This is a genomic window from Streptomyces albus subsp. albus (assembly GCF_000719865.1).
GTDB classification, from domain to species: Bacteria; Actinomycetota; Actinomycetes; order Streptomycetales; family Streptomycetaceae; genus Streptomyces; species Streptomyces albus_E.
Genome location: NZ_JOID01000009.1, coordinates 1 through 180,028, shown reverse-complemented (window position 1 = coordinate 180,028; position 180,028 = coordinate 1). Strand labels below are relative to the sequence as shown.

138 protein-coding genes, 2 tRNA genes, 2 pseudogenes and 1 riboswitch are annotated in these 180,028 nt (G+C 73.1%); of the genes and pseudogenes, 85 read left to right on the top strand and 57 right to left on the bottom strand.

Annotated features, from left to right (window positions below; all coding sequences use genetic code 11):
* The coding region (locus IF83_RS32010) for a transposase (protein WP_208605869.1) at positions 1-179 on the bottom strand (179 nt) is incomplete at its 3' end.
* A gap of 23 nt (positions 180-202) precedes the next feature.
* Here IF83_RS32010 and IF83_RS0112020 point away from each other — a divergent pair.
* Positions 203-1,363, top strand: a complete 1,161-nt coding sequence (locus IF83_RS0112020; RefSeq protein WP_244177012.1) for an RNA-guided endonuclease InsQ/TnpB family protein — start codon at positions 203-205, stop codon at positions 1,361-1,363.
* 399 nt (positions 1,364-1,762) lie between these two features.
* Here the strand turns inward: IF83_RS0112020 and IF83_RS0112015 are convergent, their stop codons facing one another.
* The 3 genes from IF83_RS0112015 to IF83_RS0112005 form a co-directional block, all read right to left on the bottom strand.
* Complete coding sequence (locus tag IF83_RS0112015; protein WP_030544108.1) at positions 1,763-2,614, bottom strand: EamA family transporter; 852 nt, start codon at positions 2,612-2,614, stop codon at positions 1,763-1,765.
* A 37-nt stretch (positions 2,615-2,651) separates the two neighbouring features.
* Positions 2,652-4,286, bottom strand: a complete 1,635-nt coding sequence (locus IF83_RS0112010; protein ID WP_030544107.1) for a penicillin-binding transpeptidase domain-containing protein — start codon at positions 4,284-4,286, stop codon at positions 2,652-2,654.
* A 103-nt stretch (positions 4,287-4,389) separates the two neighbouring features.
* The gene (locus IF83_RS0112005; RefSeq protein ID WP_030544106.1) at positions 4,390-6,261 is read right to left on the bottom strand and encodes a dolichyl-phosphate-mannose--protein mannosyltransferase; all 1,872 of its coding nucleotides are present in this window, start codon (positions 6,259-6,261) and stop codon (positions 4,390-4,392) included.
* Between the two features lie 138 nt (positions 6,262-6,399).
* Here IF83_RS0112005 and rsmI point away from each other — a divergent pair, with 138 nt between their 5' ends.
* From rsmI to IF83_RS0111945, 12 genes and pseudogenes are all read left to right on the top strand, one after another.
* Complete coding sequence (rsmI, locus tag IF83_RS0112000) at positions 6,400-7,302, top strand: 16S rRNA (cytidine(1402)-2'-O)-methyltransferase (protein ID WP_030544105.1); 903 nt, start codon at positions 6,400-6,402, stop codon at positions 7,300-7,302.
* Positions 7,303-7,364: 62 nt separating this feature from the next.
* Positions 7,365-8,360 (top strand): TatD family hydrolase, encoded by a 996-nt coding sequence (locus tag IF83_RS0111995; RefSeq protein WP_078843396.1) that lies wholly within the window; start codon positions 7,365-7,367, stop codon positions 8,358-8,360.
* A gap of 297 nt (positions 8,361-8,657) precedes the next feature.
* The gene (locus IF83_RS35440; RefSeq protein ID WP_078843395.1) at positions 8,658-9,677 is read left to right on the top strand and encodes a ubiquitin-like domain-containing protein; all 1,020 of its coding nucleotides are present in this window, start codon (positions 8,658-8,660) and stop codon (positions 9,675-9,677) included.
* A gap of 9 nt (positions 9,678-9,686) precedes the next feature.
* Positions 9,687-10,679, top strand: a complete 993-nt coding sequence (rsmA, locus tag IF83_RS0111985) for a 16S rRNA (adenine(1518)-N(6)/adenine(1519)-N(6))-dimethyltransferase RsmA (protein ID WP_244177011.1) — start codon at positions 9,687-9,689, stop codon at positions 10,677-10,679.
* Between the two features lie 278 nt (positions 10,680-10,957).
* A pseudogene (locus IF83_RS0111980) lies at positions 10,958-11,956 on the top strand (4-(cytidine 5'-diphospho)-2-C-methyl-D-erythritol kinase); the annotation flags it as partial.
* Positions 11,957-12,193: 237 nt separating this feature from the next.
* A complete protein-coding gene (locus IF83_RS0111975; protein ID WP_030544100.1) occupies positions 12,194-14,017 on the top strand; it encodes an ABC-F family ATP-binding cassette domain-containing protein in 1,824 nt (607 codons plus the stop codon).
* A gap of 325 nt (positions 14,018-14,342) precedes the next feature.
* Positions 14,343-16,400: an outer membrane protein assembly factor BamB family protein gene (locus IF83_RS0111970; RefSeq protein ID WP_030544099.1), complete on the top strand. Its 2,058-nt coding sequence runs from the start codon at positions 14,343-14,345 to the stop codon at positions 16,398-16,400.
* Positions 16,401-16,742: 342 nt separating this feature from the next.
* Entirely contained in the window at positions 16,743-17,423 is a 681-nt protein-coding gene (locus IF83_RS0111965; protein WP_030544098.1) for a response regulator transcription factor, read from the top strand.
* A 224-nt stretch (positions 17,424-17,647) separates the two neighbouring features.
* On the top strand, positions 17,648-18,796 hold the full coding sequence (gene galT / locus IF83_RS0111960) for a galactose-1-phosphate uridylyltransferase (protein ID WP_030544097.1): 1,149 nt from the start codon (positions 17,648-17,650) through the stop codon (positions 18,794-18,796).
* A 119-nt stretch (positions 18,797-18,915) separates the two neighbouring features.
* Positions 18,916-19,989, top strand: a complete 1,074-nt coding sequence (gene galE, locus IF83_RS0111955) for a UDP-glucose 4-epimerase GalE (protein WP_244177020.1) — start codon at positions 18,916-18,918, stop codon at positions 19,987-19,989.
* A 113-nt stretch (positions 19,990-20,102) separates the two neighbouring features.
* The gene (galK, locus tag IF83_RS0111950) at positions 20,103-21,257 is read left to right on the top strand and encodes a galactokinase (protein WP_030544095.1); all 1,155 of its coding nucleotides are present in this window, start codon (positions 20,103-20,105) and stop codon (positions 21,255-21,257) included.
* A gap of 664 nt (positions 21,258-21,921) precedes the next feature.
* The gene (locus tag IF83_RS0111945) at positions 21,922-22,698 is read left to right on the top strand and encodes a response regulator transcription factor (protein ID WP_037679694.1); all 777 of its coding nucleotides are present in this window, start codon (positions 21,922-21,924) and stop codon (positions 22,696-22,698) included.
* 33 nt (positions 22,699-22,731) lie between these two features.
* Here the strand turns inward: IF83_RS0111945 and IF83_RS0111940 are convergent, their stop codons facing one another.
* Positions 22,732-23,229 carry a MarR family winged helix-turn-helix transcriptional regulator gene (locus IF83_RS0111940; protein WP_030544093.1) on the bottom strand — a complete coding sequence of 166 codons (498 nt, stop codon included), beginning with the start codon at positions 23,227-23,229 and terminating at the stop codon, positions 22,732-22,734.
* 161 nt (positions 23,230-23,390) lie between these two features.
* Between IF83_RS0111940 and IF83_RS0111935 the strand changes: the two genes are divergently transcribed.
* A complete protein-coding gene (locus IF83_RS0111935) occupies positions 23,391-24,218 on the top strand; it encodes a trans-aconitate 2-methyltransferase (RefSeq protein ID WP_030544092.1) in 828 nt (275 codons plus the stop codon).
* A gap of 163 nt (positions 24,219-24,381) precedes the next feature.
* Here IF83_RS0111935 and IF83_RS0111930 read toward each other — a convergent pair whose 3' ends face one another.
* Together IF83_RS0111930 and IF83_RS0111925 are read right to left on the bottom strand one after the other, a co-directional pair.
* Complete coding sequence (locus IF83_RS0111930; protein WP_030544091.1) at positions 24,382-25,071, bottom strand: TetR/AcrR family transcriptional regulator; 690 nt, start codon at positions 25,069-25,071, stop codon at positions 24,382-24,384.
* Positions 25,068-26,072 (bottom strand): acyl-CoA desaturase, encoded by a 1,005-nt coding sequence (locus IF83_RS0111925; protein WP_030544090.1) that lies wholly within the window; start codon positions 26,070-26,072, stop codon positions 25,068-25,070. Before IF83_RS0111925 ends, IF83_RS0111930 begins: the two co-directional genes overlap by 4 nt.
* Positions 26,073-26,265: 193 nt before the next feature.
* On the opposite strand from IF83_RS0111925, the gene ppc reads away from it, so the two are divergent.
* Positions 26,266-29,007 (top strand): phosphoenolpyruvate carboxylase, encoded by a 2,742-nt coding sequence (gene ppc / locus IF83_RS0111920; protein WP_030544089.1) that lies wholly within the window; start codon positions 26,266-26,268, stop codon positions 29,005-29,007.
* A gap of 155 nt (positions 29,008-29,162) precedes the next feature.
* Here ppc and IF83_RS0111915 read toward each other — a convergent pair whose 3' ends face one another.
* The 7 genes and pseudogenes from IF83_RS0111915 to IF83_RS30165 all read right to left on the bottom strand — a co-directional run bounded on the left by IF83_RS0111915 (position 29,163) and on the right by IF83_RS30165 (position 35,157).
* The gene (locus IF83_RS0111915; protein ID WP_030544088.1) at positions 29,163-29,696 is read right to left on the bottom strand and encodes a hypothetical protein; all 534 of its coding nucleotides are present in this window, start codon (positions 29,694-29,696) and stop codon (positions 29,163-29,165) included.
* A 185-nt stretch (positions 29,697-29,881) separates the two neighbouring features.
* On the bottom strand, positions 29,882-30,472 hold the full coding sequence (gene pth, locus IF83_RS0111910; protein WP_030544087.1) for an aminoacyl-tRNA hydrolase: 591 nt from the start codon (positions 30,470-30,472) through the stop codon (positions 29,882-29,884).
* A 173-nt stretch (positions 30,473-30,645) separates the two neighbouring features.
* Positions 30,646-31,233 carry a 50S ribosomal protein L25/general stress protein Ctc gene (locus IF83_RS0111905; protein ID WP_030544086.1) on the bottom strand — a complete coding sequence of 196 codons (588 nt, stop codon included), beginning with the start codon at positions 31,231-31,233 and terminating at the stop codon, positions 30,646-30,648.
* Positions 31,234-31,510: 277 nt separating this feature from the next.
* A complete protein-coding gene (locus tag IF83_RS0111900; RefSeq protein WP_030544085.1) occupies positions 31,511-32,488 on the bottom strand; it encodes a ribose-phosphate diphosphokinase in 978 nt (325 codons plus the stop codon).
* Positions 32,489-32,592: 104 nt separating this feature from the next.
* Positions 32,593-34,047 (bottom strand): bifunctional UDP-N-acetylglucosamine diphosphorylase/glucosamine-1-phosphate N-acetyltransferase GlmU, encoded by a 1,455-nt coding sequence (glmU, locus tag IF83_RS0111895; protein WP_030544084.1) that lies wholly within the window; start codon positions 34,045-34,047, stop codon positions 32,593-32,595.
* A gap of 115 nt (positions 34,048-34,162) precedes the next feature.
* Positions 34,163-34,234: transfer RNA gene (locus IF83_RS0111890), tRNA-Gln, on the bottom strand.
* Positions 34,235-34,263: 29 nt separating this feature from the next.
* Positions 34,264-35,157: pseudogene (locus IF83_RS30165) on the bottom strand (hypothetical protein).
* 154 nt (positions 35,158-35,311) lie between these two features.
* Between IF83_RS30165 and IF83_RS0111880 the strand changes: the two are divergent.
* Positions 35,312-36,823, top strand: coding sequence for a sensor histidine kinase (locus IF83_RS0111880; RefSeq protein ID WP_030544083.1), 1,512 nt, complete (start codon positions 35,312-35,314; stop codon positions 36,821-36,823).
* Positions 36,824-36,889: 66 nt separating this feature from the next.
* Here the strand turns inward: IF83_RS0111880 and IF83_RS0111875 are convergent, their stop codons facing one another.
* The 3 genes from IF83_RS0111875 to IF83_RS0111865 form a co-directional block, all read right to left on the bottom strand.
* Positions 36,890-38,086, bottom strand: a complete 1,197-nt coding sequence (locus tag IF83_RS0111875; protein ID WP_051722684.1) for a coiled-coil domain-containing protein — start codon at positions 38,084-38,086, stop codon at positions 36,890-36,892.
* Positions 38,087-38,342: 256 nt separating this feature from the next.
* Positions 38,343-40,778: an SUKH-4 family immunity protein gene (locus IF83_RS0111870; protein ID WP_030544081.1), complete on the bottom strand. Its 2,436-nt coding sequence runs from the start codon at positions 40,776-40,778 to the stop codon at positions 38,343-38,345.
* Positions 40,779-40,783: 5 nt separating this feature from the next.
* Entirely contained in the window at positions 40,784-41,791 is a 1,008-nt protein-coding gene (locus IF83_RS0111865) for an SMI1/KNR4 family protein (protein WP_030544080.1), read from the bottom strand.
* A gap of 417 nt (positions 41,792-42,208) precedes the next feature.
* On the opposite strand from IF83_RS0111865, the gene IF83_RS0111860 reads away from it, so the two are divergent.
* The 4 genes from IF83_RS0111860 to IF83_RS0111845 all read left to right on the top strand — a co-directional run bounded on the left by IF83_RS0111860 (position 42,209) and on the right by IF83_RS0111845 (position 47,510).
* Positions 42,209-42,733 (top strand): YwqJ-related putative deaminase, encoded by a 525-nt coding sequence (locus tag IF83_RS0111860; RefSeq protein WP_030544079.1) that lies wholly within the window; start codon positions 42,209-42,211, stop codon positions 42,731-42,733.
* A gap of 1 nt (position 42,734) precedes the next feature.
* The gene (locus tag IF83_RS0111855; RefSeq protein ID WP_030544078.1) at positions 42,735-43,256 is read left to right on the top strand and encodes an SUKH-3 domain-containing protein; all 522 of its coding nucleotides are present in this window, start codon (positions 42,735-42,737) and stop codon (positions 43,254-43,256) included.
* 790 nt (positions 43,257-44,046) lie between these two features.
* Positions 44,047-44,946 (top strand): ABC transporter ATP-binding protein, encoded by a 900-nt coding sequence (locus IF83_RS0111850; RefSeq protein WP_078843392.1) that lies wholly within the window; start codon positions 44,047-44,049, stop codon positions 44,944-44,946.
* Entirely contained in the window at positions 44,946-47,510 is a 2,565-nt protein-coding gene (locus IF83_RS0111845) for an ABC transporter permease (protein ID WP_030544076.1), read from the top strand. The genes IF83_RS0111850 and IF83_RS0111845 overlap by 1 nt, the downstream gene beginning before the upstream one ends.
* Before the next feature lie 85 nt (positions 47,511-47,595).
* On the opposite strand, the gene IF83_RS33705 is transcribed toward IF83_RS0111845, so the two are convergent.
* Positions 47,596-47,997, bottom strand: coding sequence for a type II toxin-antitoxin system VapC family toxin (locus IF83_RS33705; protein WP_030544075.1), 402 nt, complete (start codon positions 47,995-47,997; stop codon positions 47,596-47,598).
* A complete protein-coding gene (locus IF83_RS33700) occupies positions 47,994-48,224 on the bottom strand; it encodes a hypothetical protein (protein WP_030544074.1) in 231 nt (76 codons plus the stop codon). Before IF83_RS33700 ends, IF83_RS33705 begins: the two co-directional genes overlap by 4 nt.
* A gap of 190 nt (positions 48,225-48,414) precedes the next feature.
* Between IF83_RS33700 and mfd the strand changes: the two genes are divergently transcribed.
* A complete protein-coding gene (gene mfd / locus IF83_RS0111830; protein ID WP_030544073.1) occupies positions 48,415-51,960 on the top strand; it encodes a transcription-repair coupling factor in 3,546 nt (1,181 codons plus the stop codon).
* Between the two features lie 28 nt (positions 51,961-51,988).
* Entirely contained in the window at positions 51,989-52,657 is a 669-nt protein-coding gene (locus IF83_RS0111825) for a class I SAM-dependent DNA methyltransferase (protein WP_030544072.1), read from the top strand.
* Between the two features lie 178 nt (positions 52,658-52,835).
* Here IF83_RS0111825 and IF83_RS0111820 read toward each other — a convergent pair whose 3' ends face one another.
* Positions 52,836-54,914, bottom strand: a complete 2,079-nt coding sequence (locus tag IF83_RS0111820; protein WP_051722683.1) for a neutral/alkaline ceramidase — start codon at positions 54,912-54,914, stop codon at positions 52,836-52,838.
* Between the two features lie 469 nt (positions 54,915-55,383).
* Here IF83_RS0111820 and IF83_RS0111815 point away from each other — a divergent pair, with 469 nt between their 5' ends.
* The gene (locus tag IF83_RS0111815; RefSeq protein WP_051722682.1) at positions 55,384-56,160 is read left to right on the top strand and encodes an HNH endonuclease family protein; all 777 of its coding nucleotides are present in this window, start codon (positions 55,384-55,386) and stop codon (positions 56,158-56,160) included.
* A gap of 130 nt (positions 56,161-56,290) precedes the next feature.
* Here IF83_RS0111815 and IF83_RS0111810 read toward each other — a convergent pair whose 3' ends face one another.
* The gene (locus IF83_RS0111810) at positions 56,291-57,121 is read right to left on the bottom strand and encodes a DUF4190 domain-containing protein (RefSeq protein ID WP_030544069.1); all 831 of its coding nucleotides are present in this window, start codon (positions 57,119-57,121) and stop codon (positions 56,291-56,293) included.
* A gap of 364 nt (positions 57,122-57,485) precedes the next feature.
* Between IF83_RS0111810 and IF83_RS0111805 the strand changes: the two genes are divergently transcribed.
* Positions 57,486-58,238 (top strand): hypothetical protein, encoded by a 753-nt coding sequence (locus IF83_RS0111805; RefSeq protein WP_037679681.1) that lies wholly within the window; start codon positions 57,486-57,488, stop codon positions 58,236-58,238.
* The gene (locus tag IF83_RS0111800; RefSeq protein ID WP_030544067.1) at positions 58,235-59,827 is read left to right on the top strand and encodes a serine/threonine-protein kinase; all 1,593 of its coding nucleotides are present in this window, start codon (positions 58,235-58,237) and stop codon (positions 59,825-59,827) included. The genes IF83_RS0111805 and IF83_RS0111800 overlap by 4 nt, the downstream gene beginning before the upstream one ends.
* 439 nt (positions 59,828-60,266) lie before the next feature.
* Here the strand turns inward: IF83_RS0111800 and IF83_RS0111795 are convergent, their stop codons facing one another.
* The 3 genes from IF83_RS0111795 to IF83_RS0111785 form a co-directional block, all read right to left on the bottom strand.
* The gene (locus IF83_RS0111795) at positions 60,267-61,748 is read right to left on the bottom strand and encodes a polysialyltransferase family glycosyltransferase (protein ID WP_107046749.1); all 1,482 of its coding nucleotides are present in this window, start codon (positions 61,746-61,748) and stop codon (positions 60,267-60,269) included.
* A 109-nt stretch (positions 61,749-61,857) separates the two neighbouring features.
* The gene (locus IF83_RS0111790) at positions 61,858-62,823 is read right to left on the bottom strand and encodes a glycosyltransferase family 2 protein (RefSeq protein ID WP_030544065.1); all 966 of its coding nucleotides are present in this window, start codon (positions 62,821-62,823) and stop codon (positions 61,858-61,860) included.
* Positions 62,824-63,021: 198 nt separating this feature from the next.
* A complete protein-coding gene (locus IF83_RS0111785) occupies positions 63,022-64,113 on the bottom strand; it encodes an acyltransferase (RefSeq protein WP_030544064.1) in 1,092 nt (363 codons plus the stop codon).
* An 854-nt stretch (positions 64,114-64,967) separates the two neighbouring features.
* On the opposite strand from IF83_RS0111785, the gene IF83_RS0111780 reads away from it, so the two are divergent.
* The 11 genes from IF83_RS0111780 to IF83_RS0111725 all read left to right on the top strand — a co-directional run bounded on the left by IF83_RS0111780 (position 64,968) and on the right by IF83_RS0111725 (position 75,912).
* On the top strand, positions 64,968-65,609 hold the full coding sequence (locus tag IF83_RS0111780; RefSeq protein ID WP_030544063.1) for a SurA N-terminal domain-containing protein: 642 nt from the start codon (positions 64,968-64,970) through the stop codon (positions 65,607-65,609).
* Positions 65,610-65,714: 105 nt separating this feature from the next.
* Positions 65,715-66,806 carry a nucleoside triphosphate pyrophosphohydrolase gene (locus IF83_RS0111775; protein WP_030544062.1) on the top strand — a complete coding sequence of 364 codons (1,092 nt, stop codon included), beginning with the start codon at positions 65,715-65,717 and terminating at the stop codon, positions 66,804-66,806.
* A 28-nt stretch (positions 66,807-66,834) separates the two neighbouring features.
* A complete protein-coding gene (locus IF83_RS31165; RefSeq protein ID WP_051722680.1) occupies positions 66,835-67,269 on the top strand; it encodes a DUF6479 family protein in 435 nt (144 codons plus the stop codon).
* Positions 67,270-67,360: 91 nt separating this feature from the next.
* Positions 67,361-68,179, top strand: coding sequence for a lysoplasmalogenase (locus tag IF83_RS0111760; RefSeq protein WP_244177009.1), 819 nt, complete (start codon positions 67,361-67,363; stop codon positions 68,177-68,179).
* A 199-nt stretch (positions 68,180-68,378) separates the two neighbouring features.
* Positions 68,379-69,692 carry a cytochrome P450 family protein gene (locus tag IF83_RS0111755; RefSeq protein ID WP_030544059.1) on the top strand — a complete coding sequence of 438 codons (1,314 nt, stop codon included), beginning with the start codon at positions 68,379-68,381 and terminating at the stop codon, positions 69,690-69,692.
* A gap of 116 nt (positions 69,693-69,808) precedes the next feature.
* Complete coding sequence (locus IF83_RS35290) at positions 69,809-70,672, top strand: transglycosylase family protein (RefSeq protein ID WP_078843390.1); 864 nt, start codon at positions 69,809-69,811, stop codon at positions 70,670-70,672.
* Positions 70,673-71,065: 393 nt separating this feature from the next.
* A riboswitch (cyclic di-AMP (ydaO/yuaA leader) is annotated at positions 71,066-71,199 on the top strand.
* 4 nt (positions 71,200-71,203) lie between these two features.
* Positions 71,204-71,941: a LysM peptidoglycan-binding domain-containing protein gene (locus IF83_RS0111745; protein ID WP_030544057.1), complete on the top strand. Its 738-nt coding sequence runs from the start codon at positions 71,204-71,206 to the stop codon at positions 71,939-71,941.
* Positions 71,942-72,227: 286 nt separating this feature from the next.
* The gene (gene eno / locus IF83_RS0111740) at positions 72,228-73,514 is read left to right on the top strand and encodes a phosphopyruvate hydratase (protein WP_030544056.1); all 1,287 of its coding nucleotides are present in this window, start codon (positions 72,228-72,230) and stop codon (positions 73,512-73,514) included.
* A gap of 97 nt (positions 73,515-73,611) precedes the next feature.
* Positions 73,612-74,163, top strand: a complete 552-nt coding sequence (locus IF83_RS0111735) for an FtsB family cell division protein (RefSeq protein ID WP_244177007.1) — start codon at positions 73,612-73,614, stop codon at positions 74,161-74,163.
* 169 nt (positions 74,164-74,332) lie between these two features.
* Positions 74,333-74,944 carry a DUF501 domain-containing protein gene (locus tag IF83_RS0111730; protein WP_051722678.1) on the top strand — a complete coding sequence of 204 codons (612 nt, stop codon included), beginning with the start codon at positions 74,333-74,335 and terminating at the stop codon, positions 74,942-74,944.
* Positions 74,941-75,912: a Ppx/GppA phosphatase family protein gene (locus tag IF83_RS0111725; RefSeq protein ID WP_030544053.1), complete on the top strand. Its 972-nt coding sequence runs from the start codon at positions 74,941-74,943 to the stop codon at positions 75,910-75,912. The genes IF83_RS0111730 and IF83_RS0111725 overlap by 4 nt, the downstream gene beginning before the upstream one ends.
* An 89-nt stretch (positions 75,913-76,001) precedes the next feature.
* Here the strand turns inward: IF83_RS0111725 and IF83_RS0111720 are convergent, their stop codons facing one another.
* Positions 76,002-76,382 carry an ATP-binding protein gene (locus IF83_RS0111720; protein WP_244177005.1) on the bottom strand — a complete coding sequence of 127 codons (381 nt, stop codon included), beginning with the start codon at positions 76,380-76,382 and terminating at the stop codon, positions 76,002-76,004.
* 284 nt (positions 76,383-76,666) lie between these two features.
* Here IF83_RS0111720 and IF83_RS0111710 point away from each other — a divergent pair, with 284 nt between their 5' ends.
* Both IF83_RS0111710 and IF83_RS0111705 read left to right on the top strand, forming a co-directional pair.
* Complete coding sequence (locus IF83_RS0111710; protein ID WP_030544051.1) at positions 76,667-78,016, top strand: hypothetical protein; 1,350 nt, start codon at positions 76,667-76,669, stop codon at positions 78,014-78,016.
* A 52-nt stretch (positions 78,017-78,068) separates the two neighbouring features.
* A complete protein-coding gene (locus IF83_RS0111705) occupies positions 78,069-80,693 on the top strand; it encodes an NACHT domain-containing protein (RefSeq protein ID WP_037679720.1) in 2,625 nt (874 codons plus the stop codon).
* 121 nt (positions 80,694-80,814) lie between these two features.
* On the opposite strand, the gene IF83_RS0111700 is transcribed toward IF83_RS0111705, so the two are convergent.
* Together IF83_RS0111700 and IF83_RS0111695 are read right to left on the bottom strand one after the other, a co-directional pair.
* Positions 80,815-81,084 (bottom strand): type II toxin-antitoxin system RelE family toxin, encoded by a 270-nt coding sequence (locus IF83_RS0111700; RefSeq protein ID WP_030544049.1) that lies wholly within the window; start codon positions 81,082-81,084, stop codon positions 80,815-80,817.
* Positions 81,081-81,353 (bottom strand): type II toxin-antitoxin system Phd/YefM family antitoxin, encoded by a 273-nt coding sequence (locus IF83_RS0111695; protein ID WP_030544048.1) that lies wholly within the window; start codon positions 81,351-81,353, stop codon positions 81,081-81,083. The genes IF83_RS0111700 and IF83_RS0111695 overlap by 4 nt, the downstream gene beginning before the upstream one ends.
* A gap of 594 nt (positions 81,354-81,947) precedes the next feature.
* Here IF83_RS0111695 and IF83_RS0111690 point away from each other — a divergent pair.
* Both IF83_RS0111690 and IF83_RS0111685 read left to right on the top strand, forming a co-directional pair.
* On the top strand, positions 81,948-83,348 hold the full coding sequence (locus IF83_RS0111690; protein ID WP_030544047.1) for an NAD(P)/FAD-dependent oxidoreductase: 1,401 nt from the start codon (positions 81,948-81,950) through the stop codon (positions 83,346-83,348).
* A 303-nt stretch (positions 83,349-83,651) separates the two neighbouring features.
* Positions 83,652-84,974, top strand: coding sequence for a class I SAM-dependent methyltransferase (locus IF83_RS0111685; RefSeq protein WP_030544046.1), 1,323 nt, complete (start codon positions 83,652-83,654; stop codon positions 84,972-84,974).
* A 114-nt stretch (positions 84,975-85,088) separates the two neighbouring features.
* Here the strand turns inward: IF83_RS0111685 and IF83_RS0111680 are convergent, their stop codons facing one another.
* Together IF83_RS0111680 and IF83_RS0111675 are read right to left on the bottom strand one after the other, a co-directional pair.
* Positions 85,089-87,605, bottom strand: a complete 2,517-nt coding sequence (locus IF83_RS0111680; protein ID WP_030544045.1) for an ABC transporter permease — start codon at positions 87,603-87,605, stop codon at positions 85,089-85,091.
* A 244-nt stretch (positions 87,606-87,849) separates the two neighbouring features.
* Complete coding sequence (locus tag IF83_RS0111675) at positions 87,850-88,644, bottom strand: ABC transporter ATP-binding protein (protein WP_037679676.1); 795 nt, start codon at positions 88,642-88,644, stop codon at positions 87,850-87,852.
* Positions 88,645-89,109: 465 nt separating this feature from the next.
* Between IF83_RS0111675 and IF83_RS0111670 the strand changes: the two genes are divergently transcribed.
* A tRNA-Leu gene (locus IF83_RS0111670) sits at positions 89,110-89,192 on the top strand.
* A 190-nt stretch (positions 89,193-89,382) separates the two neighbouring features.
* Here the strand turns inward: IF83_RS0111670 and IF83_RS0111665 are convergent.
* Positions 89,383-90,612, bottom strand: coding sequence for a cation:proton antiporter domain-containing protein (locus IF83_RS0111665; RefSeq protein WP_030544043.1), 1,230 nt, complete (start codon positions 90,610-90,612; stop codon positions 89,383-89,385).
* A 563-nt stretch (positions 90,613-91,175) separates the two neighbouring features.
* Between IF83_RS0111665 and IF83_RS0111660 the strand changes: the two genes are divergently transcribed.
* Positions 91,176-92,015 carry a Bax inhibitor-1/YccA family protein gene (locus IF83_RS0111660; protein ID WP_030544042.1) on the top strand — a complete coding sequence of 280 codons (840 nt, stop codon included), beginning with the start codon at positions 91,176-91,178 and terminating at the stop codon, positions 92,013-92,015.
* A gap of 199 nt (positions 92,016-92,214) precedes the next feature.
* On the opposite strand, the gene IF83_RS0111655 is transcribed toward IF83_RS0111660, so the two are convergent.
* Positions 92,215-92,445, bottom strand: a complete 231-nt coding sequence (locus tag IF83_RS0111655; protein WP_030544041.1) for a DUF4287 domain-containing protein — start codon at positions 92,443-92,445, stop codon at positions 92,215-92,217.
* A gap of 102 nt (positions 92,446-92,547) precedes the next feature.
* Here IF83_RS0111655 and IF83_RS0111650 point away from each other — a divergent pair, with 102 nt between their 5' ends.
* Positions 92,548-92,964, top strand: coding sequence for a hypothetical protein (locus tag IF83_RS0111650; RefSeq protein ID WP_030544040.1), 417 nt, complete (start codon positions 92,548-92,550; stop codon positions 92,962-92,964).
* Between the two features lie 30 nt (positions 92,965-92,994).
* Here the strand turns inward: IF83_RS0111650 and IF83_RS0111645 are convergent, their stop codons facing one another.
* The 3 genes from IF83_RS0111645 to IF83_RS0111635 all read right to left on the bottom strand — a co-directional run bounded on the left by IF83_RS0111645 (position 92,995) and on the right by IF83_RS0111635 (position 97,379).
* Positions 92,995-93,807: a hypothetical protein gene (locus IF83_RS0111645; RefSeq protein WP_030544039.1), complete on the bottom strand. Its 813-nt coding sequence runs from the start codon at positions 93,805-93,807 to the stop codon at positions 92,995-92,997.
* Positions 93,808-94,608: 801 nt separating this feature from the next.
* Positions 94,609-95,829: an acetyl-CoA C-acetyltransferase gene (locus IF83_RS0111640; protein WP_030544038.1), complete on the bottom strand. Its 1,221-nt coding sequence runs from the start codon at positions 95,827-95,829 to the stop codon at positions 94,609-94,611.
* 401 nt (positions 95,830-96,230) lie between these two features.
* On the bottom strand, positions 96,231-97,379 hold the full coding sequence (locus IF83_RS0111635; RefSeq protein ID WP_078843386.1) for an SGNH/GDSL hydrolase family protein: 1,149 nt from the start codon (positions 97,377-97,379) through the stop codon (positions 96,231-96,233).
* 182 nt (positions 97,380-97,561) lie between these two features.
* Between IF83_RS0111635 and IF83_RS0111630 the strand changes: the two genes are divergently transcribed.
* Positions 97,562-98,947 (top strand): cystathionine beta-synthase, encoded by a 1,386-nt coding sequence (locus IF83_RS0111630; protein WP_030544036.1) that lies wholly within the window; start codon positions 97,562-97,564, stop codon positions 98,945-98,947.
* Between the two features lie 722 nt (positions 98,948-99,669).
* On the opposite strand, the gene IF83_RS0111625 is transcribed toward IF83_RS0111630, so the two are convergent.
* The gene (locus IF83_RS0111625) at positions 99,670-100,098 is read right to left on the bottom strand and encodes a hypothetical protein (protein ID WP_030544035.1); all 429 of its coding nucleotides are present in this window, start codon (positions 100,096-100,098) and stop codon (positions 99,670-99,672) included.
* Positions 100,099-100,431: 333 nt separating this feature from the next.
* Here IF83_RS0111625 and IF83_RS0111620 point away from each other — a divergent pair, with 333 nt between their 5' ends.
* The 6 genes from IF83_RS0111620 (at position 100,432) to IF83_RS0111595 (ending at position 109,830) form a co-directional block, all read left to right on the top strand.
* Positions 100,432-101,916, top strand: a complete 1,485-nt coding sequence (locus IF83_RS0111620) for an acyl-CoA synthetase (RefSeq protein WP_030544034.1) — start codon at positions 100,432-100,434, stop codon at positions 101,914-101,916.
* A 228-nt stretch (positions 101,917-102,144) separates the two neighbouring features.
* Positions 102,145-102,660 carry a hypothetical protein gene (locus IF83_RS0111615; protein ID WP_158711032.1) on the top strand — a complete coding sequence of 172 codons (516 nt, stop codon included), beginning with the start codon at positions 102,145-102,147 and terminating at the stop codon, positions 102,658-102,660.
* A 48-nt stretch (positions 102,661-102,708) separates the two neighbouring features.
* On the top strand, positions 102,709-103,689 hold the full coding sequence (locus tag IF83_RS0111610) for a hypothetical protein (protein ID WP_244177002.1): 981 nt from the start codon (positions 102,709-102,711) through the stop codon (positions 103,687-103,689).
* 254 nt (positions 103,690-103,943) lie between these two features.
* Positions 103,944-104,180, top strand: coding sequence for a hypothetical protein (locus IF83_RS0111605; protein ID WP_030544031.1), 237 nt, complete (start codon positions 103,944-103,946; stop codon positions 104,178-104,180).
* 336 nt (positions 104,181-104,516) lie between these two features.
* Complete coding sequence (locus tag IF83_RS0111600; protein ID WP_244177000.1) at positions 104,517-105,332, top strand: hypothetical protein; 816 nt, start codon at positions 104,517-104,519, stop codon at positions 105,330-105,332.
* A 31-nt stretch (positions 105,333-105,363) separates the two neighbouring features.
* Positions 105,364-109,830 carry a hypothetical protein gene (locus IF83_RS0111595; RefSeq protein ID WP_030544029.1) on the top strand — a complete coding sequence of 1,489 codons (4,467 nt, stop codon included), beginning with the start codon at positions 105,364-105,366 and terminating at the stop codon, positions 109,828-109,830.
* Positions 109,831-109,883: 53 nt separating this feature from the next.
* Here the strand turns inward: IF83_RS0111595 and IF83_RS0111590 are convergent, their stop codons facing one another.
* On the bottom strand, positions 109,884-110,453 hold the full coding sequence (locus tag IF83_RS0111590) for an SMI1/KNR4 family protein (RefSeq protein WP_030544028.1): 570 nt from the start codon (positions 110,451-110,453) through the stop codon (positions 109,884-109,886).
* A gap of 186 nt (positions 110,454-110,639) precedes the next feature.
* On the opposite strand from IF83_RS0111590, the gene IF83_RS0111585 reads away from it, so the two are divergent.
* Entirely contained in the window at positions 110,640-111,533 is an 894-nt protein-coding gene (locus IF83_RS0111585; RefSeq protein ID WP_078843385.1) for a MurR/RpiR family transcriptional regulator, read from the top strand.
* Positions 111,534-111,757: 224 nt separating this feature from the next.
* Entirely contained in the window at positions 111,758-112,348 is a 591-nt protein-coding gene (locus tag IF83_RS0111580; protein WP_051722689.1) for a hypothetical protein, read from the top strand.
* 102 nt (positions 112,349-112,450) lie between these two features.
* On the opposite strand, the gene IF83_RS0111575 is transcribed toward IF83_RS0111580, so the two are convergent.
* A complete protein-coding gene (locus tag IF83_RS0111575; protein ID WP_078843384.1) occupies positions 112,451-113,989 on the bottom strand; it encodes a type III PLP-dependent enzyme domain-containing protein in 1,539 nt (512 codons plus the stop codon).
* A 257-nt stretch (positions 113,990-114,246) separates the two neighbouring features.
* Here IF83_RS0111575 and hutU point away from each other — a divergent pair, with 257 nt between their 5' ends.
* The 4 genes from hutU to hutI all read left to right on the top strand — a co-directional run bounded on the left by hutU (position 114,247) and on the right by hutI (position 120,392).
* Positions 114,247-115,929, top strand: a complete 1,683-nt coding sequence (hutU, locus tag IF83_RS0111570; RefSeq protein WP_030544024.1) for a urocanate hydratase — start codon at positions 114,247-114,249, stop codon at positions 115,927-115,929.
* 50 nt (positions 115,930-115,979) lie between these two features.
* Positions 115,980-117,182, top strand: coding sequence for an allantoate amidohydrolase (locus tag IF83_RS0111565; protein WP_030544023.1), 1,203 nt, complete (start codon positions 115,980-115,982; stop codon positions 117,180-117,182).
* Positions 117,173-118,729: a formimidoylglutamate deiminase gene (locus IF83_RS0111560; protein ID WP_037679667.1), complete on the top strand. Its 1,557-nt coding sequence runs from the start codon at positions 117,173-117,175 to the stop codon at positions 118,727-118,729. The genes IF83_RS0111565 and IF83_RS0111560 overlap by 10 nt, the downstream gene beginning before the upstream one ends.
* A 517-nt stretch (positions 118,730-119,246) precedes the next feature.
* Complete coding sequence (hutI, locus tag IF83_RS0111555; protein ID WP_030544021.1) at positions 119,247-120,392, top strand: imidazolonepropionase; 1,146 nt, start codon at positions 119,247-119,249, stop codon at positions 120,390-120,392.
* Between the two features lie 180 nt (positions 120,393-120,572).
* Here hutI and IF83_RS0111550 read toward each other — a convergent pair whose 3' ends face one another.
* Positions 120,573-121,565, bottom strand: coding sequence for an RNA polymerase sigma factor SigF (locus IF83_RS0111550; protein ID WP_030544020.1), 993 nt, complete (start codon positions 121,563-121,565; stop codon positions 120,573-120,575).
* A gap of 236 nt (positions 121,566-121,801) precedes the next feature.
* Here IF83_RS0111550 and IF83_RS0111545 point away from each other — a divergent pair, with 236 nt between their 5' ends.
* Together IF83_RS0111545 and IF83_RS0111540 are read left to right on the top strand one after the other, a co-directional pair.
* The gene (locus IF83_RS0111545) at positions 121,802-122,182 is read left to right on the top strand and encodes an STAS domain-containing protein (RefSeq protein WP_030544019.1); all 381 of its coding nucleotides are present in this window, start codon (positions 121,802-121,804) and stop codon (positions 122,180-122,182) included.
* Between the two features lie 178 nt (positions 122,183-122,360).
* A complete protein-coding gene (locus IF83_RS0111540; protein ID WP_030544018.1) occupies positions 122,361-122,849 on the top strand; it encodes an ATP-binding protein in 489 nt (162 codons plus the stop codon).
* 119 nt (positions 122,850-122,968) lie between these two features.
* Here the strand turns inward: IF83_RS0111540 and IF83_RS0111535 are convergent, their stop codons facing one another.
* Together IF83_RS0111535 and IF83_RS0111530 are read right to left on the bottom strand one after the other, a co-directional pair.
* Positions 122,969-124,546 carry a DEAD/DEAH box helicase gene (locus IF83_RS0111535; RefSeq protein ID WP_051722677.1) on the bottom strand — a complete coding sequence of 526 codons (1,578 nt, stop codon included), beginning with the start codon at positions 124,544-124,546 and terminating at the stop codon, positions 122,969-122,971.
* Positions 124,547-124,705: 159 nt separating this feature from the next.
* On the bottom strand, positions 124,706-124,909 hold the full coding sequence (locus IF83_RS0111530) for a cold-shock protein (protein WP_019711691.1): 204 nt from the start codon (positions 124,907-124,909) through the stop codon (positions 124,706-124,708).
* A 318-nt stretch (positions 124,910-125,227) separates the two neighbouring features.
* Between IF83_RS0111530 and IF83_RS0111525 the strand changes: the two genes are divergently transcribed.
* Positions 125,228-125,908: a response regulator transcription factor gene (locus IF83_RS0111525; protein ID WP_030544016.1), complete on the top strand. Its 681-nt coding sequence runs from the start codon at positions 125,228-125,230 to the stop codon at positions 125,906-125,908.
* A gap of 80 nt (positions 125,909-125,988) precedes the next feature.
* Positions 125,989-127,230, top strand: coding sequence for an ATP-binding protein (locus IF83_RS0111520; protein WP_030544015.1), 1,242 nt, complete (start codon positions 125,989-125,991; stop codon positions 127,228-127,230).
* A gap of 77 nt (positions 127,231-127,307) precedes the next feature.
* On the opposite strand, the gene IF83_RS0111515 is transcribed toward IF83_RS0111520, so the two are convergent.
* A complete protein-coding gene (locus IF83_RS0111515) occupies positions 127,308-127,790 on the bottom strand; it encodes a GtrA family protein (protein ID WP_244176998.1) in 483 nt (160 codons plus the stop codon).
* 288 nt (positions 127,791-128,078) lie between these two features.
* Here IF83_RS0111515 and IF83_RS0111510 point away from each other — a divergent pair, with 288 nt between their 5' ends.
* From IF83_RS0111510 to IF83_RS0111500, 3 genes are read left to right on the top strand one after another with little or no spacing between them, the layout of a single operon-like run.
* Positions 128,079-129,218, top strand: a complete 1,140-nt coding sequence (locus tag IF83_RS0111510; RefSeq protein ID WP_037679663.1) for a 5-(carboxyamino)imidazole ribonucleotide synthase — start codon at positions 128,079-128,081, stop codon at positions 129,216-129,218.
* On the top strand, positions 129,215-129,745 hold the full coding sequence (purE, locus tag IF83_RS0111505) for a 5-(carboxyamino)imidazole ribonucleotide mutase (RefSeq protein WP_030544012.1): 531 nt from the start codon (positions 129,215-129,217) through the stop codon (positions 129,743-129,745). Before IF83_RS0111510 ends, purE begins: the two co-directional genes overlap by 4 nt.
* Positions 129,746-129,780: 35 nt before the next feature.
* Positions 129,781-131,043: a dipeptidase gene (locus IF83_RS0111500; protein ID WP_051722676.1), complete on the top strand. Its 1,263-nt coding sequence runs from the start codon at positions 129,781-129,783 to the stop codon at positions 131,041-131,043.
* A gap of 54 nt (positions 131,044-131,097) precedes the next feature.
* On the opposite strand, the gene IF83_RS0111495 is transcribed toward IF83_RS0111500, so the two are convergent.
* The 4 genes from IF83_RS0111495 to IF83_RS0111480 all read right to left on the bottom strand — a co-directional run bounded on the left by IF83_RS0111495 (position 131,098) and on the right by IF83_RS0111480 (position 135,359).
* The gene (locus IF83_RS0111495; protein WP_030544010.1) at positions 131,098-131,484 is read right to left on the bottom strand and encodes a VOC family protein; all 387 of its coding nucleotides are present in this window, start codon (positions 131,482-131,484) and stop codon (positions 131,098-131,100) included.
* Between the two features lie 303 nt (positions 131,485-131,787).
* A complete protein-coding gene (locus tag IF83_RS0111490) occupies positions 131,788-132,465 on the bottom strand; it encodes a hypothetical protein (protein ID WP_030544009.1) in 678 nt (225 codons plus the stop codon).
* A gap of 6 nt (positions 132,466-132,471) precedes the next feature.
* Entirely contained in the window at positions 132,472-133,980 is a 1,509-nt protein-coding gene (locus tag IF83_RS0111485; protein ID WP_208605868.1) for a (Fe-S)-binding protein, read from the bottom strand.
* Positions 133,977-135,359: an FAD-binding oxidoreductase gene (locus IF83_RS0111480; RefSeq protein WP_030544007.1), complete on the bottom strand. Its 1,383-nt coding sequence runs from the start codon at positions 135,357-135,359 to the stop codon at positions 133,977-133,979. Before IF83_RS0111480 ends, IF83_RS0111485 begins: the two co-directional genes overlap by 4 nt.
* Before the next feature lie 389 nt (positions 135,360-135,748).
* On the opposite strand from IF83_RS0111480, the gene IF83_RS0111470 reads away from it, so the two are divergent.
* A complete protein-coding gene (locus tag IF83_RS0111470) occupies positions 135,749-136,417 on the top strand; it encodes a GntR family transcriptional regulator (protein WP_030544005.1) in 669 nt (222 codons plus the stop codon).
* Positions 136,418-136,582: 165 nt separating this feature from the next.
* Here the strand turns inward: IF83_RS0111470 and IF83_RS0111465 are convergent, their stop codons facing one another.
* Entirely contained in the window at positions 136,583-137,923 is a 1,341-nt protein-coding gene (locus IF83_RS0111465; protein WP_030544004.1) for a UDP-glucose dehydrogenase family protein, read from the bottom strand.
* 207 nt (positions 137,924-138,130) lie between these two features.
* On the opposite strand from IF83_RS0111465, the gene IF83_RS0111460 reads away from it, so the two are divergent.
* The 4 genes from IF83_RS0111460 (at position 138,131) to IF83_RS0111445 (ending at position 142,833) form a co-directional block, all read left to right on the top strand.
* The gene (locus IF83_RS0111460; protein ID WP_030544003.1) at positions 138,131-139,288 is read left to right on the top strand and encodes an acyl-CoA dehydrogenase; all 1,158 of its coding nucleotides are present in this window, start codon (positions 138,131-138,133) and stop codon (positions 139,286-139,288) included.
* 237 nt (positions 139,289-139,525) lie between these two features.
* Complete coding sequence (locus IF83_RS0111455; protein ID WP_030544002.1) at positions 139,526-139,996, top strand: hypothetical protein; 471 nt, start codon at positions 139,526-139,528, stop codon at positions 139,994-139,996.
* 9 nt (positions 139,997-140,005) lie between these two features.
* Positions 140,006-142,312, top strand: coding sequence for a DUF6571 family protein (locus IF83_RS0111450; protein WP_030544001.1), 2,307 nt, complete (start codon positions 140,006-140,008; stop codon positions 142,310-142,312).
* Positions 142,288-142,833, top strand: a complete 546-nt coding sequence (locus IF83_RS0111445; protein WP_158711031.1) for a hypothetical protein — start codon at positions 142,288-142,290, stop codon at positions 142,831-142,833. Before IF83_RS0111450 ends, IF83_RS0111445 begins: the two co-directional genes overlap by 25 nt.
* A gap of 96 nt (positions 142,834-142,929) precedes the next feature.
* On the opposite strand, the gene IF83_RS0111440 is transcribed toward IF83_RS0111445, so the two are convergent.
* Positions 142,930-144,183 (bottom strand): LCP family protein, encoded by a 1,254-nt coding sequence (locus IF83_RS0111440; RefSeq protein WP_030543999.1) that lies wholly within the window; start codon positions 144,181-144,183, stop codon positions 142,930-142,932.
* Between the two features lie 130 nt (positions 144,184-144,313).
* Between IF83_RS0111440 and IF83_RS0111435 the strand changes: the two genes are divergently transcribed.
* Positions 144,314-144,862, top strand: a complete 549-nt coding sequence (locus IF83_RS0111435) for an acyl-CoA thioesterase (protein WP_030543998.1) — start codon at positions 144,314-144,316, stop codon at positions 144,860-144,862.
* 129 nt (positions 144,863-144,991) lie between these two features.
* On the opposite strand, the gene IF83_RS0111430 is transcribed toward IF83_RS0111435, so the two are convergent.
* Positions 144,992-146,428, bottom strand: coding sequence for an LCP family protein (locus tag IF83_RS0111430; RefSeq protein WP_051722675.1), 1,437 nt, complete (start codon positions 146,426-146,428; stop codon positions 144,992-144,994).
* 196 nt (positions 146,429-146,624) lie between these two features.
* Between IF83_RS0111430 and IF83_RS0111425 the strand changes: the two genes are divergently transcribed.
* Positions 146,625-147,713 (top strand): glycosyltransferase family 2 protein, encoded by a 1,089-nt coding sequence (locus tag IF83_RS0111425; protein WP_051722674.1) that lies wholly within the window; start codon positions 146,625-146,627, stop codon positions 147,711-147,713.
* 135 nt (positions 147,714-147,848) lie between these two features.
* Here the strand turns inward: IF83_RS0111425 and IF83_RS0111420 are convergent, their stop codons facing one another.
* The 4 genes from IF83_RS0111420 to IF83_RS0111405 form a co-directional block, all read right to left on the bottom strand.
* Positions 147,849-149,531: an LCP family protein gene (locus tag IF83_RS0111420; RefSeq protein WP_030543995.1), complete on the bottom strand. Its 1,683-nt coding sequence runs from the start codon at positions 149,529-149,531 to the stop codon at positions 147,849-147,851.
* A gap of 49 nt (positions 149,532-149,580) precedes the next feature.
* Positions 149,581-151,359 (bottom strand): LCP family protein, encoded by a 1,779-nt coding sequence (locus IF83_RS0111415; RefSeq protein ID WP_030543994.1) that lies wholly within the window; start codon positions 151,357-151,359, stop codon positions 149,581-149,583.
* Positions 151,360-151,577: 218 nt separating this feature from the next.
* Positions 151,578-152,897, bottom strand: coding sequence for an LCP family protein (locus IF83_RS0111410; protein ID WP_078843382.1), 1,320 nt, complete (start codon positions 152,895-152,897; stop codon positions 151,578-151,580).
* A gap of 160 nt (positions 152,898-153,057) precedes the next feature.
* Entirely contained in the window at positions 153,058-153,813 is a 756-nt protein-coding gene (locus tag IF83_RS0111405; protein ID WP_030543992.1) for a TIGR03089 family protein, read from the bottom strand.
* A 129-nt stretch (positions 153,814-153,942) separates the two neighbouring features.
* Here IF83_RS0111405 and IF83_RS0111400 point away from each other — a divergent pair, with 129 nt between their 5' ends.
* The 3 genes from IF83_RS0111400 to IF83_RS0111390 all read left to right on the top strand — a co-directional run bounded on the left by IF83_RS0111400 (position 153,943) and on the right by IF83_RS0111390 (position 157,592).
* Positions 153,943-155,253, top strand: coding sequence for a peptidoglycan recognition protein family protein (locus IF83_RS0111400; RefSeq protein ID WP_030543991.1), 1,311 nt, complete (start codon positions 153,943-153,945; stop codon positions 155,251-155,253).
* Between the two features lie 82 nt (positions 155,254-155,335).
* Positions 155,336-156,418 (top strand): mannose-1-phosphate guanylyltransferase, encoded by a 1,083-nt coding sequence (gene manB, locus IF83_RS0111395; RefSeq protein ID WP_030543990.1) that lies wholly within the window; start codon positions 155,336-155,338, stop codon positions 156,416-156,418.
* Positions 156,419-156,746: 328 nt separating this feature from the next.
* Positions 156,747-157,592: a DNA-3-methyladenine glycosylase family protein gene (locus IF83_RS0111390; RefSeq protein ID WP_051722686.1), complete on the top strand. Its 846-nt coding sequence runs from the start codon at positions 156,747-156,749 to the stop codon at positions 157,590-157,592.
* Positions 157,593-157,805: 213 nt separating this feature from the next.
* Here the strand turns inward: IF83_RS0111390 and IF83_RS0111385 are convergent, their stop codons facing one another.
* The 3 genes from IF83_RS0111385 to IF83_RS0111375 all read right to left on the bottom strand — a co-directional run bounded on the left by IF83_RS0111385 (position 157,806) and on the right by IF83_RS0111375 (position 160,768).
* Complete coding sequence (locus IF83_RS0111385; RefSeq protein WP_030543988.1) at positions 157,806-159,161, bottom strand: coenzyme F420-0:L-glutamate ligase; 1,356 nt, start codon at positions 159,159-159,161, stop codon at positions 157,806-157,808.
* On the bottom strand, positions 159,158-160,171 hold the full coding sequence (locus tag IF83_RS0111380) for a 2-phospho-L-lactate transferase (protein ID WP_030543987.1): 1,014 nt from the start codon (positions 160,169-160,171) through the stop codon (positions 159,158-159,160). Before IF83_RS0111380 ends, IF83_RS0111385 begins: the two co-directional genes overlap by 4 nt.
* An 87-nt stretch (positions 160,172-160,258) precedes the next feature.
* Positions 160,259-160,768: a cysteine dioxygenase gene (locus IF83_RS0111375; protein WP_051722673.1), complete on the bottom strand. Its 510-nt coding sequence runs from the start codon at positions 160,766-160,768 to the stop codon at positions 160,259-160,261.
* 786 nt (positions 160,769-161,554) lie between these two features.
* Here IF83_RS0111375 and IF83_RS0111370 point away from each other — a divergent pair.
* The 3 genes from IF83_RS0111370 to IF83_RS0111360 all read left to right on the top strand — a co-directional run bounded on the left by IF83_RS0111370 (position 161,555) and on the right by IF83_RS0111360 (position 167,683).
* Positions 161,555-161,818, top strand: a complete 264-nt coding sequence (locus IF83_RS0111370; protein WP_004952403.1) for a WhiB family transcriptional regulator — start codon at positions 161,555-161,557, stop codon at positions 161,816-161,818.
* 301 nt (positions 161,819-162,119) lie between these two features.
* Complete coding sequence (locus tag IF83_RS0111365; RefSeq protein WP_030543985.1) at positions 162,120-166,106, top strand: glycosyltransferase family 2 protein; 3,987 nt, start codon at positions 162,120-162,122, stop codon at positions 166,104-166,106.
* Positions 166,103-167,683: a DUF5719 family protein gene (locus tag IF83_RS0111360; RefSeq protein WP_030543984.1), complete on the top strand. Its 1,581-nt coding sequence runs from the start codon at positions 166,103-166,105 to the stop codon at positions 167,681-167,683. The genes IF83_RS0111365 and IF83_RS0111360 overlap by 4 nt, the downstream gene beginning before the upstream one ends.
* Before the next feature lie 46 nt (positions 167,684-167,729).
* On the opposite strand, the gene IF83_RS0111355 is transcribed toward IF83_RS0111360, so the two are convergent.
* Positions 167,730-168,194, bottom strand: a complete 465-nt coding sequence (locus IF83_RS0111355; protein ID WP_078843381.1) for a metallopeptidase family protein — start codon at positions 168,192-168,194, stop codon at positions 167,730-167,732.
* A gap of 235 nt (positions 168,195-168,429) precedes the next feature.
* On the opposite strand from IF83_RS0111355, the gene IF83_RS0111350 reads away from it, so the two are divergent.
* The 8 genes from IF83_RS0111350 to IF83_RS0111315 all read left to right on the top strand — a co-directional run bounded on the left by IF83_RS0111350 (position 168,430) and on the right by IF83_RS0111315 (position 177,157).
* Positions 168,430-168,900, top strand: coding sequence for a DUF3499 domain-containing protein (locus tag IF83_RS0111350; RefSeq protein WP_078843380.1), 471 nt, complete (start codon positions 168,430-168,432; stop codon positions 168,898-168,900).
* Between the two features lie 142 nt (positions 168,901-169,042).
* Complete coding sequence (locus IF83_RS0111345; RefSeq protein WP_030543981.1) at positions 169,043-170,401, top strand: phosphomannomutase/phosphoglucomutase; 1,359 nt, start codon at positions 169,043-169,045, stop codon at positions 170,399-170,401.
* 171 nt (positions 170,402-170,572) lie between these two features.
* Positions 170,573-170,803, top strand: coding sequence for a Trm112 family protein (locus IF83_RS0111340; RefSeq protein WP_030543980.1), 231 nt, complete (start codon positions 170,573-170,575; stop codon positions 170,801-170,803).
* A 99-nt stretch (positions 170,804-170,902) separates the two neighbouring features.
* A complete protein-coding gene (locus IF83_RS0111335; RefSeq protein ID WP_030543979.1) occupies positions 170,903-172,090 on the top strand; it encodes an SIS domain-containing protein in 1,188 nt (395 codons plus the stop codon).
* A gap of 316 nt (positions 172,091-172,406) precedes the next feature.
* Positions 172,407-173,603, top strand: a complete 1,197-nt coding sequence (gene manA, locus IF83_RS0111330) for a mannose-6-phosphate isomerase, class I (protein WP_030543978.1) — start codon at positions 172,407-172,409, stop codon at positions 173,601-173,603.
* 87 nt (positions 173,604-173,690) lie between these two features.
* Positions 173,691-174,614 carry a cation diffusion facilitator family transporter gene (locus tag IF83_RS0111325; RefSeq protein WP_051722672.1) on the top strand — a complete coding sequence of 308 codons (924 nt, stop codon included), beginning with the start codon at positions 173,691-173,693 and terminating at the stop codon, positions 174,612-174,614.
* Positions 174,615-175,012: 398 nt separating this feature from the next.
* Positions 175,013-176,470 carry an adenosylhomocysteinase gene (ahcY, locus tag IF83_RS0111320; protein ID WP_030543976.1) on the top strand — a complete coding sequence of 486 codons (1,458 nt, stop codon included), beginning with the start codon at positions 175,013-175,015 and terminating at the stop codon, positions 176,468-176,470.
* Between the two features lie 72 nt (positions 176,471-176,542).
* Complete coding sequence (locus IF83_RS0111315) at positions 176,543-177,157, top strand: hypothetical protein (RefSeq protein WP_030543975.1); 615 nt, start codon at positions 176,543-176,545, stop codon at positions 177,155-177,157.
* 311 nt (positions 177,158-177,468) lie between these two features.
* Here IF83_RS0111315 and IF83_RS0111310 read toward each other — a convergent pair whose 3' ends face one another.
* On the bottom strand, positions 177,469-178,509 hold the full coding sequence (locus IF83_RS0111310) for an RDD family protein (protein ID WP_051722671.1): 1,041 nt from the start codon (positions 178,507-178,509) through the stop codon (positions 177,469-177,471).
* A 130-nt stretch (positions 178,510-178,639) separates the two neighbouring features.
* On the opposite strand from IF83_RS0111310, the gene IF83_RS0111305 reads away from it, so the two are divergent.
* Positions 178,640-179,647 carry a stage II sporulation protein M gene (locus tag IF83_RS0111305; protein ID WP_030543973.1) on the top strand — a complete coding sequence of 336 codons (1,008 nt, stop codon included), beginning with the start codon at positions 178,640-178,642 and terminating at the stop codon, positions 179,645-179,647.
* Positions 179,648-180,028 lie beyond the last annotated feature (381 nt).

The window sequence follows — 180,028 nt, the reverse complement described above, 5'->3', positions numbered from 1 at the left end:
TTGAGTTCCGCGCCGAAGTCCTCGCAGACCTTGCGCATGACCTCTTCGCAGCGGGTGAGGACCGCGTCGGTGAAGACATTCCGCCGGTACTTCGGCGTAAAGACCAAGTGCGCGTGCAGAGTGTGGACGACGCTTCTTCCCTTGCGTACATCAGGATTTGATACCCATCGAGGTGACATAGGCCAATGCTACGATCGGCGGTGTGAAACTCGTCGTGCAGGTGAAACTCACCCCCGATGCCGTGCAGGCAGCGGCGGTCGAGCGCACGGTGCACGCGGCGAACGAGGCGGCCACCTGGGTATCCGCCATCTCCTTCGAGCACTTCCGCCTCCGGGGAACGGTCCGGGAACTGCGCACCCTGTGTTACGGCGAGCTGAAGGCCCGCGGGTTCGGGGCCCAGGCCGCGCAGCACATCATCAAGCGGGTCGCCGACGCCTACGCGACGCTGCGGGCCACCATCAAGGCCGGGAACCTCGGCCCCGAGGGATCCAAACGCCGCCGCAAGGCGGAGTCCAAGCCGATCACCTTCCGGCCCGACGCGGCCCACACCTACGACGACCGCTGCCTGTCGTGGAACTACGACGCGCAGACCGTGAGCATCTGGACCCTCGCGGGCCGGATCAAGAACGTCCGCTTCGCCTGCTCGCCCGCCGCGCTCAAGCAGCTCACCACCCACCGCAAAGGCGAGTCCGACCTGATCCAGCGCGACGGCAGACTGTTCCTGATCGCCACTCTCGACGTCCCCGCTCCCGAGGTGTTCGCCCCGAAGGGCTTCATCGGCCTGGACCGGGGCATCACCAACCTCGCCACCACATCCGACGGGGACAACCACACCGGCCGCCGCCTCGGACGGTACCGCCGGTGGCAGGCCCGCAAGAAGGCCGAACTCCAGGCCAAACAGACCCGCAGCGCCAAGCAACTTCTGAAGAAGCGCGCCCGCCGCGAGGCCCGGCACGCCACCCACATCAACCACACGATCTCCAAGACCGTCGTTGCTGTCGCCCAACGCACCGAACGCGGCATCGCCCTGGAAGAACTACGGGGCATCCGTGAACGGGTCACGGTTCCCCGCGACCAGCGAGCACGACTGTCCTCCTGGCCGTTCCACCAGCTCGGCGCGTTCATCGCCTACAAGGCGAAGCGCGCCGGCGTCCCGTTCATCGAGGTGGACCCGGCCCACACCTCGCAGCGCTGCCCGCGCTGCGGCCACACCGAGCGCGCCAACCGCCCGACTCGGGACCACTTCCACTGTCGTCGGTGCGGCCTCGCTGGGCCCGCCGACCACGTCGCCGGGGTCAACATCGCCAAGCGAGGGGCCACGGCGTGGGTATTCGTCAACATGCCCGACCCGGCCCCCGCATAGCGCGGAGACCGGTAGATGTGACCCGTGACCGTCCTGTCGTAGGGGGCAGTCGGGAGCATAAACGGAGCCTTTCCGGACTGAGCCAACAAGCTCGGTCCTTCAGGGCCGAGTAGTTGACTGCGCCGTTCTCACAACCGCTCCCGAACCACTCCGACCGCCCTACACCGGTCCCGTCCGTCGGGTCTCTGCGCCTCAGCCCGCACTCCGCACCGTCGGCCCGCGCCCCGCGCCCCGACCCGCATTCCGCACCCGAGCCCCGAACCCTCGGCCCGCGACAGAGGCTCCCGGCCCGCGCCCTCCGACCCTCATCCGCCTCCTCCCCTCATCCCCCTCCTCTCCTCACGCGCCTCCTCCTCACGTGCCTCCTCCGCACTACCCCCCTCCTCACTACCCCCCTCCTCACCCGCCTCGGAGCATGAGGCCGATGCCGAGAGCCATCAGTGCGGCTGCCGCGATTCTCGGCCCGCCGAACCGTTCCTTGAACAGCAGCGCCCCGATTGCCGCCCCCGCTATGACGGACGACTCGCGCAGGGCCGCCACCGGTGCGAGCGGCGCACGGGTCTGGGCCCACAGCACCAAGGCGTACGCCACCGTGGACATCGCCCCGCCCAGCAGCCCGCGGGCCAGCACCGGCCGCACCTGGCGAAGGAGCCGGCCGCGACGGGTGGCCAGCGCGTAGAGCGGGATCGGCAGGCTCTGGAAGGCGAGAAGCCAGGCGGTGTAGCCCAACGTGCTGCCCGCGGCGCGGACCCCTATGCCGTCGACGACTGTGTACGCGGCAATGGCCAACCCCGTGGCGCCGGCCGCACCGATCGCGGGCCAGTGCGGGCGGGTGCCCGTGCTCCGCACGCCCCACAGGGCGACACCCAGCAGGCCGGCCGAGGCCACGGCCACCCCCGCTGTCTGCCACGCGTTCGGCCGTTCATCGACCAGGGCCATGGCGAGCACGGTGACGACGAGCGGCGCGGTGCCCCGGGCGATCGGGTACATCTGCCCGAAGTCGCCGAGCCGGAAGGACTGCATCAGCAGCACCATGTACAGCACGTGGAGGACCACTGATGCCATCAGCCAGGGCCAGGCCGCCGCGGCCGGCACGGGAACGAAGCAGGCCACCACCACCACGACCAGAAGATCCCCGACGCCCACCAGCGTGAAGGCCAGCAGTTGGTCCCTGATGCCGTGCGCGATGGCGTTCCAGCCGGCGTGGGTCACCGCAGCGGCGAGCACGGCCGCGGCGATCAGCGGTGTCACTCTCCAACCCCCGCCGCGGGCCGCGCCTGCGCCGGGGTCAGCCGCCGGCGCGGAGGATCTCGGCGACGATCGGCCCCGCCGTCTTGCCGCCGTGGCCCGCCGCCGGGACGACCGCCGCCGCCGCGACGTCGTTTCGGTACGCCGTGAACCAGCCGTTGGGCTTCTTCTGACCGTCGACCTCCGCCGAACCGGTCTTCCCGCCGATGTCACCACCGAGCCCGGCCATCGCCTCCGCCGCCGTCCCGGAGGTCGCGGTGAGCCGCATCAGCCCCCGCAGCGCGTCCGCCGTGCCGGCCGACATGGTGCGCGGCGCCTTGGCGAGCGTGCGGTTGTCCACCGACACCGGGACGAGCACGGGCTGCCGGAAGACGCCCGACTTCACCGTCGCCGAAACGGACGCCATGGTCAGCGGGTTCATCCGGACGCCGCCCTGGCCGATGAGGGATGCGGCCATCGGCGCGTCCTTCTGGGTGGGTACGGCGCCGTCGAAGGTCACCACACCGGTCTGCCAGTCGAGGCCGATGCCGAAGAGGTCCCGGGCGGTCTTGCCGAGGTCGCTGTCGGACAGCTCCTCGGCCTGCGAGATGAAGGCCGTGTTGCAGGAGGCGGCGAAACTCTGCGCGAAAGTACCGCCCTTGATCTCGAACTTGTCGAGATTCTGGAACTTCCAGCCGCCGTACGAGTGGTACTTGGGGCACGGGTGTGCCTTCGACGGGGACGCCAGGCCCTTCTCCAGCAGCATCGCGGAGGTCACGACCTTCATCGTCGAACCGGGCGCCAGCGAACCGCGCAGCGCGACGTTGAAGCCGTCCGCCGGGGCGTTGGCGATCGCCAGGATCTCGCCGGTGCTGGGCTTGATCGCCACGGCCGCGGCCTTGGAGCGGTTGGCCACCGCCTTCTCGGCGGCGCTCTGGAGGCCGGCGTCGATGGTCGTCCGCAGTTCGCCCGGTTCGCCCTCGGCCAGGACCTTCAGCGTCTTGTCGGGCTGCTCGTCGCCCTTCTCGCGCTCCACGGCCAGCTCCACGGCGGGCTTGCCGCCGGCCTTGTCGCCGTACCGTTCGCGCAGGCTGGCCAGTACCTCGGCGAGCTGAGGGTGGTCTTCCTTGGTCAGCTCCTCGCCGTCGCGGTCCAGAGCCTTGATCGGCGGGGCGTCGGACTCGCCGGTGACGAGGGTGTCGCCCTCGCCGAGCTCCGGGTGGACGACGGACGGTTCCCACCGGACCAGCGCCTTGCCGGTGGTCTCGTCCCGTACGACGGTCAGCGAGGAGTCGTAGGACACGGTCGCCCGGTCCTTCTTGTACACGACCTCCGCGGTGACCCCGAAGGGGACCTTCGCGCCGGTGGCCGCACCGGGCTGCAGGGTGACCTTCTCGACGGCCGCGTCCTCGCGATAGCCGGTCAGGGCCTTGGTGGCGGCGGTGCTGTCGTCCGTGAACTCCGCGGCCTTCGCCGGCTCGCCGGCGGCCCAGGCGGTGAGGAACCCCTCGGAGGCCTCGCGTATCTCCTCCGCGCTGGGCGGGCCGGTCTTCACCTCCGGCTGGGCGGCCGTGGTGGTCGTGGTGCCGTCCCCGCTGCCGTCGCCGGACGTCAGACCGTAGACGCCGTAACCCGCGGCCCCCACCATCGCCGTGAACACACCGCCGATGACGGCGGCCTTCGCGCCACTGCGCATTGGAGAAACCCCCACAGACACTTCGGACTTCGTACATCGGGCAAGGCTGGACAACACCCCGTGCGGGACGCGACGCGGCGCACTCTACGGCATCCCTCCGACCTCACACCCAGGTGTCCAGCCACATCCGGTCCTGCCAGTCGGAGAGCGGAATCGGCTGTCCTGTATGGAGCGGGTAGAAGTAGACGAAGTTCCAGACGATCAACAGGACGAGCACTCCGGCGCCCACGGTTCCCAGGATCCGCCGCTGTTCCGAGGAGCCCGGCCGGCCCAGGAGCGCGCCGGTCATCATCGCCACCGCGAGGCACAGGAACGGGACGAAGACCACCGCGTAGAAGAAGAAGATGGTCCGCTCCTGGTAGAGGAACCAGGGCAGCCAGCCGCCCGCTAGGCCGCAGAGGATCGCGCCCGCGCGCCAGTCGCGCCGCAGGCCCCAGCGGTAGACGAGGTACAGCACCGCGAAGCACGCGGCCCACCACAGCACCGGCGTGCCCAGGGCCAGGACCTCCCGGGCGCACTTGTCGGCCGTGCCGGCGGGACAGCCGTCCTGGCCGGGCTGCGGCGACTCGTAGAAGAACGAGACGGGACGGCCGAGGACGAGCCAGGACCAGGGGTTCGACTCGTAGGTGTGCGGAGTGGTCAGCCCGACGTGGAAGTTGTAGACCTCGGACTGGTAGTGCCACAGGCTGCGCAGCGGCGCCGGCACCCAGGTCATGTCGACCTGCGGCAGCGGGACCCGCAGACCCGCCAGGGAGACGGAGTCCGGTGAGAGACCCCGGCGGCCCTCGGCCCAGTCGCGGAAGTAGCCGCCGCGGGTGAGGAACCAGCCCGCCCAGGAGGCGATGTACGTCACCACGGCGACCGGCACGATCGAGAGGAACGCCGGTCCCGCGTCGCGGCGCAGCATCGACCGGTACGGACGGTGGGCGCCGGCCGTGCGGCGCGCGGCGGCGTCCCAGAGGACGGTCAGCAGGCCGAAGACCGCCAGGATGTAGAGGCCGTTCCACTTCGTGGCGCAGGCCAGGCCGAGGAAGAGCCCGGCGGCGAGCCGCCACGGCCGCAGCCCGAGCCCCAGGCGGTCACCGACGAGAGGGTCGGGCCGGACGGGGTCCGTCTCCTCCGCGGCGTCTTCCGCGGTGCCGCCCCTGGTGTCCGTGCCGCCCTTTCTGTCCGTGCCGCCCTTCCTGTCCGTGAGGGCGTCCGCCAGCTTGGCGCGGGCCTTGTCCCGGTCAATGAGCAGTGCGCCGAAGGCGGCCAGCACCCAGAACATCACCACCAGGTCGAGCAGCGCCGTCCGGCTCATGACGAAGTGCAGCCCGTCCACGGCCAGCAGCGCGCCCGCGAGGCAGCCGAGGGCGGTGGAGCGGAACAGCCGCCGTCCGATGCGGCACACCATGAGCACGGACAGCGTGCCGAGCACGGCCGGCATGAACCGCCAGCCCAGCGGGTGGAGCCCGAACAGGGCCTCACCGAGGGCGATCGTCCACTTCCCGACGGGCGGGTGCACGACGTAGCTGTGCTCGGGGTTGAGGGGGATGCTCTGCGGATCGCCCAGGATCTTCTTGTCGGCCTTCTCCCCCCAACTGCCCTCGTAGCCGAGCTGGAGCAGTGACCAGGCGTCCTTGGCGTAGTACGTCTCGTCGAATATCACCCCGTGCGGGCTGCCGAGGTGCCAGAAGCGCAGGAGTCCCGCGATCAGGGCGACCAGCAGCGGACCGGCCCAGGCCGCCCACCGCACCAGCTTCTCGGCGGTGTACGGGTCGAGGCCGAGGGCGGTCCACATCCGGCTGCCCGCGGTGCGGTACGGGGGGACCAGCCGGTCGCGCAGCGGGACCCGGGGCCGCTGTTCGACGTATCCGTAGCGGCGCAGCCGCAGCTGCCAGGAGGTCGGGCCGGCACCCGGAACCGACGCCCCGGAGGGCTGCTCGCCGAGCTCGTGCTCGTACCGGGAGCCGGTGGCGGTGTCACTGGTCACCGCGCCATCGTAGGGAACGCCGCCGCCGGCCGGGTGACGGCCGCTGTCGGTGACGGCACGGTGACGGATCCGGGTGCGGCTCCGGGCGTCGCGGCCGCGGACGGCGGCCGGGCGTTGCGGAGCTGCGAGGATGGCCGGGTGACTGGAACGCTCGTACTGGCAGGGACGCCCATCGGCGCCGTAGCGGACGCGCCGCCGCGGCTGGCGGAGGAACTGGCCGCGGCCGACGTGGTGGCCGCGGAGGACACCCGGCGGCTGCGGCGGCTCACCCAGGCGCTGGGCGTGCAGACCCGCGGGCGGGTCGTGTCGTACTTCGAGGGCAACGAGGCGGCCCGGACGCCCGAGTTGGTGGAGGCGCTGGCCGGGGGTGCGCGGGTGCTGCTCGTCACCGATGCCGGGATGCCGTCGGTGTCGGATCCCGGCTACCGGCTCGTCGCGGCCGCGGTGGAACGGGACATCAGGGTGACGGCGGTACCGGGGCCGTCCGCCGTGCTCACGGCGCTGGCGCTGTCGGGGCTGCCGGTCGACCGCTTCTGCTTCGAGGGCTTCCTGCCGCGCAAGGCGGGGGAGCGGCTGGGCAGGCTGCGGGAGGTGGCGGACGAGCGGCGCACCCTCGTCTACTTCGAGGCACCGCACCGGCTGGACGACACCCTGGCCGCGATGGCCGAGGTGTTCGGCGCGGAGCGGCGCGCCGCCGTCTGCCGGGAGCTGACCAAGACCTACGAGGAGGTGCGGCGCGGGCCGCTGGCCGAACTGGCCGCGTGGGCGGCCGAGGGCGTACGGGGCGAGATCACCGTGGTCGTCGAGGGCGCGCCGGAGAGGGGCCCGGCCGAGCTGGACCCGGCGGAGCTGGTGCGCCGGGTGGGGGTGCGCGAGGAGGCCGGTGAGCGGCGCAAGGAGGCGATCGCGGCGGTCGCGGCCGAGGCGGGTCTGCCGAAGCGCGAGGTGTTCGACGCGGTGGTGGCGGCGAAGAACGCCGCGAAGGACGCCGGGAAGGGCGCCGCCGGGAACGCCGCGAAGGGCGCGGTGCGGGGCGGCTGAGCGGGGAGTCGGCCCCGGCCGGGCGCCGCGGCCCCGCCGGCGCGGCCCGTAAACTCGCCGGTATGGCGGCAGCGACATCACCTGGCGGAACGGCGGACGGCGGAAGCCGGAAGGGCGGCGGCGACGGCGGGGTCCGAAGCGCCGGGGGCGGCGGCGGGAAGGCCGGCAGCGCGGGCGGTGGCGGCGGGAAGGCCGACAAGAACGCGCCGCCGCCGCTGCCGGAGCCGCTGCGTGTGCCGGTCGCCGACTCGCACACCCATCTGGACATGCAGTCCGGCACGGTCGGGGAGGCGCTGGACAAGGCGGCGGCGGTGGGTGTCACCACCGTGGTGCAGGTCGGCTGCGACATCGCCGGCTCCCGCTGGGCGGCGGAAACGGCGGCCGCGCACGAGAACGTCTGGGCGACCGTGGCCCTGCACCCCAACGAGGCGCCGCGCATCGTCCTGGGCGACCCCGACGGCTGGTCCCGGCAGGGTGCCCGCGAACCCGGCGGTGAGGCGGCGCTCGACGCCGCCCTCGCGGAGATCGATGCGCTCGCGGGGCTGCCGCAGGTGCGGGGCGTCGGCGAGACCGGCCTGGACTACTTCCGTACGGGGCCGGAGGGGATGGCGGCGCAGGAGCGGTCGTTCCGCCGGCACATCGAGATCGCCAAGCGGCACGGCAAGGCGCTCGTCATCCACGACCGGGAGGCGCACGCGGACGTGCTGCGGGTGCTCGAAGAGGAGGGCGCCCCCGGCACGGTCGTCTTCCACTGCTTCTCCGGGGACGCGGAGATGGCCGAGGTCTGTGCCGGCAAGGGCTACCTGATGTCGTTCGCGGGCAACGTCACGTTCAAGAACGCGCAGCCGCTGCGCGACGCCCTCGCCGTCGCGCCCCTCGAATTGCTGCTCGTCGAGACCGACGCGCCCTTCCTGACCCCGGCGCCCTATCGCGGACGGCCCAACGCCCCGTACCTCATTCCGCTGACGTTGCGGGCCATGGCCGAGGTCAAGGGCGTCACGGAGGACGAACTGGCGGAGGCGGTCGCGGCCAATACGGCGCGCGCCTTCGGCTACTGAGCCGGACGCGCGGCCGGAGCCGAGGGGAGCGGGGCTGAGCCGGGCTGGGCTGGATCCCGGGCTGGGCCGAGCCGGGCTGGGCCGAGCCGGGCTGAGGACCGGCTGGAGGCGCGGGTGCCCGGCCGGAGGCAGGAGGGTCCGGCCGGAGGCAGGAGGGTCCGGCCGGAGGGCACGCCGACCGGCCGGAGACCGGGGTGACGCGCGGGCATACGATCCGCACGTTAAGTAGTCGTACCACTTTGGAGAGTGACCGCCGCTCCGCTACAGTCCGCCTCCGACCGCCGGACATGGAGCGTTGTGAGCACACATCAGGGGAGCCCCCGGGGCGATCACCCCTCCGGCCGCGGACCGGTCGACGGCAGCGGGGAATCCGCGCCCGGGGCCGGGGCCGGGGCGGGGGCGGGCGACGGGGCGGGGGCCCGGCCTTCCCCGCCGCCCCCGCCCCGTACCGACCCAGGCGCGGTCACCGTTCCCGGTCTCCCCCGTGAGGGCTCCGCCCCGGGCGGGAGGCGGCGGGCGGCGCGGCGCGGGCACCGGCCGGCGCGCCTGGAGCGGCTGCGCAGGCTGGTCCCGCAGGCGCTGGTCGTGGTCGCGCCGGCCGGCGGCACCTGGGCGTTCCTCGCCCACGACAAGGCGGTCCGGCTGAGCGTCGACGGCCGGCAGCGCACACTGCACACCTTCGCCGCCGACATCGGCGAGCTCCTCGACGAGGAGGGTGTGCGCCTCGGCCCGCACGACGCCGTCGACCCGGTGCCCGGGCGCGTCCTCGCGGACGGCGACCGGATCGCCGTCCGCCGCGGCAAGCCGCTGGACCTCACCGTGGACACCGAGCGCCGCCCGCGCTGGACCACCGCCGACACGGTCCTGGGCGCGCTGCGCGAGCTCCGGGTGCCCGCGGAGGGCGCCCATCTCTCGGTGCCGCACTGGGCCGGCATCCCGCGCTCCGGGCTCGTCCTCGAAGTGCGGACCGCGCGGACCGTCAGGGTGACCGCCGACGGCCACGAACGCACCCTGCGCACCAACGCGGGCACGGTCCGGGACGCCGTGGAGGAGGCCGGGGCCGTGCTGCGCGGCCGGGACACCACTGTGCCGCCGCCGGACAGCTTTCCCCGCGACCGCGCGGTCCTCAGGGTCCTGCGGGCCCGCGGGGAGCAACGGAACCCCGGGGGACCGGCCCCGTATCCCGCGAGCCGGCGGACCTCCCCGGACATCCTCGGCCGGTTCCCGCGGGGGACCGCGGGGCCGGTGCCCGCCGGGGCCGCCGGGTTCCGGGCGCCCGAACGGGTGGGCGGCGGGCCGTCCCCGCCGCGGCCGTAAGCTTCACGGGTGAGCACGAGCACCGACACCGACGGGCCCGGCCCTCTCCTGGGCCCCGCCGACGTCCGCGAACTGGCCGCGGCCCTGGGCGTGCGCCCCACCAAGCAGCGCGGCCAGAACTTCGTCATCGACGCCAACACGGTGCGCCGTATCGTCCGGACCGCCGAAGTGCGGCCCGACGACACGGTCGTGGAGATCGGCCCGGGGCTGGGGTCGCTGACCCTGGCGCTGCTGGAGGCCGCCGACCGCGTGGTGGCGGTCGAGATCGACGATGTGCTGGCGGCCGCGCTCCCGGCCACCGTCGGCGCGCGCCTGCCGGAGCGCGCCGGCCGTTTCGCGCTGGTGCACTCGGACGCGATGCGCGTCACCGAGCTTCCCGGCCCGCCGCCGACGGCCCTGGTGGCCAACCTTCCGTACAACGTCGCGGTGCCCGTCCTGCTGCACATGCTGGAGCGCTTCCCCAGCATCGAACGCACGCTCGTCATGGTGCAGGCGGAGGTCGCCGACCGGCTCGCCGCGGCGCCGGGCTCCAAGGTCTACGGCGTGCCGTCGGTGAAGGCGGCCTGGTACGCGACGGTGAAGCGCGCCGGATCCATCGGGCGCAACGTCTTCTGGCCGGCGCCGAACGTCGACTCCGGGCTGGTCTCGCTGGTCCGCCGTGCTGAGCCGCTGCGGACGGCGGCCGCCCGGGAGGACGTGTTCGCGGTCGTGGACGCCGCCTTCGCCCAGCGGCGCAAGACGCTCCGCGCGGCGCTCGCGGGCTGGGCCGGGTCCGCCGCCGCGGCGGAGGAAGCGCTGGTGGCGGCAGGGGTGTCGCCGCAGGCGCGCGGGGAGTCCCTGACGGTGGAGGAGTTCGCGGCGATCGCGGAGCACAAGCCCGGCCACCCGCCCGGCCACGTTCCCGGGGACGGCGGCGGCGCGGGTGCCGGTGCCGGCACCGCGGCCCGTACGGCCGGCGGGCGGGCCGGCAGGCACGAGACCAGGCGCCGTCAGCAGCGGTGAGCGGCGGCGGCAGCGGACCGGAAGAACGACACGGAGCACACCCAGTGACCGGAATCAGCGCGCAAGGGCCGCACGGCCCGAGCGGCCCGTACAGCCCCAGCAGCCCCAGCAGCGCGAGCAGCCCCAGCAGCGCGAGCGTCGCGGACGGCGGCTCGAACAGCGACCGGGCCGGTGGCCGGGCCGGCGCCCCCGAGAGCGCACCGGGCGCCCGCCCGGGCAGCGCTGCGGGGCGGGGGGTCCGTCCCCGTGCGGTCGTCGCGGAGCCGGCGGCGGGCGCGTCCGTCACCGTCCGCGTACCGGCGAAGGTCAACGTGCAGCTGGCCGTCGGCGGGCTCCGCCCGGACGGCTTCCACGACCTCGCCAACGTCTTCCTGGCCGTCGGCCTCCACGACGAGATCACGGCCGCCCCGGCCGATGCGCCGGCCATCACCGTCACCGGCCCGGACGCCGGCCAGGTGCCGCTGGACCGCACCAACCTCGCGGCCCGCGCGGCGGAACTCCTCGCCGCCCACCACGGGATTGAGCCGCGGGTGCGGCTCCACATCGCCAAGGACATCCCCGTCGCGGGCGGCATGGCGGGCGGCAGCGCCGACGCCGCCGGGGCCCTGCTCGCCTGCGACGCGCTGTGGGGCACCCGGGCGAGCCGCGAGGAACTGCTCGACATCTGCGCCGAGTTGGGCAGCGACGTGCCGTTCAGCCTGGTCGGCGGCGCGGCGCTGGGCCGGGGCCGGGGGGAACTGCTGACCCCGCTCGGTGTGGGCGGCGCCTTCCACTGGGTCTTCGCCGTCGCGGACGGCGGGCTCTCCACCCCCGCGGTGTACCGCGAGTGCGACCGGTTGCGCGAGGTCTCCGGTACCGGCGCGTCCGTGACGGACGTCCCCGACCCGGAACCGTCCCGCCCGCTCCTCGACGCCCTGGCCGCCGGAGACGCCGCGGCGCTGGCGGACGCCCTCATGGCCGGCGGGACCAGTAACGATCTCCAGGCCGCGGCGCTCTCGCTGCGGCCCTCCCTCGCGGACACGCTCGCGGCGGGGGCCCGGGCGGGGGCGCTGGCCGGCATCGTCTCCGGCTCCGGACCGACCACCGCGTTCCTCGCCGGGTCGGCGGGCGAGGCGGAGGCCCTGGCGGCGGCCCTGCGCGACTCGGGCACCTGCCGCACCGCCCGGGTCGCCGCGTCCCCGGCCGCGGGGGCGACCCTTCTCACACCCGCGCCCGCGTCCGGTGCCGCACCCACCCCCGCGGCACCGGGTACGGCAGCGGTGCCCCCGGCCGTGTGACCCGCGGCCGTGCCCCGGCCGGGCAGCCCGTGGGAACCCGCGGGAGAGGGCCCGCCCGCGCACAGGGGACCGCCCGCGTGAGGGAGCCCTCCCGGTGCGCGGGCCCCGCCCGCACGAGACCCGCCGCCGCTCCGCGTCCGCGGTTGTCCACAGCCCGTCCGGCCGGTGTGCCCGCGGCGACTACCCTGGGAGGCACCACACGGACGCCGCCCCGCGCGGCGTGGAAACAGGAGCGGAATGGCCACGAACCTCGTCAATCTGGAAGCCGTCGGAAAGGTGTACGGCACCCGTGCGCTCCTCGACGGCGTCTCCCTCGGCGTCAGCGAGGGCGACCGGATCGGCGTCGTCGGCCGCAACGGTGACGGCAAGACCACCCTCATCCGGATCCTCGCCAGGCTGGAGACCCCCGACGACGGCCGGGTCACCCACGCGGGCGGTCTCCGCCTCGGCGTGCTGACGCAGCACGACTCGCTCGACCCGGCGGCCACCGTCCGCCAGGAGGTCATCGGCGATCTCGCCGACCACGAATGGGCGGGCAACGCGCGGATCCGCGACATCATCACCGGCCTCTTCGGCGGTCTGGACATGCCGGGCTTCCCGCAGGGCCCGGACACGGTCATCGGCCCGCTCTCCGGTGGTGAGCGCCGCCGGATCGCCCTCGCCAAGCTCCTCATCGCCGAGCAGGACCTGATCGTTCTCGACGAGCCGACGAACCACCTCGACGTCGAGGGGATCTCCTGGCTCGCCGGTCATCTCCGGGCCCGCCGCTCCGCCCTGGTCGTCGTCACCCACGACCGCTGGTTCCTCGACCAGGTCGCCACCCGCATGTGGGACGTCCAGCGCGGCGCCGTCCACGAATACGAGGGCGGCTACTCCGACTACGTCTTCGCCCGGGCCGAGCGGGAGCGGATCGCCGCCACCGAGGAGACCAAGCGGCAGAACCTGATGCGCAAGGAGCTGGCGTGGCTGCGCCGCGGCGCCCCGGCCCGCACCAGCAAGCCGCGGTTCCGGATCGAGGCGGCCAACGCGCTGATCGCGGACGTACCGCCGCCGCGGGACAGCGCTGAGCTGATGAAGTTCGCCAACTCCCGCCTCGGCAAGACGGTGTTCGAGCTGGAGGACGTGACGGTACGGGCCGGGGAGAAGGAGCTGCTGAAGCACCTCACCTGGCAACTGGGCCCTGGCGACCGGATCGGCCTGGTCGGGGTGAACGGCGCCGGCAAGACCTCGCTGCTGCGTGCGCTGGCGGAGGCCGCGTACAGCGGCGGTGAGCGGCAGCCCGCGGCCGGGAAGATCAAGGCCGGCCGGACGGTGAAACTCGCCCATCTCTCCCAGGAGGTCGCCGAACTCGACCGCGACTGGCGGGTGCTGGAGGCCGTCGAGCGGGTCCGGCAGCGGGTGGACCTCGGCAAGGGGCGCGAGATGACCGCCTCGCAGCTCTGCGAGAAGTTCGGCTTCACCAAGGAGAAGCAGTGGACGCCCGTGGGCGACCTCTCCGGCGGTGAGCGCCGCCGGCTGCAGATCCTGCGGCTGCTCATGGACGAGCCCAACGTCCTCTTCCTCGACGAGCCGACCAACGACCTCGACATCGAGACGCTGACCCAACTGGAGGACCTGCTCGACGGCTGGCCCGGTTCCCTGGTGGTCATCAGCCACGACCGGTACTTCCTGGAGCGCACCACGGACCGCGTCATGGCCCTGCTCGGCGACGCCAGGCTGCGGATGCTGCCGCGCGGCATCGACGAATACCTGGAACGCCGGCAGCGGGTCCTCGAACAGGACCGGGCGCCCGGCCCGGCCGCCGCGGCTCCCGCGGCCGCCCGGCAGAAGGCGCCGGGCGGGTCCGGGGCCAAGGACGCCCGCGCCGCGAAGAAGGACCTCCAGCGCATCGAACGGCGGCTGGACCGCATCGGCGAGCAGGAGTCCGGGCTGCACGCCCAGATCGCGGAGAACGCCACGGATTTCGAGAAAGTCGCGAAGCTCGACGCGGAACTCCGCGAACTCATCGCGGAACGCGAGGAGTTGGAGACCCGCTGGCTGGAACTCGCCGACGAGGTCTGAGCGGACCCCGCCGGGGCGGCGCCGCGGAGGCGGTCCGGCGGGCAACCGGAGGCGGTTCCGAAGCCGGCCGGAAGGCGCGGCGGCGGCGGCCCGGCGTGCGATGGCGGCCCGGCAACGAGCGCGTCACGGGCCGGTCTCAGCTGTTCGATAGCTCATCGAGCGGCGGCTGCGCCGTTCGAGCCGGGTGATACAAAGAGCCTTGCTCGTCCTGCCCTTGGCAGGCGGGCCTCGTGTCCGATTCGCTCCGTTCCGGAGAGCTTCACGCCCACCGGTGACGCGGGGGAGACCGATATCGGGCCATGTGCCCGCGTGAAGAGGAAAACTGATGTCGCAGCCGCCTCAACCGCCCAATCAGCCCCCCTCCGGTTCGCCAGGGGGCGACTCCCACTCCGGTTCCGACGGGCAGGCCCAGGGCCAGGGCGGCGGCTTCGGCCCGCCCCCGGCGCCTCCGGCACCGCAGTCCGCTCCGTCGGCTCCGGACGCCTCCCAGCCGGAAGCACCCAAGCCGGATCTCTCCAAGCGGGACGCGCCCGAGGCGGCGCCGTCCCAGCCCGGCCCGCCCGAGCCCGACGCGTCCCGGCCCGAGCCCTCCGACACCGGCGCGCCGCAGCCGGGCGGGCCCGCCGGGCAGCCCCCGCAGGCGCCCGCGGCCCCGGCCGGCCCGCCGCCCGCCGGAGGCTTCGGCGCGCCGGCCCCGCCGCCCCCCGGGCAGCAGCCCGGTTACGGTTACCCGCAGCAGCCCCCGGGAGCGCAGCCCGGTTACGGCTACCCGCAGCAGCCCCCGGGTCAGCCCGGCTACGGCTACCCGGGTCAGCAGCCGCCGACCCAGCCCGGCTACGGCTACCCGGGCCAGCAGCCCTACGGCCAGCCGTACGGCCAGCCCGGCCAGCAGCCGTACGGCCAGCAGCAGTACGCGATGTACCCGCCCACCGGCCCGATGCCCGCCCAGGGCATGCCGCCCGGCGGCGGCCAGGGCGGCAAGCAGCGCATGATCATCATCATCGCCGCGGCGGTCGCCGTGCTGCTGATCATCGGGGCCGGGATCTTCGTCGCGGCCGGCGGTGACGACGGTGACGGCAAGAAGGACGAGGCCGGGAACTCCTCGGGTGGCACCGGCGGAGACGACGGCAGCGGCAGTGGCGGCAGCGACGGTGGCGGGAAGCCCGCGAAGACCGACGCCGAACTGCTCTACACCGTCGACAAGCCCAAGCTCACCGACGTCACGAAGGTCGACGGCCTCTGGGTGACCGACAAGGTCTTCGCCAAGGGCTCGCTCAACTCCGTGGTCGGCTACAACAAGTCCGACGGCAAGGAGAAGTGGACTCTGGAGCTGGCCGGCCAGATCTGCTGGGGCTCCAAGCACGCGAGCGAGGACGGCAAGGCGGCGGTTCTCTTCCAGGACGGCAAGGTCGGCAGCGACGGCCGCGTCCAGCCGTGCAGCCGGGTTGCCGCGTTCGACATCAACACCGGCAAGAAGCTGTGGGAGAAGCAGGTTTCCCTCGGCGACGAGAACGTCCGCTTCTCCGAGGTGACGGTCGGCCCGGACGTGGTCGCGGCCGGCGGTCTCTACGGCGGCGCCGCATGGAAGCTCGGCACGGGCAAGGAGCTGTGGCGGCCCGACCAGACCTCGGACTGCAAGGACGTCGGCTACGGCGGCGGCACCGGGCTGGTCGCCGTGCGCAAGTGCGGCAGCTACGACGCCCCGAAGATCGAGGTGCAGAAGCTCGACCCGTCCTCCGGCAAGCCGAAGTTCTCGTACGAGGTGCCCGAAGGCATCGACTATGTGCACGTCGTCTCCACCGACCCCCTGGTGATCGGTGTCGACGCGGGCGGCGCCGTCGGCACGTCCGACATCATCGCGATCGACGACAAGGGCAAGATGCGCAGCCGCATCTCCACGGAGAACGGCAAGTACACGGCCCGCTGCAGCGCCGTCGAGGTCGAGGACTGCAAGATGATCGCCGTTGACGAGGACTCCCTCTACATGGGCACGGAGGAGCACGAGAGCGCGGAGGAGGAGTACGGGCGGACCAACGAGATCGTCGCGTTCGACCTGGACACCGGCAAGGCGCGGGGCAAGGCGGAGGCCGGCGGACGCCGCGTCATGACGCCGCTCCAGATGGAGAACGGCACGCTCCTCGCCTACATGGAGCCGACCTACGACCAGGGCGGCCAGGTCATGGCCATCGACCCGAAGACGCTCAAGAGCACGGTCTACCTGAAGAACCCGAAGGACTCCATCGACACCGAGTCCAGCTACCGGCCGTCGCTGAACGTCCGCCTCCTCTACGAGGGCGGCCGGCTCTACATGGGCCAGACGCTCATGTCGGAGCGGAGCTACGACCGCAAGGAATATCTGCTGGTGGTCTTCGGCGGCGAGTGATCCCGCCTCCGCCCCGCGAGGAAGGGCCCGGCCGGCACGCGGCAGCGCGTGTTCGGCCGGGCCCTTTCGCATGCCGCGCACGCCGCCGCCCGCCGCCATGTGCCGCGCGGGCGGCGGCGGTCGGGGTGGGGGCGCCGCCGGAACCGTCCGCGGCGCCGGTGCCGGCCGATCTTCGCCTGGCGATCTTCGTCTGACCGAGCCTGACGCAATCCAGTCCCGAATTGACTGGTATTCCGGCGTTCCATGGCGCTTTTCCCAGGTAGGGGGCGCGCGATGGCGCATGAGCGTGTAGCTTCCCCGTCCAAGGGAGCCCGGGGGCTTCGGGGGATGGGGGAGGAGCTCATGGGCGTGCGGCTCATCGTGGTCGACGACCACCGTCTGCTCGCCGAGGCGTTGGCCTCGGCTCTCAAGCTGCGCGGGCACCGCGTGCTGGCCGCCGCGGCACCGGGCGCCGGGGCCGCGGACCTGGTGGTGAGCAGGGCGCCGGACGTGTGCCTGCTGGGCACCGCGACTCCCGAGGAGCCCGGCGCGTTCGACCCGGTGGTGCGGATCAGGCGGGAGCGGCCGCAGGTCGCGGTGATCGTGCTGGGGCCGGTGCCGAACCCGCGCGGGATAGCGGCGGCGTTCGCGGCCGGCGCCTCGGGCTATGTACGGCAGGACGAGCGCATCGAGGGCGTGGAACGGGCCATGGTGAAGGCCCGCGCGGGCGAGGCGGCGGTGGCGCCGCAGTTGCTCCAGGGGGCGTTCGCGGAACTCCTCAACCCGGCCGCCCAGCCGGACGACGAGGCGACGCGGCTGCTGCGCATCCTGACGCCCCGCGAGGTCGAGGTGCTGATGCGGGTGGCGGACGGCGAGGACACCCGGGTGATCGCGGCGGGCATGGGGATAGCGCCCAGCACGGCCCGCACCCATGTGCAGCGGGTCCTGATGAAGCTGGGTGTCGGCTCCCGGCTGGAGGCGGCGGCCCTGGCGGCCCGGACGGGGCTGCTGGACCGGGCGGCGGCCCGCCCGGAGCGGGACTGAGCCCGTCGGCGGGAGCGGCCGACGCCCGGAGTCGGTGCTGGGACGGCGCCCGCACGCAGTGCGCGGAGGACCCGGATGCCTCGGAGGCGGGCGCTCGGGGGCGGTGCCGAGCCCGTGTCGTGCGGCAGGACAGGACTTCCCGGAGTGCCCCCGTGTTCTTCTGCGCTGTTGTGTTGGATTATGTTTGTTATCGTTCCGCTGGGAGAACGTCGCTAGGAGCCTCGGTGAAGAAGACGGTGACCAAGCTCGCGGACGGCCGTGAGCTCATCTACTACGACGGAGGCGACGGAGGCGGCAGCGGCCACGGAGGCGAACCGGGCGGTACCGAAGGGGCCCCCACCGGTGACGGCACGGCCGCCCGCGCCCGCGCCCGCGCCCGCGCCCCGCGCGACGCCGCCGACCGGCGGCCGCTCGGCCCCGTCGCCACCGCCTCGGAGATCCGCCGTGATCCCCTCCTCGGCGACTCCGTCGTCATCGCCTCGCACCGCCAGGGCCGCACCTACCACCCGCCGGCCGACGCCTGCCCGCTCTGCCCCTCCCGCGAGGACCGGCTCACCGAGATACCCGCCGCCGGCTACGACGTCGCCGTGTTCGAAAACCGCTTCCCCTCCCTCACCGGCGACGCAGGCCGCTGCGAGGTGGTCTGCTTCACCGCCGACCACGACGCCTCCTTCGCCGACCTCGGCGAGGACCGCGCCCGGCTCGTCCTGGACGCCTGGACGGACCGCACCGCCGCACTGTCCCGGCACCCCGGCGTCGAGCAGGTCTACTGCTTCGAGAACCGGGGCCGGGAGATCGGCGTCACCCTGGGCCACCCGCACGGCCAGATCTACGGCTACCCCTTCACCACCCCCCACACCGAACGCGTCCTCCGCTCAGCGGCCGCCCACCGCGAACGCACCGGCGGCAACCTGTTCGACGCCGTCGTCGCGGACGAGCGCAAGGACGGCAGCCGCGTCGTCGTGGAGGGTGAGCACTGGACGGCCTTCGTGCCGTACGCCGCCCACTGGCCGTACGAGGTGCACCTCTACCCCCACGAGCGGGTGCCCGACCTGCCCGCGCTCGGCGAGCAGGCCCGCGCCGAGTTCCCCCGGATCTATCTGGACCTGCTGCGCCGCTTCGACCGCGTGTTCGGCCCCGGTGAACCCCCGACCCCGTACATCTCCGGCTGGCACCAGGCGCCGCTGCGCGGCTGGGCGGAACGTGCCCTGGAACGGGAGGACTTCGCGCTCCACCTTGAGCTCTTCACCATCCGCCGCACTTCCGGCAAGCTGAAGTTTCTCGCGGGTTCCGAGTCCGGCATGAGGGTGTTCATCAACGATGTGCCGCCGGAGACGGCGGCGGCGCGGCTGCGTGAGGCGGCGGACGAGTGAACGGGAGCGGCAGCGTGAACGGAACCGGGAGCGGCATCCGGAGCGGAAGCGGGGACGGAGGCGGAGGCGCGAAGAGGGACGGCAGCGCGGCCGGGGAGTCCGGCAGCCGGCGGAAGTACCTGGTCACCGGCGGAGCGGGCTACGTCGGGAGCGTCGTCGCGGCGCGGCTGCTCGACGCCGGGCACCGGGTGACCGTGCTGGACGACCTGTCCACCGGCCACCGCGAAGCGGTCCCGGCGGGGGCGGAGTTCATCGAGGGCCGCGTCCAGGACCTGACCTCGCCGGCCGGCCCGGCCCGGCTCGACGGCTCGTACGACGCGGTGCTGCACTTCGCCGCCTTCTCGCAGGTCGGGGAGTCCGTGGCCGACCCGGAGAAGTACTGGCGCAACAACGTCGGCGGCACCATGGAGCTGCTCACCGCGATGCGCGCCGCCGGGGTCCGCCGGCTCGTCTTCTCCTCCACCGCCGCCACCTACGGGGACCCGGAGTCCGTGCCGGTCGCCGAAACCGACCCCACCGCGCCCACCAGCCCCTACGGCGCCTCGAAGCTCGCCGTCGACCACATGATCGGCGGGGAGTGCGCCGCCCACGGCCTCGCCGCCGTCTCGCTGCGCTACTTCAACGTCGCGGGCGCCCACCGGGCCGCGGACGGCACCCTCCACGGCGAGCTGCACGACCCCGAGTCCCACCTGATCCCGCTGGTGCTGCGGGTCGCGCTGGGCCTGCGGGACGGCATCTCCGTCTACGGCGACGACTACCCGACGCCGGACGGCACCTGCGTCCGCGACTACATCCACGTCTCCGACCTCGCCGAGGCGCACCTCCTCGCCCTGGACGGCGCCGCCCCGGGCGAACACCTGATCTGCAACCTCGGCAACGGCAACGGCTTCTCCGTCCGGGAGGTGATCGAGACGGTCCGCGAGGTCACCGGGCATCCGGTTCCCGAGACCACCGCACCGCGGCGCCCGGGGGACCCGTCCGTCCTCGTCGCCTCGGCGGAGCGGGCCCGGAGCCGCCTGGGCTGGAAGCCGGCCCGCCCCGGGCTCGCCGATATCGTCCGGGACGCCTGGGATTTCGCCCAGCGGCGGAACGGCGGGACGCACAGCGGACGAGTGCCCAGCGGTGCCACGGACAGCGGCGCGGCGGAGAACGGGCCGGCGGAGGACACCAGCGGGAGAACGGCACAGGCGTGACGGACCAGCGGACGAACGGCGGGACTCACGGAGCCCCGGGGCCCGGGTCCGGGACCGGTACGGCGCCAAGCGGCCGCACCGGGACGGAACAGCGGCAGGGGGACGACCGGCCCGTGCCGGACGAACGGCTCACCGAGACCTTCGCCGCCCTGTACGGCTCCGCGCCGGAAGGGCTGTGGGCCGCCCCCGGCCGCGTCAACCTCATCGGCGAGCACACCGACTACAACGACGGATACGTGCTCCCGCTGGCCCTCCCGCACACCGCCCGCGCCGCCGTGTCCCGCCGCGACGACGGCGTGCTGCGCCTGCACTCCGGCGACGTGCCCGGTGGCGTGGTGGAACTGCGGGCCGACGCCCTGGAGCCGGGAACGGGCGGGCTCGGCTGGGCCGCGTACCCCGCCGGAGTGGTGTGGGCCCTGCGGGACGCGGGCCACCCGGTCAACGGCATGGACCTGCACCTGAGGTCGACCGTCCCGGTCGGCGCCGGGCTGTCCTCCTCGGCCGCCCTGGAGACCGTCACCGCGCTCGCCCTCAACGACCTCCACGGACTGGGGCTGCGGCCCTGGCAGTTGGCGCGTCTGGCGCAGCGCGCGGAGAACGTGTTCGTCGGCATGCCCTGCGGAGTCATGGACCAGACGGCCTCCGCCTGCTGCACGGAGGGCCACGCGCTGCACCTCGACACCCGCGATCTGTCCCAGCGGCAGGTGCCGTTCGACCTCGTGGCCGACGGACTGCGGCTGCTGGTCGTGGACACCCGCGTCCAGCACGCGCTGGGGGACAGCGCCTACGCCGAGCGGCGCGCGAGCTGCGAGGAGGGCGCCGCCCTGCTGGACGTCCCCGCCCTGCGGGACATCGCGTTCGAGCACCTGGACGACGTGCTCGCCCGGCTCCGTGACGAGACGCTGCGCCGCCGGGTGCGCCATGTCGTCACCGAGAACCGCCGCGTCGAGGAGGTCACCGCCCGCCTCGGCGCCGGGGACGCCCGCGGCATCGGTCCGCTGCTCACCGCCGGGCACGCCTCGCTCCGCGACGACTTCGAGGTGTCCTGCCCGGAACTGGACCTGGCGGTGGAGTCCGCGTGCGCGGCGGGCGCGCTGGGCGCGCGGATGACCGGCGGCGGCTTCGGCGGCTCGGCGATCGCGCTGGTCGAGGAGGCGGCGGCGGAGCCGGTGGCGAAGGCGGTCACCGCGGCCTTCGCGGCGGCCGGGCACCGCGAGCCCCGGGTCTTCCCGGCCGTACCGTCGGCGGGCGCGCGCCGGCTGGCCTGAGCCGGCTGGCCTGAGCCGTACGGCCCCGCGGCCGCGCTGCCCCGAGCCCCGCTGCCCGGCGGCTCCGCTGCCCCGACTCCGCGGTCCTCGGCTCCGGGGTTCTCGGCTCGGGGGTTCTCGACTCCGCTGCCCCGCGCGGCCGGGACTGCCCGACCGCCAAGCCGCCAGGCCGGACGGTTTGACGGCCGGACGGCCGTCCGGCCGGACGGGACGGTGGCCTGAACCGGACGCCCGGGGCGGAGGGCCGCCCTCCGCGTCCGGGCCGGGCTCGCGCGGCGCGCTTCACCAGCGGGTCTGCCGCGCCGGCGGCGCGTATGGGGCCCGGCCGCAGCCCCGCGCGCGGTGGCGGTGACGGGCGCGCTGGGCGCACATCCGGCATTCCCAGTCGATTTCTTGCACAAGAAGTACCAGCGAACACAGGTCGAACGTCCCGGGCGAACACTTTCGCCAATCCACTTCACTTGTCGGAGCGCATCCGTACGCTGATGCTCAGCACCGGTGGGGGCCGGTGCCGATACAGGGGGCCGAGCGGCCGGGTACGGCGCCCGGGGCGGCGGAGCCGGCACGGCGCGGCCGGCCGGGATCATCTCCGGCCACGGACCGGGGCGGACGAGCATCCGGGCGCCGTGCCCGCTGTGCTGTTCCGATACAGGGGGGTTCCTCAGTGACAGTCATCAGGGTGCTGGTGGTGGACGACCACCGCATCTTCGCCGAATCGCTCGCCGCCGCTCTCGCCGCCGAACAGGACGTCGAGGTGGCGGCGGCCGGCAGCGGTCCGGCGGCGCTGCGCTGTCTGGACCGGGCCGCGGCCGACGGCCGCCGGATCGACGTCATGCTGGTCGACGCCGACCTGGGCTGTGCACCGCCGGCGCCCGGAGCGGCGAGGAGCGGCCCCACGGTCATCGGCGCCCCCCGGGCCGGCGGGGCGGAGCGGGCCGCGGACGGCATATCCCTGGTCTCCGGAGTCCGCGAACGGCGGCCCGCCGTCCGTACGGTGGTGCTCGCGGAGCGGGACGACCCGGCCCGTGCGGCCGCCGCCCTGCAGGCCGGGGCCTCGGGCTGGGTCGCCAAGGACTGCTCGCTCTCCCGGCTGCTCGCCGTCATCCGCGGCGTGCTCCGCGGGGAGACCCACCTGCCGCCCGCCCTGCTCACCGGCGTACTGCGGGAGCTGACGGCGGCGCGCAAGCACCGCACGGAGAGCGAGCGGCTGGTGCAGTCGCTGACGCCGCGTGAGCGGGAGGTGCTGCGGTGCATGGTGGCGGGCCTGGGCCGCAAGGCCGTCGCCGAACGGCTGTTCCTCTCTCCGCACACGGTCCGCACCCATATGCAGAACGTCCTGGGCAAGCTCGGTGTGCACTCCACCCTCGCCGCGGTCGCTCTCGCCCGCCGCGCCGGGGTGGGCCCGGCGGAGGACCTGCCCGCGGTCGGCAGCGCGGGCTGACGCCACCGGCCGGGCCCGCCCGGCCCCGCCCGCTCAGCCCGGAACGTTGTCGAACGGCGCCGTCAAGCGCCTGAGCAGTCCGGCGAGTTCGCGGCGCTGTTCGCGGGACAGCTCGGCGAGGATGGCCCGCTCCTGGCTGAGCAGCCCGGCGAGAGCGCGGTCGGCGCGGTCGCGGCCCTCGGGCGTGAGCCGGACGAGCACTCCGCGCCGGTCGCTGGGGTCGGGCAGCCGCTCGACGAGGCCCTTCTTGGCGAGCCGGTCGATGCGGTTCGTCATGGTGCCGGAGGTCACCAGGGTCTGGGTGAGGAGCTGCCCGGGGGAGAGCTGATACGGCGCCCCGGCCCGGCGCAGCGCGGTGAGGACGTCGAACTCCCAGGACTCCAGGCCGTGCTCGGTGAAGGCCAGCCGCCGGGCGCGGTCGAGATGGCGCGCGAGCCGGCTGATCCGGCTCAGCACTTCCAGTGGCTCCACATCGAGGTCCGGGCGCTCTCGGCGCCATGCCCCGACCAGCCGATCGACCTCGTCCTCCATACCGATCAGTGTAGTAGGTCTGTCGATGTGAAGTCTCTTGACGTCAAATATCTCGATATCGAGAATGACGGGCAGGCGTGGCGGGCACGTGACACGGGCATCGATCGGCCCGACAGCAGTTCCCCTTTCACCCACCGCACCGGCACCGAGAGGTTCCCACGATGCAGAAACCCCAGAACCCGACCTGGGACCCACAGCAGTACCTCCGCCACTCCAGCCACCGCACCAGGCCCTTCCACGACCTCCTCGCCCGCATCCCCGAACTCCCGGCCCGCGGGCGCCCGGCGCGCATCGCCGACCTCGGCTGCGGACCGGGCAACGTCACGGCGCTCCTCGCCGGCCGCTGGCCCGACGCCCGCATCACCGGCTATGACAACTCCCCGGCCATGCTCGCCGAGGCCGCCCGCCACGCCGGCCCCACCCCCGGCGGCGGCAGCCTCGCCTTCCGGCACGCCGACGCCGCCGACTGGATGCCCGAGGAGCCGTACGACCTGATCGTCAGCAGCGCCGCCCTCCAGTGGGTCCCGGGCCACGCCAAATCCTTCCCGGCCTGGATCGAGGCCCTCACCCCCGGCGGCACCCTCGCCTTACAGGTCCCCGGCAACTTCACCTCGCCCAGCCACGCCATCCTCGGCGACCTCTGCGACGCCCCGGAGTGGCGCGAGCGGATCGGCCGCCACGGCCGCCGCTACGTCCACGTGTACGAACCGTGGGAGTACCTCACCCAGCTCACCGGCCTCGGCTGCGAAACCGACGCCTGGGAGACCACCTACATACAACTGCTCCAGGGCGAGGACCCAGTGCTCGAGTGGGTCAAGGGCACCGCGCTCCGCCCCGTCCTCACCGCACTCGCCGACGACGAGGAGGCCCGCACCGCGTTCCTCGGCCAGTACCGCGACCTGCTCCGCAAGGCCTATCCGCCCGGCCCGCACGGCACCGTCTTCCCCTTCCGCCGGATCTTCGCCGTCGCCCGGAAGAAGGACGGATGATCACCGCGCCGGACCCGCACCCCCCGCGGCCGCGGGACTGAGCGGTACGACGACGCGGCCCCGGCCCACCCGCACTCTCCAGCGGTGGGCCGGGGCCGCGCCCGGTCCTACGGAGCCCCCTCCCGACCGCCCCGGGGCCGGGGCGGGACCGGCGGGGAACCGGTCAGCTCTTGCGGTGACCTATCAGCCGGGGCTTCTGCTCCATGCCGTCCAGGCCATGCCAGGCGAGATTCACCAGATGGGCGGCGACCTCCGCCTTCTTCGGCTTCCGCGCGTCCAGCCACCACTGACCCGTCAGGGCGACCATCCCCACCAGCGCCTGCGCGTACAGCGGGGCCAGCTTCGGATCGAAGCCGCGGGCCTTGAACTCCAGCCCGAGGATGTCCTCCACCTGCGTCGCGATATCGCTGATCAGCGAGGCGAACGTGCCCGTCGACTGAGCCACCGGCGAATCCCGCACCAGAATCCGGAAACCGTCCGTGTACGACTCGATGTAGTCCAGCAGCGCGAACGCCGCCTGCTCCAGCAGCTCCCGCGGGTGCCCGGCCGTCAGGCCGTTGGTGACCATCTCCAGGAGCTTGCGCATCTCCCGGTCCACCACCACCGCGTAGAGCCCCTCCTTGCCGCCGAAGTGCTCGTAGACCACCGGCTTGGAGACCCCGGCCTTCGCCGCGATCTCCTCCACCGACGTGCCCTCGAAACCCTTCTCGGCGAACAGCGTGCGGCCGATGTCCAGCAGCTGCTCGCGGCGCTCCTTGCCCGTCATCCGTACGCGTCGGCCGCGCCGGCCACCCGGACTCGGGGCCTTGCTCTTCTCGCCACTGCTCGCATCGCTCGCCACGTGCTCAATCATGCCGCCTTCGCGGCCTCGTCTTCACGGGAGTTACCGGTCTTCCGCCGGGACTCCACCCGCTCCTTGCTCGGCCACCGCACATCATGGGCCCAGCCGAGCAGCTCGAACCAGCGGATCAGCCGGGCGCTGGAATCCACCTGCCCGCGCATCACGCCGTGCCGGGCGGACGTCGGGTCCGCGTGGTGCAGGTTGTGCCAGGACTCGCCGCAGGACAGCACCGCGAGCCACCAGACGTTGCCCGAGCGGTCCCGCGACTTGAACGGCCGCTTGCCGACCGCGTGGCAGATGGAGTTGATCGACCAGGTGACGTGGTGCAGCAGCGCCACCCGCACCAGGGAACCCCAGAAGAAGGCCGTCGCGGCGCCCTGCCAGGACCAGGTGACCAGACCGCCGACCAGCGGCGGGATCGCCAGCGACACCGCCGTCCACAGCAGGAACTGGCGCGAGATCCGCCGGATCGCCGGGTCCTTGATCAGATCCGGGGCGTACTTCTGCTGCGGCGTCTGCTCCTCGTCGAACATCCAGCCGATGTGCGCCCACCACAGCCCCTTCATCAGGGCCGGGATGGTCTCGCCGAACCGCCACGGCGAGTGGGGGTCGCCCTCGGCGTCGGAGTACTTGTGGTGCTTGCGGTGGTCCGCCACCCAGCGCACCACCGGGCCCTCCACGGCCATCGACCCGGCGACGGCCAGGGCGATCCGCAGCGGCCGCTTGGCCTTGAAGGAACCGTGGGTGAAGTAGCGGTGGAAGCCGATGGTGATGCCGTGGCAACCGAGGAAGTACATGAAGACCATCAGGCCCAGGTCCAGCCAGCTCACCCCCCAGCCCCACGCCAGCGGCACCGCCGCGACCAGCGCCAGGAACGGCACCGTGATGAACAGGAGCAGCGCGATCTGCTCGATGGACCTCTTGTTGTCGCCGCCGAGCGTGGCGGACGGGGCGGAAGAACTGGTGGCGGCGGCCTGCGGGGCTTCGTCGATCACATCGGAACGTGGGGTCATGCGGGGGAGTCCCTCACCGAACTGGGGGCATGGCTACGGATGCGTAACCTACGGCATCGTAAGTATGGCAGTGCTCCCCCCGGGGTCAATGGGCTGTGGATAACGTGGTGCGCCGGGCACCTATCCTGGTGGGCGCCGGACAGCGCGGTCCGCACCCCGCCCATCGTGCTCATCCATGCAAGGAGCCGCACCTGTGAGCAGTGCCGACCTCACCCCCGACACCGACGACCACGCACCGCTGCGCGCTGACATCCGGCGACTCGGCGACCTCCTCGGCGAGACCCTCGTCCGCCAGGAGGGACCCGAGCTCCTGGAGCTCGTCGAGCGCGTCCGCGCCCTCACCCGTACGGACGGCGAAGCCGCCGCCAAGCTCCTCGGCGAGACCGACCTGCCCACCGCCGGCAAGCTCGTACGGGCCTTCTCCACCTACTTCCACCTGGCGAACATCACCGAACAGGTGCACCGCGGCCGCGAGCTGCGCGCCCGCCGCGCCGCCGAGGGCGGCCTGCTCGCCCGCACCGCCGACCGGCTGAAGGACGCCGACCCCGAGCATCTGCGCCAGACCGTCCGGAACCTCAACGTGCGCCCCGTCTTCACCGCGCACCCCACCGAGGCCGCCCGGCGCAGCGTCCTCAACAAGCTCCGCCGCATCGCCGCCCTCCTGGAGGAGTCCGTCGGCGGCGGCAGCGGCGACCGGCGCCGCCACGACCTGCGGCTCGCCGAGAACATCGACCTCGTCTGGCAGACCGACGAGCTCCGCGTCGTCCGCCCCGAACCCGCCGACGAGGCCCGCAACGCCATCTACTACCTCGACGAACTGCACGCCGAAGCCGTCGGCGACGTCCTGGAGGACCTCTCCGCCGAACTGGAGCGCGTCGGCGTCGAACTGCCCGCCGGCACCCGCCCCCTCACCTTCGGCACCTGGATCGGCGGCGACCGCGACGGCAACCCCAACGTCACCCCCGACGTCACCCGCGACGTGCTGATCCTCCAGCACGAGCACGGCATCACCGACGCCCTCCGGCTCATCGACGAACTCCGCGGCCTGCTCTCCAACTCCATCCGCTACACCGGCGCCACCCAGGAACTCCTCGACTCCCTCTCCCTCGACCTGGAGCGGCTCCCCGGCATCAGCCCCCGCTACAAGCGCCTCAACGCCGAGGAGCCCTACCGCCTCAAGGCCACCGCCATCCGGCAGAAGCTCCTCAACACCCGGCAGCGGCTCGCCACCGGCACCCCCCACCAGGAGGGCCGCGACTACCTCGGCACCTCCGAACTCCTGGCCGACCTCGTGCTCATCCAGGAATCCCTGCGCGCCCACCGCGGCGGCCTCTTCGCCGACGGGCACCTCGACCGCACCATCCGCACCCTCGCCGCCTTCGGCCTCCAGCTCGCCACCATGGACGTCCGCGAGCACGCCGACGCCCACCACCACGCCCTCGGCCAGATGTTCGACCGGCTCGGCGAGGAATCCTGGCGCTACGCCGACATGCCGCGCGACTACCGCACCAAGCTGCTGGCCAAGGAGCTCCGCTCCCGCCGCCCGCTCGCCCCCAGCCCCGCCCCCCTCGACGCCGCCGGCGCCAAGACCCTCGGCGTCTTCGAAACCATCCGCGACGCCAAGGAACGCTTCGGACCCGAGGTCATCGAGTCGTACATCATCTCGATGTGCCAGGGCGCCGACGACGTCTTCGCCGCCGCCGTCCTCGCCCGCGAGGCCGGCCTCCTCGACCTCCACGCCGGCTGGGCCGAGATCGGCATCGTCCCGCTCCTGGAAACCACCGACGAGCTCCGCGCCGCCGACGTCATCCTCGACGCCATGCTGGCCGACCCCTCCTACCGGCGGCTCGTCGCCCTCCGCGGCGACGTCCAGGAGGTCATGCTCGGCTACTCCGACTCCTCGAAGTTCGGCGGCATCACCACCAGCCAGTGGGAGATCCACCGCGCCCAGCGCCGCCTCCGCGACGTAGCCCACCGCCACGGCGTACGGCTCCGCCTCTTCCACGGCCGCGGCGGCACCGTCGGCCGCGGCGGCGGCCCCTCCCACGACGCCATCCTCTCCCAGCCCTGGGGCACCCTGGAGGGCGAGATCAAGGTGACCGAGCAGGGCGAGGTCATCTCCGACAAGTACCTCGTCCCCTCCCTTGCCCGGGAGAACCTGGAACTCACCGTCGCCGCCACCCTCCAGGCCTCCGCCCTGCACACCGCGCCCCGCCAGTCCGACGACGCCCTCGCCCGCTGGGACGCGGCCATGGACACCGTCTCCGACGCCGCCCACGGCGCCTACCGACGTCTCGTCGACGACCCCGACCTGCCCGCCTACTTCTTCGCCTCCACCCCCGTCGACCAGCTCGCCGAACTCCACCTCGGCTCCCGGCCCTCCCGCCGCCCCGACAGTGGCGCCGGCCTCGACGGACTCCGCGCCATCCCGTGGGTCTTCGGCTGGACCCAGTCCCGGCAGATCGTCCCCGGCTGGTTCGGCGTCGGCTCCGGCCTCAAGGCCGCCCGCGAAGCCGGACTCGACGACGTCCTCGACGAGATGTTCCAGCGCTGGCACTTCTTCCGGAACTTCCTCTCCAACGTGGAGATGACCCTCGCCAAGACCGACCTGCGCATCGCCCGGCACTACGTCGACACCCTCGTCCCCGGCGAGCTCAAGCACGTCTTCGACACCATCGAGGCGGAACACGACCTGACCGTCCGCGAAGTCCTCCGCGTCACCGGCGGCGACCACCTGCTCGACTCCAACCCGGTGCTCCAGCAGACCTTCCGCATCCGCGACGCCTACCTCGACCCGATCTCCTACCTCCAGGTCGCCCTGCTCGACCGGCAGCGCAAGGCCGCCGCCGCGGGCGAACAGCCCGACCCGCTGCTCTCCCGCGCCCTGCTGCTCACCGTCAACGGCGTCGCCGCCGGCCTCCGCAACACCGGCTGACCCCACCCCCGTACGCCCTGACCGCATACGCCGACGGGCCCGCACCACACCGGTGCGGGCCCGTCGGCCGTTCACGATCTCCCCGCGGCACGGCCCCGGCTCACAGGAGCGGAGCAGCGCAGCCGCAGGCGCTCACAGAGGCGGGAGCCGCCCGCTCACAACGTCAGAAACGCCCCGCCCAGCAGAGCCGCACCCGCCAGCCCCAGCCCCCACGCCGTCCGGCGCATCCGCAGCCCGCCCGCCACCACCAGCGCCGCCAGCAGCAACGACCCGGCGAACGGGATCCACGCGTGCAGCACACCGCCCGGACCCGTCCGCACCGCCTCGTCCGTACCCGGCTTCACCGCCACCGGCAGCCGCTCACCGCGCTCCCGGCCCGTGGCCTCCACCACCGTCACCGTCCGCTCCGCGTCCCCCTTCGCCGGAGCGCCGGCCCCCGAGGCGTCCACCGGCTCGAAGCGGCCCCCGCACACATCCCCGTCACAGCGCTCTATCGTCACCGTGCCGCGCTCGCGCCCCTTGGTCAGCATCGCGTGCTGCGCCGCGTCCCACGAGGTGTACACCCCCGCGGTCAGGACCAGCAGCGCCACCGCCGCCATCAACGCCTGCTTGACGGCCAGCAGCAGCCCGTAGGCGCTCTCTCCCGCCCGGCGGACAGCGGGGCGGCGCTTGGACTTCGTCGGTGCCATGCGGGCGATCCTTGGCCATCACAAACCACCCGGTCAACCGCCGCTCCCCGGTTGCGGGACACTGTCCCGATAGGCGGTGAAAGGTGCCACCGTCGGCTGTTGTACCTGCTCTGCGCCGCCCCGGGGCCGCCCCGGCGGGACGCCGTTCCGGCGGACGGCGGACGGCGAACGGCGCGGTGCCGCCGTCAGCTGTTGTACCGGCCCTGCGCCCGCTCCAGACCCTCCTCGATCAGACACTCCACGGCATCCGCCGCACGGTCCACGAAGTAGTCCAGCTCCTTGCGCTCCGCCGCCGAGAAATCCTTCAGCACGAACGCAGCCACGTCCATCCGCCCCGGCGGCCGCCCGATACCGAACCGCACCCGGTGGTACCCCGGCCCCATCGCCTTCGTCATCGACTTCAGCCCGTTGTGGCCGTTGTCGCCCCCGCCCAGCTTCAGCCGCAACACCCCGTAATCGATGTCCAGTTCGTCGTGCACGGCCACCACACGCTCCACCGGCACCTTGTAGAAATCGCGCAGCGCCGACACCGGGCCGCCCGACAGGTTCATGTACGACATCGGCTTGGCGATCACCACCCGGCGGCTGCCCGGCCCCGGCGCCCCCAGCCGGCCCTCCACCACCTGCGCCCGCGCCTTGTGCGCCTTGAACCGCCCGCCCAGCCGCCCGGCGAGCAGATCCGCCACCAGGAAACCGACGTTGTGCCGGTTGCCCGCGTACTCCGGCCCGGGGTTGCCCAGGCCCACGATCAGCCAGGGGCCGTCCGCATCGCTCATCTACGTCTCTCCTGCCGGGGTCTGCCGGCTCCCGCCCGTCCACGGGCTCTTGCCGGTTGCTCGGGTCCCGGGTCTCCGGTCCCGGGTCCCAGGGATACACGACCGCCGCCCCGCTCCAGCGGAGCGGGGCGGCGGTCACAGCGCGGCGCCGCGCGCGGCGGGGCGGCGGAGGCTCAGGCCTCCTCGCCCTCGCCTTCCTCGCCCTCGGCCGGCGCCTCGGCCTGCGCGGAGACGACCTGCAGGACCACGGTCTCGCCGTCCACCGCGAGCGCCGTGCCCTTCGGCAGCTTCACGTCCTTCGCCTGGATCGAGGCACCGGCCCCCAGACCCTCCACGGAGACGGTGAACGCCTCCGGGATGTGCGTCGCCTCGGTCTCCACCGGCAGCGCGTCCAGCATGTGCTCCAGGAGGTTGCCGCCCGGGGCCAGCTCGCCCTCGGTGTGGACCGGAACGTCGACCGTGACCGTCTCGCCCTTCTTCACGACCAGCAGGTCGATGTGGACGAGGAAGCCGCGGATGGCCTCACGCTGCACGGCCTTGGGGATGACCAGCTCGCTCTTGCCGCCGTCCAGGGCCAGACGAATCAGGACGTTCGGCGTCTTCAGCGCCATCATCAGGTCGTGGCCCGGAAGCGCCACGTGCACCGGCTCGCCGCCGTGGCCGTAGACGACACCCGGCACCTTCTGCTCGCGGCGGAGACGGCGCGCGGCGCCCTTGCCGAACTCCGAGCGGGTCTCGGCGGGAATCTTCACTTCAGCCATGGCTGCACTCCTCGTACTGCGTACCGGACGGCACCGGAAACCGGCCCCACCACCCGTACGGATCTGATCTGACGGCCGTCACCCGGCCCACGACAGACCTGCTACGAAGAGCGCGTCGATAACGGACACCGCACACGAGTGCGGCCTCCCTCGCCGAGCAACTCCACGAGTCTACCCGGCGGGAAGGCCGCCCCCAAGTCGATCACCATCCGGACGGCGACACCGCCCGCCGCCGGTCACCGCCACGGAACACCGCGACGACGACCGGCACCCGACGTCAGGCCTGCTCCTCGAAAAGGCTCGTCACCGAACCGTCCTCGAACACCTCACGCACCGCACGGGCGATCGTCGGCGCCATCGACAGCACCGTGATCTTCTCCAGCTCCAGCTCGTTCGGCGTCGGCAGCGTGTTCGTGAACACGAACTCGCTCACCTTCGAATTCTTCAGCCGGTCCGCCGCCGGACCCGACAGCACACCGTGCGTCGCCGTCACGATGACGTCCTCCGCGCCATTCGCGAACAGCGCGTCCGCGGCCGCCGTGATCGTGCCACCCGTGTCGATCATGTCGTCGACCAGCACACAGATCCGGCCCTTCACATCACCGACCACCTCGTGCACCGTGACCTGGTTCGCCACGTCCTTGTCCCGCCGCTTGTGCACGATCGCCAGCGGCGCGCCCAGCCGGTCGCACCAGCGGTCGGCGACCCGCACCCGGCCCGCGTCCGGCGACACCACCGTCAGCTTCGAACGGTCCACCTTCGCGCCCACGTAGTCCGCGAGGACCGGCAGGGCGAACAGGTGATCCACCGGACCGTCGAAGAAGCCCTGGATCTGGTCCGTGTGCAGATCCACCGTGAGAATCCGGTCCGCGCCCGCGCACTTCAGCAGATCCGCGATCAGCCGCGCCGAGATCGGCTCCCGGCCCCGGTGCTTCTTGTCCTGCCGGGCATAACCGAAGAACGGCAGGATCACGGTGATGCTCCGGGCCGAAGCCCGCTTCAGCGCATCGACCATGATCAACTGCTCCATGATCCACTTATTGATCGGAGCCGTGTGGCTCTGCATCAGGAAGCAGTCCGCGCCACGCGCCGACTCCTGATAGCGGACGTAGATCTCACCGTTGGCGAAGTCGAACACCTTCGTCGGGACCAGGCCGACACCGAGCTGGTGCGCGACCTCCTCGGCGAGCTCGGGGTGGGCGCGGCCGGAGAAGAACATCAACTTCTTCTCGCCGGTCGTCTTGATCCCGGTCACAGCACAGTCTCCTTGGCAGCGACATAAAACTCTGGGGGAACGGGGGGCGCACTTTGGGTGCAGTTCTCACGGTACGCCCAGCACGGCGCACCCAGACACGAGGGCTAGGCCCCGTCACCCTCCTCCTGAGCTGCGGACGCCGCCTGCGCGGCGGCGCTCCCGGGACGCTTCCGGGCCACCCAGCCCTCGATATTCCGCTGCTGGCCCCGCGCCACGGCCAGCGAACCCGGCGGCACATCACGGGTGATGACCGACCCCGCGGCGGTGTAGGCCCCGTCCCCGATGGTGACAGGAGCCACAAACATGTTGTCCGAACCCGTCTTGCAGTGTGAGCCGACCGTCGTGCGGTGCTTGCTCTCACCGTCGTAGTTCACAAACACACTCGCCGCACCGATGTTCGTGAACTCACCGATCGTGGCGTCACCCACATACGACAGATGCGGCACCTTCGTGCCCTCACCGATCTCCGAGTTCTTCATCTCGACGAACGTGCCGGCCTTCGACTTCCGCGCCAGCCGCGTCCCCGGCCGCAGATACGCGTACGGGCCCACCGACACCTCCGGGCCGATCTCCGCCCCGTCGGCCACCGTCCGCACCACCCGGGCGCCCTCGCCCACCGAGGTGTCCGTCAGCGTGCAGTCCGGACCCACCTCCGCACCCGCCGCCAGCCGCGTCGAACCGTGCAGCTGCGTCCCCGGGTGAACCACCGCGTCCGGCTCGAACACCACCGTCGCGTCCAGCCACGTCGTCGCCGGGTCCACCACCGTCACCCCGGCGAGCATCGCCGCCTCCAGCAGCCGGTCGTTCAGCAGCCGCCGCGCCTGCGCCAGCTGCACCCGGTTGTTGATCCCCAGGATCTCCCGGTGATCGGCCGCCACGGCCGCGCCCACCCGGTGCCCGGCCTCGCGGAGAATCCCCAGGACATCGGTGAGGTACTCCTCACCCTGGCTGTTGTCCGTGCGGAGCTTGCCCAGCGCGTCCGCCAGCAGCCGGCCGTCGAACGCGAAGACCCCCGAGTTGATCTCGGTGATCGCGCGCTGCTCCTCCGTGGCGTCCTTGTGCTCGACGATCGCGGTGACCGCGCCGTCCGCCGGGTCGCGCACGATACGGCCGTAGCCGGTGGAGTCCGGGACCTCGGCGGTCAGCACGGTCACGGCGTTGCCGTCGGCCGCGTGGGTGCCGGCGAGGCTCCGCAGCGTGGCCCCGGTCAGCAGCGGGGTGTCGCCGCAGACGACCACCACGGTGCCGTCGGCGGCGCGGCCGGCCGCGGCCAGGGACTCCAGCCCCATCCGCACGGCGTGCCCGGTGCCGTTCTGCTCGTGCTGCACGGCTGTCGTCGCGGCGGGATCGATCTCCGCGAGATGCGCGGTGACCTGCTCACGGGCATGGCCGACGACCACGACGAGCTGCTCGGGGTCGAGTTCGCGGGAGGCGGCGACGACATGTCCGACGAGGGAGCGGCCGCAGATGCTGTGCAGGACCTTGGGAGTGGCCGACTTCATACGGGTGCCCTCACCCGCGGCGAGGACGACGACGGCTGCCGGGCGATTGGCGCTCACGGGTGTGCCCTTCGGCTTCGGATGGTGGACACCCGCAGGATACCGGGGCGTTTTCCGCCCGGAACGCGCACGGGCCCCGACCTTGCGGCCGGGGCCCGTGAGGGCTTGCGCTCAGCTCCGCTGCCAGGACTCGAACCCGGACTTAGGCCACCAAAAGACCCAGTGCTGCCGATTACACCACAGCGGATGGCAAATGTGGCCAACTCGGACATTTGGCTAGGCTGTCCTTTCGGCCGCTACCACTATGCCGTACCACCAGCCTTCGACGCGACGGTATAGGTCCGCGCTGTCGTTCACGCGGATGGCGAGGCAGCCGTAGTAATCGGCGCCGGTGTTCCTCCGGGTGGTCTTCGGGCTGTGCCTCTTCAGGGCCGTCTTGCCGAACTGGGCCGGGGTGGCGCCCGTTCGCTCCAGCCAGAAGCGCTCGGCGCGGCCGACGTCAGCCGACTCGTGGATGTTGACGGTGTAGCGCCGTCGCCCGGGTGCTACGCCGAGGAGATCCAGCCAGGCCAGGAACGTGGCAACCATGTCCGGATCGCTGTTGACGAAGACGATCTTCTCGCGTCGGTCGTACGGCTTGTCCTTCGCGCCCTCGGCCCAGTAGAGGCCGACGCCGACCAGGAAGAGCTCTCGTCGGGACAGGTTTCCGATCTCGTTCGCGGCCGAGAGCTTCGTCTGCCAACGCTCGAAGTTCCGCTGGTGCAGTGCGGCCTCTCGGCTCTTCTTCGCGGCTGCGGATGCCTCGACCGGGGTCCTGGGAGGCCGTTCCGGCTTCGGCAGGTCGCGTACCCAGGGCGAGATCGAGCTCTTCGAGCAGCCCAGTTCGAGCTAAATCTCGTCGTAGGTCATTCCGCGCGTGCGCATCTCGCGGGCAGCTGCCCGCAAGTCGTCCTTGGCGTTGGGGCGTTTCGTCCACTCCGGTGGGGGCTCGCCGTCGAGCAGGCGGTTGAGCAGGTTGTTGTTGTGCACCTTCAGCCGGTCGCGGATCTGCCTGCGGCTCAGTCCTTCTCTGCGCAGTGCGACGGCCTGTTCCCGCAGTTCCTCGAAGGTGGCGGAGCCGTCCCGGAGTCCGCCGGTGCCATCGCCGTCGCGGCGTCGTACGTCGGTCATGGGGCCAGGGTCGGCCGTCCGTATGTGCGGTTGGGCGGAAATCCGGGCGATTCAACAGTTCGGGTGGAAGTCGGGGAAATCGACCGTGTTCGAGTCCGGTTTGTGTGGATGCCCCGCCCCGGCACCCGGGGAGTACGGCCTTAGGGTGGACGTTATGACCACATCGGGGGCAGGGACCGCGGAACCGGGCGTGCGGGGCGCGCCCGCGGGGCCGTGGTGGTGGGAGCGGCGGCGCGGTATGGCGCTGGATGTCGCGTTGACGGTGGCGTCGGTCGCGGAGTGCGCGGTGGAGGGGTACGCGTTCGCCGGGGAGGCGCGGATTCCGGTGGTGCTGGGGGTGCTGCTGGGGGTGGTGGCGGGGTCGGTGCTGCTGGTGCGGCGGCGCTGGCCGATCGCGGTGGTGCTGGTGTCGGTGGCGGTGTCGCCGGCCGAGATCGGGCTGCTGCTGGGGCTGGTGGGCCTGTACACGCTGGCGGCGTCGGAGGTGCCGCGGCGGATCACGGCCGTGCTGGCGGGCATGTCGATGACCGGGACGCTGCTGGTCACCTTCATCCAGTTCCAGCGGGATCTGAGCCGTGAGGACTATGTGGCTCCGGACTGGCTGGTCGTGCTGGCGCCGGTGCTGATGTCGCTGGGGCTGACGGCGCCGCCGGTGTTCCTGGGCTTGTACGTGGGGGCGCGGCGTCGGCTGGTGGAGAGTCTGCGGGAGCGGGCGGACGGTCTGGAGCGGGAGTTGTCGCTGCTGGCCGAGCGGGCGGAGGAGCGTGCGGAGTGGGCGCGGGGTGAGGAGCGCCGGCGGATCGCGCGGGAGATGCACGATGTGGTGGCGCACCGGGTGAGCTTGATGGTGGTGCACGCGGCGGCTTTGCAGGCGGTCGTGGTGAAGGATCCGGAGCGGGCGGTGAAGAACGCGGGGCTGGTGGGGGATCTGGGGCGGCAGGCGCTGACGGAGCTGCGGGAGATGCTGGGGGTGTTGCGCTCGGCTCCGGCGGCGAAGCCGGGGGCGGGTGCCGGTGGTGGTGTCGACTCGGGCGCGGGTTCGGGTAAGGGGTCCGGGCCGGGTGCGGATGTGCGTGCGGATGCGGGTACGGGGCGGGTGGCTGCGGCTTCCGCTGGTGACGGGGGAGCCGGACGGGCCGGTGCCCGGGGGCGGGTGTCCGTGCCGGCCGGGGCGGTGGCGGTTCCGGAGGCGCGGGGGGCCGGGCCGGGGGCCGCTGTGGCGGTGGAGTCGGTGCCGCGGCCGTCGGTGGCGGGGGAGCCGGCCGAGGGGCCGGGGCTGGGTGATCTGGAGGTTCTGGTGGGAGAGTCCCGGGCGGCCGGGATGGCGGTGGAGTTCTCGGTGGAGGGGGAGGCCGCCCGGGAGCGTGATCCGCGGGTGGAGCGGACGGCGTACCGGGTGGTGCAGGAGGCGCTGACCAATGTGCACAAGCACGCCGCGGGGGCGGAGATCCGGGTGCGGTTGGCGCACCGTGAGTCCGAGGTGGCGGTGCTGGTGGAGAACGGTCCGGCGGCGGAGGGTGGTTCGGATGCGCGGTTGCCCAGTGGGGGCAATGGGCTGGTGGGGATGCGGGAGCGGGTGACGGCGCTGGGGGGCGGCTTCGTGTTCGGTCCGACGGAGGCGGGGGGTTTCCGGGTGTCGGCGGTGCTGCCGGACCGGAACGGCTGACGTTCGGCGGGGCCGGCCGGAGTGAGTGGCGGAGTCCGGGGGCCGCGGAGAAGGTGCCGCGGTTGCTCAGGTGGACTTCTCGGTGCCGGTGCCGGTGCCGGTGCCGGTGCCGGGGGCGGGGGCCGGGGCGGGTACGGATCCGTTGTCGGCGCGGGTCGTGGGGCCGGTTCCGCGGTCCGGGGCGTGGTTCCTGTCGCGGGACGGGGTGCTGTTCCGGTCCTGTTCGGTGGTGCTGTGCGGGGCCTGTCGCGCGGTGCTTTCCGGGGAGCGTTCCCGGGCGGGGGTCCCGGTGCGGGCCTGAGGGTGCTCGGTGGCCGGGGTGTCGGGCCGGTTCCGGGGGTGTTCCGGGGTGGGGTCCTGGGGGCGGTCGCTGTCGGTGCGGGTGCCGGTGCGGGTGCCGCGGCCGGTGATGGTGGCCAGGCTGGTGCGGATGTGTTCCATCTGGGCGCGCAGGGCGTCGCGGCGGGTGGCGTGGTCGCGCAGGGCGCGTTCGGTTTCGCGTTCGACGCGTTCGCGGCGGGCGTGGGCCTGGGCGATGATCTCGGCGGCGCGGGCTTCGGCGTCGTCGCGTTCGCGGCGGGCGGTGTCCTCGGCGTCGGCGTGGGTGTCGCGGGCCCGGGCGAGGACGGTTTCGGCTTGTTCGGTCAGTTCGGTGACGTGTTTTTCGGTGGCGGTCCTGGCGGTGGAGAGCTGCCGGTCGGCGTCGGCCTGCCGGTCGGCGAGTTCGCGTTCCTGTTCGGCGCGGAGGCGGGCGGCCCGTTCTTGGGTGTCCTTGAGTGCGGCGGCTGCCTGGGAGCGCTGTTCGTGGGCGGCCCGGCGGGCGGTGGCGAGGGTCTTGCCGGCGATCTCGCGGGCGGCGGCGAGGGCCTGTTCGGCCCAGTGGTCGGCTTCTTTGCGCAGTGCGGTGGCGTCGACGCGGGCGGCGTCGCGGAGGGTGCGGGCGGTTTCCTCCGCCTCCTCGCGGATGGTCTGGGCGGTGGTCTCGGCGCGGGCGCGGAGTTCGGCGGCCTCGGCTTTGACGGTGAGGAGGAGTTCGCGGGCGCGGGCGCCGAGGGTTTCGTAGGTCTGCGGGGGGAGGTGTGCGGCGTGTTCGCGCAGCCGGGTGAGCTCGGTCTCCATCTCCTCGGCGCGGGTGGCGAGCCGGGCGGCCCGGTCGAGGGCTTCGTCGCGCGTTCCGGTGAGTTCGGCGATGGCGCGGTTGACCTGCTCGGGCCGGTAGCCGCGCCGGTGGCCGCGTACGGTGGCGATCCCGTGGGGTGACACAGACGCACTCATTTTGAGCCCTTTCGTCCCGGTGTGAGATCCGCTCCGGCGCTATCTTTCCGATGCGGGTCAGGCGCTCATAACGCGACACTCCGCCCTTCCGCCCCTGTTCAAGGATGCGTCATCCGCCGCGCAGCCGGAATGGGGTCCCGGGGGTGCGGGCGGGGGTGGAGGGCCGAACGCCGCGGGGGCGCCCGGGGGTGTCTGGGTGCCCCCGCGGCGTTCCGGGGGCGGGGAGGGCGGTGGGCCGCCGGGGTCAGAGCAGCCCGTCCCACATCTGTTCGAGGATGACCGACCACCAGGTTTCGGGGGACGACAGGCTGGCGGGGTCGAGGGCGATCAGCTGGGCCTGGAAGTCGACGGTCCAGCGGCCGGCCTGTTCGGCGGTGAGTCCGTAGCGCAGCCGCCACATGCGGCCGAGCATGGCCATGCAGCGGACGAACTCGGGGAGCCCGGTGTTGACGAACTGCGGGGGCACCGGCTGTCCGCCCGGTCCGGCCTCCACGGGGACGGCGACGATGTTGGCCGTGCCGTACTGGACGCACAGCTGGCGGCCGAAGTCGCTGCCCATGACGAGGTACGAGCCGGCGTCCGGGGCGGGCTGCACACCGCGTTCGGCCGCCAGTTCGGCAAGGGTCGGCACGGGGCGGCCGGGCTGGGCCTGGGCCCAGAAGAACGGGCCGAAGTCCACCGGCAGTCCGGCCCAGACCAGGGTCTGCGCGACGACGTCGGGGACGCCCTGCCGGGAGACCGCGTGCTGGTCGAACCGGAACAGCCCCTGCGGGCCGAAGGACTGTGCCAGTTCGTGGGCGAGGCCCTCGACGGGCACCGGCGGGATCGGCGGCACCTGGCCGGGGTGCGGCAGCGGCACCCGGTTGGGCGCCGGGCGCGCCGGGCCGTCGGCCACCTGGTGCAACTCGCCCTGGTGCTCGATCAGATGGCGTACGCCCTGCTGCCGTGTGGCGTGGTCGCGGCCGTAGGGGGCGGTGTGGCTGATCCGCACCTGCGGGAAGGTCTCGCGGACCATCCGGGCGCAGTAGCCGCCGGGCAGATCGCAGGACTCCAGTTCGGTGTGGAGTTCCAGCACCTGCTGCGGCGGGACGTTCTGTGCGCGCAGTTCGTGCAGGATCTGCCACTCCGGGTGCGGGGTGCCGTAGGCGGAGCGGCGGATGATCTGCTGCTCCGAGCCGTCCTGTGCGCGGTAGCGGAGGACGGCCATGTAGCCGGGGCCGACCATCGGCGGGCCGGCCGGGGCCTGCGGGTAGCCGTAGGCGCCCGGGGCGGGCGGCGGTGGGGGCGGCTGGGCGCCGGGCGGCATGCCGCCGGGGGTGCCGGGCGGGCCGGGGGGCTGGGGTGCTCCGGGGCCGGCCGGGGTTCCGGGGTTGGGTCCGGCCAGCATGGTGGCGGCGTGGTGCGCTCCGCCACCCGGGGTGCCGGGTGCCGGGGGCGGCGGGGGAGTGCCGGGGATGCCGGACGTCCCCGGGGCGCCGGGCGGCGGGGGTGTGCCCGCGCCCGGGGTCTGCGGGGCATGGGGTGCGCCGCCCGGGGCGGCGGCCGTGCCGCCCGTGCCGCCCGTACTGCCCGTGCCGCCCTGGAGGCCCCGGCTGCCCGGGACCGGCGGGTCACCGATGGCCGGGGCGACCGTGGTGCGCGGCAACTGGCTGCCCCCGGACATGAGTTCCGTCCGGTCGTCCGCCCGGGAGCCCGGCTTCGGGGTGGCGGCCCGGTCGCCGTCCGTGCCCGCCAGGGGCGGTGCGAAGACGGTGTCGGGCAGGTCGACGGAGGCGTCGTCGGGGCCGGCGGTGATGTCGGTGCCGGCCCACGGCGTGCCGCCGGGGGGCGCGGCGGGGCCGGGTACGGCGCCCGGGGTGGCCGAGGGAGTGTCGTCCCGCCCCGAAGGGCCGTGGACGTTCCCGGACGCGGCGGAGCCCGGTCCGCCAGGGGCGCCGGACGTGCCCGGGGCGCCGGACGTGCCGGCCGCGGGCCATGCGGTGCCGGGGACGGGCGCGCCGCCGGCCGGGGCCGGTGTCGCGCCGCCGGCCGGGGTACCGGAGCCGGGGGTAGTACCCGCGCCCGGGGCCGCTGTGCCCGGGACCGCACCGGTGCCGGTGCCGGTGCCCGGAGTGGCACCCGCGTCGGTACGTACGCCGGCGCCGGAGCCCGTGCCGGCATGTGAGCCCGCGCCGAGATGCGAGCCCGGGCCCGTGCCCGGGTCCGGAGCGGCACCGGCACCAGCACTCGTGTCCGCGCCCGTACCCGCGCCCGCGCCCGTGTCCGCGCCCGAAGCCCCGGCGGAGTCCCGCCTGCGGTCCGGGATGCCGATCTGGTCGGCGGCGTCCTGCAGCCACTGAGGGGGTGTCAGCAGGAAGGAAGTGGCCTCCAAGTCGACCCGCTGCGGCCGTTCGGCCGGGGCGGCGCCGGTGTCCCCGGGGGCCGCCCCGTACCGCTCCTCGTAATGGCGGATGATCTCGCCGACCGGGAGCGCGGGCCACAGGGTGGCCTCGCCGCTGTCCCGGGCGATGACGAGCCGGGAGCGGCCGCCGTCGGAGGTGGGCCCGTCCTCGCGGTCCTCGGCCCAGACCACGAAGCCCAGGTCGAACTCGCGTACCTTCACCTCGCGGTGCTGGTATGCGGGGACGTCGCCGTTGATCCATTCCTCGGCGCGCTCCTGCGCCTGCGCGAAGGTCACCATCGCGCTCACCCCTCCACCGGGACGGCGTACGCGAAGCCGCCGTCCACCATCAGGTTGGCCACGGTCTCCAGTTCGGGCGGGCTGCCCGCGAGGCGCCGCAGGAAGTCGTCGAAGTCGTCGCCGCAGGGCAGCAGGAGCTGGTCGACCCGCTCCTGGACGGTGAGTCCGTCGCGGTCGCGGGCGTCGTCGTAGGCGCAGAACCACACCGAGCCGAGCGCCGAGCCCTTCACCTTGACCGCGAGGATGCCGCCCTGGACGAAGGCGACGCCCAGGTAGTCCTTGGTGAGGTGGTCGCGCAGGCACTTGTTGACGTACACGAGGTCGTTGACGGCGGCCTCGTCGCGCACCGTGAAGAACGGCTGGTCGACGAGGAGGCCCAGCCCGGCGTCCAGCGCGGCGCCGACCGGCGCGCAGCCGCCGGCCGCCTTGAGGAAGGAGCGGTAGGCGCCGGGCAGCCGGTAGCCGAGGTCCTCCTCGGCGCCGAGGATCTCCGCCTCGGTGACGGACAGGGCGCCCTTGGGCAGCCGGAGGTGGGCGGGACGGGTCTCCTGCAGGGGGCGGGTGCCGCGCTTGCCGTGGTCGACGGAGGCGGTGGCCAGCCCGCCGTGGTGCCGCAGCAGCGCCTTGACCTCGGCGGGTACGAGCTCCATCCGGCGGCTGTCCGGTACGTGGTGCCAGGTCCAGCCGTGCGGGGTGGCCACCGGCGGGAGGCTGCCCCAGAGTTCGTGGCCGGCGGCGTGCAGGGCGGCGTTGGCCGACACGTAGTCGGTGAGCCGGAGTTCGTCGACGCCGAAGCCCTCGGGGGGGTCGGCGATCTCGGCGGCCGCGCGCGCGTAGGGGGAGAAGTCCGGGCGGCCGTGCTCGTCGATCCGCACGCCTCCGGGATGGCGGGCGGCGCGGACCGGGTCCGGGAAGTGCACGGTCTGCCCGGCGTAGGCGGTGTTGGGTGGCGCGGGGTGTCCCCCCGCCCGGGGGCTGGGAGGCGCCCCCAGCCCGGGCCGGCCTGTCGTCATGGCGGTTGCCCCCTGCTGCGTCCGATGTTGGCGCACAGCCTATGCGGTGCCGGGGGCGCGGGTCCCGCCCCGGTGGCGGGGGAGGGGTGTAGGCCATTCGGGGGTATTCGGCGCGGGGCCGCCGGGGTGCGGAGGCGCCCGCGGCGGGGCTCGTACGGGCTCGAAGGGCGCGGTGCCGGGCGCGCGGTGGCCCCCGGGGGTGCACCAGTGTTCGCAGGGCGGCCGTGCTTCCGTCCGGGGGCGGGCCGGGATAACCCTTTCGGGGGGTCTGTCGTCTTTCCTGTGACGAGCTGTCACGCACCGGTGACCTGCGGTTGTGCGACGCGCGGAGGGTACCGGCCGGACTTCCCGATCTCCCCGCCGGTTTGGCAGGCTGTCCCCGCAACCAGGGGGATTGCACAGGAGGGGAAGCACCGAATGAGCGCCACCCAGGACCTCCCGGCAACCCCGCCGGGTGACCCGCGGCTGACATGGAGCAGTGACCACGGCCCCGGGCGGCCGCCGGTTCTCCGGCACCGCCGGGACGGCATCCTGCCCGCCGTCGCCGCGGCGCTGTCCGTGCGCGGGAAGACCCTGACCGCGACGGCGGGCCGGGGTGACCGGCCGCCGGTGCTCCATCCGCTGGTCCAGGACTTCCTCGACCGGCTCGGCACCGCTCAGCGTGAACGATTCACCGGCCGCTGCCCCGAGGCGCTGCTGCTGTCCCGGCAGCTGGCCGAGGTGGAGGGGGCGCGGAGCAAGCGGGCCTCCCGCCGGCCGCTGACCCACGGCGAGGCCCGGAAGGCGCTGAAACAGGCCAAGTTGACGGCACGTCATATCCGGGAGGACGGTGACCCCCGGCACGGCCGGTACGCGCCGCCCTGCCGGTCCTGCACGGCGCTGCTGGCGCATTTCGGCGTACGCGCCGTCGACCCGGCGGAGTCCGCCCCGGACAGGAGCTGATGTGCGCGCCTTCGACCGTACGGCCACCGACCGGTTCCCGGTCGCGGTGGACGCCGCGCTGCGGAAGGCGGGCTGGCGGCCGGGCCGCTGGGACATCCGGCAGGCCGAGACGTGGGCCGACGGGCTGCGCGCCCATGTGTCGCCGGCGGGCCACCGGCACGCCGTGTTCCCGGCGGCCGTCGAGGTGTGGGCCGAGTTCGGCGGGCTGCGGATCGCGGGTGCCGCGGCGGGGCGGCAGGTGGCGCCCACGACCTGTCTGATCGACCCGATGTGCGGGCTGCATCTGGCGCGGACGCTCTCCGACCTGGGGCGGGCGCTGGGCACGGAGATGTGCCCGCTGGGCGAGGAGGCCCCGGGCCCGGAGCCCGGCAGCGGCCGGGCGGTCCTGGCCGTCGACAGCGAGGGGCGGGTCTACAGCCTCGACCACACCGGGGACTGGTACCTGGGGCACAGCATGGAGGCGGCTCTCACCACGCTCGTCACCGGCGGCCGCCCGGAGCGCCTGACGGTGGACGGCGGCTGACCGGAAGAGCGGCCGGGGGCGCCGGCGGAGAGGGCCGGCCGGCGGCGCTCCGCCCGGGCGCTCGCGCTCGCCGTCCGTCCGGACGGGAAAGCGGCGAGGGGGCGGCGAGCGGGAGCGGCGAGCAGGGCCGGGGCCGCCGAGGCGGACGTGCTCCACGGCGGCGTCCACCGCCGGGCCGCCGGGGCTTTGGGGACGGTGCCGAGTGCGCCGGGCATCCATTTCCCGCGGGTGCCGCCCCCGGCGCGGCCGGTGCGGGAGCGGCGGTGCCGCTCGCTGTGCTCCTCCCCGGGCGGCTCCCCCGCGAAGTCCGTGTACGACGCACACATCCGCGTCCGCCGGGTCCCGCCGAACCGGTATCGCGGCTGGTGGCGAGGGTGCCGGGGTCCGGGGCGGCGGCCGCGGGGGCGGCCGGTGCGTGCGGGTGGCTCCTCCGCCCGGCGGAGGCCCCTAGGGGGAGATCCGTACTCACGGGAGGAGTGGTTTCGTACCGCCGGAGGACGAGTGAGGGGCCGGCCGCTCCCTAGTCTGGGACGCGGTGCGGGGGGCGGGCCCGATCTCGGGGGGTGGGGCCGGCCCCACCGTGGGAACGGCGCCTCGCCCCCATCGTGCCGGACGGCCCGGGGCGGCAGGCTGGTGGCAGCCGGCCGGCCGGGCACCGCCCGCGCCGGCGGCCGGGGCCGCCGGACCACCGGATCCGCGCCACCGGAACCGCACCGCCGGACCGTCAGACCACCGATGCCCAGGGCCGCAACGGCCCCGGCGTCATCCGTAGCGACATAGGAGACATACCGTGACAACGGCTGTATCGAATCCCAGGACCGGGGGCAGCGGAGGACATACGGCCGTCGCCGCGCGCGCCCGTAAGGTCGTGAAGGCGTACGGCTCCGGGGAGACCCGGGTGCTGGCGCTGGACGGGGTGGACGTGGACATCGACCGGGGCCGCCTCACGGCGATCATGGGCCCCTCCGGTTCCGGCAAGTCGACTCTGATGCACTGCCTGGCCGGGCTGGACACCGTCACCGCCGGGGAGATCCACCTCGGCGGCACGCAGATCACGGGCCTCAAGGACAAGAAACTCACCCAGCTGCGCCGGGACCGGGTCGGCTTCATCTTCCAGGCGTTCAACCTGCTGCCCACCCTCAACGCCCTGGAGAACATCACCCTCCCCATGGACATCGCGGGCCGCAAGCCCGAGCAGGCGTGGCTGGACCGGGTCGTGGACACCGTCGGCCTGCGGGACCGGCTGAAGCACCGGCCGACCGAGCTGTCCGGCGGCCAGCAGCAGCGCGTCGCGGTGGCGCGGGCCCTGGCCGCCCGGCCGGAGATCATCTTCGGTGACGAGCCGACCGGCAACCTCGACTCCCGGGCCGGCGCCGAGGTGCTGGGCTTCCTGCGCCGCTCCGTGGACGAGCTGGGCCAGACGATCGTGATGGTCACCCACGACCCGGTGGCCGCCGCCTACGCCGACCGCGTCCTCTACCTCGCCGACGGCCGCATCGTCGACGACATGCCGGACCCGACCGCCGAGCGGGTCCTGGAGCGGATGCTCAGCCTCTCGGCGGACGACGCCCCCGGCCACGCCGCCGCCGGCCACGCCGCCGCCGGCCACGCCGCCCCCGGCCACGCCGCCCCCGCCCACGCGGCCTCCGGCCCGTCCGCCCACGCCCCGTCCGTCCGCGGGAGCGCGTGATGACCGTCCTCAAGACCTCGCTGCGCAACTTCGTCGCGCACAAGGGCCGGATGGTGCTCTCCGCCATCGCGGTGCTGCTGTCGGTGGCGTTCGTGTGCGGCACGCTCGTCTTCACCGACACCATGAACACCACGTTCGACAAGCTGTTCTCCTCGGCCATCTCGGACGTCACCGTCTCGGCGAAGGCGGACGAGAACGCGCAGGAGACCGGCAAGGGACGCACCATCCCGGAGGCCACCGCGGCCCGGCTGAAGAAGCTGGACGGCGTCGAGACGGCCCTGGTGGACGTGTATGACGAGCGCATCACCCTCGTCAACGACCAGGGCGAGAGCATCTCGCCGAGCAGCGGTGCCCCCACCGTCGCCACCGACTGGGGGCCCGAGGAGAAGAAGTCGATGGAGCTCGTCTCCGGCCACGCCCCGCGCGGCCCGACCGAGATCCTCATCGACGCCGACACCGCTGACCAGAAGAAGCTGGAGATCGGCGACACCGTCAAGGTCATCTCCTTCCGGGGCACCACCGAGACGGAGATCAGCGGAATCGCGAAGTTCACCGCCACCAACCCCGGTGCCGCGCTGGTCTTCTTCGAGCACACCGCCGCCCAGGAGAAGCTGCTCGGCTCCACGGACCAGGTCAGCCAGGTGATGCTCACCGCGGCCGAGGGCGTCACCGACGAGCAGCTCAAGAAGGACGTCGTCGCCGAGTTGGGCGGCGGCTTCGAGGTGCAGACGAAGGACGAGGCGTCCGACTCGGCCGCGGAGGAGGTCGGCGGCTTCCTCGACTTCATGAAGTACGCGCTGCTCGGCTTCGCCGGGATCTCCGTCCTGGTCGGCATCTTCCTGATCGTCAACACCTTCTCCATGCTGGTCGCCCAGCGGACCCGCGAGATCGGCCTGATGCGGGCCATCGGGGCCAGCCGCAAGCAGGTCAACCGGTCCGTGCTCACCGAGGCGCTGCTGCTGGGCCTGGTCGGCTCGCTGCTGGGCATCGGCGCGGGCATCGGGATCGCCATCGGCCTGATGGAACTCATGGGCCTGGTCGGGATGAACCTCGACACCTCCGACCTGACCGTCAAGGCGACCACGCCCCTGGTCGGCCTGGCCCTCGGTGTCGTCGTCACCGTCGCCGCCGCCTACCTTCCCGGCCGCCGGGCCGGGAAGGTCTCGCCGATGGCCGCCCTGCGGGACGCGGGCACCCCGGCCGACGGCCGCACGGGCTGGGTGCGGGCCGTGGTGGGGCTGGTCCTGACGGGCCTCGGCGCGGCCGGGCTCGTGCTCGCCGCGCGGGCCGACGAGGCCGGCGAGGGGGCGCAGTTCCTGTCCCTCGGCATCGTGTTCAGCCTCATCGGCTTCGTGGTGATCGGCCCGGTGCTGGCCGGTGGCGTGGTCCGGGCGCTCGGCGCGGTCGTGCTGCGGGTCTTCGGGCCGGTGGGCCGGATGGCCGAGCGGAACGCGCTGCGCAACCCGCGCCGTACGGGCGCCACGGCCGCCGCGCTGATGATCGGCCTGGCACTGGTCGCGGGCCTGTCGGTGGTCGGCTCCTCCATGGTGGCCTCCGCCGAGGAACAGCTCGACAAGTCGGTCGGGGCGGACTTCATCATCAGCTCCGACACCGGTCAGCTGATCACGCCGGAGGCGGAGAAGGCCGTCAAGGCCACCCCCGGCCTGGTGCACGTCACCGACTACAAGTACGTCAGCGTCGAACTGTCCACGCCCGACGGGAAGAAGACCGAGACCGGTCTGGCCGCCGCCGACCCGACCTATGCCGAGGACCTGCGGGTGGAGACCGTGGAGGGCGAGCTGTCCGCCGCGTACGGGGAGGACGCCCTGTCCGTCCCGGAGGACTTCGCCAAGGACCACGGCATCGAGCTCGGCGACACGGTCACCGCGGCCTTCGTCGGCGGGAAGAGCGCGGAGCTGGAGGTGGCGGCGATCACCACCCAGGACACCTCGGTCGACCAGGGCGCGATGTACGTCAACATCACCACCGTCGAGCGGTACCTCCCCGAGGGGGAGATGCCGGCGAACATGCTGATGTTCGGCAAGGCTGAGGAGGGCAAGGCCGACCAGGCGTACACCGCCCTCAAGGGCAGCCTGAAGGAGTACCCGCAGTACAAGGTGCGGGACCAGGCCGACTACAAGGAGACCTTGCGCGACCAGATCGGCCAGCTGCTCAACATGGTCTACGGGCTCCTCGCCCTGGCGATCATCGTGGCCGTCCTCGGCGTGGTGAACACCCTCGCCCTGTCGGTCGTCGAACGCACCCGGGAGATCGGCCTGCTGCGGGCCATCGGCCTCTCCCGGCGCCAACTGCGCCGCATGATCCGCCTGGAGTCGGTGGTCATCGCCCTCTTCGGCGCGGGCCTCGGTCTCGGCCTGGGCATGGCCTGGGGCGCGGCGACCCAGCAGCTGCTGGCCCTGGAGGGCCTGGGCGTGCTGGAGATCCCCTGGCCGACGATCATCACCGTCTTCCTCGGTTCGGCGCTGGTGGGGCTGATCGCGGCTCTCGTCCCGGCGTTCCGGGCCGGGCGGATGAACGTGCTGAACGCCATCGCCACGGAGTAGCGCGCGGTTGCCATGAGCGGAGCGGGCTCCGGACCACTGGGCGGTCCGGGGCCCGCTCCGTCCTGTTGATCCGGCCTCCGGGGGATCAGACGATCACGTCGAAAACGCAGTGGGTCCCGCCCGCGCCGGCGAGCTTCGCGTCGCAGGTGATCAACGGGCCGCCCAGTTGCTCCGCCAGGGCAACGTAGGCGGCGTCGTAGGCGGTGACGTTCCCGCGGAGTTCCCAGATTCTCTCGAAGAGGCGCGACACGGGGACGCGGCGGATCGGGAACGCGGCGAGGTGTCGCAGTGCCGCGGGCACGGCGGTCTCCAGCTCCCTGTCCTTCCGGGCCATGCCGCGGAGTGCCGACACCACCTCCGCGTCGATGTGCGCGGGTGCGTACAGGGCGTCTCCGGCCGCGAGCCGGGACCTGATCTTTCCGTGCCGGTGGTCGTCGGCGGCGTAGAAGGAGGTGAGGACGGAGGCGTCCACGATGGCGAGGCTCACTCCTCCTCCCGCGCGGCGCGCACGGCGTCCACGGCGTCCTCGATGCTGATGCCGGTGCCCGCGGGGGGCTCGTAGAGGTCCAGATAGGTGGTCAGGTTCGCGGTCTTGGCGAGGTCCTCCAGCTGGTCGACGACGAAAGCGTTGAGGGACTGGCGGTTGGCCTCGGCGCATCGGACGAGCGTCTTGTACGTCTCGTCGGGAACATCCCGGAGATTGATCCGCTTCATGGCGCCATTGTGGCGCCATGTGGCCCGGTGTGTCCACCCCGCCCCGCCGCCGCGCGGCCACGGCTGTCCGTGCGGCGACGTAGGCTGAGAGCCTCACCCGGACCGTCCGCCCGCCCGCACCCCATGCGCAAGCGGCGGCGTGCCGGGCCGTTCGCGTTGCCCCTCTCCTCCCGGGACGGATGAAGCCCCCATGAGCCTGCACGGTCTGCTCGACGCCGTCGTCCGCGACCCCGCGCTCGCCGAAGCGGTGCGGGCCGCCTCCGACGGCCGCCGGCCGCACGTCGATCTCGTCGGCCCGCCGGCCGCCCGCCCCTTCGCCGTGGCGGCCCTCGCCCGCGAGGCCGGGCGCACCGTGCTGGCCGTCACCGCCACCGGCCGCGAGGCGGAGGACCTCGCCGCCGCCCTGCGCTGCCTGCTGCCCCCGGACGAGGTCGTGGAGTACCCGTCCTGGGAGACGCTGCCGCACGAGCGGCTCTCGCCCCGCTCCGACACCGTCGGCCGCCGCCTCGCCGTGCTGCGCCGTCTCACCCACCCCTCGGCGGACGACCCGTCCGCCGGCCCCGTGCGGGTCGTCGTCGCCCCCGTGCGCTCCGTGCTCCAGCCGCAGGTCAAGGGGCTGGGGGAGCTGGAGCCGGTCAGCCTGCGGCAGGGGGAGAGCGCCGATCTGGCCGCGATCACCGAGGCGCTGGCCGCCGCCGCGTACGCCCGGGTCGAACTCGTCGAGAAGCGCGGCGACTTCGCCGTCCGCGGCGGCATCCTCGACGTCTTCCCGCCCACCGAGGAGCACCCCCTGCGGGTGGAGTTCTGGGGCGACGAGGCCGAGGAGATCCGCTACTTCAAGGTCGCCGACCAGCGCTCCCTGGAGGTCGCCGAGCACGGTCTGTGGGCGCCCCCCTGCCGGGAGCTGCTGCTCACCGAGGACGTGCGGCGGCGGGCCGCGGAGCTCGCCGAAGCCCGCCCGGAGCTGGGCGAGCTGCTCGGCAAGATCGCCGAGGGGATCGCGGTGGAGGGCATGGAGTCCCTGGCGCCGGTCCTGGTCGACGAGATGGAACTGCTGGTCGACGTCCTTCCCGAGGGCAGCATGGCGGTGGTCTGCGACCCGGAGCGGGTCCGCACCCGTGCGGCCGATCTCGTCGCCACCAGCCAGGAGTTCCTCCAGGCGTCCTGGGCGGCCACCGCCATGGCGGACACCGGCGAGGCGCCCATCGACGTCGGCGCGGCCTCCCTGCGGAGCATCGCCGAGGTCCGGGAGCGGGCCCGGGAACTCGACATGCCCTGGTGGTCGGTCAGCCCCTTCGCGGCCGACGAGGAGGCCGGCGGGGACACCGTCAAGCTGGGCATGCGCGCCGCCGAGAGCTACCGCGGCGACACCGCCCGCGCACTGGCCGACACCAAGGGCTGGCTGGCCGACGGCTGGCGCGCCGTCTATCTCACCGAGGGCCACGGCACGGCGGCCCGGATGGCCGAGGTGCTCGGCGGCGAGGGCATCCCCGCACGGCTGGAGGACGGGCTCGGGGCCGGACCGGAGGCCATCGCCCCGTCCGTCGTGCACGTCGCCTGCGGCACCCTCGACCAGGGCTTCACCGACCCCGGCCTCAAGCTGGCCGTGCTCACCGAGACGGACCTCACCGGCCAGAAGACCGCCGGCAAGGACGGCGCCCGGATGCCGGCCCGCCGCCGCAAGACCATCGACCCGCTGACCCTGGAGGCGGGCGACTACATCGTCCACGAGCAGCACGGCGTCGGCCGCTACCTGGAGATGGTGCAGCGCACCGTCCAGGGCGCCACCCGCGAGTACCTGCTGGTGGAGTACGCCCCCGCGAAGCGCGGCCAGCCCGGCGACCGCCTGTACATCCCGACCGACCAGCTGGAGCAGGTCACCAAGTACGTCGGCGGCGAGGCCCCGACGCTGCACCGGCTCGGCGGCGCCGACTGGACGAAGACGAAGGCCCGCGCCAAGAAGGCCGTCAAGGAGATCGCCGCCGACCTCATCCGGCTCTACTCGGCCCGGATGGCCGCCCCCGGCCACACCTTCGGCCCCGACACCCCCTGGCAGCGGGAGCTGGAGGACGCCTTCCCGTACGCGGAGACGCCCGACCAGCTCACCACCATTTCCGAGGTCAAGGAGGACATGGAGAAGTCGGTCCCGATGGACCGGCTGATCTGCGGCGACGTCGGCTACGGCAAGACGGAGATCGCGGTCCGGGCCGCCTTCAAGGCCGTCCAGGACGGCAAGCAGGTCGCGGTGCTCGTGCCCACCACCCTGCTGGTGCAGCAGCACATGGGCACGTTCACCGAGCGCTACGCCGCCTTCCCCGTCACCGTGAAGGCGCTGTCCCGCTTCCAGACCGACGCCGAGGCCAAGGCCGTGCTGGAGGGGATGCGGGAGGGGTCCGTCGACATCGTCATCGGCACCCACCGGCTGTTCTCCTCCGAGACGAAGTTCAAGGACCTCGGGCTCGTCATCGTCGACGAGGAGCAGCGCTTCGGCGTCGAGCACAAGGAGCAGCTGAAGAAGCTCCGCGCCAACGTCGACGTGCTGACCATGTCCGCGACGCCCATCCCGCGCACCCTGGAGATGGCCGTCACCGGCATCCGCGAGATGTCCACGATCACCACCCCGCCGGAGGAGCGGCACCCCGTCCTCACCTTCGTCGGCCCGTACGACACCCGGCAGATCGGCGCCGCCATCCGCCGCGAACTGCTGCGCGAGGGCCAGGTGTTCTACATCCACAACCGGGTGGAGTCCATCGACCGGGCGGCCGCCCGGCTGCGCGAGGCCGTGCCCGAGGCGCGGATCGCGACCGCGCACGGCCAGATGTCGGAAGGCGCGCTGGAGCAGGTCGTGGTCGACTTCTGGGAGAAGAAGTTCGACGTGCTGGTCTCCACGACGATCGTCGAGTCCGGCATCGACATCGCCAACGCCAACACCCTCATCGTGGAGCGCGCCGACAACTTCGGCCTCTCCCAGCTCCACCAGCTCCGGGGCCGCGTCGGCCGCAGCCGCGAGCGCGGCTACGCCTACTTCCTCTACCCGCCGGAGAAGCCGCTCACCGAGACCGCCCACGAGCGGCTGGCGACCATCGCACAGCACACCGAGATGGGCGCGGGCATGTACGTCGCCATGAAGGACCTGGAGATCCGCGGGGCGGGCAACCTCCTCGGCGGCGAGCAGTCCGGGCACATCGCCGGCGTCGGCTTCGACCTGTACGTGCGGATGGTGGGCGAGGCGGTGGCCGACTACCGCGCCTCCCTGGAGGGCGGCGTGGAGGAGGAGCCGCCGCTGGAGGTCAAGATCGAGCTGCCGGTGGACGCGCACGTCCCGCACGACTACGCGCCCGGCGAGCGGCTGCGCCTCCAGGCGTACCGGGCGATCGCCTCCGCCACCTCCGAGGAGGACATCGCCGCCGTCCGCGAGGAGCTGACGGACCGTTACGGAAAGCTCCCGGAGCCGGTGGAGAACCTGCTGCTGGTGGCCGGCCTGCGGATGCTGGCCCGGTCCTGCGGGGTCACGGACATCACGCTGCAGGGCTCCAGCATCCGCTTCGGCCCGGTGGAGCTGCGGGAGTCGCAGGAGCTGCGGCTGAAGCGGCTCCACCCGCGGGCGGTGATCAAGCCGGCCACGAAGCAGCTCCTGGTGCCGCGCCCGGCGACGGCCCGGATCGGCGGCAAGCCGCTGGTCGGCCGTGAACTGCTCGCGTGGACGGGGGAGTTCCTCACGACGGTGGTGTCCTGAGGGCGGGCCGGCGGCCTATCGTGGGCCGATGCGCGCACACTCCATCGACCGCCCGGCGGATCTCGACGTGGTCCGCGAGTCCTATGACCGGGCGGCCGACAACTACGCCGACATGGTGCTGACGACGGGGATCGGTGACATCCGTACCCATCCGTGGCTCAAGGCGTCCATCGACGCCTTCGCCGACACGGTGAGCGGACTCGGGCCCGTCCTCGACGTCGGCTGCGGGCCCGGCACGGTCACCGCCTACCTCGCCGAACGCGGACTCGATGTGTCCGGGGTCGATCTCTCACCCCGGATGATCGAGAACGCGCGCCGTCTGCACCCGGGATGCCGCTTCGGCGTCGCCTCCGCCACCGAGCTCGATCTCGCGGAGGCCTCGCTCGGCGGCGTGCTCGGGTGGTGGTCGCTGTTCAACCTGCCCCGCACCGTGCTGCCCCAGGTCCTCGCCCTGTTCGCGCGCGCCCTGAAGCCGGGCGGCCACTTCATCACCGCGACGCACGTCGGCGACGAGGACCTGGTGCGCACCGAGGCCTACGGAGGGGTGCCCGTGCGCTGGACCACGTACAAATGGCGGCCGGAGCAGCTCGTGGACCTGATCGAACGGGCCGGACTGCGTCCGGTCGCCGAACTCCGGCTCCCCGCGGACGAGAACGTCGGGCCGGGCGTGGTCGTCATGGCCGAGCGCCCCGCCTGAGGGATGTACGGACCGGGCGGGTCCCGTACCCCGGCGTACGAGCGTGCGCGAGGGCCCGCGCGCACGCCACGGCGCCCGCACCCCCGTCCACCGGGAGTACGGGCGCCGTGCCCCTGGGAGGGGGCTGGGGGCCGGGTCGGCGGCCGTGGCCCGTCCGCCGAGGCCGGCCGGCCCCCGGTCAGTTCACCGTGAAGGTGCGGGAGACGCCGGTGAAGCCGTCGATCTCCCCGAGCAGGTTGCGGGTGTCGCCCCGGTGGACGAACCGGTACGTGCCCGGCTCCGCGTCCGCCGGGATCTCCCAGCTCGTGGTGGCCGTGGAGACGGCCGCGTAGGAGCGCTTCCAGCGGTAGGCGGTGGACCAGTCGTTGTCGGTGGCCACCGTCCGCCAGCCGCCGTCGGTCCGCCGCTGCACCTCCAGGAACGTGCCCTCGGTGCGGAGGTTGTTGCGCGGGTGGCCGGTGTAGAAGACGGCCTCGGCGCGCTCACCGGGCGCGTAGCCCGCGGCCGGCTGTTCGGCGAGGTCGCCGAACTCCTTGCCGAGCGGCGGGGAGTCCAGGACGACGCCGGGCTTCACGTCGAGCTGCGTCTTGCCCAGCCACGGCGGCCGCACGGCGCTCGGGGTGGGCTCGCCCGCGCGCAGGGCGCCGGCGAGCTTCGCGAACTCCTGCTCGTAGGCGGGGAGCGTGTAGCGGCCGAAGTGGGTGGAGGCGCCCTCGTAGTGCTGGGCGTCGTACTCCTCGGGTGTGGTGACGTAGCCGGAGTAGGCGTTGGAGTAGCCGGCGAAGACGGTGTGCTTCGCGGAGGGGCCGAGCTTCTCCGCGACGGTGTCCATCACGCGGTGCCCGGCGACGACGGTGAACTCCGCCGGGGCGGCGGTCAGCGTCAACTGGCCGATGCGGACGAGCTGGAGGGGCAGGACCTGCGGAGTCCAGGACGGCTTCTGCACACCGGTGGTGATGAAGACCGGCTTGGGCTTCTGGCACTCGCGCACCGCGGCCGGGGTCGGGGCGACGACCGTTCCGGCGGCGGTGAGCAGGAGGTTCGGCTTGAGCTCGCCCTCCTCGGCGATGTCGGGGCCGGGTCCGTCCTCGGCGCCCGCGGTGAAGCCCTGGCCGAGCGCGGCGGGGCAGGTGCTGTGCGTCCGCCCGTCGCCGGTGTACGCGGGACCGACCTCGACGCCGGAGAAGTCGATGTAGCGCTGACGGTGGGCGATGGGGCCGGTCAGCTCCTCCTTCGCCGCGTCGAAGAGCTCGACGGCCTTGTCGGCCTGGAGCTTCCCGATGATCTCGGTGTTCTCGAACTCGTCGTCCGTGGGGCCCTTCGCGCCGCCCTCGCGCAGATTGGGCGACATGTCGCCGGCGTTGGACTGCGGGAAGGCCGCGACGAACTTGCCGCGCTCGCCCCACTCGACACCGTTCACGTCGTGCTCGACGTGGTACTGGGCGTAGCCCTTGTTGTCCGGGCTGATGAGGGTGTTCTCCGGGGTCATGGAGGTGGCGTGGGTGGCGAACCAGCTCACCATGCCGACCGGCTGTCCCTGCTGTTCGAAGCGCAGCACGGTCATCGAGCGGTCCACGCCGTCCGGGAAGCGCTCCCGGTCCTCGGCCGGGTTGCGCCGGAACGCCTCCTGAGAGCGGTTGACGTTGGCGCCGTCCAGCTCCCCGGTGGCGATCTTCACCTTGCCGGGGGCGAGGTCGGCGTCCGCCGCGGCGACGGCCCGGACGATGCCCGAGACGATCGCCTCGTAGGTCTTCTTCTTGTGGCCCAGGATCGTCAGGTTGTAGAGCAGGTGGTGGGAGTGGCCGCCGGGGCCCGCGTGGGTGTGGGTCGCGGAGAGGACGACGTTGGAGTCCGTGTAGCGGGAGCCGTAGCGCTCACCGAGCCGGCGGATGACCTCCTGCTGCACCCCCTGCATGATCATGCCGAGGTCGGTGGAGACGAAGACCGTGCGGCCGCCGCTGCCGTCGGCGACCGCGAAGGCGCGCGCCCACTGGCGGGAGTGGATGCCGGAGGTCTCCTGGTCGAGCCGGGCGTAGCCCATCATGCCGACCTCGGCGGCCTCACCGGTGATGTCGGCGATGCCGACGCCGACTTGGTAGCCGTCGGCCGCGGCGGTCGCGGGGGCGGCGCCGGCCGAGCCGAGGAGGAGTGAGCCGAGGCCGGCCGCGGTGGCGGTGAGGGCGACCGCGCGGGCGCGGAGCGGGCGGCGCGCGGGGCGCGGATGGCGGTCTTCGGAGCGGGTTGTCCGTATCGGCATGCGTCAAGCCCCGGGGGAGTGAGGGGAGGAGGTGGTCCGGCGGCCGGGGACGTTCCGGCACCCCGTCGCACCAGGGGTCGGGGCTCAGGATGGGGCTGTGGTTACTGGCGGGTCAATAGGGAGGACCGAGTTGGCTTACGCGCGGTAACACCTTGGGGCTGCGGGGCTGTTCCCGAGAGCGGCCGCCGGCCCGGGATCCGGCCCGGATCCCGCCGATCCGCGGGCCCCGGCATCGTCGGCCGCCGCCCGGCCGCCGCCCGGCCGCCGCCCGGCCGCGGTCCGGACGCGGTCCGGCCGGTGTGCGGGGCTGCCGTCCGGTGGCCGGTCTGGCGGCCGCCGGACCGGGGCATACGATTCCCGGGCCGGGGCCGCAGCCGCGCCGCGGCTCGCCTTTCCGCCCCGCCTCCGCCGCACCGCCGCCCCGCTCCGCCGTGGACGCTCCACCGCACCCCGATGGGACTGACGCCTTGTGATACCCCGCCGCCGCCCCGCCCTGGCCGCCCTCTCCGCCGCCGCGTCCGCCGTGCTCGTGCTCACCGGATGCGAACCCGGCACCCTGGACGATCTCGCGGAGGACGGCGGCGGTGCCTCCGGTTCCGCCGCCGGGAACGGACGGTGGGTCAGCCCGCTCGACAACCCCGAGGGCACGGAGCCGGGCCTCGCGCCCCTCACCGAGTCCGCGGAACGGGCCGAGGCGCGGAAGCTGATCGAGGAGGTGCGGACCAAGGGCCGCGGCCCCCGGACCGGTTACGACCGGGACGAGTTCGGCTACGCCTGGATGGACACGGCCGACGGGGTGCCGCTGGCCCGCAACGGCTGCGACACCCGCAACGACCTCATGCGGCGCGACGGCCAGAAGCTGGAGTTCCGCTCCGGCTCCGACTGTGTGGTGGTCTCCATGACCCTGGCCGACCCGTACACCGGCAAGGACATCGCCTGGAAGAAGCAGGACGCCATGGAGGTGCAGATCGACCACGTGGTGCCGCTGTCGTACGCCTGGCAGATGGGCGCCTCCCGCTGGCCGGAGGACAAGCGGCGGCAGCTGGCCAACGACCCCCTGAACCTGCTGCCGGTCGAGGGCCGCGCCAACTCCGCCAAGGGCGATTCCGGTCCGGCCGCCTGGCTGCCGCCCCACAAGGCGGTCCGCTGCGCGTACGCGGTCCGGTTCGCGCAGGTGGCGGTCGAGTACGAGATGCCGGTGACCGCCCCGGACAAGGCCATCATGCTGGAGCAGTGCGGGAGTTGATCCCGCGGTGGGGCCGGGGCCGGCCCCGGCCCCGGCTGCCCCGCTCGGGCCTCCGGGTCGTCCCGGTCGTCCCGGTCGTCCCGGTCGTCCCGGTCGTCCCGGTCGTCCCGAGGGCGTGGTGGACGGGGAATCAGAGCTTCAGGTTCCAGTGGCTGCTGTTGTACGACCAGCCCGGGCTGACCTCGACCTCCAGGGTCTTCGCGTCGGCCGGGGCGTCGAAGGCGAACTCCGCCGAGGCCGTCTTGCCGGGCACGACCGTGCCGTTGAAGCCCTCGCCGACCTTGTCGTCGAAGATGCTCTCGGCGGTCTTGCCGTCCTTGCCGGCCCGCGCGTCGACGGTGAGGAGAGCGGTGTCGAACTTCTCCTTGCCCTTGTTCACGACGGTCACCGTGACCTTGTAGGCCTTGTTGCCCTTCTTGTGGCCGACGGAGTACTCGCCGGGCGAGTAGGCGGTGTGCTGTGAGACGGTCACCTGGACGCCGTCGTCGTAGATCACCGTGTCACCGGCCTTGTAGGTCTCCGCGTCCGCGGCGTCCGAACCGGCCGCGTCGTCCCCGGCCTTGTCCTTGCCGCCGCTTCCGCCGTCCTTGGCGGTGGCGCCCTTGCCCCTGGTGTCCGAGACCGACTTGTTGATCTCGTCCACCGCGTCGTCGACCGCCATGACGGTGACCACGCCCATGACGACCGACAGCACCACGGCGACCGGGCCGAGGACCGCGCCCGCGGTGGCCATGCCCTTGTTGGTCGCCTCACCGCGCTTGGCCTTGCCGCGCCCGGTCAGTCCCAGGGCCAGGGCGATGATGCCGAGGATCGCGCCGAGCCAGAACATGAACGGGATGACGCCCATGACGAGGCCGACGAGGCCGAGGACCAGGGCCGCGGTGCCGAGCCCGTTGCGGGGCGGCAGCGGCGGCACGGGGGCGCCCATCTGCGGTGGCGGTCCGTACATCTGCTGGGACATGGGGACACCTTTCAACACGACGAGACGCTGATCGCTCGTCAAGCGGTGGTGTCATCAGAACAGGTGACTGTGAACGCAGTCAATCTCTGTAACTGTTCCGTTGCTTCTCCGTCGTGTGGCCGGCGTCGACCGCGCTTCTTCCGAAGGCCGAGTGCCGGAGGAGGGGCGGAGGGCAGGGGCGGAGGGCCCCGCGTGCGCGCCGGTCTGCCCGTCCGTCCGGCGCGCGCGGTGCCCCTTCGTCCCGGGAACGTCACAGCCGTGACCGGATCGTGAGCCGGATCTGTACAACCGGTGCCGCGCTGTCGGAGTCCACGTATACGCTCAATTTGAGCCGCTTCCCGGCACCCGTTCCCCAGGAGCATTCATGTACGGCCCCGTTCCCGTGCCGCCGCAGCCACGCCCCCCGGACGGGGGGAACGTGATCGCGCTGCGGGTCCTCTTCGTGGCGGTGACGCTGCTGCTGTTCGGGATGCTGGCGTGGGTGGCCATGCTGCGGATCGCCATCCTCCGCCGCAAGGCGCTGGACTGGGCGCTGTTCTGGGTGGTGCTGCTGCTGACGATCGCGTGGTTCGTGATCATCGACGTCTACCCGGAGACGGACTGGCGGACGGATGTCGCGACCGTCGGTCTGCTGGCCATGGCCGTCGGCGTCGTCACCCACTTCCTCATCGCCGACATCCAGTACCACCGGCGGCCCGTCGCGGTGGCCGGGACCGGCGGACTCGCCGGTCCCGGCCCCTACGGCCCGGCCGGGCCGGGGGCACAGACGTATCCGGCCGCCGGGATGCCCACCCGTCCGGGCGCCATCCCGGCGCAGCAGCAGCTTCCGCGGCAACAGCAGCAGTCCCCGCCCGGTATGCCCGCGTACGGCTTCCCGCAGCCGCAGCCGCAGCCGCACGCTACCTCCGGCCCCGCGGCCCCCGGCTCCGCCGCGCCCCCGCAGGGCCCGCCGCCGGCGACCGCGCCCGGGGCGGGCGAGCCGTATCCGCAGGGGTCCCCGGCCGGCCGCCCGCAGCCCCAGCGCATCCACCGCGTCCGTGCCGAGCTGGACGAACTCAGCGACCTGCTCCGCAGGGAAGAGGGCGGCGCCGGCGGCGAAGGGGGCGGCCCGCGGTGAACGGCCGTGTGATCGCGGAGCGTTACGAACTCTCCACGCTGCTCGGCCAGGGCGGCATGGGCCAGGTGTGGATGGGCTACGACCGGCGCCTGGACCGCCGGATCGCGGTGAAGCTGCTCCGCCCCGACCGCATGGCGGGGGCCCCGGAGGCCGAGGAGATGCGCCGCCGCTTCCTCCGCGAGTGCCGGGTCACGGCCCGGGTGGACCACCCCGGGCTGGTCACGGTCCACGACGCGGGCAGCGACGGCGAGGACCTCTACCTCGTCATGCAGCACATCGACGGCGCCGACCTCGGCGACCACCTCGCCGAGCACGAGCCGTACCCCTGGCAGTGGGCCGCCTCCGTGGCCGCCCAGCTCTGCGCCGTGCTCTCCGCCGTGCACGCGGCGCCCATCGTGCACCGCGACCTCAAACCACGAAACGTGATGCTCCGTCAGGACGGCACGGTCTGCGTCCTCGACCTCGGCATCGCCGCCGCCGTCGACACCGACACCACCCGCCTCACCCACACCGGCTCCCCCATCGGCAGCCCGGCGTACATGGCGCCGGAGCAGGCCATGGGCGGCGCCGTCGGCCCGTACACCGACCTCTACGCCCTCGGGGTGCTGCTGCACGAACTGCTCAGCGGCCAGGTCCCCTTCCAGGCGTCCACCTCGCTCGGGGTGCTCCACCGCCACCTCTACGACGCTCCCGTGCCGGTGCGCCAGCTGCGCGCCGAGGTCCCGGAGCCGCTGGAGGCGCTGGTGCTGCGGCTGCTGGCCAAGGACCCGCGGCACCGGCCGTCCGAGGCCCAGGAGGTCTACCAGGCCCTGGTGCCGCTGCTGCCGTCCCCCGGCTCCCCGGCGCCGGCGGGTCCGCCCGGACCGCTCGACCCCACCCGCCCCTTCCTCCGCCCGCACGCCCCGTGGCCCGACCGGGCCGGCGCGCTCCCCGCCCCGCCGGCCGTGATGCCCGCGCCCGCCGCCGCGATTCCCGACCCGCGCAGCGCGCCCGGCGGCGCACCGGCCCCGCAGCGCACCGGCCGCACCGCCATCGCCGACGCCGTCGAGGAGGTGAAGCGGCTGCTGGACGCGGGCCGTCTCACCCAGGCCGTGGACGTCCTCGGCTCCGTCCTCCCGCTCGCCGTCGCGCACCACGGCGAGCACTCGCCCGTCGTCCGCAGCCTGCGCAAGCAGTACGCCGCCACGCTCCTCGACGACGGCCAGTACCGCCGCGCCCTGCCCGAACTGCGCCGGCTCGCCGCCGAGACCTCGGGCGGGTCGGGTCCGGCCGCCCACCGCGAGGCGCTGCAGTTCCGCTACGAGGCCGCGCAGTGCCTGGAGCAGCTCGGCGAGGCGTCCGCCGCCATCGCCGAATACCGCGCCGTCCTGCCGTACTTCGAGCAGGACGCCACCGCCGGACCCGCCCTCCCGCTGGAGATCCGCTCCCGCATCGGCGCCCTGCTGCACGCGGTGGGTGCCCACCGCGAGGCGCACGAGACGCAGTCGCGGCTGCTGGGTGACGTGGAGCGGATGTACGGGCCGTACCACCCGATGGCCGGCGAACTGCGCCGCGTGCTCGACCGCCAGCGGCAGGTGCGGCTCGGCTGAGCGCGTCGGGGCGGCGGGGCGGTGCGTGGGGCCGTGCCCTGCCCGCCCGGTTCGTGCCGGACGGCGTCGCACCCGGCCATCCGGCCGCGTCGCACCCGGCCGCACCCCACCCGTATCCCACCCCCCCCGCGCCCGGGCCGGGACCGGACACGGGAGCCGGTGGCCTCTGCCCGCCCGGTGCGGGCGGCAGGCAGCACCGGGCGGAGGTATGCGTCCTGTGCGTCCGCGGTGTACTGAGGGGCCCGTCGGCCCCCGTCCTGGCCGTGAGGGAAGTGCCGTGCGGAGCCGATCCGTTCGCGTTCCCGGTTCCGGTTCGGATTCCGGCTGTGCTTCCGCGGCTGTCAACGCCCGGCTGCGGTACCGGTAGGGCGGAGTCCGGCGGGGCGGGGCCCGGCGCGGCGCGCGCCCGGGTGCTGCCTCGCCCGCCGGTGCGGCGCCGCTACGGCCGGGGCCGGCGCCCCCGTGCCGAGCGGGCCGCCCGGGCCAGTCGCTTCACCCCGGGCGCCTTGGCGGCGCGGCGCAGTTGCCGGCCCGGCCAGGAGTGCTCCGCCTTCCCGGGCAGACCGAGGGCGGTCAGCCGGCGGCGCTTGAAGTACCGCCGGACGTCCTCTCCGAGCCGGCCGTCCTCCCCGAGCCGGGCCTCCAGCCAGGCCGCGCTCTCCGCGCGCAGCCACGGGTACGCCTCCGGGCGCATGCAGAACCCGACGGTGCGGATGAGGGGTGTCAGCGCGGCCACGTCCCGGCCTTCCGGGCGCGCGCCCGGTGGTCCGGCCGCCGGCCCCGCCGCCGCGGCCACCGCTGTCTCCGCGAACGCGCCGATCTCCGGGACCAGTTGATCGGTGATCGTCAGCGGGACGCGGTTGCTGTTCTCGTACGGGGTGATCCGTTCCAGCAGCAGCTCCGTGCCGACCCGGGCGACCGGGATGCCGTAGCAGACGGCGGCGGTGAACATCGCCGTGGAGAAACAGCCCACCACCAGCCGGAGTTCACCGCCCCGGAACAACTCCTCGGCGAGCATCGGGGTGTCGGTGACGGCCAGCCGCACCCCGGCCTCGGCGGCGGCCTTCTCCAGGGCCCGGGAGTAGCGGGCCGGTGCCGTGGGGTGGGGCTTGAACAGCACGGAGCGGTGCCCGGCCGCGGCGGCCCCGCGCAGCATCCGCTCGTGCAGCGCCTCCTCCTCGGCGGGGGTGAGGATGTCCAGGGCGGCGAGGTACTGGCCCAGGAGGACGGCCGTGGGGGCGCCCGGGGCCGGCTCCCCGGCCGGACCGCCGTCCGACGGGGCGGGATCCTCCGGGGCGTTGAGGGTTTCCCGACCGGTGGCTTCCGGGGCCGCCGCCTCCGGCCGCTCCGTACCGCGGAGTTCCTCGATCACCTTCTTCAGCGCCTCGGTGGGCACCAGTTCGGCCGGCACCCCGTACTCGGAGAGCAGCAGCGGCCGCAGCCCCGGCACCAGGTCCGGGTGGAGCAGCCGCCGGATGCGGCGGGCGAGGGGGCCGGGCAGCGGGTTGCGGGTGGGGCCGTAGCTCATCAGGCCGTCGGCGTAGACGTCGACGGTGCTCTCGGCGAAGATCGTGGCGAGCGCGCGGGCCGGGCTGACCTGCACCGACTCCACGGCCAGCTCCACCGGTCCGTCCCCCAGGCCCCAGGAGTGGCGGAAGAGGCGCTGCCAGATCTCGGCGTCGTTCGCCGCGGGCGACCATGTGCTGGGGTGGTGCGGGCGGATGGCGGCGTTCCAGTCGACGATGTCGTCGAAGCGCGCGGCCAGCCGGTCCCAGCCGCGCATCTCCGTGAGCCGCACGGCCGTCTCCGGCACCGCCGCGTTGTGGGAGAGGAGCAGCACCCGGCGGGCGTCCTCCCGGGGGCCGAACTGCCCGCCCTCCAGGGCCGCGACGAGCGTGGCCGCCCCGTAGAGGGTGGAGATCTGGAAGAGCTGCGTGGTCTTCGGTCCGGCGCTCTCCGGTCCGGTGTTCTTGGGCCCGGTGCTCTCCGGCCCGGTCGGCCCGCCCGGCCCGGTCGTCCCCGCGCGCACGTCAGGCGGCCTTGCCGGCCGGGCGCAGGGCGCCGAGCAGCCTGCCGCGTTCGGGGCCCATGTCCACGAGGGTCCGCTCCAGGACGTCCGCCGGCATCCGGCCCAGCGCGGCGGCGGCCTCGCGCTTCAGCCGCCGCGCCACCCGGGGCTCGTAGCGGTGCGCCTTGGACAGGTGGAAGGCGATCAGCGCGCAGTAGGTGCGCACCACCTTGGGGAGGAAGCGGTCGCGCTCGCGGTCGGCCAGCACGAGGTCGAGCATCGCGTCGTGGGCGGGGAGGAAGTCGAGCTGGCGTTCGTCGAGGATCTGGGTGAGCGAGGTGGTCAGGCCGCGCCGGTAGAAGACACCGAGCAGGCCGACGGTCGCGCAGGTCTCGGCGGTGAGGTAGAGCCGCCAGGTCCACAGGCGGTCCTCGGCGGTGCGCAGACCGGTGTCGAAGCGGAGGGCTCCGTGTTCGAACAGCCGGCGGTGGTAGATCCCGGCCCAGACGAAGGGGTAGTCGACCATCGTCTCCATATGGGGCGGGTTGACGGCGTCCCGGGGGCTGCCGGCCGCGTTCCGCAGGGAGGCGGGGGCGCGGCGCACCACCCGGTCCTTCCCCGTGGACTGGACGTGGTCGGTGCGGACGAAGTCGCAGCCGAGCGACTCGGCGGCGGCCAGCAGGTCGTCGAGATAGCCGCGGCCATACCAGTCGTCGCCGTCGAGGAAGGTGATCCAGCGTCCGCTCGCCGCCTCCAGCCCGGCGTTGCGGGCCCGGGAGATGCCGCCGTTCTCCGGCTGCCGGATGACCGTGGCGCGGGGCAGTTCGCGCCGCGCGCGGTCGAGGATCTCCGGGGTGGCGTCGGTGGAGTGGTCGTCGACGAGGATGAACTCGATGTGCTCCCCGGCGTTGTTGGCCAGGCTGCGCAGCGTGTCCGGCAGGTACTGCTGGACGTTGTAGCAGGGAACTATGACGGAGAGCTTGGTCACCTGTCTGCCTTGTCGCGATCGGGTGTCGTCAGCGGGACGGTAGGGGAAACGGCGGCCCTCCCGGATGGCCTCCGGGGGAGCGCGGGGTGAACGCCGGGTGTCGGCTCGGTGCGGGGGTGCGGGGGTGCGGTGACCGGGGGCGGGGCGTACGGAGGCGTACGGGAACGTACGGTGCGGCTCGTACGCCGGGCGGCGGGCTCAGCCGAGCCACCGCCGCAGCCCGAGCCGCCCCCAGAGCAGGCTCGTCCCGAACGACAGCACGATGGTGGCCGCGGTCAGCGCGACCGTGAGCGCGCCGGCGCGGAGCGGGCCCAGCCCGGCGGAGACGAACGGGTGCGCCAGCGCGTCGATCACCAGGACGTGCACCAGATACGCGCCGTACGCCGCCGCCGCGAGCCGCCCCAGCGCCGGCCGCAGCCGCTCCGGGACGCGGATCCGGTGCAGGGCCAGCAGCACCCCGCCCATGAACAGGGCGACGAGCAGATGGGCGTTGGGGATGACGTAGTGCACCGCGTGCTGGTACCAGAGGATGCCGAGCAGCGCGAGAACGGCCAGCACCACCCAGGGCGTCCGCCGCTTCCCCAGCGCGCCGGCGGGCAGGGCGAACAGCAGGGCGCCCAGGACGGCGTACACGATCTGGTAGACGACGAACCCCCAGCCGAACCGGGGCATCTCCCAGCCGGTGAACTCCCCGATGTCGCCCATCAGTTGCGGGGCCGCGGCCAGCACCAGCAGCCCCGCCCCTAGGCCCCACGGGCGCCGGCCCGAGCGCACCAGGGCGGCGCAGGCCAGCAGCGTGATCACCGGCAGATAGGTGTAGAGGTACCAGAGGTGGTACGCGGGCCGGACGGAGGCGAAGACGGACTCCAGCGCCAGCTCGCCGATGGGATCCTCGTTGGTGCCGCGCCACCGCCCCCAGGCGAGGTAGACCGCGGTCCAGACGGCCAGCGGCACACCGATCTTGACGATCCGCTGCCAGACGCGGCGGCCGTCCCGGGGCGGCGCGCCGACCAGCACGGCCCAGCCTGCGATGGCGAAGTACATGGGCACCGCGAACCGGCTGACGGCGTCGGCGCTCATGCCCGCCCAGTACGCGGCGGGGCCGCCGGCCTCCTGGCGGCCCACGGCGGCGATGAAGGCGGAGCCGACATGGCCGAGGATCACGCCGCAGGAGCAGAGCAGCCGGATCAGATCGATGTCGTACCGGTGCTCTCGGGGCGCGCGGGGCGCGCGGGGCGTGGCGGCGGGCACGGGTGCGGATGCAGGTGCGCCGGAAGCCGTGCCGGGCACGGCGGACGCCGTGACCTCGGCCGGCGCGGCGGTCGTCCCGTCCGGGCCGGGGTCGCGGTCGCCGGGCTGCTCCGCCGGCCCGGCGGGCTCCGCCACCGCGGCGGCGACTGCGGCTGCCGCGGGGCGCGGTGCGGGGGCGCGGCCGGACGTCACATCGTTGGAGGGCACGGATCACCTGGAGTCGAGCGGAGGCGGAGAGGGAGGCCGGCGGCTCACGGTCGCCCGCCGGGGCCCGTGGAATCACGCCGAAGGGCGAGACTCCCACCCCCGGGCGACGGCCGGCGGACGCGAAGGGGAACGCCGGGCGAACTCCCGGCAACCCGGCCCGGCCTCCGGCTCCTGTCCCCGGCTCCCGTCCCCCGACCCCGTCCCCCGGCCTCCGGCTCCGGGTGCCCCGTCCTCCGGCCTCCGTCCTCCGGCCTCCGTCCTCCGGCTCCGTCCTCCGGCTCCGTCCTCCGGCTCCGTCCTCCGGGTCCCGGCCCCGGACCTCGGTCCCAGTCCCCGCCCGGCCCCCGGTCCCGCCCCTTCCCCGGCCCCGCGTGGGCCCGCCGCCGCTCCCCGGTCATGCCGGAAGACGGCTCCGGGGAAGCCGTACCGCCCCGCACGCGGGACGACCTCGGTGTGATCGCCCTCCGGCGGGCCCGCCGGAGGTGGTGGCGCCGGGATGGTCCGCAGCCGCCGGAGCAGTCCGGAAGAAGTGCTGGTTCCCGCCGCCCGGACTGCCTAATATCGATCACCGCACCGACCGTGCACCGCCCACGCACCACAGCCCACGCCCACCGCCCACGCACCGCCGCATGGCCCACGCTCCCCGCCCCGACGGGCGCCGGGAGCCCCCAACGCCGGGAGGCACAATGCACCGCCGCAGGTCCGCGCTCTCCGTCACCGCCGTCGCGCTGCTCGCCGCGACGCCGCTGCTCACCGGGTGCGGCAGTGACGCTCATCCGGGGGCCGCGGCCGTGGTGGACGGGGACAAGATCACGGTGTCCCAGGTCCAGGCGCAGGCGCGGGACGTCCGGGCGGCGCAGGGCGAGTCCAAGGACGCGGACCAGCTCATCAAGGGCACGGGCCGGCTCAGCCGTTCCACCCTCAACAGCATGATCTTCGACAAGGTGCTGGCGCGGGCCGCGAAGGACGCCGGGGTGAGCGCGAGCCGCGCCGACGTCCAGCGGATCAAGGAGCAGGCCGAGAAGGCCGCGGGCGGCGAGGAGCGGCTGCGCGAGATGTGGCTCCAGCAGTACTCCATCGGCCCGGGCCAGCTGGAGGACACGCTCCGCAACCAGGTCCTCATGGACAAGCTCGCGGAGAGCCTGGGCGCGGACCGGACCACCCCCGAGGGCCAGGAAAAGGTCGTCGGGGCCCTGCGGAACGCGTCGCAGAGCATGGGCATCGACGTCAACCCGCGCTTCGGCAAGTGGAACGACCAGCAGGTGCTGCTCGACACCGTCCAGGAGCCCTGGCTGCGGCCGGAGCAGCAGGCCGCGCGCCAGTCCTGAGCGCGGGCCCCGCGCCGCTCCCGGGCAGCCCGCCCGCGGGGGCCGGCGCCCGGCGGTGCGGGGGAGCCCGGCGGGCGGTGCGGGCGGTGGGTTACGTTCGGTTCCGTGAACGACGCGACCACGGCGGCCGGGGCCGGCACCCCGGCCCCCTCCGAGAGCGCGGCCTCCGGCCGTATCGTCCTGCTGACCACCAGCCACCGGGTGGCGCCCGGACTGCTGTCCTGGCCCGCCTGGAGCGCCCTGCGCGGCGCCGACCGCGTGCTCTGCCCCGACCCGGACCATCCGCAGCTGCCGTATCTGCGGGAGGCGGGCATCGCGGTGGAGGCGGGCGCGGAGCTGCCGGCCGCCGAGGACTTGGTCGCCTACTGCACGGGGGACGGGGAAACGGGCACCGGCGCGAGTGGTGCCGGGACCGAAGCCGGAGCCGGAGCCGGGGCGGGCGGCCGCACGGTCGTCGTCGTCCCGTCCGGCGAGGGCGAACCGCGGCTGACCGACGGGCTGGCCCGGCTGGCCGGCTCAGGCCGCTTCCGGATGCCCGAGCTGGAGCTGCTGCCGGCCTCGTACGACCTGCCGGGCGCCCGGCTGCTGGACCTGGTGCAGGTCATGGACACCATCCGCGCCGAGTGCCCGTGGAGCAGCCGGCAGACGAGCGAGGGCCTGGTCAAGTACGGCATCGAAGAGGCGTACGAGCTGGTCGAGGCCATCGAGGAGGGCGACCGGGAGGCGCTCCGCGAGGAACTGGGCGATGTTCTGCTCCAGGTCGTCTTCCATGCCCGGATCGCCGAGGAGGACGAGGAGGAGCCGTTCTCCATCGACGACGTGGCGGGCACGATCGTGGAGAAGCTCATCCACCGCCATCCGCACATCTTCGGCGACGAGGCCGCCGAGACCCCCGAGGACGTCAAGGCGCACTGGCTGCGGACCAAGGCGGCCGAGAAGCGGCGCGAGTCCGTGACCGAGGGCATCCCGCTGGGCCAGCCCGCGCTGGCGCTGGCAGCCAAACTCGCCTCCCGGGTCCGTACCGCCGGGCTGGAGGTGCCCCTCCCGCCCGCCGCCGGTGACGGGGAAGGGTTCGGCGAGGCGCTGCTGGCCCTGGCGCTGCGGGCCGAGGCGGCCGGCACCGACCCGGAGTCCGCGCTCCGCGCCGCGGCCCGGGCCTACCGGGACGCGATCCGGGCGGCCGAGCGGTCCGATTGATCCCCATCCGCAGGGGTACCCGGCAGCCATGGAACTGCTGAGCTTGGAATTCGCGGTGGAGGACGACCTCCTGGTGGGCCTCGGTCCGCTGTTCATCGGGCTGGCAATCGTGGCGGCCCTGATCGCGGCCGTGTGGTTCGGCCGCAGGATGAAGGCACGGGAACCGGGCGTCCCCAAGGGCCCGCAGGAGCGGTCCGGCGCCTGGCAGACCCGCCAGGAGTACGGCCACACCACGCCACCGGACCACGGGCCGGGGCACCAGGACGCCTTCGGCGACGGCGAGGCGGTCGAGGGGCACCGTGACCACTCGCCGGAAATGCCCCGGGACGGTCATCGGTACCTGCCGCACGAGCTGGGCCCGTACGGCGTCGAGGAGGAGGCTCCCGGCACCGGCGAGGTCGGCGGCCCCGCCCCGCAGCGCCCGACCTGGGACCGCGGCGGCAGCGGCCACGGCACGGGCTGACGGCCCGCGGGCGCCGGCGCTGAGGACCCCTGTTCCTACTCGTCGGTAGACACCGTTGACGCCCCGCCCACCGGCGGCGAGACTGCCCGGCATGACGATCACCGGGTGGAGCGATGTACGAGGTGGGCGCCCCGGCCGCGGCGCGGCAGTCCCGGCCGGCGCGGAGCGCGGCCGAGCGGCCGGCCGGCGGGGCGGACTGCTGCGGCGCACCGTGGCGGCCGCCGCCCGGATGACGCGGCCCGACGGCCACGGACGCGGCGCGCTCGTCGCCTTCGGCGCGCTGGCCGCCGCCGACCTGATAGCCGTGGCGCGCGGCCCCCGCGGCTGGGAGCGCGCCGCCAAGCCCCTGCTGATGCCCGCCCTAGCGGCCCACGCGCTGCGCCGCAGGCCCGACGGGAAAACGCCCGCACCGGCACCGCTGGTCGCGGGCCTCGCCTGTGCCACCGCCGGTGACACCGCCCTGCTCTTCGACGAGCACGAGCCCGCCTTCCTGCTCGGCATGGCGGCCTTCCTCGGCACCCAGGTCAGCTACACCGCCGGCTACGCCGAGCTCGGCGCGTTCCGCGCGATCCGGGAAAGGCCCCTGCCGGCCCTCGGCTGCCTGGCGGCCTGGGCGGCCGCCAACGCGGTCATCTCCCCGGGGCTGGAGAAGAAGCTGCGCCTGCCGGTCGCCGGCTACAGCCTGGCGCTGATGACGATGGGCGCGGCCGGGCTCGGGGTCGGCGGCAAGGTCGGCGCGGGGGCGGTGGCCTTCGTCGGCTCGGACCTGCTGATCGGCCTCCAGGCAGCGGGCCGGAAGGTGCCGGGCCAGGAACTCATGATCATGGCGGGCTACCTCGCCGGCCAGTACCTGATCACCACCGGCTGGCTGGAACACCGCGAGGAGCGGGAGGGGTCCCTGCCGGGCTGACGGACGCGGCCCGGTACGGCCGTACCCGGTACGGCCGGTGGCGGCGCGTCGGTTCGCCGGCCCCGCTTGTCCTGGAGGCCCTTGCCCACCGGCCCGGCGTCCCGACTGGAGCGGGCCGGCAGGGCACCGTCCGCGGCCCCGGTTCCCCCCGGGCGGGGGCCCGGCCGCCCCCGCCCGGCGGCCGGGTACGGTCGACGGCGTGCCCGAGAAGACCGCCGCCCCGTCCCCGCCCGAGCTGTTCACCAAGGAGTTCGCCGACGATCCGTACCCGGCGTACGCCTGGCTGCGCGAGCACAGCCCCGTGCACCGCACCACGCTGCCCAGCGGGGTGGAGGCCTGGCTCGTGACCCGGTACGCCGACGCCCGGCAGGCCCTCGCCGACGCCCGGCTCTCGAAGAACCCGGCGCACCACGCCGGTCCGGCGCACGCCAAGGGCAAGACGGGCATCCCCGGTGAGCGCGGCGCGGATCTGATGACCCATCTGCTGAATATCGACCCGCCCGACCACACCCGGCTGCGCCGTCTCGTCTCCAAGGCGTTCACACCGCGCCGGGTGGCCGCCTTCGAGCCGCGCGTCCAGGAGCTGACCGACCGGCTCATCGACGGCTTCGCCGCCCGCGGGGAGGCCGATCTCATCCACGAGTTCGCGTTCCCGCTGCCCATCTACGCGATCTGCGATCTGCTGGGCGTCCCGCGCGAGGACCAGGACGACTTCCGCGACTGGGCGGGCATGATGATGCGCCACTCCGGGCCCGGCGGCGACCGGGCGCCGCGCGGCGGGGTGGGCCGGTCGGTGCGGAAGATGCGCGACTACCTGGCCGAGCTGATCCACCGCAAGCGCGCCGCGCTCGGCCCGGTGGCCAGCCCCGGCGAGGACCTGATCTCCGGTCTGATCCGGGCGAGCGACCACGGCGAGCACCTCACCGAGGGCGAGGCCGCAGCCATGGCCTTCATCCTGCTCTTCGCCGGCTTCGAGACCACCGTCAACCTCATCGGCAACGGCATGTACGCGCTGCTGCGCGAGGAGGGCCCGCGGGTCCGGCTCCAGCGCTCGCTGGCCGCCGGCGAGACGGAGCTGCTGGCCACCGGGGTGGAGGAACTGCTGCGCTACGACGGCCCGGTGGAGCTGGCGACCTGGCGCTACGCCAGTGAGCCGGCCGTCATCGGCGGGCAGCGCATCGCCGCCGGGGACCCGGTGCTGGTGGTGCTCGCCGCCGCCGACCGCGACCCGGCGCGGTTCACGGCCCCGGACACCCTCGACCTCTCCCGCAGCGACAACCCGCATCTCGGTTACGGCCACGGCATCCACTACTGCCTGGGGGCGCCGCTCGCCCGGTTGGAGGCGCGCACCGCGCTGGCCACCCTGCTGCGCAGGCTCCCCGACCTCCGACTCGCCGCCGATCCGGCCGAGTTGCGATGGCGTGGCGGACTGATCATGCGCGGTCTGCGCACCCTGCCGGTGGAGTTTGCCCCCGTGCCCCTATCGGACCCCGGGGAAACGCACCACACCTGACGCGGCATCATTCGTGATCTTCGCGTGATCTCCACTACATCGACTTGTGACGCCCCTCCGCCGCCCGCTATTTTTCGGCGGGACTCGACCTTAAGGCCCTCGACGAAAGGCCCTTCATGCTTTCCGGCAACGGCAGACACCGCAAACCCCGTCAGGCTCCTGCCCTCTTCGTCACGGCGGGTGTGGCCGGCGCGGGGATCGCGATGCCGCTGCTCGGCGCGACGGGCGCGCAGGCGGCCGACGCCGGCACCTGGGACAAGGTCGCCGAGTGCGAGAGCGGCGGCCTGTGGAGCGCCGACACGGGCAACGGCTACTACGGCGGGCTGCAGTTCACCCAGCAGACGTGGGAGCAGTACGGCGGCCTGGACTACGCGCCCAGCGCCGACCAGGCCAGTCGCAACGCGCAGATCGCCGTCGCGGAGAAGGTGCTCGAGGCCGTCGGCCCGAGCGCCTGGCCGAAGTGCGGGGTGGAGGCGGGCCTCACCGGGAAGACCAAGGCGGCGGACGCGGCCTCGGAGAAGGAGCAGGAGCAGTCGGACGGTCTGCTCGGCGGCCTGCTGGAGACCGGCGGCTCCGGTGACGGCGCCAACGGCGCCGGGGAGTCCGCGAGCGAGGAGCCCTCCTCCGCCACGCCGTCGGACGAGGAGGCGGCCGACGAGGACGGCCTCCTCGATCTGGACCTGTCCGGGACGGGCGGCGAGAAGGCCCCGGCCAAGAGCGGCAAGCACCGCGGCGAGCCCGCGCCGGAGGAGACCGCGGCGGAGGCCGGGGGCGCGGACGAGGACCGGACGTCCGGGCGCCACGCCACACGTGACGACGCGTCGGCCGACCGCGGGGCGGAGCGCGCGGCGCCGGAGCCCGGCCCCTACGCCGTGCTGCCGGAGGCCGTCTACGGCGGGGCGGCCGACGACCGCTCGGTGTCCGGCGATTGGACGTACTCCGCCAACGCCGCGACCTGGTCGGCCCGGCCCTCGATCTGATCCGTTCCCGGCGGCCGGCCCGGCGTACGAGCCGCGGCCGCGGGCCGTGCCGTCAGGGCCGTACTGTCCGGACCGTGCTGTCCGGGCCGTCCCGGCCGCGCTCCGGCAGCCGGGTCCGGAGACACGGCCGGTGCGGCACGCGGTGCCTGCGTCCCATCGGATGAACCGTTCCCCGGCTCGCCCCGCGCGCCGCCACGGCCGCCACCTGCGAGAACGGCGGCACGGGCACACGCCGGGGCAAAAAGTGACGGTGTGTCGGGTTACGTCCCGTCAGTGACGATGTGCTTAACGTCTTATCGCTCGCCGTCAGCGGGCACCCCCGACCACCACGCCGAGTCCTGCCGGTGGCCGGAGGGCAGTCGCCGCGCAAGCGCCGCAGGCAGGAGCGGGGGACCCAGGTAAGCGCCGCAAGGCCCGCCCCGGCGGGGCCGGCCGGCTAGGGGTGAAGCCCAGTGCGGGAGCACTCGGCAGGGCCGCTCACAGCCCCAACCCGACAGCTCACCTCGCAGGCGTCGGTGAGAGAGACGTTTCATGCTGCGTACCGGTTACAAGGGCAGGCATCGCCGTCCCGCCCCGCCCAAGTCACGTCGTATCGTCACGTTCGCCGGCGCCGCCGGCACCGCCGCGGCCATCCCGCTCGTGGGCACCGCCGACTCCGCGTCCGCCGCCTCCGTCGACACCTGGGAGGCCGTCGCCCAGTGCGAGTCCAGCGGCAAATGGGACATCAACACCGGCAACGGCCACTACGGCGGGCTGCAGTTCAAGCAGTCCAGCTGGAAGGCCGCGGGCGGGCTGCGCTACGCCCCGCGCGCCGACCTGGCCACCAAGGAGGAGCAGATCGCGACGGCCGAACGGCTGCTCGCCATGCAGGGACCGGGCGCCTGGGCCTGCGCCGGGGCCGGCGGGCTGAAGGCCGGTGGCCCCGCCCCCGGCGTCGCCCCGCTCACCGGACTCGGCCGGGACGCGGGCGAGCAGCGGCAGGCCGCGCCGGAACAGCCGCGGCAGGAACGGCCCGCCGCCGCGCCCGCCCCGGCGGAGCAGCGGGACGCGGACGGAGCACCGGAGGCGGCGGAGGCCGCCGCCGCGAAGGAGCGGCAGGCGCCCAAGCTGGTGGACGGCAAGTACGAGGTCGTCGAGGGCGACACCCTCTCCGAGATCGCCGAGGCCCTGGAGGTCGAGGGCGGCTGGCAGAAGCTCTACGCCCTGAACCGGGACAAGATCGACGCCCCGGACGTCATCTACCCCGGCCAGCTCCTCAGGCTGAGCTGACCACCCCCGAGCCGCCCCGCTCCCGGGCGGCACGGCACCGGCCCGGCGCGCCCCCGGCGGCGCCGGGCCGGTGCCTTTCCGTCCCCGCCCGCCACGGCTCTCCCGGGTACCTCTTCGGGCCACCTCTTCCGAGGTGATTGCCCCCGCAATGCCGGATTTCGGATGTCTTTTCGTCTCGCCGGACGGGCGGTCGGCCGGCCCCGGCCGCCCGGCCCGTTAGGCTCGTGCCGCAGAGCCGTTCGCGGCGAGAAGACACTGCGATCCAGCGTCACATTCCCAGAAGGAGATGCTCGTGCCGTCCATCGACGTCGTCGTAGCCCGGGAGATCCTCGACTCGCGAGGCAACCCAACGGTCGAGGTCGAGGTCGGCCTCGACGACGGCAGCACCGGCCGTGCTGCCGTCCCCTCCGGTGCCTCCACCGGTGCGTTCGAGGCCCTCGAGCTCCGTGACGGCGACAAGAACCGCTACGGCGGCAAGGGTGTGGAGAAGGCCGTCCTCGCGGTCATCGAGCAGATCGGCCCGGAGCTCGTCGGCTACGACGCCACCGAGCAGCGGCTGATCGACCAGGCGATGTTCGACCTGGACGCCACCCCCGACAAGTCCTCGCTCGGCGCCAACGCCATCCTCGGCGTCTCGCTCGCCGTGGCGCACGCCGCCTCGGAGGCGTCCGACCTGCCGCTCTTCCGCTACCTCGGCGGCCCGAACGCCCACCTGCTGCCCGTCCCGATGATGAACATCCTGAACGGCGGCTCGCACGCCGACTCCAACGTGGACATCCAGGAGTTCATGATCGCCCCGATCGGCGCGGAGTCCTTCTCCGAGGCGGTGCGCTGGGGTGCCGAGGTCTACCACACCCTCAAGACCGTCCTGAAGGAGCGCGGCCTGGGCACCGGCCTGGGCGACGAGGGCGGCTTCGCGCCGAACCTCGGCTCCAACCGCGAGGCCCTGGACCTCATCATGGAGGCCATCCGCAAGGCCGGTTACGAGCCGGGCCAGGACATCGCGCTGGCGCTCGACGTGGCCGCCACCGAGTTCCACAAGGACGGCGCCTACACCTTCGAGGGCAAGTCCCTCTCGGCCGCCGAGATGACCGACTACTACGCCGAGCTCGTCGCCGCGTACCCGCTGGTCTCCATCGAGGACCCGCTGAACGAGGAGGACTGGGAGGGCTGGAAGACCCTCACCGACAAGCTCGGCGACAAGGTGCAGATCGTCGGTGACGACCTGTTCGTCACCAACCCCGAGCGCCTCGCCCGCGGTATCGAGAGCGACACCGCCAACGCGCTGCTGGTGAAGGTGAACCAGATCGGCTCGCTGACCGAGACCCTGGACGCCGTCGAGCTGGCCCAGCGCAACGGCTACAAGTGCATGATGTCCCACCGCTCCGGCGAGACCGAGGACGTCACCATCGCCGACCTGGCCGTCGCCACCAACTGCGGCCAGATCAAGACCGGTGCCCCGGCCCGCTCCGAGCGCGTCGCCAAGTACAACCAGCTGCTGCGCATCGAGGAGATCCTCGACGACGCCGCGGTGTACGCCGGCCGCTCCGCGTTCCCGCGCTTCGGCCGCTAGGCCCGGCTCCGGCTCCGGCGGAGGGCGGCGCCGCCCTCCGCCCGCCGTACGTCAGTACGCCACGTCCCCGGCCCGGTCCCGTACCGTGGCCGGGGACGTGACGCATCGGACGACAGGGGAGGCGAGCGTGGCCGCGGACCGCGACAGGGGTGGCCCCGCCGGCGGCGGGGCGAGGTCCACCACCTTTTCCAGGTTTCCTCAGGGCTCGACCGCGACCAGGCTCCGGGCCCTCGGCGGTCAGGCCGCCGCCCGGGTCTACCGGGCCCGGCCCCAGCGCCGCAACCGGCTGACGGGGCGGGCGGCGCTGCTGGCCCTGGTCGTGTGCTCGCTGGTCGTCGCCCTCGCCTACCCGATGCGGCAGTGGGTCTCGCAGCAGTCGGAGATCGCCGAACAGCAGCGCCGCGCCGAGGAGGCGCGCGCGGCCGTCGAGGAACTCCGCGACCTCAAGGCCCGCTGGCAGGACGACGCCTACGCCGAGCGGCAGTTGCGCGAGCGGCTGCACTACGTACGGCCGGGCGAGACCGGCTACATCGTGCCGCGGAGCGGGGCCGGCGCCGGTGGCGGGGCCGGGCGGGACGACGGCGGCGGCGACCTCCCCTGGTACGAGAAGCTGTGGAGCGACGTCGACCGGGCGGACTCCGGCCGCTGACGCACCAAACGCTCGCCCCGGGCCGCTCCTCCGCACCGGACGCCGGCCCGGACCCCCGGCCCGGACCCCCGCCGCGGGCCGCGCCACCCCGGCCGTCCCCGCCCGCGTTCCGCCCCGCCCCACCGGCGAACCTTCCCCACCCGAACCGACCGAAGAGATCCGCACAGGCATGGACACGCCCCCTCCCCAGACCGAGCCCACCGCGCCCACCGAGGCCGACATCGCGGCGTTCCGCGACCAGCTCGGCCGCCCGCCGCGCGGCCTGCGCGCCATCGCGCACCGCTGTCCCTGCGGGCAGCCCGACGTGGTCGAGACGGCGCCGCGGCTGGAGGACGGCACCCCGTTCCCGACGCTGTACTACCTGACCTGTCCGCGCGCCGCCTCCGCGATCGGCACCCTGGAGGCGGAGGGCGTGATGAAGGAGATGACCGCCCGGCTCGCCGAGGACGAGGAGCTGGCCGCCGCCTACCGCGCCGCGCACGAGGACTACATCGCCCGCCGTGACGCCATCGAGATCCTCCAGGGCTTCCCCAGCGCGGGCGGCATGCCGGACCGGGTGAAGTGCCTGCACGTCCTGGTCGCCCACTCGCTGGCCGCCGGCCCGGGCGTCAACCCGCTGGGTGACGAGGCCATCGCCCTGCTCCCGGAGTGGTGGCGCAAGGGCCCGTGCGTGACCCCTGGCGGACCGGCCGCCGCCGGCCCGGAGCAGCAGGGGCCGGGCCGGCCGGAGCCGGAGACCGCCGCCGGAGGAGCCGAAGGAGCCGAAGGAGAGAGCGCATGACCGGCACGACCCGCGTGGCCGCGATCGACTGCGGTACGAACTCCATCCGCCTGCTGGTCGCCGACCTCGACCCGGCCACGGGTGAGCTCACGGACCTGGACCGGCGGATGACCATCGTCCGGCTCGGCCAGGGCGTCGACCGCACCGGCCGGCTGGCGCCGGAGGCCCTGGAGCGCACCTTCGCGGCCTGCCGCGAGTACGCCGAGGTCATCCGCTCCCTGGGGGCCGGGCCGCTCCGCTTCGTCGCCACCTCCGCCTCCCGCGACGCCGAGAACCGGGACGACTTCGTGCGCGGGGTCCGCGACATCCTCGGCGTCGAGCCGGAGGTCGTCACCGGCGGCCAGGAGGCCGCGTTCTCCTTCACCGGCGCCACCCGCGAACTGGCCGGGCGGCGGGACCTGGACACCCCGTACCTGGTGGTGGACATCGGCGGCGGCTCGACCGAGTTCGTCGTCGGTGCCGAGCGGGTCCGTGCCGCGCGCTCGGTCGACATCGGCTGCGTCCGGATGACCGAGCGCCATCTGGTGCGGGACGGCGCGGTCGCCGACCCGCCCTCGCGGGAGCGGATCGCGGCCATACGGGCCGACATCGACGCCGCGCTCGACCTGGCCGGCGAGACGGTCCCGCTGCGCGAGGCCCGCACGCTGGTGGGGCTGGCCGGCTCCGTCACCACCGTGGCCGCGATCGCCCTGGGCCTGCCGGAGTACGACCCGGCCGCCATCCACCACTCCCGCATCCCTGTGGAGCGCGTGCGGGAGGTCACGGAGCGGCTGCTGGCCTCGACGCACGCCGAGCGCGCCGCGATCCCGGTGATGCACCCGGGCCGGGTGGACGTCATCGGCGCGGGCGCCCTGGTACTGCTCGCGATCATGGAACGGACCGGCGCCGCGGAGGTCGTCGTCAGCGAACACGACATCCTGGACGGCATCGCCTGGTCCCTGGTGGAGGAGAACCGGCGGAGCGGCTGATCAATGTTGGTGCGCGACAGCGTCCGTCCGCTGCACCGCAGTGCGGCGCATATCCGGCGGTGGGCGTACGGGGCCCGGCCCCGGCGAGGTCACGTCGCCTTCACCTCCGCCCACACGGCTTTCCCCATGGGGCTGTCAGTAACTCCCCACCGGCCGGCGCACAGAGTGTCGAGAATGAGCAAGCCGCGTCCGCGACCGCGCGGCGCGGACTCGGGGCGCCTGCGCGGTCGGCGGCGGACCGGGTCGTGTACCTCGACACGCGTGCGGGCGTCGTCGGCATCGAGGACCAGGCGTACGTGATCGCCGGGTTCGGTGCCGTAGCGGATCGAGTAGGTCACCAGCTCGGATGTGACCAGAAGACAGGTGTCGACGTGGTCGGCGCTCGCGGCCGGGACGTGCTTCTCCAGATGCTCGCGGAGGAACTCGCGTGCCGCTCTGACGGATTGCGGCTCGCTCGCCAGAAGCAGCACACGGGGAGTCGCGGATGGTGACGCGACCGGTGTCGGAAGGGCCCGCGGACTTCGTTCGAGGCTCACCGCGTCTCCTCGGGCTGCGCGTCGGTGTGGCCCCGCCGTTCATCGACGGGGGACAGGAACAGGGGGACGCGGATTCCGCGCTGGTCGGTCAGGGCCACCACCAGGCCACCTTTCGGGCTGAGAATGTTCGGGGTTCGCTGAAGAGGTAACCGCGTGGTCACCCTCCGCAGGTACCGTGGGAAGCCGGTGGAACCGTGAACGCCGTCGGGAGATGAGGCGTGACCACGAAGAAGCGCAAACCCAATCCCGCCCTCGCGGACCTGCTCGACCAGGCGGGACTGACGCGGACGCAGCTCGCACAGCGCGTGAACCGGCTCGGGGTGCAGGCGGGACTGGATCTCCACTACAGCCAGTCCAGCGTTTCGCACTGGATCGCCGGCACGCGTCCGAAACCGCCGGTCAGATCCTTGATCATCGAGGTGCTCTCGGACCGGCTAGGCCGCCCCGTGACACACGCGGAAGCCGGACTCACCCCTGCCCCGTCCGTGCTGAGGCCCGATCCGGCCGACGCTGTCGAGGAGTTGGTGGATCTCGGAAGGGCGGACATGGACCCGTCACGGCGCGGCGTGCTCGCCGCGGGCGTGTTCTCGGCAGCGCTCGCCCTTCCCGGATTCTCCGGCCCCGCGCATGCCGGAGAACGGCCGGTGAGCCCCGGCAAAAGGACCATCCGGATCGGAGCCTCGCAGGTCCAGGCGGTGCGCACCATGACCGACCGGATCGCCGGGATCCTCGACGAATTGGGCGCGGGACACGCACGTCCCATGGCGGCCGCGTTTCTCGTCAACACCGTGGGGCCCTGGTTGCGCGCACAGGCGAGCGAAGCGGTACGCCTGGACATGCTGGCCGCCGCATCCGATCTCACGTATCTGACGGGGTGGATGGCCATGTACGAGAAGGCTCACGGTCTCGGCCAGACCTATTACGTCAAGGCGTTGAAGCTGGCGAACGAGGCGCAGGACCACGTGACCTACTGCCGGACGCTGCGCGGCATGAGTCTCCAGGCGTCCAACCTGCGATACGGCCGGAAGTCATTGGAGCTCGCCGACTCGGCGGCGGAGGCGGCGCCGGCGTCCGGGCCGAGGCTGGTCGCCTTTCTCCGGGGACAGCAGGCGCACGCGGCGAGCATGGTCGGTGACCGGCGCTTGGCGCACAACCGTCTGCGCGAGGCGGAGGCGGCGCTGTCCAGAGCGGACAGCCGGCGCGACGCGATCGGCGGGTACGACCGGACGGCGTGGCTGTTCCACGTTTCCCATGTGCTGTACGAGGAACGCGATCTCCCCGGCAGCATCAAGGCTCTGGGGCAGTCCATCAAGGTGCAGCCGGAGGTCGAACGGCAGGGGCGCGTGCACGCGTACGCACTGCTGGCGCAGCGGCAGTACGAGTACGGGCATCTCGACGCGTCCTGTGCGTCGTGGGGACGGTTCCTCGACGACTGCGAGCACGTCTCATCGGCCCGGGGCGACGACCATTTCGGGACGATGCTCAGGCAGCTACGGAGGCACGCGAGCACCCGGCCGGCGCGAGACCTCGCGGGACGGGCGCGAGAGGTGGCGGCGCTGAAGAACTGAGTGGTGGATTCAACGGCCGCAGTTGGCTTCGGAGTTCTATGCTGACGTTGTCATGGAACCTGTGAGTATTGGGGCCCGGCTCGCTTCGAGCATCGTGGCACCTCTGGTGAAGAAGCTGTTTGTGACCGACGGTCCGGGCGCAGGTCTGGTCGACAGGCCCGTACGCGTTTCGGATCTGGTGTCGTTCCGGGGCGAGAAGCGGACTCTCGGAAATGCGGAACTCCGCAAGATCGCGGAAGAGTTGGTGGAACGCGCGGCGCAGTCCACCGGCACGTCGGAGCGCCTTCCTGGTTTCGAGCAACATGCGGTGGTGAATGCGGTCGCGCACTCGCTGGGTTCCCTGGGGCACCTGGACATGGACGACGTCCAAGCCGTCCAACTCGGCTATCTGGGGCTGTCTCGACACCTTCGGGCGGGTAATCAGGCAGCCACGCTGGGGCTTTCGAGCGATGCTGTGCTGCTGCATGCGAATGTCATGGACACGGCCTGCCTGCATATTCTGCATTTCTTCACCACGAGATCCACGTTCGTGCCCCGTACGCTCGTCGAGCAGAGTCGCCGGATCGAGGAACTGTCCTCCAAGATCGACCTGCTGATCCTGCGGACACCTTCCCCGGCGGACGGCGGTTTCGAGGAGCGCTATGCGCGTTACATCTCGCGCAAGTACGGCAAGCTGACCATCTTCGGTCTTGATCTGCCCGAAGCCTCGGGGGTATGGCCTCTCGACGCCGCATATCTGAGCCTGGAGGCCACGGGCACCACGGCCGGGGACATGCCGGTGGTGCTTCCAGCCGAACAAGTTCTGTCCGGGCGTGACCGGGTTCTGTTACGAGGCGTGGCCGGTTCTGGCAAGACCACACTGGTGCAGTGGCTGGCCGTGAGCGCCGCTCGTAATGGTCTTGATGAACGATCGCTCTACCTTCACGGTCTGGTGCCGTTCGTGCTCCCCATGCGGTCGCTGACCCGTGCCGGGGCGAGATTGCCCACCCCGGACGAATTCCTTGCGGCAGTCGGATGTCCGATCGCCCAAGCCCAGCCGACAGGCTGGTACGACCGGGTGCTGACCGCAGGGCGTGGATTGATGTTGATCGACGGGATCGATGAGATGCCCGAGGCGGAGCGCGAAGATGCCCGCAGTTGGCTGAGGGATCTTATCGATGCATACCCGAAGAACCGCTGGCTCGTCACTTCACGGCCCTCGGCCGTGCGGGAACACTGGCTGGCGTGCGAGGAATTCTCGGAACTGGACCTGGCTCCCATGAGCCGTGACGACGTTGCTGCGTTCATCAAACGCTGGCATCACGCGGCCGGCAGCGCAGACGTGTACGGCAAGGAACTGCTCTATGCCGTACGGGCCAAGCAGGAACTCGCCCGACTTGCCACCAATCCGCTCATGTGCGCATTGATTTGTGCGCTGCACCGCGACCGGAGGGGCTACCTTCCCGACGGACGTAAAGAGCTGTACGACGCCGCCCTGTCCATGCTGCTGTCCCGGAGAGACCGGGAGCGTGGCATTTACCGGACGGGTGACATGCGTATCGGTGAAACGCACCAGGTGCAGCTGATCCAGAAACTCGCGTACTGGCTGATCCGCAATGGCCGTTCGGAAATGGATTCGACGGATGTCCTGGACCTGCTGTCCCGAGCGCTGACGGCCATGCCACGTGTTGCCGAACAAGGCACGGTGGAGCAGATCTACCGGTATCTCCTGGTCCGCAGCGGACTGCTCCTCGAGCCTGTTGAAGGCACCATGCAGTTCATTCACCGGACCTTTCAGGATTACCTCGGAGCCAGGGCTGCCGTGGAGAGTCTCGATTTCGACTTCCTCGGCGGGAACGCTCACCTTGACCAGTGGGAGGACGTTATCCGGATGGCCGTGGCCCATGCCCGCCCCGCGGAACGGACACGGCTGCTCACCGGACTGCTCACACACGGCGACGCTTCGAAAGACGCCCGCCACCGCCTCCATCTGCTGGCTGCAGCCTGCTTGGATGACGCAACCGAGCTCGACCCCGCCGTGCGAACCGAAGTCCAGCATCGTGCCGAGAAGCTCATTCCGCCCCGCTCGGTAGCCCAGGCCCGTGCCCTGGCAGACGTCGGCCCCGTGGTGCTGGAGCTGCTGCAAGGTCCGGAGAACCTCACTCCCGATGAGGCATACTTCACGGTCCTCACCGCTGTCCGGGTCGGAACCGATGCCGCGATCCCGGTGCTCACTCGATTCCGGACCGTGAACGATCTACGGGTGCGCACAGAGCTGGCTCTGGCCTGGAGCCGGTTCGACACCGACCGCTATGGCGAGGAGGTCATCGCGTATCTGCACGAGGAAGACCTCTATTTCGTCATTTCAAGCAGTCAAGAACTCTGTACTCTGCACCGATTCGGTGGCAGGTCCTTCCTGAGGATCACATCCCCTCTCAGCCCGGAGGAGATTCAGCGCTTCTGCGTGCAGGACCGCCTCACGGGACTGTGCATCGCGGCAGATCTGCGTTGCTCCTGGGAATGGCTTGCCTGGTTTTCCCGTCTCACCGAACTGACCCTGGAGGCCCCGTCTCCCGAGGTCGATGTGAGTTCACTTCGGCGTGTGCTCTCCCTCCGCACACTTCGGCTGCCCGCAGCAGCGAGGGTCGTCGGAGCGGAGCAGTTGCCTCCGACGCTGAAAATCGTCCGCACAAGCTGACTGCGGCTGTTTCCACCCCGGCGATGAACCACTCCGGGGCTGATGGAGACTTCGACCAGCCCTGTGCTGCACAGGCTTCGGCATCTCCGGGGCCGAGTCTCCGCGCTGATCTCGAAACCGTTCAGAGGTTGCGGTAGACGTCCCGTCGGTCGCCCACCTTGACGACGAGGATGAGAAGTTCCCCGTCGTTCACCTGGTAGGCGACCCGGTAGTTCCCGACACGGAGCCGGTAGAGGCCCGACGGGCCGGTGAGCTTCTTGACGTCGGCGCCCTCGCGGTACGGGTCGTCACCGAGCGCGGTCAGCGCGGTCAGGATGCGCATGGCGTCGGGTCGGCTGAGGGACCGGAGTTGCCGCTGTGCCGCCGAGGTGAACCGGAACGCGTACTTCACGCCGCGCCTTCACCGTGCTCGGCGAACAGATCCGCCAGCAGTTCGGCCATCGTCACGGTCGGACCGCCCTCGGCCAGGACGGCCTCGGCCTCCCGGGCCAGCATGACGTCGGCCGCCTCCTCCAGGGCTTCGAAGTCTGCGATCGGCACCACGGCTGCCACCGGAGCACCGTTGCGAGTGATCACCGTCGGGGTGCCCTGCTCGGCCCGGTTGATGTGATCCGCAAGATGCGCGCGGGCTTCCCGTACGGTCACGGTGTTCTCCGTCATGGCCTCAGTGTACGCATCTTTGTGTACACGGGGAGGGGTGTGGAGGGTGGCTTGGGAGCCTGCGGCATTGCCCGCTCTCTCTCCGGGCGCCACTGTCCGCCGGCGCCCGGCACCCGCCGCGGTCACGGCCGATCCGGCGAGAGCGCTCCCCGGGCCGGGCGCGGCGGCCCTTTCGGGAGAGCGTTCGGGGCACTCCTGAGCCGGCCGCCGATCGGGTGAGCGGCCCCGGCGGGGCGCCGCGGGGAGCGCGCGAGACCTGGCGAAAAAGAGTTCGTGAAACTCTTCACATGAAAAAGTGGCAGTGGATGCGTCCGGGAGGCTGATAAACGCCGGATAAGGGCCCGCGGAGCCTCCGAGACGAAGGCGGGCGAGCTCGTGGTGGTGAGGTGCCGGCGTCGGCCGGTCCCCGGCGGTTCGCTCACCCCCGAGCGTACAACCGCAGCTCACGAGGGGTTTCGCCGTGGCCGGACGGCCGGCCCGCCCGCCCGGAATGTCGTAACTCCTTCAGTGGGGCGCGGAGTGTAACACAGCACTGAGGAGTCCTTGTGAAGGGCCTCACGAGCACCCCCCTCCGGAGTGCTGGATACTCGAATCATGAGCACCACGGAGCGTCCACGGATCCTCGTAGTAGGCGGCGGTTACGTCGGCCTGTACGCGGCGCGCCGCATTCTCAAGAAGATGCGGTACGGCGAGGCGACAGTCACGGTCGTCGACCCGCGCTCGTACATGACGTACCAGCCCTTCCTCCCCGAAGCCGCAGCCGGCAGCATCTCACCGCGCCACGTCGTGGTCCCGCTGCGGCGTGTGCTGCCGAAGGCGGAGGTCCTGACGGGCCGCGTCTCGTCCATCGACCAGGACCGCAAGGTCGCCACGGTCACGCCGCTCGTCGGCGAGGCCTACGAGCTGCCCTTCGACTACCTGATCGTGGCGCTCGGCGCCGTCTCCCGCACCTTCCCGATCCCCGGCCTGGCCGAGCAGGGCATCGGCATGAAGGGCGTGGAGGAGGCCATCGGCCTCCGCAACCACGTCCTGGAGCAGCTCGACAAGGCCGACTCCACGACCGATGAGGCGGTCCGCCGCAAGGCGCTGACCTTCGTGTTCGTCGGCGGCGGCTTCGCCGGCGCGGAGACGGTCGGCGAGGTCGAGGACATGGCCCGCGACGCGGCGAAGTACTACCCCAACGTCTCCCGCGAGGACATGCGGTTCGTGCTCGTCGACGCCGCCGACAAGATCCTCCCGGAGGTCGGTCCCGAGCTCGGCAAGTGGGGCCTGGAGCACCTGCAGAAGCGCGGTGTCGAGGTCTACCTCCAGACCTCCCTGGAGTCCTGCGTCGACGGCCACGTGGTGCTCAAGAACGGCCTGGAGGTCGACTCCGCCACCCTCGTCTGGACCGCGGGCGTCAAGCCCAACCCGGCGCTGGCCCGCTACGGCCTGCCGCTCGGCCCGCGCGGCCACGTCGACGCGGAGCCCACGCTCCAGGTCAAGGGCACCGACCACATCTGGGCCGCGGGCGACAACGCCCAGGTGCCGGACCTCGCCGCCCGTGAGGCGGGCGTCGAGAACGCCTGGTGCCCGCCGTCCGCGCAGCACGCGCTGCGCCAGGCCCGGGTCCTCGGCGACAACGTCATCTCCGCGCTGCGGGGCTTCCCGCAGAAGGAGTACAAGCACGCCAACAAGGGTGCCGTCGCCGGTCTCGGCCTGCACAAGGGCGTCGCGGTGATCCGGCTGGGCAAGCGCGTGAAGATCAAGGTCAAGGGCCGCGCCGCCTGGTACTTCCACCGCACGTACCACGGCATGGCCGTGCCGACCTGGAACCGCAAGATCCGGGTCTTCGCCGACTGGACCCTGCAGACCTTCCTCAAGCGCGAGGTCGTGTCCCTCGGTGCGATGGAGAACCCCCGCGAGGAGTTCTACGAGGCCGCCCGCCCGGCGCCGGCTCCGGCCGACGCCCGGCCCGTGACGGCCGAGCGGTCCGAGAAGGCCAAGGCCTCCTGACCGCGCGGGGCCCGGCCCCGCGAACAGCAGCCCGAAGGGGCGTCCGCCGAATCCGTGGGGCGGGCGCCCCTTCGGCGTGCCCGGTGATCCGTCATGGGCCCGGTCCGCCCGGCAAACCGGCCACTTGCCCGTGCTGACCCGGCCGTGCTGACCCGGCCGTGATCACCCGGCCCGGCCGCGCCGGACCGCCGTCCCGGCGGCGCTGCCCTCCCTGCGCCCCGCAGGGGTCTGGGTTCCGGGCCGGACCGGTGCTTCCGTAGAGGACTACGCGTTCACCGCTCCTGCCCACGGAGGTGTTCGAGAATGGACGACGCCGCGAGACGGCTCACCGCACTCGCCGGGGAACTGCTGGGCACCCCGTTCCCCCTGCGGATCCGGGCCTGGGACGGCAGCGAGGACGGCCCGCCCGGCGCGCCCGTCCTCTTCGTACGCCACCGGCGGGCGCTGCGCCGGTTCCTCTGGCGTCCGGGCGAACTCGGCCTGGCGCGCGCCTGGGTGGCCGGTGAACTGGACATCCTCGGCGATCTCTACGAAGGGCTGGACCGGCTGTCCGGGCTGTTCTGGGAACGCGGCCCGGGCGGGGGGACCGGCGGTGCCGGCGGAGCCCTGTCCGCGGCCGCGGCCCTGCGCGAGCCCCGCAAGCGCGCCGCCGTGCGCGAGCTGATCGCGCTGGCCGGCCCCGGGCTGCCCCCGCCGCCGCCCCGCGAGGAGGCGCGCCGCGTGCGCGGCGGACCGCTGCACAGCCCCCGCCGCGACCGCCGGGCGGTCAGCCACCACTACGACGTCGGCAACGACTTCTACGCCCTCGTCCTGGGCCCCTCCATGGTCTACTCCTGCGCCTACTGGACCGAGGGCGGCGATCTGGAGGCGGCCCAGCGCGACAAGCTCGACCTCGTCTGCCGCAAGCTGGCCCTGCGCCCCGGGGCCCGGCTGCTGGACGTCGGCTGCGGCTGGGGCGCGCTGGTGCTGCACGCGGCGCGCAAGTACGGGGTGCACGCCGTCGGCATCACCCTCTCCGCGGAACAGGCCGCCCACGCCCGCAAGCGGATCGCCGAGGAAGGGCTGGCGGACCGGGTGGAGATCCGGGTGCTGGACTACCGCGAGGTCTCCGACGGCCCGTACGACGCCATCGCCTCGATCGGCATGGCCGAGCACGTCGGCTCGGCGCGCTACCGCGCGTACGCCGGGGTGCTCCACGGGCTGCTGCGCCCTGGCGGCCGGCTGCTCAACCATCAGATAGCCCGCCGTCCGGAGCCCGCCGAAGAGGCGTACCGCATCGATGAGTTCATCGACGCCTATGTCTTCCCGGACGGCGAGCTCGCCCCCGTCGGCTCCACCGTCTCCCGCCTGGAGGAGGCCGGCTTCGAGGTGCGGGACGTGGAGGCGCTCCGCGAGCACTACGCGCTGACGCTCCGTCAGTGGGTGGCGAACCTGGAACGGGAGTGGCGGCGGGCCGTGCGCCTGGTCTCGCCCGGCCGCGCCCGCGTCTGGCGGCTGTACATGGCCGCGTCCGCGCTCTCCTTCGAACGGAACCGGATCGGCGTCAACCAGATCCTCGCCGTCCGCACCCCGGAGGACGGCGCCTCCGGCTTCCCGCCGCGCCCCCGGGCGTGGACGGAGGGCTGACAGCGCCGGCGGCTTGCACGAACACCGGGCCCCGGTCCGCGACACGCTGGTCGCGGACCGGGGCCCGGTGCCGTCCGTCCCGGCCCCCCGTCGGGGGAGCCCGGTCCGTCCCACCTACTCCGCCTTGATGGCCTCCAGCGCGTTGAGCTTCGCCGCCCGCCGCGCCGGCCAGAGCGCGGCCAGGACGCCGACCAGTCCGGCCAGGGCCAGGAAGGCCCCGATCCGCTCCCACGGGACGGTCATGGTGTACGCCGCCATCGAGTTGGCGATGGCCGTACCGGCGGCCCAGGCGAGGAAGACCCCGAGCCCGATGCCGAGGACGGCGCCGAAGAGCGAGATCACGACCGACTCCAGCCGGATCATCCGCTTGACCCGCGAGCGGTCCATGCCGATCGCCCGCAACATCCCGATCTCGTGCTTCCGCTCGAAGACCGACATGGCCAGGGTGTTGACCACGCCGAGCACCGCGATGATCACGGCCATCGCCAGCAGTCCGTAGAGCATGTTCAGCAGCAGACTGATCATCCCGCTGATCTCGTCGCTGATGGCCCGCTTGTCCTGGATCTTGATCGCGGGGTTCTTGCCGAGCGCCTCGGCGAGGGCCTTCTCGGCCTGCTCCGAGGGACCGTCCTTCATCTTCACCATCACCTGGAAGTCCGTGATCTCCTCCATGTGGGGATCGACCACGCCCGTCGGGACGAAGATGCCGTCGATCATCTCGTTGCCGGTGTAGACGCCCGCGACCTCCAGCTTCTCGCTCTTGCCCTCGTAGAACTCGTAGGTGAGGGTGTCACCGGTGCCGACCCCGGCCGCCTTCGCGGTCTTGTCGTCGATGACCGCGCGGCGGTCGCCCATGCGGTCCATCGAGCCGCTGGTGAAGTCCAGGGAGAGCACCTGGCCGACGGTCGCCGGGTCGACACCGGTGATCCCCGTGTACTCCCCGTCCACCGCGCCGAACGCGGCGCGCATCGGGCTGGTGGCCGCGACCTCCGGCAGGGCGTCCAGCTTCTTCCGGACGTCGGGGGAGAGACCGTCTGAGCCGCCCATGCTCACCGCGTAGTCCGCCTTCATCAGGCCCACGGCCATCTTGTCGACGGCGCTCTGCACGGAGGTGGCGACCACCGTCAGACCGGTGACCAGGGTGAGCCCGATCATCAGCGCGGCGGCGGTGGAGGCGGTACGGCGCGGATTGCGCAGCGAGTTGAGCCGGGCGAGCCTGCCGGCCGTGCCGAAACGGTCCAGCAGGGGCGCGGCCGCGGTGATGACCGGACGGGACAGCAGCGGCGTCAGCACGATGACCCCGACCATCATCGCCCCGGACCCGGCGGCGAGCAGCTCGTTCTTCTCCTGCGTGACGCCGAGGAAGAGCAGCGCCCCGCCGATGGCGGTGACGGCCGCGCCGATGCTGTTGCGGACCACCAGGCCCCGCACGGTCGGGGTGGCGTGCACGCTGTTCATCGCGGCGACCGGCGGCACCTTCGCGGCCCGCCGCCCGGGCAGCCAGGCCGCCAGCATGGTCACCACGACACCGATCACCAGAGCGGTCAGCGGGGTCTGCGGGGCGATGACGAGCGGGCCGTCCGGGATGATCGCTCCCGCCGCGTTGAGCCCGGCGCGCATGCCGATGGCGATGCCGATACCGGCCCCGAAGCCGAGGACGGCGGCCACCAGTCCGACGAGGAACGCCTCGACGAGCACCGAGCGGGTCACCTGCCGGCGGGAGGCGCCGATGGCGCGCAGCAGCGCCACTTCCCGGGTGCGCTGGGCGACCAGCATGGTGAAGGTGTTGGCGATGATGAACACGCCGACGAAGAGCGCGATGGCCGCGAAGTAGAGCAGGACGTCGCCCATCTCCTTGGTCTCCGCGGTGATCTGCTCCGCCTGTTCGTCGGAGAGGACCTTGCCGGTGACGGCCTCGGTGCCCCCCGGCAGGATTTTCTCGACGGCCGCCTTGAGTTCGGCCTGCGAGGTGCCGGCCGCGGCCTGGACCGTGATCTCGTCGTACCCGTCGGGGCCGCCGAAGAGTTCGAGAGCCGTGGCGTTGTCGAAGAGCACCAGGGTGCCGCCGGCGGCGACGTTGCCGTCCGAGGTGTCGAAGATCCCGCTGACCTCGGGGGTGCGGACCGGGCCGTCGACGGAGAGCCGTACGGTGTCGCCGGTGCGGTAGCCGGTGCGCTCGGCGGTGCGGCGGTCGAGGGCCACCTCGCCGGCCGTCTCGGGGGCGCGGCCGTCGGTGAAGGTGTAGCGGGGGTCCTCGCCGTCCGGGCCCGGGTGGTGGTTGCCGCCCTGGGTGGACCAGTCCTGGCCGACGAGCTTGCCGTCCTTGTCGGCGAGCGCGGCGTAGTCGGAGACGGCACCCGTGGCCGACTCGGCGCCGGGCACGTTCCCGGCCTTCCTCAGCAGGGCGTCGTCGAGCTTGGGCTCTTCCTCGCCCTTCGAGACGCTGCCCCACCGGATGGCGACGGAGACGTGGTCGAAGCTCTTGGCGGAGCTCTTCTTGAAGGCGTCACCGATGGTGTCGGTGAAGGTCAGGGTGCCGGAGACGAAAGCGACGCCGAGGAGGACGGCGAGTACGGTCATCAGCAGCCTGGCCTTGTGCGCGAGCACATTGCGCAGGGCGGTACGGAGCATGGTCCTGTCAATCCTGGTGAGGGGTGGGCGGGACGGCCGCGAGGCCGGGGGTGTGGGCGCGTGCGGGGGCGGTCCGGCACGTGGCCGGGGTGGCGCGGGCCGCTACGGGGTACGGGGCACGGGCGGCACGGGGCGCGGGCGGGCGCCGGGCACGGGCGGGGCGGTGATCCTCTCTGGCCGCACCGGCGTTCGGGCGTACCGGCACCAGGGAAGGGATCGCGCGCCGTTCGCGCGGTGGCGCGGCTCAGGCGCCGGCGCCGGCTCCGCCCGCTCCGGTGGGCAGGGTGCGCATCCGGTCGAGGACGGCCTCGGCCGTCGGGTTCTCCAGCTCGTCGACGACGCGGCCGTCGGCGAGGAAGACGACGCGGTCGGCGTAGGCGGCGGCGACCGGGTCGTGGGTGACCATCACGATCGTCTGGCCCAGCTCGCGCACGGAGTTGCGGAGAAATCCCAGCACTTCGGCGCCGGAGCGGGAGTCGAGGTTGCCGGTCGGCTCATCCGCGAAGATGATCTCGGGGCGGCCCGCGAGCGCGCGGGCCACGGCCACGCGCTGCTGCTGGCCGCCGGACAGCTCGGTCGGCCGGTGCTTGAGCCGCCCCTCCAGGCCGACGGTCTTCACCACCCGGTCCAGCCACTCCGGTTCGGGCTTGCGGCCCGCGATGTCCATGGGGAGGGTGATGTTCTCCAGGGCGTTGAGGGTGGGCAGCAGGTTGAACGCCTGGAAGATGAAGCCGATCTTGTCCCGGCGCAACTGCGTGAGCTGCTTGTCCTTGAGGGACGCCAGTTCGGTGTCGCCGATGCGGGCGGAGCCGGCGGATATCGAGTCCAGCCCGGCCACGCAGTGCATCAGCGTCGACTTGCCGGAGCCGGAGGGGCCCATGATCGCGGTGAACTCCCCCTGGCGGAAGTCGACGGAGACCCCGTCCAGCGCGACCACCCGCGTCTCCCCCTGGCCGTAGACCTTGGTGAGGTCCGTGGCACGGGCGGCGACCGTGGTGGGGCGGGTGGCGGTCCGGGCACCTGTGAGGCTGGTGTTCACGGGGTACTGCTCCTGTCTGCGTGCGTACGGGCCATCGGCGGGGATGCCCGGGGACCCCACCATCCTTGCGGCCGGAACAGCCGCGGGGATCAGCCCGTGCGCCCGTTTCCGGGGCCGTCCCGGGAGGTACCGCAGCGGGCTCATGTCATACCTGGGGATGACGGGAGCCCCGGGAAGGCGGCCGGGGGAGCGGGGAGGGCAGTCGAGATCGCGTCAATTCCGGGCACCCCGGAGCGAGCCGGACGGGGCTCCCCGCAGGGACCAGCAGCAGGTTCTCGCCATCCCGGTTCTGATGGACCTTCAGCTGCCCATAAAATCAGACAACCACCCTTCGGGAACCGGCTGTTCGGCACCGCGCACCCGGATAGGCTCGGAGGGCGCCATGGGGGGACCGTGACCGTGAGAGCCGCTGGGAGCGGTCCCGCAAGCCTGACCAGCCCCATCGGCATCGTCATGGGGGATCCCGCCCGGATGGTGGAATGCAGACACGGTGAGCTTAAACCTCACTGGCCTAGAAGGCCGTGCCGGTTCAAGTCCGGCTCCGGGCACTCCCTGGCTCCCGGTCCCGCCCTCCGGGTCGATCGGGGAGAGCGGCGGAAACCGGCCCTTGGGGTCGCTGCCGGGGGCGGCGGGACCGCCGCCGGTCACGTCCGTTCCCTCCCCGGAGCGGTCGCCTTCCTCCTCGCGTGACGCGGCCGATCAGCTCCCGGCCCCGCGCCTGCTGCGAGAGTGACGGGTTCACTCCGGGGCTTCCTGCCCGCGGCGGGCGGCCTTGCGGTAGAGCGCCAGGCCCGGGGCGGTGGTCACGCCGTGCGCGACGGTGCTGGCGGCCACGGCCAGCGTGCCGGCGGCCAGGACGACCGGGTCGGCGCCGAGCCGGTGGGCCTCCAGGGTCAGGTAGAACAGCGCCGAGACGCCGATGGGCCCGAACCAGCCCAGGAAGACGGCGTCACGCCAGGTGAGCCGGAGCGGTCGCTTCAGGGCCAGCAGGACCGGCAGCCGGCGCAGCAGCAGCACACCGAGGACCAGCAGGATGGCGCGCCACCAGCCCAGCTCGCCCCACTCGCGCCAGGGGATCATGGCGCCCAGCACCGCGAACAGCGGAAGCACCAGCAGGCGGTTGACCGCCTCGTCCACCTTGTCGTCCTCGGTGCGGTCACGCGCGGAGCTCGTCGCGTTGAAGGCCAGGCCGCCGGTGAACACGGTGAGGATGCCGTCGAGCCGGAGCAGCCCGGACGCGCCGAGCAGGACCAGGGCCAGCAGCAGGGTGTAGAGGAGCAGAGGGCCGGAGCCCACGGCGCCTTCCTTCTCCGCCCAGCGCAGTGCTCTGCCGGCGAGCAGGCCGGCCGCCGCTCCCAGGACGACCGCGCCGAGAACCTGCCACAGGGACTCCAGGAGCGCGTCGGTGCCGGAGAGAGGCCCGGCGATCGCCACCGCGGCCAGCACCAGGGGCAGCGCGAGGCCGTCGTTGGAACCGGATTCCAGGGAGAGCAGCTGCCGGGTCCGCTCGGTGACGCCCTTCTCGGCCGGCTCCCCGGTGACCACGCTGGAGGCCAGGACCGGGTCGGTGGGGCAGAGCGCCGCACCCAGCAGCACCGCCGTGCCCAGGCCGAGGCCGAGGGCGGCGGCCGCCACCGCCGAGGTGAGCAGCGCCATCCCGGCCATCGCGACGACGAGGAGGATAGCCACCGGCCGGACTCGCGACCGCGCGTCGCGGAACGGATAGCGCAGGGCCACGGCCATCACCGACAGGGCCAGCAGCAGGCGGGAGAACTCGTGCAGCTCCTTGTGGCCCTCCACCACGGTGGGCAGGTCGATGACCCCCAGCGCTTCCGGGCCGAAGAGGATTCCGGTCAGCAGCGCGAGCAGCGGCCCGCTCAGCGGCAGACGGTGGATGAGAGCGGAGCCGGCCGCCACCGCCAGGGCCAGGGCACCGCTGATCGTCAGCAGAAGGTCCAGCACGTGCATCCGGCTTCCCGTTCCTGATCTCGGTATGTTCCCCAGTGGTTCATCCGGCGGGCACCGTGATGACGAGGGCCGGAGCCGGCCGGACGGGGCCGGGCCCGGGTGGCGCGTCACCGCCGGGAGCCAGGCGTACCCGGTGGGGGCTGCCACCACGCCCTGACGCGTGCCGCCCTCGGCCACCCGGGTGTGCCGGGACGGTGGCGGTGCCCGTATCGTCCCGCCGGACCCGAGGGACGCACGGGGACCGCCGGCCGGCGGGGCGCGCCGGACTCGGGCAGGCCCGGCCCGGGCGGACCGGGCGCACACCGGCCACCGGGCTCCCCGTCCGGTGGCGTCGGAAAGGCGTGAGGCCGTCCGTCCGGCCGCTTCCGGCGGAGTCCGGAGACCTGACGGGGAAAAACCTTCGCGCTCCCGGAGTGCCGCCGGGCGCCATCGCGGGAATGTGTATCCGGGTGATGCCGTTGACGGTGTCGCCTGCAAAGATCCTCCCTGAGCACTAGGGTGATTTTTTTGCTAACCCATTACTCTTGAGGCAAGGTCGCGCAGGGCGGCCACGGAGGAGTGAGATGAGGAGCAGCAACCCGGTCTTCTCGCGACGGGGATTCAGCCGCGACAACGGTTACGCGGGCTTCAACGCGGCACCGCAGGCCGGGGGCCCCGCCGCTGTCCAGACCGGCAACCCGTACGCGGGCACCAACCCCTACGCACAGCCGGCCGCGCCGCAGCAGATGTACGGCGCGCCGCCGCAGGCCGACCGGATGACGATGGACGACGTCGTCATGCGGACCGGCATGACGCTCGGCACCGTCGTCGTCGGTGCCGCCGTCGCCTGGCTCATGGAGATGTCGCTCCCCCTGGCCATCGGCGCCGCGCTGATCGCGATGGTCCTCGGGCTGGTCCAGGCGTTCAAGCGCAAGCCGTCCCCGCCGCTGATCCTGGCGTACGCGGCCTTCGAGGGCCTCTTCCTCGGAGCGCTCAGCGGCGCGATCAACAAGCAGTTCGAAGGCGCGCCGATGCAGGCGGTGCTCGGCACGATGGCGGTCTTCGCCGGTGTGCTCATCGCCTACAAGACCAGGATCATCCGGGTCACGCAGCGGTTCTACCGCTTCGTGATGGCGGCCGCGATCGGCTTCGTGCTGCTGACCGCCGTCAACCTGCTGTTCATGGTCTTCGCGGGCGGTGACGGCCTCGGCTTCCGCAGCGGCGGCCTGGGCATCGTCTTCGGCATCGTCGGCATCGTTCTCGGTGCCGCCTTCCTCGCCCTGGACTTCAAGCAGGTCGAGGACGGCCTGGCCTACGGCGCTCCGCGCGAGGAGTCCTGGCTGGCCGCGTTCGGCCTCACGCTGACCCTGGTGTGGATCTACCTGGAGATGCTGCGGCTGATCGCCATCCTGCGAGGAGACTGACGTCCCGCCCGGGCGGTGCGCACCGCACCGGCCGGAGCGATCCGCGTGACACGATGAGGGGTCCGGAGGCTTTCGCCTCCGGACCCCTCATCCGTGCGTGCGCCGCCTTCGCGTGCGTGCGTCGCCGCGTTCGCGTGGTCGCCGTTCCCCTCGTGGCGGGATATCGCGCGGTGTCGCGCCGGGCGGGGACGGACCTCCCTCAGAGAAGCTTGCGCGCAGCGCGCCTCAAGTCGTGTTCGTGAATGATCGCTTTGGCGTGGCCGTAGGCGAGATCGTGTTCGCCCCGCAGCCAGCTGACCTTCTCCTCGAAGCGGAAGAGGGCGGGGCCTTCGTCGACGGTGCGCAGCCAGTCGGAGATATCGCGGCCGGTGCAATCGGGAATGCGGGAGAGCAGGTTCCGGTGGGTCTCTTCCGAGAAGACGTGGGACATCGGCGCCTCCGGGCGGTTCCAATGCTGGTCCTGTCCTTCACGTCACCGTGCCTGAGCGCTCGCTCCTTGGCAATGGTCCGGAAGGCCCCATAGGCTCACGGCGTGCTGGACACCACCCCCCTGGAAACCGCCGTCGACCGGCTGGCCGGCCGCCTGCGCGCCGCGCCCCAGAGCAGGCTGCGCCGCGGCGCGGCGGCGCACGGGCTGGAGCTGGCCCGCGCGTTGGCGGTGCGCGCCCAGCGGATCGAGTTCCCGGACCGGGAGCCGCTGGTGATGCCGGAGGCGGGGCTGTTCGCGGTGGCCGACCAGGTCGCCGTCGCGGGACACGATCTGGCCGAGGCCCTGCGCGGCACGGAGGGGCGGCCGGGCGGCGGCGGTGATGAGAGTGCCGGTGCTACGGGGGCCGGTGCCGCGGGTTCCGGTGGTACGGCCGGCGGGGCCGCGGCCGGCGGCGGCGCGGCGGAGCTGGCCGAGGCGCTGGAGCTTGTCCGGACGGCGGCGGAGCGCTGCGGCTGCTGAGCCCCGGCGCGGTGCACGCCCGTGCGTCCGTCAGAGCGAGGCGATGACCCGGTCGGCGAGGACGTAGATGCTCTCCTGACCGCAGGCGAACGTCAGGGCGTACGCGCCGGACACGCCCGAGCCGCCGAGCAGGAACGGGACGGTGCCTTGTCGCAGGGCGGCCACCAGGTGCTCGGCGGTCTCGCGGTGGCCCGGGGTCATGCAGACCGTGGTGCCGTCGGCGAAGACGTACACGTCGAGCGTGCCGAGCGGTCCGGGGCGGACGTCCACCAGGGGTATGCCGTCCTCGGCCAGTTCGGCGAGGAGCGCGATGGTGCGCTCGTGGTGGGCGGTGGCCGAGGTGTGCGGGGTGAAGTCGGGGTGGGAGGGGTGGCGGCGGCGGGCCGCGGCCAGTTCGGCGGACTCGGCCGGTTCCTCGATCTCCGCGTCCGCGTCCTCCTCCTCACCGGAGTCGAGGGCGCTCAGGGCGTCCGCGGCGAGGAAGGACTCCAGTCCGGCGGGGTCGGGCTGGCGGGGGAGGAGGACCCCGGGGCCGTCCTCGCTGTAGCCGGTGAGGCCGCTGAGCAGGGTGGCGTCGGCGGCGTCACGGGCCTCCTGGGCGGCCCAGAAGGCACGGGCCTCGGCCAGTTCGCGTTCCCGCTCCTCGGCGAGGGCCTGGGTGACGGCCGCCCGTATCTCCTCGGCGGGAGTGGGGCGGGGGGAGGGGAGCGGCGCGGTGCGACCGGTGGCGGCCAGTTCGGCCCGCAGGGCGGCGATCTGCCGGCGCACGCCGTGAGCGGCGTGCAGGGCCGCGGCCCCGGCGGCCGTGGCGGCGGACGCGGCCAGCAGCAGGGCGATGGACATGGCGCTCACTGACGTTCTCCCGGAATCGACGGCTCCCCAAGAATTCCTACCTCAGCTTGATGGTGGTTCCGCCCGGATGTCAGTGCGGAACCTCACCAAACGGACCGCCGGCGTTGCCGATACGTTTCTGCTTCAACGGCCTGAGCTGCGGTAACGGCATCTCCCCGGAGGTAGATCACATCCTGGGGGAGATTAGGTCACGACAGGGACAGCCGGGTGGCCGCGAACGCACAGTCCGTGACCGCGTTCCGCTCCGCCGGTGCGAGGGCTGTTCCGCTGCGGCCTTGCGACGCGTGCTGCGGCGAGGCCGGGTGCCTGCGGCTGCCCTCCCGGGCCCGTTCCCGGGGGCACTCCCGCGTCCCGTTCCCGGGTCCCCGTTTCGGGTTCCGTTCCCCCGGCTCTCGTTCCGGGACGCCGGGCCGCCGGGCCTGTGCCGGTTCGCTGCTGGGCATCGGCGCGGGCATCGGGATCGCCCCTTCCGGGCTCCCCGGTTTCCGGTTCCCTTCCCGGTGCCGCTGCTGCGGTTCGCTTCCCGGCCCCGGCTTGCGCCGGATGGCTCCCGGGGCTCCGCTCGCGTGCCCCTGGGGCCAGGCGCCGGGCGCCGGGCTCCGCGGCCGCGGGCCGCAACGGGCGGAGCCGCCCGGCGGTTTCCCGCGGGCGGCCCCGTCCTGCGTGCCGGTCCGTCCCCGTCCCGTGCCGGCCGTGCCGGTCCCGTGCCGTGGAATCCCGGTTCGTTCCGTCCTCGGCCGGGCGGCGCCTCCGGACCGGCTCGTGTCCGGCCGGTCCGGAGGACCGGCCGGGTCAGCTCAGGCGCTCGATGATCATCGCCATGCCCTGGCCACCGCCGACGCACATCGTCTCCAGGCCGAACTGCTTGTCGTGCCACTGCAGGGAGTTGATGAGCGTGCCGGTGATCCGGGCGCCCGTCATGCCGAACGGGTGGCCGACGGCGATGGCGCCGCCGTTGACGTTGAGCCGGTCCAGGTCGATGCCCAGGTCCTGGTAGGAGGGGATGACCTGCGCGGCGAACGCCTCGTTGATCTCGACGAGGTCGATGTCGCCGATGGAGAGCCCGGCCCGGCGCAGCGCCTGCTTGCTGGCCTCGACCGGCCCGTAGCCCATGATCTCCGGGGAGAGGCCGGAGACGCCGGTGGAGACGATCCGGGCGAGCGGCGTCAGGCCCAGCTCGCGCGCCTTGGTGTCGGACATGATCACCAGGGCGGCGGCGCCGTCGTTCAGCGGGCAGCAGTTGCCGGCCGTCACCAGTCCGTCGGGGCGGAAGACCGGCTTGAGGCCGGAGACGCCCTCCAGGGTCACGCCGGCGCGGGGGCCGTCGTCCTTGGAGACGACGGTGCCGTCCGGGGTGGTGACCGGGGTGATCTCGCGCTCCCAGAAGCCGTTCTTGATGGCTTCCTCGGCGAGGTTCTGCGAGCGCACGCCGAACTCGTCCATCTCCTGGCGGGTGACGCCCTTGAGGCGCGCCAGGTTCTCGGCGGTCTGGCCCATCGAGATGTACGCGTCGGGGATCAGGCCGTCCTCGCGCGGGTCGTGCCAGTCGGTGCCCTCCTGCTCGGCGCGCGCGGCGGTCCGGGCCTGCGCCTCGTCGAACAGCGGGTTCTGGGTGCCGGGCATGCCGTCCGAGGTGCCGTTGACCTGGCGGGAGACCGTCTCGACGCCCGCCGAGATGAACACGTCGCCCTCGCCGGCCTTGATGGCGTGCAGAGCCATCCGGGAGGTCTGCAGGGAGGAGGAGCAGTAGCGGGTGATGGTGCAGCCCGGCAGGCGGTCCATGCCCATCTGCACGGCGACGATCCGGCCCAGGTTGTGGCCCTGCTCGCCGCCGGGGAGGCCGCAGCCGAGCATCAGGTCGTCGATGTCGCGCGGGTCGAGCTCGGGGACCTTGGCGAGCGCGGCCTGGATGATCGTGGCGGTCAGGTCGTCCGGGCGGACGTCCTTGAGCGAGCCCTTGAAGGCCCGGCCGATCGGGGAGCGGGCGGCTGAGACGATCACGGCTTCGGGCATCACGGCTCCAAGAGGGGGCGAGAAGGCAGGACTGAGTGGGAAGTTACCTTCACGTACAGCTCGGGTCACGGTCTCGGGTGTGTGACACCGGCCTCTTTTCTAAGCGCTTGCTCAGCTCTGGGGGAGGGGGCCGTACCAGCGCTTGTGCGGCTGCCCCGTCCCGCCTCTCACCTCTTGGTACGGGGGCACAGGCGGCCCGTTCCGGGTGCCCGGACGCTCCGGGCCCCGTCCTGTCCCGGGGCCGCTCGCGGCGCCGTGCCGACAGCCTTCGCGCGGTGCCCGTGCGGCCTGTGCGCGGCCTTCGCGCGGTGCCCGTGCGGCCTGTGCGCGGCCTCCGCGCGCGGCCGGCCGCCGCTCCCGGCGTCGCCCGTACGAGCGACCCGGCGGCCGCCGGGCGGCGGTCAGCCCGCCACCCGTCCGGCCGACCGGCCGGGCGCGGGCTCCGGCGTGCGCTCCCGCTCGTGCTCCGCACCGTGTACCGCCCCCTGCCCGGGCCCGGGTTCCTCCCGCGGGCCGGGTCGCGTGCCGTCGTCCGCGACCGGGGTGTCGTCCTCCGGGAGCCGGCGCCGCCTCCGGTGCTTGAGCAGCACCCACGGACCGCGGACCGGCCCCGCGCCGACCGCCGTGCCCGCGGCCGAGGCCACCTCCGTACCGCCCTCGGACGCCGCCTGCGCCGCCGCCTCGGCGACCGGCAGGATGCCCTCGGCCCGCGAGACGTCGAGCCGCTCCTCGGGCCACAGCCCCAGGGCCGCGCAGAGGGTCGGCAGGACGGCCATCGCGGCCGTGGCGTACCCCTCCGCGGAGGGGTGGTAGCTGTCCGGCCCGAAGAGTTCGCGCGGGTTGGCCTCGAACTCCGGGCCCAGCAGGGAGCCGAGAGAGACTGTGCGGCCGCCCTGTTCGACCACGCCGATCGTCTGCGCCGCCGCCAGCTGCCGGCTGAGCCGGCGCGCCACCCAGCGCAGCGGCTGGTACACGGGTTCGATCGTGCCCAGGTCCGGGCAGGTCCCCACCACCACCTGGGAACCGGCCTGCCGCAGCCGGCGCACGCCCTCCGACAGGAGCCGCACGGACCGGGCGGCCGGCACGCGGTTGGTGACGTCGTTCGCGCCGATCATGATCACGCAGATGTGCGGGACGCCCGCCGGGTCCGCCAGCAGCAGCGACACCTGCCGGTCCAGATCGCCGGACATCGCCCCCGACAGCGCCACATTGCGCAGCCGCACCGGCCGCTCGGCGACCGCCGCGAGACCCGAGGCGAGCAGTGCGCCGGGGGTCTCGCGCGCCCGGCGCACGCCCTGCCCGGCCGCCGTGGAGTCACCGAGGAAACCCAGCCGCAGCGGTTCCAGGTCCGACAGCAGGGCGTACGAGGCCCCGTAACAGCCGTCCGCCCGCGGCGGTTCGCGGTCCGAGACCCCCACCAGGCGCCGCGCCCACCGCATCTCCGCCAGCAGCAGGCCGACGGCGGCGCCGCCCAGGAGCCCCGCGCCCCCGCCGCCGTAGGCCGCCGCGGCGGCGATCCGCCGCGCCACCCTCGCCCTGGACACCGACATCTCCGCCCCGCTTCCCGGCCGCCAACCGCTGGCCCGCCTACCGGTTCCATGCCCCGACGCGCCCCCTTCGCAACGCCCGCGCGGGGCGGGCGCACCACCCGGAGCGCGCAATAGGCTGGTGGGACGGGCACGAAACAGCGACCGCCCCCGATTGCGGAGACCCCGCCGAACCTGGAGACGTCGTGCAGTATCACGATTCGATGATCGAGCTTGTCGGCAACACCCCGCTGCTCAAGCTCAACCATGTGACGGAAGGGCTGTCGGCGACGGTCCTGGCCAAGGTCGAGTACTTCAACCCCGGCGGGTCCGTGAAGGACCGGATCGCCCTGCGGATGATCGAGGCGGCCGAGGAGTCTGGCGAGCTCCGCCCCGGCGGCACCATCGTCGAGCCGACCTCCGGCAACACCGGGGTGGGCCTCGCCATCGTGGCCCAGCAGAAGGGCTACAAGTGCGTCTTCGTCTGCCCGGACAAGGTATCCACCGACAAGATCAACGTGCTGCGGGCGTACGGCGCCGAGGTCGTGGTCTGCCCCACCGCCGTGGATCCCGGGCACCCGGACTCGTACTACAACGTCTCCGACCGGCTCGTCCGTGAGATCCCGGGCGCCTGGAAGCCCGACCAGTACAGCAACCCCCACAACCCGCTCTCGCACTACCACTCGACCGGACCGGAGCTCTGGGAGCAGACGGAGGGGAAGATCACCCACTTCGTCGCGGGTGTCGGCACCGGCGGCACCATCAGCGGCACCGGCCGCTATCTGAAGGAGGTCTCCGGCGGGAAGGTCAAGGTCGTCGGCGCGGATCCGGAGGGCTCGGTCTACTCCGGCGGCTCCGGCCGGCCGTATCTCGTCGAGGGCGTGGGCGAGGACTTCTGGCCGGACGCCTACGACCGCGGGGTGGCCGACGAGATCGTCGCCGTCTCGGACAAGGACTCCTTCCGGATGACGCGGCGGCTCGCCCGCGAGGAGGGCCTGCTGGTCGGCGGTTCCTGCGGGATGGCCGTCGTGGGCGCGCTGGAGGTGGCCAAGCGGCTGGGCCCGGACGACGTGGTCGTCGTCCTGCTGCCGGACAGCGGCCGCGGCTACCTCAGCAAGATCTTCAACGACGAGTGGATGGCCGACTACGGCTTCCTGGAGGAGGGCGGCGGCGCCGCGCGCGTCGGCGACGTCCTGCGCGACAAGGACGGCGGGCTGCCCTCCCTGGTGCACATGCACCCGGAGGAGACGGTCGGCGAGGCCATCGAGGTGCTGCGCGAGTACGGCGTCTCGCAGATGCCGATCGTGAAGCCGGGCGCCGGCCACCCGGACGTGATGGCGGCCGAGGTCATCGGCTCCGTCGTCGAACGGGATCTGCTCGACGCGCTGTTCACCCGGAGCGCCGATCTGAAGGACCCGCTGGAGAAGCACATGAGCACGCCGCTGCCCCAGGTCGGGTCGGGCGAGCCGGTGGCGGACCTGATGGCGGTGCTGGAGAGCGCCGACGCGGCGGTGGTGCTGGTGGACGGCAAGCCGACCGGGGTCGTCAGCCGCCAGGACCTGCTGGCGTATCTGGCCAAGACCGCCAAGTAGCTGCCGATGGCTGCCAAGTGGCGCCACTTGTAACGGAGTTCGGGGAACTCGGCCGTTCCGGCGGAAGGTACGCGGACGACACGCGCCCGCATCACGGCCTTAACAGTCGCGGGGCACAGTAGTGGGTGTCGGCCGGAACACCGAACAGGTGAACGGGCCGGCACCCGAACGGCGCCAGGACATCCGGAGCGGCTCCCGGACCTCCATGGTCGCCCGGACGCGGCCGCCCGGTCAGGCTTCGGCCGCGTCCCCCGCGGGGGCCGCCGTCGTCCCGCCCCTGGCGCTCGCGCCGGGGTGCGGCGGTCCCCGCGCAACGCTTCCCGCGCACTGTGCGCCGTCTGCCGTGCGCCGTCTGCCGCGCGCCGTCCGCCGCGCACCGCCGCGGTAACGGGCGGCCCGGCGGAGGCGGCCCGGCGGAGCCCGGGCACCGTGCCGCCTTCCGCACTCGTGGCCCGCGCCCCGCTCCTCATTCCCCAAGGGGCGGGGCGCGTCAGGGCTGCTCGCGGGGCGGTGCCGAGCGATCGAGGAGCCGAGCCCGGGGTGGGCCGGGGCGCCTCGGGCCGGTTACGCGGGCGGATGGCGGGTCCGGGGCGGGGGTCCGGTCGGCGGCGGTCCGGTTGCCCGGCGGCGGTCCGGGTCGCGGTGCGGTCGTCGGTCCGGTCCCGAAGCGGAGGCCGTCCTGCCTCCGCCCGGCCCGCGGCCCGGCGGAGGTCCGGTGTCCGTCACTCCCACTCGGAGGTCTGCCGGGACTTCTCGGCGCGCCGGTCCCGGGACCAGGGAGCCCGGCCGCCGCCGTGGACGGCGATGTTCACGCCGATGATGCCGAGCCAGGAGACGACCAGACCGGTCAGGTCCGCCACCCCGGCGCCGATGCCCGACAGCGGTATGGCCAGGACCAGCGAGATGATGCCGAAGCCGTAGCGGTCGCCGAAGCTCTCACCGCCACCGCCGCGGGCTCCCGGCGGGCGGGAACCGCGGGCGACGACCATCTGGCTCTCGGCGAGTTGCCGCCGCACCCGGCGGTCGACCGCGCCGTCCAGCTTCTCCAGAAACGAGTCGACGAGCTCCGACTCGTACTCCGGTCCCAGTTCCCTGCGCGCGTGCAGGGTGGCGTCGAGCTCCTTCTTGAGCTCCGGGTCACGGGCTTCCATGCGGACCACGCTAGGGACGACGGACGCCCGGCACACTGGGGTTAACCCCCCGATCCGGGGCGGTGCGGGCACCCGGCACCATGCTGGGTGCCGTCATTGTCGTCGTCGCCGTCGTCCCTGCCGTCGCTGTCGTCCCTGCCGCCGCCGTGGCCGGCTGCCATGCTGCGGGCGATCCGGCAGGGCCCCCGGCCGGTGCCGCCGAGGAGCAGCGCCGCCGTCCCCCGGAAAGGAACCCTCCCCGTGACCGAACCCGTCGCCGACCGCCCCGCGCCGTCCCCGCCGAGCGGGCCGGGGGACGGCGCCGTCCCCGCCACCGCCCCGCTGCTGCCCGCTCTGTCGCCCTCCGGCGGCCCGTCCGGCGGGGACGGCCCCGACGTGCTGACCGTCGACGGACAGTCCTGTTCGCGGGAGCGACTGCTGGCCGCGGCGGGCGCGGTCGCCTCCCGGATCGCCGGGGCCCGGGCCGTCGCCGTGCACGCGGACGCGTCGCTGGAGACGGTCGCCGCGGTCGTCGGCGGGCTGCTGGCCGGCGTGCCCGTGGTGCCGGTGCCGCCGGACGCCGGCCCCGCCGAACGCGGGCACATCCTGCGCGACTCCGGTGCCGAACTGATGCTCGGGCGGACGGGGACGGAAGAGGCCGCGGGAGCGGCGGCCGGCGGCGCGCCGGGCGGCGCGGGGCGTGGTGCCGGAGCGGGCACCGGGCCGGCCGCGGGAGACCTGGCGTCCGTGCCGTCCGTGCCGTCGGTGCCGTCCGTTCCGTTCCTTCCCGTGGGACTCGCCGAGCGCTCGGACTGGAGCGCGCCGGAACCCGGCGCGGACACCACCGGGATGATCCTCTACACCTCCGGCACCACCGGCGCCCCCAAGGGCGCGCTCATCCCGCGCCGCGCCGTCGCGGCCGGTCTGGACGGGCTCGCCGAAGCCTGGCAGTGGTCGGCGGACGACACCCTGGTGCACGGGCTGCCGCTGTTCCATGTGCACGGCCTGATCCTCGGCGTGCTGGGCGCGCTCCGCACGGGCTGCCGGCTGGTGCACACGGGGCGGCCGCTCCCGGCGGCCTACGCGGCCGCACGCGGCAGCCTGTACTTCGGGGTGCCGACGGTCTGGTCCCGGATCGCGGCCGACCCGGCGGCGGCCCGCGCGCTGAGCGGCGCGCGGCTGCTCGTGTCGGGCAGCGCGCCGCTGCCCACCCCGGTCTTCCGGGACCTCGAACAGCTCACCGGGCAGCGGCCCGTGGAGCGCTACGGGATGACGGAGACGCTGATCACCCTGTCCACGCGGGCGGACGGCGAACGGCGCCCCGGCTCGGTGGGCCTGCCGCTGCCGGGCGTGCGCACCCGGCTGGCCGTGGAGCCCGGGGCGGAGATCGGCGAACTGGAGCTGACCGGGCCGACGCTCTTCTCCGGCTACCTGAACCGCCCGGAGGCGACGGCCGCCTCGTACACGGCGGACGGCTGGTTCCGGACCGGTGACATCGCGGCCATCGGCGAGGACGGCCACCACCGCATCGTCGGACGGGCCTCCACCGACCTGATCAAATCCGGCGGTTACCGGATCGGCGCCGGCGAGGTGGAGAGCGCCCTGCTGGACCATCCGGCGGTGCGGGAGGCGGCCGTCGTCGGGGCGCCGCACCCGGACCTCGGCCAGCAGGTCGTGGCCTACGTCGTCGCCGACGGCCCGGTCACCGAGCGGCAGTTGACCGACTTCGTGGCGGGCCATCTCTCGGTCCACAAGCGCCCCCGCGCGGTCCGCTTCCTGGACGCGCTGCCGCGCAACGCCATGGGGAAGCCGCAGAAGCGGCTGCTTCCGCCCCTGTGAGGCGGGGGCGGACGAGAGACGCCGCCCAGGATCGAGACGTGACATGCCTTCTGGCGTGGGCACCTCGGCTCGCGGAGTTCCGGCGCCCACGCAGCTCCCCGCGTCTCGGGGCAACCTCAGTCACCCATGCCGAGTCCAGGCAGGTCACGATCAAGCAAATTCCATGGTCATGACACCTCGTCAGGGGTGAAGATCTCTTCACACATGCGATCTATCGATGGAGATGTGATGAGGGGCTTACGCATCAGGACGAAGATGGCCGCCTGCGCCACGTCCTTCGCGGCCGTGGTGGCTGTGATGGCAACCGCCGGTCCGGCACATGCGGCAACCTACAACGCCAGCGACAACTGTGATGTCCCGTGGATCAGCTGCTCGTATGGCGATTTGTGGCTGTTCTACAACTCGAAGGACATCGCCATCCAGGATGGCTACTACAAGTCGGCGTTCACGTTGTACTACGGCAACGTGGACGACCACTGGGGTACGAGCCGGTACCAGGGATCGTCACTGACGACCTACCGGTACGTCTTCGGCAACGGCGGCAATGGCAACGGCCAGTACATGAAGAACAACGCGGCGTCCGTGCAGAACTGTGCCCGAGACGACAACTACCGCGTGTACTACAACTCCGGCTACGGCGGCACCTCTCAGTACTTCGCGAAGAACGGCCCCTACGGAGACTGCAACATCACCAACCTGATCTCCGCCCTGAAGAACAACAACGCGTCCTCCCACTTCGCCTGAGAAGGAACCTCCGTGAAGCACATCAAGCGGACAACCGCCGCCTTAGCCTTGACCGCTTCAACCCTCCTGGTCAGTGCCTGTTCCTCCGGGGCGACCCCGGACACCACGGAGAACGCGGCCGACGGCAGACCGGTGGTGAACAAGGAGAACTGGCCCGAGAAGACCCCCACCCGTGGCCTGGCCAAGGATCTGATCCTGCCGCTGGAGGCGTACATGGCCTCCTACGCGGACCAGGTCGCCGTCGAGCAGGCCGCCAGTGATCTTCAGCAGTCCTGTATGAAGGCCTACGGCATCGACCTGACGCTGCCGCGCGCGGGCGCCAACCCGCCTCCCAGTGACAACGATGCCAACATCGAACGCCGTTATGGCATCACCGACCGGGCCGAGGCCGAGAAGTACGGCTACGAACTCCGCCCGGCGCTGCAGGAACACACCCGGCAGACCATGCGTGATCTGTCCGGTGTCGAGGTCGAGATCCTGACCGGCCACACCAAGCCCGAACCACCCAAGGCGCCCGACGCGTTCACGGCGGGAGAACCGGTCGCCGCCCCGATCCAGGACACGAAGCCGGCTCGGGCGGAGTACAACGGGAAGAAGTTGAAGACGGGTGGCTGCGTCGGCTGGTCCAGGGAGCAGCTCGGCGTGAAGAACGCCGACCCGACCTTCGTGGCGCAGCTCGCCGGCGACAGCCTGGAACAGTCCCTGAAGGACGACAAGGTCATCAAGGCCGTCGCCGCGTGGTCGTCATGCATGGACGGCAAGGGACACGCGAACCTCGCCGATCCGTACAAGGCCATGGACCAGGGGGTCACCAACGACGGGAAGCCGACTGAGGAGTCCGTCACGCTGGCGGTCGACGACATCGACTGCAAGAAGCAGACGGACCTGGTGAAGATCTGGTTCGGCGTGGAGTCCGCGATCCAGAACAAGCAGATCGCCGACAACAAGAGCCGGCTGACCGGCATCAAGGATCAGCACGGCAAGGAAGTCGCCGCCGCGCGCCGGCAGATGACGGCTTCCACCCGGTGAAGACGCGTGCCGGAGTGCCCGGACCGTGGATGGTCCGGGCACTGTGTCTGATGGCGGCGGGTGTGCCGGCCGCCGGGTGTACGGGCGGCGCCGCCGACGGGGCACCCGCGTCGCAGCGGCCGGTGACTCCGAGCGCTGAGCACAGCAGTCCGCACGTGCGTCCATCGCCTGTGCCTTCGGTGCACTCCGAAGGCCGTACACGTGTCCTGGAGTACGGAGACCTGGTCGTTCGTGCCACGCCGGAAAGCAGCGGTGTGCGTACCGAGGTCGAGGTGGCCAATACCTACGAACGGGATACCACGTATTCGGTCCGGATCAGCGTCGCTGACGGTGAGGGCTGGACCGCGTACAACCGGTTCTGGCTTCAGGATGTCCCTCCGGGCGGAACCGGCCGGGATGCCGCGGTGATCGGCTCGGAAGACATGGGTCCGGTACCGCGGGTTCCGAAGATTTACGTCGACGAGTTCACTCCCGTCGTCGACCGGAATTAACGCATGGTCCACCGCATTCAGCGGAGACCTCGCCGTCGCCGCCGTGGCAGCAGACAACGGTCGGGGCGTCGCAGACCCGGGTGACATCACCCGGGCCGTCTTCGGCGCCCGCTGACTGGATGAACAACGACGGCATCCTCCCCCGGCACTTCGTGCAGACAAGGAAAGCCCGTGCGCGTCCTCAAGCCAACGACCGCCGCAGCAGCTGTCATGCTCGCGGCAATCTCTCTCGCTGCGTGCTCGTCGTCCGGACGCTCCGGCCCGGCGAAGGATCAGACCCCGGTCGACCGGAGCAACTGGCCGGCGGCGACCCCTGCTTCAGGACTGGTCAAAGGCTTGGAGCTGCCGCTCGAGGCCTATATGTCCTCGTACGCGGATCAGGTCACCGTGGACACCGCGCTGCGCACCCTTCAGACGCGGTGCATGGCCGAGTACGGGCTCACGGTCGACCTGCCACGCCCCGGTGTGAACCCGCCGCCGCACAGCAACGCCATGTCCATCGAGGCCCGTTACGGCATCACCGACCGCCCCCGGGCGGAGAAGTACGGGTACGGGCTGCCGAAGGAGCTGACCCGGAGCACCGAACCGGTCGACAAGGGGCTTTCGGGGGTGGAGGTCGAGGTGCTGACCGGGCGGACAAAGCCCGAGTTCCTTCCGCCCGAGGGCGCCGAGGGCGGCGGGTCGTACTTCACCGGTGCGGACTCCGAACCCGCCCGCGCCGAGTACCAGGGCAAGAAGCTGCACGAGGGTGGCTGCGCCGGATGGTCGAAGCGACAGCTCAAGTTGAACGAGTCGGACGCGGGCCATGTCTCACAGCTCGCCTCGGCAAGCCTCTCCGAGTCCCGGTCGCGCAAGCCGGTCAAGAAGGCCATCACGGACTGGTCGGCCTGCATGAAGAAGCAGGGACGATCCGCCGCGGACCCCTACAGGGCCATGGAGCAGGGCTACGCCAACGGCGACGGCGCCACGGAAGACGCGATCGAGCTCGCGCTGGACGACATCGACTGCAAGGAGCGGACCCGGCTGATCGAGGTCTGGTTCAAGGAGGAGTCGGCAATCCAGAAACGGCTGATCAAGGAGAACAAACACCAGCTCGCCGCGGTCAAGACGCGCATGAGCGAGGTCCTCGCAGCCGCCAAGGCTGTCAAGTAACCCGAGAGGGATGAAGTTGAGACAGAGACGTATGCGCCTGCGCGTGCCGCTCACCCTCGCGGTGGCCACCGTGCTGGTGATGCCGCTGAGCCTGCCCGCGCAGGCCGAGGAACCAAAGCCGCCCAAGGGCGCGGCGCAGGGCTGGAATGATGCCGCACAGGAGCGGAAGAAGCTCTCCCCGAAGCCTTCCGCGATCCCCGCCAAGGACCGCGCCGGCCTGCTCGGCGGGGACTACGCGAAATCCGCCGACACGGCCGTCACCACGAGCGGCGACGGCACCGGCTTCCACCTCCTTGCGGGCAAGGAGAAAGACGGCTACCAACTGCGCACGATAGCAAGCCTGTTAGAGGACGGTTTCGCCTCGGACACCTGGATCGGCAACCACTGCGTCACCGAGTCCGGCAAGTACGCGGCCGTCTCGTATGCGCCGCGTATGTTCACCAACAAGCCCGAGCTGATGGTGCGCGGTGCGTTCACCGCAGTGGTCGATCTTCAGTCGGGTAAGGTCACCAAGCTGCCGTTCCAGTCGTCGCTCGCCTACTTCTCGCCCGGCTGCGGCCAGGGTGACAAGGCGGTGTTCACCCAGCTCAGCCACGACGGTGACAAGAAGCAGCGGACCCGCCTGATCACCGTCGACGCGGCAACCGGCAAGGAGTCCAAGCCGGTCACGCTCGCAGGCGCGGTCACCTCGGCCATCCCCACGGACGCGGGCATCGTCGCCGCGCACGGCAACAAGCTGGTACGGATCAACGGCACGGCCGAGAAGACACTGGCGTCCACAACGACGGTGCCGTTCGAGATCACCGCCGACGCCGATGGCGGCATCACCTTCATCGACCGCGAGCTGGACAAGAAGGCGTCCAAGACGCCGACCGGCTGGGCCAAGCACCTCGACCGCGCCAAGATCGAGAAGGGCCGGAAGACCGAGCCCGTCACCGTTGTGTCCGGCAAGCTCGAAGCCTGGGACCTGACCCGCTCGGCGCGCGGCGAAGTGTTCGTCACGGGTGCCGCCACGTCCAGAACGTTGCCCAAGCGGGTGCACAACCCAGGCGGACTCCCCAAGGGCGCGGCGATCTCCACCCACGCCCGGACAGCCCTGACCACCACGTGGTCCGACGGGAAGACCACCCTGGTCAACCCGGAGGACGCCGCCAAACCCCGCCCCGCGCGCACTGTCCTGCGCATGCTGGAGTCCGGCAGGTCCGTGACCCTCGATCTGCGTCCCGGCACCAACCGCGTGGGCGACGCGGCCCAGGGGCGTGTCCTGTCGCCCGCCCTGCCCACCGGCGGCCCGGTCGAGTCCGGCCCGGACACCGGCAAGCACAGCGCGGACGGCCCGTCCCCGCAGACCGTCAGCACCCGGGCCCTCACCGCACGGTCCGACAACCCCAGCGAAGGCACCGGGGAACGCTACTGCGCGGTGGCCCGTAACGATGTGAAGAAGCAGGCATTCCAGCCCACCCCGCGCCAGGTCGAGTGGGCCGTGGACCAGGCCGTCGTCGGCGAGCTGAACTTCTACCGCGAGGGGAACTGGAAGAACACCGGGACCGGTGGCTACCAGCCTCAGGGCCTCTTCCCGCCGACCGTGCTCGCCGGTGACCCCAACGGCACCCTCGACAACGAGGACCCCGATGTCACCGACAAGTGGCACATTCCCGCGCAGGTGATGCTCGGCATCACCGCGCAGGAGTCCAACATGTGGCAGGCCCCCCGCTTTGCCGTGCCCGGTGTCACCGCCAACTCCCTCATCGGCAACTACTACGGTGTCGACTACGCCGCCGACGGTGAACAGCTCGACCCCTGGCGGATCAACTGGGCGGACGCCGACTGCGGTTACGGCATCACCCAGGCCACCGACGGTATGCGCCTCGCGGGCAAGACCAAGCCCGGCGAGACCGCCCTGCCGGCCCTCGCGCAGGAAGCCGTCGCCCTGGACTACACGGCGAACATCGCCGCCGGTGTGCGGATCCTGTCGGAGAAGTGGAACCAGACCCACAACGCCGGCATGACGATCAACGGCGGCCACCCCAAGTGGATCGAGAACTGGTTCTTCGCCCTGTGGGCATACAACTCCGGCTTCTACGACACCGCCGACTCACACGGCCACTGGGGCGTCGGCTGGACCAACAACCCGGCCAACCCGCTGTGGAAGGCCAACCGCGTCCCGTTCCTGCAGAGCGCGTCCGACCCCTCCGGTGACGACTACAGCCATGCCGCGCACCCGCAGGACTGGCCGTACCAGGAGAAAGTGATCGGCTGGGCGGCCCGCCCGATCTCGGCGATGTTCGCGCCCGGCGACTTCCAGGCCGGCTACCGCGCCGCGTGGTGGACCACCAACGCGGACCGATCCAACGCCAAGCCGCCGGTTGACCTGTTCTGCAACGGGTCGAACTACTGCGACCCGTCCAAGATCGGCGACAACGACTCCAACGACCAGGGCATGGGCGCCTGCACCGCCGACTCGGGCGACAGCGACACCAACCCGCACTGGTTGCACTGCTGGTGGCACGAGGAGATCACCAAGGACCAGTGGAAGGACTGTGAACGCCTCGCCGAGTGCGGAAACGGCGTGCACCGCTTCACCACGTCCTACGGCGAGCAGCCGGACGCCGGCTCATACCCGCCGAACTGCTCCATCGGGTCCCTGCCCGCCCAGACCTTGGTGGTCGACGACCTGCCCGACGGCACCATCCCCGCGGGAGTCGACACCAGCCGCGGCTGCGGAGCGGTGAAGTCGAGCGGCACGTTCAGCCTCAGCTACGTGCCGTGGGACACCCAGATGGATCTCACCCACGACGGGACGGACAACCCGACCACCGTCACCACGTATCCGGGGAAGATCGACACGCACCAGATCGGCGCCGGCTACGGCAACCACTTCTGGTTCACCCACACCCGCTCGCCGGAGTCCTACCCGGGCAACGCCGACCGGATGAGGGTCACCGGCACGTGGAAGCTGAACGCTCCGCTGACCAACACCACACGCCAGGCGAAGGTCTTCGCGCACATCCCCGACCACGGGGCGCAGACCTCCAAGGCCGTCTACCGGATCCAGACCCCTGCCGGGGAAGAGGAAGTGGCCATCTCGCAGACGGCGAACGAGTCCAACAAGTGGGTGGACCTGGGCGCCTACGATTTCGGTGACCAGATCCCCGAGGTGCGGCTCCACAACTTCAACGGCGGCAGCGGAAGCGCGGACATCGCCTTCGACGCGCTGGCGTTCGTCCCGGGCACGTACAACGGCCTGAAGATGACCGGCAGCATGACGGCCGACCCGACCGCACCGGACCCGGCCCCGGTCGAGCCCGGCGAGGACATCACCGACGGCCTCTTCCCCAATGTCGGCGGGTTCTCGGCCGGAACCGCCACGGCGTCGCCGATGGCGACGACCATGAGCACCGCGTCGTGCTCGACGGTGTCCCTTTCCATCACCCGCAAGCGCACCAACAGCTGTCTCCACGACGAGCTCTGGGTGAATCACTACACGGACGGCAGACCGGACGGAAACGCGTCCTTCGACTACTACAACACGATCTACCTCGACCCGGCGAGTGATGAGTTCTCCCAGGTCACCACGGTCCGGCTGAAGTCGATGAGCGGTGTGATGAACACGGTGAACCTGGACTACCAGGCCCTGTGCCGCGGGTACTGCAACATCACCGGCGTCAACTGGGACGGATCGAAGATCTTCAAGAAGGGCGATACGATCCAGCGGACCGTCACCACGCGGTTCACGTGGACGCCCAGTGGCGCCACCAAGAACACGATCACCCCGTACTGGTTCTTCGGCGGTACGGCCAACGCCACTCCGATCGCGAATCCGCTCAAAGTCGAGAAGGCCAAGCTGGACATCCGCTGCGACAGCGAAGTCCCCAACGCCGGCACCGGCTGCGTGTTCTCCGGCTACGACCCGACGTACGTCATGAACTCCAAGAAGTTCCCGGGGGCCGCCGCACACATCGACATGATGTGGCGCAAGACCAATATCGACTGGGGCAAGCGCAACGGTGGCAAGCCGCTCACCTATCTGGGCAACAAGATGTCCGTCGACGGCTCCGGCAAGATCCAGTCGGACCGCAACCGGCAGCTCATCTGCGGCAGGCAGTGGAAGACCTACAAGGACACCGGTCTGTTCAGTGACATGTGGACCCTGGACGCGGGGGCGGCACGTACCGACTCGAAGAGCTGTGACGAGTTCGCCTTCGCCAACTCCTTCCAGAGCGCCGGAAACTCCAGGGGCCCCAACCCCGTCACGTACAGCGGCAAGGAATGCGTGCAGACCTATGTCAGGCGCAACGCCGACGACACCATGACGCTGCACCTGCGTCCTGATGCCCCGGCGCCGACCTGGAAGGAGCCCTGCGGCCGGTCCTCGATGTCGAACTGGCAGAACACCCAGTCGATGCGGCCGTTCGGCGACTTCATCAAGGAGCAGCGCTTGATGGAGGACGACGACTACTGGCTCGACCTGGCAGGATTCACCGCGCCCACACCGTAACCGGGCAATGAGGAAAGGAGTGTCCCCCGGGACAACCGGGGGGCACTCCGGTCTCATGACCAGACGAGTCGTCCTTCGGCGATCGAGCAGGTCGGATGGTTTCCCTCGGCGATGTTCGTGAGCGTTTCCGCCACGGAGTCGAAATAGTGAGCCAGTGACGCGTACTCGCCCGTGGTCGTGCTCTCACCCACGAACCACCTGCCGATACGGCCGTCCCGCGCGTCGATGAACTTTCCTGTCCAGCCGTCCTGGTCCGACAGGAACGGGATCCACTCATTGCGCCAGAACGGATTGCCCGGCTGATCCGGAGGGTTGACCCCACCGGGCATGGAGTGGTTCGCGTAGAGCTTCTCCATCGCCCGGATGCCCAGGAAGAACATCCCCTCGTCCGGGAACCCGGCGAAACCGCAACATGCCACATCGTCGTCCACGTCTTCCGCGGGAAGATCCAGATTGTTCTGCAACAGCCACGTCCGCAGTTCGCGGGGAAGCGGGATGCCCATCCGTTCCTCGGCGGCCGCGAGCATCCGTTCAGTGGCCGGCCCGGGCAGATCCGCATGATCGGCCGGGGCGTGCTCCTGAAGAAGACTCATCACACGGGACCAGCTCTCCACCACGCCCATTCCCCACGCCCCTCTCTGTGCGAACACCCTCTACGGCACTTGGGTTCACACTCTCATTCCGAGCTTCTGCTCTCAGCCGAGGGGCGGCCGGGGGCCGGACGGCCGGACCTCTGCATAGACTCATACAGATTCGTGGTTCGTGAATGGCTCACGCCGAGGGCGCGGGCCCGACGGCGGGGAGGCCCGATGCCCGGGACCGGCACCGGTGGGGCGGACGGCGGCGGGAACGCGGCCGGTGACGGGAGCGCGGCCGGCGCCGCGGCCCGGCTGCAGAAGCTGTTCGAGGGGCACCGGCTGACCCCCACGCAGCGCCGGATCGCGCACTGCATGGTGCGGCGGGCCGCCGACGCACCCTTCCTGTCCAGCGTGGAGCTGGCCGAACTCGCCGGGGTCAGCCAGCCCTCCGTCACCCGCTTCGCGGTCGCCCTGGGCTTCGACGGCTATCCGGCGCTGCGCCGGCACCTGCGGGACGTACCGGTCGCCGAGCGCACCCCCGCCGGGGGCACGCACAACGCGTACCAGCAGGCCGTGTACGCGGAGATCGAGAACCTCCGCCATCTGGCGTCGCTGCTCGCCGAGCCGAAGCCGGTGGAACACGCGGGACGGCTGCTGGCCGCCTCGCGCCCGCTCCCGGTGCTCGGGCTGCGCGCGGCTTCCGCGCAGGCGCGCGGCTTCGCCTACTTCGCGGCCAAGGTGCACCCGGACGTCCGGCTGTTCGACGAGGGCGGCACGATGCTCGCCGACCGCATCGACGCCGCCCGGCGCGCGGGCGCGAGCGCGTTGCTCTGTTTCGCGCTGCCGCGCCATCCGCGCGAGGTGACCGAGGCGCTCGACCACGCGCGCTCGGCCGGGCTGACCGTCGTGACCGTCGCCGACAGCGCCTTCGCGCCCGTCGCCCGCCACTCGGACCTGCTGCTGCCCGCGGCCGTCGGCACCGGGCTGGCGTTCGACACGGCCTGTGCGCCGATGATGCTCGGCCGGGTCCTGCTGGAGGCGATGTGCGACGGACTGCCGGACGCGCAGGCCCGGCTGGAGGAGTTCGACGCCCGGGCCGCCGCCCGCGGGTTGTTCGCCGAGTAGCCGACGGCCCGTCCGGCGGCCGTCCCGCGCCCGTGGGGTGGCGCCCGTACCCCGGCTCTGCCCGAGGGCGCCGGAGCCGGGCAGGGGTGCGGTTTCCTTATCCGTTTTTCATGCGTCCTCACTAGAATTCGCCCTTACCGAAACCGCATTCGAGGTGACATCGAGCGACAAGGAGGCCCGCAGTGGGGCGCGAAGCGGCGACGACACTGGCGCGCGTGGCGGTGATGGTGCGTGTACCCGCGGCGTGGATGGGGTGGACGGGGCTGGTGACCGCGGCGCTGGGGGCCGCCGTCCCCGTGAGTCTGCTGGGGCGGCGGATCGGGCTGCTGACGGGAGCGGCGCTGCTGCTGCTCGCCGGGGCGGCCGCGTTCGCCGCGCGGCGCGGACGCTACCGGGAGCTGGCGGAGGGCGCCGCGCGCGCCGGGCGGCGGGATTTCCTGCAGGACCGCGCGGTGACCGCCCGGATCTGGCGCCGCGAACACCGCTGGTGGCTGTGGGCGGCCGCCGCCGCGGCCCTCGGCTCGTCCTTCGCGGCGCCGGCGGCGGGCGGGATGCTGCTCGCCGGGGCCGGCGCCGGGCTGTGGGCCAAGTCCGTGTGGCTCGGCCGCTGGGAGCGGCGGCACGAGACGCTGCTGTGGGTCCGCCCGGAGTGGGCCCGGCGCGGTCCGGCGGGCAAGGACGTCCGGGGCTACCGCACGACCGGGGTCGCCGCGGGCGACGCCGCGCCGGGCGGCGGGAAGCGCAAGGCGGTACCGGCCGCGGGACGCCCCGCACCGGCGGCCGGCCCCCGCAAGCGCACCGCGGCGGCGGTCTGACGGCGGTCTGACGGCGGTCCGGCGCCGGGCGGCGGAGCCGGCGCCGGGCGGCGGTGCGGCCGGAAGGGCGCGTGATCCGGGCCCACACCGGGGTCGGCGCCGTCAGCCCCGCGCCGTCAGTCCTGTCAGCGCGCCGGGCCGGTCGCCGCCGCTCTCGGCCACGATCTCGTCGAGTGTCTGCGCCGGGCGCACGAGAGCGAAGCGCACGTCCGAGGGCGTGCACAGGAAACCGTGGACGGCGGGCCGGGGCAGGCTGTTGTACGCGAAGTGGTGGGAGAAGTAGTACGCGCCGGTGTCGAGCAGGGCGGCCAGGTCACCGCTCTCCAGCCGCGGCAGCGGACGCCCGCGTGCCACCAGGTCGCCGGCGAAGCAGCACGGGCCCGCGATGTCCTGTTCGACCGCCGGCCCGGTCTTCGGCCGCCCCTCGGCGTCGAACGCGGCGACCCGGAGGGGCCAGGAGTCGGGCGCGAAGACCGTGCGGGTGGCGAGCTGGGCGCCGGCGTGGGTGACCGCGATCGGCCGTCCGGCGGCCGTCTTGGCGTACTCCACCCGGGCCAGGACGGTGCCGTGCTTGGCGAGCAGCGAACGGCCGAACTCGGTGACCAGCCCGTACCGTCCGTCGAAGAGGCCGGGTACGGCGTGCCGCAGGGCGTGCGCGTACTCCCGGTGGGTCGGGTGTTCGCGGTCCGAGGCGAAGTTGACGGAGAGGCCGCCGCCGATGTCCAGGGTGGTCACCTGCCGCTGCCCGGCGGTGTCGTTGATCTCCTCCGCCAGCTCGTAGATCTCCCGCACCCCCCGGGCCATCAGCTCCGGCGGGATGCCCTGCGAGCCGACGTGGGCGTGCAGGCGCGTCAGCCACGGACGGTCGAGGAACGCGCGGACGAGCCAGGCGCGCGCCCCCTCGTCGCGGAGCGGGACGCCGAACTTGGAGGTCTCCGTGGCGGTGGACAGCGCCTCGATGCTGCCGCCGCCGATCTGCGGGTTCACCCGCAGCCCGAGAGGCGAGGAGACCGGGGCCTCATGGACCAGGGCGTCGATGCGGGCCAGTTCCTCCGCGTTGTCGGCGTTGACGGCGACCCCGAGCGTCAGGGCCTCGCGCAGCTCCGCGGCCGACTTGGCGGGCGAGTCGAGGACGATCCGCGAGGGCGGCACCCCGGCAGCGCGGGCGAGCGCCAGCTCGCCGGGGCTCGCCACCTCGCAGCCCAGGCCCTCGTCGGCGAGCAGCGCCAGCACGGGCACCAGCGAGGCGGCCTTGACGGCGAAGGCGTGCAGCACCGGGGTGCCGGGCGCGGTGACCTCCTCGAAGGCGGCGCGCAGCGCGGCGGCCGAGGCCCGGATGCCGGCCACGTCCAGCAGCCCGACGACGGGGTGCGCAGGGCCGACCAGCCCCTGCCGGACGGCGGCGCGCACGGCCCGGTCCCGGCGGGCCGCCAACCCGGCGGCCGCCTGCTCGGCAGCGGCCACCCGCTCAGCAGAGGATGCCTGCCCGGCAGGGGCCGCCCGCCCGGCGGGGGCCCGCCCGGCGCGGCCCGGTGTTCCACCGGGTGGGGCGGCGTCCGCCGGGCCTTGCGGCTCGTCGTGCGGTGGCTGTCCGTACGGCTCGGCGCCCGCCGCCGTCCCGGTGGTGTCCCTGGAGGTCATGCCACCACTCCACCACCCGCGGCCGCCCCGTGCCCAGCACCGGCCCGGGCGGCGGGCGGCCGGCGCGGCGGTGGACGCAGGGGCGTGTGCGGGCGCGCGCTCCGGCCCCGCGCGACGGAGCGGCTCCGTCCGTGGCCGTCGCTCACCCGCGGGGCCTCCGCCGGATGCGCACCCGCTGTTGACTACTTATATTCATGCCGTGAGTATGTGAATGAATCAATCCAGTCGGGGTGGAAGCCCAGCAGGGAGGCAGGCCCATGGCGGGACCACGACCCGTGCGCGCACCGCGCGGTACGGAGCTGAGCGCCCGGGGATGGCCGCAGGAGGCCGCCCTGCGGATGCTGCGGAACAACCTCGACCCGGAGGTCGCCGAGCATCCGGACCGGCTGGTCGTCTACGGCGGCACCGGCAAGGCGGCCCGCGACTGGGGCTCGTTCGACGCCATGGTCCGCACGCTGCGCACGCTGGAGCGGGACGAGACGATGCTCGTCCAGTCCGGCCGCCCCGTCGGCGTGATGCGCACCCACGAGTGGGCCCCGCGCGTGCTGATCGCCAACAGCAACCTCGTGGGCGACTGGGCCAACTGGGAGGAGTTCCGCCGCCTGGAGGCCCTCGGCCTCACCATGTACGGCCAGATGACGGCCGGTTCCTGGATCTACATCGGCACCCAGGGCATCCTCCAGGGCACCTACGAGACCTTCGCCGCCGTCGCCGCGAAGCTCGCCGCCCGGGGGCGGGGCGACGGCAGCCTCACCGGCACCATCACCCTGACCGCCGGCCTCGGCGGGATGGGCGGCGCCCAGCCGCTCGCCGTCACCATGAACGGCGGCGTCGCCCTCTGCGTCGACTGCGACCCCCGCGCCATCGAACGCCGGATCGAGCACGGCTATCTCGACGTCCGGGCCGACAGTTTCGAACACGCCCTCCGGCTCGCCGTCGAGGCCCGCGACCGGCGCGCGCCGCTCTCCGTCGGCCTGCTCGGCAACGCCGCCGAGGTGCTGCCCCGGATGCTCGCCGAGAGCGCGCCCGTCGACATCGTCACGGACCAGACCAGCGCCCACGACCCGCTCAGCTACCTCCCGCTCGGCGTGGACTTCGACGACATGGCCGCGTACGCCGCCGAGAAGCCGGCCGACTTCACCGCCCGTGCCCGGGAGTCCATGGCCCGGCACGTCGAGGCCATGGTCGGTTTCCAGGACGCGGGCGCCGAGGTGTTCGACTACGGCAACTCCATCCGCGGCGAGGCGCGACTCGCCGGATACGGCCGGGCGTTCGACTTCCCCGGCTTCGTCCCCGCCTACATCCGCCCGCTCTTCGCCGAGGGGAAGGGGCCCTTCCGCTGGGCCGCCCTCTCCGGCGACCCCCGCGACATCGCGGCCACCGACCGCGCCGTGCTCGACCTCTTCCCGGAGAACGAGTCCCTGGCCCGCTGGATCCGCCTCGCCGGGGAGCGCGTGCGCTTCCAGGGCCTGCCCGCCCGGATCTGCTGGCTCGGCTACGGCGAGCGCGACAAGGCGGGGGAGCGCTTCAACGCCATGGTGGCCTCGGGCGAGCTGGCCGCCCCGGTCGTCATCGGCCGCGACCACCTCGACTGCGGCTCCGTCGCCTCCCCGTACCGCGAGACCGAGGCCATGCGCGACGGCTCCGACGCCATCGCCGACTGGCCGCTGCTCAACGCCATGGTCAATGTGGCCTCCGGCGCCTCCTGGGTCTCGATCCACCACGGCGGCGGCGTCGGCATGGGCCGCTCCCTGCACGCCGGGCAGGTCACCGTGGCCGACGGCACCGCACTGGCCGGCGAGAAGATCCGCCGGGTCCTCACCAACGACCCCGGCATGGGCGTCATCCGCCACGTCGACGCCGGGTACGAGCGCGCGGAGGAGGTCGCCGCCGAGCGCGGTGTCCGCATCCCGATGCGGGAAGGGGAGGAGGAGCGGTGACGGCCGCCACCGGCACTGCCCGCTGGACCCGCGGCGCGTCCTTCCTCCAGATGTGGCGGGAGCTCGCCCCCGTCGGCCGCCACTCCACCACCGGCGGCTACCGCCGGCACGCCTGGACGGCCGCCGACGCCGACTGCCGCGCCTGGTTCGCCGGGCAGGCGCGCGCCCGCGGCCTCGTCTGCGAGACCGACCGCAACGGCAACCAGTGGGCCTGGCTCGGCGCCGCCTCGCCCGCGGACGTCGAGCCCGGCGGCGCCGTCGTCACCGGCTCGCACCTGGACTCCGTACCGGACGGCGGCGCGTTCGACGGGCCGCTCGGCATCGTCTCCGCCTTCGCCGCCCTGGACGAACTCCTCGCCCGCGGCGCCCGCCCCGCCAGGCCACTGGCGGTCGCCAACTTCGCCGACGAGGAGGGCGCCCGCTTCGGCCTGGCCTGCGCCGGCTCCCGTCTCACCACGGGCCGGCTGACCCCCTCGGCGGCCCGGGAACTCCGCGACGCCGACGGCACCACGCTCGCGCTGGCCATGGAACGGGCCGGCCACGACCCGGAGGGCATCGGCCCGGACCCCGAACGCCTGTCCCGTATCGGCGCGTTCGTGGAACTCCACATCGAACAGGGCCGCACCCTGGCCCGCACCGGCGAGGCCGTCGGCGTGGCCTCCGCGATCTGGCCGCACGGCCGGTGGCGCTTCGACTTCCGCGGCGAGGCCAACCACGCGGGCACCACCCTCCTCGCCGACCGGCGCGACCCGATGCTCACCTACGCCCACACGGTGCTCGCCGCCCGCGAACAGGCCGCGCGCGCGGGGGCGCTGGCCACCTTCGGCAAGACCGCCGTCGAACCGAACGGCGTCAACGCCATCGCCTCCCTGGTGCGCGGCTGGCTGGACTCCCGCGCCGCCGACGAGGAGACCCTCGCGGGCGTCGTCACCGCGATCGAACGCGCGGCCGCCGAGCGCGCGGAACGGGACGGCGTGACGGTCCGCGTCACCCGCGAATCGTTCACCCCCGTCGTCGAGTTCGAGCACGCGCTGCGCGACCGGGTCGCCGCCCTCCTCGGCGGTGCCCGCCTGCTGCCCACCGGCGCGGGACACGACGCCGGCATCCTCTCCGCCGACGTCCCGGCCGCCATGCTGTTCGTACGGAACCCCACCGGCGTCTCGCACTCGCCGGCCGAGGCGGCGGACGAGGACGACTGCCTGGCCGGCGTCACCGCGCTCGCCGACGTACTGGAAGGACTGGCGTGCCGCTGACCTACTGGGCGGAGTACGCCTGGCTCGACGGCACCGTCGAACCGGGCGTCACCATCACGGCGGGCCCGGACGGGCGCATCGCCGCGGTCGGGCGCGGCAGCGGTACGCCGGGCGCCCCCGGCCCGTCCGGCGCCCCCGGTCCCTCCGGTCCTGCCGGTCCTGCCGGTCCTGCCGGTCCTGCCGGTCCTGCCGGTCCCGCCGGTCCCCCCGGTCCTGCCGGTCCCTCCGGCACCGCAGGCGCTCCGCAGCCGCCGCCCGGGGCCGTGATCCTGCGCGGGCTGACCCTCCCCGGCCTGGCCAACGCCCACTCGCACGCCTTCCACCGTGCCCTGCGCGGCCGGGCCCAGTCCGGCCCCGGACCGGCGGACGGCTCCGGTGAGGGCGGGGCGCCGCGCTCCTTCTGGGCCTGGCGCGAGGTCATGTACCGGGCCGCCGCCCGCCTCACACCCGACAGCTACCACGCGCTCGCCCGCGCCGTGTACGCCGAGATGGCCCTGGCCGGCATCACCTGCGCCGGGGAGTTCCACTACCTCCACCACGCCCCCGGCGGCACCCGCTACGCCGAGCCCAACGCCATGGGCGAGGCCCTGATCGCCGCCGCGGCCGAGGCGGGCATCCGCCTCACCCTCCTCGACACCGCCTACCTGGCCGCGGGCTTCCCCGAGGACACCGGCGGCGCGGGCCGCACCGGCAAGCCCCTCGAAGGTCCCCAACTGCGCTTCGGCGACGGCACCGCCGAGGCGTGGGCCGAACGCGCCGCAGCCCTCAAGCCCGCGGAGCACGCCCGGATCGGGGCGGCGGTCCACTCCGTGCGCGCCGTCCCGGCCGCGCAGCTGCCCGTGGTCGCCGCCTGGGCCCGGGAGCGCGGCGCGCCGCTCCACGTCCACCTCTCCGAACAGACGGCCGAGAACGATGCCTGCCGCCGCGCGCACGGCCGCGCCCCCGCCCGGCTCCTCGCCGACCATGGTGTCCTCGGCCCGGACACCACCGCCGTCCACGCCACCCATCTCACCGCCGGCGACATCGGCCTGCTCGGCGGCAGTCGTACGGGTGTGTGCATGTGCCCCACCACGGAGCGCGATCTGGCCGACGGCATCGGACCGGCGGCCCGCCTGCGCGACGCGGGCAGCCCGCTCTCCCTCGGCAGTGACAGCCACGCGGTCGTCGACCTGCTGGAGGAGGCCCGGGCGATGGAACTCGACGAACGCCTCAACTCCCGCACCCGCGGCCACTGGACGGCCGCGCAACTGCTGCGCGCCGCCACCGCCGACGGCCACACCGCCCTGGGCTGGCCCGAAGCCGGCCGCATCGAGCCGGGAGCGCTCGCCGATCTCACCACCATCGCCCTGGACACGGTGCGCACGGCCGGCCCGCCACCGCGGCTGGCCGCCGAGGCGGCGGTCTTCGCCGCCACGGCCGCGGACGTCCGCCACACCGTCGTCGGCGGCCGCGAGATCGTCCGCGACGGCGTCCACCTGCTCGTGGAGGACGTACCGCGGGCGCTGGCGCAGTCCGTCAGCGCGCTGCTGGACGGGGACGACCGATGACGGCCGAGTGCCCCGGCGGTCCCCCGGAGAAGAAGCACCGGGCGGACCGCCCAGCACTGTCCCACGGCGCCGTCCCCGGCCCGTCCCGATGGCGCCGGAACCGCGCGCCGTCGGCGGTCCGGACGCCCGCCCGGGCGGCGGAGGCGGCACGAACCCGAGGACAGCGCGGACGGCACGGACGGCGCGGGCAGCACGGACCGTGCGGCCCCGGCTCGCGCGGCCCCGGATCGCGGCCGGTGGCCACGCCCCAGGGGCACCGGGCCGTCCTGGGGCGTCATCCGGCGGCCACCGCGCGACGCGGCATCAGCCCCGCACCGGCACGAACAGAGGAGACAGCGTGAGCGGGACCGGAACGGGAAGCGGAACCGCCGGAGCGGACAACCCCCGGGGACCGAGGGAACCGCGGGACGCCTCTGCGCGGGCCGGCGCCCCGCAGGACCCGGCGCCGTCCACCGCCCCGAACGGCACAGCCCCGGCGGGCAGCGCCGCCGGCACCCGCAGCACCGCCGTCACCGGCATCGCCGTGCTCGTCACCAACGACCCCGCCCTCGGCGAGGGCCCGCTCGGACTGCTGCGCGACGCCGCCGTCGTCCTCGACGGCGACCGCGTCGCCTGGGCCGGCCCCTCCCACCGGGCACCCGCCGCGGACACCCGCGTGGACGCCGCCGGCCGCGCCGTGATCCCCGGCTTCGTGGACTCCCACTCCCATCTGGTGTTCGACGGCGACCGCACCGAGGAGTTCAACGCCCGCATGTCCGGCCGCCCTTACGCCGCCGGAGGCATCCGCACCACCGTCGCCGCCACCCGCGCCGCGACCGACGAACGCCTGCACGCCAACGTCGCCCGCTACGTCGCCGAAGCCCTCCGCCAGGGCACCACCGTCATCGAGACCAAGTCCGGCTACGGGCTGACCACCGGCGAGGAGGCCCGCGCGCTGCGGATCGCCGCCGCCCACACCGACGAGGTCACCTTCCTCGGCGCGCACATCGTGCCCCCGGAATACGCGGACGACCCCGCCGGATACGTCGGCCTCGTCACCGGGCCGATGCTCGACGCCTGCGCGCCGCACGCCCGCTGGATCGACGTCTTCTGTGAGCGGGGCGCCTTCGACGGCGACCAGGCCCGCGCGGTCCTCACCGCCGGCGCCGCCCGCGGCCTCGTCCCCCGCGTCCACGCCAACCAGCTCTCCTACGGCCCCGGGGTGCGCCTCGCCGTCGAACTGGGGGCCGCCTCCGCCGACCACTGCACCCACCTCACCGACGAGGACGTGGACGCCCTCGCGCAGGGGGAGACGGTGGCGGCCCTGCTGCCCGGAGCGGAGTTCTCCACCCGCGCCGCCTGGCCGGACGCGCGCCGGCTGCTGGACGCGGGCGCCACCGTCGCGCTCTCCACGGACTGCAACCCCGGTTCCTCCTTCACCAGTTCGATGCCGTTCTGCATCGCCCTGGCCGTCCGGGACATGGGCATGACCCCCGACGAGGCACTGTGGGCGGCGACGGCCGGCGGTGCCGCGGCGCTGCGCCGCACCGACGTCGGCCGGATCGCTCCGGGCGCGCGGGCCGACCTGGTGCTGCTGGACGCGCCGTCACCGGTGCATCTCGCGTACCGGCCGGGCGTCCCGCTGGTCTCCGCGGTCTGGCGGCGCGGCGAGCGGGTGCACTGATCCGCGCGGCCGCCGGGGGCGCGCTCCGCGGCGCCCGGCCGCGTACCGGCGGCGCCCCCGGCGTCCGTACCCGCTCGGGGCACGCCGCGCCCCGGCATGCCGAAGGGCCCGGCCCCCGGACGGGGGCGGGCCCTTCACGGCGGGGGCGGCGCGCGGCCGGAGAACCCGGCGGCCGCCGGATCACTCCTCGATCATCAGTCCCTTGCGGAGCCGGCTCAGGGTGCGCGACAGCAGCCGGGAGACGTGCATCTGCGAGATGCCCAGCTCCTCGCCGATCTCGGACTGCGTCATGTTGGCCGTGAACCGCAGGGAGAGGATCTGCCGGTCGCGCGCCGGGAGCTCGGCGATCAGCGGCTTGAGCGACTCGATGTACTCGATGCCCTCGATGCCGTGGTCCTCGTAGCCGATGCGGTCGGCCAGGGTGCCCTCGGTGTCGTCCTCCTCGGGCTGGGCGTCCAGCGAGCTCGCGGTGTAGGCGTTGCTCGCGGCCATGCCCTCGACGACTTCGTCGTTGCTGAGGTCCAGCCGCTCGGCGAGTTCACCGATCGTGGGCGCCCGGTCCAGCTGCTGCGCCAGCTCGTCGCCCGCCTTGGCCAGGTCCAGCCGCAGCTCCTGCAGCCGCCTCGGCACCCGTACGGACCAGCTGGTGTCGCGGAAGAAGCGCTTGATCTCGCCGATGATCGTCGGCATCGCGAAGGTGGGGAACTCCACACCGCGGCTCAGCTCGAAGCGGTCGATCGCCTTGATCAGGCCGATGGTGCCGACCTGGACGATGTCCTCCATCGGCTCGCTGCGGGTGCGGAACCGCCCCGCCGCGAACTTCACCAGGGCCAGATTGAGCTCGACGAGCGTGTTCCGGACGTACGCGTGCTCGTGGGTGCCCTCCTCCAGGCCCTCCAGCCGCGCGAACAGCGTCCTGGACAGGGCCCGCGCGTCCAGCGGCTCCACCGACTCGTACGCCGAGGACGGAAGCGCGGAGAATCCTGGCTGTCCGGGGAGTCCGGGCAGGGCAGCCCCGGGGGCCGGCGGGGCGGGGGTGGCCGAGGACCCGTCGGCGGACTCCGCGCCGGTCACCGCCGACGTCGCGAACGCCGCGATCCCGGAGGTCTCGTACACGGAGCCGTACGCCGGGGAGTCGTACTCGGTGTGCGCTTCGTCGAGCTGGGGTGACATGGTTCCTCCGTCATCTCTCGGCATATGGCTGCCGAAGCCGATCTCTTCCTGCGTGTGCGGCGCCTCCGAGCCGACCGTGGGCGTACCTGACCCTTCTAGCCCTACCCGGTTCCATGGGACCAAAGCAAGGACATATTGTCCGCATGTGAGCTTTTCGTGGGGAAGTTCGACTACCAGTCGATGTATCGAAGGCGTAGTCTTCGCTCTGCCGTCGCCATTAACCGGAAGGGGTGCGCATGGACCGCGGGATGGTCGGCAGTACCAGTAAGGGCCGGCTGCATGTCGAGGTTCGCCACCACGGCCCCACTGCTGTCGTGACTCCGGCGGGTGAACTCGATCACCACACCGCCGAAGTGCTGCGGGAGCCGCTGGACGAATGCGTCGACCAGGGGCGGGTCCGCCTGGTGGTCGACTGCTCCCAGCTGGAGTTCTGCGACTCGACGGGGCTCAACGTTCTGCTCGGTGCGCGGCTGAGGGCGGAGGAGGCCGGGGGTTCCGTCCATCTGGCCGGAATGCTGCCCGTCGTGGCGAGGGTGTTCGAGATCACGGGCGCGGAGGCGGTGTTCGCCGTGCACGACACCGTGGAGGAGGCGCTCGCCGACTCACCCGCCGACTGACCCCTTCTACCGCCGGCCCTTCCGCCGGGGAAGTGTTACGCGCGTCACACCACGCAACTCGAATATCTCGAATATGTGGGTGTTCCCCAGGAGAGGTCGGGCAGGAGACAGCTGAATCTGATGAAAGCGTCGGGTATCCGTAACCTGTCTATCGGCGAACCGGTGAGGTGAAGCGCTGATGAGCACCACTCGCCCGTATTCGCCGGGCGATCATGGCCCGGATCCGGGCGATGCGGCCTCCACCCCCCTATCCGGCTTCGGACAGGTCCGCACGCTGCGTCTGGAAGGCGCCAGCGGCATTGTGCCGACGGCGCGTGACTTCACACGCCAGGCCCTCCACGACTGGGGCTGGCTGCCGGCCGGCTCGCCCGAGCAGCGGGCGGCCGCCGAGGATGTCCTGCTGGTCGTCTCAGAGCTCGTGACCAACGCGTGCCTGCATGCCGAGGGCCCGGAGGAACTCCGGCTCGGCAGCGCGGGGAAGGTGCTCCGGCTGGAGATCGACGACCGCGGCGATGGCTCTCCCGCACCCCGCACCCCGCACCGCGCGGGCCGTCCGGGCGGGCACGGGATGTTCATCGTCCAGCGGCTGTGCAAGCACTGGGGGGTCGAACGGAATTCCGACGGCGTGGGCAAGACCGTCTGGGCGGAGCTGACCGCCCCGGAATGACCCCGCCCGCATGACGCCGGAGCGACCCCGCCCAACGGGTACTACAGGCGAGAGGGCCCGGACCACCTCAGGTGGTCCGGGCCCTCTCGCCGCGCGCCGGGTCTGCCGGGCGCCGCCGCTCAGGCGACGGGCCGCGCCGAGCCGCCCGCACCGCCGCGGCCGGAGTGCCGTCGCCGGCTGCGGCCCTCACCGCTGCGGGTGCGGTGCGGCGCACCGCCCGTGCCACCCGCCCCGCCGGCCCGCCCGGAGCCGCCGGAGCGCGGTCCGCGCTTACGGGCCGGGGCCGCCGGCTGGGCCGGGGCCTGGACGACGATGGCCCGGCCCGACGGCGGACGCGCGCCGGTGATCCGCACCAGCTCCGGGTCGCCGGGCCGCACCCGCGCCGTGCCGGGGGAGATCCGGGCCTCCGCCATCAGCTTGCTCATGTCCCGCCGCTGGTCGGGGGTGACGAGGGTGACGACGGTGCCCGCCTCGCCGGCCCGTGCCGTGCGGCCGCCGCGGTGCAGGTAGTCCTTCGCCTCGGTCGGCGGATCGACGTTGACCACGAGGTCGAGCCCGTCGATGTGGATGCCGCGCGCCGCGACGTTCGTGGCGATCAGCGTCGTGGCCTCACCGGTCCGGAACTGCTCCAGCGTCCGGGTGCGCTGCGGCTGCGACTTGCCGCCGTGCAGCGCCACGGCCCGCACCCCGGCGGCCAGCAGCTGCTTGGTGAGCCGGTCGGCGCCGCGCTTGGTGTGCACGAACATGATCGTGCGGCCCTCGCGCGCGGCGATCTCCGTCACCGTGGCCTTCTTGTCCGTGTCCTGGACGTGCAGCACATGGTGCTCCATGGCCGTGACGGTGGCCGCCGAGGGGTCCACGGAGTGGGTCACCGGATCGACCAGGAAGCGGCGCACCAGCTTGTCGACGTTGCGGTCCAGCGTCGCCGAGAAGAGCATCCGCTGCCCGTCCGGCGCCACCTGCTCCATGAGCCGGGTGACCTGCGGCAGGAAGCCCATGTCCGTCATCTGGTCGGCCTCGTCCAGCACGGTGACGGCGACATCGCCGAGCGAGCAGGAGCGGCGGTCGATCAGATCGGCGAGCCGGCCCGGGGTGGCGACGAGCACCTCGGCGCCCTTGCGCAGCGCCTCGGTCTGCCGGTTGATCGACATTCCGCCGACGACGGTGGCGATGCGCAGCCCGAGCGCCGTCGCGTACGGGGTGAGGGCGTCGGTGACCTGGGTCGCCAGCTCCCGCGTGGGGACGAGGACGAGTGCGAGGGGCCGCTTGCTGTCGGCCCGGCGGCCGGCGGTGCGGCTGAGCATCGGCAGGCCGAAGGCGAGCGTCTTCCCGGAACCGGTCCGGCCGCGGCCGAGGACGTCCCGGCCGGCGAGCGAGTCGGGCAGCGTCGCGGACTGGATGGGGAACGGGTCGGTGACGCCGTTCGCCGTCAGCGCGGTGAGCAGCGCCGGGTTCAGCGGCAGCTCCGCGAAGGTCGCGGCGGGCGGCCGCGGGGGAGTGCCGGAGGCCGCGGGGGCCGCGGGCTCGGTGGAGACGGCCGGTGCGGCCGCCTTCCGGGCGCCGCCGCGCGTGCCGTTCTTCGGGGCGTTCGCGGGACCGCGGCCGCGCGAGCGCGGGCTGCGGCGGCCGGATCCGGATCCGGAGCCGCCGGTGGGAGTGCCGGAAGCGGCGGAGCCGCTGGTGGTGGGGCGGGGCATAAGGAGCCTTCCTGCTGCGGGTGAGCTCGGCGGCGTAACGGTTGCGGACCGCGCCGGGCGGCGCGGCCCCCCGCGGCAGGGAGCTCGGTGGGGCACGGGAAGGGGCCCGCACCGGTAGTGCGGGCCCCTGCCGTGAGATACGCGGTGGTCCTCAGCGCATCAGAGAGCGCGGATGTTCTCCGCCTGCGGGCCCTTGGGGCCCTGCGTGACGTCGAACTCGACCTTCTGGCCCTCGAGGAGCTCACGGAACCCCTGGGCGTTGATGTTGGAGTAGTGGGCGAAGACGTCGGGGCCGCCGCCGTCCTGCTCCAGGAAGCCGAAGCCCTTCTCCGAGTTGAACCACTTCACGGTGCCGGTAGCCACAATTCTCTCCTTCATGGGGGGACGTGCGGAGCGGCACTGCGCCGCTCCGAGTCGCTGAGATGTTCGCCCCAGTCCGGAAAAGCTTCCGGCAAAACAAAGAGCGCCCGGGATCACAATTTCCCAGGCGCGCACGTTCTTGGGTACCACAACTGCAACTCCGCCAACTTAGCACACAAAAGACGGAGATGGTCCTGTGTCCCCGGCCACAGCGGTCCTGCCACAGCGGTCCCGGCCCGGCGGTCCCGCTCCGCGCGGCGCCGGCGGCGGGGTGTCCCCGGTCCGCCCCGGCCTCGCGGGGCCGCGGACTACCATCACCCCATGACCCGTGTACTGCTCGCCGAGGATGACGCGTCCATCTCGGAGCCGCTCGCCCGCGCCCTGCGCCGCGAGGGGTACGAGGTCGAGGTGCGGGAGGACGGGCCGGCCGCCCTCGACGCGGGCCTGCGGGACGCCGTCGATCTCCTCGTCCTCGATCTGGGCCTGCCGGGCATGGACGGGCTGGAAGTGGCCCGCCGGCTGCGCACGGAGGGGCACACCTTTCCGATCCTCGTGCTCACCGCGCGCGCCGACGAGGTCGACACCGTGGTCGGCCTCGACGCGGGCGCCGACGACTACGTCACCAAGCCCTTCCGGCTCGCCGAACTCCTCGCCCGGGTGCGGGCCCTGCTGCGCCGCGGCGTGGCCGAGGCCCCCCAGCAGCCGCAGGCCACCCACGGCGTCCGCATCGACGTCGAATCGCACCGCGCCTGGATGGGGGAGGAGGAACTCCAGCTCACCGCGAAGGAGTTCGACCTGCTCCGGGTGCTGGTACGGGACGCCGGCCGGGTCGTCACCCGCGACCAGCTGATGCGCGAGGTGTGGGACACCACCTGGTGGTCCTCCACCAAGACCCTCGACATGCACATCTCCTGGCTCCGCAAGAAGCTGGGGGACGACGCCGCCAACCCCCGCTACATCGCGACCGTCCGCGGCGTCGGATTCCGTTTCGAGAAGAGCTGACCCGGGCCGCGCGGCCCGGGTGACGCGAGAACCCTGCCCCCGCCCCCTCCCGGAGTGCCCGCCCCGTCCCGGAGTGCACCGTGCGCCGTCGTCTGATCAACTCCACGCTCGCCGTGGTCCTCGTCGTCATCGCCGTGTTCGGGATCTCGCTCGTCCTCGTCGAGGCCCGCACCATCAAGGAAGCCGCGCAGGAGAGCGTGGAGTCCGACGCCGTCCGGCTGATGAGCGTGGTGGACGGGCGGCTGGCCGGCGGTGACCGGGTCGGTCCCGAGGTCCTGCGCGAGCAAGTGGCGGCGGGGCGCTACGCCCTGGTCGAGATGGACGGCGCCCCCGACCTGGAGATCGGTGAGCAGCCGCCGGGCGAGGTCATCGAGGCCGAGGTCACCGGCGACATGGGCGAGCGGATCACCGTACGGGAGTCGGCCGCCGTGGTCGGGGACCAGATCGGCCGCGCCGTCCTGATCATCCTCGGGGTCTCCCTGCTCGCCGTCCTGGCGGCCCTGCTGCTGGCCCTGTGGCAGGCCCGCCGGCTGACGGCGCCGCTCACCGACCTCGCCGACACGGCCGAACGGCTCGGTTCCGGCGACCCCCGGCCGCGCCACCGGCGGTACGGGGTGCCGGAACTCGACCGGGTCGCGGACGTCCTCGACGCCAGCGCCGAGCGCATCGGCCGGATGCTCACCGCGGAACGGCGTCTGGCGGCCGACGCCTCGCACCAGCTCCGCACACCGCTGACCGCGCTCTCCATGCGGCTGGAGGAGATCTCGGGCACCGACGACCCCGAGACGGTCAAGGAGGAGGCGGCGATAGCGCTCGGGCAGGTGGAGCGGCTGACCGACGTCGTCCAGCGGCTGCTCACCAACTCGCGCGACCCGCGCACCGGTTCGGCCGTCTCGTTCGATCTGGACGAGGTGGTCAAGCAGCAGGTGGAGGAGTGGCGTCCGGCCTACCGCAGCGCGGGACGGGCGGTGGTCTGCTCGGGCAAGAAGGGGCTGCGGGCGGTCGGCACCCCGGGCGCGGTGTCCCAGGTCCTCGCCACCCTGGTGGAGAACTCGCTGATGCACGGTGCGGGAACGGTCGCCCTGCGCACCCGCGTCACCGGTAACCAGGTCGTCGTCGAGGTCGCGGACGAGGGGCCGGGGGTCTCCCCGGCACTGGGCGCGCGGGTGTTCGAGCGCACGGTCAGTGGCCGCAACTCCACGGGCATCGGCCTGGCGGTCGCCCGCGACCTGGCGGAAGCGGACGGCGGCCGGCTGGAACTGCTGCAGCAGCGGCCGCCGGTCTTCGCGTTGTTCCTGAGCCGCGAAGCGGATGAGGCGTAGGGAGGAGTCTGAGCCGCGAAGCGGATGAGGCATAGGGAGGGGCCTCAGCCGCGAGGCGGAGAGGGCACAGACGGGTCTCAGCCGCGGGGTTCCCCGGACGGCGGCGAGTCGTCCGCCGGCGCCGGAAAGCTCCCGGCCGCGACGGGCTCCCCGGCCGGCTGCCTCCGGAACACCCAGGTCCGGTACGACCAGAAGCGGAAGACCGAGGCGATGCCGACCCCGACGACGTTCTTCGCGATGTTGTCCGCGAGGGTCGAGGTGTAGCCGAGCCCGTAGTGGGAGAGCGCCAGGATGCCGTTCTCGATCACCAGCCCGATGCCGCTGAAGAACACGAAGCGTCCCAGCTCCCGGCTCTGGCCGTCCTTGTCGCTGGCGCGGTACGTCCAGTGCCGGTTGCCGAGGTAGTTGGTGCCGATGGCGGCGACGGTGGCGATGACCCCGGAGCGGACGACGGCGAGCCCGAAGCCGTGCACGCAGAGGTTGAAGACCAGGAAGTTGACGAGGGTGCCGACGGCTCCGACGGTCCCGAACTTCGCCGCTTCCCGGCTCACTCGCCGCATCCGGCTGCGCAGTGTCGGCCTTCCGGTCATGAGGATGGTCTGACTCCGTCGTTCGGCGGCCGGGAGCGTCCGCGGCGGCCCGCGGGCAGCGGTGAGCGGTCGTGCCGGGCTGGGGGCGGCTGAGTGCCGGCCCGCCGGCGGGCGGGCCACCTCATGCTAACCACGCGCTACCGCGCTCCGCGCGCGGATCCGGGCCCGCCGGCTCCGCCGCAGGTGGGTCCGGGTATGGAGGATCCTCCGAGAGACCGGGCGGCGGGAGCGTGGCGGCGGGCGGATACCCTGGTTCGTGTGACATTCCCGGTGGTCGGCATGGTCGGTGGCGGACAGCTCGCCCGTATGACCCACGAGGCGGGCATCCCCCTCGGCATCAGGTTCAAGCTGCTCAGCGACACCCCGCAGGACTCCGCGGCCCAGGTCGTGAGCGACGTGGTCGTGGGGGACTACCGCGACCTCGGCACCCTTCGTGCTTTCGCACAGGGCTGCGACGTGATCACCTTCGACCACGAGCACGTCCCGACCGAACACCTGCGGGCGCTGGAAGCGGACGGCATCCCCGTGCGCCCCGGACCCGGTGCCCTGGTCCACGCCCAGGACAAGGGCGTGATGCGGGCCGGGCTGGACCGGATCGGGATCGCCTGCCCGCGCCACCGGATCGTGGCCGACCCCGCCGACGTCACCCGCTTCGCCGCCGAGGGGGACGGCTTCCCGGTCGTCCTCAAGACCGTCCGCGGCGGCTACGACGGCAAGGGCGTCTGGGTGGTCCGGGACGAGGCCGGGGCCGCCGATCCGTTCAAGGCGGGCGTGCCGGTGCTCGCCGAGGAGATGGTCGACTTCGCCCGGGAGCTCGCGGCCAATGTGGTCCGCTCCCCGCACGGCCAGGCCGTCGCCTATCCCGTCGTGGAGTCGCGGCAGGTGAACGGGGTCTGCGACACCGTGATCGCGCCCGCCCCCGGCCTCTCCGAGGAGCTGTCCGGCGAGGCCCAGCGGATGGCGCTGACCATCGCCGAGCAGTTGGACGTCACCGGCCATCTCGCCGTGGAGCTGTTCGAGACCCGGGACGGCCGGCTGCTCGTCAACGAGCTCGCCATGCGGCCGCACAACTCCGGCCACTGGACCCAGGACGGCGCCGTCACCTCGCAGTTCGCCAACCACGTCCGCGCCGTGCTCGACCTGCCGCTCGGCGACCCGCGCTCCCGCGCGCCCTGGACGGTCATGGTCAACGTCCTCGGCGGCGACTATCCCGACATGTACTCCGCGTATCTGCACTGCATGGCCCGGGACCCGCAGCTCAAGATCCACATGTACGGCAAGGACGTGAAGCCCGGCCGCAAGGTCGGCCATGTCACCACCTACGGCGACGACCTGGCCGAGGTGCTCGAACGCGCCCGGCACGCCGCCGGCTACCTCCGAGGGACGATCACCGAATGAGCGCCACCGCCCCCGCCGTCGGCATCGTGATGGGCTCCGACTCCGACTGGCCGGTGATGGAGGCCGCGGCCGAGGCCCTCGCCGAGTTCGGCATCGCCCACGAGGCCGACGTCGTCTCCGCGCACCGGATGCCGCACGAGATGATCGCCTACGGCGAGCAGGCCGCGGACCGGGGACTCAAGGTGATCATCGCGGGCGCGGGCGGAGCCGCCCACCTCCCCGGGATGCTGGCCTCCGTCACCCCGCTCCCGGTCATCGGCGTCCCCGTCCCGCTGAAGCACCTCGACGGTATGGACAGCCTGCTCTCCATCGTGCAGATGCCGGCCGGGGTCCCCGTCGCCACCGTCTCCGTGGCGGGCGCGCGCAACGCGGGCCTGCTGGCCGTGCGGATGCTCGCCGCCCACGACCCGGAACTGCTGGAGCGGATGCGGGAGTTCCAGGAGAAGCTCAGGGAACAGGCCACCGAGAAGGGCAAGCGGCTGCGGGCCAAGACCGGCGGCGCGGGCGGATTCGGCTTCGGAGGCTGATTCGCGGCCCGAGGGGTGCGGGCATGGATGGAGTCATGACCGATCACGACCAGGCACCTGACCCGCACCTCGCCGAAGCCCGCGCGCTCCTCGCTGAGCACCCCGTCGCCGACGGCCACAACGACCTGCCCTGGGCGCTGCGCGAACAGGTCTTCTACGACCTGGACCGCCGCGACCTCGCCGCCGACCAGAGCGCCCATCTGCACACCGACCTCGCCCGGCTGCGGGCGGGCGGCGTCGGCGCGCAGTTCTGGTCGGTCTACGTCCGCTCCGACTACGACGGCGACCGCGCCGTCAGCGCCACCCTCGAACAGATCGACGTCGTCGGCCGGCTCATCGACCGCCACCCCGGCGACCTCCGGCGTGCCCTGACCGCGGACGACATGGAGGCCGCCCGCGCCGAGGGCCGGATCGCCTCCCTCATGGGCGCCGAGGGCGGTCACAGCATCAACTGCTCGCTGGGAACGCTCCGTTCCCTCCACGCGCTGGGTGTGCGCTATATGACGCTCACCCACAACGACAACATCGCCTGGGCCGACTCGGCGACCGACGAGAAGCGGATCGGCGGACTGAGCCGCTTCGGCGAGGAGGTCGTCCGGGAGATGAACCGCTGCGGGATGCTCGTGGACCTCTCCCACGTCTCCGCCGGCACGATGCGCGACGCGCTGCGCGTCACCGAGGCGCCCGTCCTCTTCTCGCACTCCTCCGCGCGCGCCGTCTGCGACCACCCGCGCAACATCCCCGACGACGTGCTGGAGGCGCTGCCGGCCAACGGCGGCACCGCGATGGTCACCTTCGTACCGAAGTTCGTCCTGCCCGCCGCCATCGCCTGGACGGAGGCGGCCGACCTCAACATGAAGGCCCACGGCCTGCATCCGCTCGACACCACCGAGGCCGCCATGCGGGTGCAGCGGATGTACGAGGAGCGGCATCCGCGGCCGGTCGCCACCGCCGCGGACGTTGCCGACCACCTCGACCACATGCGCGAGGCGGCCGGCGTCGACCACATCGGCATCGGCGGCGATTACGACGGCATCGCCTTCACCCCGGCCGGCCTGGAGGACGTCGCCGGCTACCCGAACCTGATCGCGGAACTGCTGCGGCGCGGCTGGTCGAAGACCGACCTGGCGAAACTCACCTGGCGGAACGCCGTCCGCACGCTGCGCGCCGCCGAGGACGTCGCCCGCGACCTCCGCTCCCGGCGCGGCCCGTCGAACGCCACCATCGGCGAACTGGACGGGCCGGACGGGGCGGAGGGGCCGGACGGGGCGGAGGGGCCGGACGGGCCCGCCGGCTGAGCGCACGCCGGGCACCGGGAGCCGGGGCCCGACGGTGGGCTCGGCCGGCCGGGGTCAGGTGGCGAACGCGGCGTCGACGAGGCAGAAGGGGTGGCCCGCCGGATCGGCGTACACGCGGAACCCGCGCTTGCCTCCCTCGTCGTCGGTGTCCAGGGCGGTGGCGCCGAGCTCCAGGGCGCGCTGCTCCGCCTCGTCCATCGTGTCGACGTAGAGGTCGAGATGGAGCTGCTGCGAGCGCTCGCCCGACGGCCACTGGGGCGGTACGAAGCCCTCCGCACGCTGGAAGGCCAGCTTCCAGCCGTCCTCGGTGGTCAGCTCCACCCAGCGCTCGCTGCCGGTCTCGGTCTTCGGCTCCCCGCCGAGCAGGCCGGCGTAGAAGCGGGCGAGTGCCTGCGGGTCCGGGCAGTCCACCACGATCCAGCCGCGGCGTGCGATGGCCATGCTTCCTCCTTGTGTCGGTCCGGTACCGGAAGGTTGGCCACGAGGCCCGGGGGCAAACCCCGCCGCAGCCGGATGCGCGGCGGATGCGCGGCGGAGGCGGGGCGGAGGCGGGGCCGGACGGGACGGAGGAGCGGACGGGCAGGCGGGCGGGCAGGTGGGCGGGCAGGCGGGCCCGGCCCGGAACGACGGCGGCCCTCCCCGTGGCGCGTCCTGCGCGCCGCACCACGGGAAGGGCCGTGTCCGCCACCGCGGCAGGTGTCCGTCTCACCGGCCGCCGCGGCGGTGCCCTGTTCCCGGTGGGGCTCAGGGCAGTCCCGTGGTCCAGTCGGAGATCCTCCCCATCGACGGGGCCGTCGTCCGGGGCCGGCGGGGAGGCTCCGGCGCGGGCGGCGGCTCCGGGGCCGGGGCGGCCGGGGGCCGCGGGGCCCGGGGCGGGGCGGGCGGGCGCAGGCCGAAGAGCGAGCCGGCGGCCGCCGTGAGGTCCGCGGCGCACTGTGCGGCGGGCCGTTCCGGGACGGCCGTGCGGCGCAGTGAGCCGACGAGCGCGTCCTCCACCAGCTCCAGCCTGCGCACCAGTTCGTTCTGGTGCACGGGCCCGCGCCGGAAACGGTGCGCCAGGGCGGTGAGCACCCCCTGCGAGCTGTTCTGCACCAGTGCCAGGGCCTGCCAGCCGCGCGGCAGCCGCTCCGGGGAGCCTCCCTCGGCCCCGGCGACGGGCGCGCCGAGGGCCTCCCGGATCCGGGGGCCGGCGCTCGCGTGCCACTCCGCCATCTCACCGGTGAGATCGGCGTTGAGCCCGTCGAGGAAGACCATCAGCGCGGCCGCTCCGGCCGTCGTGCCGTCGACGTGCTCCCCGGGTGTCTCCCGAGGGGTGCCGTAGCCGTAGCCGGGGGAACGGCTGTTCCACAGGAAGGCGCGGAGCGGGTCGAGGGCCGCGGTGGCGAGTTCGACGGCGGCCTGGCAGGCGTAGTCGGTGGGCACCGTCCGTCACCCTTTCCCTTCGCCGGAGGTCCCGCCGGCGGGGGCGGACTCCGCCGCCAGGGCGAGGAACTCCGCGAGGTGGATGGCGCGGGCCCGGGAGCGCCGGCGCTTCAGCCCTTGCTGGACCTGGCGGAGGCAGCCCGGGTTGACCGTGACGACGTAGTCGACGTCCAGCCGCTCGATGTCGTCGAGCTTCGGGTCCAGCACGGCCTTGCTGTCGTCCGGCCGGAGCATGGCGTAGGTGCCTGCGGCACCGCAGCACTGGCCGGCGCCCGGGAGTTCGACGTAGTCGGCGACGGCGGCGATGAGCTCGCGGGGCGGCCGGGTGACTCCCAGGCCGTTGCGCAGATGGCAGGAGTCCTGGAGCGCGGCCCGGGCCCGGCGGCCGTCGACGGTGACCTCGCCGGCGGGGGCGTACCGCGCCTCGTCGAGATACTCGCTCAGCTCCCGCACCCGGTCCCGGCCCAGATGGTGGGCGAGGTGGGCGGCGCAGCCGCCGGCGGTGGTCACGATGGTGCCGGGCAGCTGCTCGCCGAGGGTCCGTGCCAGCTCGGCACCGGCGGAGGAGTCGCCGTTGTGGGCGTGCAGCGCGCCGCAGCAGCCCTGCGCGGCGGGGACGGCGACCTCGGGGCGCAGTTCCCGGACGGCCCGGGAGACCTTCGGGTAGAGGCCCCGCTCGACACAGCCGAGCATGAGCGAGACCGGCCGGTCCGGTGCGGCCTGCCCGTCCGGGGCGCCGTCCGGCAGCGACGGCCCGGACGGCGTGTCCGGCCGGGTCGGTGCCGTGGTCGGCTCGGCCGCGACCCGGTCCGGCTTGGCCCCGGGCCCGCCGCGCGCGTGGCGGCGTACCAGTCCCTGGAGCCGCAGCAGCGCCGGGCGCGACATGATCAGCATCAGGATCCGCGCGATCCACGGCCGGTTCCGGCCGCTCCACTGGTGGTCGCGCCACTGCTCCAGCAGCGAGCCGTACTCCACCCCGGCGGGGCAGACGGTCTCACAGGCGCGGCAGCCCAGGCAGAACGAGGACTCCTCGGCCAGGGTCGGGTCGTCGGGCGGGAGCTGCCCGGTCTCCAGGGCCCGCATCAGGGTGATGCGGCCGCGCGGGGACGAGGTCTCCTCGCCGGTGAGGGCGTAGGTGGGGCAGGCGGGCAGGCAGAAACCGCAGGAGATGCAGCGGTCGAGCAGGTTCTTGTCGAAGATGCCGAGGCCGGCGCCCGGCCCGGGGGCGGGGGGAGCGGGCCGGTGGCCGGGGGCGCCGCCGGCCGGACCGGGGTCCGGGGTTGCATCACCGCAGCAGGCCGTCCCCCCGGAGGCTGCGGCGCCGGCCTCGGCACCGCGGGCGCCGCCGGTCTCCGCACCGCTGCCGTGGGCCGTGCCGGCCGTGCCCGTCCCGCCGGCCGTGTCGCGGGAGCCGCCACAGGAGCCGCCGCCGCAGCCCGGGCCGCAAGGTCCCGCGTCGCCCTGCCCGGGGTGCTCGCCGTTCCCGGCGTACTCGGCGTTCGTACGGTCGTTCATGATCCGAGCTTTCCGGGGTTGAGGATGCCGGCCGGGTCGAAGGCCGTCTTGACGCGGCGCAGCAGGGCCATCTGGTCCTCGCCGATCTTGTCCGCGAGATACGGCAGCTTGGCCGCGCCCACGCCGTGTTCGCCGGTGATGGTGCCGTCCATGGCGATGGCGGCGGCGAAGATCTCCGCGAACGCCCGGTGCGCGCGGTCGGCGCCCTCGGTGTCCTCGGGATCGAGGACGCAGGTCGGGTGGAGGTTGCCGTCCCCGGCGTGGCCGAAGGTGGCGATCAGCAGGTTGTGTTTCGCGGCGATCTCGTCGATGCGGTCGACCATCTCGGCCTGCCGGTGCCGCGGCACGGTGGCGTCCTCCAGGATCGTCAGCGAACCGAGGCGGGAGAGGGCCGGGAGGGAGCAGCGGCGGGCCGCGAGCAGGGCGTCGGCGCGGGCGACGTCCTCCGCGAGGGTGGTCTCCAGCGCCCCGGCGTCCGCGCAGACGTCCTGGATGCGGGCCAGGTTCCCGGCCACGGCGCCGGGCGCGCCGTCGTCGCCGAAGAGCAGCAGCGCGCCGGCGTCCTGCCGCAGTCCCAGGCCGGCGAACTCCTCGACCGCCGCGATGCACTTGCGGTCGAGGAACTCCAGCGTGGCGGGGACGATCCCGGCGGAGATCACGTTCGCGACCGCCCGCGAGGCGTCGGCCAGGGAGTCGAAGTAGGCGACGCCGGTGCCGCTCTCCTCGGGGGCGGGCAGCAGCGCGACGGTGACCTCGGTGATCACCGCGAGGGTGCCCTCGGAGCCGGTGAGAAGCCGGGTGAGGTCGTAGCCCGCGACGTCCTTCCACAGCCGGCCGCCGGTCCGGATGATCTCGCCGGTGGGCAGGACCGCCTCCAGGCCGAGCACGTAGTTGCGGGTGACGCCGTACTTCAGGCCGCGCAGCCCGCCCGCGCAGGTGGCTACATTGCCCCCGACCGTCGAGACGGTGCGGCTTCCGGGGTCCGGGGCGTAGAGCAGGCCCCGGGCCGCCGCCGCGTCGGCGAGGGCGGCGGTGCTGACGCCGGTCTGCACCCGGGCCAGCAGCTCCTCGGGGCTGACCTCCAGGATCTCGTTGAGCCGGGTGAGGACGAGCACGATGCCGCCGGTCAGCGGCACGGTGGCGGCGCACAGGTTGGAGCCGGCGCCGCGCGGCACGACGGGGACGCGCCGTTCGGTGGCGTACCGCAGGACCGCGGCGACCTCCTCGGTGCTGCCGGGCAGCACCACGGCCTGCGGCAGGGCGTGGAAGAGCGGGGTGGCGTCGCGGCCGTAGGCGGTCAGCGCGCCGGCGTCCGTGCGGACGTGGCCGGGGCCGACGATGGCCGCCAGATCGCGGGCGAGATCGGTGTCCGTGGTCATCAGTGCGCCACCATCCGGTCGGGTACGGGCGTCGGGTGCGGGGAGGCCGTCCGGCGGACGGCGACGGGTGGGACGTGGCGCCGTCCGGCGGACCCGCGGAACGGTTCGCCCGCGCCTCCGGCCGGCCTCGTCACCGCGGCCGCGGGGGCCGGGTTCCGCGGGGAGACCACCATCGTGCCCGGGGGACCCGCGGCGGGGTGGAAGACCTGCTGGCAGGCAGCCATGACGCGCCCTCGCCTCTCTGTGTGCCGGCCGGCGGCGCACGCCACTCCGGCCCGGGGGAACCCGGAGATTGTCAGACAACAAAACATGTCTGTCAATGGATCCCGTCTGTCAATGAGGGCGCCGCGCCCATGTGAGAATGAGGCCCCTGCCCGACGGAGGTGTTCATGGCTCCGGACGCCGCCCTTCGGCTGTCCACCGTCTCGGTCGTCGAGGCGCTCGCCGCGTCCCTGCGGGACCGGGTGCTCGACGGGCGGATCGCGCCCGGTACCGCCCTCGCCGAGACGGAGATCGCGGCCGAGTACGCCGTCTCCCGGCCCACGGCCCGCAGCGCCGTGACCGCCCTGGTGCACGAGGGGCTGCTGCACCGCGAGGCCAACAAGGCGGCGTACGTACCCCAGTTGACCCGGGCCGATGTCGAGGACCTCTTCCTGGTCCGCACGCCCTTGGAGACAGCGGTCGTCCGCCTGCTGGTCGAGCGCGGCACCGTGCCGTCGGCCGCCGCCGAGCGCGCCATCGCGGACCTCGGCCGGCTGGAGGACGACGCCCCGCACAGCGCCTTCGTCGAGAGCGACCTGCGGTTTCACCAGTCACTGGTGGAAGCGGTCGGCAGCCCCCGGCTGAGCCGGCTCTACCGGGGCATCCAGGGCGAGGTCCATCTGTCGATGGTGCAGACGCGGCACGCCCTGGGGCGGGAGCGCATCATCGCGGAGCACACCGCGGTTTTGGACGCCCTGCGCGCCGGGGACGCCGAGGAGGCGGTCCGCACCATGCGCGCGCACCTGGACGGCGCCTGCCACTCACTGCGCGCGGTGGCCGGCGGCAGCACGGGCTGACGGGCCGGGCCCCGCCCGGCGGCGAGCGCGTCCGGCCGAGCCGGCCGGCGGTTTCCGGCCACGCCGTGACGGCCCCCGGCGGCCACGCCGTACCCGCCCCGGCCACGCCATGACGGCCCCCCGGCCGCGGGGAGCGCGCCAGCGCCGGGGGAGAGCGCGGGAAGCCTAGGCGCTGGGCCGTCCCAGGGCCCGGTACGTCCAGCCGGCCTCGCGCCAGGCCTCCGGGTCGAGGGCGTTGCGCCCGTCCAGAATGCGGCGTTCGGCGACGACCTCGCCCAGCGCCACCGGGTCGAGCTCCCGGAACTCCCGCCACTCCGTGAGGTGCAGCACCACATCGGCGCCGCGCGCCGCCTCCAGCGCGCTCGTCGCGTACCCGAGCGTGGGGAAGACGCGGCGGGCGTTCTCCATGGCCTTCGGGTCGTAGACGGTGACCTGGCCGCCCTGGAGGTGGATCTGCCCGGCCACGTTGAGGGCGGGGGAGTCGCGGACATCGTCCGAGTCCGGCTTGAAGGCGGCGCCGAGCACCGCCACCCGCACGCCGAGGAAACCGCCGCCCACGGCCTCGCGGGCCAGTTCGACCATGTGGCCGCGGCGGCGCATGTTGATCGAGTCGACCTCGCGGAGGAAGGCCAGCGCCTGCGGGGAGCCCAGCTCGCCCGCGCGGGCCATGAAGGCCCGGATGTCCTTGGGCAGACAGCCGCCGCCGAAGCCGATCCCGGCCCGCAGGAACTTCTTGCCGATCCGCTCGTCGTGCCCGATGGCCTCGGCGAGCTTGGCGACGTCGCCGCCGGCGGCCTCGCAGACCTCGGCCATCGCGTTGATGAAGGAGATCTTGGTGGCGAGGAAGGAGTTGGCGGCGACCTTCACCAGCTCGGCGGTCGGGTAGTCGGTGACGACCAGCGGCGAGCCCTCGGCGAGCGGGGTCGCGTAGACCTCCCGCAGCTGCTTCTCGGCCCGTTCGCTCGCGACGCCGATGACGATGCGGTCCGGGTGCAGCGTGTCCTTGACGGCGAAGCCCTCGCGCAGGAACTCCGGGTTCCAGGCGAGCTCCGCGTCCTCGCCCACCGGGGCCTGCTCGGCGAGCAGGGCGGCGAGCCGGGCCGCGCTGCCCACCGGCACGGTGGACTTGCCGACGACGAGGGCGGGCCGGCGCAGATGCGGCGCCAGGGAGGCGAACGCGCTGTCGACGTAGCTCATGTCGCAGGCGTACTCGCCGTGCTTCTGCGGGGTGTTGACGCAGACGAAGTGGACGTCGCCGAACTCGCCCACCTCCTCGTAGGAGGTGGTGAAGCGCAGCCGGCCGCTGGAGCCGGGGTGGCCCGCGACGTGCTTGCGGAGCAGCTCCTCCAGGCCGGGCTCGTACATGGGGACGTCGCCCGCAGCGAGCATCTCGATCTTCTCGGGGGAGACATCGAGCCCCAGGACCTCGAAACCGAGTTCGGCCATCGCCGCGGCGTGAGTGGCACCGAGGTAGCCGGTGCCGATCACGGTGATCTTGGGTGCCATCGCTACTCCGTATGCGCGTGCGAGCGGACTGCGGCGAGCATATCCGCCCGCCGTGGAGCCCGCCGTCCGCCCGGTGCCCGTTCCGCCGACCGTCCGCGGCCCGTCCCGCCGTCACGCTGTCGCCAAACTCACCTATACCCGGCGGGCCCGCGCGACTAGAATCAAGTTACTTAACGGTAGTTAGCAGCAGCTGGGAGTGAGGGCACCTTGTCGTCCACCGAATTCGACCTCTACCGGCCGTCCGAGGAGCACGACATGCTCCGCGCTTCGGTCCGTGCGCTCGCCGAGGCGAAGATCGCGCCGTTCGCCGCCGAGGTGGACGAGGAGGGCCGCTTCCCGCAGGAGGCGCTGGACGCCCTGACCGCCAACGACCTGCACGCCGTCCACGTCCCCGAGTCCTTCGGCGGCGCGGGCGCCGACGCCCTCTCCGCGGTCATCGTCATCGAGGAGGTGGCCCGCGTCTGCGCCTCCTCCTCCCTGATCCCGGCGGTCAACAAGCTCGGCTCGCTGCCGGTGGTGCTCTCCGGCTCCGAGGAGCTGAAGAAGAAGTACCTGACGCCGCTCGCCAAGGGCCAGGGCATGTTCTCGTACTGCCTCTCCGAGCCGGACGCGGGCTCCGACGCCGCGGGCATGAAGACCCGGGCCGTGCGCGACGGCGACTCTTACGTCCTCAACGGCGTCAAGCGCTGGATCACCAACGCCGGCGTCAGCGAGTACTACACGGTCATGGCCGTCACCGACCCGGAGAAGCGCAGCAAGGGCATCTCCGCCTTCGTCGTCGAGAAGTCCGACGAGGGCGTCTCCTTCGGCGCCCCGGAGAAGAAGCTCGGCATCAAGGGCTCCCCGACCCGCGAGGTCTACTTCGACAACGTCCGCATCCCCGCCGACCGCATGATCGGCGCGGAGGGCACCGGCTTCGCCACCGCGATGAAGACCCTCGACCACACCCGCATCACCATCGCCGCCCAGGCACTCGGCATCGCCCAGGGCGCCCTCGACTACGCCAAGGGCTACGTCCAGGAGCGCAAGCAGTTCGGCAAGCCGATCGCCGACTTCCAGGGCGTCCAGTTCATGCTGGCCGACATGGCGATGAAGATCGAGGCCGCCCGCCAGCTGACGTACGCGGCCGCCGCCAAGTCCGAGCGCGTCGACGCCGACCTCACCTTCTTCGGCGCCGCGGCCAAGTGCTACGCCTCCGATGCCGCCATGGAGGTCACCACCGACGCGGTCCAGCTCCTCGGCGGCTACGGCTACACCCGGGACTACCCGGTGGAGCGCATGATGCGCGACGCCAAGATCACCCAGATCTACGAGGGCACCAACCAGGTCCAGCGCATCGTCATGGCCCGCAACCTGCCCAAGTAACCCGGGCGCGGCCCCTGTTGCCGCCCCGCCCGCACGCGAATGCCCCCCGGCCGGTCAGCGGGGGGCATTCGTCGTGTACGGGCGCGTGCGCGGGGGCGGACCTGTCCCACGGCACCGGGCCCCGTCGCCCGTCATGGCGACGGCACCACGGAAGCCGGTAACTTCTCGTGCACGGCCGGTCCGTGCGCCGGGCCGGCTCGGTTGCGGACCAAGGACCAAAGACCAAAGGGGGGACAAGTGTCGTTCGACGAGGAATGGGCGCGGCTCAGGGCGCAGGCGTCGGACCGGACGAGGCTGAACCGGTTACCGGAGGAAGGCGGTGCGGGCGGGTCCGCGGCGGAGGATCTCGTCGTGCGGCAGGACGATCTCGGCCAGGTCGGCAACGACGCCTTCAAGCTCCACGGCGACCTCCAGAGGGCCGGTGACATCGTCGGTGCCGGAATGGACGAGGAAGGCACCGGCACGACGATGCGGGCGGCCCGGCAGCTGAAGAAGCACCGCTTCGCGGCGGGAGCCGCGCTGTCCACGACGGTGGAGACCTGGGACAGCCAGCTCAAAACGCTGCTCCAGGCCTGTGCCCACATCTCCAATCACCTGGATTTCTCACGGAAGCGGCACACCGAGGACGAGGCGGCGATCGCGGCCTCGATGAGACACCGCGACGGCTCCGCCGTTTCCGCCTCCGCCATCAGCCAGTACTTCCGGTGAGGGAGCGGCATGCCGAAGCTCACCTTCACCGATGTGTACCAGGTATCGCTCGACGACCTCGGTGACGCGGCCACCCAGTGGAAGACCATGGCCGATGCCCTGGGCGAGATCGCGCGAGAGGCCTCGGAGGGCATGCACCGGCACTCCGAGCGCGCACGCTGGGCCGGCGTCAACGCCGCTGTCACCAAGCCCTTCGTCGGCAAGACCGCCCGGGAGATCCGCGACGCCCAGACCCAGGCGAAGAGCATCTGGAGCATCCTCCGTGACGCTCACGCCGACCTCACCGAGGTCCAGTCGGACGTCCGCAAGGCCTACGACCGGGACGCGGGGGACGTCGGCTGTGGCGTGAGAGACCTCGGGGACGGCACGGTCCGCTGTGAGTTCCCCGGTGGTCCCACCGCCAACACCGGTGTGCACTCCCAGGAGGCGACGGACGCCAAGCAGCGGCTGGAGAACCGCATCAACCGGCTGGTGGCCCGGGCCGAGGAGATCGATCGCTCCGTCGCGCGTGCCCTCAACAAGAGCCACGGGGGCGATGCCCACAACTTCGGCCATGCCGAATACACCTCCCTCGACGACGCCCAGTCCGAACGCGCCCTGGAACTGGCCGCGCTGGGCCCGGGCATCACCAACGGGCAACTCGCGGAGTTCAACTCCCTGCTCAAGCACAACGCCGGAGAGCCCAACGGCGCCTTCGCGACCCGCTTCTACCAAGGGCTGGGCGGCCCCGAGGAAGCCCTGCGCTTCTACGGGCGGATGGCCATCAACGGCACCGAGGGCGACAACCCCACACGGCTCGCCGCCGTCACCGAGCTGCAGCGCAACATGGGGTACGCCCTGGCGAACGCGACCGAACCCGACGCCCCGAAGGGATTCCAGGGAACCAAGCACCACCTCCCGGCGAGCTGGGGCGCGGAGTTCCGCCGGCTCGGCACACAACCGGTCGAGCTGGAACGCGGGGCAATGAACAAGCCCTACGGCTACCAGATCCTCGGCGGCCTGCTCAGGCACGGAAACTACGATCCCCGCTTCCTGACTCCCATCGCGGAACATGTGACACAACTGCACCGAGAAGACCCGTACCGGTTCCTGAACAACAAGCCGTCACCGGGCGACGACAACTACGGCTTCAACCCCTCGGGCAAGGTCGGTGCCGGATATGTGCCGCTCAACAGCGTGCTGGAAGCACTGGGCCACAGCCCGGAGGCGGCGACGAAGTTCTTCACGGAGACGCCGACGGTGTACCGGGAGGACGGCACGGCGGACCGGAGTGCGACAGCTGACTTCTCTGACTACGTGTCAGTCTTCACTGACGAGGAGTTCACGTGGCCCGCGGACAACCTGAAGCTGCACCAGGATTCCGAGGACGCGTTCAGCGACGGACCTGACGCTCTTGGGCACGCCTTGGAAGCCGCTACAACGGGGCGCCCTTACGACGGCGACTTGTCGGCGCCGGCGATGAGGCATAGTCCGGAACAGGCGGAACTCACCCGGCAACTGGTCAACAAGTTCGGCACATCACCAGAACTGTTGCAGCGCAACGAGAACGGCGATGTGGACGTGGCATCAGGTCCTCTCTATGCCATGCGAGACAGCCTTGGTGACATCACCGCAGAGTACATGCCGGACTTCCAGCGGGTGATCTACGGATCGGGCAGCGATGAAGATTTCGTCTCCTTCGGAGCTTCGGCGGCGTTGCAGAATGAAACGGTCCAGCCATTTCTTGCGGTGGTTGGCCAGGATCCGGATGCCTACGCGGCCATCACAGCCGCGCAACAGGCGTACACGCATGAGTTGGTGGACCGTGCTGTCAACGGTGAGACAACATCTGAGGCCATGCTTATGGGCCGGGTCGGTAATGCCGTTGCGCCTGGTGCTGTCATGGCGGGCATCATGAGTGAGGCTCGCGCTGAAGCCATCCACGACTATCACACAGCCTCGGACGCGGCTTTCAATGAGTCGGCTGCGGAAAAGCAGAAATGGGTCGACCGTCTCCTTGGCATGGGGCTTGGTGCCGTGACCTCCCGTGTTCCCATTGCCGGAGAAGTTGTGGGGTGGGTGTCCGAGGACATCCAGGAAAGTGTCATGAGCAGCATCGCCCAGGACACGACCTCAGAAGCTCAGCACGAGGCGGGCCGTTCCTACGCAAGAGGCCGGGACGCGGCCATTGCCGCAGCACAAGAAGCCGCCGCCAATGCCGCGGCGCGGGGAGATGTGAAGCCCGAGATCATTCCCGACCTGGTGGAGTCCGCTGCCGTTCAGGCAGGTAACAGTCATGGAGAGGGAACGGCGTGGGCATCGGCACGCACGGAATGAGTTCGCGGGCAACGTGGGCTGTGGCGGTCTGTCTTGCGGGAGCCGGGCTGGTGGGCTGTGGTGGCGGGCTGGAACGGGAATACGCCGTGCCTGACGACCTCTGCGGAACCGGCGTGGACCCGGACCTCATTGAGCCGCTCTTCCCTGCGGGTAAGACCGTCAGGCAATCGGAGTCAACCTACGGTCCGGATGACCGTATGCAAGCTTGTGATGTCAGAGTGCGCGGGTCCGGGGTGCTGAACATCACCGGATCATGGCGCGAAGAGGACTTCACTGTGCGGGATGCTGTGGGTGAGGAGATCCAGAACGTCCCTTATGCGGACTTCTCCGGCGATCAGGCCGTGTGGGATGCCGGAGCGGTCACGGTGTTTCCCTGCGATGGTCCGAAGGGGCGCCGCTACTCGATCGTGGTCCGGATTCCGCAACAGGATGATGCCGAGGTCGGCAAGTCGGTATTGCGCGAATTTATCGGCGCCTACGCCGACGAGTACAAGAAGACACTGCCGTGCGGGAAATCCTGAGCTCCGCACGGAGCGAGCGTCATGACAACGTCGCGCCGTCCGGGGCGCTCGGGGAGCGGCCGGACGGCGCGGCGGATAGACGAGTGGGCGTGCCGCCTACTCCGTGACGGTGACCGGCTGGTCGTTCTTGAGTTCCGAGACGAGTTGCTTGACCTTCGTCATGTCCCACTTCAGCGAGCCGCCCGGGGCCGAGCCCGCGATCGGCATGTTCATCTGCGTGCCGCCGCCGCCCGTGACGTCCTTCATCGCCCAGAACATGGAGGCCAGGTCGAACAGGCTCATGTCCTCGTCGACGATCAGGGTGTCGAGCCCGGCGCCCATCACCGGGTAGAGCTTGAACGGGTTCAGGACCGTCGACGGGGTGGCGGTCTGGGAGGCCAGCGCGGAGAGGAACTTCTGCTGGTTCTTGGTGCGGTCCAGGTCGCCGCCGGCCAGGCCGTAGCGCTGCCGGACGAAGGCCAGCGCCTGCTCGCCGTCGAGCGTCTGGCGGCCCTTCTTCAGGTCGATGCCGGAGTTCTTCTCCTTGAGGTCGCGCGGGATGTCCATCTCGACACCGCCCACCGCGTCCACGATCTCCGCGAAGCCGCCGAAGCCGATCTCGGCGTAGTGGTCGATCTTCAGCCCGGTGTTGAACTCGACGGTGCGGACCAGCAGCGGCGCGCCGTCCTTGGAGTACGAGGCGTTGAGCTTGGCGGGGCCGGAGGCGGGGAAGTCCTTGCCGCTCTCCGAGCCGGTGAAGTCCGGGATGGTGACATACGAGTCGCGCGGCAGCGAGATCATGGTGTTCCCGTTGTCGCCGACGTGCAGGATCATCATCGAGTCGGTGCGCTTGCCCTCGACCCGGCCGGTGTGCAGCCGCTTCTGGTCCTCGGAGGAGAGCCCTTCGCGGCTGTCGGAGCCCACGATCAGGTAGTTGGTGCCCTCGCCGGCCTCGGGGCGGTCCTTGACGATGCTGAGATCCACCTCACGGCGCAGCTTGGAGTCCGCCCAGAAGTAGGTGCCGATGCTCACCACCAGTGCCACGAGGACGAGCGTCACCAGACCGCGCTTGATGCGGCGGCCCCAGTCGGGGGCAGGGCGGCCGTACGGGTCGCCGCCGCGGCCGTCGCCACCGCCGTAGACCTGGCCGGTGTTGTATCCGTCACCGCCGGCGTAGGGGTCGTCGTAACCCTGCGACTGCTGGGCCGGCACGCGGCCGTACGGCGGCGCGGAGGGGGGCGGTGTCGGTCCGGCCGGCTGCGCGCCGCGCCGCATGTGGGGCATCCGCCGCGTCGGCTCCGGTCCGGGCATCGCGCCGCCGCGTCCGTAGCCGTCACCGTCCGCGGTCCATCCCTGGGGCCAGTCAGTCATACGGGGAAGTGTGCACGCCCGAGGGGGCCGGCTCCCAGGGCGGGTGGCGGATACACACAATCCTGTAGCAGAGCTGATGCACAAACGGGCCTGGTCAGGCCGGGGAGATCGGGCGCATACAGTTGAAGACATGACCGATCAGGCCCTCTCCGCGCACCAGACCGTTCCCAGCAAGCCCACCAGTGCCTCGCGTACCACCCTGTCCCACATCATGACCGCACATGACACCAATCTTCTGGGCACGGTGCACGGTGGCGTGATCATGAAGCTGGTGGACGACGCGGCGGGCGCGGTCGCCGGGCGCCACTCGGGAGGTCCGGCCGTCACGGCCTCGATGGACGAGATGGTCTTCCTGGAGCCGGTCCGCGTCGGCGACCTGGTGCATGTGCGGGCACAGGTCAACTGGACCGGCCGGTCCTCGATGGAGGTCGGCGTCCGGGTGATGGCGGAACGCTGGAACGAGTCGACGCCCGCCACCCAGGTCGGCAGCGCCTATCTCGTCTTCGCCGCGGTCGACGCCGACGGCCGGCCCCGGCCGGTGCCGCAGGTCGTTCCCGAGACCGAGCGGGACAAGCGCCGCTACCAGGAGGCGCAGATCCGCCGGACGCACCGGCTGGCGCGGCGCCGGGCCATCAAGGAACTCCGCGAGAAGCGGGCCGCCGAGGGCATCGACGACTGACCGTCCGTCCCCGGAGCGGGCAGCCCGGCCCGGGCCCGTGGTTCCCGCCCGCCCCGCCGGCCGGCACGCGTCCGGCCGGCCCGCCGTTGGCCGGCCTCGTTCCCGGCTCCCGCCCTGCGGACGCGCGGCTCAGGGGCAGACCACCTCGTCGCCCGGGACCGGGCCGGGTGCCTCGCCGCCCGGCCGCGGCGGGCCGGCCGCTTCCCCCGGGGTCCCGGGACTCGCCGGCGCCTCCCGGTTACCCGGGGCCGCCTCTCCGGGGGACGGCCGGCCGGCGGTCGCCCCGTGTTCCGCCGCCCCGTGTTCCGCCGCCCCGGCTGATGCGCCGGTGGCTTCCCCGTCCGGCTCTCCGGTTCCGCCCTCGTGCCCCGCCGCAGGGCCGCCGGGCGGGGCTGCCGGGCCCGGCTCTCCGGAGCGGCCGGGGCCGCCGTGGGACCCGGGGTGTCCGCCGGCGCCGGTCAGGGGCCGGTCCTCGCGCAGGGCTTCGAACAGTGCCTCCGCCCGCGGCTCGTCCCAGAGAACGGTCGAGCCGATGCCGGGGACGCTGTGGTCCGGGTCGGCCACCGGTACGGACACGAACTCCGCGGACGCCGCCGTGATGCCGCGCACGGCACGGCCCAGACCAATCAGTTCCTCCGGGCCGAGGCCGTGGTCGGCCCGGACCGAGCGGAGCAGCTCACCGGCCGCCCGGTCCAGTTTCACCGGGTTCAGCAGCAGGCCGCTCGCCGCGGCCCGGTCCACGAGCGCGGCCAGGAACCGCTGCTGCCGCCGCATCCGCCCCAGGTCGCCCTCGGCGTCGAGATGGCGGGCCCGGACATAGGCGAGCGCCTCGCCGCCGTCCAGCCTGCTGGTGCCGGCCGGCAGGTCGAGACCGCTGCGCGGGTCCAGCAGCGGCCGGGTGGTGCAGATGTCGACGCCGCCGAGGAGATCCACGGTGCGCATGAAGCTGCTGAAGTCGACCTCCAGATAGTGGTCGATACGGACCCGGGTGAGCTTCTCCACCGTCCGCACGGTGAGCCGCGGGCCGCCCACGGCGTAGACCGAGTTGAGCTTGACGGGGCGGCCGCCCCCGTCGCCCCCGGCCCCGCTCTCGCCGGTGGCCCCGTTCTCGCCCCCGGCCGCGCCGCCCCCGCCGCTCTCCGCGCCGGCCGGCAGCTCCGTGTACGTGTCCCGGGGGATGCTCACCACGCCGGCCCGCCGCCGGTCCGCGGAGAGACGCACCAGCAGGATGGCGTCGGTGCAGTGGCAGGACTCACCCCCGAGCCGGTACTTCCGCCGCTGCTCGGCCGTGATCCGGTCCCGGCCGTCCGTACCGACGAGCAGGAAGGTGAGCGCTCCGCCGCCGCCCGCCCTCGAGGGCCGGTCGGGCAGCCCGGCGAAGGGGTCCACCCGTTCGATGGCGGTGCCCAGGCCGCCCACCACCGCGTGTCCCGCCCCGGCGGCCGACAGGACGACGGCGGAGACGCAGAGCGCGAGCCGCAGCCCCCACCGGGACCGGCGGGACCGCCGGCCACCGCTCCCGCCGGAGGGATCGGGGCTCGGGCCGGGGGCGGCGGGCGTCGTCATCGGTGGTACCTCCGCAGGGCCGGGACGGGCTGGGCGCGAGCCGCCGGAGGGCGGCGGAAGCCGGCGCGGGAGCCGGCGGGAAGGTGTCACCGTAGATCCGTACGATCAGCGGACCGCGCCCCCACGCCGCCCGGCGGGCCCCGTCGCACCCGGGCGGCTACGGCCCCGTCCCCCGTTCGCGGTAACGTGAGAAACGATGAACGCCTCCCCTGAACAGCCGCCGCCGGCCGTCTCCGTGATCATGCCGGTGCTCAATGAAGAGCGGCATCTGCGCGCCTCCGTCCAGCACATCCTGCAGCAGAGTTACGCGGGCGAGCTCGAAGTGGTGATCGCCCTCGGCCCGTCCTCGGACCGTACGGACGAGATCGCCGCCGAGCTGGTCCGCGAGGACCCGCGGGTGCGCACCGTGCCCAACCCCACCGGCCGCACCCCGGCCGCGCTCAACGCCGCCATCAGGGCCTCCCGGCACCCGGTCGTGGTGCGCGTCGACGGCCACGGCATGCTCTCCCCGGACTACATCGCGACCGCCGTCCGGCTGCTGGCGGAGACCGGCGCGCAGAACGTCGGCGGCATCATGCACGCCGAGGGGGAGAACGCCTGGGAGCAGGCCGTCGCCGCGGCCATGACCGCGAAGATCGGGGTCGGCAACGCCGCCTTCCACACCGGCGGCGCGGCGGCCCCGGCCGAGACGGTCTACCTGGGCGTCTTCCGCCGGGAGGCGCTGGAGCGGCAGGGCGGCTACAACGAGGAGTTCATCCGCGCCCAGGACTGGGAGCTGAACTTCCGCATCCGCGAGGCCGGCGGGCTGATCTGGTTCTCGCCGGAGCTCCGGGTCTCGTACCGGCCCCGGCCGACGGTCCGGGCGCTGGCCAAGCAGTACAAGGACTACGGCCGCTGGCGCCATGTCGTGGCCCGCTACCACCGGGGCTCCATCAATCTGCGCTATCTCGCCCCGCCGGCCGCGGTGCTCGCCATCGCGGCGGGGACGGTCGCGGGCGTGCTGCTGACCCCCTGGGGCCTCGTCGTCCCTGCCGGGTATCTCGCGGGCATCACCGCGGGCTCGCTGCCGGCCGGCCGGGGGCTGCCGCTCGCGGCGCGGCTGCGCATCCCGGTGGCGCTGGCGACCATGCACATGTCGTGGGGGTGGGGCTTCCTCACCAGCCCGCGCTCGCTGGCGCGCAAGGTGATCGCGAGCCGTCGGCCGGCCGTCACGGAGGAGGGGGAGCCGTCCCCGGCCGGGAAGCCCGCGGCGGAGACGGCCGGGTCCGCCGAGACCGCCGGCTGACGCACGCGGAGCGCGCGGGGCGCGCGAGCGGAAGGGGCGGACGGCCACGCGGGCCACGCCGTGCACACGGAGCGGGCCGGACCCCATCGGGTCCGGCCCGCTCCGCGTTCCGTACTGCGCTGCCCCGCCGCCGGGCTAGAAGCTGTGCCTCGGGTTGACGTCCATGCAGGCCTTGTCGTTGCCGTTCAGCGCGTCCGCGCTCTCCGGCGCCTTGTCGTCCTCCGGGTTCTTCGACGGCTCCGGATACGCCCCCGCCGTGCGCCAGTCCGCGCCGACGACCACGGTGATCTGCTGGACGTCCTGGGCGATGCGCACCGCGCCGGCCGGCAGGCCGAGCGACTTCGCCACCAGCTCGGCGTCCCCGCGCAGGTCCTTCGAGGGGTACGACACCGTGGTGTCCGCCTGCGACTTGGGCGTCGCGTCCGCCGCGGCCCGCGCGTAGCCGTCCCGGACCAGCACTCCGGCGATGTCGGCGGCGCGGCCCTGGACCGGGGCCTGGGCGGCGGTGCCGGTGCCGTTCTGCACGGTCACCGGGATCTCCGCCTTGGGCGCGGCCGGATCGCTCGGCTCGGGGCTCTTCTCGGCGGCCTTCTTCTTGTCCTTGCCGTCCAGCGCCACGTCCTTGCGGACCAGGGAGAACAGCCGCTCGGCGTCGCCGGGCTTCGGCACGAGGTGCGCCAGCGGGTTCTGCGGGTCCTCCACCCACGGCATGGTCGCCATGGTGATCCGCTCCGTCGGCACCCGCTGGAGGTCGGCGCCCAAGTCGTACAGCTTGCCGACGCTGCCCAGGCCCTTGTCGACGGTGAGCGCCTTGGTCGCGGCCTCGGCGAGCTTGCGCAGCTTGTTGGGGTTGGTCAGCTTGGTGCCGGCCTTGAGCTGCCGGACCATGGAACTCATGTACTGGTGCTGGGCCTTGGCGCGGCCGATGTCGCTGCCGTTCTGGAACCCGTGCCGCGAACGCAGCCACTGCAGCGCCTGCTCGCCCTTGATGACCGTCTCGCCTTTCTCCAGCCGCAGCCCGGACTTGGGGTCCTTGACGTTGGCCTTGACGCAGACGGGCACTCCGCCGACCGCGTCGGCCATGTCCACCACACCCGCGAAGTCGATCATCATGAAGTGGTCGATCGGAACGCCGGTGAGCTCCTCCCAGGTGGCGACCGTGCAGCCCGGACCGCCGTTCTGGAGGCTGGAGTTGATGGTGGCACTCGTCTCCTGGTAGACGGTGCCGTCATCCGGGTCGGTGCACTTGGGAATGGTGACGCGGGTGTCGCGCGGGACGCTGATCACCGACATGTTGCTGCGGTCCGCCGAGACGTGCAGCAGCATCTGCACATCGGCGAGCGGCTTGCGGCCCGCGTCGCCGCGGGCGCCGCCCAGCCGGACGTTCTCCTCGGAGTTACGGCTGTCCGAGCCGAGCAGCAGGATGTTGAGCGGGATGTTGCCGTCGGCGTTGGGGGCGACCCTGTCGAGCCGCTTGTCGCCGAGGTTGAGCTCGTCCTTCTCCAGATTGCCGTTGAGGTGCTCGTAGTAGAGGTAACCGGCGCCGGCCGTGCCGAGTATCAGCAGCGACAGGGTGATGGCGGACCAGCGCAGCACCCGGCGGCCGCCGCCCCGGCGGGGCGGGGCCTGCCGGCCGCGGCCGCCGCCGGACGGGCCGGACGGGCCGGAGCGCCGCGCCGTCCGGCCCTCGCCGGAGACGCGGGCGAGCGGCACGGTGTCCCCGCCGCCCCCCTCGTCGTACAGACCGTCGTCCCAGCCGAGATCGGCCGCCTCGGGTCCGTTCTGTGTACCGCCCCTGCGGGCACTCGTCTGCCGCATCGGGCCTCCCCGTTGAATCAGTGGTCGTAGGGCCCGGCGGACCGGCGGTTCACTGGGCGCACACCTGTTTGTCCGCCTCGACCCGCTGGATGTTCTCCGGAGCCTTGGTGGGGGCGCTCAGCGGCTGCCCGGGCTCGGTGAAGTCCTCGCCGAGGGTGAGCGTCATGGTGTCCGTCTCCGCGGCGTCCTCCGTGCCGGGTTTGAGGGCGGAGGGGGCCAGGCCCATCATCTCCGCCAGCGCGCGGGCCTGGTCGGCCTGGTTCGGCGCGTATTCCAGGGTGGTCTTCTTCAGCGTCTCGCCACCCTCGGCGTTGCCGCCGTTGGCGGAGCGGGTGACGCCCTCGCTGTTCTGCAGCCAGTCGACGGTCGTCTGGGCGGCCCCGATCGGAGCGCCGCCGTTGAGGACCTCGACCCGCACTTCCGAGGGGTCCGCCTTGGGGCCCTGGGTCTTGGCCTTGTCGGCCGCGTCCTTCTTGGCCTTCTCCTTCTTCTTGACCTCGGTGAGGGAGACGTCCTCCCGCACCATCGCGAAGAGCTGGTCGGCCGGCCCCTCGTTGAGGACGACCGACGCCTTGTCCTCGGCATCGAGGACGGGAACGGTCACGAAGGAGATGTTCTTGACGTTGATCTTCTTCAGGTTGTTGGCCAGCGCCATCAGTTTGTTGACGGAGCCGATGCCGGTGTCGACGGTGAGCGCCTTGGTGGCGGCGGTGGCCAGATCCCACAGCTTGGTGGGATCGGTCAGGGTGTCACCGGACTTCATCTTGCGGATCATCGAACTCAGGAACTGCTGCTGGAGCTGGATGCGGTCCAGGTCGCTGCCGAACTTCAGTCCGTAGCGGGTGCGGACGAAGGCCAGTGCGTCGTCCCCCTCGACGACGTGCTTGCCGGCGCTCAGCTTGAGGTGCGACTTCGGGTCGTCGATGGGCTTGGCCAGACAGACCTCGACCCCGCCGACCGCCGAGGACAGCGTCTTCACCGCGTTGAAGTCGGCCATCATGAAGTGGTCGACCTCCAGTCCGGTTATCTCCTCGATGGTGCGCATCGTGCAGCCCGGGTCGCGCCCGCCTTGGCCGAGGCTGGTGTTGAAGCGGACGTTCTGCTCTCCCCGGATGACCTTGGTCGAGCCGTCCGGCTGCTTGGTGGGGCAGTCCGGGACGTCCGTCAGCATGTCCCGCGGGAAGCTGAGCGCGGTGGCGTTGGAGCGGTCCTCGGAGACGTGGAAGAGGATCGTGGTGTCGGCGTGGCCGACGCTGCCCTTGTCGCCGTAGCCCTCGTTGCCCTTGCCGGTCCGGATGTCCGTGCCCAGGACGAGGATGTTCATCGGGCCGTCGGCGATGGTGTCGCTGCCCGCGCCGCCGACGTCGACGGTGCTGATGTTGCCGTTGAAGTGTTCGAGCAGGGCGTAGGCCGTCGCGCCGCCCGCGACCAGGACGAACGCCATCACGCCGCCGGTCCAGTACAGCGCCTTCTTCTTCCCGCCCGCCTGCTGCCTGCGCTTGCGCCGGCTGCTGCCGCCGCCCGCCTTGGGCGCGGCCCGTCGGCCGCGCTGCGGCGGCATACCGGGCTCGGCCTCCTCACGGGCCGGGGCGGCGCGGCGGGATCCGGCACGGGGTGATCCGGCACGGGGTGATCCGGCACGGGAGGCGGCGCGACCCGGCTCGGAGCGGGGCGCGGGCGCCGCGGGGGTACCTCTGCGGGGGGCGGGGGGCACAGGTCGCTCTGCGGGGGCCTGCAGTCGCAGTACGTAGTTGCCGGTATTCGGGTCGAGCACCCACTGGTCTGCGGGGTCGATGTCGTCCGCCCGCCCACGGCCTTGCGCGTCCACGGTTCCCTGAATCCTCCGTCGGTGCCACGCGGCGCCCTCCCCCTCGGGCGCTCGGTCAGTCCTTGTGCCGGTGTCCATACGCGCAGGTCGTACGCGCCGGGTCGCTCACACTAGCCGCCCGGTTCGCCGGTGGGCGACGCCGGTGACGAATTCAACGTCCTGACAACCGGGCAAAAGCTCGCATTTCGCATCACGTTGTTCGGCGTCTCATGGATTCCTCATCCGCAGAGGGGGGCCTTTTCGGACGGTGTGGTGGTGGAGGACGGGGCGGTGGTGCCGGAGGCCCGGGCCGGGGCGTCCGGGGTCGAGAGGCCGGCGAGCGGAGTGGCGTCCGAGCCGCCCCCGGGGCCGCCCGCGGGGGACCCGGAGGGTTCCGGGGCCCCGGGGCTCTCCGCGGCTCCGGGCTCCCCGTCCCCTTCACCGCCGGCCGTCACGGGCCGGTCGTTCTTCAGTTCCTCGAAGAGCAGTGACGCATCGGGCTGTACGAGTTCATCGCGGTTGGCGTTCAACCGGTAGGGCTGCCGGGGCACCGTGAGGAAGCGCATGCCACCCTCCGGCATGTCCCTCAGGCTGTCCGCGAGGTCATAGAGGCTCTTCAGCGAGGCGAGCCCGGGATCCGTGGTCAGCGAGGAGGTCGCGGCGTCCAGCAGGGAGTACAGCTCGGCCGGGTCACGGAGCGTTCCGTCGTCCCGGATCTGCTGGAGCATCGTGGCGAGGAACTGCTGCTGCCGGGACATCCGCTCGGTGTCCGTCCCGTCGCCGAGGCTGTAGCGGGCGCGGACATAGCCCAGCGCCTCCTCGCCGTTCAGCGTCTGCCGTCCGGCGGGCAGCCGCACATGGGCCTCGGAGTCGTCGACGGGCTCCTCCAGGCAGATCTCCACGCCGCCGATCGCGTCCACCATCTCCGTGAAGCCGCTGAAGTCGACGATCGCGTGGTGGTCCATGCGGATCCCGGTCATCTGCTCCACCGTGCGGATGGTGCAGGCCGCCCCGGCGAACTGGAACGCCCAGTTGAACTGGGCGAACCGGGGGGCGACGGTGGTGCCGTCCGGCGCGGTGCACTCCGGGACGTCCACCATCAGGTCGCGCGGGATGCTGACGGCGGTGCCGCTCTTCCGGTCGGCGGCGAGATGCAGCAGGATCGTGGTGTCGGAGCGCTGAGTGCCGCTGTCCCGGCCGTACTTGCCGTTGCCGTCGCCCCGGTTGTCGGAGCCGATGAGGAGGATGTTCACCGCCTCGCGCACCACGGACGCGGGCCGGTCGGCGGCGTGCTCCTCCAGTTCGCGGGAGGTGTCCGCGTCGGTGCGGATGTTGCTGTCGAGCCGCTGGTAGAGGGACCAGGCGGTCCCAGCCGCGGCCAGCACGGCCACGGCCGCTCCCAGCGCGGTCCAGCGGAGCCAGCGGCGGCGGCGCCCGGGTATGCCGCCGCCCGCCTCACCGTCCTCGGTGCTGTCCTGCTGCTGTGCTGGGCCGCTGTCGGCGGGGCCGTCCTCCGGGCCCGCTGGGGTCGCGGCGGTGTCGGTCACTGTGGAGTCCATCCTCACGGATTCCGGCGGGGTCATACCGTGTGTGGGGCCGCCGGGTCACAGGGGTAGACGGGGATACCGACCGCATGGTTGTACGAGTGGCGTGGCGGCTTTCGGCCACCTCCGGGGGCCCGAGTGCCGTACGGGACGCCCGGGCAGGCCGCCGGTCTCGTCAGCCGGCCGTCGCGGTGACCCGCTCGCTCTCCCGCCGCTGCTCCAGGGCGTCCGGCGTGAGACGGCCGAGATGACGGCAGAGGACGACGGAGCCGCCCGCGGCGAGCGGGGCGTACAGCCCGGCCGAGAGCCCGTCCCAGGAGTCGAACGGCAGACCGGACAGCACCCGGGACACCGGGGTGTACTCCCGGGTGGCGGCGTCGGCCCGGGCCCGCTCGACCACCTGTGCGGCCGTCAGCTCGCCGGCGCCCGCGAACGCCAGCGCCGGCTCATCCGGGTCCACCGGGGCGAACGGGGCGAAGCGGTCGCCCTGCCCCGGCACCTCGACGGCATAGTCCGCGAAGCCGGACGGGGGTTCGGGAAAGCGCGCGCCGAGCGGACGCAGGCTCAGCGCCACCCGTTCACCCCGGCAGGCCCGGGCCTCCTCCAGGGTGTCCGGGCCCGTCACGACGAGATCGGCCGCGGCCGGGTCGCCGCCCATGTCCGCGAGGACCCCCGTCGAGGAGCAGGCCAGCAGCCAGACCACCGTCTGCCAGTGCGCCGGCAGCAGCAGCGCGGCCCGGTCGCCCGGCTGGAGCCCCAGGTCGCCCTGGAGGAGGTTCGCGGTCTTGACCACCCAATTGGCGAGGGTCGCGACGGACAACTCCACACGTTCACCGGTGGCGTCGTCGTAGAACGTGACGAGGGGGCGGGAGGGATCCGCGGCGAGCGCGGATCGCAGCAGGTCGGCCGGGGTGCGATCGGTGGCGTTCACCCGGGCAAGCGTACGCGGCCGTCACTGCGCCCGAGTGAACCGGGGCAGCCGGCCTGACGGCCGTATTGCGCCGACTGGGGGTCATCTTACGAATAGACAGATTTACTGCACTATGTCCAACATGCCGGTATGCGTGCACTCCTTGCTTCCACGATCGGTGTGGCCTGCGCGGCCGCTCTCTCCCTCCCCCTGGCCCTGCCCGCCGGCGCCGCCGCCCCCGGAGGCCCCCGGCAGCCGGCGGCCGCGGCGGCCGGGGCCCAACTGCCCGCCGGCGGAACCCAGTCGCTGCCGCTGTCCGCGCCCGCCGGCGCGGACCGGTCGGCGGGCGCCGCCGCTCACGTCCTGCCGGCCCGCACGGTCCGCCCGTACTCCATGCTCGGCATCGTCTGGGACGACGCCGGCGAGGAACTGCACGGCCGGGCCCAGGTCCGTACCCGCTCCACCGCCTCCGGGCAGTGGAGCGGCTGGCGGGACCTCTCCGCACACCACGACGACGCACCGGACCCCGCCCCCGGCGAACGACCCCGCGGCGGCACCGCGCCGCTCTGGGTCGGCGCGTCCGACGGCGTGCAGGTGCGGGTGCTGCCGGAGCGGACCGCCGACCGGGCCCCCGCCGCGTTCCCGGCCGGTCTCCGGATCGAGCTCATCGATCCCGGCGGCGACCCCGGCAGTGAGCTCCGCAGCCGGGCCGCCGGACTGACCGCCGCCGAACGGCAGAGCGCCGCCGCCAACGCGGAACTCGCCCCCCTGGGCGCCAGGAGGATCGCCCCGCTCGGCAAGGCCGCCACCGAGGAGGCCGCGCGGCGCTCCCCGGAGACCCGCGCGGCGAGCCGCTACATCGGCCCCCGGCCGGGCATCGTCATCCGCCGGGGCTGGGGCGCGAACGAGAGCTGGCGCGAGCGGCGGTTCCTCTACACGGACACGGTGCGGACCGCCTTCGTCCACCACAGCGGCACCGGCAACGGATACAGCTGCGCGGAGGCCCCCTCCGTCCTGCGCGGTATCTACCGCTACCACGTCCACAGCATGAAGTGGCGCGACTTCGGCTACAACTTCGCCGTCGACAAGTGCGGAACCATCTACGAAGGCCGCGCCGGGGGAGTGGCCCGGCCCGTCCAGGGCGCCCACACCCTCGGCTTCAACCACAACAGCATGGGCATCGCCGTCCTCGGGACGTACGAGACGGCCGAGCCCTCGCGGCAGGCCATGGAGGCCGTGGCCAAGCTCACGGCCTGGAAACTCGGCCTGTTCGGCCGGAACCCGGCCGCGTCGAGCACCCGCGTCTCCGCCGGGAACACCAAGTACCCGAAGGGAACCAGAGTCACGTTCCGCGTCATCTCCGGGCACCGGGACGGCTTCTACACCGACTGTCCCGGAGCCCGTATCTACGGCAAGCTCGGCTCCATCCGCGGTCTCGCCGCACGGCTCCAGGGCCGCTGACGCCACCTACGGGCGCCGGCGGTCTGCATAGACTGACGGCCGACCCAACCGCCGGCCCTGGCAGGAAGCAGAGAAGACAAAGGTGACTGAAGCGATCCTCCTGGTCGGCGGCAAGGGCACCCGGCTGCGCCCGCTGACGGTGCACACGCCCAAGCCCATGATCCCGGCGGCCGGCGTCCCCTTCCTCAGCCACCAGCTCGCCAGGGCCCGCGCGGCAGGCGTCGAGCACGTCGTCCTCGCCACGTCCTATCTGGCCGAGGTGTTCGAGCCGTACTTCGGCGACGGCTCGGACCTCGGACTCCACCTGGAGTACGTCACCGAGACCGAACCGCTGGGCACCGGAGGCGCGATACGCAACGTCGCCTCGCGCCTCCGCTCCGGGCCGGGTGAACCGGTGCTCATCTTCAACGGCGACATCCTCACCGGCCTCGACATCCGCGCCCTGGTGGACACCCACACCGCCTCGGGCGCGGATGTCACCCTCCACCTCACCCGGGTCGAGGACCCGCGGGCCTTCGGCCTCGTCCCCACCGACGACAGCGGGCGGGTGACGGCGTTCCTGGAGAAGCCCCAGACGCCCGAGGAGATCGTCACCGACCAGATCAACGCGGGCGCCTACGTGTTCGACCGTTCCGTGATCGACTCCATACCCGAGGGCCGGCCCGTCTCCGTCGAACGCGAGACCTTCCCCGGCCTGCTGGAAGCCGGTGCCCATCTGCACGGCATGGTCGACTCGACGTACTGGCTCGACATGGGCACCCCCCAGGCCTTCGTCCGGGGCTCCGCCGACCTCGTGCTCGGCCGCGCCCCCTCACCGGCCGTACCGGGCAACTGCGGCGACCGGCTCGTGCTGGAGGGAGCCGACGTGGCCCCCGACGCCAAGCTCACCGGCGGCACCGTCATCGGCACCGGCTCCCGGGTGGGCGCCGGGGCGAGCATCGACGGCAGCACCGTCCTGGACGGCGCGGTCATCGGCGACGGAGCCCGGATCACCGACTCCCTGATCGGCGCCGGTGCGGTCATCGGCGCCCGCACGGTGCTGCACGGCGCGGTCGTCGGCGACGGCGCGACCGTGGGCGCCGACAACGAACTCCGCGACGGCATCCGCGTCTGGTGCGGCGCCCGCATCCCCGAGGCCGGAATCCGCTTCTCCTCCGACCAGTGACCGGGAGTGCGCCTCGGGCCGGAAGCCACGCCACGCAGGCTCGGGAACCCGCACCGGGGCGCGCGGACGGCCGGGCGGCTCACCGGGCCCGGAGTACGGCGGCGCCGCTCCGCCGCCCTCCGGGCATCCGGCGGCCGGAGCCGTCAGGGGGTGCGCTTACCCTCGTAGGGCCCCACTCCCGCCCTGAGGACCGCCCCTCGTGAACCCCAGCCCCGCCGCGGCGCCGGACAGACCGGGCCGCGGCACCGCCCGCACCGCCCGCACCGCCGGCGCCCGCAGCCGGCGCTGGACACCGCCGTGGCCGCTCGACCTCGCCCGCACCGTCGGCGTGCTGCGCCGCGGCCCGGGCGACCCCGCGTTCCGCACCGAACCCGACGGGTCCGTCTGGCGCGCCAGCCGCACCCCCCTCGGGCCGGGCACCCTGCGGCTCGTGCGGCTCGGCACGGGCGAGGTCGAGGCGCGGGCCTGGGGCCCCGGAGCCGAGTGGCTGCTCGACGGCGTGCCCGCCCTCTGCGGCGCGGAGGACGAACCCGAGCGGTTCACCCCGCGCCACCGCCTGCTGTACGAGGCGCACCGCCGCCACCCCGGCCTCCGGCTCGCCCGCACCGGCCTCGTCCTCGAATCCCTGATCCCTTCCGTCCTCGAACAGAAGGTCACCTCCGACGAGGCGTACCGCGCCTGGCGGCTGTTGCTGCGGCGGCACGGTGAACCGGCGCCCGGCGCCGAGCACTTGCGCGTCATGCCCGACGCCCGCGGCTGGGCGATGCTGCCCTCGTGGGAGTGGCACGCGGCGGGTGTCGACGGCAAGCGCTCCGCGGCGATCGTGCGGGCCGCGCGCGTCGCCCGCCGCATGGAGGAGGCCGCCGCCATGGACCTCGCCGCGGCCTCCGCGCGGCTCCAGCTCATCCCCGGCATCGGCCCCTGGACGGCCGCCGAGGTCCTCCAGCGCAGCAACGGCGCGGCGGACGCGGTCACGGTCGGCGATCTGCACCTGCCGGGGATCGTGGGCTACGCGCTCACCGGCGCCCGCGGCACCGACGACGCCCGGATGCTGGAACTCCTCGCCCCGTACGCCGGACAGCGCCACCGCGCCTGCCGGCTGATCCTGCTGTCGGGGCGCGTGCCACCGCGACGCGCGCCCCGTTTCCCGGTCGGCGACATCCGCCGCCTCTGAGATGCGGCGGACAAGGACCCACCGGGGCACGGGGGTACGGCACTCCGCCGTCGCGCACCGCCTCCTCGCGTGGTTTTCCGCCGCTCCGGTGGCGCGCCGGTACACGGCTCACCGTGCGAGCCCACGACGGGCCGTGCCGACCGGCCGACCCGTCGCGGCACCGGCCCCCGCCACGGCACCGCGGCCCCGCACGAGAGCATCGGGCCGGCCCCCTCAGCGCACCTCGACGAAGGCCCCGGCGTCCCGCGCGGGCCGTTCGCGGGGCGGTGCCGCCGCGTGGCCGACCGCCACCGCGCCCATCGGGTCCCAGTCCGCGGGCAGCCCGAGCACGTCCCGCACGACGTCGCGGCAGAACATCGTGGACGACACCCAGGCCGAGCCCAGCCGTTCCCCGGCCAGCGCCACCAGGAAGTTCTGCACCCCGGCCCCGGCCGCAACGACGAACATCTCCCGCTCGGCCGTGTTCCGCCGCTCGTCCGGATAGGTGTGCGAGCCGTCCATGACCAGGCACGGCACCACCAGATACGGCGCCTTGCGCAGCACATCGCCCCGCCGGACCCGCTTCGCGATGCTCTCCTCCGAGAAGCCGTCCCCGCGCAGATCGGCGATCCAGGCCTCCCGCATGGCGTCCAGCAGTCCGGCGCGCGCCGTCTCCGACTCCAGCAGCACGAACCGCCACGGTGTCGTGTGGTGCGGCGCGGGCGCGGTCACGGCGGCCGCCGCCGCCCGGCGCACCGCGGCGCCGTCCACCGGCTCGGCGGTGAACTCGCGGACGGTGCGCCGCAGCGTCACCGCTTCGCGCACGGCCTCGGAGGTGCCGAGCCGGAACATGTCGTCGGCGGGATCGCGCAGCAGGTCCCGCGCGCCCCGGTCCGCCGCCCCCAGCCCGTCCGCGCCGTCCGTCACCACATGCGGCAGGCCGCGCACGACGGCGACGGGCAGCCCGCCCGCCTTGCCCTTCACCAGGTCGCCGGCGGCGGCCAGTTCGTCGGCGGTCGCGGTGACGGTCGCGCTGAGCCGGTTGCCGTGCGCGTCCTCACCGCCCCGCAGATCGTCGAGGACCCGCACCCCGGCGGCCCCGATGGCGACGTCCGTGAGACCGGCCCGCCAGGGCCGGCCGAAGGTGTCGGTGACCAGCACCCCGACGTCCACGCCGAGGGCCTCCCGCAGCCCGTCCCGGATCGCGCGCGCCGAGGCGTCCGGGTCCACGGGCAGCAACAGCACCGTGCCGGCGGGGGTGTTGGAGGCGTCGACGCCGGCCGCCGCCATGATCAGACCGTGCCGGGTCTCGGTGATCCGCAGCCCTCCCCGGCGGGCCACCACCCGTACGGTCTCCGCGTCGATGGCGGCCTCGCGGTCCGCGGCCTCGGTGACCCTTCCCTCCGCCTTGCTGACGATCTTGGAGGTCACCAGCAGGACGTCGCCCTGCGCGAGCTCGGGCATCCCGGGCGCGGTGGCCGCGCCGGCGATCAGCCCGACGAGATCGTCCCCCGGGCGCACCTCCGGGATCCCGGGCAGCGCCCAGACCCGGTAGGAGGGGCAGGGGGGAACGGCCGCGCCACCGCTCACGCCTGCACCTCCCCGGCCAGGGCGAGCGCCTCACGCGCCATGGCCGCGGTGCTCTCGGCGTCGGTCATCAGCAGCGGTACGGCGCGGCAGCGGATACCGGCCGCCTCCACGGCCTCGACGGCGTCCGCGTCGGCGGTGTCGACGAGCCAGCCGTCGAGCAGGCCGGAGCCGTAGTGCTGCGCGACGGCGGCCGCCGTGGACTCGACGCCCACCGCGGCGAGCACCTTGTCGGCCATGCCGCGCACCGGCGCGCCGCCGATGACGGGGGAGAGGCCGACGACCGGCACGCCCGCGTCGGCGATGGCCTCGCGGATGCCCGGGACGGCGAGGATCGTGCCGATGCTGACGACCGGGTTGGACGGCGGGAAGAGCACGAGGTCGGCCTCGGCGATGGCGTCCAGAACGCCGGGCGCCGGCTTGGCCTGCTCGGCACCGACGGGCACGACGGCGTGCGCCGGCATGGCGGCGCGGTGCCGCACCCAGTACTCCTGGAAGTGCACGGCCCTGCGCCCGCCCCGGCCTGCGGCCCCGCCACCGGTCGCCTCGCCGCCTTCGGCGGGGGCTCCGGCCTCGGGGTCGTCGATCAGCACATGCGTCTCGACCCGGTCGTCCGTCATGGGCAGCAGTCGCACCCCGGGCTTCCAGCGGGCGCACAGCGCCTCGGTGACGGCGCTGAGCGGGTAGCCGGCGGCGATCATCTGGGTGCGGACGATGTGGGTCGCGAAGTCCCGGTCCCCGAGCCCGAACCACTCGGGCCCCACGCCGTACGCCGCGAGCTCCTCCTTGACGGTGAAGGTCTCGTCGGCCCGGCCCCAGCCCTGCTCCTCGTGAATGCCGCCGCCGAGCGTGTACATCACGGTGTCGAGGTCCGGGCAGACCTTCAGCCCGAACAGATGGATGTCGTCACCGGTGTTGCCGATGACGGTGATGTCGGAGTCGGGACTTGCCGCTTTGAGACCACGGAGAAAGCGGGCGCCACCGATACCCCCGGCCAGAACCACAATGCGCATAAGAACAGTGTGTCAGCCGGAGGCTGGTCGGTTGAGGGTGGTGGTGGGTGACGGGTGGGAGTGGCGGCAAGCCGGGGCGCCCCGCCGTCAGCCGGCCACCGTGGTGTCGGGGCGGGCCCGGGTCCCGGCACGGAGCGTGCCGGGTTCGTGCATCGGCATCTCCGTGAGCCCCGGGAAGTAGACGTGCAGGCTGACGGCCGGGGCGAGGGCGTCGTTGACGACCTCGTGGACGTAACCGGGGGCGAGGACCCGCTGTGCCCCGGGCCGGAGCACGCGCGGTGCGGAGGCCGAGCGTTCCGTCAACTCGCCCTCCAGAACGGTCAGCACGGCCGATGAGGGGCCGTGGCCGTGCGCGCCGCTGCCCTGCCCGGGAAGCCAGCTCAGCAGCCAGACCTCGTAGCCGGGACCGGTCCGCAGCCGGTGGTACCAGCGGCTCGTGGGGTCGTACCGGACGAGCGGTGCCCAGGAGGCGTGGTCGTCGGCGACGGCGCGGGCGAGTCCGGCGAACTCGGCGACCGTGGCGGGGTGTGCCGGTACGGGCGGCAGGAGGTGGGGGACGGCGAGCGGGTCGCCGGCGATCTGGACGTCGCTGTTCATGGGAGGTCGGTTCCTCGGCGTAAGGAGAGCTGACGGGCTGGGGCGAGGGCGATCAGCCGTGTCGATCAGCCGCGCCGGCCGGCGGTGCCGCCCGACGGCCGGGGGCGACGGCGAAGCCGGCCCCGGGGTGGGCGGGAGCGGTGCTCAGCGGCGGTGAACGGCGGTGGCGATCAGTGCTGTTGATCCGCGGCGGTGATGGGCGGCGGTGATTCAGCAGCCGGAACAGCGACAACAGCCGCGACGGGCGCCCGGGGCACAGCGGAGCGCGACACCGCACGAGAGGCGGGAGCGGGTCCGGGAGGGCGCGAGCGTCAGTGACATGGCACCCAGAAGACCGGGAGCGCTCCTTCCTTGTCAACCCGGTGTCAACCCGATGCCCGCTTTGGCGGGTGTGGTTCACCTCTTCCGGGGACCCGGCACGGTGAAAGGTTTGTGCACCCCGATTCGGGGACACACGGCGCAGCAGTCGCCGGGGTGCGCCGTTGTGCTTCTGTGATCCGACTGTGACCGGCTCCGTTCCGCCGGAGCCGGAAGGGCAACGGGGCTACGGGTGCCGGCGTCTCTTGTGTCGAGGGGGTGGTCGCGGGTGAACGCTGCAGACTGTCACGCTTTAGGACGATTTGAACACTTTCCGCAAAGCCTTGGTTCCCCAGAGTGAATAAGGGGCCCAATAGCAGATCTCGGCTTGACTGGCCTGGATCGGCACACTTGTAATTTCACTCGTGTCGTTCGGCCGTTATCGGTAACGGCAGCATCACGGGGACGCAAAGACAGACAGGGGCGCACATGACCGAGCTGTTCCAGCAATTGCTGGTCGAGGAGGCGGATGAGGAGCTCGGATGGCAGGAGCGCGCGCTGTGCGCCCAGACCGATCCCGAGTCCTTCTTTCCGGAAAAGGGCGGTTCCACCCGTGAGGCGAAGAAGGTCTGCCTGGCCTGCGAGGTGCGTTCCGAGTGCCTCGAATACGCCCTCGCCAATGACGAGCGTTTCGGCATCTGGGGCGGGCTCTCCGAGCGCGAGCGCCGCCGGCTGAAGAAGGCCGCCGTTTGACCGTCGGGCCCTTCCGCGGATTCACCCGGCGCCCGCGCACACCGCACATACCCGTTCCGCCACCGCGTCTCCGCACCCGCACCCGAGCGCGGCCACGCGCGCCACACCCGCGCAGACCGCACATACGCACACATTTCCCAGCCCGCCTCCCCCGCAGCCGCGTGGGAGGCGGATTGCTGTGCGGACGGCCGGGCCGGTGCCCCGCTCCGAGCCGTTAGTGTGGGGGGCCGTCCGAGACACACCCGACTCCTCGCGAGCGCGTGCGTCCACCGCAGTCCAGCGAACCGGGGCCCGTACCTCGATGTCCGTGCACAGCCACTCGGCGCACAGCCAACCGGCCGCCCCCTCCGGAGCCGCCGCCCCCGCATACCCGCGGCATGTCGTCACCGCCGTGCTCGTCTCCCACGACGGCGCCCGCTGGCTGCCGCAGGCGCTCGCCGGACTGGTCGGCCAGGAGCGGCCGGTCCAGAACGTCATCGCCGCCGACACCGGCAGCGCCGACGAGTCCGCCGCGCTGCTCACCGAGAGCCTCGGAGCCGACCGGGTGCTGCATCTCGCGCGCCGGTCCGGCTTCGGCACGGCCGTCGACGAGGCGGTCCGCACGGCCGGGGTGCTCACCCCCGACGACCTGCCGTATCTCAAGCGCCCCAGCGGCTGGGACCCGGAGACCCGCACCTGGCGCGACGACGCCTACGACATGCCGGAACTGCCGCACGGAGAGCCCGTCCAGTGGCTCTGGCTGCTGCACGACGACTGCGCTCCCGAGCCGGACGCCCTCGCCGAGCTGCTGCGGGTCGCCGACTCCTCCCCGTCCACCGCGATCGTCGGTCCCAAGCTGCGCGGCTGGTACGACCGCCGGCAGCTGCTGGAGGCGGGCGTCAGCATCGCCCGCAGCGGCCGCCGCTGGACCGGCCTGGACCGCCGCGAGCAGGACCAGGGCCAGCACGACCAGGTGCGCCCGGTGCTGTCGGTCTCGACCGCCGGCATGCTGATCCGGCGCGACGTCTGGGACGAACTCGGCGGTTTCGACCGGCGGCTGCCCCTGATGCGCGACGACGTCGACCTGTGCTGGCGCGCCCAGGCCGCGGGCCATCAGGTCCTCGTCGCCCCCGAGGCCGTCCTGCGGCACGCGGAGGCCGCCGCGCGCGAGCGGCGGCCGATCGACTGCGCCGGCCGCTCGGCGGCCAATCCGCACCGCGTCGACAAGGCCGGCGCGGTCTACACGATGCTCGTCAACTCCCGCGGCGCGGCGCTGCCGTACGTCCTGCTGCGCCTGGTGCTCGGCACCGTGCTGCGCACGCTCGCCTATCTGGTCGGCAAGGTGCCCGGCCAGGCGCTGGACGAGATCGCGGGCCTCCTCGGCGTGCTGCTGCGGCCGGGACGGATCCTCGCCGGGCGGCGCCTGCGCGGCCGGCCGGCGGTCGAACCGGCCGATCTGCGGCCGCTGTTCCCGCCCCCCGGGGCGACGGTACGGGCCACGGCCGAGGCGGTCGTCGGCAACTTCAGCGGCCGCTCGGAACCCGAGCTGGCCTCCGGCGGCCGGCACGGTGCCGTCGAGTCCGGACCGGGCGGTGACGACGCCGACTTCCTGGAGATCGAACAGTTCGCCAGGCTGAAGCGGATCGCCCGCAAGCCCGGGCCGGTCCTCTTCCTCCTGCTGCTGGTGGTCTCCCTCGTCGCCTGCCGCGGACTGCTCGGCTCCGGCACGCTCGCCGGCGGGGCCCTGCTGCCCGCACCGGCGGACGCCTCCGACCTCTGGGACCGCTATCTGTCCGCCTGGCAGCCGGTCGGCACCGGCGGCACCGAGGCGGCCCCGCCCTACCTGGCCGTCATCGCCGCCCTGTCGACCCTGCTGCTCGGCAGCACCGGCGCGGCCCTGACCCTGCTCCTCGTCTGCTCGGTGCCGCTGGCCGGGCTGAGCGCCTACTTCGCCTCCCGGCCGCTGGTCGAGTCACGCCTGCTGCGCGCCTGGGCGGCCGTGGCCTACGCCTTCCTGCCCGCCGCTACCGGCGCGCTGGCGGGCGGCCGGCTGGGCACCGCGGTGCTCGCGGTGCTGCTGCCCCTGATGGCCCGCGCGGCCGTCGCCGCCGGCGGACTGGCCCTCCCGGCCGGCCGCGACGGCGACAAGGACGGCGACGGAGACGGGGCCGGGGCACCGGCCGCGCGCCCGAGCTGGCGCGCCGTCTGGGCGTACACCCTGCTGCTCACCTTCACCACCGCCTTCACCCCCGTCGTCTGGCCGCTGACGCTGCTGCTGGGCGTCGCCCTGCTCGTCGCGCGCACCGTGCGCCACCAGGGCGGTACGGCCGCGTACGGAGTGCGCCTCGCGCTGGTGCTGCTCACCCCGCTCGTCGTCCTCGCCCCGTGGTCGCTGTCGCTGCTGACCTCGCCGTCCGGCTTCCTCCGCGAGGTCGGTCTGGGGTACGGCACCGGGTCGGCCGGCGCGCTGGACCTGCTGATGATCAGCCCCGGCGGACCGAAGGCGGCCGGCGGTTTCCTCCTCGCCGGGCTGGTGCTCGCCGCCCTGGCCGCCCTGCTCCGCGACGACCGGCAGCGCGCGGTGCGCACCGCCTGGGCCGTGGCGATCGCCGCCCTGCTCCTGGCCGCGCTGTCCAACGGCTCCGCCTGGGCCGGGCCCGCCACCCTCGTCTACGGCATCGCGCTGCTGTCCGCCGCCGCGGTCGGCGCGGAGAACGCGCGCGAACGCGTCGCCGCGCAGAGCTTCGGCTGGCGGCAGCCGGTCGCCGCGCTGATCGCCCTCGCGGCCGCCGCCGGTCCGCTGTTCTCCGCCGTCGCCTGGATGTACGGCGGAGCGGCCGGCCCGGTCGAACGGCGCGACCCCGTGCAGGTGCCGCCCTTCGTCGCCGAGGAGAGCCGCACCCAGGACCAGGCGCGCACCCTGGTGCTCGGCGGCGAGCCGGGCCGGGTCTCGTACACCCTGGTGCGCGGCTCTGGCGCCGCGCTGGGCGACGCCGACCTGGCCGCGGCGAGCGGCGGCGACATCCGGCTGGACGGCATCGTCGCCAACCTCGTCGCCGGCTCCGGCGCCGACCAGACCGACCAGCTCGGCGGCTACGCGGTGCGCTACATCCTCGTCCGGGACGGAGCGCCCCGCGAGACGCGCCGGGTGCTGGACACCACCCCCGGGCTCACCCGGCTCAGCCAGGAGGACGGCAGTTCCCTCTGGCGGCTCGACCGGCGCGTCGCCCGCGTCACCGTCGTGAAGCCCGAGGGCGGCGGAGGCGCGGCGGGGAACGCCGAGCCGGTCCCCGTCGCCGCCGGTCCCGTCGAGGCCCACACCTCCGTCCCCGCCGGACCGGAGGGCCGGGTGCTGCGCATCGCCGACCGGGCCGCCCCCGGCTGGACCGCCACGCTCGACGGTGAACCACTGACCCCCACCACGGTCGACGAGTGGGCCCAGGGTTTCGAACTGCCCGCGAACGGCGGTCGGCTGGACCTGACGTACGAGTCGCCGCTGAGCCACACCCTGTGGACCGGGGCCCAAGGGCTGCTGGCCGTCGTCCTCGTGGTGCTCGCCCTGCCCGGACGGCGCCGGGAGGTCGACGACGACCTGCCCGAGAGCGGACCGGAGCCGGTCGTGCCCGCGCAGCCCGTGGACGGCGAGGGCCGCCGGGCCCGCAGGCTGCGGGCGGCAGCGGAGGCCGAGGCGGCCGCGCAGGGCGCGGAACCGGAGAGCACGCGGGAGCAGCAGCCCGTGCCCGCCGGGACCGCACCGCCCGCCGCGGCGGCGGCCGAGGACGACCCCTTCGAGGCGTTCGACGCCTTCCGGGCCGCCCAGGCGGCCGAGTCCGCGGACGCGGCGGCGACGGGGGCGGCGGCGCCATCCGGGGCACCGGCCGCGCCGTACGCGGAGGGTGTGCCACAGCAGCCCCACGGCAGCTGGGACCAGCAGAACTACGCCCCCGACGGCGGACAGCCGTACCCGGGTGAGCAGTACCAGGGCGACCCGTACCAGGGCGGTTCCGACCCGAGCCAGGGCGGACAGCAGTACCACGGCTACGGCGACGGTCAGTACCAGCAGTACCCGCAGTACCCGCAGTACGGCGCCGGCCCGTACGCCGATCCGTACCAGCCGGACCCCTACCAGGCCGGCGGGTACGGCGAGGGGCAGCAGCAGTACGAGGGCGCGCAGCCGTACGACGGCCCCGACCCGTACGGCTACCCGGCCCAGCCCTACGCCGCCGACGGCCGTCCCGACCAGAGCGACACCGCCTACGGGGACGACGGCCGGCCCGCCCCCCACCGCGACGGGAGCGACCAGCAGTGAACCGCACCACCCTCTCCCTGCTCGCCGCCGCCACGGCCCTCGCCGCGGTCACCGGGGTGGCGGCCCTGGCCGCCCCCGGCGAGACGCCCGGCCGTTCCGCGGCCGCCGCCGAACGGCTGCCGGTGGAGCGCTCCGAACTGCTCTGCCCGGAGCCGTCCCTGTCGGAGCTGGCCGAGACCGGCTACACCTCCTTCACTCCCGAGGGCGGTGCCGCCGCGGGATCCTCCGGCGCCAAGGGCACGGCCGGACTCCTGCCCGCCGGACAGGAGCCGGACGCCGCCGACGGCAAGGACGGCGACAAGGACGACGAGGACGACAGGGACGACAGGGACGAGAAGGACGGCAAGGACGGCAAGGACGGCAAGGACGCCGGGCCCGACCCCGTCGCCCCCCTGAAGAAGCCGGGCGCCCCCGCGGTCGCCTCCGTCTCCGGGTCCGACGCCCCCGCCCTCATCGGCACCGCCGACGGCGCCCTCGCCCCCGGCTGGACGGCCCAGCAGACGACCGTCATCAGCTCCGGCCAGGGACGCGGCGTCCTGGGCGTCTCTTGCACCGCCCCCGACACCGACTTCTGGTTCCCGGGCACCAGCACCGCCGAGCGCCGCCAGGACTACGTCGAGCTGACCAACCCCGACGACACAGCCGCCGTCGTCGACCTGGAGCTGTACGGCAAGAAGGGCCGGATCGAGACCGAGACCGGCGAGGGCATCACCGTCCCGCCCCGCTCCGCGACCTCCGTCCTGCTGTCCACGCTCACCTCGGGGAAGGCGGACGATCTCGCCGTGCGGGTCGCCGCCCGCTCCGGCCGGGTCGGCGCCGCCGTCCGCGCCACGGACAGCGGGACCGGCAGCGACTGGCTGCCGTTCTCCGCGGTGACGGACGGCCGGGCCGTGCTCCCCGGCATCCCGCCGGACGCGACCTCCGTACAGCTGGTGGCCGTGGCGACCGGCGAGCACGACGCCGATCTGAAGGTGGAACTCGCCGGGCCGACCGGCTCGTTCACCCCGGCGGGTCACGAGACCCTGACGCTGAAGCGCGGCATGGTGACGTCCGTGGACCTGAACGACATCACCAAGGGCGAGCCCGGCTCCCTGGTGCTGACCCCGGCGGACGGCGGCGACGCCGCCCCGTACGCCGTCGCCCTGCGTGTCGTCCGCGGCAAGGGCGGCGACCGGGAGATGGCGTTCATCCCGGCCACCGGGCGGATCGAGGCGCGCGGCACCGCCGCCGACAACCGGGCCAAGGGCTCGGTCCTCTCCCTGGTCACGCCCGGCAAGGCCGCGAAGGTCAAGGTCACCGCCTCGGCGGGCAGCGGCGGCGGCGAGCCGGTGAGCAAGGAGTACACGGTCAAGGCCGGGACGACGCTCAGCGTGCCGAAACCCCCCGTCCCCTCGGACGGCAAGGGCACTCACGCGCTGACCGTCGAGGCACTGTCCGGCGGCCCCGTGTACGCCTCCCGGATGCTCGAACTGCCCAAGGGCGGCGTGCCGATGTTCACCGTCCAGCCGCTCCCCGACGACCGGGGCACGGTCGTCGTGCCCGAAGCGGCCGAGGACCTGTCCCTGCTGATGCGCTGAGAGCACGGGCCGGGCGCGCCCACCGGCCGCGCCCGGCCCCGCTCCCTCAGTCCTGCCCGTACCGCGGGTCCACCGACTCCGGTGCCAGACCCAGCAGTTCAGCCACCTGCTCGACCACGATCTCGTGCACCAGCAGGGCCCGCTCGTCGCGGTTCTTCGTCCGGATCTCCACCGGGCGCCGGTAGACGACGATCCGGGCCGGCCCGTCCCCCCGGGCGGCGGTCACCCGGCCCAGCGGCACCGTTCCCTCGTCCTCCCAGCCCTCGGCGCGGTCCTCGCCGCCACCGTCGAACGACGGGACGTCCAGCACGGCGAACTCCACCTCGGAGAGCTGCGGCCAGTGCCGTTCGAGCCGCTCCACCGAGTCGTGCACCAGATCGGTGAAGGCCGTCGCGCGGCTCACCGCGAGGGGCACCTGCGGCGGCGCGATCGGTCCGCGCATACCGCGCCCGTGGCGGTCTCGGCGGCGCGGGCGCGGCTCGGAGGGGCGGGGTGGTACGGAGCTGCTCATCACCTCCGAGAGTAGCCGCCGCCCGGCCGCCCCGAGAGGGCGACGAGCGGGGCCGCCGCAGATCACGGAACGGCGGGAACGGGACCATCCGGGCAGGAGGTCCCCGCTCCGTGCTGAAACGATTCCGGGCGAAGCGCCGTCAAGCGGGACGAGCCGCCGTGCCCCCTGTCCGGGAGGACCGTCCTCGGCCCCGTCCCTGCCGCAGGTCAGACCTCGCGCTCGCAGGTCAACAGCCTTGTCCCCAGGGGCGCGACACGGTGGGGAGCCCGGGGAGAGTCGTCGCGGCCCGCTCAAGAGTGCGGTACCGTCCAACCTCGTGAGCCCTGTACGCCGATGTTCGCGCACCGCGTGCGGTCGACCCGCCGTCGCGACGCTGACGTACGTCTACGCGGACTCGACCGCCGTTCTCGGGCCACTCGCCACCTACGCCGAGCCGCACTGCTACGACCTCTGCGCCGAGCACTCCGAGCGGCTCACCGCGCCGCGCGGCTGGGAGGTCGTCCGGCTCGCCGTCGACACCGGCCCGGCCCGGCCCAGCAGTGACGATCTCGAAGCCCTCGCCAACGCCGTCCGCGAAGCCGCCCGCCCGCAGGAGCGCGCGGCCGGGGCGCAGGGCGGCTCGGGAGGTCCCGGCGGCCGGGAGGCCGACCCGAGGGAAGTCGCCCGCCGGGGGCACCTGCGGGTCCTGCGCTCCCCCGAGCCCTGAGCGGGGCGGCGCCGCCCGGCGCACCCGCCGCGCCGCCCCGCCCCCGTACTCCGTACCGTCCGGCCGGCGGACCGCCCTGCTGTGGCCGGCGCCGATCCGGGTAGGTTTGTCGTTCCGATAGGACTCCCAGAAGGGGTGGGCAGTGCCCGACTTGTCGCAGATCGTGAAGGCGTACGACGTGCGCGGTGTGGTCCCGGACCAGTGGGACGAACCGCTCGCGGAGCTCTTCGGCGCGGCCTTCGCCCGGGTGACCGGGGCGGAGGCCATTGTCGTCGGCCATGACATGCGGCCCTCGTCCCCGGGCCTGTCCCGGGCCTTCGGCCGCGGAGCCGCCGCCCGTGGCGCGGACGTCACCGAGATCGGCCTGTGCTCCACCGACCAGCTGTACTTCGCCAGCGGCCAACTCGGCCTGCCCGGCGCGATGTTCACCGCCAGCCACAACCCGGCCCAGTACAACGGCATCAAGATGTGCCGGGCCGGCGCCACCCCCGTCGGCCAGGACACCGGCCTCGCGGAGATCCGGGCCCTCGTCGAGGAGTGGAGCGAGAGCGGTGCCCCCGCCCCCGCGGACACCCCCGGCACCATCACGCAGCGGGACGTCCTCGCCGACTACGCCGCCTGCCTGCGCGGCCTCGTCGACCTCACCGGCATCCGCCCGCTGAAGGTCGTCGTGGACGCCGGCAACGGCATGGGCGGCCACACCGTCCCCACCGTCCTCGACGGCCTGCCCGTCGAACTGGTCCCGATGTACTTCGAGCTGGACGGCACCTTCCCCAACCACGAGGCCAACCCCCTGGCCCCGGAGAACATCGTCGACCTCCAGGCGAAGGTCCGGGAACTCGGCGCCGACATCGGCCTGGCGTTCGACGGTGACGCCGACCGCTGCTTCGTGGTGGACGAGCGCGGCGAGCCCGTCTCGCCCTCCGCGGTCACGGCCCTCGTCGCCGCCCGCGAACTCGCCAAGCACGGCGGCGGGACCGTCATCCACAACTGCATCACCTCCTGGTCCGTCCCCGAGGTGGTCGAGGAGAACGGCGGGACCCCCGTGCGCACCCGCGTCGGGCACTCCTTCATCAAGGGGGAGATGGCCCGCACCGGCGCGATCTTCGGTGGCGAGCACTCCGCGCACTACTACTTCCGCGACTTCTGGAACGCCGACACCGGCATGCTCGCCGCGCTCCACGTCCTCGCCGCGCTCGGCGGCCAGCCCGGCACGCTGTCGGAGCTGGTGGCGCAGTACGACCGGTACGCCGCCTCCGGCGAGATCAACAGCCGGGTCGAGGACCAGGCCGGCCGCGCCGCAGCCGTCAGGGCCGCCTACGCCGACCGCCCCGGCACCGAACTGGACGAACTCGACGGCCTGACGGTCACCGCCGCCGACTGGTGGTTCAACCTGCGCGCCTCGAACACCGAGCCGTTGCTGCGCCTCAACGTCGAGGCCCGCGACCGGGGCACCGTCGAGAAGATCCGCGACGAGGTTCTCGCCATCGTCCGCGCCTGAGCGGCCGGCGGTCCCGGGCGTTCACCCGGTCCGGTCCTGCCGCTCGCCGGCCACGGCCGGCCGGGCCGGGCCGCACGCCTCGCGGTGTGCGGCCCGGCGGTACGCTGACGAGGCCGAACGCCTTCTCCCGCCGCCCCGCCGGCCGGGAGAGCCCACCGAAAGGGACGCCCCATGCCGCTCGAAGCCGGTCTTCTCGCCATCCTCGCCTGCCCGGCCTGCCACGCCCCCCTCCGCGAGGAGTCCGGCGGCGCGGGCGCCGGCACGACCGGCGAGACGTCCGGCGACACGACCGGCGGCGAGTCCGGCACCACCGAGCTGGTCTGCACGGGCTGCGGTCTGGCCTACCCGGTCCGGGACGGCATCCCCGTGCTCCTCGTCGACGAGGCCCGCCGTCCCGCCTAGGCTCGGACCCGCCGGTCCGGACGGGCCGGCCGGACCGGGCCCGGTCGGCGTGCTCACTGCACGGCAGGCCCTCCGTACGGCGATCGGAGGCTCCACCAGATGCTCGACGAGTCGCTTCTCGACACACCCGAGGCACTCGCCCGCGCCGACACCCGGGGCCTGCTGCGCGGCGCCGCCGGTTCCGGCGCCCGCGTCCGCACCGCCGCCCGGGGCGCCCTGGAGGCCGGACTGGCCGACCTCAAGCCCGACGGGCGGCCGCGGGGGCTGCTGATCGCCGGCTCCGGCCCGGCCACCGCCTGCGTCGCCGATCTGCTGGCCGCGCTCAGCGGCGGCAACACCCTCGTCCGCCCGATCCATCCGACCGGCGCCCTGGCCGCTCCCGGCGCGCTGCGCTGGACGCTCCCCGGCTGGGCCGGTCCGCTGGACCTGCTGATCGTCCTCACGACCGACGGCACGGAACCCGGACTGTCGGCCCTCGTCGAACAGGCGTACCGGCGCGGTTGCTCGGTCGTCTCGGTCTGCCCGGCCGACGCGCCCCTCACCGGGGATGTCGGGGGACGGCATGGTCTGGCCGTGCCGCTCACCGCGCCGGTCAACGAGGGCTCGCTGCCCGGGGAGGCGGACGAGGGCGGCGCCTGGCCCCCGCGCCGGGCCCCGGCCGGCGACGCGGCGGGGGAGCGGCCCGGCACCCTGTGGGCGCTGCTGGTTCCGCTGCTGGTCCTGCTCGACCGGACCGGCTTCCATCCGGCGCCCCCGGCCACGATCCAGCTCGTCGCCGACCGGCTCGACCGGACCGCCGAGCGCTGCGGCCCCGCCGTCGCCACGTACAGCAATCCGGCCAAGACGCTCGCCGCCGAGCTGGCCGAGTCACTGCCGCTGCTGTGGAGCGACGGGCCCGTGGCCGGTGCCGCCGGCCGTCACTTCGCCCGCTCGCTGGCCGCCGTCGCCGGCCGTCCCGCGCTCGCCGCCGCCCTGCCCGAGGCCCTCACCGAGCACGCCGCGCTGCTCTCCGGCGCCTTCGCGGCGGGCGCCGACCCGGACGACTTCTTCCGGGACCGCGTGGAAGACCCCGCCGCGCTCCACGCGCGCGTGGTGCTCCTCCGCGAACAGGGCCTGACGGCCGGCTCGCCGACCCCCGCCGCCCGCGAGTTCGCCCTGGCCCACGAGAGCCCCGTCAGTGAGCTGGAACCCTCCGAGGGCAGCGTGCTCGAAGCAGCCGCGGAGCTCCTTGCCATCACGGATTTCGCCGCCGTTTACCTGGCGCTCGCCTCCGGGGACCGATCATGAGAGGCCGGGAGTGCGCGGCGGACCCCGCACACTCCCGGCACCTCTGAGACCTCCGTCGCCGGACCCGACCGACAGCACGCACAGAACACGCACAGAGCACGCACAGAGCACGCACCGACCGGGCGGCCGCGCACCGACCGGGCGGCCACGCGCCAGGCGGCCGCCCACCGGCCCCGGCCGCCCCGATCACGCAGGCGACGGCCCCGGGCCGCCGGCCCGCACGCGCGTACGGACATACGCCCGTCCGACGCCGCCGCGGCCGGCGGACCGGACCTGTACGCGACCCCCGCCCGCATCCCGCAGAAAGCACCGAGCCATGGACCGCCTCGCCAACACCGTGCGCCCCTACGCCTGGGGCTCCACCACCGCCATCCCGGAACTGCTCGGCACCGAACCGACCGGTGAGCCGCAGGCCGAACTCTGGATGGGCGCCCACCCCGGCGCCCCGTCCCTGCTGGACCGCGGCGCCGGCCCCGTACCGCTCTCCGAGGTGATCGACGCCGACCCGGCCGGCGAACTGGGCGAACGGGTGGTCGAACGCTTCGGTGCGCGGCTGCCGTTCCTGCTCAAACTGCTCGCGGCGGCCTCGCCGCTCTCCCTCCAGGTGCACCCCGACCGCGCACAGGCGGCGGCGGGCTTCGCCGACGAGGAGAACCGCGGAGTCCCGGTCGACGCCCCGCACCGCAACTACAAGGACACCAACCACAAGCCCGAACTGATCTGCGCCCTCACGCCGTTCGAGGGCCTGTGCGGCTTCCGCCCGGCCGCCGAGACGGCCGAACTGTTCGACGGCCTCGGCGTCGACTCCCTCAAGCCGTACGGGGACATCCTGCGGGCCGAACCGGAGAGCGGTGCCCTCCGCGAGGTCCTCACGGCCGTCCTCACCGCCGACCGCAGGGAAATGGCCGAGACCGCCCGCCAGGCCGGGAGGGCCGCCGAACGGCTCGCCGAGAGCCCCGGCCCGCACCGGGAGACGTACGCCGCTCACGCCTCCATCGCCCGGCACCACCCCGGCGACCCCGGCGTGATCGCCGCCATGCTGCTCAACCACGTGCGGCTCCAGCCCGGCGAGGCGCTCTACCTCGGTGCCGGAGTCCCGCACGCCTATCTCCAGGGGCTCGGAGTGGAGCTGATGGCCAACTCCGACAACGTCCTGCGCTGCGGCCTCACCCCCAAACACATCGACGTGCCCGAACTCCTCCGCATCACCCGCTTCGAGGCGACCGCCCCCGGCATCCTCCGCCCCGAGGCGGTGAACGGCGAGGAGACGTACGAGACCCCGGCCGGGGAGTTCCGGCTCTCCCGCTTCGCCCGCGCCGAGGGCGAGGCGCCCCGTCATCTCCCCTCCGGCAGACCGCAGATCCTCCTCTGCACCGCCGGTTCCGTGCTGCTCACCGGGGACGACGGCCGCGGTCTGGCGCTCCGCCCGGGCGATTCCGCGTACGCGGCGGCCGGTGAGACCGCCGAACTCTCCGGCGCCGGAACCGTCTTCCGCGCGACGGTCGCGGCCTGACGCCACCGCGGCCGGCCGGAACTGCAACAATGTGCGGCCGCAGCGCGGCGCCCGTGCCGCGTCACGAGGGAAGGACATACAGCACCCATGAGTGCGTCAGGCGGAACCAAGGCGATCGTGGCCGCACTGGCCGCGAATCTGGCCATCGCGGTGGCCAAGTTCGTGGCCTTCATCTTCAGCGGTTCCTCGTCGATGCTCGCGGAGAGCGTGCACTCGCTGGCCGACTCCGGCAACCAGGGACTGCTGCTGGTGGGCGGCAAGAGAGCCAAGCGCGAGGCCACCCCGCAGCACCCGTTCGGCTACGGCCGTGAGCGGTACATTTACGCCTTCCTCGTCTCCATCGTGCTCTTCACGGTCGGCGGCATGTTCGCGCTCTACGAGGGCTACGAGAAGATCCAGCACCCGCACGAGCTGGACCACTGGTACTGGCCCGTCGGCGTCCTGGTCTTCGCGATCATCGCCGAGGTGTTCTCCTTCCGGACCGCCATCAAGGAGTCCAACGCGATCCGCGGTGACCAGTCCTGGACCCAGTTCGTCCGGCACGCCAAGGCCCCCGAGCTGCCGGTCGTGCTGCTGGAGGACCTGGGCGCGCTCGTCGGCCTGATACTCGCTCTCGGCGGTGTCGGCCTGGCCCTGGCCACCGGCGACGGCGTCTGGGACGGCGTCGGCACCCTCTGCATCGGTGTGCTGCTGATCCTGATCGCCATCGTGCTGGCGGTGGAGACCAAGTCTCTGCTGCTCGGCGAGGCCGCCGGCGCGGACGCCGTCGAGAAGATCAACCATGCTCTGGTCGACGGCGAGACCGTCACCCGCGTCATCCACATGCGCACCCTCCACCTGGGGCCGGACGAACTGCTGGTCGCCGCCAAGGTCGCGGTCGAGCACGGGGACACCGGACAGGAGATCGCCGCCGCCATCGACGCCGCGGAGGCCCGCGTCCGCGAGGCCGTGCCGATCGCCCGCGTCATCTACCTGGAGCCGGACATCTACCGCGCTCCGGCCGCCGGCTAGCCCGGGCGGCACACCGGTACGGCGGCACGACGACACGGCGACGGCCCCGCGGACCCTTCGCGGGGCCGTCGCCCTCTTCCGCCCGGGCGGCGCGTCCTCAGGGCATTCCGTCCGCGGTGGCCAGGCCCCGGAAAAGCCGGCAGAGAGCCATACCGGCCGCGCCGCCGGGCAGGCGCGTCCCAGTCCGGCTCGAGTCCGCGCACTGGGGCCGCTGCTCCGATCGGTGTAGATTCGTGACCGGACAGACGTCGCTGCTGATGGCGGTCGGTCGGGGCCTTTCGGGAGCCGGCCGAGGGAGAGAGGGCCTCCGACGGACTGCGCCGCGGCCGTGGCACCCGTATGCCCTGCCGCGGATCAGCCGTATCCACCGCACTCGATTCACCGAGGAGCAGCCCGTAATGACGACAGCCGCCAACGGCCCGGACTTCAAGGTCGCCGACCTGTCCCTGGCCGCCTTCGGCCGCAAGGAGATCGCCCTCGCCGAGCACGAGATGCCCGGCCTGATGGCGATCCGTGAGGAGTACGCGGCCTCGCAGCCGCTGGCGGGAGCCCGGATCACCGGCTCCCTGCACATGACGGTGCAGACTGCCGTGCTCATCGAGACCCTGGTCGCGCTGGGCGCCGAGGTCCGCTGGGCCTCCTGCAACATCTTCTCCACCCAGGACCACGCCGCCGCCGCGATCGCGGTCGGCCCCGAGGGCACCCCCGAGGACCCGAAGGGCGTCCCGGTCTTCGCCTGGAAGGGCGAGACGCTCGAAGAGTACTGGTGGTGCACGGAACAGGCGCTGACCTGGCCGGGCACCTCGACCGGCGGCCCGAACATGATCCTGGACGACGGCGGTGACGCCACCCTCCTCGTCCACCAGGGCGTCGAGTTCGAGAAGGCCGGCAAGGCCCCGGACCCGTCGACGGCCGACAGCGAGGAGTACGGTCACGTCCTGACGCTGCTGAACCGCACCCTGGCGGAGAACCCGCAGAAGTGGACCCAGCTCGCCTCGGAGATCCGCGGCGTGACCGAGGAGACCACCACCGGCGTCCACCGCCTCTACGAGATGCAGCAGGCCGGAACGCTGCTCTTCCCGGCGATCAACGTCAATGACGCGGTGACCAAGTCGAAGTTCGACAACAAGTACGGCTGCCGCCACTCGCTGATCGACGGCATCAACCGCGCCACCGATGTGCTGATCGGCGGCAAGACCGCCGTGGTCTGCGGCTACGGCGACGTGGGCAAGGGCTGCGCCGAGTCGCTCCGCGGCCAGGGCGCCCGCGTGATCGTCACCGAGATCGACCCGATCTGCGCCCTCCAGGCCGCCATGGACGGCTACCAGGTGGCCACCCTGGACGACGTCGTCGAGACCGCCGACATCTTCATCACCACCACCGGCAACAAGGACATCATCATGGCCTCCGACATGGCCAGGATGAAGCACCAGGCCATCGTGGGGAACATCGGCCACTTCGACAACGAGATCGACATGGCGGGTCTGGCCGCGATCCCGGGCATCGTCAAGGACGAGGTCAAGCCCCAGGTCCACACCTGGACCTTCCCCGACGGCAAGAAGATCATCGTGCTGTCCGAGGGCCGCCTGCTGAACCTGGGCAACGCCACCGGCCACCCCTCGTTCGTGATGTCCAACTCCTTCGCGAACCAGACGATCGCGCAGATCGAGCTGTACACCAAGCCGCAGTCCTACCCGATCGGCGTCTACGTGCTGCCCAAGCACCTCGACGAGAAGGTCGCCCGGCTCCACCTGGAAGCGCTCGGCGCCAAGCTGACCACGCTCCGGCCGGAGCAGGCGGCCTACATCGGCGTACCGGTGGAGGGCCCGTACAAGCCCGACCACTACCGTTACTGACAGCACCGGCACCCACCCGGCGAGACGGGCCCCCGCGCACCGTGCGGGGGCCCGCCCCGTCAAGGAAGCCCCATGCCCCGCGGCCGCTACTCGCTCCACGACCCCCACGACCACACCCCCCTCGGCGAGGAACACTTCCACTGCGCCCCCGGCCCCTCCGGATGGCGCTACACGGCACGGACCACCGGCCCCTCCGGTGCTCCCTCCGGCTCGGTCGACCTGACGACCGACCAGCTGGGCCGGCCGCTCCGCCTCGAACTCCACGCCGGGGACTGGCGTGTCCGCGGCGCCGCGCTCGACGGCGTCACCTGGGTCCGCACGGACCCCGAGGGCGCCCGGGCCGCCGAGGGCAACGCCCCCGCCCGGGCCTTCACCGGCGCCTCGCCCGCGTTCCTCGTCGCCACGGCCCGGCTGCTGCGGCTCATCCCCGGCGGGCCCGCCACCCGCGTCCGCCTCGTCGCCCTGACCGCCCCGGTGCTGGCCCCGCGCACCCTGGACCAGTCCTGGGCGCTGCTGAGAAGCGAAGCACACGCCACCGACAACGGCCCGCTGACCGTGGACGAATACCGGGTCACCGACCTGGACACGGGCGAAGGGCACGCCGTTCACCTCGCCGGCGACGTCGTCCTCGCGGCCCCCGGCATCGAACTCGAAGACCTCGACTCCCCGCCCTCGGCCTTCCCGTAACGCTGTCCCCGCCGCCCCGCGCGTGCTCCGCCGCCCTACGGCTCGGCGTCCCGCGCGCCCTACGCGCGCCCCACGTCCCGTGCGCCTTCCGCGTCACACGCGCCCTACGTCCCCGCGCGCGTCTCGCTCCCCGCGCCGTCGCGCACCTTCCGTGTCCCGCTCCCCGCGTCCCCCGCGCGCCCCGCCGCCCCTAGCGGCGGCGACACCTGCCACGGACCGGCCACAAGAGCCCCCGTCCGCGCCGCCCCGGCCCGCGCCCCCGGCGGGCCGCCGGGCGCGCGGCATCGCGCGGGGACGGCCCGCACCGACGCCTACCCCGGCGGCACGAACCCCGTAGCCGCACCGGAACCGCTCCGCGATGCCTCGCCGTCCGCCGCGCCCTCGTCGCGGGCCACGCCGCCGTTCGCACCGCCGGCAGCCCCCGGCGGCGCAGCGATGGACGACGCGGACGACGCCACAGTCCCGCTCCCCGCAGAGCGCCCGCCCGGGCCGGGCGACTCACCGGACGGAGCCGCCCAGCTGGGCGAGGCCGCTCCACCGGCCCCGGCTTCACCGAACACAGCCCCGCCGGCCAGGGGCGCCCCGTGCCCCCGCGGGTCCGCGGCCGCCGGCAGAACCCGCTGGGAGTCCCGTGCCTGCCGCTCGGCCACCACTCCCGCCAGATACATCGCGGGCGGCACATCCGCCGGCACGGGCGCTCCCGTGCACGCCGCGAGATCCGCCGCCAGCCGCTCCGCCAGCGGTGCGCCCACGTCCGGGTCGAGCTGTTCCATCCGGGTGAGGTACTGGCGAATCGCCAGCCAGAGCGCGTCCGGTACGCGGGACAGGTCCAGCGCCGCGAAGCGCCCGTGCAGCCAGGCCGGCGCCGCGGGAACCGCACCCGTCCGCTGAGCGGGCACCCGTTCCCGTACGACGAGGGTGCCCGCGAAGACGTCGCCGAGCCGCCGCCCCCGCGCCGACACCAGCGAGGCGATCACCGCGATCACTCCGAACGTCATCAGGATCTCCACGGCCCCCACCGCTCCCCGGACCAGCGCGTGCCGGAAGCGGATCGGCCCGCCGTCGTCCCGTACCACGCGCAGTCCGCAGACCAGCTTCCCCAGCGACCGGCCGCGGGTCAGCGTCTCCACGGCGATCGGCACTCCCACCAGAACCAGCATGAACGCCGCCACCGACACCGCCGCGTTCGCCGCCTCGTCCAGCGAGGACACGGCGGCCGTCAGCGCCATCGTGACGGCCACGTACACGGCGAAGGCGACCAGCAGATCGATGACCACTGCCAGGGTGCGGCTCGGCAGCTTCGCGGGACGCAACCCGAGCACCACCGCCTCACCGGTGATGAGCTCACTCACGCGGGTGTCCTCCCTCAGCCTTGAGCCGTCCTGCCCGCCCGGCTCCCTTCCCCCAGTCTGCCGTCGCCGTTTCCCCGTCTGCCAAGCTGGGGAGCGGATACGGTCCCGAACATCCCCAGGAGCAGCGTCCATGGACCTCGATGTCTTCGTGACCGCCCACCGCGCGGAGTGGGACCGGCTGGACGCTCTGCTGCGCCGGCGCGGCAAACTCACCGGCGCGGAGGCCGACGAACTGGTGGCCCTCTACCAGCGGACGGCCACCCACCTGTCCCAACTCCAGTCCAGCGCCCCGGATCCGCAGCTCACCGGCCGCCTCACCCAGCTCACCGCCCGCGCGCGCAGCACCGTGACCGGGACCCGGCGCGCGAGCTGGCGCGACGCCGGCCATTTCCTCGTCGCCGGCTTCCCCGCCGCGCTCTACCGCACTCGTCACTGGTGGCTGACCACCGCTCTGGTCTCCGTCCTGGTCGCGGCGGCGTTCGGCTGGTGGATCGGCGCGCACCCGGAGGTCCAGGCCGCCATCGCGGCCCCGGAGGAGCTCCGGGAGATGACGCGCCCCGGTGGCCAGTACGAGTCGTACTACTCCACGCACGCCGCCACCTCCTTCGCCGCCCAGGTCTGGACGAACAACGCGCAGGTCGCCGCGATCTCCCTCGTGCTGGGCGTCTTCCTGGGGCTGCCCGTCCTGTGGGTGCTCCTGCAGAACATGCTCAACCTGGGCATCGGCATCGGCCTGATGTCCGCGGCCGGCCGCCTCGACGTCTTTCTCGGCCTGATCCTCCCGCACGGCCTGCTGGAGCTGACCGCGGTCTTCGTGGCCGCGGGCACCGGTCTCCGCCTGGGCTGGACCGTGATCGACCCGGGTGGCCGGGAACGCCGCACGGCCCTGGCCGAAGAGGGCCGCGCGGCGATGGGCATGGCGATCGGCCTCGCCGTGGTCCTGTTCGTGTCGGGCGCCATCGAAGGCTTCGTGACACCGTCGGGCCTCCCCACCTGGGCCCGGATCGGCATCGGGGTCGTCGCCGAGCTGCTCTTCCTGGCGTACGTCTACGGACTCGGAGGCAGGCATGCCCGGGCGGGGGAGACCGGGGACGTGACCGCCGCCGACCGCAGCCCGGGGCAACCCGCCGCCGCCTGATGTGCGTCGGACCCGGCGGAAGTGCTAGCCTCCTCTTCGCCCAGGGGTCCCGTTTGACACGGGGAACCAGGGGAGGTAGCTTTACATGGTTGCCATGACGGCTTGGACAGGCCGGTTGGCAACCGATAAGATCACCTCCGCTCCCGGTCGAATGCAGATTTGACGGAGCGCTCGACATTCATCAGTGGAAACACAAGCCGATTAGCTTCGGTCGAAACACGTCTGATAACGTCGGATCAGTCGAAAGGCAAAGGCCATTCCAACGGCCACTGGAGCGAAATGCGGGCGGGAAAGCGGCCCGGAAAGCGTCTGGTAAGGTTGGAAACACCGAAGGGAAGCGCCCGGAGGGCCCGGAGACGGGGCCGAAGGAAGCGTCCGTTC

What these genes read in the sequence shown, in the direction of transcription:
- IF83_RS0112010 (WP_030544107.1), bottom strand. Translation starts at nt 4,286, where the DNA reads ATGCGCAGTGGCGCGAAGGCCGCCGTCATCGGCGGTGTGTTCACGGCG.
- IF83_RS0111995 (WP_078843396.1), top strand. Translation starts at nt 7,365, where the DNA reads ATGGCGGCAGCGACATCACCTGGCGGAACGGCGGACGGCGGAAGCCGG.
- IF83_RS0111975 (WP_030544100.1), top strand. Translation starts at nt 12,194, where the DNA reads ATGGCCACGAACCTCGTCAATCTGGAAGCCGTCGGAAAGGTGTACGGC.
- IF83_RS0111970 (WP_030544099.1), top strand. Translation starts at nt 14,343, where the DNA reads ATGTCGCAGCCGCCTCAACCGCCCAATCAGCCCCCCTCCGGTTCGCCA.
- IF83_RS0111965 (WP_030544098.1), top strand. Translation starts at nt 16,743, where the DNA reads ATGGGCGTGCGGCTCATCGTGGTCGACGACCACCGTCTGCTCGCCGAG.
- IF83_RS0111940 (WP_030544093.1), bottom strand. Translation starts at nt 23,229, where the DNA reads ATGGAGGACGAGGTCGATCGGCTGGTCGGGGCATGGCGCCGAGAGCGC.
- IF83_RS0111935 (WP_030544092.1), top strand. Translation starts at nt 23,391, where the DNA reads ATGCAGAAACCCCAGAACCCGACCTGGGACCCACAGCAGTACCTCCGC.
- IF83_RS0111930 (WP_030544091.1), bottom strand. Translation starts at nt 25,071, where the DNA reads ATGATTGAGCACGTGGCGAGCGATGCGAGCAGTGGCGAGAAGAGCAAG.
- IF83_RS0111925 (WP_030544090.1), bottom strand. Translation starts at nt 26,072, where the DNA reads ATGACCCCACGTTCCGATGTGATCGACGAAGCCCCGCAGGCCGCCGCC.
- IF83_RS0111915 (WP_030544088.1), bottom strand. Translation starts at nt 29,696, where the DNA reads ATGGCACCGACGAAGTCCAAGCGCCGCCCCGCTGTCCGCCGGGCGGGA.
- pth (WP_030544087.1), bottom strand. Translation starts at nt 30,472, where the DNA reads ATGAGCGATGCGGACGGCCCCTGGCTGATCGTGGGCCTGGGCAACCCC.
- IF83_RS0111905 (WP_030544086.1), bottom strand. Translation starts at nt 31,233, where the DNA reads ATGGCTGAAGTGAAGATTCCCGCCGAGACCCGCTCGGAGTTCGGCAAG.
- IF83_RS0111880 (WP_030544083.1), top strand. Translation starts at nt 35,312, where the DNA reads ATGACCACATCGGGGGCAGGGACCGCGGAACCGGGCGTGCGGGGCGCG.
- IF83_RS0111870 (WP_030544081.1), bottom strand. Translation starts at nt 40,778, where the DNA reads ATGGTGACCTTCGCGCAGGCGCAGGAGCGCGCCGAGGAATGGATCAAC.
- IF83_RS0111865 (WP_030544080.1), bottom strand. Translation starts at nt 41,791, where the DNA reads ATGACGACAGGCCGGCCCGGGCTGGGGGCGCCTCCCAGCCCCCGGGCG.
- IF83_RS0111860 (WP_030544079.1), top strand. Translation starts at nt 42,209, where the DNA reads ATGAGCGCCACCCAGGACCTCCCGGCAACCCCGCCGGGTGACCCGCGG.
- IF83_RS0111845 (WP_030544076.1), top strand. Translation starts at nt 44,946, where the DNA reads ATGACCGTCCTCAAGACCTCGCTGCGCAACTTCGTCGCGCACAAGGGC.
- IF83_RS33700 (WP_030544074.1), bottom strand. Translation starts at nt 48,224, where the DNA reads ATGAAGCGGATCAATCTCCGGGATGTTCCCGACGAGACGTACAAGACG.
- mfd (WP_030544073.1), top strand. Translation starts at nt 48,415, where the DNA reads ATGAGCCTGCACGGTCTGCTCGACGCCGTCGTCCGCGACCCCGCGCTC.
- IF83_RS0111825 (WP_030544072.1), top strand. Translation starts at nt 51,989, where the DNA reads ATGCGCGCACACTCCATCGACCGCCCGGCGGATCTCGACGTGGTCCGC.
- IF83_RS0111820 (WP_051722683.1), bottom strand. Translation starts at nt 54,914, where the DNA reads ATGCCGATACGGACAACCCGCTCCGAAGACCGCCATCCGCGCCCCGCG.
- IF83_RS0111810 (WP_030544069.1), bottom strand. Translation starts at nt 57,121, where the DNA reads ATGTCCCAGCAGATGTACGGACCGCCACCGCAGATGGGCGCCCCCGTG.
- IF83_RS0111805 (WP_037679681.1), top strand. Translation starts at nt 57,486, where the DNA reads ATGTACGGCCCCGTTCCCGTGCCGCCGCAGCCACGCCCCCCGGACGGG.
- IF83_RS0111780 (WP_030544063.1), top strand. Translation starts at nt 64,968, where the DNA reads ATGCACCGCCGCAGGTCCGCGCTCTCCGTCACCGCCGTCGCGCTGCTC.
- IF83_RS31165 (WP_051722680.1), top strand. Translation starts at nt 66,835, where the DNA reads ATGGAACTGCTGAGCTTGGAATTCGCGGTGGAGGACGACCTCCTGGTG.
- IF83_RS0111760 (WP_244177009.1), top strand. Translation starts at nt 67,361, where the DNA reads ATGACGATCACCGGGTGGAGCGATGTACGAGGTGGGCGCCCCGGCCGC.
- IF83_RS35290 (WP_078843390.1), top strand. Translation starts at nt 69,809, where the DNA reads ATGCTTTCCGGCAACGGCAGACACCGCAAACCCCGTCAGGCTCCTGCC.
- IF83_RS0111745 (WP_030544057.1), top strand. Translation starts at nt 71,204, where the DNA reads ATGCTGCGTACCGGTTACAAGGGCAGGCATCGCCGTCCCGCCCCGCCC.
- eno (WP_030544056.1), top strand. Translation starts at nt 72,228, where the DNA reads ATGCTCGTGCCGTCCATCGACGTCGTCGTAGCCCGGGAGATCCTCGAC.
- IF83_RS0111730 (WP_051722678.1), top strand. Translation starts at nt 74,333, where the DNA reads ATGGACACGCCCCCTCCCCAGACCGAGCCCACCGCGCCCACCGAGGCC.
- IF83_RS0111725 (WP_030544053.1), top strand. Translation starts at nt 74,941, where the DNA reads ATGACCGGCACGACCCGCGTGGCCGCGATCGACTGCGGTACGAACTCC.
- IF83_RS0111705 (WP_037679720.1), top strand. Translation starts at nt 78,069, where the DNA reads ATGGAACCTGTGAGTATTGGGGCCCGGCTCGCTTCGAGCATCGTGGCA.
- IF83_RS0111695 (WP_030544048.1), bottom strand. Translation starts at nt 81,353, where the DNA reads ATGACGGAGAACACCGTGACCGTACGGGAAGCCCGCGCGCATCTTGCG.
- IF83_RS0111690 (WP_030544047.1), top strand. Translation starts at nt 81,948, where the DNA reads ATGAGCACCACGGAGCGTCCACGGATCCTCGTAGTAGGCGGCGGTTAC.
- IF83_RS0111685 (WP_030544046.1), top strand. Translation starts at nt 83,652, where the DNA reads ATGGACGACGCCGCGAGACGGCTCACCGCACTCGCCGGGGAACTGCTG.
- IF83_RS0111680 (WP_030544045.1), bottom strand. Translation starts at nt 87,605, where the DNA reads ATGCTCCGTACCGCCCTGCGCAATGTGCTCGCGCACAAGGCCAGGCTG.
- IF83_RS0111665 (WP_030544043.1), bottom strand. Translation starts at nt 90,612, where the DNA reads ATGCACGTGCTGGACCTTCTGCTGACGATCAGCGGTGCCCTGGCCCTG.
- IF83_RS0111660 (WP_030544042.1), top strand. Translation starts at nt 91,176, where the DNA reads ATGAGGAGCAGCAACCCGGTCTTCTCGCGACGGGGATTCAGCCGCGAC.
- IF83_RS0111655 (WP_030544041.1), bottom strand. Translation starts at nt 92,445, where the DNA reads ATGTCCCACGTCTTCTCGGAAGAGACCCACCGGAACCTGCTCTCCCGC.
- IF83_RS0111645 (WP_030544039.1), bottom strand. Translation starts at nt 93,807, where the DNA reads ATGTCCATCGCCCTGCTGCTGGCCGCGTCCGCCGCCACGGCCGCCGGG.
- IF83_RS0111640 (WP_030544038.1), bottom strand. Translation starts at nt 95,829, where the DNA reads ATGCCCGAAGCCGTGATCGTCTCAGCCGCCCGCTCCCCGATCGGCCGG.
- IF83_RS0111635 (WP_078843386.1), bottom strand. Translation starts at nt 97,379, where the DNA reads ATGTCGGTGTCCAGGGCGAGGGTGGCGCGGCGGATCGCCGCCGCGGCG.
- IF83_RS0111625 (WP_030544035.1), bottom strand. Translation starts at nt 100,098, where the DNA reads ATGGAAGCCCGTGACCCGGAGCTCAAGAAGGAGCTCGACGCCACCCTG.
- IF83_RS0111615 (WP_158711032.1), top strand. Translation starts at nt 102,145, where the DNA reads ATGAGGGGCTTACGCATCAGGACGAAGATGGCCGCCTGCGCCACGTCC.
- IF83_RS0111595 (WP_030544029.1), top strand. Translation starts at nt 105,364, where the DNA reads ATGCGCCTGCGCGTGCCGCTCACCCTCGCGGTGGCCACCGTGCTGGTG.
- IF83_RS0111590 (WP_030544028.1), bottom strand. Translation starts at nt 110,453, where the DNA reads ATGGGCGTGGTGGAGAGCTGGTCCCGTGTGATGAGTCTTCTTCAGGAG.
- IF83_RS0111585 (WP_078843385.1), top strand. Translation starts at nt 110,640, where the DNA reads ATGCCCGGGACCGGCACCGGTGGGGCGGACGGCGGCGGGAACGCGGCC.
- IF83_RS0111580 (WP_051722689.1), top strand. Translation starts at nt 111,758, where the DNA reads ATGGTGCGTGTACCCGCGGCGTGGATGGGGTGGACGGGGCTGGTGACC.
- IF83_RS0111575 (WP_078843384.1), bottom strand. Translation starts at nt 113,989, where the DNA reads ATGACCTCCAGGGACACCACCGGGACGGCGGCGGGCGCCGAGCCGTAC.
- hutU (WP_030544024.1), top strand. Translation starts at nt 114,247, where the DNA reads ATGGCGGGACCACGACCCGTGCGCGCACCGCGCGGTACGGAGCTGAGC.
- IF83_RS0111565 (WP_030544023.1), top strand. Translation starts at nt 115,980, where the DNA reads ATGTGGCGGGAGCTCGCCCCCGTCGGCCGCCACTCCACCACCGGCGGC.
- IF83_RS0111550 (WP_030544020.1), bottom strand. Translation starts at nt 121,565, where the DNA reads ATGTCACCCCAGCTCGACGAAGCGCACACCGAGTACGACTCCCCGGCG.
- IF83_RS0111545 (WP_030544019.1), top strand. Translation starts at nt 121,802, where the DNA reads ATGGACCGCGGGATGGTCGGCAGTACCAGTAAGGGCCGGCTGCATGTC.
- IF83_RS0111540 (WP_030544018.1), top strand. Translation starts at nt 122,361, where the DNA reads ATGAGCACCACTCGCCCGTATTCGCCGGGCGATCATGGCCCGGATCCG.
- IF83_RS0111535 (WP_051722677.1), bottom strand. Translation starts at nt 124,546, where the DNA reads ATGCCCCGCCCCACCACCAGCGGCTCCGCCGCTTCCGGCACTCCCACC.
- IF83_RS0111525 (WP_030544016.1), top strand. Translation starts at nt 125,228, where the DNA reads ATGACCCGTGTACTGCTCGCCGAGGATGACGCGTCCATCTCGGAGCCG.
- IF83_RS0111515 (WP_244176998.1), bottom strand. Translation starts at nt 127,790, where the DNA reads ATGCGGCGAGTGAGCCGGGAAGCGGCGAAGTTCGGGACCGTCGGAGCC.
- purE (WP_030544012.1), top strand. Translation starts at nt 129,215, where the DNA reads ATGAGCGCCACCGCCCCCGCCGTCGGCATCGTGATGGGCTCCGACTCC.
- IF83_RS0111500 (WP_051722676.1), top strand. Translation starts at nt 129,781, where the DNA reads ATGACCGATCACGACCAGGCACCTGACCCGCACCTCGCCGAAGCCCGC.
- IF83_RS0111495 (WP_030544010.1), bottom strand. Translation starts at nt 131,484, where the DNA reads ATGGCCATCGCACGCCGCGGCTGGATCGTGGTGGACTGCCCGGACCCG.
- IF83_RS0111485 (WP_208605868.1), bottom strand. Translation starts at nt 133,980, where the DNA reads ATGAACGACCGTACGAACGCCGAGTACGCCGGGAACGGCGAGCACCCC.
- IF83_RS0111480 (WP_030544007.1), bottom strand. Translation starts at nt 135,359, where the DNA reads ATGACCACGGACACCGATCTCGCCCGCGATCTGGCGGCCATCGTCGGC.
- IF83_RS0111470 (WP_030544005.1), top strand. Translation starts at nt 135,749, where the DNA reads ATGGCTCCGGACGCCGCCCTTCGGCTGTCCACCGTCTCGGTCGTCGAG.
- IF83_RS0111465 (WP_030544004.1), bottom strand. Translation starts at nt 137,923, where the DNA reads ATGGCACCCAAGATCACCGTGATCGGCACCGGCTACCTCGGTGCCACT.
- IF83_RS0111450 (WP_030544001.1), top strand. Translation starts at nt 140,006, where the DNA reads ATGCCGAAGCTCACCTTCACCGATGTGTACCAGGTATCGCTCGACGAC.
- IF83_RS0111440 (WP_030543999.1), bottom strand. Translation starts at nt 144,183, where the DNA reads ATGACTGACTGGCCCCAGGGATGGACCGCGGACGGTGACGGCTACGGA.
- IF83_RS0111435 (WP_030543998.1), top strand. Translation starts at nt 144,314, where the DNA reads ATGACCGATCAGGCCCTCTCCGCGCACCAGACCGTTCCCAGCAAGCCC.
- IF83_RS0111430 (WP_051722675.1), bottom strand. Translation starts at nt 146,428, where the DNA reads ATGACGACGCCCGCCGCCCCCGGCCCGAGCCCCGATCCCTCCGGCGGG.
- IF83_RS0111425 (WP_051722674.1), top strand. Translation starts at nt 146,625, where the DNA reads ATGAACGCCTCCCCTGAACAGCCGCCGCCGGCCGTCTCCGTGATCATG.
- IF83_RS0111420 (WP_030543995.1), bottom strand. Translation starts at nt 149,531, where the DNA reads ATGCGGCAGACGAGTGCCCGCAGGGGCGGTACACAGAACGGACCCGAG.
- IF83_RS0111410 (WP_078843382.1), bottom strand. Translation starts at nt 152,897, where the DNA reads ATGGACTCCACAGTGACCGACACCGCCGCGACCCCAGCGGGCCCGGAG.
- IF83_RS0111400 (WP_030543991.1), top strand. Translation starts at nt 153,943, where the DNA reads ATGCGTGCACTCCTTGCTTCCACGATCGGTGTGGCCTGCGCGGCCGCT.
- IF83_RS0111380 (WP_030543987.1), bottom strand. Translation starts at nt 160,171, where the DNA reads ATGCGCATTGTGGTTCTGGCCGGGGGTATCGGTGGCGCCCGCTTTCTC.
- IF83_RS0111375 (WP_051722673.1), bottom strand. Translation starts at nt 160,768, where the DNA reads ATGAACAGCGACGTCCAGATCGCCGGCGACCCGCTCGCCGTCCCCCAC.
- IF83_RS0111370 (WP_004952403.1), top strand. Translation starts at nt 161,555, where the DNA reads ATGACCGAGCTGTTCCAGCAATTGCTGGTCGAGGAGGCGGATGAGGAG.
- IF83_RS0111365 (WP_030543985.1), top strand. Translation starts at nt 162,120, where the DNA reads ATGTCCGTGCACAGCCACTCGGCGCACAGCCAACCGGCCGCCCCCTCC.
- IF83_RS0111355 (WP_078843381.1), bottom strand. Translation starts at nt 168,194, where the DNA reads ATGAGCAGCTCCGTACCACCCCGCCCCTCCGAGCCGCGCCCGCGCCGC.
- IF83_RS0111340 (WP_030543980.1), top strand. Translation starts at nt 170,573, where the DNA reads ATGCCGCTCGAAGCCGGTCTTCTCGCCATCCTCGCCTGCCCGGCCTGC.
- IF83_RS0111335 (WP_030543979.1), top strand. Translation starts at nt 170,903, where the DNA reads ATGCTCGACGAGTCGCTTCTCGACACACCCGAGGCACTCGCCCGCGCC.
- manA (WP_030543978.1), top strand. Translation starts at nt 172,407, where the DNA reads ATGGACCGCCTCGCCAACACCGTGCGCCCCTACGCCTGGGGCTCCACC.
- IF83_RS0111325 (WP_051722672.1), top strand. Translation starts at nt 173,691, where the DNA reads ATGAGTGCGTCAGGCGGAACCAAGGCGATCGTGGCCGCACTGGCCGCG.
- ahcY (WP_030543976.1), top strand. Translation starts at nt 175,013, where the DNA reads ATGACGACAGCCGCCAACGGCCCGGACTTCAAGGTCGCCGACCTGTCC.
- IF83_RS0111315 (WP_030543975.1), top strand. Translation starts at nt 176,543, where the DNA reads ATGCCCCGCGGCCGCTACTCGCTCCACGACCCCCACGACCACACCCCC.
- IF83_RS0111305 (WP_030543973.1), top strand. Translation starts at nt 178,640, where the DNA reads ATGGACCTCGATGTCTTCGTGACCGCCCACCGCGCGGAGTGGGACCGG.